This is a genomic window from Pseudonocardia sp. Ae150A_Ps1, from assembly GCF_001932315.1.
In the GTDB taxonomy this organism is placed as follows: Bacteria; Actinomycetota; Actinomycetes; order Mycobacteriales; family Pseudonocardiaceae; genus Pseudonocardia.
In genome coordinates this window covers 3,748,970-3,975,656 of sequence record NZ_MCIJ01000001.1, presented here as the reverse complement: position 1 = coordinate 3,975,656, position 226,687 = coordinate 3,748,970, and the positions used below count along the sequence as shown (strand labels likewise).

Sequence of the window (226,687 nt, the reverse complement as noted above, 5' to 3'; positions counted from 1 at the left end):
CGTGCGAGGAGCGCGGACCCGTGCGAACTGCGCCGGCGCGACACCGGCACCTCTGTTGATCTACGGTCCCTCCGCATGGAACCGGACACTTCACCCCCGTGGCCGGACTCCGCGTTCCCCGCGGACCCGTACCCGGGCACCCGGCCCGACGCCTCGTACGTCCACGACCAGGGGTGTTCGTTCCCGCTCACGGCGGACCCGGGGTGCCCGTCGGGGTGGCGGGTCGAGGACCGGTGCCTCGACGAGTGGCTGGCCGGCCGGGGCGCGCCGCCGTGCGCGGGGCGGGTACCGGTCCTCGCCTACGGCTCGAACGCGAACCCGTCGAAGATCTCCTGGACGCGCGCCGAGCGCGGGCTGGCCGGGCCGGTCGTCGTCCTGCGGGTGCGGACGGAGGGCCTGGCCGCGGTCTGGTCGGCCGGGTACCGGGTGGTCGACGACCAGTGCCCGGCCACGCTCGCCGCGGTCCCGGGTGTCGTCGAGGAACACGCCGTCTGGCTGGCGGCTCCGGAGCAGTTCACCGCGCTCGACGTCGTCGAGGGGCGGTCGGCCGACCCGCCGCGGTACCGGCTCGCCCGGGTCGCGACCGGCGGCGTCGTCCTCGTCGACGGTGACGGCACGCTGGACCGTCCGTACGCCTACGTCGCACCCGTCGCGCCCACCGGGGACGAGCGCACCGACCGGCGTCCGCTGCTGGTGGACGGGGCCCCGGTGCGGTGCTCGTCGCTCGGCCAGGACGCCGCCCGGACGCTGTCCGGCACCCCCGGCGACGACGGGCTGGACGCGGCGACCGTCGACGGCGTCCCGCACCCGGACGGCTGGCCGGCGCGGGTGTTCGTCTACGGGTCCCTGATGCCCGGGCAGCGCGCCTGGCCGCTGATCCGGGAGCACGCCGCGCCGGAGGTCCTGCCGCAGCCCGGGTTCCTGCCGTCGGGCTCGGTCTCCGACACCGGGCACGGGTACCCGGCGCTCACCCTGGACGGTGGCCCCGGTGTCCCGGGCTACGTCGTCGAGCTCGCCGACCCGGTCGCGGCGCTGCCGGCGCTCGACGCCTACGAGGGCCCGGAGTACCGGCGGGTCCGGGTCACGGCCGAGGGCGGCGCCGTGTGCTGGGCCTGGTCGTGGATCTCGTCCGCCGACGGGCTCACCGCGCTGCCGCTCGGCTGGGCCGCGCGGAGCTGACACGACGACGGGCCCGTCGAGTCGTGCGGGACGGGTCAGGAGCTGCCCTTCTCCGCCAGCTTCGCCTGCTGCTCGGCGAGACCGGGGACGTCCCGGCCCTTGATCGACACGCCCTTCGTCTCGATGACGAAGTACAGGGCGATCATGCCGATCAGGCAGGCGCCCATCATGTAGTACGCCGGGAACAGCACGTCGCCGGTCGCCTCGACCACGCTCTCGTTGACCAGCGGCGCGGTACCGCCGAACGCGGCCGTCGCGACGTTGTAGGAGATGGCCATCCCGGCGAACCGGACGTGCGTCGGGAACATCACCGGGAAGGTCGCCGAGATCGTCCCCAGCTGCAGCAGGTAGATCAGGCCGAGCACGGTGAACCCGACGATCGCCCAGGCCAGGCCCTGCGCCATCAGCATGTACATCGGGATGGCGAGGACGAAGATGCCGACCAGGGATATCCCCCAGCACGGTTTGCGCCCGATCCGGTCGGACAGGGCACCCGCGAACGGGATCAGCAACATCATGATCGCCTGCCCGACGACGGCCAGGGTGTCGGCGCTCGCCGAGTCCATCCCGATCGTGGTCTGCAGGTAAGTCGGCATGTACGTCAGCAGCGTGTAGTTGATGACGTTCAGCGCGATGACCAGGCCGAACAGCGCGAGGATCGGCTGCCAGTAGCGGACGATGAGGTCCTTCAGCGCCCCGGTCGCCGCCGACTCGGACTCGCCGGCCCCCTCGAGCTCCCGGAACACCGGGGTGTCCTCGAGCTTGGTCCGGATGTAGAGACCGATCATCGCCAGCGGGAGCGCGATCATGAACGGGATCCGCCAGCCGTAGTCGAGCATGGCCTGCTCGCCGATGGCGGTCTCGAGGCCGAACACGACCAGCACGGCCAGCGTGAAGCCGGCCAGCGTGCCGAACTCCAGGAAGCTGCCCCAGAAGCCGCGCTTCTTGTCCGGGGCGTACTCCGCCATGAAGGTGGCCGCGCCGCCGTACTCACCGCCGGTGGAGAAGCCCTGGACGATGCGCAGCAGGAACAGCAGCGCCGGGGCCGCCCAGCCGATCGTCTCGTACAACGGGATGACGCCGATCAGGAACGTCGCGATACCCATCAGGATGATCGTCATCGACAGGACGCGCTGCCTGCCGATCCGGTCGCCCAGCGGGCCCCACACGAAGCCGCCGAGCGGTCGCAGGATGAACGAGATCGCGAAGCCGAGCAGCGTTCCGAGATAGCCCAGTTCGCCCGGGAAGAACGCGTTCGTGAGCTCGACCGTCAGGTACGCGTAGATGCCGTAGTCGAACCATTCCGTCGCATTACCGATCGCCGACGCGGCGACCGCCCTGCGCAGGACCGATGGCTCGACCTCGTCCTCCGCCCCCTGCTGGCCTGGGTTGGCCGGGACCGATGTCATTTCGGTACACCCCCCATTCGCACAATGCTCCCGCAACCGGAGACGCATTTTCGTTACACGATCGACACAATCTCCGCGCTATTGCAGTCAACGGAGCGTACAGAGCGCAATGATCCGTTGCCACCCCACGCGAGCGTCGCTTCGCGGTGCGCGGCACGGGGTCCGTGTAGCGTCCTGCGGGTGCTGGCGATCGAGGGGCTCGCCAAGCGGTTCGGCACCGTGACGGCCCTGGACGGCGTGACGTTCGAGGTCCGGCCGGGTGAGCTGTTCGGCTTCGTCGGCGGCAACGGCGCCGGCAAGACGACGACGATGCGCATCGTCCTCGGCGTCCTGGAGCCCGACGCCGGAACCGTGTCGTGGCGGGGCTCACCGATGGACGCGGCCGTCCGCCGCCGGATCGGGTACATGCCCGAGGAGCGCGGGCTCTACCCGAAGATGCGGGTCGCCGAGCAGCTCGTCTACCTGGCCCGGCTGCACGGCATGTCCCGTGCGGCCGCCGTCGCGGCGGTCGAGCTGTGGACCGGGCGGGTCGGGCTGGCCGCACGGCGGGGCGAGGAGGTGCAGAAGCTGTCGCTCGGCAACCAGCAGCGGGTGCAGCTCTGCGCCGCGCTGGTGCACGCCCCGGACGCCCTCGTGCTCGACGAGCCGTTCTCCGGACTCGATCCCGCCGCCGTCGACACGATGAGCGAGGTCCTGCGCGAGCAGGCCGCCGCCGGGATCCCGGTCATCTTCTCGTCACACCAGCTGGAACTGGTGGAACGGCTCTGCGACCGGGTCGGCATCATCTCCGAGGGCCGGATGGCCGCCGTCGGCTCGGTCGGGCAGCTGCGCGAGGGCACCGCCCCGCGCTACGACGTCACCGGGCCGCCCGCGGGCTGGGCCGACGCGCTGCCCGGGGTCCGGGTGCTGGGCACCGACGGCGACCGCACGCGCGTCGAGCTGGAACCCGGCGCCGACGACCAGAAGCTGCTCGCCGAGGCGCTCGCCGCCGGTCCGGTCCGCGCCTTCGGGCCGTACCGGCCGCCGCTGACCGAGCTGTACCGCGACGCCGTCGCCGACCGGCCGTCCACGCCCGGTTCCGGGACGGCGTCGTGACCGGCACCGCGGGGATCGTCGCGCTCGTCGCCCGGCGGGAGATCAGCACCCAGGTCCGGTCCCGGACGTTCCTGATCGGGCTGCTGCTGATGATCGTCGTCTTCGGCGGGTACGGCGCGGTCTTCGCGTTCGTCGGGTCGCAGTCGTCGACGTCCTCACTGGTGCTGGACCCGGCCTCGCGGGAGCTGCGCCCGGCCCTGCAGGCCACCGCGGACCGGACGGGCGCCGGACTGACCCTCACCGAGGCCGGCAACCGGCAGACCGCCGAGTCGATGGTCCGCTCCGGCGAGGCGGACGCGCTCCTCACCGGTGGTCCCGGCGTGTACCAGCTCGTCGGGCTCGACGACGTCCCGCCGGGGCTGCGCACGCTCGTCACCGACGTCGTCGAGCAGGAGACCGTGAACGGCGCCCTGCGCACGGCCGGGGTCGATCCTGAGCAGGTCACCGCCCTGTCCGGGGTCGGGGTCCGCACACTGGTGCCGCCCGACACCGAACGCGGCCAGCGCGTGGGGATCGCGTTCGCCGTGACGTTCCTGCTGTTCTTCTCCGTGACCGCCTACGGCGCCGCCGTCTCGCAGGGGGTCGTCGAGGAGAAGTCGAGCCGGGTGGTGGAGCTGCTGCTGTCGACGATCCGGCCGCGGCAGCTGCTGGCCGGCAAGATCCTCGGGCTCGGCCTGGTCGGGCTGCTCCAGCTGCTGATCCTCGGCACGATCGGGACGACGGTCGCGCTCGCCACCGGCGTGCTGGCGGTACCGGCGCTGCTGCTCGGGACGCTCGCGTCGGTCGTCGTCTGGTACCTGGTCGGGTTCTTCCTGTTCGCGACGCTCTACGCGGCCGCCGGCGCGCTGGTGTCCCGCCAGGAGGAGCTGCAGTCGGTCACCGCACCGCTCGCGGTCCCGCTGCTCGTGCCGTTCCTGCTGGCCGTCGCGATCCTGCCGACCGACCCGCGCAACCCGCTGACGACGGTGCTGTCGTTCGTGCCGTTCTTCTCCCAGACCCTGATGCCCGCCCGGGTCGCGCTCGGCGTCGCGGCGTGGCGGGAGGTGCTGGTCGCGCTGGCCCTGGCCCTCGCCGCACTGGCCGGGATGGTGCGGCTCGCCGCCCGCGTCTACCGCAACTCGATCCTGCGGACCGGTTCCCGGGTGAGCTGGCGGGAGGCGCTGTCGCGCTCGTGAGTGGTTGTCGCGGTCCGGACCGCGTGCCTGTTCTCAGGACATCCGACACAGTTGATGTCTCGGCACATCGAGGACACTGAGTAGCCCGCTGGCCGGGTTGGTCGATCCTGGTGATCGGCCAGCCTGGTCCAGGTGGGTGGAACAGGGTTCGAGATGGATCCCGACCGCGTCGCGGCGGTCGCCCGGGCCGCCGCCGGGCAAGAGATCAACATCGCTCGGGTGTGCCGAGAACTCGGCGTGTCCCGGTCGGTGTTCTATCGCAAGCTGTCCCGTTTCCGAGACCAGGGCAGCACCGGTCTGGCACCGCGTTCACGTGCTCCGCACACCCGTCCCAGCGCGGTGGCCGAACACGTGGCCGAGGCGGTGGTGCGGGCCCGCAAAGAACTCGCCGACCAGGGCTGGGACCACGGAGCCCAGACCATCCGCTGGCGGCTGCTCGACGCGGCCCGCCCCGGCAGCAGCCCCGGCAGCGGCCCTGGCAGTAGCGGCGGCAGCGGCCCGGCACTCGAGCAGGCCGAGGTCCCGTCGCGGGCCACGATCCACCGGCTGCTGGCCGACCGCGGCCAGATCACCCCGCAACCACGTAAACGACCCCGCCGCAGCACGCACCGGTTCGTCCACCCGGCCCCGAACGCGGTCTGGCAGATCGACGGCGCCCGGACCGTACTGGCCGATGGCCGGCGCGCCACGGTGGTGCAGGTCATCGACGACCACTCCCGGCTCGACATCGCCTGCCACGCCGCGAGCAGCGAGAACGGCGAGGCCGCCTGGGCCGCGCTCAGCGCCGGCTTCGCCCGCTACGGCCACCCGGCCTGCGTGCTCTCCGACAACGGCACCGCCTTCTCCGGCCGGCGCCGCCAGTGGCCCCTGGTCGACCTCGAACGCCGCCTGGCCGCGCTGGGCATCACCACCATCGTGTCCTCGATCGGACACCCACAGACCTGCGGGAAGAACGAACGCGCCCACCAGACCCTGCAACGCTGGCTCGCCGCCCGACCCACCCCGGCCACCCTGACCGAACTCCAGAACCTGCTCGAGACCTACCGGCAGGGCTACAACCACCGCCGCCACCAAAGCCTCGACGGCGACACCCCGCACCAGCGTTTCCACACCCGCGAACCCGCCCGACCGGCTGGACCCGCACCCCGCATCGCCGGACACCTCACCCGCACCGTCTCCGAGACCGGAGTCATCAGCTTCTCCGGAACCTCGATCGGTCTGGGCCGCCGCCACGCCGGCACCACCGCGGAGGTGTTCTGGCAAGGCGACCGCGTCACCATCCTCATCGACGACGCGGTCGCCGCCAGCCTTACCCTCGATCGCAGCGTCCGCTACCAGCGGACCACCAGCAAACCGTCCACGATGTGCTGAGACAGATCTGTCTTAGATGTGCTGAGACACGACACGCGGTCCTGACCGACTCGACCACTCACGAGCGCTTCGCCGCCTTCACTGCTTCGTAGCGGGCCAGTGCCTCCTCGCGCTCCGCCTTGTGCTCGACCATCCGCTCGGGATAGCCGTCCGGGAGGCCGTCCTTCAGCTTCCAGGGCTGGTGCACGGCCTTGCCCGGCACGTCGGCGAGCTCCGGGACCCACCGGCGCACGTAGTCGCCGTCGGGATCGAACCGCTCCCCCTGGGTGATCGGGTTGAAGATCCGGAAATACGGCGCCGCGTCGGTGCCCGACCCGGCCGTCCACTGCCAGCCGTGCTGGTTGGAGGCGAGGTCGCCGTCGACCAGGAGCTGCATGAAGTGCCGCGCGCCCCACCACCACGGCAGGTGCAGGTCCTTGACCAGGAACGACGCGACGACCATCCGCACCCGGTTGTGCATCCACGCCTCGGCACGGAGCTGGCGCATCCCGGCGTCGACGATCGGGAAGCCGGTGCGCCCGTCCTTCCAGCGTTCGAGGTCGTCGTAGGCCGCCTCGTCGGTGCGCAGCGGGAGGTGGTCGAAGCCGGTGTCGTAGTTGCGCCGCGCGGAGTCCGGACGCCGGTACAGCACGTCGGCGTAGAACTCCCGCCAGGCGATCTCGGTGCGGTAGGCCTTGACCGAGTCGCCCCGGCGCGACCCGAGGTCGGCGAGCAGCGTGCGCGGGTGCACGCAGCCGTACTTGAGGTACGGCGACATCCCCGACGTGCCCTTCTTCGCCGGCATGTCGCGCTGCGACTCGTACTCCGCGACGCCCTCGTCGAGGAAGTCCGCCCACCGCGCCGCCGCCGCGGTCTCCCCCGCGTCGGGCAGCGCGGAGTCGCAGGGCTCGTCGGCGGGGACCTGCACCGCGCGTGGCCCGCCGTCCTTGCCGGACGGGTCCATCCAGGTGCAGGTCGACGCGGACGTCTCGGCGGGGGCTCGCCAGCCGTGCTCGGCCCAGGCCCGGCTGAACGGGGTGAACACCTTGAACGGGTCGCCGTCGCCCTTGGTCACCCGGCCCGGCGCGACGGCGTAGGGGGACCCGGTGCGGACGAGCTCGGCGCCGGCGTCGGTGAGGGCCTTCTCGACCTGCTCGTCGCGCTCCCGGCCGTACGGGCCGTAGTCGGCGGCGACGTGCACGGTGTCCGCACCGACGGCCGTCGCCACCCGCGGGACGACGTCGGCCGGGTCGCCCTTCACCACCAGCAGCCGTCCGCCGAGCGCGGAGTCGAGCTCCCGCAGGCAGCCGTACAGGAAGTTCCGGCGGGCCGCGCCCGACGGGTCGAGGAGCGCCGGGTCCAGCACGAACAGCGCGAGTGCCCGGTCGGCGGCGTCCGCGGCGGCCAGGAAGGTCGGCTGGTCGGCGACCCGGAGATCGCGGCGGAACCACACGACGGCAGTGCTGGAGGCCATGGGGCACGACGCTAGCCGCGGGGCCCCGCGCCCGCCCGGCGAACGACGACGGCCCCGCCGGGTTCTCCGGCGGGGCCGTCGCAGGCGCGGTCAGGCGGGGTTCAGCGCTGCCCCACCGGCACGTAGAGCCGCTCCGCCGAGCCGGTGTACAGCTGGCGCGGGCGGCCGATCTTGTTCTGCGGGTCGTTCATCATCTCGCGCCAGTGCGCGATCCAGCCCGGGAGCCGGCCGAGCGCGAACAGCGCGGTGAACATCTTCACCGGGAAGCCCATCGCCCGGTAGATGACACCGGTGTAGAAGTCGACGTTCGGGTAGAGCTTGCGCTCGACGAAGTAGTCGTCGGCCAGCGCCTTCTCCTCGAGCGTCATCGCGATGTCGAGCAGCGGGTCGTTGACGCCGAGCTTCTTCAGGATCGTCTCGGCCTGCTCCTTGACGATCTTCGCGCGGGGGTCGTAGTTCTTGTAGACCCGGTGCCCGAAGCCCATCAGCTTCGCGCCCTGCTCCTTGTTCTTCACCCGGTTCACGAAGTCGTCGACGTTGCCGCCCTCGACGTCCTTGATGCGGGTCAGCATCTCCAGCACGGCCTGGTTGGCTCCGCCGTGCAGCGGGCCGAACAGCGCGTTCACGCCTGCGGAGATCGAGGCGAACAGGTTGGCCTGGCTGGACCCGACGAGGCGCACCGTCGACGTCGAGCAGTTCTGCTCGTGGTCGGCGTGCAGGATCAGCAGGGTGTCCAGGGCGCGCGCGACGTCGGGGTCGACCTCGTACGGCTCCGCCGGGAACCCGAAGGTCATCCGCAGGAAGTTCTCGACCAGGCCCAGCGAGTTGTCCGGGTAGAGGAACGGCTGGCCCACCGACTTCTTGTAGGCGTAGGCGGCGATCGTGAAGACCTTCGCCATGAGCCGGACGGTGGAGAGCTCGACGGCCTCCTCGTCGTGCGGGTCCAGGCTGTCCTGGTAGAAGGTCGACAGCGCGCTGACCGCGGACGACAGCACCGGCATCGGGTGCGCGTCACGCGGGAAGCCCTCGAAGAACCGCTTCAGGTCCTCGTGCAGCAGCGTGTGCCGGCTGATCCGGTTGGTGAAGCCGTCGAGCTGCTGCTGGGTGGGCAGCTCGCCGTAGATGAGCAGGTAGCTGACCTCGAGGAACGTGGAGTTCCCGGCCAGCTGGTCGATCGGATAACCGCGGTAGCGGAGAATGCCTGCGTCGCCGTCGATGTAGGTGATCGCGGACGAACAGGCGGCCGTGCTGGTGAAGCCGGGGTCGAAGGTGACCAGGCCGGTCTTGCCGAGCAACTTGCTGACGTCGACGGCCTGCGACCCCTCCGTCGGGGTGTGCACCGCCATCTCGAACTCGCCACCCGAATGCTTCAGGACGGCGGTGTCGGCTTTGGCGGCGGTCTCGTCGGACATGTGGAGGTTCCCTCTCACAGCGGGGATCAATCGGGTCTCGGGCACACGCTAGCCCGCCGTGCGGGATCCGCAGAACGCGGCGACGAGAGTCACCCCGGCGAGCTGTTCGTCACCGGTGCCCGGTATCGGAGGAACTCGGGGAACTTCGCGACACACACGAGTGTGCCCACGATCACGACCACGCCGCCCAGGGTCGCGGTGAGGCCGGGACCGATCACGGCGGCCGACGGACCGTGCCAGAGATCGGCCAGCCGCGGCCCACCGGCGACGACCACGATGAACACGCCCTGCATGCGGCCGCGCATCTCGTCGGTGGCCACCGTCTGGAGCATCGACGACCGGTACACCGAGCTGACCAGGTCGCCGGCACCCGCGACGGCGAGCGCCAGCACGGCGAGGAACAGCGAGCCGGTGAGTCCGAACACGACGATCCCGCCGCCCCACACGCAGACCGCGACGACGACGGCGACGCCCTGCCGCTGCACCCGCTGCAGCCAGCCGGACAGCACCCCGCCGGCCACCATCCCGAGCGGGATCGCCGCGAACAGCAGGCCCTGCTGGATGCCGCCCTCCGCGGTCCCGCCGAACGTCGTCGCCGCCATCTCCGGGAACACCACCCGTGGCATGCCGAAGCCCATCGCGATCACGTCCACCAGGAACGACACCAGCAGGATCCGGTGCATGCCGACGTAGCGGAACCCGTCGGCGACGGCCCGCAGGCCCACCTTCTGCCGGCCGCCCCCGGTGCTCTGCGCGGAGCTGGGCAGCGGCGGGAGCCGCCAGGTCGCCCACAGCGTGGCGAGCAGCGCGACCGCGTCGAGCAGGTACAGCGTGGACAGGCCGATGACGGGGATCAGCACCCCGGCGAGCAGCGGCCCGAGCACGGCGCCGACCTGCACGACGGTCATGTTCAGCGCGTTCGCCGCCGGCAGCTGCTCGGCCGGGATCAGCCGGGGGATGACGGCGCTGCGCGTGGGCTGGTTCATCGCGAGCATCGCCGACTGGACGGCGAACAGCACCAGCACCAGCCAGACGTTCCCCAGGTCGGTCGCCGACGCGACCCACAGCGCCAGCGAGGTCAGCGCGATCCCCGAGCCGGTGAACAGCAGCATCACGCGGCGGTCGACGGCGTCGGCGATCGCGCCGCCCCACAGCCCGAACACCACGAGCGGGACCAGGCCGAACAGGCCGGTCAGGCCGACGTAGGCCGACGATCCGGTCAGCTCGTAGATCTGGATCGGGACGGCGACGACGGACAGCTGCGCGCCGATGACGGTGACGATCCCGGCCGTCCAGAGCCGCCGGTAGGCGGGCGTGCGCAGCGGCGTCGTGTCGGCGAACGTCGACCGCAGCACCCCGGTGACCCGGGACCGGACGGTCCGGGTCCGCGCCGTCGTGGCGCCGGTCGGGGGCTCGGGTGCGACGGGGCGGGTCGGGGACTCCCGGTCCGGGCCCGGCACCGGCTGGGTCGGCCCGTCACCGGGATCGTTGCGCCTGCTCACGATGTCAGGTGTACACGGGCGGGCGACCCGCCCGCCTCGGGGTTCCCCCTACGGGGCGAGCCTGCGGACCGACCAGGCGTCGTCGCGGCCGACGTCGAACCGCAGCCGGTCGTGCATCCGGTCCTCGCGGCCCTGCCAGAACTCGACCTGCCAGGGCACGATCCGCCAGCCGCCCCAGTGCGGGGGTCGCGGGATCCGCTCGACGTCGTCGAACCGGGCGGTCACCCCGGCCAGCGCCTGGTCGAGGGCGTTGCGACCGGCGACGACCGTCGACTGGGCCGACGCCCACGCCCCCAGCTGGGACCCGCGCGGGCGGAGCGCCCAGTAGGCGTCGGACTGGCTGTCGGAGCACCGCTCCACCCGGCCGGCGAGCTGCACCTGTCGCTGCAGGTCGTACCAGGGGAAGGTCACCGAGGCGACACGTGTGCGGTTCAGGTCGTGGCTCTTCGACGACGTGTAGTTCGTGTAGAAGACGATGCCGCCCGCGTCGAGGCCCTTGCACAGCACCGTGCGCGACGACGGCACGCCCTCGGGGTCGGCCGTCGCGAGCACCATGGCGTTCGGCTCGGCGAGGGCGGCCTCGCGTGCCTCCTCCAGCCAGACGGTGAGCTGCTCGTGCCAGGTCGGGGCGAGGTCCGCGACGTCGAACGGCCGACCCGCGTAGTCGGTCCGCATCCGCTCCAGCGCCGGCGCGTCGGTCATGGTTCCCCTTCCGAGCAGGTGTTCCCCCCGGCCCCGACCGTAGGCGGGACGGGATCGCCCGTGCACCCGCCGAACGGCGGGCTCGTGCCCCGTCCGGCCCGTACCGCCCGTCGCCGTCCCCGGCCCTGCCCGGTTCGTGACCGATCACACCGGCCGGTCGCGTTGCCGGGAACCACGTACCGGGAGCAGGGTGACCGCGAATCCGAGCCGAAGGAGACCCGGTGACCGAGACCGCGACCAGCCCGACGCACGAGGTACCGCCGCCACCGCCCGGGTTCCGGTCCGGTCTGGAGGGCCACGTCGCGTTCCGGACCGAGATCGCCGAGCCGGACAAGGACGGCGGGGCCCTGCGCTACCGCGGCGTCGACCTCGAGGACCTCGCCGGGAAGGTGACCTTCGGCGACGTCTGGGCGCTGCTGGTCGACGGCCGGTTCGGCCAGGGCCTGCCGCCCGCGGAGCCGTTCCCGATCCCGGTGCACACCGGTGACGTCCGGGTCGACGTGCAGGCCGCGCTCGCGATGCTCGCCCCGTACTGGGGCTACCGCCCGCTACTCGACATCGACGAGGCCGAGGCCAGGGACAACCTGGCCCGCGCCTCGGTGATGGCGCTGTCCTACGTCGCCCAGTCCGCGCGCGGGATCGGCGTGGCCGCCGTCCCGCAGTCCCGGATCAACGAGTGCTCGACGATCACCGAGCGCTTCATGACCCGCTGGCGCGGCGAGCCGGACCCCCGGCACGTCGCCGCCGTCGACGCCTACTGGGTCTCGGCCGCCGAGCACGGCATGAACGCCTCGACCTTCACCGCCCGCGTCATCGCCTCCACCGGGGCCGACGCGGGCGCGTCGCTGTCCGGTGCGATCGGCGCCATGTCCGGCCCGCTGCACGGCGGTGCCCCCGCCCGGGTGCTGCCGATGATCGACGAGGTCGAGCGGACCGGCGACGCCGAGTCCCTGGTCACGGGCATGCTGGACCGCAAGGAGAAGCTCATGGGCTTCGGCCACCGGGTGTACCGGGCCGAGGACCCGCGCGCCCGGGTGCTGCGCCGGACCTGCCAGGAGCTGGGCGCACCCCGCTTCGAGGTGGCGGCGGAGCTGGAGCGGACCGCGCTGTCGGTGCTGCGCGAGCGCCGCCCGGACCGGCCGATCGAGACGAACGTCGAGTTCTGGGCCGCGGTCATCCTCGACTTCGCCGAGGTCCCGCCGCACATGATGCCCGCGATGTTCACCTCGGCCCGGACCGCGGGCTGGTCGGCGCACGTCCTGGAGCAGAAGCGGGAGGGCAAGCTGGTGCGTCCGTCTGCGCAGTACATCGGGCCCGGGCCGCGCAGCCCGGAGCAGGTCGACGGCTGGGACGCCGTCACCGGGAGCTGAGCCGCCGCCGGGCGGCGCGGGCCCTCAGGCCGCGCCGCCCGCCTCGTGCTGCAGGTCGAGGTCGTGGCGCTCGCGCCGGACCCGCTGGTCCTGGTGCAGCAGCGCGGTCGCCCCGATGCCGAACCCGTACGTCGCGGTGACGACCGCGACGATCGCCACGCCGCCGAGGACGAACGCGAGCGTCACCGCGCCGGCCACCCCGATCAGCACGGCGACGGTCCCCACCGGGATCGCCACGACGAACACGGCGAGCACGACGCTCAGCCCGACCAGGATCTGGACGCCGAAGCACCGCCACCACGAGCCGCGCACGAGCTCGACCGAGCGCCACAGCGCGTCCCGGGCCGGGCGACCCTCCACGACGGCGGCCGCCGGCGCGAGGGCCAGCAGCACCGACAGGTACAGCATCAGCAGGTACGAGACGGCGACCAGCACACCGCCGAGCACGGCCCCGATGCCGCCGGCACCCCACAGCGGGCCCGCGACCCCGGACGTCACGAGGGTCGGCAGGAGCCCGACCACCGTGACGACCACCTCGACCCCGTAGATCGCGCCCAGCCGGGGCCGGGCCGCCGCCCAGGCATGACCGAGGCCGATCCGGGAGCGGCCGAGCACCGCCGGGTGCAGGGTCGCCAGCACGGTCGCGATCGCCGGCGGGGCGACGGCGAGCGTCACCAGCGCCGCCGGGATCGCCGCCAGCGAGCCCTCGGCGAAGGCGGTACCCGGGTCGGTCGTCACCGGGCGGTCCAGGTCGAACCCGGTCGCCGCCGCCTGGGCCCCCAGGACCAGCAACGACAGCACGAGCGACGGCACCAGCACCGCGACGGGGTTCGCGCGGACGAACCGGATCCCGCCGCCGACGATCTCCCCCGCGTCCAGCGCGCGCAGCGGCACGATCCCCGGCCTCGGCGGTTCCGCGCCCCGTCCGCCCGGGTCGTTCTCGCTCATCGGTGTCCCCCTCGCCTCGACCGAGACCCCCGGCGTACCGGACGGACCGGCCGCGGGGCCAGCGGGACACCCGATCGTGATCACCGTGCGATCAGGCGGCGGGGGTGGGCTCCGGTGTCCGCTGCCGCCGGATCGCCACCGAGAGACCGGCCGCGACCAGGCACAGCACCGCGCCGCCGTACCAGGCGGCGTCGTAGCTGCCGAGCGCGTCACGGACCACGCCGGCGACCAGAGCGGCGAAGGCAGCACCGAGCTGGTGCGAGGCGAAGGTCCAGCCGAAGACGACGGCCGACCGCGCCCCGAAAACCTCCCGGGCCAGCGCCATCGTCGGTGGGACCGTGGCGACCCAGTCCAGCCCGTAGAACACGACGAACGCGAGCATGCTGGCGTTCAGGTCGGTGCCGAACAGCGGCGGCAGCAGGAACAGCGAGACACCGCGCAGCGCGTAGTAGGCCCCGAGCAGCAGGCGCGGGTCGACCCGGTCGGTCAGCCAGCCGGAGAGGATGGTGCCGACCAGGTCGAAGATCCCGACCAGGGCGAGCAGCGACGCGGCCGTCGTCGCGGGCATGCCGTGGTCGTGCGCGGCCGGCACGAAGTGCGACTGGACCAGCCCCGCGGTCGTCGCACCGCAGATGAAGAACCCACCGACGAGCAGCCAGAACGTGCGGTGACGGGCGGCGTCGCGCAGCGCGCGCAGCGCCAGTGCGGCGGCCCCCGACCGTTGCGGTGCGACGACGTCGGCCTCGGTCCCGCCGTACGGCAGCACCCCGACGTCGGCGGGCCGGTCGCGCAGGAACAGCAGAACGACGGGGACGACGGCGAGCGCCGCGGCCGCGGTGACCAGCGCCGCCGGGCGCCACCCCACGGACTCGACGACCGTCGCCACCAGCGGCAGGAACACCAGCTGCCCGGTCGCGGTCGCCGCGGTGAGGATCCCGGAGACCAGCCCGCGCCGGGCCACGAACCAGCGGTTCACGACGGTCGCGACGAGTGCCATCGCCATCGAGCCGGTGCCCAGTCCCACGACGACGCCCCACAGCAGCACCAGCTGCCAGACCGCCGTCATGAACACGGTCGAACCGGCCCCGACCGCGACGAGCAGCAGGGCGCAGCTCACCACCCGCCGCACCCCGAACCGCTCCATCAGGGCGGCGGCGAACGGCGCCGTCACCCCGAACAGGGCGAGGTTGACCGCGAGGGCGAACGAGATCGCGCCGATCCCCCAGCCGAACTCGGCGTTCAGCGGCTCGACGAGCACCCCCGGCGTCGAGCGGAAACCCGCCGCGCCGAGCAGCGCCAGGAACGTCGCTCCGGCCGCCCACCAGGCCGGGTGCACCCGGCGTTCCCGTCCCGCGGCGCGCGGGGGTGCCTCCGTCATGCCCCGAGCCTGCCCCGGCGCGATGATCGACGACAGTGGCCGATCGGAGGACATGTGCAAAAATTCGGCCATGTCCACCGCACCGCACCGGGTCGGCGTGCTCGCCGTCGAGGGCGTGATCGCGTTCGAGGTCGCGATCCCGGAACGGATCCTCGGCACGACGACCGCGTCCGACGGCACCCCGCTCTACGACGTCCGGGTCGCCTCCCTCGACGGCGGCCCGGTCCGCACGAGCTCCGGCTACCGCCTGCTGCCCGAGCACGACCGGGCGGTGCTCGACGACGCGCAGACCCTGGTGGTCCCGGCCGTCGCGCTCGGCGGGCCCGGACCGGCGGGCCGCCCACCGCGGGAACCCGACCCGGCGGTGCTGGAGCTGATCCGCTCCGCCGCGGCCCGAGGACGGGTGGTCGCGATCTGCACCGGCGCGTTCGTGCTGGCCGCGGCCGGGGTGCTCGACGGCCGCCGCGCGACGACGCACTGGGCGCACGCCGACCGGTTCCGGTACCGGTACCCGCAGGTCGAGCTGGAACCCGACGTGCTGTTCGTCGACGAGGGGAACGTGCTCACCTCCGCCGGGGTCGCGGCGGGCATCGACCTCTGCCTGCACCTGGTGCGCCGCGACCACGGCGCGCAGGTCGCGTCCGCCACCGCGCGGCGCAACGTCGTCGCGCCGTGGCGGGAGGGCGGGCAGGCCCAGTTCGTCGAACACCGACCGACCGAGGACGACGGCCCGGACACGGCGTCCGCGCGGGACTGGGCGTTGCGCCACCTCGACCGCCCGCTCGGCGTCGAGGAGCTGGCCGGGCGGTCGTCGATGAGCGTCCGCACCTTCACCCGGCGCTTCCGCGCGGAGACCGGGACGAGCCCGGGGCGCTGGCTCGCAGCCCGGCGCCTCGACCTCGTCCGACGCCTGCTGGAGACGACCGACCTGCCGGTCGAGCAGGTCGCCGCCCGCTCGGGCTTCGGCACCACCGCGGCGCTGCGGCACCGGCTGCACACCGAGATCGGGATGGCGCCGCTGGCCTATCGGCGCACGCACCGCGCCCCGCAGCACTGAGTCCGCGGCACCGGGATGTGGCAGGGGGCACCGTCGGGTCGGCAGGGCCGTACGGTGCTGCAACACTGGTCGGCGTGACCTCTCCAGCCGATCTGAAGATCCCCGCCGACCTCCTGCCGTCGGACGGCCGCTTCGGCTGCGGACCCTCCAAGGTGCGGACCGAACAGCTCTCGGCGCTCGCCGCGACCGGTGACTCGCTGCTCGGCACCTCGCACCGGCAGAAGCCGGTGAAGAACCTGGTGGGACGCGTGCGGGCCGGCCTGTCCGAGCTGTTCTCCTTGCCCGAGGGCTACGAGGTCGTCCTCGGCAACGGCGGCTCGACCGCGTTCTGGGACGCCGCCGCGTTCGGCCTCGTCCGCGAGCGCTCCCTGCACCTCACCTACGGCGAGTTCTCGCAGAAGTTCGCGGACACCACGAAGGGTGCCCCGTTCCTGGCCGACCCGGTGGTCGTCTCCGCCGAGCCGGGCAGCGCGCCCGCGCCGGTGAGCGACCCGTCGGTCGACGTGATCGCCTGGGCGCACAACGAGACCTCGACCGGCGTCGCGGTCCCGGTGAACCGTCCGGCCGACGCGACCGACGACCAGCTCGTCCTCATCGACGCGACCTCCGGCGCCGGCGGCCTGCCCGTCGACGTGTCGCAGTCCGACGTCTACTACTTCGCCCCGCAGAAGGGCTTCGCCTCCGACGGCGGGCTGTTCCTCGCGCTGATGAGCCCGCGCGCCCTCGGCCGGGTCGAGGAACTGGCGTCCTCGGACCGCTGGATCCCGCCGTTCCTGTCGCTGGCCACCGCCGTCGACAACTCGGCCAAGGACCAGACGTACAACACCCCGGCCGTCGCCACGCTGTTCCTGCTCGCCGACCAGATCGACTGGCTGAACGGCCTCGGCGGGCTCGACGGCGCCGTCGCACGCACCCGCGACTCGTCCGAGCGGCTGTACTCCTGGGCGGAGAAGAGCGACTTCGCGACGCCGTTCGTGACCGACCCCGCGCACCGCAGCCAGGTCGTCGGCACGATCGACTTCGACGACTCGGTCGACGCGGCCGCCGTCGCGACCGCGCTGCGGGCGAACGGCATCGTCGACACCGAGCCGTACCGGAAGCTGGGGCGCAACCAGCTGCGCGTCGGCATGTTCCCGGCGGTCGAGCCCGCGGACGTCTCCGCGCTCACCGCGGGCATCGACTGGGTCGTGGGGCAGCTCGCCTCCTGACCCCCCGCTCGACGACGGCCGGGCACCGCCTCCTGCGGTGCCCGGCCGTCGCACGTCCGGGGTCTTCCACGATTCGTTGCGTGATCGATAGCGACTCGTTGTAGTCACACGAGTCACACGTGCCCCACTGTCCTCATGAACCACGGTCCGTGGGAGTCTGCGCACGGTGAGTGACGCCACTCCCGGGTCCCACGGCCAGGTGGACTCGGCGACCAGGCAGAACTCGCCCGGCGCGCCTCACCCGGAGCCGAGCCGTGGGGATCTACCGTCACCCGGACGGGGACGAGCAGCGGGAGGACTGATCGATGCGGGCGTTGCGGGTCGTGGGGGTGACCGGGGACGGCTCGGTCGTCCTCGAGGACCCGGGGCGCCGCGAGCGCTACACGGTTCCGGCCGACGAGCAGCTCCGCGCCGCCGCACGTGGCGACGTGACCCGGCTCGGCCAGATCGCGATCGAGTTGGAGAGCCAGTTGCGCCCACGGGAGATCCAGGCCCGCATCCGGGGCGGCGCGTCGGTGGACGAGGTCGCCGCGGCGGCAGGCGTCCCGACCCAGAAGATCGAGCGCTTCGCCTATCCGGTGTTGCTCGAACGCTCCCGCACCGCCGAGCTCGCGCAGGGCGCGCACCCGCAGCGGGCCGACGGCCCCAACTCACGCACCCTCGGCGAGACCGTCGCGCACACCTTCGGCCTCCGCGGGCAGGACTACGCTTCCGCCGGCTGGGACTCCTGGAAGGGCGAGGACGGCAAGTGGGTCGTCGTGCTCACCTGGCAGACCGGGCGCTCGGACAACGCCGCGCGCTGGGCCTTCCAGCCCGGGGCGCACGGCGGCACCGTCGTCGCGCTCGACGAGCACGCCTCCGACCTGATCGAGGGCCTGCCGGCGCGTCCGCTGCGCCCGCTCGGCGCCGTCGTGGACATGGCCCGTGACGAGGACGACCAGTCCTCCGCACCCGCCGCAGCCAAGCCCGCCCGGGCCGTCGCGGGCGGCCAGGCCCCGGCACCGCCGGAGGCGTGGGCCGGGCGCGGGATCGCACCCGAGCAGCGCCGGTCCAGCCCGCCGCGACCCCAGATCGAGCCCTCCACCCGGACGTCCGCCCGCACCGACGAGACGCGCCCGCCCGCCGCCACGGCCCCGGTGATCCCGCGGACCGATCCCGACGACGACACCGCCGGCCCCGGGGACTCCGCCGGTCCCGGGGACCCCGCCGACCCCGCCGCCGACGCCACCGTCGCCGACGCTTCCGACGTTGCCGAGCCCGTCACCTCCGCCGAGGCGGCCGACGCCGGCGGTTCCGACGCTGCCGACGGTTCCGACGCCGCCGGGGCCGTGGCCGCACCGGGACCGGCCGGCGGACCGCAGGCCGCTGCTGCGCCGAGCACTCCCGCCGGCAACTCCACACCGGGCACCCCCGCCCCCGGCTCCGGCAACCGGTCCGCCGGGGCGCCGGCAGACCCGGACGGTGCAGCGACCCGGCCCACCTCGGCTCCGGCCACCTCGGCCCCGGCCGGCTCGGCTCCCGCCACCTCGGCTCCCGCCACTTCGGCTCCGCCCGGCTCGATCCCGGCCGACCCGGATGCCGCCGACTCGTCCCCGGCCGCCTCCGCCCGGTCGGCCTCGGACACCGGGGGGAACCAGGTCCATGGAATCGCTTCCCAGGGAAGCGATTCCAGCGACGCCACCCCCCCGGACTCCGCCGCGACCGGGACCGCGGCCCCGCGCTCCGGGACCACCGGCAGCGCGACCGCCACCGGTTCCGACAGCACCGGTTCCGACAGCACCGGTTCGGACGACACCGGTTCCGACGACACCGGTTCCGACGACACCGGGACCGCCGCAGCGGCGGCCGCCGAGCAGGCCCCGCGGAACGGGACGCCCGCGTCCGACGAGGAGAGCGGCACCACCGGTACGGACCAGGGGTCGCGGCAGCGCGGCGGCGCCGCGGGACGGCGGACGAAGAAGGGCAAGCCGGTCATGCCGTCCTGGGACGAGGTCCTGCTGGGCGTCCGCGGCCAGCGCTGAGGCGACCCAACGGGTTCAGCCGCCGCCCGTCACCGCGTGGAACGCCACGGCGGCCGCGGTGGCGACGTTCAGCGAGTCCACACCGGTCGCCATCGGGATCCGGACGCGCCGGTCCGCGGCGGTCAGTGCCTCGTCGGTCAGGCCCGGCCCCTCCGCGCCCAGCAGCCACGCCACCCGGCCGCCCGCGAGTCCCGCCGTCGCCAGCGGCTCGGCGCCCGCGTCCGGTGTCAGCGCGGCGACGGTGAACCCGGCCTCGCGCAGGACGTCCAGCGAGGCCGGCCACTCGCCGTCCAACCGGGTGAAGGGCACCCGCAGGACGTGCCCCATCGACACCCGGACGCTGCGGCGGTACAGCGGATCGGAGCATCCGGGGCCGAGGAGGATCCCGTCCACCCCGAGCGCGGCGGCGTTGCGGAACAGCGATCCGAGGTTCTCGTGGTCGCCCACGCCCTCGCAGACCGCGACGGTCCGCGCGCCGGCCAGCAGCTCCGCCGGGTCAGGCGCGGGCGCCCGGTCGGCGACCGCCAGCACCCCCCGGTTGAGGTGGAAACCGACCGCCTGCGCCATCGTGTCGGCGTCGGTGGAGAACGCCGGGACGTCCGTCCCGTGCAGGTCATCGGCGAGCTCGGCCAGCCGTCGCGGGACCCCCAGCAGCGACCGCACGGGGTACGGCGAGTCCAGCAGCCGCCGCACGACGACGACACCCTCCGCGATCACCAGGCCGCGTCCACCGGGGCGGTCCGGCCGCCGATCGGCGGTCGTCAGATCGCGGTAGTCGTCGATGCGGGGGTCGTCCGGGTCGTCGACGGGGGTGAGGAGGGCCACGGCGGCCGATCGTCCCACGTCACTGACCGTTCGCCGCATCTGGTCGCCCTTTCAGCCGGTGCCGCCCCGTCCGGGGATATGACACCGTGTACTGCCGCCTCCCTCGGTGCCGGGCCTGGTCCGGTCGGGTGAGGAGGCGCTCCCCGTTCGATGGAGGTCGGTTCGCGCATGGGTCAGGTGGTCGACCGGACGACGTTCACCCGGCGCGACCGCCAGCGGTACCGGATCAAGGTGCAACGGTGTCTCGACTCCCTCGAGGACCTGCTCCGCACCTACCCGTTCTCCGACACCGAACCGATGACCGGTGTGGAGATCGAGTTCAACCTCGTCGATCCGGCGCTGGCACCGTCGCTCAACGGTCACGACGTCCTGGAGACGATCAACTCCGGGGAGTGGCAGACCGAGCTGGGTCGCTGGAACCTCGAGCTGAACCTGCCGCCGCGACCGCTCCCGGGCGACCAGTGGCGCCAGCTCGAGCACGAGCTGCTCGACCTGCTGGCCGGGGCCGGGGCCAAGGCCGGTGACCTGCGCACCCAGCTCGCGATGATCGGCATCCTGCCCACCCTGGACCCGAGCCACATGACCGGCGAGGCGATCTCGCCGGACGACCGCTACCAGGCGCTCAACGACCAGATGCTCAACGCCCGCGGCGAGCCGATCCGGATCGACATCACCGGCTGCGATCCGGACGAGCGGGTCAACGCGGACTTCGAGACGATCATCCCGGAGGCGGCCTGCACCTCGATGCAGCTGCACCTCCAGGTCGCGCCCTCGGAGTTCGGCCGGTACTGGAACGCGGCGCAGTGCCTGGCGGGTGTGCAGCTCGGCCTCGGCGCGAACTCGCCGTACCTGCTCGGGTCGCAGCTGTGGTCCGAGACCCGGATCCCGTTGTTCGAACAGGCCTGCGACGTCCGGACGCCGGAGTTCCACAACCAGGGCGTCCGGCCGCGGGTGTGGTTCGGCGAGCGCTGGATCGACTCGGTGCTGGACCTGTTCTCCGAGAACGCCCGCTACTTCCCCGCGCTCATGCCGCTCACCACCGACATCGACCCGATGGCGCAGATGCGCGAGCAGGGCTTCCCCGAGCTGCCCGAGCTGACCCTGCACAACGGGACGATCTGGCGCTGGAACCGGCCGATCTACGACAGTACGGGGGCGACACCGCACGTCCGCCTGGAGAACCGGGTCCTGCCCGCCGGCCCGACGACGGTCGACATGGTGGCGAACGCCCTGTTCTTCTACGGGCTGCTGCGCACGCTCGTCGAGGCCGACCAGGAGCTGTGGCGTTCGGTGTCGTTCGAGGCCGCCCGGGAGAACTTCCAGACGGCGGCACGGCACGGCATGAACGCTCCCCTCTACTGGCCCGGTACCGGGTGGGTCCGGCCGGACGAGTTGACGCTGCGCAAGCTGCTCCCCCTGGCCCACGAGGGCCTGGCCCGCTGGGGAGTCAGCCAGGCCGTCTGCGACCGGTACCTGACCGTGCTGGAACGGCGCTGCGTGACCCGGCAGACGGGGTCGTCCTGGCAGATCGACACCGTCACCGCGCTGGAGGAACGCGGTGCCGACCGGATGACGGCACTGCACGGGATGTTGGAGCGCTACCTCGCCCACTCCGCGGCGAACCAGCCGGTGCACACCTGGGAGCTCCCCTCCTGAACCGTCCCCCGTAGGCGGCCGGCACGGCACTCCGTGCCCGGCCGCCTTCACCATCGCGAAGCGGTTCGGCCGAGCCCGTCCGGCGAGGACCCGGCGTTCCTACCGTCCCCTCCGCGTGACCCGCCCGGGCACGCGGTCCGGGGAGGGACATGTCCGCGCAGCAGCACCAGGTCCGGCCGGCCGGTGACTCCGGTCCGCGGCGATGACGGGGACGGTCGCGATGTCCCCGTTCCGCCTCTTCGGACGTCCGCAGGCCACCGTCGACGACGGTCCCGACCCCTGGCTGGACGACCCGGCCCCGTCCCCCGGCACCGGCGGGCCCGCGCCGTCCGACCGGGACCCGGCAGGTGGGCGGGCCCCTGGCGGGCCCGCGACCGCCGCCGCCCGTCCCGCGCTGTGGACACCACTGTGGACACCGCACCGGCCGCCGCTCCCCGAGCCCGCCGTCCCGGAGCCGGTCACCGATCCGTTCGGCTTCCCACCGGTCCCCGCCCGCACCGTCGCGGCACCGGCACCGGCACCGGCACCGCCCGTCGACCCGGCCGAGGCGGCCGCACTGGCCGGTGCGTTCGCCGCCGACCTGCTGTCCTGGGACGAGGACGACCCGGCTCGCCGGGCCCGTGCCGTCGGCGCGCACCTCGCGTCCCCCGAGGGCGCCGGGCTCCTGGGCTGGAACGGCACCGGCCGGCAGCGCGCCGACCTGGTGCTGCCCGGCAGGGTCCGCATCGACGGCGACCGGGCACGCGTCGACGTCCGGGTGCGGGTCGTGCCCTCCCGCAGGGTCGACACCCGCGCGCCGGGCGTGCCCGAGCCCGAGCCCGACGCCCCCTCGGCGAGCCCGCCGCGGCACCGGCGCCGGCGGCACGCGGCTGGCGCGGCCTGGCCGCCCGCTGGGTGCGGATCGAGGTGACCGTCGTCCGCGACGGTGACCGGCTCGTCGTCGACGCCGGTCCGGTCCCGGAGCCGGACGGATGCGGACCGGCGCGATGAGCGTGCGCGTGCCGTTGCTGCTGCTCGCCGTCGTCGCCGCCCTCCTCGCCGGGACGTCGACGGTCGCCGCCGCCGTCCCCCCGGCGCCCGGTCCGGACGCGGGCGCCGTGCCCGGGGCGGCCCGCCCGTACCTCGGCCTGGTCACCCAGCTGACCGCGCAGCGCTGCCCGGAGCTCCCGCCCGCCTGGGTCGTCGCCCAGGTGCAGGCCGAGTCGGGCTGGGACCCGGCCCTGCGCACCGGCGCCGCCGCGGGGCTGCTGCAGGTCTCGGAGCGGACGTGGGTGGCCGCCGGTGGTGCGCCATGGCCGGACCCGGCGCTGACCGACCCGGCCGGGCACTTGCGCACGGTCGTGCCGTGGCTGTGCTCGACCCTGCGGGCCGCCGCGGGCCTGCTGGCGACGACGCCGAAGGACGTCCCGGTGCTCGACGCGATGCTCGTCTGTCACGTGGCGGGGTGCCGGCGGGTGGCGGAGTCGGCGTCCGGGGTGCCGCAGCCCGGCGAGGCGGGCTGCTCGCCGGAGTGCTCCGCGGCGGTCCGGCGCTACGTCGACACGGTGCACGACCTCGCCGCCCGCTACTCCGGTGCCCCCGCCCCCGACGACCGGGCGGGCGTCCCGGCGCCGGACGCACCGCCGGACGACCCGGCGAAGGACCCCGCGGCGGCACCCGCGCCCGCGTGGACGGGCGGGACGACCGGCTGCGACCGGCCCGACCCGGTCCGCACCGGCGGCTGCCTGACCGGTGCCACCGCGCACGGGCTCGCGGCGGTCACCGCGGTGTTCGAGCCGGTGATCGACACCGTCGGCTGCTGGGACGAACACGCCCAGAACCCCCGCTCCGACCACCCGAAGGGACGCGCATGCGATCTGTTCACCGGCCCGGCCGGACGCGTCGCCGAGGGCGCCGACCTGGACGAGGGCTGGCGGATCACCCGGTGGTTCGCCGGCAACGCCGCCCCGCCGAAGGTCCGGTACCTGATCTGGCAGGGCCGCTACTGGGACCCGTCGGTGCGCGACGACGGCACCGGCTGGGGCCGCCGCTACACCGGCGGCGGGATCTACGACACGTCCGACCCGACCGGCGGGCACTACGACCACGTCCACGTCAGCTTCGCGGAGTGAGCCGATGACCGCCGACGAGCTGGAGGACCTGATCAGGAGGCTCGTCGCGAAGGGCGTGACGGTGCTGATGTTCACCCTCGGTCCGGCCGGGGAGGTGGTCGGCGTGACGCCGGGCGGTGACCCGGCGCCGCCGGTCGTGCAGGAGCAGGATGCCGGGCCGCGGGAACGGCCGCCGCTGGAGCTCGGGGACGGCGGCGACGTCTGCGTCGACGTGGATGCCGACACGGATACCGAGGTGGATGCCCACGCGGATACCGGCACGGACACCGACACGGACACAGTGGGACCGGGCTCCGGGCCCTCCTGCCCCGCCCCGGAGACCGGGTCCACGCCCGGCCCCGACGACCCGGCACCATCGGGTGATGGCACGACAGCAGGAGGAGACGGCGTGACCGCCGAGGGCACCACCGCCGCAGGGACCCAGGGCTGGGGACGGCCCGTCCGCACCGACGACTTCACCGGCGGCACGTCGGGCTGGAGCATCTACGACGGCCCCGGCCACGACGGGAACGGCCGTCGCACCCCCGACGCGGTGAGCGTGCAGGACGGGGTCCTCACCCTCACCGGCGGTCCCGACGGCAGCACCGCCGGGATGGCGTGGACCGAGGGCAGCCGGCGGTACGGCCGCTGGGAGGGACGGGTGAAGGCCCCGGCCTCGGACCCGTCGTACAACGCGTTGCTCCTGCTCTGGCCGACCGCGGAGAACTGGCCGGAGGGCGGTGAGCTGGACTTCATGGAGATGATGGACCCGGCCCGCCGGACGACGAACGCGTTCTTCCACTACGGCGCCGACAACTCGCAGGTCGAGGGCTCCGTGGAGATCGACGGCACGGAGTGGCACAACTGGGCGCTCGAGTGGACCCCGGAGCGGATCACCGCCTACGTCGACGGCGAGCCGTGGTTCGAGACCACCGACCCGCAGGTGCAGCCGCCGGGCCCGATGCACCTGTGCATCCAGCTCGACTGGTTCCCGAAGGGCGGCTCGGTCCGGGAGTCGACGATGCAGGTGGACTGGGTCCGCGAGTACGACCTGGACGGCGGGGCCGCCGGCTGAACCCGATCCGGTGACGCCTCTCAGCGCAGCCACAGCCACCCCCTTCTAGCGTGACGCCCGTCCCGGCGACCAGAGGAGGACGGACGTGCACCAGGAGGCTCCGGAGCGGGAGCATCGCGCTCCCGACGACCCGGAGGCACCGGGCCGCCGTCGCTGGCCGACGGCGCTCGGCGTCGTCGTGGCCGTCGCCGCTCTGGCCGGGATGATCGGGTTCGCGGCAGGCTCCGACCTGTTCGGCGGGTCGCGGACCGCACCACCGGCGCAGTCCCCGGCGCCGGCGGCACCGGCCCCCGGCGGGATGCACGACCAGCAACGCCCCGGGCAGGTCGGGGCGCTCGACCCGGCGAACCGGTCCGACGCGGAGGCCGCCGTCCGCAACGGCTGGCAGCTGACCGCGAACGACGAGTTCGACGGGACGTCCCTCGACCGCGACAAGTGGAGCCCCTACACCGGCGAGACCACCGGCGGGGTCGGCAGGCACCTGGCGGAGAACATCTCCGTGCGCGACGGCCAGCTCGTCCTGACCAGCCGCGGCCTCACCTCGGCCGGCCTGGCGTGGCGGGGCGGTCAGCAGTACGGCCGCTGGGAGATGCGGGCCAAGACCAACCCGGGAACCGGGTACGGCGACGTCGCGCTGCTGTGGCCGGACGCCGAGGACTGGCCCGAGGGCGGCGAGCTCAACTTCATGGAGATCCCGAAGGGCGACCGCTCCGAGACGCACACGATCGTCCACTACGGCGAGGACAACTCCCAGGTCGGCAAGACCGTCCGCGGGGACTTCACGCAGTGGCACAACTTCGCCGTCGAGTGGCTGCCGGACCGGGTCGTGTTCTACGTGGACGGCCAGGAGGTCTTCCGGACCACCGATCCCGAGCAGATCCCGCCGCGCCCGATGCACCTGGCGACGCAGCAGGACATCGGCCCGTACGGCGACGACTGGATCCCGGCGCTCGACGAGACCTCGCCGGAGACCCTGGACTTCCAGGTGGACTGGGTGCGGATCTACGCGCCCTGACGGACGGATCACCGGTCCCGCTCGGCGGCGGGCCCGGTGTGACTGGGGAAAGAAGGAGGCCCCGGCTCCTGTGGGAGCCGGGGCCTTCTCCTGTCCCGAACTGACGCGCCGCTCCCACCACGAAGCGACACCCAGAAGTTAGCTCAGCCTTGCCTTACTTCGCAAGCCCTGACCGTGACCTTTCTACCCCAGCAGCTCGCGCAGCGGGCCCACCCCGAAGTATCCGACGAACAGGATCGCCACGACCCACATCAGCGGGTGCACCTTCTTCGCCCGTCCGGTCGCGGCGGACAGGGCCACGTAGCTGATGAACCCGGCGCCGATGCCGTTCGCGATCGAGTACGTGAACGGCATGACGGTCACGGTGAGGAAGACCGGGATCGCGATCTGCAGGTCGTCGAGCTTGATCGAGGTGATCTGCCGGAACATCAGCGCACCCACGACCACCAGCGCCGGTGCCGCCGCCTCGACCGGCACGATCGCGTACAGCGGCGTGAAGAACATGGCGAGCAGGAACAGCACGCCGGTCAGCACGTTCGCCAGGCCGGTCCGGGCGCCCTCCGCGATCCCGGCCGCGGACTCCACGAACAGCGTGTTCGACGACGCCGACCCGGCCCCGCCGGCGACCGCGCCCGCCCCCTCGACGACCAGTGCCTTCCCGACGTTCGGGAGCTTGCCCTCGGCGTCGGTCAGCCCGGCCTGCCTGCCGAGTCCGGTCAGCGTGCCCATCGCGTCGAAGAAGTTCGCGAGCACCAGCGTGAAGATCAGCAGGACGACGGTGATGATGTCCAGCCGGGTGAAGGCGCCGAACGAGACCTGGCCGACCAGCGACAGGTCGGGCAGCCCGACGATCCGGTCCGGCAGCGCCGGCACGGCGAGCGACCAGCCGCCGGGGTTGTCCGGCCCGGACGCGCCGACCCCGGCGAACGCCTCGACGACGATCGCGATGATCGTGTTGAGCACGACGCCGATCAGGATCCCGGCCCGGACCCCCCGCGCCACCAGCACACCGACGATCACCAGGCCGACGACGAACACGAACGTCGGCCAGGACGCGATGGAGCCGTCGATCCCGAGTCCCACCGGCACGGTGGTGTTGGCGGCGTCCGGCAGCCGTCGCACGAACCCGGAGTCGACCAGCCCGATCAGCGCGATGAAGGCCCCGATGCCGACGGCGATCGCCGTCTTCAGCTCCGTGGGTACGGCGTTGAACACCGCCGTCCGGAAGCCGGTGACGGCGAGGATCACGATGATGATGCCGTCGATGACGACCAGGCCCATCGCCTCCGGCCAGGTCATCATCGGGGCGATGGTCACCGCGAGGAGGGTGTTGATCCCCAGCCCGGTGGCGATCGCGAACGGATAGTTCGCGATCACGCCGAACAGGATCGTCATGACCCCCGCGACCAGGGCCGTCACCGCGGCGACCTGGGCGACGGGCAGGATCCCGCCGAGGGCGTCGGTCTTGGCAGAGGGGTCGGTCGGGGTGATGCTGCCGAGGATCAGCGGGTTCAGGACGATGATGTAGGCCATCGCCATGAAGGTGACGAGACCCCCGCGCAGCTCCCGGGGGATCGTGGACCCGCGCTCGGACACACGGAACAGGCGCTCGATCACGGCGACACCCTAGACGCGGCGCAACGGTTCCGGCGCCCGGCCGTGCTACGTCTACGCTACGGACCCGTGACGGCACACGAGAACGGCGATCCTCCGCCCCCACCGCCGTTGCCACCGCGGTTCTACGAGTCGCCGCCGGTGCTGCTCGGCGGGATGCTGCTGTGGGCGGTCGCGACCGGCGTCGTCGTCCTGTCGTGGCTGGTGGGCGGCCCGTGGGACGCCGGCTCGTTCTGGACGTGCATCGCGGGGCTGGGGGTCGGCCTGTTCGGCGCCGCGATCTTCACCGCGCAGCGGGCGGCCGCGCGCCGCGGGGACCGTTCGGCCCAGCGGGGCATCGAACCCCGCTGAGCCGCTCCGCACCGGCCGCTCAGCCGGGGACGACGCCGGGGCGGCCGTCCTCCACCGCCCACACCGCCCGCGTCGACAGCGAGCCGCCCGGGCGCTCCACCCGGTCCATCACCCGGAACGAGCTGCGCCACTCGCCGGGGGTGAGGTCGACCCGCACGTAGCCGCGCTGGTCGTTGACGAACCGCAGGGTCGGCGTCGCCTCCTGGATCGCGCGCAGCTGCTCCCCGACGTCCTCGCCGTCGCCCTTGCTGGAGATCGAGGTGCCGACGAACTCCGACGCGACGACCGGTGAACCGGGCTCCTCGAACGAGCGCAGCAGGTCACCGGCGTAGTTCTGGTGCCGGTCCCCGGTGATGACCACGAGGTTCGGCACCCCGGCGTCGGCCGCCGCGCCGAGCACCCGGTTCCGGTCGGCGACGTAGCCGTCCCACGGGTCCGTGTTGACCTCGGTGACCGGGCCGGGCTCGCGGTCCGTGAGCCCCATCGGGGCCTGGTTGCCCAGCACCTGCCAGCGGGCCTTCGAGCGGGTGAACCCGTCGAGCAGCCACTCCCGCTGCGGGGCGCCGAGGATGGTGCGGCGCTCGTCGAACCGGTCGGCGCAGTCGGTGGTCCAGGTGTCGCCGCAGGACTGGTCGTCGCGGTACTGGCGGGTGTCGAGCATGGTGAAGTCGGCCAGCGTGCCGTAGGAGAGCCGCCGGTAGAGCCGCATGTCCGGGCCCTTCGGGAGCTGGGCGGCGCGCAGCGGCAGGTGCTCGTAGTAGGTGGCGAACGCGGCCGCCCGGCGGGCCCGGAAGACGGCGCGGTCCTGGTCCGGCTCGTCGTCGTCCTCGGAGACGTCCGCGGCCCAGTTGTTCTCGATCTCGTGGTCGTCGAAGACGGTGATCCACGGGAAGGCCGCGTGCGCGGCCTGCAGCGGCGCCTCGGACTTGTAGAGCGCCCACCGGGTCCGGTAGCTCGCCAGGTCGGTCGGCTCGGCGACGGCCGACGCGGGTGGCGTCTGCCCCCGCTTCGTCTCGTCGATCGTCGCCTCGTACAGGTAGTCGCCGAGGAACACGACGAGATCGAGGTCCTCGCGGACCATGTGCTCGTAGGCGGTGTAGTGGCCGTCGCCCCAGTTCTGGCAGGAGGCGAACGCGAACGCCAGCGACGACGGTGTGTCGCCCGGCCGCGGCGTCGTCCGGGTCCGGCCGACCGGCGAGACCGCGCCGCCGGGGCCCGCCACGCGGAACCGGTAGTGGTACACCCGGTCCGGCGCGAGCCCGCCGACCTCGGGGTGCACCGAGTGCCCGAGCTCGGGCGTGGCGAGGACCTGTCCGCGCCGCACGATCCGGGTCATCCGCTCGTCGTCGGCGACCTCCCACAGCACCGGTACCGGCCGGTCCGGCATGCCGCCCCGGCCGTCGGCGGCGAACGGCTCCGGCGCGAGCTTCGTCCACAGCACGACCGAGTCGGCGGCCGGGTCACCGGAGGCGACGCCGAGGGTGAAGGGGTCCGTGCCGCGGGTGGCCCGGGGAGCCGCGGCCGCGACGCCGGCGTCCCACGCACCGGTGCCGGCGAGCACCGCCGCTGCACCGGCACCCGCCCATCCGAGGAATCGCCTTCGCCCGATCGCAGTAACCATGACTGCGACGCTCGGTGATCGAGCTGGCGGTCACGTGTCCGACGGGTGACCGGTCCCTGATCGCCGCCGGAACGTTGCCCATGCCACGTACCCGACCGGGGCGCCCGGACACCACGGCGGGCCTAGGCTGGGTGACCATGAGTTCCCGTCCCACCGCCGTCGTCACCGGCGCCTCCTCCGGCATCGGTGCCGCCACCGCCCGCGGCCTCGCCGCCGCGGGCTTCCACGTCGTCCTCGGTGCCCGCCGGGTCGAGCGCTGCGAGGAGATCGCGAAGGAGATCGACGGCACGGCGCTGCCCCTCGACGTGACCGACGCCGGATCCGTCGCCGCCTTCGACGCCGCGGTTCCCGAGGCGAAGCTGCTGGTCAACAACGCCGGCGGGGCGAAGGGGCTGGATCCCGTCGCCGAGGCCGACGAGGACGACTGGCGCTGGATGTGGGAGACCAACGTCCTCTGGACGCTCCGGCTGACGAAGGCGTTCCTGCCGAAGTTGGAGGCCTCCGGCGACGGCCACGTCGTCACCGTCACCTCGATCGCGGCGCTCGACTTCTACGACAACGGCGCCGGCTACACCGGCGCCAAGCACGCCCAGGCGATGCTCCACCGCACGCTGCGCGGCGAGCTCCTCGGCAAGCCGATCCGGATCACCGAGATCTGCCCCGGCATGGTCGAGACCGAGTTCTCCGAGGTCCGGTTCGACGGCGACGCGGAGAAGGCGGCGAAGGTCTACCAGGGCCTGACCCCGCTGAGCGCCGACGACGTCGCCGAGACCATCACGTTCGCGGCCACCCGGCCGGCGCACGTCAACATCGACCAGATCGTGCTGAAGCCGCGCGACCAGGCGTCCGGCTCGCGGCGGTTCCGCCGGGAGTGACCGGGACCTAGAGGGTCTCCTCCGACCGGCGGCGCTGCTCGGCGTCGTCGGCCGGTTCGTCGCCGTGGACCGCGCCCGCGATCCGCTCCTCGGACTCGGTGAGGATCTCCTCGGCACCGGGTGCGGTGCCCTCCTCCTCCGGGAGCGGGTTCGCGCGGGTCGCAGCGCGGTCCGGTGGCACGTCGGGGTTCTCGGGAGCGGTCATGGGGGCGACTACCCGTTCCTAGAGGGCGGACAACCTCTGCCACCGGTCCCAGGACAGCGTCCAGTCCCACACGTCGCCGTCGCGCGGGGACAGCTGCACCGGCGTGCCGGTGACCTCGACCGGGTCACCGAACAGCACCGTGTCGTAGTACGCCTTCACGTCCGCCGCGGACAGGTTCACGCAGCCGTGCGTGATGTTGGAACTGCCCTGCGCCGACGCCGAGGCCGGGTTGGCGTGGATGAACTCGCCGTTGTTGCTCATCCGCACGGCCCACTTCTCGACGACGTCGTAGCCGTACTGGGCCGAGGTCATCCGCTTGTCGGTGAACTTCTCCGTGACGACGTGCACCCCGGAGCGGGTGTTGCGGTTCGGGTCGGCGGCCAGCCCGTAGCTGGCCGGGTAGTCGGCGACCTGCCTGCCGTCGCGGATCACGACCATGCGGAACGACCTCGCGTCGGCCTTCACGATCTGCGAGCGCCCGATGGTGAACGACGTCGACAGGTCGGCCGCGCCGTAGCTCCCGCCGCCGTAGGCCACGCCCTTGAGCGGCGCGTCGACCGACACCCTCGTCCCGGCGGGCCAGTACTCCTTCGGCCGCCAGTGCACGCGGGAGCCGCCGCCCTCGTCGGGCAGCCAGCCCCAGGCCCCCTCGACACCGGTCGACGTCGTGACCGGCAGCGCCCGCTCGACGGCGGCACGGTCGTCGACGTGCCGGTCGAACTGGATCTCGATCGGCGCGGCGACACCGACGGTGCGCCCGTCACCGATGTTGAGCGTGCCGCGCGCGGTGTGCGCGGGCTCCAGCGTCGCGACCGTGCCCTGCACCGGGGTAGCGGCCCCGTCCGGGGCCACCGCACGGCCGTGCCAGGTGTAGGTGGTCGCGAAGTCGAGCTTCCCGCTGCTCGTCCAGGTGGTGCGGTCCGGGGCGAGCCCACCCGGCACCTGCTCGCCGTCCGGCCCGGTCAGCGAGACGCCGTCGAGGGTCCCCCCGGCGGCACGCACCGAGACCGGGTCGGCCGGGTTCGCCGACGACGCCGACGACGCCGGCTGGTACGTGAGCTGCGGCCCGGTCGGCGCGGGCGCGGCGAGCGGAGCCGTTCCCCCCTGGGCCCCCGCGAGTGCCACCGCGCCCGCGACACCCGATGCGGCGATCAACGCCACCACCACGAACAACAGCCGGCGCACGGTCCCCCGCCCCAGATCGATTGCGTTCCGCAACCGACCGTACGCCTGCCGCGCCGCCCCACCGGGCGGCCTGCGTCACTCCCCGCGCCGCACCGTCCGCCGCACCACCTGCCTCGCCGAGATGCAGGCCGGCGTCGTCCGGAGATCGACGATTCGCGCTGAGCCGCATCTCGGCGGGAACGGTCCGGGCACGGACGGGCCCGGGGTCAGAGGGTGCAGCCCACCAGCACCGGCTCGGGGCGCAGGTCCACACCGAACCGGCCGGTGACGCCGTCGCGGACCTCACGGGCCAGTGCGAGCAGGTCGTCGGTGCTCCCGCCGCCGCGGTGGGTGAGGGCGAGCACGTGCCGGGTGGACAGCGACACCCGTCCGCCGGGGCCGGCGTGCCCGCGGGTGAAGCCGGCGTTCTGGATCAGCCCGGCGGCCGACAACTTCACCCGGCCCTCCCCCGCCGGCCAGGCGGCGAGGCCCTCGACCTGCGGCGCGTCGGCGACGGGCAGGATCGGGTTCGTGAAGAACGAGCCCGCGGACCAGGTGTCGTGGTCCTCGGCGTCGAGCACCATGCCCTTGCCGCGGCGCAGGGCCAGCACGGCGTCCCGGGCGGCGGACGGATCGACCCGGGTCTCCGGCTCGACGCCGAGGGTGCGGGCGAGCTCGGCGTAGCGGATCGGGGCGGACCGGCCGTCGCCGCGCAGGGCGAACCGCACCCGCAGGACGACGGCGTCGTCGTTCCCCTTGAGCACGCTCGTGCGGTAGGCGAGCCCCAGGTCCGACGCCGGCACCCGGGTCCGGACGGTGCGGGTCCGGCGGTCGTAGAGATCGACGTCGACGAGCAGGTCGGCGACCTCGACGCCGTAGGCACCGACGTTCTGCACCGGGGTCGCGCCGGTGCGCCCGGGAATGCCGGATAGGCACTCCAGCCCGCCGAGCCCCTCCGCGACGGTGGCCGCGACGACGTCGTCCCAGTCTTCGCCCGCCTCCACGGTCGCGACGACCGTGTCGCCGGCACGCTCGAAGGCCACGCCCCGGCCGGCGAGCAGGACGGCGGTGCCGTCGAACCCGGCGTCGGCGACGACCAGGTTGGAGCCCCCGCCGACGAGCAGCACCCGCTCACCGGCCGCGTCGGCGGCACCGACGGCCGCCACGACGTCGTCGGCCCCCTCGGCGCGGACGATCCGGGCGGCCGGGCCGCCGAGGCGCAGCGTGGTGTGCGCGCTCAGCCGCGGGTCGGTCGTGGTCGTTCCCGGGAAACTCACGGGTGAACGGTAACCTGCGCGCATGCCGCGCTCCCTCGACTACCGCGCCACCTCCGCGCACCCCGCAGAGAAGGTGTACGCGGCCATGGTGGACCGCGACCTGCTCGACGAGCAGCTCCGGCACCTGGGCGGCCCGGGCGCCGCCGTCACCGACTACGAGGCGACCGCCGACGGTGTCCGGTACACGCTGCGGCACGGGATCCCGTCCGAGCACCTGCCCACGGTCGTCACGTCGCTCGTCCCCGGCGGGGACCTGAAGATCGACCGCACCGAGCAGTGGAAGGCCGGCGGCGCCGGGGTCTACGACGGCACCGGCTCGGTCAAGGTCGTCGGTACGCCGGCGACGGCGCGGTCGGTCATGCGGATCGCCGACGTCGACGGCGGCAGCGAGATCCGGATCCGCGCCGAGGTGACGGTGAAGGTGCCGATCGTCGGGTCCCGGATCGAGGAGGCCGTCGCCGGCCAGATCGAGCAGCTGCTGGCCGCCGAGACGGAGTTCACGCTGGCGCGGGTCTCGTGAACCGCCGGTACGTCATCACCCTGTCCTGTCCGGACCGGACCGGGATCGTCGCGCGGATCTCCGCGTTCCTCGCCGACCTAGGCGCGTCGATCACCGAGGCCGCGTACCACGCCGACGTCGACGCCGGGGTGTTCTGCACCCGTCAGGTCGTGGACGCCGCCTCCGTCCCGTGCGACGTCGACGAGCTCCGCTCGCTGTTCGCTCCGGTGGCCGCCGAGCTCGGCGGCGAGCACCGGATCTCCGACACGGGCGTCCGCAAGCGCGCCGTGCTGCTGGTGACGAAGGACCAGCACTGCCTGCACGACCTGCTCGGACGCGTCTGGGCCGGTGAGCTGCCGGTCGAGATCACCCGGGTGATCGGCAACCACGAGGCGCTGGGCGAGATCGTCAGCGCGCACGGGGTGCCGTTCCACCACGTGCCGTTCCCGGAGCCCGGCGACCGGTTCCGCGAGCAGGGCAAGGTGACCGCCTTCGAGGAGGTCCGCAAGCTCGTCGACGCGGACTCCCCCGACGCGATCGTCCTGGCCCGGTTCATGCAGATCCTGCCCGCGCACCTGTGCGAGGCCTGGGCCGGACGGGCGATCAACATCCACCACAGCTTCCTGCCCTCGTTCGCGGGGGCGCGGCCGTACCACCAGGCGCACCGGCGCGGGGTGAAGCTGATCGGCGCGACCTGCCACTACGCCACCGCCGACCTCGACGCCGGCCCGATCATCGAGCAGGACGTCATCCGCGTCGACCACGGCGACACCGCCGCCGACATGGTCCGGCGGGGCCGCGACATCGAGCGCCTCGTCCTGGCCCGGGGCCTGCGCTGGCACCTGGAGGACCGGGTGCTGATCCAGGGCAACCGCACGATCGTCTTCCACTGAGCCCCCGCGTGCGTTCGCCCCGCCCGCTCGTCGAGATGCAGCTCAGCGTCGTCCGGTGATCGACGATCCGCGCTGACCCGCATCTCGGCGGGGGTGGTCCGGGGACGGACGGTCCGCGCCGGGGGTCGTGTTCCGGGAGCGCACGTTCGCGATCGGGATCGCGTGACCGCGAACGGGTCCGGTCCTCCGACGGTCCCGGGATCCTCGGGCCATGTCGGTCCCCGGATGGCCCGAGGTGTTCCGTGGGACGGCCGCGGTCGCCGCCGGGCTCGTCACCCCCGGACGGCTCCGGGGCCCGTCGTTCGAGCGGCTCCTGCCCGACACCTACGCCCCCGCCGCCGGGGAGTCCCCGGACCTGCGCCTGCGCTCGCTGGCCGCGTCCCTGTGGGCGGGGGACGGCGCCGTCCTCTGCGGGTACTCGGCGGCGGAGCTGCAGGGACGCTCGTGTGCTCCGCTCGGCGAACCCGCCGAGGTCGTGGTGCCCGCGACCTGCTCCGGTCCCCGCTCCCGCCGGGAGGTGCGCGTGCGGCGCGACGTGCTCCACCCGCGCGAGATCATCGAGATCGCCGGTGTCCACGTCACGACTCCCATGCGCACCGCGTTCGACCTCGCCCGCCGGTTGCCGCCGGTCGAGGGGATCGTCGCGATCGACGCGCTCGCCCGCGGCACGTTCGCCCCGGACCTGCTGCTGACGTACGCCGCCCGGTACGTCGGCCTGCGCGGGGTGCGAGCGGTGATCGACGCCCTGACCTGGGCCGACGCCCGCAGCGGTTCCCCACCGGAGACCCGGCTCCGGCTGATCCTGGTGCGGAGCGACCTGCCGCGTCCGGTGCCGCAGCACCCGGTCGTCGACGAGCGCAGGCGCGTCCTGTGGCTCGACCTCGCCTATCCGGAGCACCGGCTCGGCGTCGAGTACAACGGCGGCGACCACTTCGCGCCCCCGCAGGCCGCCCGTGCCGACGCCCAGCGGCACACCCGGCTCGCCGCCGCCGGATGGCGGGTGCTCCGCTACACCGCAGCCGAGATGCGTCGCGAACCGCAGCGGATCGTCACCGAGGTGCGACGAGCGCTCGGGAACTCCCGCCGAGATGCAGCTCAGCGTCGTCCGGTGATCGACGATCCGCGCTGATCCGCATCTCGGCGGGGGTGGGCCGAGCACGGACGGTCCGGCGCGGCGGCGCGGTGCGGCACAGCGCCGGGCGGCGCGGCGACGCGGCACGGCACAGCGCCGGGCGGCGCGGCACGCGGCCCGCGGCACGCGCGGCGGGGCTGGCACGCACGACCGGGCCCGGCACGCGCGACGGCGCCCGCCCCGCGGTGTGCGGAACGGGCGCCGGATCGAGCGGTGGTCAGGCCGCGTGCTGCTGCGCGTCCACCGGCTCCAGGGCGATCTCCAGGACCTCGGCGACGTCGGCCACCGGGTGCACCCGCAGCTCGTTCCGGACCGACTCCGGGACGTCGTCCAGGTCGGGCTCGTTGCGCTTCGGGATGATCACGTCGGTCAGCCCGGCCCGGTGTGCGGCGAGCAACTTCTGCTTCACCCCACCGATCGGCAGCACCTTGCCCTGCAGCGTCACCTCGCCGGTCATGCCCACGCTGGAACGCACCGGGCGTCCGGACGCGAGGGAGGCCAGCGCCGTCGTCATCGTGACGCCGGCGGACGGGCCGTCCTTCGGGACCGCGCCGGCCGGGACGTGGACGTGGAGCTTCCCCTGGGCCAGGTCACCGGCCAGTCCGCGCGAGCGCAGGTAGGACAGGGCGATCGAGACCGACTCGGTCATCACCTCGCCCAGCTGCCCGGTGATCTGCAGGCCCGGCTCGCCCTCCATCGAGGTGACCTCGATGAACAGCACGTCCCCACCGGCCCCGGTCACCGCCAGGCCGGTGGCGACCCCCGGCACGGACGTCCGCTCGGCCGACTCCGGCGTGAACCGCGGACGGCCGAGGTAGGTGACGAGCGCGTCGGCGTCGACGTGCACCGGGCGCACGGTCTCCGAGCCGTCCGAGGCGTCGAGCTGCACCGCGACCTTCCGCAGGACCTTCGCGAGGCCCCGCTCCAGCTGGCGCACCCCGGCCTCCCGGGTGTACTCGGCGGCGATCATCGACAGCGCGACGTCGGTGAACTCGACGTCGCCGTCGTCCAGCCCGGCCTTCTCGACCTGCCGCGGGAGCAGGTGGTCACGGGCGATCGCGACCTTCTCCGGCTCGGTGTAGCCGTCGAGCGTCACGATCTCCATCCGGTCCGCGAGCGGCCCGGGGATCCCGGACGGGTCGTTCGCCGTGGCCAGGAACAGCACGTTCGACAGGTCGAGATCGACCTCGAGGTAGTGGTCGCGGAACGTGTGGTTCTGCGCCGGGTCGAGGACCTCCAGCAGTGCCGCGGTCGGGTCGCCGCGGAAGTCCGAACCGACCTTGTCGATCTCGTCGAGCAGCACGACCGGGTTCATCGACCCGGCCTCGCGGATCGCGCGGACGATCCGGCCGGGCAGCGCGCCGACGTAGGTGCGCCGGTGGCCGCGGATCTCCGCCTCGTCCCGGACACCGCCGAGTGCCACCCGGACGAACTTCCGGCCCAGCGACCGCGCGACCGACTCGCCCAGCGACGTCTTGCCGACACCGGGCGGGCCGACCAGCGACAGCACCGCGCCGGAGCCGCGGCCGCCGATCGTGTCGGTCCCCCGCCGGTTGCGCCGGGCCCGGACGGCCAGGAACTCGATCAGCCGCTCCTTGACGTCGTCGAGGCCGGCGTGGTCGGTGTCCAGGATCCGGCGGGCCTCGACGAGGTCCGCCGAGTCCTCGGTGGTGTCGTTCCACGGGATGTCGAGCACGGTGTCGAGCCAGGTCCGGATCCACCCGGACTCCGGGCTCTGGTCCGAGGCCCGCTCCAGCTTCCCGACCTCGGCCAGTGCCGCCTTGCGGACGTGCTCGGGCAGGTCCGCCGCCTCGACCCGGGCTCGATAGTCGGCCTCGCCGTCGGGGTCGTCCTCGCCGAGCTCCTTGCGGATCGCGGCGAGCTGCTGGCGCAGCAGGAACTCACGCTGCTGCTGCTCCATGCCCTCGCGGACGTCGTTCGAGATCTTCTCCGAGACCTCCTGCTCGGCGACGTGCGCCTTCGTCCACTCCAGCAGCTTCTCCAGCCGGGCGGTCACGTCGGTCTCGGCGAGCAGCTCGGCCTTGTGCGCGACGTCCAACCAGGACGCCCAGCCGGCCAGGTCGGCGAGCTGCCCGGGATCGGAGGTCTGCTGCACCGAGTCGATGACCTGCCAGGCGCCCCGCTGCTGCAGGATGCCGACGACCAGCGCCTTGTACTCGGTGGCGAGCTCGTGGGTGCGTCCGGTCGGCCCGGCCGAGTCGACGGGCTCGGCCTCCACCCACAGGGCGGCACCGGGTCCGGAGACCCCGCTGCCGATGCGGGCGCGGCGCTCACCGCGCACCACCGCGGCCCGGTCGCCGTTCGGCAGCCGGCCGATCTGTTCCAGGACGGCGACCACACTGATCGCGCCGTACCGCCCGTCCAGGCGGGGGACGACGAGGACCCGTCTGCCGTCGTCGTCCCCGTCCCCGGCCGCCGTCGCGGCGTCGATGGCGGCACGGGTGTCGGGCGCGTCCAGGCGGACCGGGACCACCATCCCGGGCAGGACCACGGTGTCATCGAGGGGCAGGACCGGGAGCGTCAGCACGTCACTCATGTCCGCTCCAACAGCGGTGAGCCGGAACTGCTTCCGAAAGTTGAGCGGTGTCCGCTCAGGGCGAACACCGGGCTCAGCGCGCGAGGTCCTCCACGACCGTGGCGTTCGGCAGCGACGCCAGGAGATCGCCGGGGACGGCGAGCTTCCCGCCCCGGATCCCGCTGCCGACGACGACCGCGTCCGCCCCGGCGACGCCCGGCGCGATCCACAACGGCCAGTCGGCGGGGAGCCCGATCGGCGTGATCCCGCCGTAGGCCATCCCGGTCAGGGTGACGGCGTCGTCCATCGGCGCGAACGAGACCTTGCGGACGTCGAGCCGCTTCTTCACGACGCCGTTGACGTCCACCCTCGTGGTGGCGAGGGCGAGGCAGGCCGCGTACCGGACCTCGCCCGCGCGCCTGCCCGCGACGACGACGCAGTTCGCCGCGCGGTCGAGCGGCGACCCGTAGGCCGCGCAGAACGCGGCGGTGTCGGCGAGCTCGGGGTCGATCTCGGCGACACCGATCCGGTCGGCGTCGAGATCCTTCAGGGCGCGTGCGACCGGGTCCGCCAGGAGGTCGGGACGCCCGGTCGCGGGGACGGCGTCCAACGTCCCGAGGACCGGCCAGGTCACCAGCGGGGACCGCCGCCCTGGACCTCCATCACCGCCGGCTTCACGTCGACGATGTAGACGAGCACCGCCACCATCGCGGCCAGCCAGAACATGGCCCCGCCGTACATCGGGCCGCCGGTGATGATCAGCAGGAGCAACCCGACGCCGGTGATGCCGAGCCAGGCGTTCTTGGTGAGCTTCCCGGCGGCGTTGAAGGCGTCCGCGCGCTGGCGCAGGGCGTGCAGGAACGCGTAGCCACCCAGCGGGAGCGCGAGGATCTTGATCCCGAAGACGATCCACTGATCGAGCGAGTACAGCAGTTCCACGGGCTCAGCGTACGGGCAGAGCGACCTTCGGTCACGCGGACTCCCGGCGATACGGACGGAAGCCGTGAACCACCTCGGGGAGACGACGAACGCCCCCGACGGCTCCGGGCCGTCGGGGGCGTTCGCGAGAAGATCACCGGGCGGTCCGCCCGGCCGGGCTCACTTCTTGGCGGTCGTGCTGGTGGTGCGGCGGGTAGCCGGCTTGCGGGCCGGAGTGCTCTTCGCACCGGTGGAGGTCTTCGGGTCGGTCTTCGCCGCGGTCTTGCGGGCGGTGGAGCGCGTGGTGGACGCGACCTCGTCCCCGGCCTCGGTGATGGCCTCGGCGGCGTCCTTCGACACCTCGGTCACGGCCTCGGCGGCCTCGCCGGCCGCGGTCTGGGTACGGCGCGCGACCTTCTCGCCGACCGAGCGGGTCTGGGTGGTGACCGTGTCGAGCGCCTTGGCCGCGGCGTCGTGGGTCTCGTCCACGAAGCCGTCGACGCGGGCGTCGAACTTCTCGGTCAGGTCCTCGACCGTGTCGATCGCGTTCTTGACCTGCGGCTGCTTGCGCAGCTTGCCCCAGGCCTTCTCGCCACGCTGGGCGAAGCCGACGTAGACGCCCTCGACCTCGGAGCGGAACTCCTCGACCTGCTTGCGCAGGCTGTCGGAGGACAGCTTGCCGCGCAGCTCCTTGAGCTCCTCCGGGAACTCCTGGACGCGGGTCTGCACCTCCTCCGCGCGCTGGGTCGCGGTGGTGCGGACGTCGGTGACCGCCTTGGACACGGTCGTGTAGGCGTAGTCGCCGACGCCGATGACGGCCATCAGCGGCGTGCGGGCGACCTCGGCCTGCTCGGCGGTCTGCTCACGCAGCTTCTTCACGTCGGCACTGGTCGGGAGGTTCACGGCCATGGTGATCACTTCCTCGTCTCGATGGAGTGGGGGGTGTCGTCGGGGAGGCCGTTCTCCCTGCGGAACGACTCGTACACGTCGAGCAGCACGCGTTTCTGCCGCTCGCTGAGGGTCGGATCGGTGAGCACCGCGTCGGTCACCTTGCCGGCGGGGCGCTCCTCGAGGATCCCGGCGCGGACGTACAGCGCCTCGGCCGAGATCCGCAGCCCTTTCGCGATCTGCTGCAGGATCTCCGCGGACGGCTTGCGGAGTCCGCGCTCGACCTGGCTCAGGTAGGGGTTGCTCACCCCCGCCGAGCGGGCCAGCTGACGCATGGAGACCTGTGCGGCCTCCCGCTGGGACCGGATGTAGGACCCGATGTCCTCCACCGCGTGCCCGACGGCCTGCTGGGCCTGCCCGACGACCTGGCCGACGTGCTCGACGGCGGCCTGGCCTACTCGATCGGCGGGCTCGACGGTCTTCCGGTCACCGCTGCCGGGCTTCGGCTGGGTGGCCATCCGTCTCGCCTCCGGTTCGATCCGTTCCTCACTGACGGAACCGACCGTACGCCCGGGTGCTAACTCTTGCAAGCACCGTGCTAGCGCAGGTGACGTGGCCTGCGCCACGTTCGTGACAGGGGGATGGCGATGGCGTGACGCCGCAGTGAGACGGCCGCGTCAGCCGATGACCAGCTCCCCGACGGCGTGGATCACCAGGCCCGCCAGCGCCCCCACGACGGTGCCGTTGATCCGGATCCACTGCAGGTCCCGGCCGACCTGCAGCTCGATCTTGCGGGAGGTCTCCTCGGCGTCCCAGCGGGCCACCGTGTCGGTGATCAGCGTGGTGATCTGGTGCCGGTAGTGCCGCACGACGTAGCACGCGGCGTCGGCCATCCAGCCGTCCAGCTTGGCGGCGAGCTCGCGGTCCCGGCCGAGCCGACGGCCGAAGGCCATGAGCCCGTCACGCACGCGCAGCCGCAGCTCGTTGGACGGGTCGTCGGCGGCGTCGAGCACCATGCCCTTGACGACCGTCCAGGCCCGGCCGATGAAGTGCTGCACCTCCGGGTGCTCGACGACCTGGCGCTTGACCTGCTCGGCGCGGTCCATCGTCGTCGCGTCGTGCTGGAGGTCCTGGGCGAACTCGGCGAGGTAGCGGTCGACCGCGTGGCGCAGCGGGTGCTGCGGATCGGTCTTGACCGCCCAGGCGTAACCGCGGATCTCGGCGAAGAGCTTGTCGGCGACCATGTCGTCGACGAACCGCGGTGTCCACGACGGCGCCCGGTCGTGCACCACCCGCAGCACCATGTCCTGGTTGTCGGCGACCCAGTCGTAGGCGCGGTCGCAGACGAGGTCGACCAGTCGCCGGTGCGCGCCGTCGGCCAGGACCCCCTCCAGGGCCTTGCCCATGGGCGGGCCGACGGGGATCTCGAGCAGCTTCCGGACGGCGACGGTCTCGATGACGTTCTGCACGTCCTCGTCGCGCAGCACCATGACGAGGGCGCGCGCCGCGGTGACGAGCTCGGTGGTGACGCGGTCGGCGTTGGCCTGCTGCCCGATCCAGCGCCCGACCTGCTCGCTGACCCCGACCGACTCCAGCTTCTCGCGGACCACGGCCTCGGACAGGAAGTTCTCGCCGACGAAGTCGCCGAGGCTGTCGCCGATCGTGTCCTTCTTGCGCGGGATGATCGCGGTGTGCGGGATCGGCAGCCGCAAGGGGTGCCGGAACAGCGCGGTGACGGCGAACCAGTCGGCGAGCGCGCCCACCATGCCCGCCTCGGCGCTCGCCCGCAGGTAGGACGCCCAGGCCAGCCCCTGGACCACCTCCAGGTACTTGGCGAGGAAGAAGACGATCGTCGCCCCGACGAGGAACCCGGTCGCGACCATCTTCATGCGGCGCAGGTCGCGACGCTTCTGCTCGTCGCCGGGGCCGAAGCCACCGAGCGGGGTCGAGGGGATCGAACCGACGGTCCGGTCCCGCGGCGGGATCGGTGCCGGGCGCTCCGGCGCGCGGGAGGTCTGCACGACTCCATAGTGCCGCGCGACTCCGACAGCGGCCGCCGGGGTGGGCCGGGGAGGACTCCGGGTGATCCCGGACGACGATCCGGCCGGGCCCGGGAATCATCCCTCCGGGCCCGGCCGTCGCCGGCGGTGCGGCTGCTCGGCGGGGTCGCGAGGCGAGCCCGCCCGGCGAGGGAGAAGTGCCCCCTCGGGCGCCGCTACCGGTGCGCGCCGCCGGGCCGGTCCCGGCACCCGCCGCGAGGGACGGGCGACATCGGGACGACTCCGGGCCGGCGGTGCGCCGGACGCGCGGGCCGGGCCGATGTCCGGGCCGGGCCGCGCGGGTCGGGATCAGCGCTGCAGCACGCCGACCTCGTCCTGGCCGATCGCTGCGGTCGACGACGCCGCGGCGCGCTGCCGGACGGCGTCCGCGACCGCGTCGACGACGACCGAGGCCTCGGGCACGCGGTACCCGACACGGGCCGGCGCGACGCGCCACTGCACCCAGCCGTCGGGGCGCTCGGTCGGCGGTGCGACGACGCCGATGCCGTCGGTGTGCAGCACGACGTCGGTGTGCAGGCTGAGCTCTGCGGGCAGCGCGTGCCGCGGACTCATGGGGAACCACCATGTGCCCTCAGGGGTCGCGGCCACCGGGACGACCTCACCGGCCTCCCGGAGCGTCCGGCACACCACGCGGCCTATCGCCGCCGGGACCTCGACGACGTCGAGCACGTCGCCGGTGATCAGGAGTACGTCGGAGCCGAGGCCCGGAACGAGGGGCCAGCCGTGGTCGGCGTACTCGTGTGCCGCTGCGCGCAGCTCCGCGCCGTAGACGGCTCGGTAGCTGTCCCACCAGGATATCAGGGATCCACTTCCTTCCGTGTGACGGACACCGCCGTGGTGTCCTCTGTGAAGTGCAACACCAGGATGCAGGCTCCGGGCACGCCTCCGCGACCGGTTCGCGGCGAGGGCGCGGACCCGCGAGACGAGCGGGAACGACCGACCGCACGCCGTCGCGACCGCCGGTGAGCGGCAGGTGACCGGGCGGAGCGGGCCGACGACCGGTGGCAACCCCCGGGACTCCGGGCGCCACACCGGTCGTCGCACCGCTCGACATGCCTCGTCAGTGAACTGTCTTTACGATCGAGAGGATTATCGGGCGATCAGGAGGAGAGCGACATGACGACGATCGGGGGCACCGGCACGGCGACCCGCGCCGACACGGTGCGGACGTGGGCGGTGCTGGGAGCGGCGGTGCTGCAGACGGTGGCGGGCTCGCTGGGTGGCAGCGGGTTCCTCGGGGAGTCGCAGCGGGTCCTGTCGGACCGCTACCCGTCCCTGCTGACGCCGGCGACGATCGCCTTCTCCGTCTGGCCGGTGATCTACCTGGCCCTGCTGCTGTTCGCCGTCCACCAGTCCCTCCCGGGACAGCGGTCGCGGCCGGTGCACCGCGCCACCGGGTGGCTGTTCGTCGCGACGGCCGTGCTCAACGCGGGCTGGATCGTCGTCTTCTCCCAGGAGCTCCTCGGCCTGGCGCAGCTGATGATCGTCGCGCTGCTGGTCGTACTCGCCGTCGCACTGCGGCGGCTCACCGCGGTCCCCGCGGACGGAGTGGTCGACCGGCTGCTCGTGCACGGGCCGTGGGCGTTCTACGCGGGCTGGGTCTCGGCGGCCACCGTCGCGGGGCTCTCCGTGACGCTGACCTACTGGGGTGCCGCACTCGGCCCGGTCCCGGCGGCGGCGCTGCTCCTCGTGGCGGCGGCCGCGTTCGGGTACGCGACGCGGCTGACCACGGCGGCGGTGCCGTACGCGGCGACGGTGGTGTGGGCGCTGGTCTGGGTGGCGGCCGCGTCGGTCGCCGTCGTCACGGTCGTCGCGGTGCTCGGCGCGCTCGCGGTCGTGACGGTCGCGGTCCTGCGCACGCGCGAGGGCGTGCGCGCGGCGTTCGGCTGACCGTCCACCGGGGACGGCGGCCGGAGACCCCGGAGACGCGAACGGCGCCGGTGCTCCACGGAGGAGCGCCGGCGCCGTCGGCACACGCGGGGTCGTACCCCGCGGGAAGTCAGATCACGCGGACCGTGTCGGCCTGCGGGCCCTTCTTACCCTGGCTGGACTGGAAGTCGACCCGCTGGTTCTCCTCCAGGGTACGGAACCCGTTGGACTCGATCGCGGAGTAGTGGACGAAAACGTCCGGTCCCTCGTCGTCGGTGGCGATGAAGCCGAAGCCCTTCTCGGCGTTGAACCACTTGACGGTGCCCTGCGGCATAACTGTGTCCTTCTCAGATGGAGCGGTTCCGGGCCTCACTGCGAGGCACCGGAGGTCGCGCGGGCATCGTCGGATGACACATCCGCATCACCGGCGAAGCCCACCGTCACAACTTCCACACGGACGCTTCACGGCGATCGGGAGAAGAACGACTGCAACCAGCGCGGACGCTACCACTCTCCGCGTCGCGACGGACCCCACCCGACGTTTCCCGATCACACGACTCCCCCGCTCCCCTGACATCCCACCCGCACCACGGCCTTTCACGGACAGTGAGACGAGACCCCGAAAACGGGTACGGCCGGTCACCATGTCCCCCGACGAGTGAATGCGGGGCCCTTTCCATGCCGACGGGTGAGCACTCGGCGCTCGGAGCCCCCAGGACGGATGACGGACGGCGTCCGGCCCCACCGACGACCCCTCCAGCCCCCCGAACGGGGTCCCCCGTTCCAGGCTCGTCACCGCTCGCAACGGTTGCTCTGTGACCGACGGGACGGACGTGACGGGTGTGGCCACTATCGGGTCACTGGTGGAACACACCTGGTCACCGCAAGCTCTGCGCCGTCAGTCACCGTGCAGCAGCAGCGCCCACTGGAGAGAACGTGCGATCCCGAGTCACCACTTCCGTCGCCCTCACCCTCATGATCGGCACCCTGGGTGTCTGCGGTGCCGGCGCTGCCGAGCCCGTCCGCGTCCCCGCAGCACCGGCCTCGCTCTCGGCCCCCGCCCAGCCGGCCGCCCCGCAGAGCTCGAACGACGGCCCGCTGGACCGGCTGTTCGACACCCTCTTCGGGGGCTCGTCCGTCGACGACCCCGCGGACCCGGCCGACCTCGACACCGTCGACGCCGCAGCACCGGCGGTACCCGGTGCGGTCCCCGCCGTGCCGCAGGCGGGCGTCCCGGCCGACGTCCCCGTGCCGGGAGCACCCGCGGTGCCCGGCGCACCGGCGGTCCCGCAGGCCCCTGCCGCCCCGGCGGTCCCGCCGGCGCCGGCGGTGCCCGGTGCTCCGCAGGTCACGGCGCCGGAGCTGCCGCAGGCTCCCGCGGCACCGGGTGTGGCGCAGGCTCCGGGCGTCCCCGGCAGCCCCGCTGTTCCGGCCGCCCCCGCGGTCCCGGCTGCTCCCGCAGTCCCCGCGGCCCCGGCCGTCCCCGCGACCCCGGCCGTCCCGGGGGCCGCCGCACCGGCAGTGGTGGCGGCCCAGGAGTCCCCGGCCGACGTCGTCCAGCAGGTGGCCGACGAGCCGCCGGCCGCCCCGGCGGTGCCCGGCGCTCCGCAGGCGCCCGGCGCTCCGCAGGCGCCCGCCGTCCCCGGTGCTCCGGCCGCCCCCGCCGTCCCGGCCGACCCGCAGGTCCCCGCGGTGCCGGCCGCGCCGCAGGCCCCCGCCGTCCCGGGCGCTCCCGCGGTCCCGCAGGTCCCGGGCGCACCGGCCGCCCCGCAGGTCCCCGCCGCACCGGCAGTGCCGGCCGCGCCTGCCGTGCCGGCCGCACCTGCCGTCCCGCAGGCTCCGGCGGTCCCGGGCGCGCCGCAGGCCCCGGCCGTCCCGGGTGCCCCGGCGGCACCGGAGGTCCCCGCGGGCGCAGCCCAGGAGGGTCCGGCCACCCCGGGTACCGACACCGCCGCGGCGACGGAGCCGGCCGAGACCTCCCCGTCGAAGCCGAGCCTGTGGGAGCGGCTGTTCGGCAGCCCGCGCTGACCGCGACGGGCTCCACCGCGCCGACGGCGTCCCGCACCCGCGGGGCGCCGTCGCGCCGCGTCCGCCGTCCGTGTCCCGCCGCGCACCGGGGCGGCGTCACCCCAGGTCGGCCGCCCAGCCCTGGGTGAGGGAGCCGAACACGTCGTCGAGGAGATCGGCGAGCTCGGCGCCGTCGTCGGCCAGCCAGTGCTCGTAGGCGGCGAGGCAGACGCCCAGGCAGGCGTGCCCGAGGCTCTGCGGCACCAGGCCGGACGACGGCTCCCCCCGTCGCTCGGCGACGTGGTCGGCGACGACCTGCCGCCAGGCCGCGTAGCGGAGCGTGGAGTGCGCCTGCAGGGCAGGTGTCTCCAGGATCAGCCGCAGCCGCCTGCGGTGCCACGGCTGCTCGTCGAGGTCCACGTGGTTGAACTCGAGCACCGCCCGGCGGATGCCCTCCAGCACGGGCAGGTCCGGTGACTGCGCGGCGAGCACCGCCCGCATCCGGACGAGCTGCTCGTCGAAGGCTCCCCAGGCGACGTCGTTCTTGGACGCGTAGTACCGGAAGAACGTGCGACGGCCGATGCCGGCGGCGTGGGCGACGTCGTCGACGGTCGTGTGGTCGAAGCCCTGCTCGCTGAACATCTCCAGCGCGATGTGCTCGATCTCGTACCGGGACGTCACGGGACGCCGGCCTGCCCGGCGCAGGCCGGACGTGCCACCGGGATGGTCTGTGCCGTTCTCGGCCGTCGCCGACATCGCCGCGTTCCCCGAGTCCTCCGGGCCCCGCTCAGGTCGTTCGGACGCGCCCGGGAGGCCGTGCGGGCGCCGATCCCCCGATCATTCCACGTCGCCCGCCCGTGCGGGTCCGCCTCCGTCGGAGGAGGCCCCGCTCACCGGAAAGCTCTCCACATTGTCGGTGGGTCACGGCACACTCGCGCACAGACGGACCGGGATCGCCCCGGGTCACCGGAGACGGGGACGTCGCGAGGGGGAACGGCATGAGCGCACCCACCCGGGCCGGAGGCGGCCTCGACCAGGCCGACGACCGGCCGCTCGACCTGCAGATCGAGGACTACCCGCGCGAGCTCACCGGGTACTGCTACCGGATGCTCGGATCCGCGTTCGAGGCGGAGGACGCGGTCCAGGACACGATGGTCCGTGCGTGGAAGGGCCTGGCGAAGTTCGACGGCCGGTCCTCGCTGCGGTCCTGGCTCTACCGGATCGCCACGAACGTCTGCATCGACGCGCTGAACGGCCGCAAGCGCCGCGCCGTGCCGATGGACCTCGGCGCACCCGGCGCACCGGTCGCGGAGTCGCTGCGCGAGCCGCTGCCCGACGCCGACTGGCTCGAACCGATGCCCGACGCCCGGGTCTCGACCCCCGCGGGCGACCCGGCGGAGAAGGCCGTCGCCAAGGAGACCATCCGGCTGGCCTTCATCGCCGCCCTGCAGCACCTGCCGGCCCGCCAGCGCGCGGTGCTGATCCTGCGCGAGGTGCTGTGCTGGAAGGCCGCCGAGGTCGCCGAGCTGCTCGGCACGACGGTGGCCTCGGTGAACAGCGCCCTGCAGCGGGCCAGGGCCACCCTCTCCGAGCAGGGTGTCTCGGAGGCCGCCCCGGTACGAGCCCGGTCACGGACCCGGCGCAGACCGAGCTGCTGATGCGGTACATGGCCGCGTTCGAGGCGTTCGACATGGAGGTGCTGACCGCGCTGCTGCACGAGGACGTCGAGCAGAACATGCCCCCGCTGGAGCTGTGGTTCCGCGGCCGGGAGGACGTCATCGCGTGGATGGCGACCGGCCCGGGCCAGGGCTGCCGCGGCTCGCGGGTCGCCCCGGTCGAGATCAACGGCACGATCGGGTTCGCCCAGTGGAAGCCGTCCGGGCCGGACGGCGAGTTCGAGGCGTGGGGCATCCAGGCACTGCGCATCGAGGACGGCCGGGTCACCGGGCTCAGCATCTTCCTGAACAAGGACCTGTTCGCCTACTTCGGGCTGCCGGTGAAGCTGGCCGACAAGCCGGAGCTGTGGGAGCCCAAGGTGGTCTGACCGGTTCCCGCTCGCCGCGGGCGAACATCGTCAGCCCAGGGCGGAATCGCAGGTCACGGACGCGGGGGCGTCCTAGCGTCGGGGTCGGAACACCGAGAACGGAGGCCCCCGATGCCCGTCCTGCCGACCACGTCCGACCTCGCCGACCGGCTCCTCGGCGAGCGGATCGTGCTGCTGTCCCGCGAGCTCGACGACGACGTCGCCGCCGAGACCTGCGGCCGGCTGCTCCTGCTCGCCGCGGAGGACCCGCGCCGGGACGTGACCCTGCAGGTCCTCTCCCCCGGCGGCTCACCGGTCGCCGCTGCGGCGGTGCACGACACGATCCGTGCGCTCGGCGTCGACGTCGTCACCGTCGCGAACGGGTCGCTGGCCGGTCCGGCTCCGTTCCTCGTCGCGGCCGGCACCCCGGGGAAGCGGTTCGCGCTTCCGCACGCGTCGTTCCGCATCCCGGACCCGGAGGACACCGGGCAGGCGCCGGTCCGCGGGGCGCACCCCGGTGACGTCCGGGTCCGTGCGGACCATCTGGCCCGGCGGCGCGCCGAGATCGACGCGCTGACCGAGCGGTACTGCGGGGGTTCGCTGCCGGGCGACGCGCGGGAGCGGTGGCTCACCGCGGGTGACGCCGCAGCCGCGGGCCTCGTCGATCACGTCCGTGGAGCGGATAGCTAGTCTCTCCACGTGCGCGTCTCGGAGTTGTCCCGCTCATCGGGCGTCCCGGTGGCGACGATCAAGTACTACCTGCGCGAGGGGCTGCTGCACCGCGGCGAGCCGACCTCGCCGAACCAGGCCCGCTACGACGACACCCATCTGAGCCGGCTGCGCCTGGTCCGGGCCCTGGTGGAGGTCGGCGGCCTGCCGATCGCCGTCGTGAAGGACGTGCTGGTCGCCGTCGACGACCCGGACACCGGTCTGCACCAGATGCTCGGGCGCACCGTGTACGCCGTCACCGGAACCGGCCCCGACGACGACGGCGGCCCCTGGGCCGAGCACGCCGACTCCGACCTCCGGGCGGTCGCCGCGCACGCCGGCTGGACGCTGTCGGAGCAGGCCCCCGCACTGGCCGGGGCACGCAGCGTCCTGGCCCGGATGCACGAGCTCGGCCACGCCCCCGGCACACGGACCCTGCAGCTGTGGGCGGAGGCCGCGGACCTGGCGGCCGCGGGCGACCTGGAGGCCGTCGCCCACAGCGGGAGCCGCGAGGAGGTGGCGGAGACGGCGCTGGTCGGGACGGTCCTGGGCGACGCACTGCTCGCCGCACTGCGCCGGATCGCGCAGGAGAACCACTCCCGGCGTCAGTACCCGTCCGGCGCCTGACCGGGCAGCGCGACCCGCACGAGCACGGCGCGGTGGTCGCTGCCCGGCAGCTCGCGCACCGCGTACCGGTGGGTGCTGCTGCGGCGCGGCACCAGGACGTGGTCGATCCGGATGCCCGCCCACCGCGGCCACGACGACGGGAACGTCCCCGCCGCGCCGTGCCCGGTCCCCTCGGCGACGTCCCGGCAGCCGCCGAGTGCGACGCGCAGCCGCCGGTGGTCGAGCACCGCGTTGAGATCCCCGGCGACGATCGGTGCGGGCCGCGCCCGGGTCCAGCTCCCGATCAGCGCGAGCTCGTCGCGCCAGGACGCCAGCCGGCGCGGGTCGGTCGGCGCGGAGGTGTGCACCGCGTACAGCGTGCGGGGCCCGAGCAGCCCGCCGGTGACCTCGAGGTGCGGCAACCGCATGCCCTCCCCCGGGCGGACCTCGACGTCCCCGGCGCGCGGCGCGGCGAGGACGACCGTGCCCCGGCCCTCGGGCACCCCTGGCGGGACCGACGACCAGCCGCGGTAACCGTCCAGCAGCGGGAGCAGCGCGTCGCGGTAGCCGGCACCGGCCTCGGGAAGCACCGCGAGGTCGGGCCGTTCGGCGGCGATCAGGGCGGCGAGTGCGGTGCAGTCGGCGCGCCCGAGCAGCACGTTCGCGACGAGCACGGTGACGACGGGCCCACCGGCCGCGGACGACGGCGGGCGGCGCGACAGCCGTCGCACCGCGGGGGCCGTGCCCACCAGCCCTGCCGCGACGGCCGCCGTCGCGGGCACCCGTCGTCCGGCCAGGGCGAGCACACCGGCCACACCGAGCGCCGCGGTACCGAGGTGCGGCCGGACGGCCGTGGCGCCGACCCGGGCGGAGCCGCGGTCGATCCGCCACCGGGCGGGGAGCATCTGCATCGTCGTACGCAGGGTGGCGTCGACGGTCCGCTGGACACGCTGGAACACAGCCGATCAACGGCCGGCGACGCGTGCCGGTTCCGCGCGCTCAGGCCCGGCAGGTGAGCGGGCGGCCGCCGCTGTACTCGACCATCTCGGCCAGCGCGGTGATCACGTCGATCGGGGCGCCGCGGACGGTGCCGTCGAGCTCGGCGCACGCCCGGTGCAGGTTCCCGACGATCCGTTCGGCGTCCGGCCACGCCGCGAAGCACCCCAGGTCGGCCTCCAGTGCGGCGTCCAGCGGCGGGATGCCGGCGTCGAGCGCCTCCTCGGCCAGGTCCACGACGAACCGCAGGTAGTCGAGGGTGTCGTGGACGGGGCCGTCGCCGTGGAAGACGGGTCCGTGCCCGGGGACCGTCGTCTCGGCGCCGAGCGGGAGCAGCACGTGCTCGAGGACGTCGATCGCCCCGGTCACCGACCCCATCAGCAGGAACGGCGTGCCACCGTGGAAGACGAGGTCCCCGCAGTAGAGCAGGGAACGGTCCGGCACGTGGACGACGACGTCGTTCGTGGTGTGCGCGGGCGTCCCGACGTGCAGCACCTCGGCCCGCAGGTCCCCCAGGTGCAGCGTGATCCGGTCGGTGAAGGTCAGGAACGGTGGGTCGAGCGGCAGCGAACCCCAGTCGGGGTGGTCCCAGAACGGCAGGTCACGGGGCGGTCCGAAGGCGATCATCTCCTCGCGGGCGCGCTCGTGGGCGACGATCGTCGCGGACGGGAACACCGCGTTGCCCCAGGTGTGGTCGCCGTGGTGGTGGGTGTTGACCAGCGTCCGGACCGGGAGGTCGGTGACGCCGGCGACCGCCGCCGCGAAGGCCCGGGTGCGGCGCTCGGTGGAGCACGAGTCGACTACGACGGCACCCTGCGGCCCGACGAGGAGCCCGGCGTTGTTGATCCACCAGGTCCCGTCCGGCTGGACGTAGGCGAAGAGCCCGTCCGAGACCTCCTCGAGCCGGGGCGGGCCGGGGACGGTGATGTCGTGCGGCTGCGTGCTCATGCCGACGATCCTGGACCGCCCGGACCGATCGGGCACGCACCCGAGTGGCCCGCCGCCCGCTTCGCACGGGATCGCGTCGTTCGCACGGGGTCGGATCCCGTGCGAGCGATCCGATCCCGTGCGAACCCGGTCCGGGGCACCGCCGCGATGAGTTCACGGCGGGGCGCAGGTCAGTACCGGTGGGGACGATGCCGCGTCACCGGATCGGGAGGACCCACGATGACGACCACACCGAACACCACACCGACGACCACACCGCCCGGCCGCCCGCCCGTCGTCGACCGGGCGACCTGGCAGGCCGCACGGGACGAGCTGCTCGTCCGCGAGAAGGCGCACACCCGTGAGGGCGACGCCATCGCCGCGGCCCGCCGCCGGCTGCCGATGGTGGAGTTCGACGGGACGGTCGAGGTCGTCGGGGCCGACGGCCCGGTGCCGTTCCTCGACCTCTTCCAGGGCCGCGACGAGCTCGTGGTCTACAAGCACATGTGGTGGGACGGCGCGCCGTTCCAGGGGCAGTGCGAAGGGTGCACCACCACGGCCTGGCACCTGCAGGGCGCCGACTACCTGAACGCCCGCGGCGTCTCGTACGCGGTCCTGACCACGGGCCGGGCCGACGAGGTGGCCGCCTTCGTCGCGTTCATGGGCTACACCCAGCCCTGGTACTCGGTGCGGGGCCTGGACGAGCCGGTCGGCGGCGCCATGGGCTTCCTGACCAGCTACCTGCGCGACGGCGACCGCACGTTCCTCACCTACTCCACGACCGGCCGCGGCAACGAGCGGGTCAACGGCTCGCTCGGCCTGCTCGACATGACGCCCTACGGCCGCGGCGAGGCGTGGGAGGACACCCCGGACGGCTGGCCCGAGGGGCGCACGGCGTGCTGGTCCTGGCGGACGGATGCGGACGGCCACGACACCTGGGGCCCGACGAGCCGACCCGTTCCGCAGTGGAGCCGCCCGGGCGCGACACCGGTGGAGAGTCTCGGCCGTGGGGGTGAACACCACTGACGCGAGTTCGCGGGAGGAGAGGTGGCCAGGGGCGGGGTCGAACCGCCGACCTTCCGCTTTTCAGGCGGACGCTCGTACCAACTGAGCTACCTGGCCCCGGCCCTCGGAAGAACGCCGAGGGAGTGGAGCGACCCAGACGGGACTCGAACCCGCGACCTTCGCCGTGACAGGGCGACGCGCTAACCAACTGCGCCACTGGGCCTTGCGCTGCGGAAGTCATCGTATCCGATGGCTTCCGCCGTACCCCCAACGGGATTCGAACCCGCGCTGCCGCCTTGAAAGGGCGGAGTCCTAGGCCGCTAGACGATGGGGGCTCAGACCAGCTCGGGGCTCGTCCTTCCCTCAACGGCTGTCCGTTGGGAGCGGTGAAACCATACGACACCGTCGTGGAGACCCCTGCAGGCACCCCCCTCGTTCCGGTGTCGTGGCCGGTCAGGCGGGGTGCGCCCGCGGGGACACCCGATCAGCGCGCGACGGGCGGCGGCTGTTCCGGGTTCGAGGAGATCAACCCGAGCATGTCGAGCAGCTCACGGAGGTCGCCGGAGTCGGACGAGTTCTTCGCCACGACGAGGCGGGCCTTCTGCACCTGGTCCTCGGACACCTTGAACGCGTCGGCCGCGCTCCGGGGCGCCGGGATGGATCCGGTCTCCTCGTCGGTGCCGCGCCTTGCGCCGATCGTCATGGGGCCTCCCGGTAGGCCGTCTGGGGACCCGTTCCCGACGCTCCCCGACCGTGGGACGCGCCGCGGTGCCGGTTCCGCCGGTACCACCACGTGTTGTGGCCGTGACCACGACGTTACCCATCGTGCGTGCCCGCCGCATGCCCCTTCCCGGGTGACGGGACCACGCCCACACGGTCACCCGGTGCAGCACCCGTCAGCCGGATGCCGGGGTCCGGCACGGGCTCCCGGACAGCGCGCCGACCGGCACCGAGGCCGCCAGCGCCCGGTACCCGGCCGGTGACGGGTGCAGTCCGTCGCCGGAGTCGTACTCCGCGCGGAGGCGGCGCGGGTCGCCCGGGTCGGCGAGCGTGGTCGCGGCGTCGATCACCCCGTCGGCCCACCGGGGGCCCTCCGTGCGGATCCAGGCGTTGACCGCGTCGCGCACGGCGACGACGTCCGGGGCGTCCCGGCCGCCGCTGGTGGACGGCGGGATCGTGGTGAGGACCACCCGCAGGCCCGACTGCCGCGTGCGCTCGGCGAACTCCCGCAGACCCTCCTGCAGCCCGTCGGCGTCGGCGCCGGCGGCGAGGTCGTTGGTGCCGATCAGGAGCAGCACGTCGCGCACCCCCGGCACCGGGGCGACGTCGGCGTCGTACCGGGTCGACGGCGCGTCGCCGCCGGCCGGCGGGTCGTCCTGGAGCAGCTGGTTCCGGGACAGCCCGGCGTTGAGGACGGTCATCGGGCGCTCGGCGGCCAGCCGCGCGGCGAGCTGGTCGGGGAAGCGGTCGTCGCCGTCGGGGGTGCTGCCGACGCCGTCGACGAGCGAGTCGCCGATCACGAGCAGCGCCCCGTCCGGCCGGGTCCTGTGCACCTCCAGTCCGGAGAGCACCGGCCACGACCGCAGCGTCGTCCCGAAGCCCGCGGGACCGGTCGCACGGGTGTGGTCCCCCGGCCCGGACAGCCACGACGTGCTCATCGCGACCGGGTGCGAGCTGATCGTCGCCGGGACCGCGGTGAGATACAGCGCCACCGCGACCGGCTCGCCGCCCACCACCGGCACCGGCACCGGCAGCGGATCACTGAGCACCTCCGCACCGGCGGGGACCTGCACGTCCGGACGTCCGCCGACGAGCACCGGCACCGGGGGCTCCCCCGCCGCGCGGGCGAGCGTGACGGCCCCGATCGTCAGCGGGCCGTCACCGTGCCGGTTGGACAGCCGCAGCCGGACCGCCTCGCCGGAGGCCTGCGGGCGTACCACCATGCGGAGCGGGCGGCCCGCGAGCTGGTCGCCCGGGACCGCCTGCTGGGCGGCGTGCCAGGCGGCCGTCCACGCGGGGCCACAGCCGGTGGCCCCCGCCGACGCGGCCGGGAGTGCGCCCCCGCAGCCGGCGACCGCGACGGCGGCGAGCGTCGTCGCGAGGACCGCGGCGGCCGCCGGGCGGCGCCACCGCGCACCAAGTCGCCACCCTCCGTGCGTGGACCGCACGCGCACCGCCTCCACCGGGTCCGGCCCGGCCGTGGATCGGCCGGGTCCCGCACGCGCTGTGTCGATCCGTCACTCGATCACATTACGGATACGTCCGCTCACTCTGCGACGACCGGCGTGACGGGAACGACGAGCGGCCTGTCCCTACGGCTGGGCCCGCCCGCCCGCTGGGTGCGGAAGGCTGCGAACCGTCGGGGGCACCTCCTAGGGTCGTGCCCGATGCGGAGGCGGCCGGTGCGGGCCGCCCGGACCGAGGGAGGCGCCGGTGGCCGGTTACGAGGAGATCTTCCGATCCAGCGTCGAGGACCGTGAGGGCTTCTGGCTCCGCGCGGCGTCGGTGCTCGACTGGCACGTGGCCCCCACGACCGCGCTCGACGAGTCGGACCCGCCGTTCTACCGCTGGTTCCCCGACGGGGAGCTCAACGTCTGTCACAACGCCCTGGACCGGCACGTCGAGGCCGGAAACGGCGACCGGATCGCGCTGGTCCACGACTCGCCGGTCACCGGCACGAAGCGGTCCTACACCTACTCCGACCTGCGCGACGAGGTCGCCACGTTCGCCGGTGTGCTGCGCGACCAGGGCGTGGGGCGCGGTGACCGGGTCGTGATCTACATGCCGATGGTGCCCGAGGCCGCGGTCGCGATGCTGGCCTGCGCGCGGCTCGGTGCGATCCACTCGGTCGTCTTCGGCGGGTTCGCCGCGAAGGAGCTCGCGGTCCGGATCGACGACGCCGGGCCGAAGGTCGTCGTCTCGGCGTCCTGCGGCATCGAGGGCAGCCGTGTCATCGAGTACAAGCCGCTGCTCGACAAGGCCATCGAGCTCTCCGGGCGCAAGCCCGACGCGACGGTGATCCTGCAGCGCGAGCAGGCCGTGGCGGCGATGGGCCCGATCGACGTCGACTGGGCCGCGGCCGCGGCGACGGCCACCCCGGCGGACCCGGTACCGGTGCGCAGCACCGACCCGCTCTACGTCCTCTACACCTCCGGCACCACCGGCAAGCCGAAGGGCGTGGTGCGCGACTCCGGCGGCTACGCGACGGCCCTGGCCTGGTCGATGCCCAACATCTACGACGTCGGCGCCGGCGAGACGATCTTCACCGCGTCCGACGTCGGCTGGGTCGTCGGCCACTCCTACATCGTCTACGCGCCGCTGCTGGCCGGGGCCACGACCGTGCTCTACGAGGGCAAGCCGGTCGGCACCCCCGACGCCGGGCAGTTCTGGCGGGTCGTGCAGGAGAACAAGGTGAAGTCGGTGTTCACCGCACCGACCGCGTTCCGGGCGATCAAGAAGGAGGACCCCGAGGGTGCCTTCGTCGCGCAGTACGACGTCTCGTCGCTGCAGTACCTGTTCCTGGCCGGCGAGCGCCTCGACCCGGAGACCTACCGGTGGGCCGCCGACCTGCTCGGCATCCCGGTGATCGACCACTGGTGGCAGACCGAGACCGGCTGGCCGATCGCGGCGAACCCGGCCGGTATCGAGCTGCTCGACATCAAGCCCGGCTCCCCGACCCGCCCGATGCCGGGCTGGGACGTCCAGGTCCTCGACGAGACCGGCCGGCCGGCCGAGCCCGGTGTCGACGGCGCGATCGTCGCGAAGCTGCCCCTGCCGCCGGGCGCGTTCCCGACCCTGTGGAACGACGACGAGCGCTACGTGAACTCCTACATGGCCGCGTTCGAGGGCTACTACCTCACCGGCGACGGCGGCCACCTCGACTCCGACGGCTACGTGTTCGTCATGGGCCGCACCGACGACGTCATCAACGTCGCCGGGCACCGCCTGTCCACCGGCGGGATGGAGGAGGTCCTCGCCTCGCACCCCGACGTCGCCGAGTGCGCGGTGATCGGCGTCGCCGACACCATGAAGGGCCAGATCCCGCGCGGGTTCGTGGTGCTCAAGTCCGGCGTCGACAGCACCGCCGAGGGCTACGACGAGAAGCTGCGCGCCGAGCTCGTCCAGATGGTGCGCGACCAGATCGGGGCGGTCGCCTCGCTCAAGGACGTCGCCGTCGTCCCGGCCCTGCCCAAGACCCGCTCCGGGAAGATCCTGCGCAAGACCATGCGCGGGATCGCCGACGGCGCCGACGAGCCGGTGCCCTCCACCATCGACGACGCGTCGGTCCTCGACACCCTCCGCCCGGTGCTCCGCAAGGAGTGACGGGCGCCCGCGGGCCCCGGCCGGGTGCTCCGGCCGGGGCGATTGCGCGGTCCTATCGGGTGGTCCACGCGGACCAACCTTGACCCGTCCGGACCCGAGCGGTAACGGCGGACGTCCGGCGGTCGATCGTCCGGTCGACGGCCGCACCCGCTCCCCCGGGTACCCCCTCGCGCGGTCGTCGACCGACGTGGAGGTGCGTCATGGACGGGACCCGCATCCGGCTGGTGGCGATCGTCGGGCCGCTGGCCCTCGCCGTCCTGCTCGGCCTGGCGGCGCTGCTGGGACCGCCCGCGGAACGCGCGGCGACCTCGCGGGACGCCGGGACGGTGGTCCCGGCCACCGCGCGCGCCGGCGCGGTCACCGGCCCGGCGATGCTCGGCCTGCCGCACACCACCCCGCCCGCGGGCCCGGTGGAACAGGCACGGACGGCGGCCGCACCGTTGCCGCTCCCGCTCCCCGCGGACACCGCCGGGACGGGCTCGCCCTGACCGACCAAGGCCAGCATAACCGCAGGTCAGGGCGTCCTTAGTCGTGCGTCGGAGCCCCGTCGGGGGCACCATGGACGCCATGAAGGTCATCGTGGATTTCGACCGCTGCGAGAGCAACGCGGTGTGCATGGGTGCCGCCCCCGAGGTCTTCGAGGTGCGGGACGACGACTACCTCTACATCCTCGACGAGAACCCGCCGGAGGCCCTCCGGCCGAAGGTCGAGGAGGCGGTGCGGGGCTGCCCGAAGGCCGCGATCTCCATCGAGGACTGAGCGCACGGGCCGGCCGGTCGGGCCGGCTCCGCAGGTTGCCCTGCCCGGACGGGGCCGCGAGGATCCCCCGGGACGTGCACCGCCGGCGAAGGAGCCGACCGTGACCGCCGGAACCACCGACGTCTGGACCACCCCGCTGACCCCGCTGGCGTTCCTCGGCCGGTCGGCCGACGTCTTCCCCGACACGACGGCGATCGTCTACGGGGACCGGCGGCACACGTACGCGGAGTTCGCGGCGGAGGCGACCCGGGTGGCGAACGCGCTGGAGGCCTCCGGCGTGGAGCCCGGGGACCAGGTGGCGTACCTGCTGCCCAACGTCCCCGAGATGCTGGTCGCGCACTTCGCCGTGCCGCTCGCGGGCGCCGTGCTCGTCGCGATCAACACACGGCTCTCCACCGAGGAGGTCCGCTACATCCTCGACCACTCGGGCGCGAAGGTCCTCGTCGTCGACGCCGTCCTGTACGAGACCGTCCGTCCGGTCGCGGGTGAGCTGGAGACGGTCCGGGAGATCGTGACGGTCACCGACCCGGCCGCCCCCGGCGACGGCGTCGGGTCCGGCCTGTCCTACGCCGACCTGCTGGCCAGGGGCTCGGACACCCCGCGGCCGTGGGCGGTCGACGACGAGCACGGCACCATCTCGATCAACTACACGTCCGGGACGACCGGGAACCCGAAGGGCGTCGAGTACCACCACCGCGGTGCCTACCTGAACTCGTTCGGCGAGATCGTCCACTCCACGCACACCCCGGACAGCGTCTACCTGTGGACGCTGCCGATGTTCCACTGCAACGGCTGGTGCACCCCGTGGGCGGTGACGGCGATCGGCGGCACCCACGTCTGCCTGCGGGAGGTGCGCGGTGACGTCATCTGGGGGCTGATCTCCGAGCACGGCGTGACCCACCTCAACGGGGCACCCACCGTCGTCACGACGATCATGAACGCGCCCGAGGCGGTGACGCTGGACTACCCGCTGGTGATCACCACCGCCGGTGCGCCGCCGTCGCCGACGACGATCCTGCAGATGGAGCGGATGGGGTTCCGGATCGTCCACGTCTACGGCCTCACCGAGACCTACGGCCCGTACTCGGTGAACCAGTACCAGCGTGCCTGGGACGGGCTCGACGGCGAGGAACGCGCCCGGCTGCAGGCCCGGCAGGGCGTCGGGATGGTCTGCGCGGACCGGCTCCGGGTGGTCGACGAGCAGATGGCCGACGTCCCGGCCGACGGCGCCACGATGGGCGAGATCGTCATGCGCGGGAACAACGTCATGAAGGGTTACCACCTCGACGACGAGAAGACCGCCGAGGCGTTCGCGGGCGGCTGGTTCCACTCCGGAGACCTGGGCGTCGTGCACCCCGACGGCTACGTCGAGCTGCGCGACCGCGCGAAGGACGTCGTCATCTCCGGCGGGGAGAACATCTCCACCGTCGAGGTCGAGCAGGCGATCGTCTCGCACGAGGCGGTGCTCGAGGCGGCCGTCGTCGGCGTCCCGGACGAGCGGTGGGGCGAGGTCTGCAAGGCGTTCGCCGTGCTCAGGCCGGGCCGCGCCGCGGAGCCGCAGGAGCTGATCGACCACGTGAAGACGCGGATCGCCCGCTACAAGGCACCGAAGTACGTCGAGATCGTCGAGGAGCTGCCCAAGACCTCCACGGGCAAGGTCCAGAAGTTCGAACTGCGCGAGAAGGAGTGGGCCGACCAGGGCGGATCCCGCATCCGGGGATGAGTCACGTTCGCTCCCTGCGGAGCGGGCGAATCGGTTAGCGTTGCTCATCGTGAGCATCGCGACCGAATCGCACACCACGACCGGACCGTCCGCGTTCAGGGTGGCGGGCGGCGCGGTCGCGGTGACGACGGTGTCGGTGCTCCCGGTCTTCCTCACCGGCGCGCTCGCGGTGCAGCTGTCCGCCGATCTCGGGTTCGACCCGTCCGGGCTCGGTCTGGTCGTCGCGCTGTACTTCGGCGTGAGCGCGCTCTGCTCGCTACCGGTCGGGATGCTCGTCGAGCGGGTCGGGTCCCGCCTGACCAGCCGGATCGCCGTGCTCGGCACGGCCGTCATGCTGGCCGCGCTCGCGCTCGGCGCCCGGTCGTACGGCTCGCTGGTGGCGCTCCTGCTGTGCGGGGCGTGGTGCAACGTGATGGGCCAGCTGTCGTCGAACCTGACGCTGGCGCGCTCGGTACCGGCCCGCCGGATGGGGCTGTCGTTCGGGGTGAAGCAGGCCGCGATCCCGACCGCCACGCTGCTGGCCGGCATCGCGGTGCCGGCCATCGCGCTGACCGTCGGGTGGCGCTGGGCCTACGCGCTCGGCGCGGTGCTCGCCCTGGCGGCGCTGCTGCTCTGCCCCCGTGAGGACGCCGGCCCGGCCCCGAAGGCCGCGAAGGGCGACCGCGCGACGGGTGCGCTCGGCGTCATCGGAGCGGCCTCCGGCATGGCGGCGGGCACCGCGACCGCGCTGGGCATCTTCCTCGTCGCCTCCGCCGTCGAGCGCGGCGTGGACCCGGGCCTCTCCGGTCTCGTGCTGACCATGGGCAGCGTGATCGGGCTGAGCATCCGGCTGCTGCACGGCTGGCTCGCCGACAGGCGTGAGGAGGCCCGCCGGACGACCGGCCGCGGCGGCGGGCACGTCGCCGTGGTGGCCGCCAGCCTCGCCGCGGGCACGGTCGGGTTCGGCCTGCTCGCCGTGCCCGGCACGCCCGCCCTGGTGATCGGCACGGTCCTGGCGTTCGGGCTCGGGTGGGCCTGGCCGGGGCTGCTGCAGTTCGCGGTCGTCCGGCTGAACCCGTCGGCCCCGGCCGCGGCGACGGCGGTCGTCCAGGTCGGGGTGTACGCCGGTGGGTTCGCCGGGCCGATCGTGTTCGGCTGGCTGGCCGCGCACGCGTCGTTCACGGTGGCGTGGTCGGTGAACGCCGTGGTGATGCTGGCCTCGGCCGCCCTGATGCTCGTGGGGCGCCGGATGCTGGTCGCACACGCCGCGCGCGTCGCCGCGCAGGGCTGAGCCACGCCGAATCCGTTCGGAAACTGTCGGGGCCCTGAGGCAGTCTGACGCCCGTCGGCCCGCCGTCGCGGCGGGCCGGGATTGTCGAGGGGAATCTCCACGATGGCCGACGCGATCCGCGCCACCGGACTGGTCAAACACTACGGCGCCGTACGGGCGCTCGACGGGGTCGACCTGTCCGTTCCCGAGGGCACCGTCCTGGGGTTGCTCGGCCCGAACGGGGCCGGCAAGACCACCGTGGTCAGGGTGCTGACCACGCTGCTCCAGCCGGACGGGGGCGAGGCGACGGTCGCCGGCGCCGACGTCCGGGCCGATCCCGCCGGGGTGCGGCGCCGGATCGGGCTCTCCGGCCAGTACGCCGCGGTCGACGAGTACCTGACCGGCTTCGAGAACCTGGAGATGGTCGGGCGGCTCTACCACCTGGGCCGTCGCCGGGCCCGGGAGCGTGCGCGGGAGCTGCTCTCCGACTTCGGCCTCACCGACGCCGCGGACCGGCCCGCCCGCACCTACTCCGGCGGCATGCGGCGCCGGCTCGACCTGGCCGGGGCGCTCGTGGCCGACCCGCCGGTGCTGCTGCTCGACGAGCCGACCACCGGCCTGGACCCGCGCAGCCGCAACGACCTGTGGGACGTGATCCGCGGGCTGGTCGCCCGGGGCACGACGCTGCTGCTCACCACCCAGTACCTGGAGGAGGCCGACGCGCTGGCGGACGAGATCGTCGTGATCGATCACGGGAAGGTGATCGCCCGCGGCACCGCGGACCAGCTCAAGGCCCAGGTGGGTGGCGAACGCCTGGAGGTGACGACGAGTGTGGAGGCCGACCTGGAGCCCGCGGCCCGGCTGCTGGCCCCGCTCGGGGTCGGTGAGGCGGTGCTCGACCGGCACCGGCGGTCGCTGACGATGCCCGTCACCGGAGGCGTCGACGTGCTGCGCGACGCGCTCGACCGGCTGCGCGAGGCCGGGACGAAGGTCGACGACGCCGGACTGCGCCGCCCGACCCTCGACGACGTGTTCCTGACACTGACCGGCCGTCCGTCGGCCGAGGTCGACGAGGACACCGAGCGCGCGGAGGTGACGTCGTGAACGCGGCGGCCACGATGCTGGCGGACGCGTCGGTCGTCGCCAAGCGGAACCTCATCAAGATCAAGCGTGTGCCGGACCTGCTGGTCTTCACGACGCTCTCGCCGATCATGTTCGTGCTGCTGTTCGCCTACGTGTTCGGCGGCGCGATCGACCCGACCGGCGGGGGTGCCGGGTACCGGGAGTTCCTGATGGCCGGGATCTTCGCCCAGACCGTGATCTTCGGGGCGACCAACACCGGCGCGGGGCTCGCGGAGGACGTGAAGAAGGGGATCATCGAGCGGTTCCGTTCGCTGCCGATGACGCCGTCGGCGGTACTGACCGGCCGCACGCTGTCCGACGTCGTGAACAACGTGATCGTGCTGGTGGTGATGTCGCTGACCGGGCTGCTGGTCGGGTGGCGGATCCACACCTCGTTCCTCGAGGCGCTCGCCGGGTTCCTGGTGCTGCTGGTGTTCGCCTACGCGTTCTCCTGGGTGATGGCCTGGGTCGGCCTGCTGGTCCCCAGCCCGGAGGTCGTGAACAACGCGTCGTTCGTGGTGATCTTCCCGCTGACGTTCCTGGCGAACACCTTCGTCCCGCTGGACACGCTGCCCGGGCCGCTGCGGGTGTTCGCCGAGTGGAACCCGGTCTCCGCGGTCACCCAGGCGGCACGGGAGCTGTTCGGCAACACCGACGCGGTCGCCTCGACGATGACGGCCTCGCAGGCCTGGCCCCTGCAGAACCCGGTGCTCTACACGCGGATCTGGTCGGTCACCGTCGTCGCGGTGTTCGGGCCGCTGGCGGGCAGGCAGTACAAGCGGGCGGCGAGCCGCTGACGCACGGAGGCCCTCCCGCGCGTCCGCGGGAGGGCCTCGTCGTGCTCCGGGCCGAGCGTCGTGCGTGACCACCGAGCGCGGCCCGGCGCGCGTCGGGGTGCGGGTCAGCTACCGGAGCAGCTCACCACCGCGTAGGGGCCCGAGCTGGTCGAGGAGGTGATCTCCTGGCCGTTCCGCATGATGCGGCAGGTGATCTCACCGCTACCGCCGGAATCGGACTGGGCGACCAGCGAGAGCGGCTGGAAGGAGAGGACACCGCCGTCGAAGGTGACCTCCTTGGTCCAGGGCAGGTCGGTGGCGTTGACCTGCTCCATACCCATGTTCGAGTCCTTGACGTAGGTGATGTTCCCCGCCGACCCGGACCCGGTCACCTCGTAGGTGATGACGTCGCCCCCTGCGGGGGACGCCGCCGCGGCGGGCTGCTCGATGCTCGGAGCGGTCACGGCGGGAGCACTCGCGACGGGCTCGCTCGCGGCCGGGACCGAGGCCGCCGACGGCACTGCCCCGGAGGAGGCCGAGTCGACCGCCGACCCGAAGGCCGCGACCCAGAGGATGCACAGGAGCAGCCCGAGCGCCGAGAGCACCGTCCCCGAGATCGCGACGCCGCGGTTGGTGGCGATCCCCTTGCCCGCCCGCACGATCCCGAGCACACCGAAGATCAGGCCGAGGATCACCATCGGCCAGGCGACGACACCGACGATCGGGATCATCGCGGTCAGCACACCGATGATGCCCAGTACCAGCGCGGTGGTGCCGAACCCGTTGCGCGGCATCGCGACCGGCTGGAGGCCGGTGGCGCCGCGCTGGGCCGGGACGGCCGGAGCGGCCGCGGCACCGGTGGCCCGCTGCGCGGCGGTCGGCCACGGGGCCGCACCGGCGTCGGCGGGGACGGCGGGCAGACCGGCCGGGGGCGAGGCGGGGGAACGGGTGCCGAACGGGGCGCCGCCGAACGGGATGCCGGGGTGGCCGTCGTAGATCGGCTGCGGCCCGGCCGGGTACGGGCCTGGAGCGCCGTACCGGGGGTCGTGGCCGGTGTGCGGTCCCGCGGGGCCGTAGCCGGGCGCGGGGTGGCCCGGACCGGCCGGGCCGTACCCCTGCGGGGCCCCGTACTGCGGAGCCGGCCCCTGCGGAGCCGTGCCGTACCGGTACTGCGCCTGGCCGTACCCCTGCGGGGTGGCCCCGTACCGCGCATCCCCGTGGCGGGCCGGGTCGTACTGGGTCGCCGGGTGCGGGGTGGCGTGGGGGCGGGAGGCGGAGTCACGGTCGGCGTGGCGGCCGGACGGCTGCGGCGGGTCGGACGGGTCCGGGGCGCCGGAGGAGTTCTGCGAGGTGGTCACGTGACCCCTGTCGATCGGTCCCCCGCTGCCGTGTCACGTGACGCGGCGGTCTCATCAGTACTGAGGACCGGAACCCCCGTCCTTCACCCGATCGGGCTGCACGTCCCCGCCGTCCGGCAGTGCCGGGTCACCACCGGACGTCGTCACGGGAGTCGTCGGGGTCACCGCAGCCGGTCGAGCAGGGCGATCGCGTCGGTCGGGGCGTGCACCTTCATGTCGTTGTCGAAGTAGCAGACGACGTCGAGTCCCTGCGCGGTCCACTCCCGGATCCGCCGCGCCCAGGAGTCCAGGGCCTCCGCCGTGTAGCCCCCGGAGTAGAGCTCGCCCTGCCCGTGCAGCCGGACGTAGACCAGGTCCGAGGTCACCTCGTCGAACACCGGCCAGGTCCCGGCCGAGTCGGACTGCACCAGCGCGACGCCGTGCTCGCGCAGCAGGTCGAGGAAGGCCGGGTCCCGGAACGACTCGTGCCGCGGTTCGATCGCGTGCCGCAGCGGCCGGTCGGCGTCGGTCGCGGTGAGCGCGCGTCCCTCGACGCGTTCGTCGTGACCGGTCGCGAACCGCGCCGCCGCGGCCGTGCCGCGCGGCAGCAGCGCGAGGAAGCCGGCGACCCGGTCGGCGTCGAACCGCATCCGCGGCGGGAGCTGCCACAACACCGGGCCGAGCGCGGCGCCCAGTCCGAGCACCCCGGACGCCAGGAAGTTCGCGACCGGGACCGCGGCGTCGCGGAGCTGCTTCATGTGCGTGACGAACCGCGGACCCTTCACCGAGAACACGAAGCCGTCGGGGACCTCGGCGGCCCACGACCGGTAGCTCTCCGGGCTCTGCAGCGCGTAGAACGACCCGTTGATCTCGATCGAGGTGACCTGCCGGGAGAGGTACTCGAGCTCACGACGCTGCACCAGCCCGGGCGGGTAGAAGGTGCCGCGCCACGGCGGGTAACGCCAGCCGGACGTCCCGACGACGACCCGGCCGGTCACGCGGGGCCTCCCGTGCGCGGCGCTGCCGGTGGCGCTGTCCGGAGCACCGGTCGCGGCCCCGGTCGGCGGTGCCGCGCCGTCGCATCCGCTCGCATGCCCCGATCCTGGGGTCCCGGACCGGTTCCCGCCACCGTGTGCCATGCCCCGATGGGCCGCCGAGGTGCGACGATGCCGGGATGAGCCACGCCGTCGTCGTCACCGGGGCCGCGGGCGCGCTGGGCCGCGCCGTCGTCGCCGAGTTCCAGCGGGCCGGGCAGCCGGTCGTCGCTCTCGACCGGCCCGGCCCGGCGCTGGACGCGCTCGACGCCTCGCACCGGGTCCCCGTCGAGCTGACCGACCGCGGCGACGTCGGGCGGGCCTTCGCCGAGATCGACGGACGCGCTCTCACGGTCGGGACGCTGGTCGCCGTCGCCGGCGGCTACTCGCACGGAGGGCTCGCCGACCTCGACCCGGACACCCTGCACGGCCTGTTCGACACCAACCTCGGCACGCTGGTCTGGGCGGCCCAGGCCGCCGCCCCGCGGATCGCCGCAGCGGGCGGCGGCTCGATCGTCGCGGTGGGCGCCCGGACCGGGACCTCCGGTCCCGCACAGCTCGTGCACGGCGCGAGCAAGGCCGCGGTGCACCGCACCGTCGAGCTGCTCGCCGACGAGCTGCGGGGGCAGCGGATCCGGGTCAACGCGGTGCTCCCGTCAGTCGTGGACACCCCCGCCAACCGCGAGTGGATGGACGCCGACGCCGTGGACCGCGCCGTCGCCCCCGCCGCGATCGCCCGGGTGATCGCGTTCCTCGCCGGGCCGGACGCCGCCCCGGTCAGCGGCGCGCTCGTCCCGGTCTACGGCGACTCCTGACGGCGCCGCGCGACCGGCTGCCAGGATGGGTGCATGCGCACCCGACCGCTCCCCGCACCGTGACCGGGCTCGCCCCGGCGGTGCGCCGGGTCCTGGACTGGCCGGTCGACCACGTCGCCGCCGCCGTCGTCGGTGCCGACGGCGCGGTGCTCGCCGACGCCGGCGACACCGGCCGCGAGTTCGGCCTCGCCTCGGTGACCAAACTGCTGTCGGCGTACGCCGCACTGGTCGCGGTCGAGGAGGGCGCCGTCGACTGGGACGACGCCGCGGGCCCCGAGGGCGCCACCGTCCGGCACCTGATCGCGCACACGTCCGGCCTGGCCTTCGACACCGACGAGGTCAAGGCCGCCCCCGGCGAGCGCCGGATCTACTCCAACACCGGGTTCGCGGTACTGGGCGACGCGATCGCCGGGGCCACCGGGATCGGCTTCGCCGACTACCTCCACCAGGCCGTCTGCGAGCCGCTCGGGATGACGCGGACCCGCCTGGAGGGCGCGCCGGGCGCGGGCGCCGTCTCGACCGCCGCGGACCTGTCGCTGTTCGCGGCCGAGCTGCAGGCCCCGAAGCTCCTCGACCCGCGCACGGTCGCCGAGGCGACGACCGTCGCCTACCCGGGTCTCGGCGGCCTGCTGCCCGGCTACGGCCGGCAGCGCCCGAACGACTGGGGCCTGGGCTTCGAGATCCGCGACGGCAAGTCCCCGCACTGGACCGGCGAGCACTCGTCGCCGCGGACGTTCGGCCACTTCGGACAGTCCGGGACCTTCCTGTGGGTGGATCCCGACGTGCGCGCCGCCGCCGTCGTCCTGACCGACCGGGACTTCGGGCCGTGGGCGGCCGAGGCCTGGACCCCGTGGACGGACGGGGTGCTCGCGGAGCTCCCGGAGCCGCACCGGTAGTTGCGCACGTCACACCGTCGGCGCCACGATCGGGGGGGACGACGGTGCTGGTGGTGGACGACGACGAGCGCGTCCGCACCCTGGTCACCTGGCAGCTGGAGGCGGACGGGTTCGCCGTCGCCGCCGCGGCCGACGGTGCCGCCGCGCTGGACCGGATCGGCCGGGAGCGGCCCGATCTCGTCGTCCTGGATCTGTCCCTGCCCGGCGTCGGCGGCCTGGACGTGCTGCGCCGGGTCCGCGGCGACGAGTCCGTGACCGGGGGCGCGGCGATGCCGGTGATCGTGCTGTCCGGACGCAGCGGCGAGACCGACCGGATCGTCGGGCTCGACCTCGGCGCGGACGACTACCTGGTGAAACCGTTCTCCCCCAGCGAGCTCGTGGCCCGGGTCCGCTCGGTGCTCCGCCGATCGGCGCCCCCGCGACCCGACCCCGGCGACGGGCCCGTCCGCGGTCTGCGCGTCGACGACGCCTCCCGCGAGGTCACCGTCGACGGTGCCCCGGTCGAGCTGACGGCCCGCGAGTTCGACCTGCTCGCGTTCCTCGCCCGGCACCCGCGCCAGGTGTTCAGCCGGGTCCAGCTGCTGGAGCAGGTGTGGGAGGGCGCGCCGGACTGGCGGAGCGAGGCGACCGTGACCGAGCACGTCCACCGGCTGCGTCAGAAGCTCCCCGGGGGCACCCGGTTCCTGCGCACCGTCCGCGGTGTCGGCTACCGGCTGGAGCCCGGATGAGCGCGAGGACGCACGCCCGCCCCGGGCTGGACCACGACGACACGCTCGCGCTGCTCAGCCGTCAGACCGAGCTGCTCGAACGGATCGCCGAGGGCACCCCGCTGTCCGACGTGCTGGCCGGGATCACCGCCGTGCTGGAGGATCTCGTCCCCGGGGCCCGCTGCTCGGTCCTGCTGCTCGACCCGGTCGACCCTGCACCACGGGGCGGCGCCGTCGCTGCCGCACGCGTACTCGTCCCGGATCGACGGCCTGCCCATCGGCGCCGACGCCGGGTCCTGCGGTGCGGCCGCGTACCTGGACCGGCCGGTCGTCGCCGAGGACATCGGGACCGACCCGCGCTGGCGCGAGTACCGCGCGATCGCGACCCCGCACGGGCTGCGGTCGTGCTGGTCGTCGCCGATCCGGGGGCGCCAGGGTGTGCTCGGGACGTTCGCCGTCTACCACGACCACCGGCACCGCCCCTCGGCCCGTGAGGAGCGCCTGGTCGACCGGCTGACCCACCTCGCGTCGGTGGCGATCGAGCATGCGGGCCTCTTCGGCGCGCTCGCCGAGAGCGAGGAACGGTTCCGGCGGGCGTTCGCCGACAACGCGACGGGGATGGCGCTGGCGGACCCGCACGGCCGGATCACCGACGCCAACCGGGCCCTGACCGAGCTGCTGGGCCGCGACATCACCGGGGAACGGGTCGACGAGGTCCTGGTCCCCTGCGCGGGTGCCGCCGGTGAGGCCCGGGCCCGTCACGCCGGCGGTGCGGAGCTGGAGCTGGCGGTCACGTCCTCGCCGGTCCACGGGCCGGACGGCGGCGTCGTCCAGCTGTCGGTGGCCGTGCTGGACCTGACGCAGCGCCGCGCGGCACTGCGCGAGCGGCAGGCCCGTCACGAGGCCGAGGTCGCACGGGCCGCGGCCGAGTCGGCCAGCCGGGCCAAGTCACGGTTCGTCGCGGCACTCGGGCACGAGCTGCGCACCCCGCTCCAGGCGATCAGCGGGTTCGCCGAGCTGCTCGGCACCCTCGACCTGCCCGCCGACCGGCGGGCCGGCGCGCTGGACCGGATCGCCGGCGCGACGTCGCACATCCTGTCCCTCGTCGACGAGGTGCTCGACGTCGCCCGCGTCGAGGCCGGTGCGCTGCCGGTCCATCCCGAGCGGGTCGACGCGGCCGCCCTCACCGACGAGGTGCTCGACCTCCTCGGGCCGGTGGCGGGCGAGCGGGGCGTGACGCTGCACCACGTACCGGGCGGCGCGGCGGACGTCCTGGCCGACCCGCGCCGGCTGCGCCAGGTGCTGATCAACCTGGTCGGCAACGGCATCCGCTACAACCGGCCCGACGGCTGGGTGACCGTCGGGATCGACGGCGGCGGTGCCGGCGTCCGGCTGGTCGTCCGCGACTCCGGGCGCGGCATCCCCGAGCACGTCACCGGCCGGATCTTCGTCGCGTTCGACCGGCTGGACCTCGCCGAGCACGGCCCCGCCGACCAGGGCATCGGGCTGGGCCTGCCGCTGGCCAGGGGACTGGTCGAGGCGATGGGCGGCACGCTGACGATCAGCTCGGTGGTCGACGCCGGCACGACGGCCGTCGTCGCACTGCCCCGCGTTGAGCCGCCGTTGAGGTGAGGTTGTCCGGGCGGTGACCGCCGTCGCGCAGCATCGTCCGGGTGCTCCGACCCGGCCCGGGCGGGACGGCAGCTCCCCGGCCGTCCCGCCTCGTGACGACGCCCCGTCCGCCCCTCGGACGGGGCGGCGGGAAATTCTCCGGCCCCCGGGAATGATCCGCCCGGCCCGCCCGTTGGAACGACTGTCCGAGCCGGGCGACACGAGTCCCCGGGCCGCAATGGATAACCGCCGCCGTGGAATACCGTCCGGCTGGAGCCGCGGTGTGCCACTCGCCGCGAGGCGACCGGCGCCCGGTTCGGACACCCTTTCCGACTGCTCCCGAAATCCGATTGCCGGTGCGTGCGAGCTCGATCACCATGGTCGGCGTCCGCGACACAGCGAACCACCAGGCACACTGAACGGACGATGTCCACCGATCCCGCCCCGTCCTCGAGCGACCGACCCGACCTCGGGGCCGGCACGACCTCCCGTCCGCGGCGATCCCGCCGCGGGCCCCGGCGTCCGGCCGGTGAACGGCAGCACGACATCGATCAGCAGACCACCACACCAGGCCAGGCCGCAGCGCAGGCCGCCCCCGGGACGGAGGGCGCCGCGCGCGGCCGCCCGGCCCGCGGGCAGCAGCGCCGACCGCGCCGCCGCGGGCCACGGGGCCGGAGCGCTGCCGTCACGGCGCCCGGCCCCGACCAGCCCGGCCGTCGCGGCCCCGACCGCGACAGCCCGGACCCGGCCGGGAACGGCGGCCGGAACGAGCCGCCGCTCCCCCCGCTCGACGACGCCGAACTCGCGGCGCTGCGCGAGCGCATCACGGAGCTGGGTCCGGCCGAGGCCGAGCGCCTCGGGAGCCGTCTGGACCGCGCGCGCGACGGCCGTGCCCAGCAGCGCGTCGCGGACGCCGTGCAGAAGGCCGGCAACCGGATCGCCCGCCGCCGTGCGGCGCTGCCGCGCGTCTCCTACCCCGCGACGCTGCCGGTCTCCGCGCGCCGCGAGGAGATCGCCGATGCGATCCGGGACAACCAGGTCGTCATCGTCGCCGGGGAGACCGGCTCCGGGAAGACCACCCAGCTGCCGAAGATCTGCCTGGAGCTCGGCCGCGGTGTGCACGGGATGATCGGCCACACCCAGCCGCGACGGCTCGCGGCGCGCACGGTCGCGGCGCGGATCGCCGAGGAGCTGGGCGTCGAGCTCGGCGGGGCGGTCGGCTGGAAGGTCCGCTTCACCGACCAGGTCGGCGACTCGACCCTGGTGAAGCTGATGACCGACGGGATCCTGCTGGCCGAGCTGGCCGGCGACAAGGACCTCCACCAGTACGACACGCTGATCATCGACGAGGCCCACGAACGCAGCCTCAACATCGACTTCATCCTCGGGTACCTGACCCGCCTGCTCCCCCGCCGTCCCGACCTCAAGGTGATCATCACCTCGGCGACGATCGACCCGGAGCGGTTCGCCCGGCACTTCGGCGAGGACGACGATCCGGCGCCGATCGTCGAGGTCTCGGGGCGCACGTTCCCGGTCGAGGTGCGGTACCGGCCGGTCGTCGATCCCGACGACCCGGACGCCGACCCGGATCGTGAGCTGGACGACGCTATCGGCGACGCCGTCGTCGAGCTGCAGCGCGAGGGCCCCGGCGACGTGCTGGTCTTCCTGCCCGGCGAGCGGGAGATCCGCGAGGCGGCCGACGCCCTGGAACGCCGGAACCTGCGGAACACGGAGATCCTGCCCCTCTACGCCCGGCTCTCGACGGCCGAGCAGCAGCGGGTCTGGCAGAGCCACACCGGCAACCGGGTGGTGCTGGCGACCAACGTGGCGGAGACGTCGCTGACGGTGCCGGGTGTCCGGTACGTCGTCGACACCGGCACCGCACGCATCTCGCGCTACTCGCGCCGGCTGAAGGTGCAGCGCCTGCCGATCGAGAAGATCTCCCAGGCGTCGGCGAACCAGCGGTCCGGCCGCTGCGGCCGGACCAGCGACGGCATCGCGATCCGGCTCTACGCCGAGGACGACTTCGACGCCCGACCCGAGTTCACCGACCCGGAGATCCTTCGGACCAACCTGGCGTCGGTCGTGCTGCAGATGATCGCGCTGGACCTGGGCGAGATCTCGGAGTTCCCGTTCGTCGAGCCGCCGGACCGGCGCGCCGTCGCCGACGGGCTCGACCTGCTCCACGAGCTCGGCGCGCTCCGCCCGGACCGCCGCTCGCTGACGGCCGTCGGGCAGTCCCTGTCCCGGCTCCCCGTGGACCCGCGGCTGGGCCGGATGCTCGTCGAGGCGCACCGCAACGGCTGCCTGCGCGAGGTGCTGGTGATCGCCGCGGCGCTGTCGGTGCAGGATCCCCGGGAGCGCCCCACCGAGCAGCGCCAGGCGGCGGACGAGAAGCACCGGCGCTTCGGCGTCGACGGCTCGGACTTCCTCGCCTTCCTGCGGCTCTGGGACCACCTCGACGAGCGCCGCGACGCCCTGTCCGGGAACCGGTTCCGCCGTGAGCTGCGCGAGGACTTCCTGCACTATCTGCGGGTCCGTGAGTGGTGGGACCTGCACGGCCAGCTGCGGCAGGCCGCACGGTCCGCCGGGATGGACCTGAACGAGCGGGACCCCGAGTGGGCGGCGCACGCCGACCGCATCCACCGGTCCGTCCTCGCGGGGCTGCTGTCCCAGGTCGGCATGCAGGACCCGCTCGCGGAGAAGAAGGGCAAGGGCGACCCGAAGAAGGAGCGGAAGGGCCCGAAGGACTACCTCGGCGCCCGCGGCGCGAAGTTCGCGATCTGGCCCGGGTCGGGGTTGGCGAAGAAGCCGCCGCGCTGGGTGATGGCCGCCGAACTCGTCGATACGACGAGATTGTGGGCACGCACGGTCGCCCCCGTCCAACCGGACTGGATCGAGCCGCTCGCCGAACATCTCGTCCAACGGACCTATTCGGAACCCCGCTGGTCACGGAACCGCGGATCGGCCGTCGCGACCGAGCGGGTGACCCTGCACGGGTTGCCGCTGGTCGCCGACCGGACCGTCGCCTACGGCCGGATCGACCCCGAGGTGAGCCGCGACCTGTTCCTGCGGCACGCGCTCGTCGAGGGCGACTGGGAGACCCGGCACCCGTTCTTCCACGCGAACCGCGAGCTGCTCGACGACGCCGAGGAGCTCGAGCACCGTGCCCGCCGCCGCGACCTCGTCGTCGACGAGGACACCCTGTTCGCGTTCTACGACGCGCGGGTCCCGGCCGAGGTCGTCTCCGGCAAGCACTTCGACCGATGGTGGAAGGCGGCGTCACGGGAGTCCCCCGGTCTGCTCGACTACACCGAGGAACTGCTGGCCACCGAGGCCGCGAGCCAGGTGGACCGCGGCCACTACCCCGACCACCTCGACGCCGGCGGGCTCACGCTCCCGCTGTCGTACGCGTTCGAACCCGGCCACCACACCGACGGCGTCACCGTCGACGTCCCGGTCGCGGCGCTGCACCAGGTGGACCCGACGCCCTTCACCTGGCAGGTCCCCGGTCTCCGCGAGGAGCTGGTCACGGCGCTGATCAGGACGCTGCCGCGGAACCTGCGCCGCAATTTCTCCCCCGCGCCCGACCACGCGCGGGCGGCGCTGCGACGCCTGGCGGGCGAGACCGACCGCCCGCTGCTCGACGGGCTGGAGCGCGAGCTCGGCCGGATGCGCAACGTCGAGATCCGGCGCGAGGACTGGGAGCTGGAGCGGCTGCCCGAGCACCTGACGGTCACCTTCCGGGTGCTCGACGAGGCCGGTGCCGAGATCGCCCGCGACACCGACCTCGAACGCCTGCGCCGCGAGCTGGCGCCGAAGGTGCGCGAGGAGCTGGCCGCCGCGGGCAGTGGCATCGAGGAGACCGGGCTGAGGTCGTGGACGATCGGCGAGCTCCCCCGTGAGCTGCCGATCCGGCGCGGGGCCCACGTCGTGACCGGGTATCCCGGACTACGCGACCGCGGGCGGTCGGCCGACGTGCACGTCTTCGCCACGGCCCCCGAGCGCGATCCCGCCCACCACCGCGGGGCACGACGGCTGCTCCTGCTCGGCACGCCGAACCCCGGCAAGCAGGTGCAGCGCGGGCTCGACAACCGGGCCCGGCTGGCGCTGTCGCGCAACCCGCACGGCTCGCTGGACGCGCTGCTCGACGACTGCACGACCGCCGCCGCCGACCATCTCGTCGGCCGGGGCGGCGGCGACCCGTTCGACGAGGCACAGTTCACCCGGCTCGCCGAGCTGCTGCGGATGCGGCTGCCCGCGACCACCCTGCAGGTCCTCGACGCCGTACGCGGCGTCCTCGAGGCCTGGCACACCACCGGCGCGAAGCTCGCCGACCTGCGCGGACCCGCGACCCGCGACGGCGCCGCCGACGTCCGCGCGATCACGGACCGGCTGGTGGCCCCGGGGTTCGTGACCGCGGCCGGCGCGACCCGGCTCGGTGACGTGAAGCGGTACCTGCAGGCCTGCGAGGTGCGGCTGGACAAGCTGCACGCCGACCCCGGACGCGACGCCCGCTGGACCGCGGAGATGGCGCCGGTCGAGGCCGAGTACCGCGGGCTGCTCACCGGGCTGCCCGAGCACACCGAGCCGTCACCGGCGCTGCGCGAGATCGGCTGGATGATCGAGGAGCTGCGGGTCTCGCTCTACGCGCACCCGATGCGGACCCGGCACCCGGTGTCGGTGCAGCGGGTCGAGCGGGCGATCGACGAGCTGCCCCCGCCGTCCTAAACGCGGCGCACGGAGAATGTCGGGGGGCGCGGGCACACTGCCCGCATGAGCACCGACGCCCCCATCGCCAGGTTCTCCCTCGCCGCGATCGACTGCCCGGACCCGCTGGAGCTCGCACGGTTCTACGGACGGATCACCGGCTGGCCGGTGGCCGGGCAGACACACGACGACTGGGTCGAGCTCGATCCCGGTGGCGCCGGCGCGACGCTGGCGTTCCAGAAGATCTCCGACGGGGCCTACCGTCCGCCGCGGTGGCCCGGTCAGGACGATCCGCAGCGCGTGCACCTCGACTTCGACGTCCCGGATCTCGACGCCGGTGAGGCGGCCGTGCTAGCGATCGGAGCCCGCAAGCACGACGTGCAGCCCGCGCCGGAGAGCTTCCGGGTGTTCCTCGACCCGGTCGGGCACCCGTTCTGCCTGGTGAGGGCCTGACACCTCGCCGGAGGTGGGTGGAGATGTGACGATCGGGCTCCACCGACGGCGAGGGAGCCGCCCCGATGACCGCATCGACCACCCCGTACACCGAGCTCGGCGAGGCGCTGGGCACCGACTTCTTCTCGGTGCGCGACCAGTTCACCGACGAGCAGTGGCAGCGGTTCACCGACGTGCGCCGGTTCGTCGACACCGAGGTGCTCGACGAGATCAACGGCTACTGGGAGCGGGCGGAGCTGCCCTGGCACCTGTTCCGCAGGCTCCCCGAGCTCGGCATCGTGGGCGAGGACATCACCGGTCACGGCGCGGCGGCGATGAGCCCGCTCGCGCTGGGCCTCGTCCACATGGAGCTGCACCGCGGCGACGGCTCGCTGGGCACGTTCCTCGGTGTCCACGCGGGACTCGCGATGAAGGCCGTCGACATGTGCGGCTCGGAGGAGCAGAAGCAGCGCTGGCTGCCGTCGATGTCCACGCTGGAGCGGACCGGCGCGTTCGCGCTGACCGAGCCGGACCACGGCTCGGACTCGGTCGCGCTGGAGACCACCGCGACCCGCGACGGCGACCACTGGATCCTGAACGGGACCAAGCGCTGGATCGGCAACGGCACCGTCGCCGATCTGGTGATCGTCTGGGCGCGGGACACCGGCTCCGGTGACGTGCTCGGGTTCGTCGTCGAGACACCGACGGAGGGCTACACGGCGACCGTGATCCCGGGGAAGGTGTCGCTGCGCGCCCTGTGGCAGGCCGACATCACGCTGGACGGTGTCCGCGTCCCGGACGACGCCCGGCTCGCGCACGCGCGCACCTTCGCCGACTGCGCGGCCGTGCTGGCGACGACCCGGTCCACCTGCGCCTGGATGGCGCTGGGGCACGCCACGGCCGGCTACGACGCCGCGCTCCGCTACGCGACCGAACGCCACCAGTTCGGCAAGCCCCTGGCGAGCTTCCAGATCGTGCAGCAGCGGCTCGTCCGGATGCTCGCCGACCTCACCGGCATGCAGCTCTACTGCATGCAGACCGCCCGCCTGGCCGAGGCCGGGAAGCTGTCGCCGACGGTCGCCGGGCTGGCGAAGATGCACAACACCCGTACCGCCCGGTCGATCCTCTCCGAGGCCCGCGACCTGCTCGGCGGCAACGGGATCCTGCTCGAGCACCACGTCGTGCGGCACTGGGCCGACATCGAGGCCATCCACACCTTCGAGGGCACCGAGACGATGCAGACCCTGATCGTGGGCCGGGACGTGACGGGGATCAGCGCCTTCACCTGAGCTGCGCCGCGGCGCCGCGCGGCGCCGTCAGCACGGACGGGCGCCCGCCGTAGCACTCACGACGCCACGGCGACCGGGGGTGTCGTCCACCGCGCCCGGTCGATCCGGTCCGGCGCCCGGCATCCGGCGCCTGGAGTCCGGGGGCCGGGGGCCGGGGGCCGGGGGCCGGCCTACCGGGAGCGGGTTCTCTGAGTTCGCTTCCCCAGGCAGCGATTCTGCAGAACACACATGCCCCGGCGCGCCGGACCCGCCCCCTCTTCCGACATCACCCACAACGGAATCGCTGCCTGAGGAAGCGGTTCCACAGAACCCGGTCGCCCGTCGCGTCGGCTCGAGCGCGGCAGATCGAGCCCACCGCCCACGCACTCCGACCACCGCACGCCGCCGACGCATGCGTGCTGCCCGGGCCCGCAGCCCGCGAGCTGGCCGCTCAGACCGCGAGGTCCCGCGGACCCGGTCGGTCCCGGCCGAACCGGCGCGCGAGATCGGCCTCGATCCGGCGGTCGGAGCGGGACTCCAGCCACCGCCGTCCGCGCCGGGTCCGGGCCACCACACCGACCTCGACCAGGTTGCGCACCGCCTGGGCCGGGACCGCCCACGGTGCCGTGACCGGGAGGTCCAGGTCCCGCATGCCCTCCGCGCGCAGGAAGACCCGCAGGAGGCTGAGGAGCCGGCGTCGTTCCCAGGAGCCGCGGAGCCGCTCCAGCGGGCCGCCGGTCCGCTCCGAGCGGAGGCCGTCGACCAGGGCGACGGCGAGCGCCGCACCGTTGGGGGTGACGTCGCCCTGGGCGAGCAGCACGTGGTGGTTGAACACGTTCTGGGCGCGCTCGTCGTCGAACAGCCAGTCCTCGTCGACGCCCATCAGCCACCCGACGTAGCGCCAGAGGTGCATGATCGCGCGGCTCTCGGTACCGGAGACGTGGCGGCCGAGCAGCCGGCAACCGAGGATCGCGGTGCTGTTGAAGAGGCCGAGGGTCGCCGCCGAGTCCGACTGGTTGATCGGCAGGCCGTGGGTGGCGACGTCGTAGCGGTCGCCGCGTTCGAAGCGGTCGGCAACGAGCGCGTGCATCGCGCGCACGTGCAGGGTCGCCCGCCAGCCGTCGCCGCCGGGCCGCATGCCGCCGGGTGCGCTCACCGCGAAGGCCCACGCCTGCGTCTCCGCCAGCCGCCGCATCGCACCGTCGCCGGTCAGCCCGCCGGTCCGCACCAGCAGCTCGGTCGGCCCGCCGTAGCGGTAGCCGCCGATCAGCGACAGGCCCAGCAGCACGTCGTCGCGGCTGCGGCCGAGCCGCCGGTACGCCCGCGCGCCCCGTTCGAGCAGGTCCCGGTCCAGCCACCCCGGTTCCGGGGTGACGGCCGCGAAGAACTCGCGCAGCGCAGCCGGTCCGGCGGCGGGGGCCGCGCCGTCGGCGAGCGCACGGTGGAACGCCCGCATCGTCACCCGCTCCGGGTCCTCCCGGCCGCGCCCCATCGCCCGGGCCAGGGCGGCGCCCGTCTCGTCGCGGGTCAGCATCCGCCGGCCGATCTCGTCGACGAGTGCGAGGTCGGGCTCGCGTACTCCGGCGACGAGGGCGAGCGGCTGGGCGATCCGCGCCGCTCGGGCCGGTGAACTGCGGAAACGGTGCGGCCCGATCGGTGCGGGCGCGCTCGCCTCGGGGATCTCTGCCACCATGGGCCGATGCTGACACGAGTCGGAGCTCGCGTTCAACGCGCGTTCGGGAGCCGGGTGTGAGCGGTCGCGCAGGGCGCCGGAGGGAGCCGCGGCAGGAGCGGTCCCGGCGGATGGTGGAGCGGATCGTGGAGGCGGGCCGCGAGGTCCTGGTCGCGCGCGGCTACGACGGCGCCTCCACGAACCGGATCGCCGAGGCCGCGGGGATCTCGCCCGGCTCGCTCTACCAGTACTTCCCCGACAAGGACGCGGTGCTCGCCGAGGTGCTCGACCGGTACCTCGACGGGATGGAGGCTCGCGTCTCGCGCGCGTTCCTGGACGGGCTCAGCGGCAGCACCCCCGGGCCGGGCGGTGCGGCGGACCCGGGCCGCGGCACCGGGCCGGTCGTCCGCGCCACCCTCGACGCCCTGCTCGACGCGTTCTCCGAGCAGCCCGACCTGTTGCGGGTGATCGTCGAGCAGCTCCCGCGCGCACCCGGGTCGTCGGGCAGGCCCGGGCGGCGGGCCGCGTTCGCCGGCCGGATCGACGATCTCGTCGCGACGGTGCTGCTCACCCGCGGCGAGACGGACCCGGACATCGCCCGCGTGTCGGCGTGGACGGTGGTCCGGACGGTCGAGCACCTGACGACCGGGTTCGTCCTGGAGCGTCCCGCGTTCGGTCGCGACCTGCTCGTCGAGGAGCTGACGGCGCTGGTCGCCGGTTATCTCGACGCGCGGTGGAGCGGCGGGCGGGTCGCGTCGGACGGACCGTCCTGACCGGGTTCGGTCGGCAGGCCCGCGGCCGCCCAGGCCCGGAACCCGCCGTCGACGTCGGTCGCCCGGTGGAGACCGAGGTCCTGCAGCGAGGCGGCGGCCAGGCTGGAGCTGTAGCCCTCCGAGCAGAACAGGATCCACGGGACGTCGTGCCCGGTCGCCTCCGGGATCCGGGCGTCCGAGGTGGGGTCGAGCCGCCACTCCAGGTGATTGCGCTCGATCACGAGCGCCCCCGGGACGGCGCCTTCCTCGACCCGCTGCCAGCCCGGCCGGGTGTCGACGAGGTACGCGCCCTCCTCGGCGAGCGCCGCGGCCCGGGCCGGGTCCGACCGGTCGAGCCGGGCCCGCGCCGCGGCCAGGAGATCTCCGACGGTCCGGGTCATCCGACGCCCTGTCCCGGCTGGACGAGCTCGGTGCGGCTGCGGCGCAGGCGCTGGTGCCCCGCGGTGGCAGGGACGTCCTCGACCTCGTAGTAGGACATCGCCGACAGCGGCGGCGAGTAGGCGTGCACGCTCACGGCGGCCTCGTCGGCGGTGTTGGCGACGTCGTGCACGTGCCCCAGCGGGAACGCGGCGCCGCGGCCGTGCCGCAGCGTCCGGGTCCGGAGGCCGGCCGGACCGCCCCAGCGGCGCTCGGTCAGCGTGCCGGACACGACGGTCAGCGCGCCGATCGAGCCGGCATGGTCGTGCAGCTCCGCGATCTGCTCGGTGGCCCAGCTGATCAGCCAGACGTCGACCAGGCCGTCGCTGCGCAGCAACCGGTACCAGCGCCGGTCGGGATCGACGACGACCTCGTGCCGGCCGGCGCGCACCTCGGCCGCGATCTCGAGGGTGAGCTCCTGCAGGTCCTGCAGGTCGTAGGGGGTCGGCGCCGCGACGGGCCGGGCGTGGACGGTCGCCGTCCGCGAGGCGGACGGGCGGGCAGGGCGGGACGCACGGACGGGTGCGGACACGGTGGTACTCCAGAGACGTCGGTCGAGCGGGATCGGGTCCTCAGCTCGGGCGACAGCCCTGATCGAAGTGGTCGGCGCGACGGGTACCCCACAGGGGACCGAGGGTCGCTGCCTGACTCATGACGACGATGTCACCACACGGTGACAGCCGGTTCAACCGCGTGTCCGGCCGCCGGGAACGGCACCCGCCGTGTCCGGACAACATCGCCCTGACCTGCGTGTCCGCCGTCACAACGGTCCGGGCTCAGATGTCGTCCGACATGCCGATCACCGTGTCCAGCCCCGACAGGACCAGCGATCGTCGTGCCTGGCTCCCCGCCGGGGCGACGAGCGTCATCGCGATCCCGTCGGCGCGCATCCGCCGTGCCGCCTCGGAGAGCAGGGCGATCCCGGCGCTGCTGACGAAGGTGCCCGTCGCGAGGTTCAGCGTGACCGGGACCCGGCGGGCGAGGTGCTCCATCAGCGGGGCACGCACGGCGGCGACGCCGTCGAGGTCCAGGTCGCCGACGACGGTGAGCCGGACCCCGTACGCGTCCGGCGCGGCCCGCAACCGCGTCGTGGGCGGCCGGACGCCGTCCCCGTCGCCCTGCGGTGACGGTCCGGCCTGGCCGGTGTGGTCCCGGCCCGGCTCGGGCTCGCCCGCGACGAACTCCACCGGTGGCTCGGAGCCGGGCGTGCCGATCTCGACGGGGTTCGCGGGCAGCCGGAACCGCACGACGGTGCCGTCGTCGCCCGGATCGATCCGCACGTCCTCGCCGAGCTCCCGGATGAGCGCGATGCCGCGACCGCGGTACCCGGGATCGGCGGGCGGGGGGCGCCACCTCCCGCCGTCGGACACACGGACCGCGATCGCGCCGTCCGTGGTGAGCGCGAGCTCCAGGCCGACACCGGCCCCGGCCTCGTCGCCCGCCTCCCCGTACGCGTGCTCGATCGAGTTCGTGACGGCCTCGCCGACGGTCAGCTGCAGGTCGCTGGCCGCGTCCGGGCCCATCCCGCAGACGGTCGCCCAGCGGCCCACGGCGCGGCGCAGCGGGGCCAGCTGCTTCGGGTCCGCCCGCACGGTGACCCGCAGCGGGGACGGCATCAGCCGGGCGACGACGACGACCGTGTCGTCCGGGACCGACAGGCCCTCGGACATCCGGTTGAGCAGGGTGTCGGCCATGTCGCGCGGTTGCGCACCGGCGAGCTCGCCGAACGCCCCGGAGAGCCGGGCCAGGCCGTCGTCGATGACCTCGTCGCGCCGCTCGAACAGGCCGTCGGAGCAGAGAAGGATGGTCTCGCCCGGCTCCATCCGCGCGGTCGCCTCGGCGAACGGGGGCCGGCCCGAGATGCCCAGCGGCACGCCACGTCCCTCGGAGAGGGTGCGGACCCCGTCCTGCCCGGCGACCAGCGGCGGTGGGTGCCCGGCGCTGGCGTAGCGCAGCTCGCCGGTGCCGGTGTCGATGGTCGCGATCGCGACGGTGCTCGCCGTCGCGCCGCGGACCCGCAGCGCGTACAGGTCGAGCTGCTCCAGCGCGCGGGCCGGCGGCTGGCCGTTGACCAGGTTCGAGGCGACCGCGCTGCGGAGCTGGCCCATCACGGCCGCGGCGACCGGGCCGCGCCCGACGACGTCGCCCACCACCAGTGCGACGACGTCGCCCTCGAGCTCCAGCACGTCGAACCAGTCGCCGCCGGCCTCGGTCCCCTGGGTGCCCGGCCGGTAGCGGGTCGCCAGCGACAGACGCTCGATGTCGGGGAGGCGCTGCGGCAGCAGGCTGCGCTGCAGCGTCACCGCGACCTCGTGCTCGGCCTGGTGCAGCTGGGCCCGCATGATCGCCTGCGCGCACTGGTTGGCCAGGGTGCGCACGAAGCTCTGCTGCTCGGGGCTGAACGACGGTTCGCTCGGGAACCGCAGCCCGATCACGCCGATCGGCCGGCCCGCGACCATCAGCGGCACCGCGGTGTTCACGGGGTAGCGACGGGTCTCGGAGAGGTCCTGGGCGTTCCAGACCGGCTCCCCGCCGACCACCGCGCGGCTCAGCGGGTGGGTGCGGCCGGGCGTGTGCATCGGTGGCCCGTCCGCGGGCCAGCCGGCCTCGCTGAGCAGCGTCAGCGTGCCGTGCTCGTCGGTGAGGAGCACCGCGACCGCCTCGGCCCCGATCGAGCTGCGCCCGTGCTCGACGACGACGTCGGCCACGGCCTCCAGGTCGGTCGCCTGCGCCAGGCCGGTGGCGACGGCGCCGAGCCGCTCCGCGAGCCGGCGGGCCTCGGTCTCGGCGTCCAGCATGGACGCCCGGTCGAGCGCCTGCGCGGCCAGCTCCGCGACGGCGATCGCGGCCTCGCGGTCCGCGTCGGACAGCCGTCGTTCGGTCAGCATCGACACCGCGAGCACGCCGAGTGCCCGGCCGCCGGCGACCAGCGGCAGGATGCCCAGCGTCTGCGCGTGCTCGGGTGCGACGCCGATCTGCGCCGGGAAGCGCTCCGCCCACTCCTTCGCCGACCCGAACCAGATCGGCCGACGCTCGGTGAGCACCTCGGCGAACGCCATGGGGGCGTCGACGGCGATCCGGCCGGCCCGCTGCCACAGGTCCTGGTCCCAGCCGTGCCCGGTGAGCGCGTGCAGCCACGGCCCGCGGACCTCCCACACCCCGGCGAAGTCGGCGTCGAGCAGGTCGACGATGTGGTCGGCGGCGATCGCCGCGACCTCGCCCGCGGTGGCGGCCGCGGACATCTTCGCGGTCGCCCGGTGCAGCAGCACGAGCCGCTGCGCCGTGGACCGCTCCTGCTCCAGCAGGCGGGCGTTGTCCACGGCGAGCCCGGCCCGGCGGCCGATCTCGGAGAGCAGGTCGAGATCGTCGGCCGTGTAGGGCTCGGCGGACTCGGCGCGGACGACGGTGAGCACCGCGCTGGTGCGGCCTCGGGCGGGCAGCGGCACGACCGTCACGGACCGGGCCCGCAGCCGTCCCCAGGCCCGGCGCTGTGTCGCTGGGAGGTGGCGGAGCGCCTCGTCAAGCCGGCCCTGGTCGATGATCTCCGGCCGGCCGGTGCCCTCGGCGTCGACGGGGAGCAGCGGGCCGAGCCGCCACAGCGACGGCTCGAGCGCAGTCCGGCCCGCCGCGACCGCGAGGGTGCCGGCCGCCCCGTCCGGGCCGGCGTCGTGCACGAGCGCGATGTCGGCCAGGCGGTCGTCGACGACGGCGCGCACCAGCTGGTCGGTCCGGCCGGTCCGGGTGATCTCCCGTTCCAGTGACTCGGCGACCTCGGAGTAGATCCGGTGCCGCCGCTGCTCGCGGTGCTGGACGTCGATGTCGAGGCAGCCGCCGACGTAGCCCGCGGACCGCTCGCCGTCCTGCACGGGGGCACCGCGGTCGAGCACCCAGCGGTGGCGGCCGGTCCGGTCCAGCAGGCGGTACTCGACCTCGAACGGGGCGTGCGCGCGGTTCGCGGCCGAGGTCACCGAGCGGTAGCGCTCGCGGTCGTCGGGATGGATCCGGCGCCGCCAGTCCAGCCCGAGCTCGTGCGACGGGTCGTCGACACCGGTGAAGTCCACCCAGCCCCGGTTGACGAACAGCCGGTGCCCGCCGGGGTCGTCGACCCAGATCAGCGCCGGTGTGGAGTCCGCCATGGCGCGGAACTGCAGTTCCGCGGCCCGCCGGACCCGGCCCAGCTGCAGGTGGTTGGTGACCCGGGCGAGCAGCTCACGGGCGGAGAACGGGCGGACCAGGTAGTCGTCGGCACCGGCCGCGAACCCCTCGACCGCGGCCTCCTCGCTCGTCTGCGAGGAGAGCAGCACCACCGGCACCCCGACCGTCCGCGGGTCGGAGCGCAGGGCCCGCAGCAGCTCGATGCCACCGCTCGCCGGGAGTGCCGCGTCGGCCACGACGAGATCGGGCGGATCGGTGCGGGCGGCGTCGAGTGCGGCCGCGCCGTCGGCGACCGCCTGCACCCGCCACTGCTCGGAGAGCAGGTCGCGCAGGTAGCCGCGCATCTCGCGGTCGTCGTCGACGACCAGGACGCGGTCGGACCAGGTGAGGTCGAGCCCGTCGACGACGGAGCCGTCGACAGCGCGGCCACGCGTCCGGTCCGCGTCCGCGGTCGGCCCGACGTCGACCTCGTCGGGCGGGTCGGGGAGCCAGCGCAACGCCTCGGCCACATAGGGCGCGGCGAGCTGCGGCGCGGAGCGTGCCCCGGTACGGGACCGGACCAGCCGGTCCTGCGGCAGGTGGGCGAAGCCGAGCGGGAGCCGCACGGTGAACGTGCTGCCCCCGTCGGGGCCTGCGACGACGGCGATGCTGCCGCGGTGCAGCCGGACCAGCTGCCGGATCAGCGGCAGCCCGAGCCCGCTGCCCTCGAGGGTCCGCCCGCGACGCGACCCCGCCCGGTGGAAGCGGTCGAAGACGGTGTCGATCTCGTCGTCCGGGATCCCGACACCGGTGTCCGACACCCGCAGGACGACCTGCTCGCCGTCCTGGGTGAGCTCGACCGAGACCCCGCCGTCCATCGTGTACTTGACGGCGTTGCTGAGCAGGTTGAGGACGATCTTCTCCCAGGCGTCGCGGTCCACCCAGACGGGGCGGCCGCCGCGGGGCGTGGACGACGTCAGCGACAGTCCCGCCTGTTCCAGGACGGGCGCGAACGCGGCGACGATCTCCGCGGTGGTGGTGCCGAGCTCGGTCGGGGCGAACAGGCCCTCGTGCCGGCCGGACTGCAGTGCCGAGACGTCGAGCAGGCTGTCGACGAGCTTGAGCATCCGCTCGGCGTTGCGCCGGGCGAGCGCCACCTCGGAGCGGACGGCCGCGTCCTCGTGCTCACGCAGCCGCTCCAGCGGGCCGAGCACCAGCGTCAGCGGGTCACGGAACTCGTCCCCGAGCCCGGCGTAGTACTCGACGCGGGCCTGCTCGGCGGTCGTGATGTCGGCGCGCCGGTCACGCTCCCGGTCACGGGCCAGCGCGGTCGCGAGCACCGTGCCGATGTTGCCGATGACCAACCGCAGGAACGAGCGGTGCGCGGCGTCCAGCGGCAGCAACGGCGGAACCCCGATCACGACGGCGATCCCGGTCGCGCCGTCCGGCGTGTGCAGCACGGCGCGGGCCAGGTCGGTGACCGGCGGCTCGGCGCCGTGCACCGCCGACGGCTCGACCGTCACGAACTCGACGTCCGAACCGACGTCGGCGCTGCGGTCCGCGGGCAGCCAGCCCGGCGGCGGGTCGTCGACGTTCACCGCGGCCAGCCGGCGGGCCTCGGCACCGAGGGTCGCGATGAGCGCGCAGCCGTGGTGCTCCTGGGCGTCGGCGAGCACCTCGGTCAGCCGCTCGACGGCCACGTCCAGCGTCGGGGCGTCACGCGCGGCCTCGCCGAGCGCGGCGAGCACCGTCAGCCGGGCGGCACCGACGACGCTGCCGGTGACCTCGGTGAGCAGCGTGATCAGGCCGAGCACCTGCCCGCCGGCCCCGCGGACCGGGGTCGTCGAGAAGTCCCACCAGGTCGCCTCCGGGCGGCCCCAGCGCCCGAGCACGATCTTGTCCGCGGACCGGGCGATGCCGTCCCGGCCACCGCCGAGCAGCTCCGGGAGCTCGCCGGCGAGGTGCTCGGAGAACTCCGGCCAGCCCTCGCGCAGCGGACGGCCGAACGCGAACGGGTGCCGCAGGCCGGCGTGCCGGACGAAGGCGTCGTTGTAGAGCAGGACCGACTCGGCGCCCCACCAGGCCACCAGCGGCTGCCGGCTCTCCAGCATGAACCGGACGGTGTCCTCGAGCTCGCGGTCCCAGCCGGAGCGGGACCCGAGCGGGGTCGTGGCCCAGTCGGTCGTCTCGAGCAGGTGACGCACGCCGACGGCGCCGTCCGTCACCTGCTCGTCGGTCGTCTCCACCTGTGCGCCATCCCGTCCCGCGTCGTCGGCCCCCACGATCCCATCAGCAGCCGGTGTCCGGCAGGTCGAGCCGGGAGGGCCGCGGTCAGCCGGTGCGGTGCCGGGCCGCGTCGCGGTGCTCGGCCAGCCACCGCCGCAGGTCGGTGAGCGGGCCCTCGCGGCCCGGCTCGTGGTAGATCTCGTGCCAGAGACCGTCGTACCAGCGCACCGTGGTGTCGGCGGAGCCGCTGGCCTCGTCCAGCTTGCGGGTACCGGCCGGGTCGGTGAGCCGGTCGGCGGTCCCGTGCTGGACCAGCAGCGGCAGCCGCAGCTCGGCGGCCCGCGGGGGCAGGTCGTCCATCTGCGCGTAGACGGCGGCGCCCAGCGCGAGCGTCGGCTTGCCGTGGTGGACGAGCGGATCGGCCTCGTAGGCGTCGACGACGGCCGGGTCCGAGCTGATCGCCGAGGTGTCGATCCCGACCGGGCGCACCGTCGGGAGTACCCGCGCGACCAGCGACAGCACCGGGACGAGCGGCGCGGGAACGGTGTCGGACGCCAGCGCCGGCGCGGACAGCGCCAGCCCGTCGAGCCGATCCTGGTGACGCAGCGCGTAGGCGAGGGCGATCTGCCCGCCGAGGCTGTGCCCGAGCAGGTAGACCGGGACGCCGGGGTGCCGGGCGACGATCTCCCGGCGGAAGGTCTCGAAGTCCTGCAGGAGGTCGTCGTAGCGCCGGACGTGCACGCGGGTCCCACCGGAGCGGCCGTGGCCGCGGTGGTCGAGCCCGTAGACGGCCCAGCCGTCGGGCCGCAGTGTGTCGACGACGGTGCCGTAGCGACCGGAGTGCTCGCCGATGCCGTGGCTGAGCAGCAGGACACCGGCCACGTCGCCCGGCGGCAGCCAGCCCTGCCAGAACAGCTCGACACCACCGACGCCGGGCAACCGCCCCTGCACGTCCGGTGCGGTCGTCACGACCCGGTCACGTCCTGCGCGACGTCGGCCCCCGCCTCGACCTCGACGTCCACTCCGGACGCGGAGCCCACGGCCAGGCGGTAGCGGCCGGCGTCGAGGTCGGCGAGCCGGAACGCTCCGTCGCTGCCCGTGCGGGCCTCGGCGACCGGCTCACCGTCCTGGGTGAGGACGACGTCGACTCCGGCCGCGGGTGCGCCGTCCGTGGTGCGGGCCGTGCCGTGGACGACGGCGGCCCGCCGAAGGCGGAGCGTGGCCCCGGCCGCGGTGTCACCGACCGCACAGGCGGCGACGCCGGGGCGGTACCCGTCCACCGCGGCGACGACGACGAACGAGCCGGCCCCGGGGACCGCGATCCGGGCGACCCCGTCGTCACCGGTGACGGCCGTGCCGACCGGACCGCCCGCGCGGTCGCGCACGGCGACGGTGGCGCCGGCCAGTGCGGCGTCGTCGTGACCGAGGACGCGGACCTCCACGTCCTGCGGGGCGGTGCCCGGGACGACGGCGGCCGGCTCCGGCCCCGACCGCTGGACGGTGAGGGCGACCTCCTCGGCCCGCACGGTGGGGGGTTCCGGCGCGGAGGTCCGGGCGGGCGGCTCGCCACCTGCGGCGGTCGTCGGCGCGGCGGTCGTCGGTTCGGCGGTCGTCGGTTCGGCGGTCGTCGGTTCGGCGGTCGTCGGTTCGGCGGTCGTCGGCTCGGCGGTCGTCGGCTCGGCGGTCGTCGGCTCGGCGGGGTTCACGGGGACGGAGGCCTCCGGTTCGGGGTCCTGCGCGGCGTCGGTCCTGACAGTGTCCGGGGCGGGCGGCGGCGCCGGCCGGACCGAGCGCATCAGCCGCGGAGCCGGTCGTGGCGGTGGTTCGGCGTGCTCACCGGACTCCTGGGCGCCGGAACCGCCGGGGACGAGCCCGATCGGCGCCGACCGCCCGGACGTGCGGTCCTGGCCGGGACCCCCCTGCTGCTCGGGGACGCGCCCGGTCCAGCCGTACTGGCCGGTGATCCGGTCCCGGGCCTCGCGGAACTCCCGCTCGGTGTCGGGCGAGGCGGTGGACCGGGCGACGGAGCGGTCGGCCGGGACGGTGGTCACCCGCCGGACCAGGTCCGGATCGACCGGGGAACGGGAGTCGGACCGGGTCGCGGCCGCACCGGCGACGACCGCACCGGTCGCCGCCGCGCCGGTGGCCTCGGCGCCGCGGCCGAAGTCGATCTGCTCGGCGGGGGTCGCCGGAGCCGGGTCGTGGGTCGCGGCGATCTCGTCGACCTCGGGCTCGGCGTCGGCGACCTCCGGGCCGGGGGCCTCGGCCGTGTCGGCACCGGAGGCGCCGTCGACGGACCCGGTGGCGGACCCGGTGGCGTCCGCATCGGTGACGTCCGTGTCCCCGACACCCGTCACGTCCGCGCCCGCGGCGTCCGCGGCGGTCGTACCGGCGTCGGTCGCGTCCGTGGATCCCGCCTCGGCGGCCGGCGGACCGGTGTCCGGCGTGTCCGCGTCGGTGCCGGTCGGGGAACTGCCGGCATCACCGGTCCCACGGCCGCCCTTCGCGAGGAAGGGGATCGACGCGGCCGCGGCGCCCGCGCCGAGGGCGGTGACCGCGCGGAGCCCGGTGGTGGCGTCGTCCGCACCGGATCCGGCGGTCTCGTTCCCCCCGGCGGGCGTGCTGATGTCCGGCGCGGAGCTGTCGGGCCCGTGATTGGCGGCGCCGGCGTCCGGCGCGGCGGCCGGCCGGGGCCGCGCCGTCGGCGACGGGCGCGGGAACCGGCGGACCGGCGCCGGCTCGACGGGCTCGACGGGCTTCCCGTCCTTGAACCCGCGGGCCCAGGGCGGGCCGACCGGACCGGCGCTGACGTCCGGCGTCACCCGCGGTTCGGCGGGGCGGACCTCGGGGATGCGGTCGGTCCGGTCCTCGCCCTCGGGGACACGCGTGATGTCGGGTGCCGACGAGTGGGTCGGGCCGATCGGGGTCGTCGCGGCCGGGTCGTCCGGGTCGTCCGGGTCGTCCGGGTCGTCGCCCGCGTCCTCGTCCAGGTCCTCGTGCGCATCACGGTCGAGGTCCTCGTCCCGCGTCCGGAGCGGACGGTCGGCTGCCGCCCCGCCGGGCGAGGCGGGCACGGCGTGCACCGCGGGCACGGCGGCGGTGTCGTCGGACGCGGTTCCGGCCCGGGTGTCGTCGGCGTCCGGACCGGCTGTCTCCGGGTACGTCTGCGCCACATCGGAACCGGTGTCCACGGTGTCCGGCGCGTCCGGGTGCGATGCGGCGTACGGGTTCTCGGTGCGGTGCGGTGCGTCCTCGTCCCCGGAGGGGAGATCGTCCGTCCCGGCGCCGCGGCCGTCGTCCAGCCCGCGGGCACGACGGTCGACGAGATCGGCGACCGTGCGCGGAGGAGAGCCGTCGCCCGATGTCGGGTGCTCGTCCCGGTTCCGCCCCCACCGCAGGAAAGCTGCGATCCCGACGGCCACCAGCACCACCACCAACAGCCCCAGCAGGGCCCACGTCGACATCTGGAGATCCTCACTGCCGGAACGGACGAACCGGGCCCGGCGACGCCGGCCGGGGTGCCCCGGAGAGGTCCGGCGCTCCGCGCGGATCCACGGGCCCGCAGGACCCGTGGTCCGGTCGACGCATCCGGCGACGCACCGTAGCACCGATGACACTCCGGCCGTCGTGCGTGAACGCCGTCCGCGTGTCGACCGGGCGGGTGCCGGAGGACCACCCTGCGCCCGGGCGTCACGCCGCACCGGCCGGGCCGCCGCGGGGCGGATCGGCCAGGATCGGGACCATGACCCGCGACCCGGTGACATCCGAGCTCGCCGAGATCGCCGACGCGCACGGCGTCGCGACCTCGTACCTGGACGGCACCCGCACCGAGCAGCGGATCGACGCCTCGGTGGTGCGCACCGTGCTCGACCTGCTGGAGGTCGACGTCTCCGGCCCCGGCGCGGAGCGGGTCGCACTCGCCGGCGCAAGGGAGAGCGCGTCGGCGGGTGCGCTCCCCCCGACGATCGGGCTCCGCTCGGACCGGTCCCGCCCGCTGCCCGGCCGCGGGCGGCTGACCGCCGCCGACGGCGACGCCGCCGGCCGCGGTTCCGATGTGGACGGCGAGCTGCCGTCCGGTCTGGCCCCCGGCCGCTACCTGCTGGAGACCGACGGCGGCCGGGCGGCCGTCGTCGTCGCCCCGCCCGCGCTGCCCGACCCGCCGCGGACGTGGGGATGGATGCTGCAGCTCTACGCCCTGCACTCGCAGGGGTCCTGGGGCATCGGCGACCTCGGCGACCTGACCACGCTGATCCGCGGCGGGCACGGCGCCGGTGCCGTGCTGCTGAACCCGCTCCACGCGATCACCCCGGTGCCGCCGGTGCAGCCCTCGCCGTACACGCCGTCGTCCCGCCGCTACACCACCCCGCTGGCGCTGCGGATCACCGACCTGCCCGCCTACCGCGACGCCGACGCGGCCACCCGCGCCGAGGTCGACGCGCTGCGTCCGGAGACCGCAGGGGACCGCATCCCGCACGACCGGGTCTGGGCGGCGAAACGCTCGGCGCTCGAGGCGTTGTGGCGCGCCGCCGGTCACCCCGACGGCGCCCCGGACGACGACCTGGCGTCGTTCGCCACCTACTGCGCGCTCGCCGAGCGGTACGGCGGTCGCTGGTCGCTCTGGCCGGAGGGGCTGCGCCGGCCCGACGGCGCCGGTGTCGCGGCCGCGCAGCGGGAGCTGGCGCCGCGGATCGCGTTCCACGCCTGGGTGCAGCGACAGGCGGAGGCGCAGCTCGCGGGGGTGCGCACGGCGGCCCGGGAGGCGGGGATGCCGGTCGGCGTCATCCACGACCTCGCCGTGGGCTGCGACCCCGAGGGCGCCGACGCGTGGATGCTGCAGGACGTCCTCGCGCTGGACGCCACCGTCGGCGCCCCGCCGGACGCGTTCAACCAGCGCGGGCAGACCTGGGGCCTGCCGCCGTGGCGCCCGGACCGGCTGGCGGACACCGGGTACGCCGCGTTCGGGGACATGACACGGGCGCTGCTCACGCACGCCGACGGGCTGCGGATCGACCACGTCATGGGCCTGTGGCGGCTGTGGTGGGTGCCGTCGGGGGAGAGTGCCGATCGCGGCACCTACGTGCACTACGACGCCGACGCGATGCTCGCCGTCCTCCTGCTGGAGGCCCACCGGGCGGACGCGCTCGTGGTCGGCGAGGACCTCGGGACGGTGATCCCGCGGATCCGCGAGGACATGGCCGAGCGCAACCTGCTGGGATCGACGGTGCTGTGGTTCTCCCGCGACCCGGACCCGGTGACCGGCGGCGACGACGGCCCGCTCCGCCCGCCGCGGCGCTGGCCGGAACGGTCGGTGGCGACGATCTCCACGCACGACCTGCCCACCGCGCCCGGTTTCCTGCGCGGCGAGCACGTCCGCGCCCGCGCCGAGCTCGGCCTGCTCGACGACCCGGCGTCCGAGGAGGCGAAGGCCGGCGCCGAGCGCGACGAGCTGCTGGCGCTGCTCGCGGCGGAGGGCCTGCTCGACTCGCCGGACGAGACCGACGAGGACACCATCGTCGTCGCGCTGCACGGGCTGCTCGCCTCGGCACCGTCGCGGCTGGTGCTGGCGTCGCTCTACGACGTGCTCGGCGAGACCCGCCAGCCGAACCTGCCGGGCACCGTCGACGAGTACCCGAACTGGCGGATCCCGCTGCCGGTGTCGCTGGAGGAGGCCCTGGGCGACGACCGTGTGCGCCGGGTCGCCGAGGTCCTGGACCGGCGGGCCGGACCCGATCGGTGACCTGGCATTATCCGGGCCGATGACCGCACACGGTGACACCGACCGCACCGCGGCCGACGGCTCGGACGAGGGCGCCGTCGACCCGTCCGTCGTCGACCTGGTGCGCGCGGACGGCACGGCCGGCGCGCTGTGGCAGGCGTGGACGACCGGCGAGCGGCTCGCCGCCCTGCCCGAGCTGCTGCGACCGCGCACCCTCACCGAGGGCTTCGCGGCGCAGCGCCGGCTCTCCGAACGGGCCGGGGCGTCGTACGGCTGGAAGCTCGCGGCGACGGCCGCCGCCGGGCAGGCCCACATCGGCGTCGACGCCCCGCTGCCCGGGATGCTGTTCGAGCGGTTCCGGCACGCCCCCGGCGACGTCGTCCCGTCCGGCGACCTGCACATGGCCGTCGCCGAGGCGGAGTTCACGTTCGTGCTGCGGTCCGCCGTGGACGCCGGCGCCTCGCGCGACGAGCTGCGCGCCGCGGTCGGCGCGGTGCACTGCGCGGTGGAGCTGCCCGAGTCGCGGTTCGACGACTTCGTCGCGGCGGGTGCGCCGTCGCTGCTCGCCGACGCGGCGTGCGCGGGCCGGTTCGTGCTCGGCCCGGAGATCCCCGGCGGTGCCGCGCTGGACCTCGCCGCGACCCCGACCACCCTGCAGGTCGACGACGAGACCGCCACCGGTAGCGGCGCGTCCGTCCTGGGCGACCCGTGGACGGCACTGGCCTGGCTGGCGGACACCCTGCCCGAGCACGGGGTGCGACTGGAGGCCGGCGCGCTGGTGACGACCGGGACGACGACGGTGCCGGTCGCGGTCCACCCGGGCGCGACGGTGCGGGCGTCGTTCGGCGACGGCGGTGCGCTCGGCATCGTCGAGTTCACCCTCGCAGCCGCCTGAGCCGGAGCCGCCGCGGTCAGCGGATGATGCTCAGTGCCCCCGGCGCGCACCGCACCCGGATCTCGGTGCCGGCGGCGACGTCGTCGATCTCGCCGTCGATCTGCACCGGCATCGGGCCGCACGTGGAGAACCGGAACTCGGTCGTCGCGGGCTGGCGGCCGAGGCCGGACAGGGCGGCCCGCACCGCGGTCAGCAGCTGACGCCACTTCGGACGGTGTTCGAGCAGCACGACCTCGAACCGGCCGTCGTCGGGGCGGCTGTCCTCGCTCAGCTCGGCGACCTTGGCCATCTCGCCGATGTTCGCGAACACCAGGTTGTCGATCCGGCGCCGGTCACCCGTGGAGAACTCGATCTCGAACGGGGTGAAGGCCCAGAACGACCGCACGGTGCTGATCACCTCGCGGATCGTCCCCTTGCCGCCCTTCTCGATCTGCAGCGCGACGACCGGGGTGAGCCCGAACCCGATGTAGGAGTGCGCGTAGCGGGGAGGCTGGTCACCGGACCGCATCTCCAGGACGTCCATCCGCTCGGTCTCGTCGGCGACGATCGCCTCGGCGAGCGGGCGGCGCGCGGTGACGCGGCGGTGGTCGTTGGCGTTGCCGGCGGCGAGCACCGCGGCGGCCGCGCCGGTGCCGGGCACCTCCAGGATGCCGTTGACGACCTCGTTGTAGCCGCCGTCGCCACTGGCCGAGACGATCAGCGGCCGGCCGGGACCGGAGGCGACCTCACGGGCGATGTCGCGGGCGTGCCCGGCGTACTCGGTGGGACGCAGCTCGACCAGCAGCCCGGGGCGGGCGGCCGCGAGGTCGTCGCGCAGCTCGCGGGCGAGCACGTCGGCGTCGCCGGTGCTCCCCGGGTTGAAGACGACGAGGACGGAGTCGATGGGCTCGGCCACGTGCGCAGCGTAAACGGGCACACATCGGACGGGTGCGGCACGGTGGCTGTCATGGATCTGGGACTGGGCGGCAGGCGGGCGATCGTGACCGGTGGCAGCCGCGGGATCGGCCTCGCGACGGCGCGTGCGCTCGCCGCGGAGGGGGCCCGGGTGGCGTTGCTGGCCCGCGACCCGGACGCGCTGGAGGCCGCCGCCACGAGCCTCCGCGACGCCGGCGCGCCGGAGGTGCTCACCGTCGCGGCGGACACCACCGACGACGACGCCGTCCGCGCCGCCGTGCGGACGGTCGCGGAGCGGTTCGGTGGGGTCGACGTCCTGGTGAACGCCGCGGCCCGCCCGGCGAGTGCGGGGGCGCCGACGGGCCTCGGTGCCACGACCGACGACGCGGTCCGCGTGGAGCTGGAGACGAAGCTCCTCGGCTACCTGCGCTGCGCGCGTGCCGTGGCGCCGCTGATGACGGCGCAGGGCTGGGGCCGGATCGTGAACGTCAGCGGGCTCAACGCCCGCCGGTCCACCTCGCTGGTCGGCTCGGTGCGCAACGTGACGGTCGTGCATCCCGGCGTCACCGAGACCGAGCGGACGGCGCAGGCGCTCGCCGACCGCGGGGCCGCGACCGGCCTCGACGAGACCGCCGCCCGCGCCGAGCTGGACGCGACGACGACGATCGGCCGCATCACGACCGCGGCCGAGGTCGCCGACGTCATCACGTTCCTGTGCTCCCCCCGCTCGGTCGCGATCAACGGTGACGCCGTCGCCGCGGGCGGGGGTACGCCGGGGGTCACGCACTACTGAGCTCCCCGCTGCCCGGTCCCGGGCGTGCCGGGTGGCCTCGTGACGCGGCCGGGAGCCCGGCGGCGATGGCACGATGGCCGGATGGACGCGACCCGCGTGGACCGCTGGCTCTGGTCGGTACGGCTGGCCAAGACGCGTGCCGAGGCCGCGACGGCGTGCCGCGGCGGGCACGTGCGGATCAACGACCGGCCCGCGAAGCCGGCGGCCCCGGTGCGGGTCGGTGACAAGGTCCGCGCACGGGTCCACGACCGTAACCGGATCGTCGAGGTCACCCGCGTCATCGAGAAGCGGGTGGGCGCACCGATCGCACAGGAGTGCTACGTCGACCACACCCCGCCCGAGCCGTCCCGCACCGAGGTGCCGGTGTTCGCCCGCCGGGAGCGCGGCGCCGGCCGCCCGACGAAGCGGGACCGGCGGATGCTCGACCAGCTGGGGCTGTCCCGCCGGGACACCTGACGTCGCCCGCCTGTGAGGATGGGGGCATGTACGACGTCCTCATGCGCAGGGTCCTGCGGTACCTCCCGTCCGAGCCGGCGCACCGCATGGGGTTCGGTGTCGTACGGGCGCTCGGTGGGACCCCGGCCGTCGGTGAGCGGGTCGCGAGCCGGCTGACGGCGTCCGACCCGGTGCTGCGCACGCGTGTGCTCGGGCTCGACTTCGCGGGCCCGCTCGGCCTAGCCGCCGGTTTCGACAAGGACGCGGAGGGCGTCCTCGCGCTGGGCCGCCTCGGCTTCGGCGCGGTCGAGATCGGGACGGTCACCGGCCGCCCGCAGCCCGGGAACCCGAAGCCGCGACTGTTCCGGCTCGTGGAGGACCAGGCACTGATCAACCGGATGGGCTTCAACAACGCCGGCGCCGCCGCCGTCGCACCCCGACTCGCAGCGCTCCGTACCCGTTCCGCACCGGGGATGCCGGTCCTAGGGGTCAACATCGGCAAGAGCAAGGTCGTCCCGGCCGACGAGGCCGTCGACGACTACCGCGCGAGCGCCGCCGCACTCGGTGCCCACGCCGACTACGTCGTGGTCAACGTCAGCTCCCCCAACACCCCGGGGTTGCGGGACCTGCAGCAGGTCGGCGTCCTCGAACCGCTGCTGACGGCGGTCCGCGACGAGCTCGACCGGGTCGCACCGGGCCGCCGGATCCCGCTGCTGGTCAAGATCACGGTCGACCTCGCGGACGACGACGTCGACGCCGTCGCCGATCTCGCCGTCCGACTGCGGCTCGACGGCGTCGTCGCCACCAACACGACGATCTCGCGCGAGGGGCTGCACACCGCTCCCTCCGAGATCGACGCGGCGGGTGCCGGCGGACTGTCCGGCCGTCCCCTGCGCGACCGTGCCCGCGCCGTGGTGCGACGCCTGCGCTCCCGCCTGGCCGACGACCAGACCGTCATCTCGGTCGGGGGCATCGAGGACGCCGTGGAGGCGTACCTCAGGATCCGTTCGGGCGCCGCGCTGGTCCAGTCCTACACCGGCTTCGTCTACGGCGGCCTGCTGTGGCCCTCGCGGCTGCACAGGGAGCTCGCCGAGCTGCTGCGCGCGGACGGGTTCACCGAGGTCGGGCAGGCGGTGGGGGCCGACCTCTGAGGGCACCGACCGCGTCGGCCTCCAGGAGCCACCGGAACACACATCGATCGACGACGGTGTCTCCCCCGCCGGCCGCGTGACCGGATGCAGCACGGATCCCGCCGGCCGCGTTCCGCGGAACGCAGCTGCCGCTCACGGGCAGAAACAGCGAGTCCGACGGCCGCTGCCCGGCCGAGGTGGTCCGCCGCTCCGTCGCGTTCCGCGGAACGCACACGGCTCCAGCGGGAACAGGGACATGCCCACCGGTCCCGGGTCCCCCGGGGCGGCACCCGTTCTCCGCTCGGGTGCCGACGACGGTGCACTCTCCTCACACCCGCCCGGCCCGACCAGCCTCCGCCGGCGCCGCCGGCGTGAACGACCTGGGGGACGCCCGTGCGGGCGCGTTCCGCGGAACGCGCCCGACGGCCTCCGGGCCCCGCGGCGTCCCCGGGCGAGACGGTCCCGGGAGAGCTGTGGGAGCCGCTCGCCAGCGGGTCGGCCCAAGGTCGGCGCCCGGTCGGCGCCCGCCGGTCGGGCAGATCGCGCTCCGAGAACCCGTCCGCGTCCCGACCGCGTTCCGCGGAACGCGGACCTGGCAGCGTTCCGCGGTCCTGGCAGCGTTCCGCGTCCTGGCGGTCTTCCGCGTCCTGGCGGTGTTGCGCGGACCTGGCGGTGTTCAGCGGAACGCGCGACGACCGCAGACGACACACCCATCCGGCGTCGACGACACCCCAGGACCCGCGCCCCGGACCCACCGGACCGCCGGCCCGCCACCAGGAAAACCGGGCCCGTAACGCAGAAAATCCCCCGGACCGAAACGGTCCGAGGGATCCCCTGAAATATTGAATGTCGGCGGCGACCTACTCTCCCACACCCTGTCGAGTGCAGTACCATCGGCGCAGGAAGGCTTAGCTACCGGGTTCGGAATGGGACCGGGCGTTCCCCTACCGCCATAACCACCGACAACACTATCCAATTACACCCCACACCCCCTCACACCCCACACCACGGTGGGACACAAGAAGACCCAGGAAACAGAGACCACACAACCAACGGGGTTGTAGACTCAGGGTCACACAGTGGATGCGAACAACATGTTGTGGCAAGCCCTCGGCCTATTAGTACCGGTCAACTCCACCCCTCACAAGGCTTCCATCTCCGGCCTATCAACCCAGTCATCTACTGGGAGCCTTACCCACTCAAGGTGGTGGGAGACCTCATCTTGGAACAGGCTTCCCGCTTAGATGCCTTCAGCGGTTATCCCTCCCGAACATAGCCAACCAGCCGTGCCCCTGGCGGGACAACTGGCACACCAGAGGTTCGTCCGTCCCGGTCCTCTCGTACTAGGGACAGCCTTCCTCAAGTCTCCAACGCGCGCGGCGGATAGGGACCGAACTGTCTCACGACGTTCTAAACCCAGCTCGCGTACCGCTTTAATGGGCGAACAGCCCAACCCTTGGGACCTACTCCAGCCCCAGGATGCGACGAGCCGACATCGAGGTGCCAAACCATGCCGTCGATATGGACTCTTGGGCAAGATCAGCCTGTTATCCCCGGGGTACCTTTTATCCGTTGAGCGACACCCCTTCCACCAGGAGGTGCCGGATCACTAGTCCCGACTTTCGTCCCTGCTCGACCCGTCAGTCTCACAGTCAAGCTCCCTTGTGCACTTACACTCAACACCTGATTGCCAACCAGGCTGAGGGAACCTTTGGGCGCCTCCGTTACTCTTTAGGAGGCAACCGCCCCAGTTAAACTACCCACCAGGCACTGTCCCTGAACCAGATCATGGCCCGAGGTTCAGACACCCAATTCGACCAGAGTGGTATTTCAACAACGACTCCACCGCCACTAGCGTGACGACTTCACAGTCTCCCACCTATCCTACACAAGCCGAACCGAGCATCAATACCAAGCTATAGTAAAGGTCCCGGGGTCTTTCCGTCCTGCCGCGCGTAACGAGCATCTTTACTCGTAATGCAATTTCGCCGAGTCTGTGGTCGAGACAGCGCCCAAGTCGTTACGCCATTCGTGCAGGTCGGAACTTACCCGACAAGGAATTTCGCTACCTTAGGATGGTTATAGTTACCACCGCCGTTTACTGGCGCTTAAATTCTCCGCTTCGCCCCCAAAGGGGCTAACAGGTCCTCTTAACGTTCCAGCACCGGGCAGGCGTCAGTCCGTATACATCGTCTTGCGACTTCGCACGGACCTGTGTTTTTAGTAAACAGTCGCTTGGGCCTGGTCTCTGCGACCACCCACCCCTAGCCCGCGAAGGGGCTTCAAGGCAGATGGCCCTCCTTCTCCCGAAGTTACGGAGGTATTTTGCCGAATTCCTTAACCACAGTTCGCTCGATCGCCTCGGTATTCTCTACCTGACCACCTGTGTCGGTTTGGGGTACGGGCCGCAACAGCACTCGCTAGAGGCTTTTCTCGACAGCATGGGATCACCCTCTTCGCCTCAATCGGCTACGCATCACCTCTCACCCTTGATGAGCCCCGGATTTACCTAGGACTCGGGCTACAGGCTTACACCACGACAACCACCGCGTGGCGGAGCTACCCTCCTGCGTCACCCCATCACTTGCCTACTACCGGATCGGATCCCACGCTCCCCCACAAACAACACTCCCGAAGGAGCGAAGGTGGGTTCGGATGGTTAGCATCACCGGCCCCGGCATGGACGCACTATCACGAGCACGGGAATATCAACCCGTTGTCCATCGACTACGCCTGACGGCCTCGCCTTAGGTCCCGGCTCACCCTGGGCGGAACAACCTGGCCCAGGAACCCTTGGTCATCCGGCGGCAGAGATTCTCACTCTGCATTCGCTACTCATGCCTGCATTCTCACTCCCACACCCTCCACCCGTAAATCACTCCCGGGCTTCACCAGATGCAGGACGCTCCCCTACCCAACAACACAACAGTGTCATTGCCACGGCTTCGGCGGTGCGCTTGAGCCCCGCTACATTGTCGGCGCAGGACCACTTGACCAGTGAGCTATTACGCACTCTTTCAAGGGTGGCTGCTTCTAAGCCAACCTCCTGGTTGTCCGGGCGATCCCACATCCTTTCCCACTTAGCGCACGCTTAGGGGCCTTAGCCGGTGATCTGGGCTGTTTCCCTCTCGACCACGAAGCTTATCCCCCGCAGTCTCACTGCCGCGCTCTCACTCACCGGCATTCGGAGTTTGGCTGACTTCGGTAAGCTTGTCGGCCCCCTAGGCCATCCAGTGCTCTACCTCCGATGAGAAACACACGACGCTGCACCTAAATGCATTTCGGGGAGAACCAGCTATCACGAAGTTTGATTGGCCTTTCACCCCTACCCACAGCTCATCCCCCAGGTTTTCAACCCTGGTGGGTTCGGGCCTCCACGGCGTCTTACCGACGCTTCACCCTGGCCATGGGTAGATCACTCCGCTTCGGGTCTACACCCCGCGACTCCACCGCCCTATTCGGACTCGCTTTCGCTACGGCTACCCCACAACGGGTTAACCTCGCCACGAAGCATAACTCGCAGGCTCATTCTTCAAAAGGCACGCCATCACCCTGCAGCACAAGACTGCTCCAGGCTCTGACGGCTTGTAAGCACACGGTTTCAGGTACTATTTCACTCCCCTCCCGGGGTACTTTTCACCTTTCCCTCACGGTACTAGTCCGCTATCGGTCACCAGGTAGTATTTAGGCTTAACGGGTGGTCCCGCCAGATTCACAGCAAATTCCACGAGCTCGCTGCTACTCGAGAACAATGCCCACGACCAGACTCATGCTTTCGCGTACGGGGCTCTCACCCACTACGGCCGACCATCCCAGAGTCGTTCCGCTAACACAAACACTGGACCGCCCCATCCTCGGCAGAAGATGAACAGCACGTCTCACAACCCCGCATCCGCAACACCTGCCGGCTTGACACGGACACGGTTTAGCCTCTTCCGCTTTCGCTCGCCACTACTCACGGAATCACTGTTGTTTTCTCTTCCTGTGGGTACTGAGATGTTTCACTTCCCCACGTTCCCTCCACGCACCCTATGAATTCAGGTACGGGTAACACCCCATGACGGGTGCTGGGTTTCCCCATTCGGACACCCTCGGATCACAGTTCGGTTGACAACTCCCCGAGGACTATCGCGGCCTCCCACGTCCTTCATCGGCTCCTGATGCCCAGGCATCCACCATGTGCTCTTAACAACTTGACCACAACAAGATGCTCGCATCCACTATGCAACACTCAACCCACAACCACAGAAGACCCCAGGCAACCACCACCCCCAACCAGAAGGCGTTAGGACAACCCAGAACCCACGCGGCCAAAGACAACACCCACCAAACCGGTGTCCCCTCAGGACCCAACAGTGTGCCGAACCACAGCTTGACGTCCATTGCGTTCCACCCAGTCACACCCGACCCACACTCGGGGCCGACAGCGCGATCTCAGTTAAGGAACCAACACATTCCCACATTTCAGAAGAAACGAAAGAAACGAGCCGGTGCCCCACCACATGGTGAGACTCCTTAGAAAGGAGGTGATCCAGCCGCACCTTCCGGTACGGCTACCTTGTTACGACTTCGTCCCAATCGCCAGTCCCACCTTCGACGACTCCCTCCACAAGGGTTGGGCCGCCGGCTTCGGGTGTTACCAACTTTCGTGACGTGACGGGCGGTGTGTACAAGGCCCGGGAACGTATTCACCGCAGCGTTGCTGATCTGCGATTACTAGCGACTCCAACTTCACGGGGTCGAGTTGCAGACCCCGATCCGAACTGAGACTCACTTTAAGGGATTCGCTCCACCTCACGGTCTCGCAGCCCTCTGTATGAGCCATTGTAGCATGTGTGAAGCCCTGGACATAAGGGGCATGATGACTTGACGTCATCCCCACCTTCCTCCGAGTTGACCCCGGCAGTCTCCCATGAGTCCCCACCACTACGTGCTGGCAACATGGAATAAGGGTTGCGCTCGTTGCGGGACTTAACCCAACATCTCACGACACGAGCTGACGACAGCCATGCACCACCTGCACACAGGCCACAAGGGAAACGACATCTCTGCCGCGATCCTGTGCATGTCAAACCCAGGTAAGGTTCTTCGCGTTGCATCGAATTAATCCACATGCTCCGCCGCTTGTGCGGGCCCCCGTCAATTCCTTTGAGTTTTAGCCTTGCGGCCGTACTCCCCAGGCGGGGCGCTTAATGCGTTAGCTGCGGCGCAGAAACCGTGGAATGGTCCCCACACCTAGCGCCCAACGTTTACGGCGTGGACTACCAGGGTATCTAATCCTGTTCGCTCCCCACGCTTTCGCTCCTCAGCGTCAGTATCGGCCCAGAGACCCGCCTTCGCCACCGGTGTTCCTCCTGATATCTGCGCATTTCACCGCTACACCAGGAATTCCAGTCTCCCCTGCCGAACTCAAGTGATGCCCGTATCGACCGCACGCTCAGAGTTAAGCCCCAAGTTTTCACGGCCGACGCGACACACCGCCTACGAGCTCTTTACGCCCAATAATTCCGGACAACGCTCGCACCCTACGTGTTACCGCGGCTGCTGGCACGTAGTTGGCCGGTGCTTCTTCTCCAGGTACCGTCACAAAAGCTTCGTCCCTGGCGAAAGAGGTTTACAACCCGAAGGCCGTCATCCCCCACGCGGCGTCGCTGCGTCAGGCTTCCGCCCATTGCGCAATATTCCCCACTGCTGCCTCCCGTAGGAGTCTGGGCCGTGTCTCAGTCCCAGTGTGGCCGGTCGCCCTCTCAGGCCGGCTACCCGTCACCGCCTTGGTAGGCCATCACCCCACCAACAAGCTGATAGGCCGCGGGCCCATCCCCCACCGAAAAAACTTTCCACCACCCAACATGCGTTGAGAGGTCCTATCCGGTATTAGACCCAGTTTCCCGGGCTTATCCCAGAGTGGAGGGCAGGTCACCCACGTGTTACTCACCCGTTCGCCGCTCGTGTACCCCCGAAAGGGCCTTACCGCTCGACTTGCATGTGTTAAGCACGCCGCCAGCGTTCGTCCTGAGCCAGGATCAAACTCTCCAACAAAAACCCTGACTTACAAACAACTGGCCCACCAGCACGACGGGGTCGCACCGGCAGCCAAACAAACAATCTGGCACAAAAACGCCAAACCAAAAAATAGCTCGACACACTGTTGAGTTCTCAAAAGACACCCGCACCACCATCACCGATCTCCCGACCGGATCCAGAAGGCGGATCGCCTTGACCCCACCACCGTAAACCCACAACAAACTCGAAGGCCGACCGGGGTGTCGTAGTGGCCAGCGGGCCTGTTGACCGGGCCTCCAGGGCCCGTTCTGTCCGGCTCACTCGCTGGCAGGAAGAAAGTTACGGCACGGTGTCCGGCAAGGTCAAACCGGGGGGTCCTTCCGGCAAACATGGGCCGTCCTCGCAGGTCAGAGGCGGCAGCGGAGTTGACCTCCATGTTTACGATACCGTCTCTCTTGGGCTTTGACCCCTCGAGCGGTTTCTGTGACGCCGGGCACTCCTGCTTCGCAGCCCGGTGCGACCGTGGTGTTCTCGGTGGTCGGGCCACTGATGGATCCGCTGGTCGACACCGGCTGAGCTGCGGTTTCGGCCGTCCGGTCCGCGCAGCGAGCGTGTCGTTCCTGGGTGGCCGACCCGCCCGGTGAGCGGTCCACGACGGGTCCCGCCGATCGCGAGGGCCCCGGGAAACGGCACGGAGAGCCTGCGACCTGGACCAGCCCGTGGTCCGGGAAGGGCCCGGCGATCCGGTTGCGCGCGCTGGTGCCCGGGGCCGCACGAGCTGGCCCCGTCCGGCGTCCCACGTCCCGCGGTCCCGTGACTCGTGGGCGGGCGCAGACCCCGTCGGCAGCGCAGATCCCTTGGGCGGCACCGAGACCGCGGCGAGCCGGACGAGAGGGTGGACCCGGGGCCCGGTGGTTGCCGTCGCGGTGACGGGTGGCTCGGGGACCGGGCGGATCAGGGGTCAGGCGGATCGGGGACCGGCCGGATCGGTGACCCGGCTCCCGCACTCGCGGACACCCGGGACGGGTGATCCGTGAGAGCAGTGTGCTGACGCGCGGCTGTCATCCCGCACCACCTGCACGAACGTGCGCGCCCTCCGTCGACGTCGGGCGGGATCACCGCCGCGGTGGGGATCGGCCGGTGCACCCGTCGTCGCACCGCGTCGTCCCGTTCCGTGTCCTGTCACCGCATCGGGGGGGGTATCCGTCCCGCTTCTGACGCGTTGACCCGACGAGTGCTCCTCGTCGGGTCCTGCATCGCGTCGGGGGCGAATGCGCGTCGCGATCGGACGAGGAGCACTCCCTTCCCCCGGCTACGCAGGGATGTTCAGGCGGGTGGTCGTGCGGCGTCGACGACGTCGTGCGCCGCGGACGTCGTCGCGGGGAACAGGCCGCCGACCGAGGCGAGCACGTGGCTCTCCCCGCCGAGCGCCTCGACCACCGAGGTCACCGGGGTGAGCGCCGCCGGCCCCACCATCGCCGGGACGACCCAGGACACCAGCCACATCACGAGCAGGGCGGTGACCCCACCCGTCACGGCGCCGACCAGGCGGTCCAGGAACGTCAGCTTCGCCCTGGCGAGCACCCGGCTGACCAGCCCGCCGAGGAACCCGCCGACAACCGAGCCCAGGAGCAGCCCGGCGCCGATCCCCAGCAGTCCCCACAGCCATGCCGAGTCCGGGGTGTCGCCGTAGCCCGCCAGGTTGGAACCCCAGGCGGCGCCGATCCCGGCCCCCACCACGAGCCCGAGCAGCCCGCCGGCCCTGGCGACGCCGTCCACCCTGCGGAGCCCGCCCACCGCAGCGGCCAGCACCACGATCACGACCAGCACGTCCAGCCAGGTCATGGCTCCCCCTTCCCGGGACGTCGTCCCCAGAGTGCCCACCGAACCTGAGACGCGGCTGAGGCACGGCCCCGGACCGGCCCCGCGGCCGTCCCGGTGTGCGCCGACGGCCGGGCGGGTATCCCCTGGGTCGCCCCGCGCCACGGAACGGAGGGACGACATGACTTCACCCGGGTCCGACCCGCGCCTGCTCGACCTGCTGCACCGGATCAGCTCCGCGCTGGTGGGCACGGTGCTCTGGGTCTTCGGATCGCTCGGCTTCGCGGACACCCTGGGTGTCCTCACGACCGACGGTCCCCCGTTGCTCGGGATGAGCACCAACACTCTGCTCTCCACGATCTCGCTGGTCGTCGGCACCGTCCTGATCGCGGCGGCGATCCGTGGCGGTCGGCTCGCCTCGACCGTGGCGGTCACCGTCGGCGCCCTGTTCCTGCTGTCGGGCGTCGTGAACGTCGTACTGATCGGCACGTCCTTCAACCCGCTGGCGTTCCGGATGTCCAACGTCGTGTTCAGCCTCGTCGTCGGGCTGGTCCTGCTGTACCTCGGCGCCTACGGCCGGTTCAGCGGCCGGCTGCCCGACGACAACCCGTACGCCGCCGAGCAGCGTCACCACGTCGACGCGGAGGACGGTGCCGACCGGGACCAGCTGCTGCCCCGCGACAAGGCCGGGATCGAGGCCGCCCGTTCGCTCGCCGAGACCGAGCGGACCGTCGCCGCCGGGGGCGGCACGGAGCGGGAGCGCCGTCTCCTCACCGAGGTCGACGCCCTCCGCGATCCGGCCGATCGCCGAGCCGCCTGGCAGGAAAGGACCGGATCGGGGAGCTGAGTGGTGATCGTCCGCGTACGCGGTACCGTGGGCCATTCCGTCCCGGGAGGGACCCGGGGCGCCGACGACCGGCCGGACGGGAGCCAGGAATCGACGTGACCGAGACGGGACCGACCGTCGGCGAGCCGACCACCACGGTCGACGCGCGCTGGGCGGACGCCCCCTGCGCCGCCGTGACCGTCGGCGCCGACGGCATCGTGCTGGAGGCGAACGACGCCGCGTACGGCGTCCTTCCCCAGGTCCGCACGGGCGAGCCGCTCGACCGCGTGGTGCCGTGGCTCGCCACGGCCCATGCCGCGACGTCCGAGCAGACCGGTACGCCGTCCGCGTTCTCCGATGTCATCGAGGGGCGCGCCGTGGAGGCGCAGCCGGTCCGGCACGACGACGGCTCCGTCACCTGGTGGCTGATCGACGTCACCGACGTCCGCTCCATCCGCGACGAGCTGCAGCTCGAGCAGGCCCGTGCCGCGTTCCTCTCCGAGGCCTCAGCCGCCCTGCTGGGATCGCTGAACCTCTCGCGGTGCATGGAGGTCACGGCCGAGCTCGCGGCCGGACGGCTGGCCGACGGGGCGCTGGTGATCACCCCGGCGACCCGCGGGCAGTTCCAGGTCGTGTCCGCGCCCTCGGGCGACACCGGCACGCCGCACAGCGCGCTGCTGCGGTTCGACCCCGACGAGGTGCCCGGGCTCGCCGAGGCGCTGCGGGGTTTCCCGCCGGTGCCGTCGCGCTGGATCGACCCGGCCACGGCGCCCGCCTGGGTGGCCCCGGGCGGTCTCGGCGAGGTCGGCTCGATCGTCGTCACACCGCTGCCCGGGCACGGGATCCCGGCCGGAGCGCTGGTGCTGCTGCGCCGGGCCGGTTCCGGGCCGTTCAGCGAGGGTGAGGAGGCGACCGCGCGCGAGTTCGCCGCGCGCGCCGGCCTCGCGATGTCGGCCGCCCGGATGTTCGCGCAGCAGGCGTCGATCACCGAGACGCTGATGCGGGAGCTGCTCCCACCGACGCTCCAGCACGTGTCCGGCGTCGACTTCGCCGGTGGCTACCGGCCCTCGCAGGACCACGAGCGGGTCGGCGGCGACTTCTACGACGTCCACGCCGCGGCCGAGGAGTCCGGCGAGACCCTCGCCGTGCTCGGCGACGTGTGCGGCAAGGGGCTCGAGGCCGCCGTGCTGACCGGCAAGATCCGCAGCGCGGTGCACGCCCTGCGCCCCATGTCGGGCGACCACCTCCGCCTGCTGCGCCTGCTCAACGACGCGCTGCTCAGCGACGACCACGCCCGCTTCGTGACCCTCGTCCTGGCGTCGGTGACCCGCCGCGGTTCGGACGTCGACGTGCGGCTGACGTGTGCGGGTCACCCGCCGCCGTTGATCATCCGGGCGGACGGCCGGGTCGAGGAGGCGGCCACGCTCGGCACCCTGGTCGGCGCGCTCCCGACGGTCGAGGCCACCACCTACGAGACCCGCCTCGCCCCCGGTGAGACGTGCCTGCTCTACACCGACGGGATCACCGAGGCGCAGGGCGGGCCGCTGGGCCGCGACCAGTTCGGCGAGGACCGGCTGCAGCGGGTCGCCGCCGAGTGCACGGGGCTGCCGGCCGAGGCCGTCGTGGAGCGGGTCCAGATGCTCGCGTCCGAGTGGGTCGGCCGCAACACCCACGACGACATGGCGCTCCTCGCCATCACCGCCCCGCGCGGCAGCCACCTGACCGCCGTCGGCGGGCACGGCCGGGGCCGGTACACCGCATGACCGGCAGGCCCGAGACCACCGGACAGGTCGCCCGGTACGCCGACCTCCTGTGGGACGCCGTGCTCCGCGGCGACGAGTACACCGCCGTCGACGTCGTGGTCGACGCGCTGCGTGACGGCGTCGACGCCGAGTCGGTACTGCTCGAGATCATCGGGGCCGTGCAGGGCCGGGTCGGCGAGGAATGGGCGGCGAACCGGATCTCGGTCGCCCAGGAGCACGCCGCGACCGCCATCAACGATCGCGTCATCGGCACCATCGTGCTCACGAGCGGGCGTGGCTCCGGCGAGCGCGGGCGGATCACCGTCGCGTGCGTCGACGGTGAGTGGCACGCGCTCCCCGCCCGCCTGCTGGCCGAGGTCCTCCGGCTGCGCGGGTTCACCGTCGACTATCTCGGGGCCCAGGTCCCGTCCCCGCACCTGATCACCCACCTGCACCGCACCGGTCCGGACGCGGTGGCCCTGTCGTCGTCGATCGCGACCCGGTTCCCCACCGCGCACGCGACGATCTCGGCCTGTCAGGCCGCCGGGGTACCGGTGATCGTCGGCGGGCCCGCGTTCGGGCGGGACGGACGGCACGCCCGGCAGCTCGGCGCGGACGCCTGGGCTCCTGACGCGCGGGCCGCCGCCGACACGCTGACGGCGGGCCTGCCGGCCCCGGCACACCCGCACGCGCAGCCGATGGACGACCTCCCCCATCTGTCCGACCAGGAGTTCACCCTGGTCAGCAGGAACACCCCGCAGCTCGTCGCGGCCGTCGTCGACCGGCTGCCCGAGCGGGTGCCGTCGATGTCCGGCTACGACGAGGCGCAGCGGATGCACACCGCCGAGGACGTCCGGCACATCGTCGACTTCCTCGGCGTCGCGCTCTACACCGGGGACTCGCGGGTGTTCACCGAGTTCCTCGACTGGACTGCCGCAGTGCTCTCCGCCCGCTCCGTCCCGGCAGGCGTGCTCGTCCCGGTGCTGGACCTGCTCGCCGACGAGCTGCGCGACTTCGTCCGGGCCGCGGAGCTGCTCCGCTCGGCGTCCGCCGGGCGGGCCGCGATCGACGCGGCCGGTGCCGCCGCCGAGGGACCCGGCGCCCCGCCGGGACCGGTTCCCGGCGATGCTCCCCTGCACCGGACCGGGGGGACCACGTGAACGCCCCGCGCGAGCTGTCGCTGACCTGGACGACCCCGCAGCCTGGGGTCGCGTCCGTGCACGTCGCCGGCGATCTCGACTACGACAGCGCCGACGCGCTGACGTCCGCTGTCGACGACCGGCTGCGCACCGCTGACCTGCGCGAGCTCCGGGTGGACTGCTCGGACCTGGCGTACTGCGACTCCTACGGTCTGTCCTCGCTGCTCATGGTCCGTCGCCGCACGGCGTCGGCCCGGGTGCCGATGCACCTCGACAACCGTGGCCCGGGGCTGGAGCGGCTGCTGCGGGTCACGAAGACGCTCGATCACCTCACCGGCGGGACGGCCGGTGTCCGCGAGGAGCAGTTCGACTCCTGATCCGGCCCGGCGAGCTCAGCCCCCGACGGTCACCGGCGGAAGGTTCGCCTCGATCGTGGCGCGGTCGGGCTCCAGCCACGGCGGCAGCCTCAACGTCCTTCCGAGCTCGAGCAGCGGCTCGTCGACGTCGAAATCGGGCCCGTCGGTGGCGATCTCGAAGAGCACCCCGCCCGGCTCCCGGAAGTAGATCGAGGTGAAGTACTGCCGGTCGAGGACGGCGGTGACGTCGAGGCCGCGCTCGACCAGCTCCGCCCGCCACCGCTCCTGGGCGGCGCGGTCGGCGACCCGGAACGCGACGTGGTGCACCGTGCCACCGGCGTGCAGTCCCTGACCGGACACCCCGCCGACGACGTCGACGGTCGTCGCGGCCGGGCCGGGCGCGGTGAACCGGGAGCGGGCGCCGTCGTCGCCGGCGTGGCTCAGGCCGAGTTCGGTCAGCATCCGCTGGGTCGGCTCGGCCTGCTCCTCGGAGAGCGTGACGGCGTGCAGGCCACGGACCGCGTGCTCGGCGGGCACGCTCCCGGAGCCGTCCCAGCCCGAGCGGTGGTCGCCGGGCGCCGCGACCAGCTCGACGACCAGACCGTCGGGGTCGCGCAGGGTCAGGGACTCCTCGCCGTCGCGGGTGACCGGGGCGTCGACGTCGACGCCCAGCCCCGCCAGCCGGGTCCGCCACCAGCCCAGCGACTCGGGTGGGATCCCGAACGCGGTCGAGGTGGTCAGTCCCGCGCCCTGCCGCCCCGGCCGGACGCCCGGCCACGGGAAGAAGGTGAGCAGCGTGGACGGGCGGCCGGCGCCGTCGCCGTAGTAGAGGTGGTGGACCTGCGGCGCGTCGAAGTTGACGGTGCGCTTGACCAGGCGCAGGCCGAGCACCGAGGTGTAGAAGTCGGCGTTCCGCTGCGGATCCCCGGCGATGGCGGTCACGTGGTGCAGGCCGTGCGGGATGTCGTCGGTCGTCATGTCCACCTCCGGGACGTTGCCGTCACAACTATCACGATCCGGGGCGGCCGTGCGGACATGAACCCGTCCGGGGCCGGGTACACCCCTGTCATGACGACGCCGCACGAGCCCCACACCGAGGGCCGGCCGGTCCCCACCGAGCAGAGCGACACGCCCGTGGACGAGAGCCCCGACGGGGACGGCGTCCACCTCGGTGAGCAGCCGGTCGAACGGGACGACGACCGTCCCGCGGCGTCCTGAACGACGACACACCCTTCCGAGAGGAGCACCTCATGGCCACCGTCCGTTACACGGTTCCCGGACTGGAGCGCGCCGAGGCCGAGCAGATCGTCGGCCTGCTCCAGAACCGCCTGCACGCTCTCAACGACCTCCAGCTCACGCTCAAGCACGTGCACTGGAACGTCATCGGCCCGAACTTCATCGCGGTGCACGAGATGCTCGACCCGCAGGTCGACTCCGTGCGCGGCTTCGCCGACGACGTCGCCGAGCGCATCGCCACCCTGGGCGGCTCGCCGGACGGCACCCCGGGTTCCCTGGTGCGGGAGCGCACCTGGGGTGACTACTCGATCGGCCGGGACGACGCGATCGCCCACCTCGGGGCGCTCGACCTCGTCTACAGCGGAGTGATCTCCGACCACCGCACGCAGATCGAGAAGCTCGAGACCCTCGACCAGGTCACCCAGGACATGCTGATCGCGCAGGCCGGTCAGCTCGAGCAGTACCAGTGGTTCGTCCGGGCGCACCTGGAGAACTCGGACGGCTCGCTGAACACCGCGGGCAAGGCGACGGAGTCCGGCGCGGCCGACGCCTCGCGCTGATCCGCCGGACACCCGTACCGGGCCCGGTCCCACCCAGGGGCCGGGCCCGCGGTGTGTCTACAGCTCCCCGTGCCGCCGCGCCCAGACGAGGCACCCCACCGGCACGACGACGAGCAGCACACCCAGGACGACGCCCGGGGCCACCGCCGCCGGCAGCGCCAGCACCACCAGTCCGAACACGACCGCGACCGCCATCACCGCGCCGACGACCCACCAGCGCAGCGGGGTCCCGGTGCGATGCACGGGCGGGTGTTCGTTGCCCTCGACGCCGGCGAGCCGGTGGGCGAGGCCGGGGTCGTCGCGCTGGGTCGACGCCGAGATCTGCTCCAGCACCCGTCTCTCGTCGTCGTCGAGCGGGCGCTCAGGCCGGTCGTCGCGCACCGACGGCCCCCTCGTCGTGGGCGGAAAGCGTGTCAGGAGCACGCTAGTCCCGCCCGGTGACCGTCGCCACCCGACGGCGTCGTGACCGAATCGTGTCACCGCCGTACGCCGGCGCCTCCTCGTCGCGGTTCTCCTGGTCAACCGGACACCACACCGGTTCCCCGGCTCGGCCCGCTCTGCGGAGCCTCCCGTCACGGGCTGCCACGGCTCCGCTCGGGCCTTACAGTCGTCGATCGACCCATCGGGGGGTTTCGTCCCGTACGACCTGTTTCACGGCTACCGGAAGGTCCGGAATTGATCACGCGATATCTCAAGGAGCACACGAGCCCACCGGTCTTCATCACCTCGGCCGTCCTGGCTCTCGCGTTCGTGCTCTGGGGGGGTCCTCTCCCCGTCGACGCTCGGGGCTGCGGCCGACACGGCCAACGGCTTCGTCACCGGCAACCTCGGCTGGCTCTACATCTTCTCGGCGAGCGGCTTTCTCGTCTTCGTCATCGTCCTGATGTGCTCGCGCTACGGACGAGTGCGGCTCGGGCCGTCGGACTCGACGCCGGAGTACAAGACGATCTCCTGGTTCGCGATGCTGTTCACCGCGGGCATGGGTATCGGGCTGGTGTTCTACGCGGTCGCGGAGCCGGTCACCCACTTCACCGCGCCGCCGACGGGCGAGGGCGCGACGCCCGAGGCCGCGCAGGACGCGATGCTCTACACCTTCTACCACTGGGGCCTGCACCCCTGGGCGATCTACATCGTCCTCGGGCTCGCGCTGGGCTACTTCTCCTTCCGCAAGGGGCTGCCGCTGCGTCCCGCCGCGGCGCTGTACCCGCTGATCGGGAACCGGATCAACTCCTGGCCCGGGTACCTGGTCGACGTGCTCGCGGTGTTCGGCACCCTGTTCGGCCTCGCGACCTCGCTGGGCATCGGGGGTCAGCAGGTGGGCGCCGGCCTGGAGACCCTGTTCGGCATCGAGAACACGACCACGCTCCAGGTGGTCCTCATCCTGCTGATCACCGCGGTCGCGGTGGTGTCGGTGATGCTCGGCATCGACAAGGGCATCCGGAACCTCTCGCTGGTCAACCTGTGGCTCGCACTGGCGCTGATGCTGTTCGTGTTCTTCTTCGGCCCGACCCGCGACCTGCTGAACTCGACCGCCTCGAACGTCGGGACGTACATCCAGCAGTTGCCCGGCCTCAGCTTCGAGACCTTCCCCGGTGACGCCGACGCGCAGAGCTGGCAGTCGAGCTGGACACTGTTCTACTGGGGCTGGTGGATCTCCTGGTCGCCGTTCGTCGGCATGTTCCTCGCCCGGATCTCCTACGGACGCACGATCCGGTCCTTCATCGGTGGTGCACTGTTCGCCCCGGTCGGCGCCTCGATGGTGTGGCTGAGCATCTTCGGTGACAGTGCACTGGACCTGCTCCAGGGGGATCCGGCGAACCCGCTCGCCGGCGCACCGGACTCACCCGAGACGTCGATGTTCACCCTGCTCCAGCAGCTGCCGGTGTCGGCGGTGCTGGCGACCATCGCCTCGGTGCTCTCCATCGTGGTCGTCGTGCTGTTCTTCGCCACGTCGTCGGACTCCGGCTCGCTCGTGGTCGACATCCTCACCAACGGCGGCGACCCGAACCCGGCGTGGCAGCAGCGGCTGTTCTGGGCCGTCCTGGAGGGCGTCATCGCCGCGGTCCTGCTGGGCGCGGGCGCCGCGGCCGGCGAGGACGCATTGTCCGCCCTCCAGACCGCATCCATCCTGGCCGGCCTGCCGCTGTGCATCGTGCTGATCCTCATGGCGGTCGGGCTCACCCGTGGTCTGCGGAGCGAACGGTTCGTGGTCGCGATACCGGTCGAACCGTCGCCGGCGGTCTCGCTGCGGACCAGCACGCAACGGACCGGTCCCGGAACCACGGGGACGGACGGCGGACCCGAGTTCGCGGACGGCCCGCTGCACACCGAGACGGCGGTCGCGACCGTCGCGACGTCACAGGCGCTCGAACCCGACGACGGCACCGCACCGGACGGCACGACGGACTCCGCGACGGAGACGCCCGGCGGGACCGGACCGCGCTGACCCCGACGGCGGGGCCGGCCTTCCCGGTCCCGCCGCGGTCGTCAGGCAGGTTCGTCCGCCCCGACCCAGAGCGCACGGGCCAGCGACGGCCCCCACTCCTCCTCGGCGTCGGCCGCGGTCCGGTCCGCCGCGTCGCCGCGGCGCAGCCGCACCACGAACGGGCCGTCGAACGGCTTGCGGGTGAGCAGGTCGACGCGGTCGCCGAGCCGGACGTCGTGGGCGTCGAGGTAGCGCAGCACCTCCGGGTCGGTGTCGTCGACCCGGACCAGCTCGCCGCCCTCGCCGAACTTCAGCTCGGGCAGCCGCCGCGCCCGGACCTCGGGCATCCGGCCGTCCCGGCCCGGGATCGGGTCCCCGTGCGGGTCGTACCGCGGGTGGCCGAGCCGGTCGTCGATCCGGTCCAGCAGCCGGTCGGACACCGCGTGCTCGAGAGCCTCGGCCTCCTCGTGCACCTCGTCCCAGGCCAGGTCCAGCTCGGTGACCAGGAACATCTCGATCAGCCGGTGCCGGCGCACGACGGCCAGCGCGGACTCCCGTCCGGACGGGGTGAGTGTGATCCCCGCGTACCGGGCGTGATCGACCAGACCCGCCTCGACGAGCTTGCGCACCATCCCCGACGCCGACGGCGACGACACCCCCAGCCGCTCGGCCAGCGCGGAGACACCCACCGACCCCTCCCAGCGCTCCGCCAGCAGGAAGATCGTCTTCAGGTAGTTCTCCACGGACTCCGAGTGGCGATCCGGGCTCATGCGGCCCACGGTATCCCGCGCGCGTCCCGGCCCCGACCGGCCGTCGGGCACGGCCGTCCGGGAACCCACCCGTCCGAGGTGCCGGGCCCGGACGCTCAGCCGGCCACGAGCCGGGTCAGCGGCCCGGTGTCGTACGGGGAGCCGAGAGCGGCGCCCAGGCAGAGCCCGTTCACCGCGGCGACCAGGAGCGCCCGGCGTCCGTCGTCGCCGGGGAGCAGTCGGGCGGCCGCTCGGGCGAGCGCCGTGTCCCAGCGGTGCAGCTCGCCCCGCAGGTCGTCGCGGCGGGCGGCGTGCAGGAGGAGCTCGTACTCGGCGACGGTCAGCAACCGGTCCTGGCGGGCACAGTCGTCGACCAGTGCGACCAGCTCACCGACCGAGCCGAGAGCCTCCAAGCGGGCCACCCAGCGGTCGTTCACGTCGGTGAGGGCCGCGATCAGCAGGCCGTCGACCGAGTCGAAGTAGTAGAGGACGGCGCTCGGCGGCACCCCGGCCTCCGTCGCGACCGCCCGCTGGGTCACGGCGGCGGTGCCGGACCGCCCGACGAGCCGCATCGTCGCGTCCAGGAGGGCGCGACGGCGCCGCTCCCCCTTGCGGAGCCGCCCGTCGGACGTCTCAGGCATGCGCGGACGACCCACCCATCTCGAGCGCGAGCACACCGCCGATGACCATCGCGATCCCACCGACCTGCACCCAGGTCAGGGACTCCCCCAGGAACGCCGCGCCGATCAGTGCGACGAGAGCGACGCCGACGGCCGCCCAGACGCCGTAGGCGATCCCCAGCGGCATCCCCCGGGTCAGGGCCTGGGACAGCGCCCAGAACGCGGTCCCGTAGCCGAGCACCGTGACCAGCGACGGCACCAGCCTGCTGAAGCCCTCCGAGAAGCGCAGCGAGACGGTGGCCGTCACCTCCGCGAGCACCGCCAGCGCCAGCCATCCCCACATGCCGTTCCTCCTCGGTCGTGTCCGGCGTCCACCACGCTACCGAGAATGTGGAGCAAACGCTCTGTTTTCTATGCCACCCGGTCGCCCGACATGCGTAACGGTTTTCATTGGATACGGTGGATCATCGTGACCACGCAGAGCAGTCGTCCGATCACCACATCCGGCTTCCCCGAACCCCGCCGTCACCACGACGGGGACGACGTCACACTGACCGTCGCGCGACTGGTCGCACTGTGCGACGAGCTGGAGCGGACGGACCTGCGCCCCGCCCCGGAGGTCGACGCGGCGTTCGGTGAGCTCGTCGGGCTGTGTTGTCATCCACCCACCGGCGACACCGCCCGCGTCCTCGAGCAGATCGCGCCGCACGCGGACCGCCTGCGCGAGCTGTCGTCCACCGGTGAGGGCCGGATGGAACAGCACTGGGCGGCGCGGATCGCCGCAGCCGCCGACCCGGTCGCCGAACTCGATCTCTTCCCCTACCTGGGCAACTACCACGATCTCGTCCGGCTGGAGCTCGCTTCCCTCGACGCGGTCGGGGTCCCCGCACCGCGCCGGGCCGTCGTGCTGGGCTCGGGCCCCCTGCCGCTCACCGGGCTGGTGCTGGCCGCCCGGCACGGCGCCGAGGTGGTGCACGTCGACCGTGACGCCGACGCGGCCCGTGCGGGTGACGCCGTCGCCACGGCGCTGGGGATCCCCGCTCGCACCCTGGTCGCCGACGTGACCGCGGCCGTCCCGGACCCCGGTCTGGACGCCGAGCTGGCGCAGGCCGACGTCGTGCTCGTCGGCGCGCTGGTCGGGGCGGACGCCCCGGAGAAGCGGGCGCTGACCACCCGGCTGGCGGAGGCCGCGCCCGGGGCGACGCTGCTGGTGCGCACCGCGGCCGGGCTGCGCACCCTGCTCTACCCGGAGGTGACGGCCGCGGACCTCCCGGACCTGGACGTCCTGCTGGAGGTCCATCCGTGGACCGACGTCGTCAACTCGGTCCTGGTGGCGCGCGGCGGGCGGTGAGACGCGGGGAGGGCCGTCCTGGACGGCGCACCGCCCCCGGTGGTCCGATGGCGGCGTGCCCGACACACCGCCCGCCGGAACCCCGGGCACCGGCGACACCGACGACGTCGGTGACCCGGGGTGCTGGCTGGACCGGCTGTGCCCGGACTGCGGGGCGATGCCCTCCCCCGGTGACGACGGCGCCCCGCCACGGACATGCTGGCGCTGCGGCGCCGCACTCGCACCCTGACGACCCCGTGTACTTGCGATCTCCTGACGATCGCCCGGCGGGCGCCACGGTCGCGCCGCGGTGGCGCGGCCCGCAGGGCACCCTGGGACCACCATGGCTGAACGCGGTGTGACACGGACCCGGGTCCTGCTGGTGGACGACGACGTCCGGATCGGGCGCGCGCTCGGGCTGGCGCTGGACGACGAGGGTTTCGACGTCGACGCCGTCCACACCGGCGAGGAGGCCCTCGAGCGCGCGGGCGACCCGGGCATCGACCTCGTCCTCCTCGACCTGATGCTGCCCGGCATCGACGGGTTCACCGTCTGCCGGCGACTCCGCGACGCCGGCGACCTGCCGATCATCATGGTGACCGCACGGTCGGACTCGGCGGACGTCATCACCGGGCTCGAGGCGGGTGCCGACGACTACGTGACGAAACCGCTGGTCGCCGGCGAGCTCGCGGCCCGGATCCGGGCGTTGCTGCGGCGGCGGCGCCCCGCACCCGCCGCGCCGCGCCGGCTGGTGCTCGGCGACGTCGAGCTGCGGCCCGACGAGGGCGTCGTGCTGCGGGCGGGCGCGCCGGTGCACCTCACCCGCACCGAGTTCCGGCTCCTCGCCGAGCTGGCCGCGGCCGCCGGGCGGATCGTCACCCGGGACGAGCTGCTGTCGCGGGTGTGGGGCTACGAGTACCACGGCGACACCCGGCTCCTCGACGTCCACGTGCGACGGCTGCGGCGCAAGGTCGAGACCGACCCGGACCGGCCGTCGGTCGTCCTGACGGTCCGGGGCGCCGGGTACAAGGTCGGGCAGGCCGAGGAACCGGTGCCCGGCCGGCCGGCGTGACCCGGCACGGCAGGATGCCGTCCGTGCTCGACCGCCTGCCGCTGCGCCACCTCCCGCTGCGCCACCGCGTCGGCGTCGCGTTCGCGCTGGTCTCGCTGGTCGTGACCGGGCTGTTCGCCACCGTCACCTGGAACCTCGCCTCCTACCACCTGGAGGAGCAGCGGATCGAGGGCGCGGTCCGGCAGGCCGACGTCAACCTGCGGCTCGTCGAGCAGGCCGTCACCACCCGGCCCGACGGGGACGGTCTGGGCGAGCTGCTCACCGGCCTCGCCGGGACGCCGGACACCACGGTGGCGCTGCGCCGCGACGGCCGCTGGACGACCAGCGGTCGTGCGGTCGACCCGGAGCTGCTCCCCCGCTCGCTGCTCGACGCGGCACGGCCGGGTGTCCCGGCCCGCGAGCAGCTCGTGGTCGGTGGGATGCCGGCACTCGTCGTCGCCCATCCGATGCCCGGCGGGGACCTCCTCGTGGAGGTCTTCCCGATCCAGCGGCCCGACGGCACCCTGCGGTTCCTGGGGCTGGTCCTGTTCGCCGGGGTCGCCGTCAGCACGGTGCTCGGGCTCGCGCTCGGCCACTGGGCCGGACGGCGGGCGCTGCTGCCGCTCACCGAGCTCACCCGGGCCGCCGGACGGGTCGCCGGCGGCGACCTGGCCGCCCGCCTCCCGGACAGCACCGACGCCGAGCTCGCGCCGCTGGTCGCCACGTTCAACCGGACCGCCGACGACCTGGAGCACCGGGTGCAGCGCGACGCCCGGTTCGCCGCCGACGTCAGCCACGAACTGCGGTCGCCGCTGACCACGCTGGTGAACGCGGTGGCGGTGCTGCGCAGGCGGCGCGCGGAGCTGCCGCCGACGGCGCAGCAGGCCGTGGACCTGCTCGACGGCGACGTCCAGCGGTTCCGCCGGATGGTGGTGGACCTGCTGGAGATCTCCCGCAGCGACGACCTGGAGCGGGAGCCGTGGGAGCTCGGTGAGCTCGTCCGTGGCCTGGTGGCGGCCCGGGGCTGCGGCACGCCGCCGGAGATCGACGCCCCCGCAGCGGTGACCGTCCATGCCGACCGGCGGCGACTCGACCAGGTGCTCGGCAACCTGCTCGACAACGCCGACGCGCACGGCGGCGGCGCGCTGCGGGTGGGCGTCTCGGCGCGCGACGGCCGCGCCCGCATCGAGGTCGACGACGACGGTCCCGGCGTCCCGGCCGGGCGCCGGACCGAGGTCTTCGAGCGGTTCTCCCGCGGGACCCTCGCCGGGAGCCGTGGCGACGGCGGCGGCACCGGGCTGGGTCTGTCGCTGGTCGCCGTGCACGTCCGGCGGCACGACGACAGCGTGTGGATCGAGGACCGGCCCGGCGGTGGTGCCCGGGTGGTCGTGGAGCTGCCCGGTGGGGGCCGCGCGCCGGATCAGCGGGGCCCGGGGCCCGGCTGACGGCCGCGGCGCGGCCGGGACGCGCAGGTGATGCAGGTCGTCGTCGCGGGCAGCGCCTCGAGGCGTTCCGTCCCGATCGGCCGTCCGCAGAGCACGCAGACGCCGTAGCTGCCGTCCGCAACCCGCTCCGCGGCCCTGCCGAGATCGGCGTGCTCCCGCTCGGCCACGTCGAGCAGCCCCTGCAGCTGCGCCCGCTGGACGGCGATCGTGACGCCCTCGGGATCGTGCTCGTCGTCGTGGCTGGTGAAGGCCTGCTCCTCGGCCAGCGCCTCGATCTCCCGCCGCAGCGACGCGATCCGGCCGGCCACACGGGCGCGCTCGGCGGCGAGGTCCATGCCCGAAGGATGACCGACGCGGGCCATCCGGGGGAACTCGCGCGCACCCGGCGGCCGCGGGTGCGAGGGTGCACCCGTGGATCACCTCGCGCGTCCGGTCTCCGGTGTCGGTGTCGTCCTCCGGCGCGACGACGGCCGGGTCGCCATCGGCCACCGCGTCACCGCCGGCGAGACGCCGAGCTGGTCGTTCCCCGGCGGGCACCTCGAGGGCGCCGAGGCCCCGGTGCGGACCGCGCTGCGCGAGCTCGCCGAGGAGACCGGGGTGGTGGCCACGACCGGCACGCTGTTCGCGGTGTGCGTGCGGACCGCCGGCAGCGGCGTCACGTTCGCGGTGCACGTGCCCGCCCCGGCCGGGGCCGAGCTCGCCGTCACCGAGCCGCACGCCGTCGACGCCTGGACCTGGGCCGACCCGGACGACCTGCCGGAACCGCTGTTCGCGCACACCGCCGCGGTGCGGCACGCGTGGCGGTCACCGGGCGTCCCGCTGGCGGGGTGGGACCTGCACGCGGTGGCGGGCGGGGTCGCCCTCGATCGATGAGTCCGGCCGGCGGGCGCGGTCACCAGGACATGCTCATCGTCGCCGGACACCTGCTCGTCGACGCCGCGGACCGCGACCGCTACGTCGCCGACTGCGCGACGGTCGTCGCGCTCGCCCGCGGTGCCGCCGGATGCCTCGACTTCACGATCACCGCCGATCCGCTCGACCCGCAGCGGGTGAACGTCTACGAGCGCTGGGCGGGCGAGGACGAGCTGCTGGCCTTCCGCGGCTCCGGCACGGACGACGGCACCGCCGCGCGGATCCTCACCGCCGACGTGCACCGGTACTCGATCTCGGCCGTCGGGGAGCCCTGACCCTCAGAGCGCGCCGGTGACGTCGTAGCGGTCCGGCCGGAACCCGTCGGCGACGACACCCCAGGCCAGGGACCCCGCCACGAACACCCCGCCGTAGGCCGCGAGGATCCGCCCAAAGTTCGCGTCCGGCTGCAGGGCCGCGACGAACCCGTAGATCCCCAGCGCGACCACGCCCGCCCCGATCCAGATCCAGCCACGATGCTCGCGGACCCCCTGCCAGACCAGCCACGCGCCGCCGATCTCGAACAGGGCGGCGAGCAGGAACAGCAGCACGGACTTGAGGATCAGCACGGGAGGACTCCGGTCGGGGCCGTGAACAGGTCGTCGAGCAGGTGGCGGGCGTCGGGAGGAGCGGACGCGTCGAGCCGGGCGCCGTCGTGGGTGACGGTGAGGGTGAAGGTGAAGAACGGGCAGCACCGCACCTCGTCGGCGATCAGCGCGGCGATCCCGGCGGTGCGGTCGTGGTCGATCTCCGTCCGGACGCTCCCGTCGCCGAGACGCCGGGGCGCCGTCCCGGTCAGGACCGTCCGCCAGCGGTCGAGCCGGGCGGCGTGCTCGTCGGGGTCCAGCGCGCAGACGATCGGGGGCGGTGGCGGGGGGTGGCCGGTGAGGAAGGCGCAGCCGGGGTCGCAGGGCGCGTCGCGGTCGGGCAGGGCACGCAGCCGGTCCCGGGCCGCGACGAGCCGCCCGCGGAACGCGCGGAGGTCCCGGACGCGGTCGTCGGCCGCGTCGATCTGGCCCGTGACCAGCGGGAGGAGCCGGCTGTGGACGTCGCGGCACATGCCGTCCCGCCAGACTCCGAGCAGGTCGCGGATCCGGTCGAGCGGGAGCCCGAGATCCTTGGCGGTGACGATGAACCGGACCCGCTCGACGTCGCGCTCGTCGTAGCTCCGGTAGCCGCCGGGGGTCCGCCGGGCGGAGAGCAGTCCCCGGGACTCGTAGTAGCGCAGCGTCGTCGCCGGGACGCCGACCCGTTCGGCGAGCTGCGAGATGCGGTAGCGGACCACGGCGCGACGGTAGACCTTCGAGCCGGGTCGAAGGTCAAGCGTGCGTGGGGCGGCACGCGTGGCCGTTCTGCACGCCGGAACCGGCCCCTGATGGTGCAGCCGACCGCGGGCGGTGAGCCGTCGCCCCTCTCCACACACGGAGAACCGGGTGGGCGACGCGGCGGAATTGTTCGAAGTTCTCGCGGGGGGCGACCGGCCAGGCACCAGGATCGGACGCCCGCAACCGTAGTGACCGGACACGCTCCATTCACTCCGCTCACTCTGTTCTTCGAGTCGAAGTTGCATCGGGTCGCAGTTTCGGTAATCATGTCCATCGGTGTCGCCGACGTTGTGCCCCCTCCGACGTCCGGCGTCGGCGACACCGACCCAGCGGATGCATTCCACAGACTGTGCATTGTCACCGCATGGCCCGACCCACCGGCGACAGTGACGATCGCGCCTGGTCACAGCGCCTCCTGAACGGACAGTCGAAGATTCTCGTCCTGCGCCCTTCACCGAGGCGTCCTGCCGACCGGACATCTTGTCCACACCGAGGAATCACCACCTCAGAACACCGACCGAGCAGTCGTCCGAGACGGGCGTTCGACCTATCGGCATCGGCGGCGACCACGCCACACTGGCGCCGAGGACCCCGACGGCGAGAAATTCGAGAATGGGAACGATGCACACCCAGAAGTGTCACTGCAGAGTATTCATGGTCCGGCGCGTGCTCTTCGCCGCTGTTCTGGGAATCATGATGGTCGGCCTGCTGGTCGTGGCAGGGGACTCCCTGGCCGCACACGTCATGGTATGGCTGCTACTGACCGCCGGCGCGGTACCGCTTTCCGTGGGAGCGGTCGTCGCCGTCCGCGACGATAGGGGTCATCGTCGTCCGGTGCTGCCCGGCAGCCGGCGGTGACCGGCCGGGTGGAGAGCTCCGAGATCATCGCGTTCGCGCTCGACGGGCGGCAGTACGAGGGCGAGTTGACACCGACGGAGGCACGCGCCCTGCGCGCCGCGCTCCATCCGTTCATCGCGGCCGGCCGTCGCGTGCCCCCACCGATCCGGCGCCCGCGCCGGAGACGGAGACCACGGGGCCGGAACCAGGTCATCCGCGACTGGGCGCGCGCCAACGGCTACTTCGTGGCGGACCGGGGCCGCATTCCCGACGCCATCGCGGACGCCTACCGGGAGCACGAGCGGGGAGAGCCATGATTGCACCGCACTCCGCGACGCCCTGAGCACGAGCCCGTGGCGGGCACGCGTCCGCCGCGACGGCACGTCCCGTCGACCGGACACGCCACGCCGCGCCGCCCGCCGTCATCGCCTCGCCGGGGACGACCGGCAACGTTAAGAACGCCTGAGGAATGGGCAACGGTGCGGAACTCTTCGCGTACACGGCGTTAATCTCGGAGTACGTCTGCTGACAGTCTCCGAGGACAAAGGTTTGATGACGAAGAACGATACCCCGGGGGCGGCTCTGGACGCCCTCGCCCGCTGTAGTTCCCAGCCCAACAAGGTGTTGCTCACCCGAGTGGGCCTGACACTCCCCGACGATCTGGACCTGGCCGAGTGGGAACGGGCCGGGATGCAGATCCAGCACATCATCGATTCGTCGACATGGTGCCTCGGCGACTGGCTGATCTTCGGCCGGGAGCATTTCCCGGGCCGCTACCGCCACGCGATCGATGCCGTCGGGCTGAAGTACCAGACGCTGCGCAACTACGCATGGGTGGCGCAGCGCTATACCGTGGAGCGACGTCATGCGGCGCTCACCTTCCAGCACCACGCCGAGGTGGCCTCGCTCCGCGATCCCGAGCAGGACCACTGGCTGCGCGAGGCGGCGAGGAACGGCTGGTCCACGAAGCAACTTCGTGCCGCGCTCCGCAACGCGATCGAGAACGATCCGTCCGGCCGGAATCCGTCCGGTGTCGTGCTCCCACGATTCCGGATCGACGAAGGCCGGCTGACGCAGTGGCGCTCGGCGGCCGAGCAGGCCGACATGTCGTTCGACGCCTGGGTCATCGCTGCGCTCGACGTGGCGGCCGACCAGCCGCGGGCGGACCAGCCGGTGTCGGACCCGCTGTCGCTGCCCGGCTGACCGGAGTCCTACGACATGTTCTTGAGCGCTCGATACGCGCGCTCCGCGCCCCGGTGCAGGGGAACGGGCAGCGTCATGATCGCGATCATGGGGTCGATCGCACGGGCGACGGGTGCTGCTCGTGCTGCTCGTACCAGATCGGCCCGCCGGTTCATGGTCGTCAAGGTCAGCGCGTACGCCAGCTCCTCAGGAAAGTCCTCCCGCACGAGCAGCAGATTCCGCACCGCCACCGTGTCGATGGGGCCGGTGGTTCCGGTATAGATCCCGCGCGGGACCACGGTGGCCGAGTACAGCGGGAAGTGCTGCCGGAAGATCGGCACCAGACGCTCCAGATCGAGCAGCCTGACCGGGTACCGGCGGGATGCCTCGACGATGGGGAAGGTCGGGACCGCTCCCGCCCACAGGAACGCGTCGATCTCCCGGCGCTCCAGCGAGACGATCGATCGCTGGAGTCCCTCCTCGCGCGCCGGCTCCTCCGCGGGATCGATGCCGGCGAACTCCAGGATGCGCGGTGCGAGCGCCCGTATACCGGATGACGTGTCCTCGACGGAGATGCGGCGGCCGCCCAGGTCCGCGATCTCCCGCAGGGTCGACTCCGCCGGCACGACGGCGTGGACGACGTCGTCGTGAAGACGCGCCAGCGCCCGCAACGCGAATCCGGGCGATCGCTCCAGCTCGGCCATGGCGCTGTCCACCGTCGCGATCGCGACGTCGGCGGTGCCACTGCGCAGGTGGTTCATCGTGCTCGCCGAACCCGGTCCACGGACCACGTCGACCTCGACGCCACTGCCGATCCTCCATTCGCGGGCCAGTGCATCGCCGAGCCGATACTGCGGTGCTTCTCCCGCGATCGTGGCGAAACGGATCCTTCCGGTCGCCTCTGCCGCATGACAGGAACTCACCAGTCCAGACGCGAGCAGGAAAAGGACGCTGCGCCGCGTCAGGGGCCGGCCACTCGCCATGGTCATCCTCGGGTGGAATGTGTTGTGCGCAGAAGAGTCAGCACGGCTTCCACGCCGTTTCCCTCGCGCGGGGACCGAAGGGTCAGTCGCCCATTGTTCCGATGGGCGAGGCTGGCGGCAATGGGAAGGCCGAGGCCGGTTCCGGAGAGCGGATCCTGGCCGGGTCCGCGCCAGAATCGTTGGACCGCCTTGCCGTGGTCGTCGGCCGGGAGCCCGGGCCCGTGGTCGCGGACGCGCACCTCGAGGGTGTCGGGGTCGGCGGCGACGACCGACAGCTCGATGTCCGTCGTCGCGGGTGCGAATCGCAGCGCGTTGTCGATGACGACGTCCAGCACGGTCTCGACGTCGTCGGGGCTGGCCAGGGCATGGCCGTCGACCGTGTCGTGGACGACCAGGCGGACGGACTCCAGCTCGGCGAGCGGGCTCCACGCCTCGGTCCGGCTGTCGATCACCGCGCGGAGCCGGCAGTGCCGGGTCCGCGCCGGCCTGTTCTCCGCCTTCGCCAGCGCGAGCATGCCGTCGACGAGATCGGAGAGGCGGTGCACCTCACGCAGCGCCGAACCGAGCTCCTCCTGGAGCCCCCGATCCACCTTCACGGTCACCACCAGGAGCCGGATCCGCAGCGCGGTGAGCGGGTTCCGCAACTGGTGGCTCGCATCCGTGGCGAAGGCGCTCTGACGTTCGAGCATGCACGCCAGCCGCTTCTGCAAGTGCTCGAATGACCTCTCCAGCCCCACGAGTTCCGGCGGCCCCTCCGGCGAACCGAGCGGGACCGCCGTACGCCCGATCTCGATGTTCCTCGACGCGTCGGCCATACGCGCTTCGAGCCGCCTGACGGGTTGCAGGATCCAGGTCCCGAGCCTGACGGCCGTCAGCAACGCGAGGCCGGCCAGGACGACGGCCCCCAGACCGAACAGGGCCCACCTGGTGGCGACGAGCACGCGCGTCGGGCGGGTGGGCGAGATCGTGACGACCGCGCCGAGGATGCGTCCCTCGGCGATGACGGGAACCGCGACGATGAGCGGGCGTGACGTCCACGGCCACGTGATGTCCCTCGACTGCGCGGGCCGTCCGGCCAGCGCGGCAGACGTGATCGACTCGTTCCTCAGGAGTTCCGACCGATCCGCGTCGCTCAGCCGTTCGGGCGCCATCAGGATTCCCTGCGACGTGTCGACGAGGAGCACGGTGATCCCGTACAGGTGGTGGTACTGGACCGCGTGAGCCCGGAGATCCGTGTACGCCGTCTCCACGAGAGGGCGCTCCGCGAGTGCGGCGAACCAGCTCGTGTCCGACAGCCGGTCGTTCCGCAGCTGCTGCTCCGCCCAGAAGTTCGACAGGAGCGCGAGCGGCCCTCCCAGCGAGACGATGGCGATCACGACAGCGGCCATGAGCGCTGTCACCATGCGTACCCGCATGCCGGCTACTCCGGTCCCCGCGATCGATCGACCGTCACCGCCAGGCGGTACCCGACCCCGCGGATCGTCTCGATCACGTCGGACCGTCCCAGCTTGCGACGCAACGTCGCGATGTTGGTGTCCAGAGTCCTGTCGGCACCGGACCACCAGCGACCCCAGATCTGGGCGATGAGGCGGCGACGAGTGCACACCGACCCGTCCGCCTCGGCGATCGCGACGACCAGCTGCAGCTCCTTGGTACCCAGGAGGACCTCGTCACCGCCGACGAACACCCGGTACGACGCCAGGTCGATCTCGACGTCGCCGGCGACGACCAGCGACGACCGGGACCGCAGGGCCGGCCGGGGACGGAGCGTCGCGCGCAGCCGCGCGAGCAGCTCGTCGACGTGGAACGGCTTCACGATGTAGTCGACGGCCCCGGAGTCCAGACCCAGGATCCGGTCCTCCACGTCACCCCTGGCCGTCGTGATGACGACCGGGACCAGCCGGCACTGACGCAACTGCCGGCAGAGTTCGATCCCGTCCACATCGGGCAGCCCCAGGTCGAGCACCACCACGTCACAGAATGCGACGAATGCGAATGCATCGGAACCCCGTGACACACGGTCGTAGAGGATCGCGTGCGCGTCGAAAGCAGCGCCCACGGCGGAAGCAACTCCGTCGTCGTCCTCCACCAGCAGCACGCGCATGTTCGAGAGTGTTACACCTGTCTGCGGCCAGGATGTCGACGACACTCCTCAGGGCAGAAATCGGCCGGGCCGCCCCATGCGTCACTTCGGATATCCGGTTCGCTCACCGGACAATTGATGAGGACGCGACCGACCGTTACCCCGCCCCTCACACACAGGGAGCGGGGCGACCCCGGCTGCCGCCCGGCACGCCGGGTGCCGGGCGTCCGATCCGTCGCCGGTACGGCTCCGGTGGTCGGTGTGGGCCACGCCGGCCATGGCCAGGACCGCCGCCGCCACCATCACGACGGGGAGGAGGTAGGCCAGCGCCGGAGCGACACCGTGGACGAGCGCACCGACCGCGGCCCCGGCCACGACGGTGAGGATGCGCAGCCCGGCGTTGCCGTCCCAGCGAGGCCGGTCGACGTCCACCATCGAGGACACCCAGTTCGTCACCACCCCGGTCATGTAGTTGGTGGGGGTCCCGATCGGACCGACGTGGCGGAACGCCGCGGCCTGCAGGCCCATCGCGAGCGCGCCCCCGGACACGAGCACGGCGACGTGGAGGGGCTGGTGTCCGAGGGACGACAGCGTCCACCATCCGAGTCCGACCAGGACCAGGACCAGGGCCAGGGCCAGGGCCAGGGCCAGGGCCAGGGCCAGGAACTCTCCCGCCAGGGCGACGCACACCGCGTGACGCCACGGCAGCCTGCGCAGAGCGAGGCCCACGACGACGGTCCCCAGGCCGAGCCCGATGACGTAACCGCCGAGCGCACACATCGGCGACGACACGGCCGCCCAGTTCCCGTGCCCCAGGACGAGGCCGAGATGGACGAAGTTCCCCGTCATAGCACCGGCGAACACGCCGTCGAAGGCGAAGAACGTGACGGCGTCCAGTGATCCTGCCGTCGCTGCCAGCAGGATCGTGACGACACCGAGAAGTCGAGGGGCGCGTTCCGGGAGGTCGAAACCGTTCATGCCGATATCCTGATCATCGCCGTGCAACGATTTCAAACAGCGCGCCCACACTGTGGGATTCCATTAAAGAAACCCTATGGGGCGGCTATTTCTCAGTTATTTTCGCCCGGAACGGGCACCTTTCTCAGTGCACCCGGCCGAGGATCACCGCCAGCTGGTCGGGCATCGAGACCGTCGGGTGGTGGGAGGACGGCAGCCGTTCGACGTGGTCGGCCGCGGCCGCCATCTCCTCCTGCTGCTCCGGCGGCAACGCCTCGTCCTGCTCGGTGACGACGTACGTGGTCGGGTGCGTGCGCTCCGGCGCGGAGCTGACCGACACGGCACTGGAGATCGACTGCGGCATCATCCGGCGCAGGCCCGCCTCGGCCTGGACCTTCTCGACGTCGGCGCACAGCACCTGGCGGAGGAGCTCGAGGTCGTCCGTCGCACGGAGGGTCCCGTCCTCGTACGGGGCGACCCAGCCCGGCGGCGGGCCCCCACGGGTGAGCAGGTCCATCATCGACTGGTCGCGTGCGGGCCACGCGGCGCAGACGTAGACGGAGTGGACGACGCGCGGATGGTCGGCCAGCTCGGTGACGACCATCCCGCCGTAGGAGTGCCCGACGAGGACGACATCGTCGCCGGTGCGCTCGACCAGCTCGGTCACGACCTCCACGTCGTCGGCCAGGTCACCGAGGGCGGCCGGATCGGGCCCGGCGCTGGGGAGCTGCTCGACCACCTCGACGCGGTGCCCCGACTTCTCCAGCCGCGGTGCGACGTCGTCCCAGAACCATCCACCGACGAATCCGCCGTGCACCAGGACGAAGGTGGTCATCGCGGAAGCCTCCGTGCTCCGTACGCCGGACCGCTGGGCGGAGCAGTGTGTCCCACCGGCGCCGGGACCTCATCGGCTCGATTGACGAGGCGCCGGACGGCTGGCATGTGCGCCGAGTCACCCCCCCCCCGGGACAGCACCGCCGCGGGCGGTGACGAGTGAGCAGTCCGCCGCATCGGGCCGGAGCGCGCCCGCTCGTGCGGACGGCGAGGGGCGAGTCATGGCGGAGAGCGGTCCGGCCGTACGTCGGCTCCGGCTGGAGACCCGCGACGTCGAGACGGGCCACGACCTCCTTCGACAGCTCCAGCTCGGGCGGCGCCACCGAACAGGTGGGCACCGGGGACCTGCTCCTGATGGCGCCGCAACGTCCGATCAGCTACGTCCTGGACAACATGGACGTCCTCCCGGTCCGGCTCAACCGGGCCGCGACCTGCGCCGTCGCCGAGGACCTCACCGGCGTCGAGGCCGCCCGCGTCCGTTTCGTCATGTCCCGCCCCATCGGCCCGGCCCAGGTCCGCTACTGGAAGAGCGCCGTCGGCCACGTCACCCGGAACGTCCTGGCCCACGACGAGATCGCCCGGCAGCCGCTGATCCGTGCCGACGCGTTCCGGCTCCTGGCGAGCGCGCTGATCACGACCTTCCCGAACAACGCGCTCGGCGCGCTCGGCGAGCGGGCAGCGCCGGGAACGTTCACCGCGACACCGGCCGTCCTGCGCAGGGCCGTGGAGTTCATCGACGCCAACGCCCACCGCGACATCGGACTCGCCGAGGTCGCGCGGGCGGCGCGCAGCGGTCCGCGCGGGCTCCAGCACCTCTTCCGCCGCCACCGCGACCAGACGCCGCTGGAGTACCTGCGCCGGGTCCGTCTGGAAGGGGCGCACGGCGACCTGGTCCTCGCCGTCCCCGGCGACGGCGACACGGTCTCCGCGATCGCGGCCCGCTGGAGCTTCGCCCACGCCGGGCGGTTCGCCGTCGAGTACCGGCGGGTCTACGGGCGCTCACCCGGTCAGACGCTGCGCTCCTGACCCCCTCGCGGGACACCGGTGGGCCTGCACTGCGATCGGGGCGGGCACGGGCAAGGCCGCCACACAGGGGTCGGAATGGCAGTGGCGGGGCGGACCGCTGCCTGCGACGGTGCCGGGGTGAGTGCCCCGCACCGCCTGCTGGCGTCGACACCCGAGCCCCCGTACGTCGCCGTCATCTTCTCGTCCGTCCGGACGGAGGGGGACAACGGCTACGAGGCCATGGCCCGGTCCATGCTGGCCCTCGCGTCGGAGCAGCCGGGCTTCCTCGGAGCCGAGGACGCCCGCGAGGACGTCGGCATCACGGTCTCCTACTGGCGCGACGAGGCGGCTGCCCGGGCGTGGAAGCAGGTCGCCGCCCATCTCGTCGCACAGCGGCGTGGCCGCGACGTCTGGTACTCCGACTACCGCGTGCGGGTCGCGCAGGTCGTCCGCGAGTACGGGCCGGAGTAGCCGCGGACGCTCATCCCCGCGTCGAGGTCCTGTCACAATTCCGTCGTGACATCGACGCGCGGGCCCCGGGCCGGATCGGTGTCCGTCCTGCTCCCGGTCGTGTGCGCGCTGCTCGCCGCAGGGTGCAGCGCCGCCCCGGCCCGGTCCTCCGACGGACCGTGTCCGCCGGTCGATTCGGATGTCGGGACGGTGGACGGCTGGCTGGGGTACGTCGCCGCCCATCCCGAGGACGTCGCGCTGGTCGCCGACGACGGCCGCGGCACGAGCCTGGCGCACCGGTCCGAGGCGGTGCACCCCATGGCCTCGGCGAGCGAGGCGCTGAACATGGTGGCCTACGCCCGTGCCGTCGCCCGGGGTGTCGTATCCCCGGACGAGCCCGTCCGCGTCGGGGACTGGGAACGCTGGGCAGTCCGGGGGAGCGGGGAGGACGCCCACGCGAAGGCTCTCGACCACATGGGAATCCCCAGGCAGGGGTTCCGGGCACGCGATCCGGACCAGACCGTCACCCTCGATCAGGTTGTCGAGCAGATGATGATCTGGAGCGACAACGCCGCCCCCGACTTCCTGCGGGACCGGCTCGGTGACCGGGCCCTGACCGACGCCGCGGAGGCGGTCGGCTGGCGCGACGGCGAGCTCCCGAGCACGACCGGCCTCACCGTGTTGTTCTTCGCCCCGGAGCTGATGCCCTCCTCGACCGACCGGGCCGCGCGACGCGCCGTCGAATGGCAGCTCGCCCGTCGCTACGCCTCCGAACCCGCGTTCCGCGCCGATGTGGACTCCCGGCCGGTACCCGCCGGCGTCGACGAACCCGCGTTCGTCGACGGAGGACCGGGTGGGACCGCCGGGCAGCTCGCTGCGCTCTGGAGCGCCGTCGGCCACGGGACGTTCGAGGGCGCCGACATCGCCCGGCGGCTGACCGAGCAGGACCCGGACCCCGGTCCCGGCCTGATCGGCGTCGGGGTGAAGGGCGGGAGCACGCCGGGCGTTCTCGCTCGCGGGACCGAGGTCCGTCGCGACGACGGCACGGTAGGGGTCGCCGTGCTCCTGGTGCGGCGGATGAGCCCCGAGAACACCGCCGCGGTCGCCCGGTCCAGCCAGGCGTTCAGCGACGTCGCGCAGGCCATGGCCCAGGATCCGGCGCTGCTCGAGCAGCTGCGCTGCCGGCTGCCTCAGCCCTAGAAGGCCGTCCCGGGATCTGCCGCTCAGCGGCTCCTCGTCCGTCAGGCCTCCGCTTCGCGGACATCCGTGCCCTGCTCGGCGAACGCCTTGAAGTCGAGCATGTGCTGCCGGGACTGCTTGCGGAAGACACCGCCCATGAACGGCCCCGCCAGTCGCATCAGCACGCTGCTGAACCGGTACTCGTTCTCGCTCTCCCAGAGCGTGGTGCCCGGACCGGCCTCGGTCAGGCGTTCACGCGCGGCGTTCCACATACCGTCGGCGACGATCTCGCGGTCGAAGTGGACGACGCTGCCGCTGGGGATCGCGTCCATGTCCGTCGGTTCCCGGCGCGTGATGGTCTCGGTGCACTCCATCGTCTGCTGTCCCATCTGCATGACGACGCGCGACTCGGTCCCGACCTGCCCGTGCATCCCGTTCAGCGGCTCGTGCAGCACCACCCCGCGCAGCCACTTCGGTATGTGGGCCGGGTCGGCGAGCAGCTGGGCGACCTTCTCCCGCGGCAGGGCGATCTCGATCGAGACGGTGTACTTCATCGCGGAGTGCTCCAGGGTTCTCGTAGCGAGCGGGCCACACCAGGGATCATTTATATTAGCTCACGGTTATGTTCTGTCGAGCTGCGCGCACCTCGGCGGCTCAGTCCGACCGAGTCGAGCGCAGGTGGTGGAGGGGCGGGCGACCTCCCGGCCGACCGGCTACTGTCGACCCGTACCGCACGGGCAGCGGATCTCCGACACCATGTCGACCAGGGAGACCCATGTCTGCAATCACCGTGCGACCGTTCCGGCGAAGCGACCGCGACCAGCTCACGGACCTGATCCACAGCCACGCCCACGCCGCGATACCCGGGACGCCCGTCACCGTCAACGCCGTACTGAGCCAGCTCGAGCACGAGCCGGACGAGTTCATCGTGGACACCTGGGTCCGTGAACGTGCCACCGTGGTCGGCGAGCAGCGTGGCCGGATCACTGCCGCGGCCCACGTGGTCCGCTACGGCGGCACCACCGACGTCGCCGCGGACCTTCGCGATTCCGGTGAGCTGCGCTGGCTGCTCCAATGGCCCGACGCGTCCTACTGGCCCGACGCCCACCTGGCCGGCCGCGCCGTGGCCGATGCAGCAGTAGCTGTCCTCCGTTCCTGGAACGTCCGCTCGGTGCTCGCCGACTTCGCACTCCCGGCTCCCGGGCTGACCGGCGTGCCCGAACAGTGGCCCCACGTCGTCCGGCTGCTCGACGAGCTCGGGTTCGAGAGCCGTCGAAGCGAACAGGTGCTCCTCGCCGACGTCGCAACACTTCCCGACAGCACTCGGGACGACCTCACGATCCGGCGGACCCTCGGCGAGCGCGGTACCCGATTCACCGCTCTCACCGCAGAGCAGGAGCTGGGATACGTCGAGATCGACACGACGATCGCCGGCCCGGGCCGGGTGGCAGCACCCGTCGGCTGGGCCGATGTCGGGAACCTCCGTGTCGCCGAGGACAGCCGCTGGCAGGGCGTCGGGACCACGCTCGTCGCGGCTGCTGCGCACTGGCTCCGGCTCGCTCGTGTCGATCGACTGCTTGCGTACGCGGAGCCTGACGAGTCCGAACTCGTCGCGTTCCTCCGGCGGTGCGGATTCCAGGTCGTGACGACCTGCCACCGGGGATGGGTACAAACCGGTGATGTTCGCCGAAGGACTCGTGATCAGTAGCTGCCCGGTCGGCGCGGGGCCGGACAGCGGCTGTCCCGATCCATCGGTGCGGTCAGCTCGCGGACGTGGACTGCGAGGGAGCGCCGGGGGCGCCGGGGGCGCCGGGGGCGCCGGGGGCGCCGGGGGCGCCGGGGGCGCCGCGGCGCACGATGACCTGCAGCGCGGCGACGTGGTCGTCGAAGGTCCGCCGACCACTGTCGGTCATGCGCACACGCACCCGCTTCCCGCGCCCCACACCGTCGCGCTCCAACGCCACCAGCCCGGCCTCCTCCAGGATGCCCAGCTGCTTGGACAAGGCCGAGTCCGACAGCGCCAGGCCGTCGCGAAGCAGCCCGAACTCGATCCGGTCGGTGGCCGAGAGCAGCGACAGCAGCGACAGCCGGGTCGGGGCGTGCACCAACTCGCTGAACCCGGGTGGCTGGACGGGTGGCACCGCGCTCAGCCCCGACGGTCGCGTCGGCGCGACCACAAGAACCCGCCGAGCACCATCAGCAGCATCGCCCCGGTCCCGGACACGGTCTGGTCGAACGGGACGTCGAAGAAGCGCATCGGTATGCCGATCCCCATCAGGAGCCCGTAGAACACCACGAAGCAGACGGCGACGATGGACAGCTGCTCGCCGAGCGTGCTCCGGTGTGCGGTCACGCGCGCACGCCGGTGGGCAACCCACCCCGCCACAGCGAGCACCACGAGCACCGACAGCGGCACCCCCCATCGCAGGAACCAACCAGCCGGCGCCGGATCCAGGGCGCGCAGGTCGGTCACCAGCATCTGACCGAACAGAACCACGGCCGCAAGCACGAAGAACCAGCGTGGCGTCCCCGACCACAGCGCGATCCGGGTCCCCTGCCCCCGCCGCCGACTCACCTCGGTCAAGGCCGCACGGGCCTCGTCACCATCCATTGTCCCCGCCCCCGGATCGATCACTTTCCGACCCGGCAAGTTTCTCAGATGGTGTCCTACTCGGCAACCTTCTTGGTCCGAGGCGCGAGCCGGCCCGCCTTGCTGGGTCCAGTGCGCTCGGCGGGCCCGGTCGCTCGGAGAGCATCCGAGCACGGCGACCCACTGCAACAGCATCAACCGGCGGGTAGGCGCCTCGGGGCAGCTGAACCCCGTCCACGGACGAGCGGACGGAAGATCTCGTCGACGATCGACCAGGACCTCGTCCGGCACGGCCGGAACACCGCGCAGGGCGTACCCGCCACGCAACACCGCCAGGGAGAGCGCCGCCACCCGCGGATGCACGGCCTCCGGCGGAGCTTCGCCGCGTGCCACCGCCTGGTCCACGATCGCGACCCAGGCTGCGTCCGGCGCGGCCCCTCCGGCCCGCTCGCGCAGCAGCTCCAGCAGGGCCGGCTCGTCGGCAGCCGCGGCCAGGAGATCACGCAGGATCTCCCCACGGGGCGAGGGCCAGGTCGATGACCGTGGTCGAGCAGCGCTACCGCGCCGTGCCGGCCGTCGAGCAAGGCGAACCGCACTATCAGGTCGCAGCCCAGTTCGGCGTCTCGCGCCAGACCACCACACCTGGATCACCGGCGGCTGCGTGGACGAGTTGGCCGCGTGCCCACACCGCGAACGCTCGGAGCGAGTCGCGAAGCGCGCAGCCGTTCGTGCTCCGCCATCAGGTCCCGGTCGACTCCCGGTCGGGGGACACGACGTCGGCTGTGGCCTGCACCGCCGTCTAGACCACCGGACAAGCAGCCCGACCCCACGGTGGCGAACCAGGCGCTATGCCTCCATTGGGGCGCATCCTGAAGTGACCGAAGTTCGAACTCGCGATTGTTCGAACTCGACGGGAGCATAGGTTTTCACTCGATCCAGTGAATGTCGACTATTTATCGAAGCAACGTCTAGCGTTGGTTCGATACGCTGTCATCTGGCCTGAGAACATGCCGGTCAGAGGCACCTCGAAGAGGGTGCTACGCATACAGACAATCAGCGGTTCACCGGAATTACGAGACGCTGCACACTCTCCCCGACTCCCGCCTGGAAATCGCTGCCGGATAGCGTCGCTGTCAGCGCACCGGTGATCTCCGGATGTGCATCACACCCCAGGAGAGGATGAATCATGCGCAAGTCCGTGCGTACTCTGCTCGTGTCCGCGATGGCTGTGCCGATGTCCCTCGGTGTCGCCGGGATGGCCTTCGCCGACGAGGGCGACTTCACGCAGGAGCAGGGCCAGACCACCGAGGGTGCCGTGTCCGGCGAGCAGGGCGCCAGCACCGACCAGGACAACGGGAGCTTCGCCCCCGTCACCCAGCTCAACCCGGCGCTCAACGTCTCCGACGTTCTGGGCATCAGCGACTTCGCCAACGAGGACTCCGAGGGCGGCGAGGGGCAGTCGATCGTCCAGGACAACTCGATCGACTCGACCAACGAGCAGGGCAACAGCTCCTCCACCGACCAGGCCCAGAAGAGCCTTCTGAGCCAGATCAGCGACTTCGAGGGCTGATCTACACGTCGCGTTTCTCGCGACGCCGACGGGCCGGTCCACACTCCCGGGTGGACCGGCCCGTTGCCATTTCAGGGCACGGTCAGCGCGGCTGTCGTTCATAGACTTGGCACTGACAGCCACTACAGGCCCGCGGTCTCTCTTCCGACGCGTGATCAGAAAGACCTCGCAGTTGCTCCGGGGCGCCGTCGAGCAGCTCCAGCACCGCGGCGGGCCGCTGCCTGCTCCTTCGGGAACAAGAGCCGATACCGCTCGAACGCGCATATCTGCATTACGTCCCCACAGAGCGGAACCCCGGACGACGGCTCGGGAAGGTGCGAGTGGTTCAGCGAGTATCCGGCGTCCAGGTCGTGATGGTCTTGTCGTCGTGGCGCTTGGCTGGCGGCAGCTGGCAACCGTTGGGGTCTTGCTCGACTTCCCGGCGGTGTAGCTGCTGCAGGAGTACGTGTAGCTCGGTGACGCTCGACGGTGAACATCAGTCGCTCGACCTCATCGGTGAGCTGGACGCCGGTGGCGTCCTCCTCGCTGGCGATCACGAGGTCGTCGCGGTTGAGCAGCCGCCGGCCGGGAAGAGCGATGTCGAGCGGGCCGCCACCGAAGAACGCGCGACGTGCCGGCGGGGCGCTGCTGCGGATCTGGGTGATGCGGGCCTTGGTCAGGCCGATAGCTGCCACCGAGCTGGTCCCGTGCCTCCCAAGACCGTGGCCACCCTCATGGACGCGGCGGGTCTGAGCTCGCGACAGGCGGCCGATCAGCTCGGCCACTCGAAGGTCTCGATGACGCAGGACAACTACTTCGGCCGGAAGCTCGCCCAGACGGGCGCTGCGGGTGTGTTGAAGCTTTTCAGCAATCCCGGGGGTAAACCGGGGGTGGATCTTGACGAGGATGCGGCATCAGGTGCTTGACCTGGGAGAATGTGGGCCCCCGGGGGATCGAACCCCGAACCCGCGGATTAAAAGTCCGCTGCTCTGCCGATTGAGCTAGAGGCCCCTGACCGACCCCGGCTGCACCGGGCCCGGCCCGCCACCGGATCCCCCCGGACGGTCACGACGAGCCAGGTCCCACCCTACAGCGGACCCCCACCGATCTCGTCACTGCGACACCAGGGCCGTCAGTCGGAGCGACCCTCGATCGTCTCGGTGAGCTCCCGTTTCCAGGCCTCGCGCTCGTCCGGGAAGTTCCGACCCATGTCGGAGATGCAGTCCGCGCACCGTCCGACGATCGTCAGCAGCGCGCCGTTCGAACACCGGACGCACGGGACCGGCTGCGCGAGGGCGTCCGGCGACGCCTCGGCCACATCGGCTGTCACCCGGCCACGGTAGCGGACACCCGAAGCGGTGGATCGCCACCACCACGGCGTGCCGGTACCCGACCGAAACATCCCTTTCACCCACACTGCCGGGTATGAACGTCCGTACCTCCGCCAGGGTCGCGCTGCTCGGCGCGACCGCGCTCCTCGTCGTCGCCTGTGGCGGGGGTGGGCAGACCGGCCAGGGCGACGCCGCCACCGTCGAGCAGAACGTCCAGGTGTCCGCGACCACCGCCGAGGGCGGCGACGGCCCGGCCTACACCTACGACACCGCGCTCGTCCCGGCCGGCGCGACCCTCGAGGTCAGCAGCGGCAACGACGGCGGCTCCACCACGACGACGCTGCGGGTGAGCGGGCTCGTCCCGAACCGTGCCTACGGCTCGCACGCGCACACGATGCCGTGCGGACCCGACGCCGGCGACGCCGCAGGGCCGCACTACCAGCTCTCCCAGGACCCGGTGACCCCGAGCGTCGACCCAGCCTACGCGAACCCGCAGAACGAGATCTGGCTGGACTTCACGACCGACGCCGAGGGCAACGCCGAGGCGACCAGCACCGTCCCGTGGACGTTCCCGGACGACCGGCGGGCGGCGTCCGTCGTCGTCCACGAGGAGCCCACCGCGACGCACGCCGGGCACGCCGGTACCGCGGGTGGCCGTCCGGCCTGTGTGACCGTCGAGTTCTGAGCCGTCCGGGCGGGGGCACCCGCGCGACCGGTGCCTGGGACAATGGTCCCGTGACGATCGTGCAGGACCGCCCCCGCGACGGGCGGACGGACACCCCCGCCCACCGCGAGCGGGTGCTGCCGCCGCTGCGCATCGGCCCGTTCGAGGTCGAGACGCCCGTGGTGCTGGCACCCATGGCGGGTATCACCAACCCCGGTTTCCGGCGTCTGTGCCGCGAGCAGGGCGCGGGCTACTACGTCTGCGAGATGATCACCGCCCGCGGGCTGGTGGAGAAGAACCCGCTGACGTTCCGCATGATCGCGTTCGACGCCGACGAGCACCCCCGCTCGATGCAGCTCTACGGCGTCGATCCCGACTCGATGCGGCGGGCCGCGCAGATGATCGTCGAGCGCGATCTCGCCGACCACATCGACATGAACTTCGGCTGCCCGGTCCCCAAGGTCACCCGCCGGGGCGGCGGGGCGGCGCTGCCGTTCAAGCGGAAGCTGTTCGAGCGGATCGTGAGCGCCGCCGTCGAGGGCGCCGGGGACCGGCCGGTGACCGTCAAGATGCGGATCGGCATCGACGACGACCACCACACCTACCTGGACGCGGCCCGGATCGCCGTCGACTCGGGTGCCGTCGCCGTCGCGCTGCACGCCCGCACCGCGTCCCAGCGCTACTCCGGCCAGGCGGACTGGGACGCGATCTCCCGGCTCCGCGAGCACGTGCCCGCCCACGTCCCGGTGCTGGGCAACGGCGACATCTTCTCCGCGCAGGACGCGCTGGACATGGTCGCCCGGACCGGGTGCGACGGCGTCGTCGTCGGCCGGGGCTGCCTGGGCAGGCCGTGGCTGTTCGGCGACCTCGAGGCGGCGTTCGCGGGCCGCGAGCTGCCCGCCCCGCCGGACCTGGGTCAGGTGGCGGCGACGCTGCGCCGGCACGCCGTCCTGCTGTGCGAGCACATGGGTGACCACAAGGGGATCCGGGACGTGCGCAAGCACATCGCCTGGTACCTGAAGGGCTTCCCGGTCGGGCCCGAGCTGCGGCGCAGCCTCGGGATGGTCGAGTCCATCGACCACCTCGACGAGCTGCTCACCGGGCTGGACCCGTACGAGCCGTTCCCGGCCGAGGCGGACGGCCCGCGCGGGCGGCAGGGTTCGCCGGGCCGCGTCGTCCTCCCCGAGCACTGGCTCGACGACCCGGACGACGTGTCCGTCCCCTTCGGAGCGGACGTCGAGCACTCCGGCGGCTGATCCCGCCACCACGGGGCGATCATGGTTCCCCGAGCCGGGGGAACCGGGCACGCCGAACGGGTGCCACGCCGGCTCACGCCTCAAGCGGGACCGGTGTCGTACCGATGACCCTCGTGACGACAGGTGAGACGGGAGGTGGAGGGTGACCGACACGGCCTGGTCGGTGCGCAATCTCGTGCGTTCGGCACGTCGCACCGCGCCGCCCGCCGACGGCGTCGCGCTCGACGACACCGCCCTCGACGGCGTCGCACCGTCCGATCCCGCCGCGCGCGCCGCGCTGCACACCGCCGCCGCCGAGCGGCTGGCCGGTCACGACCGCTACGAGCAGGCGTACCTGCACCTGCGCGAGGCCGTCCGGCTGCTGAACGGCCCCACCGGCGCCACGGTGGAGGACGAGCTGGACCGGCTGCGCCGCGAGCACGCCGAGGCGCGCGAGCAGAGCCGACGGGACAGCCTGACGGCGTCGTACAACCGTCGCTACCTCGACGAACGTCTCGTCGACCTGCTCGGCGACGGGACCGGCCGGGTCTGCCTGGCACTCGCCGACATCGACCACTTCAAGCAGGTCAACGACACCCACGGGCATCCGTTCGGGGACCGCGTCCGGCAGCGGATGGTGCACGAGCTGGGCCGGGAGCTGCCGCGCGGCGCCTTCTGCGCGCGCTACGGAGGCGAGGAGTTCGCACTCGTCCTGCCCGACGTCTCCGCCGACGAGGGGATCGCCGCCTGCGAGGCGGCCCGGGAGCGGGTGGCCGCCCACGACTGGTCCGCGCTCCACCCGGAGCTCCGGATGACGATCAGCATCGGCGTCGCGCACGCCGTCCCCGGCACCTCCGGGACCGAGGCGCTGGTCGACGAGGCCGACCTGCTGCTGTACACGGCCAAGCAGGCCGGCCGGAACGCGGTCGCCCACCGGTCCGGCGACGGCAGGGTGACGCTCGCCGGAGCCGCGTCCGGACGTAGGTCGATCCCCCAACCGGACGCCGGTCGGAGCCGCCCCGGACCCGCGACACCGCCCCCTCCCGAATAGAATCGGCGCCGGACGCCCGGCCGGCGTCCGTGGCCCGCGCCCCCCCCGAACGGCGCACGGCCACCGCGCGTCCCGGAGCGGACACGCGACGAGGAGGCCCGGTGCAGGACGACGACGACGCGCGCCGGTCCCGGCGTACCCGTCGCCGGGCCGAGGGCGAGGACGCACGCCGCGCCGCGCAGGAGCGCGGGCCCGCCGACCACCCCGCGCCCGTGGAACCCGACCGTCCCGCGCCCGTGGACCCCGACCGGCCCGGCACCGGTGCCCGCCCACCGGCGGGGCGGTCCGGCTCCGGCCCGACGCCTCGGCCCGGCGGCGCCCCTGGCCCCGGCACGGCCTCCCCGAGCGGGGTCATGCGCGTGCGCGGCGGACGGGTGCCCCGCAGCCCCGGCGGCCCGACACCGGCCGACCCGTCGTCCGGGCCCGACACCGTCCCGCCCGGTCCCCCACGAACCGGCCCCCCACCCTCCGGGCCGGCACCGTCCGGTCCAGCACCGTCCGGTTCCCATCCGTCCGGTTCCCATCCGTCGGGCCCGACGCCGCGCGGTCCGGTGCCCCCGGGCCGCGGACCCGCCGGCCACTCCGGCGCCGTCCCCTCGGGGCCCGTCCCGCCGGGTCCGGTCCCGCCCGACGCGCGTCCCGCGTCCGAGGCACCGCAGCGCTGCCCCGTCACGGGCCAGGGCGGCCCGGGCGGCCCCGGGACGTCGCAGCCGAACCGCGTCCCGCCGTCCGGACCGGGTGTGCCGCAGCCCGACCGGCCCGACCGACGGCCGCACGCGTCCGGCCCGGGGAGTACGCCTCCGCGGCCGGACCGGGCGCCCGCGAACGGCCCGGACCCCACCCGGTCCCGCCCGCAACCGGCGCACGGCACCCCGCCGCCCGCACCGGGCGCCACGGCGGAACCGGCCCGCGCCACCGGCCGGGGCCGCGGCGCCACGGACTCCCGCCGCACCGAGGCGTTCGACGCCCTGGTCCCGCGCCGGCTCCGCCGCCGCTACGCCGACGACGACGCTGCGGCCGACGCTGCGGCCGACGGCCGGAAGGGCCACGACGACGGGGCCGACGCCGACCACGAGGCCCGCGCCACTGCCGTCGACGACCGCGACACCACCGAGGACGAGCCCGGCACCGCGACCCCGGCGCCCGCAGGACCGGCCCGTCGGCGCGGCCCGCTGCGGATCGCCGCGGCGGCGGCCGCCGTCGTCGTCCTGGCGGCGACGGCGTTCGGGTTCGCCGGCCGCGGCGAGGTCTACGACGGCGTCCGCTCCGTCGCCGCACTCGCCCCGGACTCCGACGCGGTCCTCGACGCCGAGCTGCAGGCCGGCGACCGGAACGTGCTGGTGCTGGGCGTGCAGGCGGACCGGGCCGGAGCGCCCGAGGCCGCCCGCACGGACACCGCCGTCCTCGTCCACCGGCCGGCCGGTGGCGCCCCGGCCGTGACCCTGTCGGTCCCCGCGACGCTCGAGGTCCCCCGGCCCCCGTGCCGGCGCTGGGACGCCGCGACCGGCTCCTATGGCGAGACCGTGCCCGCCGAGTCCCGCACGGCGTTCGCCACCGCCTACGACATCGGCGGCCCGGCCTGCACGGTCGGCGTCGTCCAGCAGCTCACCGGGATCCCGGTGAGCGGGTTCGTCGCGTTCGACCTCGCCGGCGCCCCCGACCTGGTCGGTGCGGTCGGCGGCATCGAGGTGTGCACCGAACGGCCGGTCGTCGACCCGGTGCTCGGCCCGGTCGTCGAGGGCGCCGGTCGGGTCCCGCTGGACGGCGAGGCAGCCGTCCGCTTCGCCACGGCCTCCGGTGCGGGCGACAGCTCCCCCGCCAACCGGGTCCAGCGCCAGCAGCGCGTGCTCGCCGCGGCTCTGGGAGACGCGCTGTCGACGTCGTCGCTGCTCACCCCCGGTGCGCCGGGGCGCTCCGCCGAGGGCGTGGTCGGCGCGCTCACCGCGGACGGCGTCGACGCCGGCGAGATCCTCTCCCTCGCGCAGGGGCTCGGTCGCGCCGGTACCGCGGGCGACGGCAGCACCCCGGTCTTCCTGCCCCTGCCGGTCTCCGAGGCCCCCAACACCCGCAGCCACCTGGAGCTGCAGCGCAGCGACGCCCGTGAGCTCTTCGCCGCGCTGCGCGAGCACGAGCCGCTGCCCGAGTCGGCGACCGCGCCGGCGGCCCGGGCCGCCGACGCGCCCGCGGCCGGCACCACCGTCGACCTGGTGGACGCGACCGGGCGCCCGGGCGCCGTGGACCAGGTCGCCGAGGACCTGCGGGCCCGCGGCTACGAGATCGGGGCGGTCACCACCGGCCCGGCCACCGACCGCGCCGAGGTCCGCTACTCCCCCGACAACACCGACGCGGCCGGTGCGCTCGTCGGGACGCTGCCCGGTACCCGGCCCGCCCCGGACCCGACGGGCAGCGGGGTGCTGCGGCTCGTGGTCGGCGCCGGTGACCGGGAACCCGCCCAGGCCGTCCCCGCCACCGACGCCGACTGTTCGTGAGCCGACGTCCCACCTGCCCGAACGGGCGAACGTCGCCCACCGTTCACGGTGGGTTCACTCACTGAGGCTGCCCTACGGAAGAGGTCGCTCTAGGCTCGTGGCATGCGCGACGAGTACCAGGTGCAGCTGGACGAGCTGGCCTCCGGCCTTGCGGGGATGTGCGACGACGTCGCTCGCGCGATGGAGAACGCCACCCGCGCGCTGCTGGAGTCGGATCTCCAGCTGGCCGAGCAGATCATCTCCGAGGACGTCCGGATCGACGACGTCCGCGCCGACGCCGAGCACCGCGCCTTCGGGCTGCTCGCGCTGCAGGCCCCGGTCGCGACGGACCTGCGGGTCGTCGTCGCCGCCATCCACGGCGCCGGTGACCTCGAGCGGATGGGCGACCTGGCCCTGCACGTCGCCCAGGCCGCACGGCGCAGGCACCCCCAGTCGGTCGTCCCGGACGAGATCAAGCCCTACTTCGCCGAGATGGGCCGGGTGGGCGTCCAGCTCGCGGAGAAGGCCGGCCAGGTGATCCGCAGCCGTGACCTCGAGGCCGCCACCGAGCTCGAGGCCGACGACGACGCGATGGACGACCTGCACGAGCACATGTTCACCGTGCTGATGGACCGCAACTGGACGCACGGGGTGTCCGCAGCCGTCGACGTCGCCCTGCTGGCCCGGTTCTACGAGCGCTACGCCGACCACGCCGTCGCCGTCGCACGCCGGATCGTCTACGTCGTGACCGGCCAGATGCCGGGTCCGCTCGCCGTCTGACCGTCCGCCGGTCACCCACCGCACACCCGGTCGACCGGCCCGTCGCCGACCGGTCGCCGGATCGGGTTTGGTCCGTGGGCCGTGGGGGCACCCCGCGTCCATGGAGCATGCGGGCTGCGTCGTCACAGAGGTGGTGGGCACCTCCGACGAGAGCGTCGAGGAGGCGATCCGGAACGGCATGGTCCGGGTCGGGCAGTCGCTCGAGTGGTTCGAGGTCACCGGCGTCCGGTCGACCGTGCTCGGATCCGCCGAGCGCTTCCAGGTGGACCTGAGGCTCGGCGTACGCCGGGCCGCATGACCCACCACACCTTCGCGACCGCCGCGGCCGTTCACCAACCGTTCACCGGCACCGGGCCGAGCCGGTCCGTGGACCCGAACTAAGGTCGTCACATGCGCAGGGAGACGCTCGACGACAATCTCGAGCAGCTCCAGCTGATGCTCGACGAGATGAGCCCGCTGGTCGCCGCCGCCTTCCACCGCGCCTCCGACGCACTGCTCCACGACCGTATGCGCCTCGCCGAGCAGGTCGTCGCCCGTGACTCCATCACCGACGGGCACCGGGCCGCGATCGAGCTGCTCGCCGTGGAGACCATGGCGCTGCACCAGCCGACGGCCACACCGCTGCGGGCCGTCGTCACCGCGCTGCGCTGCTCCCAGCAGCTGGAGCGCATGGGGGACCTCGCCCGGCACGTCGCCGAGGTGGTCGCCCGCTCCGGCGACCGGCCGGCCCTGCCCGAGCAGGCCCGCCCGCTGTTCACCGACTACGGCGCCCGCGTCGCGGCGATGGGTGACAAGGCCGTCGAGGTGCTCCGCACCCGCAACGTCGTCCTGGCCTGCGAGCTGGAGTCCGACGACGACGCCGTCGACGCCGCGCACCGTTCCGTCTTCGAGATGATGTTCGGCTCCGACTGGGACGCCGGGGTGCCCGCCGCCGTCGACGTCGCCCTGCTGGCCCGCTTCCACGAGCGCTACGCCGACCACTGCGTCCACCTTGCCGAGCACGTCGTCTACGCCGTCACCGGCACCACCCCGGACCAGGTCTCGCTCTGACCCCGGCGGCCGCTCGGGTCAGAACGGTGCCGGGATCCAGCGCAGCGGGACGACGGGGGTGGCCGTGTCCGGCGGTGCGTCCCGTTCGGGCAGGTGGACCTTCTTCCGGGGGACGTGCTCGTACGGCACCCGGTCGAGCAGGTGCGTGATGACGTTCAGCCGGGCCCGGCGCTTGTCGTCGGAGTGCGCCACGTACCAGGGCGCCCAGGCGGTGTCGGTCGCGGCGAACATGGCGTCGCGGGCGCGCGAGTAGTCCGCCCACCGCGTGTAGGACTCCAGGTCGATCCCGGACAGCTTCCAGACCTTGCGGGGATCGTCGATCCGGCTCTCCAGCCGCCGCGTCTGCTCGTCCGCGCTCACCTCGAGCCAGTACTTGACCAGGACGATCCCCGAGTCGATCATCGCGCGTTCGACCTCGGGCGTCATCGCGAGGAAGCGGGTGGACTGTTCCTCGGTGCAGAAGCCCAGGACCCGCTCGACGCCGGCGCGGTTGTACCAGCTCCGGTCGAAGATCACGACCTCACCGGCGGCCGGGAAGTGGGAGACGTAGCGCTGCAGGTACATCTCGGACTTCTCGCGCTCCGTCGGCGCCGGGAGCGCCACGACGCGGAACACCCGCGGGCTGACCCGCTCGGTGATGGCCTTGATGGTGCCGCCCTTGCCCGCCGTGTCGCGGCCCTCGAACACGATGCAGATCTTGGCCCCCGTCGCCTTGACCCACTCCTGGAGCGCGACCAGCTCCCCGTGCAGCCGGCGCAGCTCCCGCAGGTACTCCTTGCGCTTCATCCTCGGCCGCTCGGCGACCCCCGTGGCCGGGGCCGCACGGACGTGGCCGTCGTGGACCACTGTGTGCTCGTGGTGCTTGTGGTGTTTGTGGTGCTTGGACATCGCGGCTCCCCACGGCGTGGACTACCCGGACCTGGACGGGACCCGATCGGCCTGCCGCCGTCCGACGGCCTTGCCGCCCTCCCAGAGCAGGAGCAGGCCCACGGCGGGCACGATCGCCCAGAGGAACTGCACGGCGCTGATGTCGACGGTGCCCAGCAGCCGGTGGAAGACGTCCGACTGCCCGACGAGGACGGCGAGGGCGATCTCGACGACCGCGGCCCGGTTCATCTGCTTGCTGTCGAAGGTGTCGAGCGTGAACACGGTCGCGGTCGCGCTCCGGCACTCGAAGGCCGCGACGACGAGGCACAGGGTGAAGGCCGTGAAGGCGATCGTCTGCCCGACGGCGGGATCCGCGAACGTCCGCTGGGCCAGTGCGATCAGGATCAGCAGCGCGGCGCTGACGGCGAGCCCGGCGAGGCCGACGGTGACCATCAGCCCGGGCGTCATCACGGACTCGTCGCGGGGGCGCGGGCGGAGCCACATGAGGCCGGGTGTCTCGCGGTCGAACCCGAGGGCGAACCCGAAGGCCGCGTTGACGACGAAGTGGATCCACAGCACCTGGGCGGGTGTGAACGGTTCGCCCGCGGCGATGTCGAACAGGGTCGCCCCGAGGAAGGTGAGGACGAAGACGACCAGCAGCAACAGGACGAAGCGGATGTACTTGGTCAGGTTGTCGTAGATCTTCCGGCCCTGCTCGACGGCGAAGACGATCGTCGAGAAGTTGTCGTCGGAGAGGATCATCCGGCCGGCGTTCCGGGCGACGTCGGTGCCGGACCCCATGGCGATCCCGATGTCGGCGGCCTTGATGGCCGGGGCGTCGTTCACGCCGTCACCGGTCATCGCGACGACGTCGCCCTTCTTCTTCAGCGTGTCCACCAGGAGCACCTTGTGCTCCGGGGCGACCCGGCCGATCACGCCGATCTCGTCGATCCGGGCCAGCCGCACGTCCTCGGGGAGGGCGGCGAAGTCCGCGCCGAGCACAGCGGTGCCCCGGATGCCGAGCTGCTCGGCGATGGCGGCACCGGTGGTCACGTCGTCGCCCGTCACCATGCGGACCCGGATGTTCGCCGCCTGGGCCTCGGCCACGGCCTGCTGGGACTCCGCGCGGGGCGGGTCCACCATCCCGACGAGGCTCGTCAGCTCGAGGTCCGTGACGAGGGCGAGCAGGTCGCCGTCGGCGTCGAACGCACCGGGATCGACATCGCGCACCGCGGCGGCCATCACCCGCATCCCGGCCTGCTCCATGCGCACCATGTGCCCGGTCGCCCGCTCCGCGAGCCCGGCGTCCCACCGTGCCGGGCCGTCCGCCGAGAGCGCCGACGACGCCCGGTCCATCACCGCGGGCGCCGCGCCCTTCACGAAGCAGCGCACCACCGGCCGCCCCGCCGCGTCGGCCGCGGTGTGGAAGGTGGCCATCAGCTTGTAGCCGGGGTCGAAGGGCAGCGTGGCCAGGCGCGGCAGCCGCGCGCGGGTCGCCTCCACGTCCAGTCCCGCCTTGTGCGCCAGCACCAGCAGCGCCCCCTCGGTCGGGTCCCCGACGACCCGGCCGTCGACGAGCTGCGCATCGCTCGCGAGCACGTACGGCAGGATCGCGGGCTCGATCGACGCCGCGCGACCGGCCGCGTGGTGGACCGCCCCCGCGAGCTCGTAGCCGCTGCCCGAGACGGTCCAGCGGTCACCGACGTCGACGACCTCGACCGCCGTCATCTCGTTCCTCGTTAACGTGCCGGTCTTGTCGGAGTTGATCGCGGAGGTGAAGGCGAGCGTCTCGACCGACGGCAGCTCCTTCACGATCGCGTTGCGCGCGGCGAGATCGACGCCGCCGACGGAGAGGATCCACTGCGTGACCGTCGGCAGCGCCTCCGGGACGGCCGCGATCGCCAGCGCGACCGCACTGACGAACAGCACGTCCCAGGCCTCGCCCCGGCCGCGGCCGAGCACGAACATCACCAGCATCGTCAGCCCCGCCGCGGCGGCGATCCACAGCGTCAGCCGGTCGAGCTCCCGGGTGAGCGGTGACTTCTCCCGCTCCGTCCCGGCGAGCATCGAGGAGATCCGCCCGAGCTCCGTCCGTGCTCCGGTGCCGGTGACGATCACCGTCCCGCTCCCGTGCGTGACCGGGGTGTTCGTGAAGGCCATGTTCGTCCGGTCGCCCGGCCCCGGGGCACCGCCGGCGTCGAGGGTGGCGACGTCCTTCGACGCCGGCGTGCTCTCGCCGGTCAATGCCGACTCGTCGATCTGCAGCGCGCTCGCGACGACGATGCGGCCGTCGGCCGGGACCTGGTCGCCCGCGGAGATCAGCACGACGTCGCCGGCGACCACCTGCTCGGCCGGGATCTCGGTCGAGGTGCCGTCGCGACGGACCCGCGCGGTCGCCTTCATCATCGATTTGAGCGCGTTCATCGCGCTCTCGGCCTTGCCCTTCTGCCGCAACCCGATCACGGCGTTGAGCACCGTCAGGGCGAGGAGCAGCACCGCGGTGCCCCACTCCTGCACGAACAGCGAGACGACGGCCGCGGCGAGCAGGATGAGCTGCATGTAGCTGCGGTACTCGTCGAGGAACCGGACCCAGCCGGGTTTCGGCTTCTCCTCGGGCAGCGCGTTCGGCCCGTGGATCCGCAGCCGGTCCTCGGCCACGGCCGTCGAGAGCCCCTGGCCGGGATCGACGCCGAGGGCCTCCGCGACCGCGGCCGGTGTCCGCGCGAACCAGTCGTCACCCGTGGCGGCCTCCCGGCCGGCCGGAACGTCGGTCCTCATGGCCGGGCCTCCGATCCGCTCGCGCCGCGCCGCGGAGTCCCGCGGCGTCACGCCGGCCGGGCGGGCCCGGACCGGCAGGACGTCGTCCGGACCGATGGAAGACCGCCGGTCCGGCCGCGGCCACACCCGCTACGGGTGAACGGAGGGGCGTCCCTCGGTTGCGGGGCCGCGGGGCCGACGGCCCCCACCGAACGGGCGCACCGCGGGTACGACGCACGACGGCCCCGGTACCCGTCGCGCGGGTGCCGGGGCCGTCGTGTGCCGGGGGCGGCTCAGCCGAAGCGGCCGGACACGTAGTCCTCGGTCGCCTTCTGCGTGGGCTGCGAGAAGATCGTCTTGGTCTCGTCGAGCTCCACCAGCTTGCCGGGCTTGCCGGTGCCCTCGATGTTGAAGAAGCCGGTGAAGTCGCTGACCCGCGCCGCCTGCTGCATGTTGTGGGTCACGATGACGATCGTGTAGTCGTTCTTCAGCTCGTTGATCAGGTCCTCGATCGCGAGCGTGGAGATCGGGTCCAGCGCGGAGCAGGGCTCGTCCATCAGCAGCACGTCGGGACGCACCGCGATCGCGCGGGCGATGCACAGCCGCTGCTGCTGTCCACCGGAGAGGCCCGAGCCCGGCTTGTCCAGCCGGTCCTTGACCTCGTTCCACAGGTTGGCGCCACGGAGGGAGCGCTCGACGGTGTCGTCGAACTCGCCCTTCGACGCCTTCCTGTTGTTCAGCTTCATGCCCGCGATCACGTTGTCGTAGATCGACATCGTGGGGAACGGGTTCGGCCGCTGGAACACCATCCCGATCTGGCGCCGGACGCCGACCGGGTCGACGTTGGTCCCGTAGAGGTCCTGGCCGTCGAGCTCGAGCTTCCCCTCGACGCGGGCGCCGGGGATGTTCTCGTGCATCCGGTTGATCGACCTCAGGAAGGTCGACTTGCCGCAGCCGGACGGGCCGATCAGCGCCGTGACCGTCTTCGGCTTGATCACCATGTTGACGCCCTCGACGGCGAGGAACGACCCGTAGTAGATGTTCAGGTCCTTGGCTTCGACACTCTTGCCCATGTCCGGGATTCCTTATCGGGTCTTCGGGGCGAAAATGCGGGAGATGAGGCGGGCCACGATGTTCAGGATCATCACGATCAGCATCAGCACCAGGGCCGCGGTCCAGGCACGGTCGATGAACGCCTCGCGCGGGATGCCGGGCGTCGCGTACGCGTAGTACGAGAAGACCGGCAGGGTCGACATCGGGCCGGAGAACGGGTTGAGGTTCACACCCAGTGCCGCCCCGACGGTGACCAGCAGCGGAGCCGTCTCACCGATGACCCGGGCGATCGCCAGGGTGACGCCGGTGGCGATGCCGCCCGCGGTGGTCGGGATGACGACCTTGAGGATCGTCCGCCACTTCGGCACGCCCAGCGCGAAGGACGCCTCCCGCAGCTCGTTCGGGACGATCTTGAGCATCTCCTCGGTCGACCGCACCACGATCGGGATCATCAGCACCGTGAGCGCCACCGCCCCGACGAAGCCGAACCGGACGCCCGGACCGAAGAGGAGGGCGAACAGCGCGTACGCGAACAGACCGGCGACGATCGACGGGATGCCCGTCATGACGTCGACGAAGAACGTGATCGCACGCGCGAGCTTCGAGTTGTTGCCGTACTCGACCAGGTAGATGGCCGTGAGCACGCCGACCGGGATCGACATCAGCGCGGCCAGCCCGGTGATGATCAGGGTGCCCTGGACGGCGTGCAGCGCACCGCCGCCCACCCCGACGATGCCGCGCATCGACTGGGTGAAGAACGCCGTGTCGAAGCGGGCCCAGCCCTCGGTCACGACCGTCCACAGGACGGAGACCAGGGGCAGCATCGCCAGAGCGAAGGCCGTCGACACGACGACGGTGACCAGGCGGTCCATCGCACGGCGGCCGCCCTCGACGCTCCGCGAGACGACGTAGGTGACGAGCGCGAAGCTCACGGCGGTGAGGAAGGCCCACAGGCCGACGCCCGAGCCGAGCAGCGCGGTGACGCCGGCCATGACGACGGCGGCGGCCGCGAGCAGCCCCCACGGGGCCCACTTCGGCAGTGTGCTCGTGCGGCGCAGCACCGTCGGTGTGGCCGCGGGTGCCTCCAGGCCGGTTCCGGTCACGGTGACCTCTGCGTCGGTGCGGTTGCGTTCGGTTCCGGTGGACATCTCAGTTCGCTCCGGAGAAGTCGCGGCGGCGCTCGACGATGTAGCGGGCGAGCATGTTGACCAGCAGGGTGATCACGAAGAGCACCAGGCCGGAGGCGATCAGCACGTTCACGTCGATGCCGGAGGCCTCGGGGAACTGCAGGGCGATGTTCGCCGCGATCGTGGACGGGTTCTCGCTGCTGATGAGGTTGAAGGTGACGGCGCCGGAGACCGAGAGGATCGTCGCGACCGCCATCGTCTCGCCCAGCGCGCGGCCGAGACCCAGCATCGCACCGGAGATCACGCCCGAGCGGCCGAACGGCAGCACCGCCAGCCGGATCATCTCCCAGCGGGTCGCGCCCAGTGCGAGCGCCGCCTCCTCGTGGAGCTTCGGCGCCTGCAGGAACACCTCCCGGGCGACGGCCGTGATGATCGGCAGGATCATCACGGCGAGCACCACGCTGACGACCAGCATGGTCCGGCCGGTCACCGACGGCGGGCCCGCGAACAGCGGGATCCAGCCGAGGTAGTCGTTGAGCCACACGCTCAGGGCGACCGACGCGGGGGCGAGGGTGAACGCACCCCAGAAGCCGTAGACGATCGACGGCACCGCGGCGAGCAGGTCGACGACGTAGCTCAGGGTCTGGGCGAGCCGCCGCGGCGCGTAGTGGCTGATGAACAGGGCCACCGCCACGGCCAGCGGGGTCGCGATGACCAACGCGATGACCGCACCGAGGACAGTGCCGAACACCAGCGGTGCGATGTAGCCGAACAGCCCGCCGTGGACCTCCTCGGCCGGCGCGACGAACGCGGGCGCGGCCTCGGTGATCAGGAACGCGGCGACGCCGGCGAGGACGACGAGGATCAGGATCCCGGCGCCCTTCGCGGAGCCGGCGAAGATGCGGTCCCCGAGCTGGCTGACCGGCGTGGTTGCCCGGGTCCCGGGCTTCGATTCCGTGGTGGTCACAGTGATCCCTGAAGGTGCGGACGTGCGCTGGGCAGGGGGTGGCGCCGGGAACCCCGGTCGGCGTTCATGATGAACACCGACCGGGGTCCCTGGCTAGATGACATCCGACTCAGGCTCAGCCCGCGGCCGTGATCTGGTCGATCACCGGGGTGATCTGGCCCCGGAGGGCGTCCGAGATCGGGGCGGAACCCGCGTTCTGCGCCGCGGTCTGCTGGCCCTCGGGGCTGACCACGTAGTTCAGGAACGACTTGGTGACGTCGGCCTGCGCCTGGTCCGGGTACTGCGGGCAGGCCAGCAGGTACGAGACCAGCACGACCGGGTAGGCGCCGCCGGTGGCGGTGCGGTTGAGCTCGTAGGCGAACGAGGTGTCGCCCTGGCCCTCGACCCGCTGCGACTCCTCGAGGATCTTCGCGGCGGCCTCGGCGGTCGGCGCGACGTTCTGCTCGCCCAGCTTCACGTTGGCCTTGCCCAGCTCACCGGCCTGCGAGGCGTCGGCGTAGCCGATCGTCCCGTTGCCGGCCCCGACCGCACCCACGACGCCCGAGGTGCCCTGGGCGGCCTCGCCGCCCTGGACCGGCCAGTTGCCGTCGCCCTCGTCGGTCCACACGTCCGCCGCGGCCTTGTTCAGGAAGTCGGTGAAGTTCTCGGTGGTGCCCGACTCGTCGGAGCGGTGCACCGGGGTGACCGGCGTGGCCGGCAGCTGCGCGCCCGGGTTGTCGGCCGCGATCTTCGGGTCGTTCCAGGTCGTGATCTCGCCCTTGAAGATGCCGGCGATGGTCGCCGGGGCGAGGTTCAGCTCCGGGACGCCGTCGAGCTTGTAGACGACCGCGATCGGCGAGACGTAGTTCGGGATCTCGATGACCGAGCCGCCGCAGCGCTGGCGCGCCTGGTTCAGCTGGTCGTCCTTCAGGTAGGCGTCGGAACCCGCGAACTGGACGCCGCCCTCGACGAACTGGGTGCGGCCGCCGCCCGAGCCGACCGGCTGGTAGTTGACCGTGGCACCGGGGTTGGCCTCGGCGAACCCGGCGTTCCACGCCTGCATGGCCGCCTGCTGCGAGCTGGCGCCCGCGCCGGAGATGCTGCCGGTCACGCCGGAGCCCTCGGCGGCACCGCCGCCACCGCCCTCGTTCGCGGCGCCACAGCCGGCGACGAACAGCGCACAGGTCGTCGCGACACCGACGGCCGCCAGGCGCGCCCGGGGCGCACGCCGCTTGGTCTTCACTGCAGGTTCCTCCGTGATCGGCTCGTGCCGTTCGGGACGGCGGCCGGAGTGACCGCCGGGCGGAACGCTAGAAGCCGACGTTGGACGGGGGGCCCACGGAAGATGAACGTGGAATGAACAGGCCCACCGGGTGGGTGGATCCACATCACACGTTCGATGGATCGTGATCGCAGCGCAGCCGGTTCGTGACCACCTGTCAGCGGGCGTAGTTGACGTTCGCCGCGTGCACGACGAATCCGAGCCGCTGGTAGACGCGCACGGCCGGGCCGTTGTCCGCCTCCACGTAGAGCAGGACCGTGTCCAGCCCGCGATCGTGCAGGTGGTGCAGCCCCGCCAGGGTCAGGACCCGGCCCAGCCCGCGCCCGTGCGCCGCCGGATCGACACCGAGGACGTAGACCTCGCCCATCGCGGGCTCGTCGCCGGTGGCGGGGTGGACCTTCGTCCAGTGGTAGCCCAGCAGGGTGCCGTCGGGGGCCGTGGCCAGCAGGAACCCGTCGGCGTCGAACCAGTCCTCGGCCTGGCGGGCGGCGAGCTCGGCGCCCGTCCACCCGCCCTGCTCGGGGTGCCAGTCGAAGGCGGCGTTGTTGACCCGGAGGAACTCGTCGTCGTCGCAGCCGGGGACGAACGACCGCAGCGTGACCCCGTCCGGGAGGCTCACCTCGGGCAACGGCTCGCCGGCGGTGCGGCGCATCTGCCACAGCACCCGGTCGCGCCGGTAGCCGTGCCGCTCGGCGAGGCCCTTCGCGGCGTCGAGATCGCCGTGCGCCCAGACGTGCGGATCCGCGGTGAGCCCCTCCAGGGCCGTGACCAGAGCGGACCCGACGCCACGGCGACGCTCCGCCGGGTGCACGGCGAGCTCGGCGTACTCCCCGTCGAGCTGGGCGTACCCCGCGACGGCGCGGTCCGCGCCGGGCACCACGACGTGGTGCACCCCGGCGCGTTCCTCCCCCGCCCGGAGGGTGAGGAGGAACTGCTCGGAGAACGAGTCGGCGCCGTCGTGCGCGGCGGCCGTCGCCAGCAGGTCGTGCACCGCCGTGGCGGTGTCGGCGTCGAGTCGGGTCAGCACCTGCGGGTCCACCCGCCGGACCCTAGAACACGACCCGCGGACCGGGCGGGTCCGCGGGTCGTGTCCGTGCACTGTGTCGTCAGCGTGGGGAGAGCGCGCCCGGGGTGGTCCGTCCCGGTCCGGTGGGACGGCCGGCGCCCGGCAGGCGACGGTCGGACGGCTCGGAGTCGGCCTCGGAGTCGGCATCGCTGTCCGGCGGGGCGGTCAGCCCGCCCCGTGACGGCCGGACGAACTTGTAGCCGACGTTGCGCACCGTGCCGATCATCTGCTCGTGCTCGCCGCCGAGCTTGGCGCGCAGCCGCCGCACGTGGACGTCGACGGTGCGGGTGCCACCGAAGAAGTCGTAGCCCCAGACCTCCTGCAGCAGCTGGGCCCGGGTGAACACCCGGCCCGCGTGCTGCGCGAGGTACTTGAGCAGCTCGAACTCCTTGTAGGTGAGCTCCAGCAACCGGCCCTTGAGCCGGGCCGAGTACGTCGCCTCGTCGATCACCAGCTCACCGAGCACCAGCGCCCCGCCCCCCGACGCCGACTCGGCGCCGGGCCGGGCACGGAGCAACCGGAGCCGCGCGTCCACCTCCGCCGGGCCGGTGTCCGGCAACAGGATCTCGTCCACCACCCACTCACCGGAGACGGCCACCAGGCCGCCCTCGTTGAGCACGGCGATGACCGGGACGCCGGTACCCGTACTGCCGAGCAGCCGGCACAGGCTCCGGGCCGCCACCAGGTCGCTGCGCGCGTCGACGAGGACCGCGTCGTGCGGGCCCGCGTCGAGCAGTGCGGCCACCTCGGGCGCCGCGGTCCGCACGTTGTGCGGCAGCAGGGACAGGGCAGGCAGCACGGCGGCCGCATCCGGAGCCGTGGTCAGCAGGAGCAGTTCCATGGACTCCTCCTCTCGCGATACGCGGACGATACCGCCCCGTCATCCGGTGGTCAGCACGATCGCGATCCGGCTCACGCTCCCGATCTGGATCGGTCACGCGAACGATCGGGCCGGAACCCGTCCGTCGGAGCAGGTCCGGGGCCGCCGGACCGGGGTCCCGGCGGGCTCACTACCGTCAGGGAGTTACGTCCGCAGCACCGGGATCTCCGGGAGGACCATCCGTGCAGTCGCCCACCCTCCCGGCGCCCGGCCGGGGCGCCGACCGCGGCACCGGCCCGGGGCCGGACCGGGGCACCGACCGGCGCACCACCGTGCACCGCGTGGTCGCCGCCGCCCTGGCCGTCGTCGCCGTGCTCGTGCTGGCCGATCTCGGCACCGCCGCCGCGGCCGAGTCCGGGATCTCCCGCCAGATGCGCGACCGGCTGGGCCTCCCCGAGGACCCGGCGGTGCAGGTGCAGGGGATCTCGTTCCTCGTGCAGGCCGTGACCGGCCGCTACGACCGGATCGACGTCTCCATGCAGCGGGTGCCGATCGGCCCGCTGCAGACCCCCGAGGTGGAGGTGCAGATGCACGGCGTGCGGGCGCCCCTGTCCGACCTGATCGGCTCGGGGCCGTCCCGGTTTCGTGCGGCGGCCGCCGAGGGGATCGTCCGGATCGGCCCGATGGACGTGCGCCGGCTGGTCGTCGCCGCCGGGGGTCCCGCCGCCGGTGTGGAGCGCCTGACCGCCGAGGAGGTCGAGGCGAACGACATCGACACGGTGATCCGCGAGGGTGCGGACCCCACCCTGCGCGGGCTCGACCCGCGGAACGCGGCTCGGTTCGTGGCCGAGATGCCGGTCGACGGCGAGGACGCGAAGGTCGCGGTGCTGAGCGCGCTCGTCGTCTCGGACGGAAAGCTGCGGATCGTGCCCCGCGACGTCCGCGAGTACGAGACGCACGAACCCGTCCCGGCCGCGGTGCGCGACTCCCTCATGTCGGCGATGGCCGTCGAGGCCGACCCGGGCCGGCTGCCGCTCGGTGTCACGCCGACGTCGGTCTCGGTGCCGGAGTTCAACGTCCTGGAGATCTCCGGGGCCGTCCGGGACCTGGGCGTCGGCTCCGACCGGACGTCGGACTGAGGCACCGGTGAGCGGTACCGGTCTCGTCGTGCTGCTCGTCGTCCTCGTGGTGACGACGGCGGCCGGTCTCGTCCTGCGCGCCCGCTCCGGTGCCGTCCGCCGGTCCGCCCCGGCCGGTCCCACCGGTCCCGGCTGGGAGCTCGCGGGCGTCGACCCGGCGGGACGGCGGGCGCTGCTGCTGCAGCTGTCGTCGCCGGTGTGCACGCCCTGCCGGCAGACCGCCGTGCTGCTCGCCGGGCTCGCCGCCGACGACCCCGGGCTGGCACACGTGGAGATCGACGTGGCCGACCGGGTCGACGTCGCGCGCGCACTGGGCGTCATGCGCACCCCGACCACCGTCGTCTTCGACGGGCGCGGCGCCGAGCTGCTGCGCGTCGCGGGGGTGCCGCGGACCGGCGAGCTCGTCGCCGCGCTCCCGGCGCCGGACGGTCCGGGTCCTGCCGCCCCCGCCCTGTGACCGAACGGCCGCACCGGACGGGTGCACGGATCCCGCCGGTTCGGCTACCCTCGCCACCGTGAACTGGCCGCTGACCCGACGCCGCACGGTCGATCTGTGCCGTCTCGCCGGCTGCCTCTGTCTCGACTCCTGATCCGCGTGCCCTGAAGGCCGACACGTCGCACCGACGACCGGCCGTCGCCCCGGTCCACAGGAGTCACCCCCATGTCCGTCACGGACCCCGGATCCGTGCGCACCGAGCCCCGGCTCGACCCGCGCGGTGTCCGGTTCTCCGCCGCGGTCACCACCGTCGTACTGGCGCTGGTGCTGCTGTCCGGCAGCGGCCTGCTCGTCACCGCGCAGGCCGTCGTCTTCGCCGTCGGCGCGTTCGCCGGCATGCGGTTCGCCCCCTACGGGGTACTGTACCGCTCCCTGCTCGCCCGGCGGCTCGGGCCGACGTCCGAGTGGGAGGACGCCGCCCCGGTCCGCTTCTCGCAGACCGTCGGCCTGGTGTTCACCGCCGTCGCCGCGGCGGGCTACCTGACCGGGCTGACCGCGCTCGGTGTCGTCGCCACGGCGGCGGCCCTCGCGGCGGCCCTCCTCAACGCGGCCTTCGGCTACTGCCTGGGCTGCGAGATGTACGGGCTCCTCGCCCGCCTGCGCCCCGGCCCGGCCGGGGCGCGTTCCTGACCCGTCACCCAGCACACGATTTCGGGAGAGATTCGAACATGAGCCGCGAGGACGTCCTCGTCACCGCCGACTGGGCGGAAGCGAACCTGGAGACCGACGGGGTGGTGTTCCTCGAGGTCGACGAGGACACCACCGCCTACGACGGCGGGCACATCCCCGGTGCGGTCAAGGTCAACTGGACCGACGAGCTGCAGGACCCGGTCCGCCGCGACATCGTCACCAAGGAGCAGTTCGAGCAGCTGCTCTCGGCCAAGGGCGTCGGGCAGGACGACAAGGTCGTGCTCTACGGCGGCAACAACAACTGGTTCGCCGCCTACGCCTACTGGGAGTTCAAGCTCTACGGCCACACGAACGTCGTGCTGCTCGACGGCGGGCGCAAGAAGTGGGAGCTCGACGGCCGGACCCTGACCACCGACGTCAAGGACCGCCCGGCGACCTCCTACACCGCCCAGGACGCCGACACCTCGATCCGCGCCTTCCGCGACGAGGTCGTCGACGCGATCGACACCAAGAACCTGGTCGACGTCCGGTCGCCCGACGAGTTCTCCGGCAAGATCCTGGCCCCGGCCCACCTGCCGCAGGAGCAGTCGCAGCGTCCGGGTCACATCCCGTCGGCGATCAACATCCCGTGGTCGAAGGCGGCCAACGAGGACGGCACCTTCAAGTCGAACGAGGAGCTGGCCTCCCTCTACAAGGAGGCCGGGTTCGACGAGGGCCGCCCGACCATCGCCTACTGCCGCATCGGCGAGCGCTCGAGCCACACCTGGGTGGTGCTGCGCGAGCTGCTGGGGCACACCGACGTCAAGAACTACGACGGCAGCTGGACCGAGTACGGCTCGCTCATCGGCGTGCCGATCGAGCTGGGAGCGAAGTAAGCATGTGTGGAGCCCCTGACCAGTCCCTGACCCTGCCCGCGGGCACGGACCTCGAGAAGGAGACCGTGCTGGCCGGGCGCGTCGTCGCCGGCGGCGAGCCGGTCGGCGGGGCGTTCGTCCGCCTGCTGGACGGCACCGGCGAGTTCACCGCGGAGGTCGTGTCCTCGGCCTCGGGTGACTTCCGGTTCTTCGCCGCCCCCGGCAGCTGGACCGTCCGGGCGCTCTCGCGCTCCGGCAACGGCCAGTCCGCGCTCGTCGCCGACGGGCCGGGCCTGCACCAGGCGGAGATCGCCGTCGCCTGAGTTCCGGCACCCGAACGCCGCCCCGGACCGTGTCCGGGGCGGCGTTCGTCGTTCCGGGGACGGCCGCTAGTAGGCTGGCGCGCCGTGCACTGGTTCTCCACCGGGTTGTTGATCGCCCTGTCCGCGGGAACCGCCGCCTGGGCCGGGTGGCTGCTCCGGCGCCTGTTCGTCGTCGAGCCCGCCGCGGCCGGGGACGGCGAGCGTCCCGCCCCCGACCATCACAGCGAGGAGCCGATCCCGTGACCGATCCCGAATCCGGCACCGACGAGCAGCTGCAGACCACGATCACCGGCCCGGAGAACGCCGCGCCGGACTCGCCGCGGCGCAACCGGCCGCAGTGGGAGGACCTGCCCGTCACCGACGACACCGCGAACCTGCGTCAGGGCCCGGACCTGCACGAGTGGTGCCTGGGTGTGCTGCCGCTGGTCGGCGTCTGGCGCGGCGACGGCGAACTGGTCGACCCGGCGTCCGGCGAGCCGAGGCCGTTCGGCCAGCAGCTCACCTTCGCCCACGACGGGCGCCCCTTCCTGACCTTCGAGTCGCGGACCTGGCTGCTGGGTCAGGACGGCGAGACCGGCGACCTGCTCGAGCGGGAGACCGGCTTCTGGCGCCCGCAGGAGGACGGCTCGCTGGAGGTCGTGCTCGCCGACAGCAGCGGGCTGGTCGCGATCCTCTACGGCCCCAAGGGCGACATGCGTTCCTGGGAGATCGAGTCCGACGCCGTCGCCCGCACGGCCTCGGCCCGGCCCACGGTCGCCTCGAAGCGCCTCTACGGCCTCGTCAACCAGGGCGACCTCGCCTACGTCGACGAGCGCGCGGTCGACGGCGGGCAGCTGACGCCGTACATGTCGGCGGTGCTGCGCCGCGTCGTCGGCTGAGCGGCCCGGTGGCCGACGCCGCGGTCCGTCCCTGCGGGAGCAGGGCGCTGCTGTTCGAGGTGCCCACCGCGGCCGAGGTGGCCGCGATCGTCGCCGCCGTCCGGGCGGCCGGCCTGTCCGAGGTGACAGAGCTGGTCCCGGCGGCGCGCACGGTGCTGGTCGAGGTCGCCCCCGGGGCATCGACCGAGCGGGTGCGCGAGGTCGTCCGCGACGCGGACCCGGCCACCACGCCTCCCCGCACCGGCACGGTGCACACGATCCCGGTCGTCTACGACGGCGCCGACCTCCGGCTGGTCGCCGAGACCGCCGGGATCGACGTCGACGAGGTCGTCGCCCTGCACAGCGGCGCCGAGTACACGGTGGACTTCTGCGGGTTCGCGCCCGGTTTCGGGTACCTCTCCGGGCTGCCGGAACCGCTGCGCCAGCCACGGCTGGAGAGTTCGCGGACCGCGGTCCCGGCCGGGTCGGTCGGGATCGCCGACGTCTACAGCTGCGTCTACCCGCGCCGTTCCCCCGGCGGCTGGCGGCTGATCGGGCGCACCGACACCGTCCTGTTCGACCCGTCGGCCGAGCGGCCCGCACTGTTCACCCCGGGCGGTCGAGTGCGGTTCGAGGCCCGGTGAGCGCGCTGGAGGTGCTGCGGGCCGGCCCGCAGGCGCTCGTCACCGACCGCGGGCGGCCGGGCCACGCCCACCTCGGGGTCCCGCCGTCGGGCGCGCTCGACGGCCCGGCCTACGAGCTCGGGAACCGCCTGGTCGGCAACCCCGGCGGCGAGGCCGGGCTCGAGCTCCTCGGCGGCGGCCTGCGGGTGCGTGCGCGGGGCGCGCGCGTCGTCGCGGTGACCGGGGCTCCGGCCCCGGTGCGGGTCGCCGGGCGGGCCGCCGCCTCGCACACCGCCGTCTACCTGCCGGACGGTGCGGAACTCGAGATCGGCAGGCCGGTCGGGGGCCTGCGGGTGTACCTCGCCGTCGCCGGCGGGGTGGACGTCGAGCCGGCCCTCGGCAGCCGCAGCACCGACCTGCTGTCCGGGCTCGGGCCCGCCCCGGTCGCCGACGGCGACGAGCTGCCCCTGGGCCCGGGGTCCGGCACGGTGCCGGAGACCGGCCCGGTCCCCGTCTCGCTGCCGGTCGCCCCGGTCCGCCTGCGGGTGCGGTTCGGGCCCCGCGCCGACTGGTTCACCGACGCCCACCGCGCACTCCTCGATCCGACGTGGACGGTCACACCGGACGGCAACCGGATCGGGATCCGGCTCGACGGACCGTCGCCGGAACGGCTCCCTGACGCGCGGGACCGGGAGCTGCCCAGCGAGGGCATGGTGACGGGCTCGGTGCAGGTCCCGCCGGACGGCCCGCCGGTGGTGTTCCTCGCCGACCACCCGACGACCGGCGGCTACCCGGTGATCGCGGTCGTGGAACCGGCGGACCTGCCGCTGCTGGCCCAGGCGCCGCCGGGCACCCCGGTCCGGTTCACCGCGACGGCCTGATCAGCCGCGACCGGCGTCCTCACCGTCCAGGATGGTCCGGACGTCGGCGGTGGCCAGACCCGACAACCGTCCGATCTGGACGGGATCGAGACCGCACTCGTGCAGGTGCCGGACGGCTCCGGCCAGCTCCTCGCGGCGCCGGCGCAGGACGTCGCCGAGCTGCTCGATCCGGTCGCGGGAGTCGTCGAGGGTCCGGGTCGCGTCGAGCGCACGGGCGGGGTCGGCGAGCAGCACGCCGAGCAGCCGGTCGCGGGCGTCCACGCCCGCCGCGGGAACGGCCTGGGTCGACGGCACCACCGACAGCGGCAGCTCCTGCTGGTCACCGGTCTCCGGCTCCACGTCGTCGATCTCGGCGCGGAGGATCCGGGCGCGCTGCACGGCGCGGGCGGCGAGGGCCTGCTGGACGGCCCGGGACATCGGCTCCGGGGCGCCCGCTGCTGCGGCGGCCGGGACACCGTCCGGGGCCTCGTCGGCGGCGGCCCGGTCCGCGGTGGCGGCCGCGGAGCCCCGGTCTGCGCAGGGCAGGTCCTCGACGGCCGGGACGGTCCGCTCGGCCGACCACGGGGGCAGCGGGCCGGTGGAGACGTCGTCGGCGACGGTGGGGTCCTCGGTGCGGGGCCTGTCCCGGGCGGTCGGGGCTGCGGTGTCGTCGGCCGCGGCCGCGGCGTCTGTGTCGGTGCCGGCGTCGACGGCGTCTGCGGCGTCTGCGGCGTCTGCGGCGTCTGCGGCGTCGACGATCCGGAGACGGGCGGCCGGACGGGTGGTGGCCGCGGCGGCGCCCGGGGTGTCGCCGGGGTCCTGTGCCGGGTCATCGGGGTCCGGGGCCGCCGCATCGGAGCCCGTAGCCGCCGTACGGGGGTCCGGGGCCGCCGTACCGGGATCCGGGGTCGTCGTCCCGGAGTCCGTTGCCGCTCCGCCGGGATCCGGGGCTGCTGCGGCGAGCCCGGCACCGACCGCACCTGCCGCGACGGCGCCGGTCACCGCCGCCACTCCCCGGCCGGGCGTCGATTCCACCGTGGACGATCCGGCGACGCCGTCGGCCGTGCCTTCGGCGGCCGGACCGGTCGCCTCCTCGTCCCGTACGGCGGGGGCGGCCGATCCGCCGCGCGGGGCCGGGCTCGGTCGCGGCCGGCGCCGGGTGGCCGCCGGGGCTCCGGTGCGGGCGAGGGTCGCCCCGTCCGGACGTTCGTCGGACGGGACGGTGATCGGGCCCGCCCCGTCGGGCGCCGCATGACGCCCCGCTGCACTCGCCGCACCCACCGTCCCGGTCGCGGAGGCGGCCGGGGCCATGCGGATCGGCAGGCCCGGGATCGGTCCGGTGTCGGCACCGCGCTCGGCGACGGCGTCCGCCACCGTCCGGGGCCGCGCGGGACGTGGCGGGTCGGCCGGGCCGCCCGCGGACTCTCCGGTCCAGTCCTCGGCACACGGCGGCGGGGCGCCGACCGTCTCCGGTGGGGCGACGGGCAGCGGTTCGGGCGCGGGCGTCCGGCGGGCGGGCCAGACGCCCCAGAGAACCAGGATCACGAGCACGCCCGCGCCCAGCACCGCCGCGAGAGCGAGGGGCGGGACCGTGAACGAGCCGAGCTGCATGGGCCCGGACCTTAGGCCGGTCGGGGCCCGTACGCGTGGACCCTCAGCCGCTGCGCGTCCCCGACGACGGCTGCGCCGCGCCGGACCGGCCGTTGCCGGAAGCGTTGCCGCCGTTGCCTCCCGAGCCGTTCGGACGCCCGTTCCCGGAGCGGCCGCCGGCGCCGTCGGCGGCGTCGGAACCACCGCTACGCCCGTTCTGACCGTTGCCGCCCTGGCCGGATCCGGTGCGGGAGCCGTCCTGGGTGCCGGTGGCCGGGGCGCGCCCGGCCGTGGGGTTGGCGGTCGTCGGCGGGTCGGCCTCGGGCTGCGACGGCGACGACGAACCCGCCGCGTCGCCCGTCGACGGCGTCGAGGAACCATCCGATGGGGTGTCACCGGAACGACGGACCGCGCCGACCGCGACGGTCCGCTCCGCGGCCCCGTCGGACTTGTCCTGGTGCGGCACCGCGGTCGTCGCGGGCTCGGACCGCCGCGGCTCCGACGCCGGGCGGAACAGGTCCGCGGGCTCCGGCTCGTCGGTGGCCCGTACGGCCGTGGTCCGCTCCGCGTCCGTGGCGCCCTGGTTCCCCTGGGCGGGCTGGGGGCCGGGACGCGGTGCCGGGGACGGCGACGGCCGCGGGCCGGGACGCGGCCCCGGGCGGCTCTGCTGGCCCTGCTGGCCCTGCTGGCCCGTGGCGCCCTGACCCGGCTGGGCCGGACCGCCCTTGCCCTGACCCGGCTGCTGCCCGTGCCCGGGCTGCCCCGGGCCGGACGTGTTCGGCTGCAGTGCCGCGTCCTGCTTGCCCTGCTCGGCCTTCTCCGGCTTCGGCTGGGCGGACGGCTTCGACTCGGCCGCCTGACCGGGAGTCGCGTCCGGCCCCGGCTTCCCGGGGGCGCCTGCCGCGGCGGACGCCGGGCCCTTCTGGTTCGAGCCGGACTGTGCGCCCGAGCCGGACTGCTTGTTCGGGCCACCCTGAGCGGCCTGCTTCGGTCCGCCCTGGGCTGCCTGCTTGTTCGGACCGCCCTGCTGGCCGGCGCCACCCGACTGACCGGCGCCGCTCTGCTGACCGCCGCTCTGCTGACCGGCGCCCTGCTGACCGGCAGCGCTCGGCTGACCGGAGCCGCTCGGCTGACCGGGCCGGGCCTGCTGACCGGACGGACCCGGGCGGGCCTGACCGGCGGGCCTGCCCGGCGCCGGAGCTTCCGGGCGGGCCTGCTGACCGGAGTCGGCACGGGCCGGCTGGGGGCCGGGCTGCGGGCGGGGGCCCGGTCGCGGCGAGGCTCCCTGCTCACCGGCCTGGTTCGCCGCGGCCGGACGGGCACCGTTCACCCCGGCCGACGGCTGGGGACGGGCACCGGGCTGGGGACGGGCCTGCTGGCCGCTGTCACTGCGCCGGGCGCCGTCGCCGTCGTCGGTGCGGGGCCGGTCGTCGCCCCCGGGACGCGAGGGCTGCGGCGCACCGTTGCGGGACGCCTCGTCCGCCGTCTCCGGGGCGGCGGACGCCGCACCGCGGATCTCGTGGCGGGCCTTGTCACCGGCGCCGCTCGCGGCGCCCTCGGCACGGAGCTCGTCGCGCCGGCGGGTCAGCTCACCGACCTCGGCGCGGAGCTTGTCGCCGTGCTCGCGGGCCCGGTCGGCGTCGGCGCGGGCCCGGTCGACCTGCTTGCGGGCCTCGGCGGTGACGCGCTCGGCGTCCGCCTTGGCCTTGTTCCGGATCTCCTCGGCCTCCTCCTCGGCCGTCTGCAGGATCGCCTGCATCCGGTCGGAGAAGTTGTCGACGGCGCCGTGCCGCTCGGCGTCCTGCGGGCCGGCGACCGGCGCGGGGCGTGGCCCCGGACGCGGCGGTGCGCCCTGCGCTCCGGCGGCCGCGAAACCGCCGGGCGGCGACATCGGCATCGGCGGCGGCATCGGCCGGCTCCGCAGTGCGTCGATGTCGGCACGCATCCGGCCCATGACCCGCTGCATCTGGACGACGTGCTCGTCCACCTGCCTACGGTCGTAGCCGCGGAGTACGACGTCGAACCGCGGGGAACCGCCCGGGCGGTCCGCCCCGTCTGTCGTCATCGTCTCTCCTCACAGGTCGTCCGGCATTGCGCGGGATACCCACGAGCGGGCGAACCCGGTCGACCCCCGGTCGACAGGGTAGCTGCGCCTGCGCCGTCGCGGCGAACTCCGCAGCGCCACGCCGCCGTACGGCGGCGTGGCGACCCCCGCGCCGGGGGATCCCGTGCCATGATGCGCGGCTACCGTCGTCGCCGTGCGACCCCCGCCCGCCGGAGCGAATACCATCGGCGTCGTGGACACCTCGCTCAAGGGCACGTTGCACAAGCGCGGACTGCGGATGACCCCCCAGCGCCAGCTGGTGCTCGACGCCGTGCACGACCTGGGGCACGCGACCCCCGAGCAGGTGTGCAGCCGTGTGCAGGAGACGGCACCCGCGGTCAACATCACGACCGTCTACCGGACGCTGGACCTGCTCGAGGAGCTCGGTGTCGTCCGGCACGCCCATCTCGGGCACGGTGCGCCGACCTACTCCGAGCACCAGCACCGGCACGTGCACCTCGTGTGCCACCACTGCGGCCGGGTCGACGAGGCACCGACCGAGCTGCTGTCCGATGTGGCCGAACGCACGCTGGCGGACCTCGGATTCCACCTCGACGCCACGCACGTGGCGCTGTCGGGGACCTGCGTCGACTGCGCGGACCACACGAACCACACCGACGACACGAGCCCCACGGGGGCCGTGGAGGGAGACCGGTGACCACACCCGGACCCGAGCAGGACACCGACACGACCGGCGGGCCGGCGGACCCCGACGCCGCCGTCCCGGCCCACCACGGCGACCCGCCCGCCGAGCAGCGTGCGATGGCGCGCGCGGCCGCCGTCGTCGACCGGAGCCACCGCGAGGTCATCGCGGTGAGCGGCGAGGAACGGCTGTCCTGGCTCCACCTGCTGCTCACCCAGCACGTCAGCGAGCTGCCGCCGGACACCGGCACCGAGGCACTGGTGCTGGACGTGCAGGGCCGGGTGCTGCACCACATGGCCGTCGCGTCCACGGGCGACACCGTCTACCTCGACACCGAGCCCGGCGAGGGCGCGCCGCTGCTCGACTACCTGACGAAGATGGTCTTCTGGTCCAAGGTCGAGCCGCGTGACGTGACCGGCGAGCTCGCCGTCCTCGGCGTCGTCGGGCCGGACGTCCCGGACGTCCTGGAGAAGGCAGGCCTGCCGCTGCCTCCCGCCCCGCACCGCGTCGCCGCGCTGCCCGGCGGCGGTTTCGTCCGGCGTACCCCGTGGCCGGGCAGGGACGCCGTCGACGTCGTCGTGCCCCGCGACGCGACCGGCACCTGGTGGTCCGCGCTGACCGCGGCGGGTGCCCGTGCCGCCGGGACGATCGCCTTCGAGGCGCTGCGGGTGGAGTCGCGCGCGCCGCGGCTGCACCGGGACACCGACGATCGCACCATCCCGCACGAGGTGGGCTGGATCGGGCCCGCGGTGCACCTGACCAAGGGCTGCTACCGGGGCCAGGAGACCGTCGCCCGGGTCGCGAACCTCGGCAGGCCGCCGCGCAGGCAGGTGCTGCTGCTCCTCGACGCCGGTGACGAGGAGCTGCCCCGGACCGGCGATCCGGTCCGCCGCGACGACCGCACGGTCGGCCGGGTGGGCACCGTCGTGCAGCACCACGAGCTGGGCCCGGTGGCGCTCGCGCTCGTGAAGCGTTCGGTTCCCGCCGACGCCGAGCTGACCGCCGGCGTCGACGACCGGGTCTCCCCCGCCACGATCGACCCGGACAGCTACGAGCAGGACCCGGACAATCCGCCCCCGGGCCGCGCCGCCCGCGAGCGGACCGCGGGTGCCGCACGTCGCACGGACGGCTGACACCCGGCCGGCGGTCCCCCGCCCGGTGCGGCAGCCGGGTGAACGACGGCCCACGGGCGACCACACGTGGACACCTGTGGCTGTGACGACGGCGGTGCCGCGTCGCACGTACCGGGGTGAGCAGGGTACGGTTAGAGGCACGACATTGATGAGACGAGAGGGGCCGCCGGGTCGTGTCAGCTGACCGGGCCGCCCCTTCCCTGTTGTAAGGGGGACCAGCCATGGGGCGCGGACGAGCCAAGGCCAAGCAGACGAAGGTGGCCCGCGAGCTCAAGTACGACTCCCCTGCTATGGATCTCGACGCGCTGCAGCGCGAGATCGGTAGCGGGACGGCGGTTACTACCGACAACGGCGACGACGGATACGGCGAGTACGCCGACCTCGCCGCCAAGTACAACGACGAGGACGACGACCCTCGCCGCTGAATTCCGTACCGGCGCCCGGGCCGGGGATCCCGATCCCCGCCACCCGGGCGCCGCGTCGCGCGCAGCACCGACTGCGCCCGCTCGCCGCTGCGTCCGGTACGCCGGTCGTACCGGACGGTTTCCCCCGGCCGGTCGGATAGGGCAAGATCATGAGCGCGCTCCCCCGCGGAGCGACGTTCCTGGTTCCGTTCTGTCCGAGGTGGTCACGAGATGCGCGGCAACCTCTTCGCGGTCGCCGTCAACCTCGTCGTGCTCACCGTGCGCTCGGAGAGCCTGCACGTCCTGCTCATCGAGCGGGGCGAGCAGCCGTTCGCCGGGCAGTGGGCGCTGCCCGGCGGTTTCGTGCGCCCCGACGAGGATCTGGTCCACACGGCGAGCCGTCGGCTCGGCGAGGAGACCGGAGCCGACACCGGCGACGCCGTCGTCGGTCATCTGGAGCAGCTGGCCAGCTACGCGGCCCCGGACCGGGACCCGCGTGGCCGGGTGCTGGCCGTGGGCTACGTCGCATTCGTGCCCGACATGCCGGACCCGACCCCGGGTGGCGGCGCCGTCGCCTCGGCCTGGGTCCCGGTCGACCGGGTACCCGCGCTGGCGTTCGACCACGACCGGATCACGGCCGACGGCGTCGAACGGGCGAAGGCGAAGCTGGAGTACACGACGCTGGCCGCGTCGTTCTGCCCGCCGCAGTTCACCGTGACCGACCTGCGCCGGGTGTACGAGGCCGTCTGGGACACGTCGCTGGACCCGCGGAACTTCCAGCGCAAGGTCACCTCGACCGAGGGCTTCCTGCTCCCGACGTCGACGCTCGTGACCGGCGGACGCGGACGACCGCCGCGGTTGTTCCGCCGGGGTCCGGCGACCGCCCTGCACCCGCCGATGCTGCGTGAGCCACACAGGGCGGCCGAAGCATCGCCTGTCGCGACCGGCGCTGGCCCGATCAGGTGAGGGCGGTCCGGCGGGCTCCGTCTGCGGCCCGGGCACGACGGGGCCGGGCCCCACGACCGATGAGGCCATCAGGGAAACCCGCTTCCCCAGGCAGCGATTCCAGAACACCGGGGCCCTCGATGAGCGCGACCTGCCCGGCGCCGAGCCGGTGACCGGTCCCCGGTAGCGCGGCCCTGGAGGACGCGGGCAGGAGAGCGCGACCCTCGGCGCGAGCCCGGGTGACGCCCCTCGGACCGCGCGGGGGCTCAGAAGCGGGGGTGCTCCCCGCGGAGCTGGACCCGGGCACCGAGCTCCCCGGAGCCGGCGCCCTCGACGTCGCCGGTCCGGCTGACCTCGCCGAGGACCCAGGCCGGGACGTGCCGGGCGGTGAGCACGGCGAGGGCACGGTCGACGTCCTCGGGGGGCAGCACCGCGACCATGCCGACGCCCATGTTGAACGTCTTCTCCATCTCGTCGCGGTCCACCCGGCCGCGGCTCTGGATCAGCTTGAACACCGGGGCCGGGGTCCAGGAGCCGCGGTCGACGGTCGCGGCGAGCCCGTCGGGCAGGACCCGCTCGAGGTTCCGGGCCAGCCCGCCACCGGTGACGTGCGAGAACGTGCGCACGCCGGTCTCGGCGGTGATCGCCAGGCAGTCCTTGGCGTAGATGCGGGTCGGGACCAGCAGCTCCTCGCCGAGCGAGTGGTCGAACTCCTCGAGCTCGCCCTCCAGCGGCAGCCGCGCGATGTCGAGCAGCACGTGGCGGGCCAGCGAGTACCCGTTCGAGTGCAGCCCCGAGGAGGCCATCGCGACCAGCACGTCACCGGGGCGCACGCGCTCGGGGCGGAGCATCTTCTCGGCGTCGACGATGCCGACGCCGGTGGCGGACAGGTCGTACCCGCCCTCCTCCATGAGGCCCGGGTGCTCGGCGGTCTCGCCGCCCAGCAGCGCACAGCCCGCCTGCTGGCAGCCCTCGGCGATGCCCCGCACCAGCGTGGCGACCTGCTCGGGGACCAGCTTCCCGACGGCGATGTAGTCCTGCAGGAACAGCGGCTCCGCACCGCAGACGACGAGATCGTCGACGACCATCGCGACCAGGTCCTGGCCGATGGTGTCGTGCTTGTCCATCGCCTGGGCGATCGCGACCTTGGTGCCGACGCCGTCGGTCGAGGCCGCCAGCACCGGCTCCTGGTACTTGCCGAACTTCGCCGCGAACAGCCCGGCGAAGCCGCCGATGCCGCCCATCACCTCGGGCCGGGTGGCCTTCTCCGCGAACGGGCGGAACTGCTCGACGGCCCGTTCCCCCGCGTCGATGTCCACCCCCGCCGATGCGTAGCTGGCGGCGCCGGGCTCGGTCGAGGGCATGGGTCGGTTCTCCAGGTGCGGTGCGGTAACTCGTGGACGGTGCTGCGCGGTCAGGGCCGGGTCAGCGCCTCACCCGCACCGTATCCGACGGCCAGCGGGCCGGGATCCCCCGAGGCCGATCCGGAGGCCGTCGTGGCCGGGATGTCCTCCAGGAGGTGCTTGCCGAGCTGTGCCTCCTCCGGCAGCGCGATCGGGTAGTCGCCGTCGAAGCAGGCGCAGCACAGCCGGGAGCGCGGCTGCTCGGACGCGGCGACCATCTCCTCGACCGAGACGTAGCCGAGGCTGTCGGACCCGATCGAGCGCCGGACGCCCTCGGTGTCGGCACCGTTCGCGATCAGTTCGGCGCGGCTGGCGAAGTCGATGCCGTAGAAGCAGGGCCACCGCACCGGCGGCGAGGCGATCCGCACGTGGACCTCGACCGCACCCGCCTCGCGCAGCATCCGGACGAGCGCTCGCTGGGTGTTGCCGCGGACGATCGAGTCGTCGACGACGACCAGCCGCTTCCCGCGGATGACGCTGCGGAGCGGGTTCAGCTTCAGCCGGATGCCGAGCTGGCGGATCGTCTGGCTGGGCTGGATGAAGGTGCGGCCGACGTAGGCGTTCTTCACCAGGCCCTGGCCGTAGGGGATGCCGGAGCCCTGGGCGTAGCCGATCGCGGCCGGGGTGCCGGACTCCGGGACCGGGATGACCAGGTCCGCGTCGACCGGGTGCTCCTCCGCCAACCGGCGGCCGATCTCCACCCGGGTGTCGTAGACCGAGCGGCCGGAGATGTGGGTGTCGGGGCGGGCCAGGTAGACGTACTCGAACACGCAGCCCTTGGGCTCCGGCGCGGCGAAGCGCTGGCTCCGGATGCCGTCGGCGTCGATCGCGATGAGCTCGCCGGGCTCGACCTCGCGGACGAACGAGGCACCGACGATGTCCAGCGCCGCGGTCTCCGAGGCGACGACCCAGCCGCGCTCGAGGCGCCCCAGCACGAGCGGGCGCACACCGTGCGTGTCCCGGGCCGCGTACAGCGTGTTCTCGTCGGCGAAGGCCATCGAGAACGCGCCGCGCAGCCGCGGGAACAGCCGCATCGCCGCCTCGTAGACACCGAGATCGGCGGCGCCGGCCGCGAGGAGCTCGGTCACGAGGTCGGAGTCGGTGGTCGCGCGCAACCCGGACCGGTTGCGGTTCTCCAGCCGGGCGACGTCGTCGCGCAGCTCGGCGGTGTTGACCAGGTTGCCGTTGTGCCCGAGCGCCAGGCCGGAGCCGGTCGCGGTCGTCCGGAACGTCGGCTGGGCGTTCTCCCAGGTCGTCGCGCCGGTGGTCGAGTAGCGGCAGTGCCCCACGGCGAGGTGCCCGCGGAGCGAGGACAGGGTCTGCTCGTCGAACACCTGGCTGACCAGGCCGAGATCCTTGAACACGACCATCCGCTGGCCGTCGGACACGGCGATGCCCGCGGCCTCCTGGCCGCGGTGCTGCAGCGCGTAGAGGCCGTAGTAGGACATCTTCGCGACGTCCTCACCCGGCGCCCAGACGCCGAACACCCCGCACTCCTCGCGGGGACCGGTCTCGTCGGGCTCGGGTTCGGCGGCGGACGGTGTGGTGGGGGCAGGGCTGACGTGCTCGTTCCGGGCGGAACTCAACGCGGCGCTCCTCGGCTGGCGTACCGGACCAAGCGTTGATCGTACGCGCGCAACACGGCGTTCACCCAGGTCCGGGGACGGGCGTCACGTCGGTTGCGCTGTGCACCCGCCCGACCACGGGATCGGGCCCCGGGTCACCGGAGCGGCAGCAGGTCCGCGATCTCGCCGGCTCGCGATCCCGAGGCGCTGACCGCCCCGGACGCGACGGCATCGTCCCAGCTCAGCCGCCCGACGGCGAGCGCGATCCAGGTGCGCGGATCGGTCTCGACGACGTTCGGCGGGGTGCCCCGGGTGTGCCGGGGTCCCTCGATGCACTGCACCGCACCGAACGGCGGCACCCGCATCTCGACACTGTGGCCGGGTGCGCGGTGCGCCAGCTCCTCCAGGGATGCCTTCACCGCCGCCTTGCGGACGGCGCGCTCGGGTTCGGGGCCGCCGTCCAGCCAGCCGTCGAGGACGTCGCCCATCGGGGCCTCAGACCGAGACCGCGCCGAACCGCGCCGGGAGCGTCCCCTCCCAGGCGGTGCGGAGCTCGTCCAGCTCGAGGTCACCTGCCCCGTCGCCGAACCGCAGCGCGGAGCCGCCGGTGTCACCGATCCGGGCCGCGGGCACGCCGGCCCCGGCGGCGCGGGCGAGGAACGCATCGGCGTCGGCGACGGTCACGAGCACCCGCCCGGCGGACTCGGAGAACAGCGCGGTGAAGGTGTCGTCGTGCACGGCGGTCAGGTCGATCCGGGCGCCCCTGCCGGTCGCCAGTGCCGCCTCGACCAGGGCCTGCGCGAGCCCACCGTCGGACAGGTCGTGGCTGCCGGTGACGGCGCCGTCCGCGGCGGCCGACGCGAGCAGCCCGGCCAGGCGCCGCTCGTGCTCCAGGTCGACGGCCGGGGGCTTCCCGCCGAGGTGGCCGTGCACCTCGTGCGCCCACTCCGAGCCGCCGAACTCGGCGGCGGTGCTCCCGAGCAGGATCACGGCGTCGCCGTCACCCCCCGCGAACCCGGCCGGGATCGCGGTGGTGACGTCGTCGATCACGCCGAGGACGCCGACGACCGGGGTCGGCAGGATCGCCGTCGACCCGGTCTGGTTGTAGAAGCTGACGTTGCCGCCGGTCACCGGGGTGCCGAGCACCGCGCAGCCGTCCGCGAGACCGCGCACGGCCTGCTGGAACTGCCACATCACGTGCGGGTCCTCGGGCGAGCCGAAGTTCAGGCAGTCGGTGACGGCCAGCGGCACCGCGCCGGAGGTGGCGACGTTGCGGTACGCCTCGGCCAGCGCGAGCTGCGCCCCGGTGTAGGGGTCGAGCGCGACGAACCGGGCGTTGCAGTCGGTCGCGACCGAGACGCCGCGGCCGGTGGACTCGTCGACCTGCACGACCCCGGCGTCGGCGCCGTGCGCGGCGACGGTGTTGCCGCGGACGTAGCGGTCGTACTGGTCGGTCACCCAGGACCGGGAGGCGAGGTTCGGCGCGGCGGCCATCCGCAGCACCTCGGCCCGCAGCTCGGACGGGGTCTCCGGGCGGGGCAGCTTCTCCGGGCCGTCGGCGACCAGCGCGTCCTGCTTCGCGTCGTCGCGGGCGACCGGGCGCTCGTAGACCGGGCCCTCGTGGGCGACGGTGCGCGGCGGGACGTCGACGACGGTCTCCCCACCGGAGGTGATCACGAGGCGGTCGCCGTCGGTGACCTCGCCGATCACGGTCGCGATGGTGTCCCACTTGCGGCAGACGGCGAGGAACGCGTCGACGTTCTCCGGGGTCACGACCGCGCACATCCGCTCCTGCGACTCCGAGGAGAGGATCTCGGCGGCGGTCATGCCGGTGGCGCGCAGCGGGACCTGGTCGAGGTCGACCTGCATGCCACCGTCGCCGGCGGAGGCGAGCTCGGAGGTGGCACAGGACAGCCCGGCGCCGCCGAGGTCCTGGATGCCGACGACCAGCCCGGCCGCGAACAGCTCCAGGCAGCACTCGATGAGGACCTTCTCGGTGAAGGGGTCGCCGACCTGGACGCTCGGGAGCTTCTTGCGCCCGGCCCCTCCGGTCGACTCGTCGAAGGTCTCCGACGCCAGCACCGACACACCGCCGATGCCGTCGAGCCCGGTCGTCGCACCGAACAGGATGATCTTGTTGCCGGTCCCGGAGGCGAACGCGAGGTGCAGGTCCTCGCTCTTCAGTGCTCCGACACACAGGGCGTTGACCAGCGGGTTCCCCGCGTAGGACGAATCGAACACGACCTCGCCCGCGACGTTCGGCAGGCCCAGGCAGTTCCCGTAGCCGCCGACGCCGGCGACGATCCCGGGCAGCACCCGGCCGGTGTCGTCGGCGTCGAGCGGGCCGAAGCGCAGCGGGTCGCCGACGGCGATCGGACGCGCGCCCATCGCCATGATGTCGCGGACGATGCCGCCGACACCGGTCGCCGCGCCCTGGTAGGGCTCCACGTAGGACGGGTGGTTGTGCGACTCGACCTTGAAGGTGACGGCCCAGCCGTCGCCGATCGACACGACACCGGCGTTCTCGCCGATCCCGGCGAGCATGGCCTTCTTCATCTCGTCGGTCGTGGTCTCGCCGAAGTAGCGCAGGTGCACCTTCGACGACTTGTACGAGCAGTGCTCGCTCCACATGACCGAGTACATGGCCAGCTCGGCGTCGGTGGGCCGGCGACCGAGGATGTCCCGGATGCGGGCGTACTCGTCGTCCTTGAGGCCCAGCTCCCGGTGGGGCTGCGGCTGGTCCGGCATCGCCTCGGCGTGCTTGACGGAGTCGACGGTCACCTCGGGCTGCGTCACGGCGCCAGGGTAGACGCCCCGGCGCCGTGATCCGCGGGGCCTGGGACGGGACTCACCGGGCCGCAGGCCGCATGCGGCCCTCCGTCAGGCGGTGACCTGCGCGAGCACGGAGGTGAACAGACCCAGACCGTCGGACGACGGGCCGGTCAGGTCACTCGTCGCGTGCTCCGGGTGCGGCATCAGGCCGACGACGTTCCCGGCCGCGTTGGTGATGCCGGCGATGTCGCGGGACGAACCGTTCGGGGCGCCGTCGCGGTAGCGGAACACCACCCGGCCCTCGCCCTCCAGCTCGTCGAGGGTCGCGGCGTCGGCGACGTAGCGGCCCTCCTGCGACTTCAGCGGGATCGTCAGCGCGTCACCCGCGGTGTAGTCGCTGGTCCAGGCCGTCCGGTCATTCTCCACGGTCAGCACGAGGTCGCGGCACAGGAAGTGCATGCCGGCGTTCGCGACCAGTGCCCCGGGGAGCAGGTGCGCCTCGCACAGGATCTGGAAGCCGTTGCAGATGCCGAGCACCGGCAGGCCCCGCCCGGCGGCGTCGACGACCTCGCGCATGATCGGCGCCAGCGACGCGATCGCACCGGCCCGGAGGTAGTCGCCGTAGGAGAACCCGCCCGGCACGACGACGGCGTCCACACCCTGCAGGTCGTGGTCGCCGTGCCACAGCGGGACGGCCTCGGCGCCGGCGCGGCGGACGGCACGGGCGGCGTCGACGTCGTCGAGGGTCCCCGGGAAGGTGATGACACCGACCCTGCTCACAGCCGGGTCACCGTCCAGTCCTCGATCACCGGGTTCGCCAGCAGCGAGCCGGCGAGACGGTGCAGGGTCTCGTCGTCGATCGCGTCGTCGACCTCGAGCTCGAAGTGCTTCCCCTGCCGCACGCCGCTCACGCCGGACACCCCGATCCGGCCGAGCGCCCGGGTCACGGCCTGACCCTGCACGTCGAGGATCTCGGGCTTGGGCATCACGTCCACCACCACTCTGGCCACGCGCTCACCCTACGGCGAACAGGGGTGACGGCTCGACGTGCCTGCCCTCACCATCGGGCGGCATGCGCATCCTGGTGCTCGGCGGATCGGTCTTCCTCTCCCGCGCGGTCGCGGGGGCGGCGCTCTCCGCCGGGCACGACGTGACCTGTGTGTCGCGTGGCGTCTCCGGTGCGCCGCCGCCCGGTGCGACGGTGCTGCGGGCCGACCGCTCGACGCCCGGGGCGCTGACCGCGGCGCTGGCCGGCACCTCGTTCGACGCGGTCGTCGACGTCGCGACGATGTCCGCACCGTGGGTCCGGGAGGCGCTCGACGCCGTCGGTGACCGGGCGGGGCACTGGACGTTCGTCTCGTCGCTCAACGCCTACGCCGACCAGTCGCTGCGCGGCGGGACCGTCGGCCAGGCCACGCTGCCGCCCCTGCACACCGGACCCGATCCCGCGGTGCAGCTGTCCGACCCGGACGTCTACGGCTCGGCCAAGGTCGGCAGCGAGCACGCGGTGCGCAGCCGGCTGGGTGACCGGGCCCTGATCGTGCGCGGCGGGCTGATGTGCGGGCCCGGCGACGTCCTGGACCGGTTCGGGTACTGGGCGAACCGGTTCGCCCGCGGCGGGCGGGTGGTGGTGCCGGACGCGCCGGGACACCCGATGCAGATCGTCGACGTCCGTGATCTCGCCGCGTGGATCGTCCGCTGCGCCGCGGACGGGACCGCCGGGACGTACGACGGCACCGGACCGCGCTCGACCCTCGCCCGGGTGCTGGAGGAGGTCGCCGGCGCCGTCGGGGCGGCGGACCTCGACCTGGTCCCGGTGCCGGTCGAGACCCTGCAGTCCGAGGACGTCGCGATCTGGGCCGGCCCCCGCTCGCTGCCGCTGTGGCTGCCGGAGACGCACTGGGGCCTGGCCGACCGCGACGTCACCGACACCCTCGACGCGGGGCTGACGGTGCGACCGGTCTCCGGGACGGCCGTCGCCGCGCTGGAGCGGGAGCACGAGCTGGGCCCGGACCGGGCGCGGCTCGCCGGCCTGACCGCGGACGAGGAGGAGAGGGTGCTGCGGGCGCACACGACCGGCTGAGACGTGCCGCCGGACCGGCGTGAGCGACGCGCGGGGCTCACCCGCCCGGACGAACCCCGCCGGACCGGGGATGCTGGACGCATGCACCTGACGCACTACGGCCACGCCTGCGTCCTGGTCGACACCGGAACCGCCCGGCTGCTCTTCGACCCGGGCGCGTTCTCCTCCGGCTTCGAGTCCCTCGACGGCCTCGACGCGATCCTCGTGACCCACCAGCACTTCGACCACGTCGTGCCCGAGACGTTGCAGGCCCTGCTGCGGGCGAACCCGGACGCCGCCCTGGTCACCGACGGCCAGACCGCCGGTCAGCTGGACGGCGTCGACGCCCGCACCGTCGCCCCGGGTGACCGGCTCACCGTCGGTGGGGCGGAGATCTCCGTCGTCGGGTCCGGCGACCACGCGGTGCTCCACCCGGACATCCCGGTGATCGCGAACAACGGCTACCTCGTCACCGCCGACGGCGACACCCTGCTGCACCCCGGTGACGCCTACGTCCCGCCCGGGATCGACGACCTGCAGACCCTGCTGCTGCCGACCGGCGCGCCCTGGCTGAAGATCTCGGAGGCCGTCGACTACCTGCGGTCGGTGGCGCCGCGGACGGCCGTCCCGATCCACGAGCAGACGCTGGCGAACCCGGCGCTGCACCACGGGTTCTTCGAGAACCTCGGGCCGGAGGGGACGACCCTCCTGGTCCCGGACCGCGAGCAGACGGTCGGCGTCTGATGGCGATGACCTGGGAGCGGGTCGTGGTGGACGCCCGTGACCCGGTACGCCTCGGGCGCTGGTGGGCGGAGGCCCTGGACTGGGTGGTGGTGAACCACTCCCCGCAGGAGTTCGAGATCCGGCCGGCCGTCGGCGGCGCCCCCGGCATGACCTTCGTGTCGGTGCCGGAGGGGAAGCGGACGAAGAACCGGATGCACGTCGACCTGCGCCCGGACGGCGTGCGCGACTCGGAGGTCGCGCGCCTGCAGATGCTGGGCGCGACCCGGGTGAACGTCGGGCAGCACAACGCGGGGGCGAAGCCGGGCGACGGGCCCTGGACGGTCCTCGCGGATCCCGAGGGCAACTAGTTCTGCGTGCTCGGCACACCCCGCTCGGCCTGAGGCGACGGGCTGTCCACAGGCGGCACCGGTTGTCCACAGGGGAACACACACTGTGGACAACCGGGCCCTGTCGCCAGGTGGTCGGGTGTCAGGCGGCGGGGAGCGCCGCCGTGCAGAGGCCGCGGTGCACCGACGGCGTCGCGCCGGCCGCCCGGGCCGCGTCGATCGCCGCCAGGGCCGTCGCGGCCCGGTTCTCCTTGCGCAGGTCCTTGGCACGCAACGCGATCCGCACGATTCCGCCGCGCCGCGCGGTGCGGACCGCCTGCTGCTCCAGCGCCCGGCCGCGGCGCCGGTCACCGGCCGTGCGCTCCCGGAGCCACGGTTCGGAGCTGCGGAAGGTGAGCACCTTGGCCCGCAGGATCTCGCCCCCGGGCACCCGCAGCGATGTCTCGTCCGTGCACAGGGCGAACCCGAGATCCGCGAGCGCCTCGAGGGTGCCGGTGGACGCGGCCCAGCGCGGCGGGGCGAACCCGTCGGTCGACAGGCCGGTCGCGGCGAGGATCCGGCGGGCGCCGGTGATCCGCAGCGCGGCCTCGTGCCGCGGCAGCGCGCCGAACTCGGTGCGCCGGCCGATCCGCGGTACGGCGCCGTTCTGCCAGGCGCCGACCGGGTCGGCGGTGTGGTCGTAGCCGTGGAGCAGCAGGTCGTCGCCGGCGCGGACCCGGCCGGCGATCCAGCGCACCAGGTCGTCGCCGCGGCGCAGCGCACCGTCGGGACCCTTCGGCTGCACCAGATGGGTCAGCGGCACCCCGAGGCGGTCCAGCTCGGCGGCGAAGGCGGCGGCGCGGGCCCGGTCGGCGTCGTCGCCGTCGGTCAGGCCGGACAGCGACACCAGCAGCGTGCTCATGACCCCATGGGACCGGACCGATGTGAACCGCACGTGAGGAGCGGCGGTCGCCGGGACGACGAGCAGCGCAGCGCTTCGCGCCGCCGGATCAGCGGGCGGTGAAGCCGCCGTCGACCTTGAGCTCGGCCCCGTTCACCATCGCGGCCTCGGCGGAGGCCAGGTAGACGACGGCGGCCGCGATCTCGGACGGCTCGGCGAACCGCCGGGCCGATATCTCCGCCTTGTGCGCCTCCCCCGCCGGGTTGTCCCAGGCCTTCCGGCCCAGGTCGGTGAGGACGACGGTCGGCGAGACGGCGTTGACCGTCACCCCGTGCGGCCCCCACTCGACGGCGAGGGTGCGGGTGAGCCCGTTGATCCCGGCCTTCGACGCGCAGTACGCCGCGTGCTTCTCCAGGCCGCTGCTCGCAGCCTGCGAGGCCAGGTTGACGATGCGGCCGTACCCGCGCCCGACCATGACCCGCCCGGCGGCCTGCGCCATCAGCCAGGAACCGGTGAGGTTGACGTCGAGCGTCTTCCGCCAGGCGTCGATCCCCAGCTCCAGCGCCGGTTCCAGCAGCGCGATGCCGGCCGAGTTGACCAGCACGTCGACCGTGCCGTGCCGGTCGACGACCTCGGCCACGCAGGCGTCGACGGCGGCCGGGTCGGCGACGTCGACCCGGTGGGTCGAGGCGCACGCGTCGCCGGTGATCCCGCCGAGATCGGCCCCGGCGACGACGGCGCCCTGGGCGGCCAGCGCCCGGGCGACGTCGGCACCGATGCCGGACGCCGCCCCGGTGACGAGCGCGACGCGGCCGGTGAGGTCGAACATCAGCAGTCCGTCCCGACCGCGCCCGCCTCGGCGAGCCGATCGCCGTCACGGCGGTCGTAGTCGTTCAGCGCGGCGACCTTCTCGGCCGACGCCGACTGCGGGTCGAAGCGGTGCTCCAGCCACTCGGCCGCCAGCTTGCGGGCCAGCTCGATCCCGACGACGCGCTGGCCGAAGCACAGCACCTGGGCGTCGTTGGACTTCACCGAACGCTCCACCGAGAAGGTGTCGTGCGCGGTGACCGCCCGGATGCCCGGGACCTTGTTCGCCGAGATCGCGACCCCGAGGCCGGTGCCGCAGACCAGCAGCGCCCGGTCCGCCTCGCCGTCGGCGACCTTGCGGGCCGCGGCGACGCCGATGTGCGGGTACGCGGTGTGGCCGTCCTGCGCGACGCCGACGTCGATCACCTCGGCGACCCGGTCGTCGGCCTGCAGGTCGGCCTTGAGGGTCTCCTTGTAGTCGAAACCGGCGTCGTCGGCGCCGACCACGATGCGCAGCTTCTCGCTCACTTCTGCTCCTCCTCGGATGTCAGGACGTTCCCGACCGCGGTGACGACCAGCGCCATCGACGTCGCCCCCGCGTCGGGCGTTCCCACGCTCTTCTCGGCCAGCGGGCGGGCCCGGCCGATCCTCGGCCGCAGCCCGGCCGTCTCCTGCGCCTTCGTGGTGGCTAGCGCGGCGGCGGAGGTCCAGGCGGCGGCGAGGCCCTCGCCGTCACCGACCCGGCGTTCGAGCTCGTCGACGAAGGGCAGCAGGGCGTCGAGCAGCGTCTTGTCACCGGGCTCGGCGCCGCCGAGCTGCTGGATCGTCGACGCGAACTCGCGCGCCCCGGCGGCGACGGTGGCCGCGGGGTAGCTGTCGGCGGTGTCGCCGAGGTGCCGGCCGAGGGACTCCAGCGCGGCACCCCACAACACCCCGGACGTACCGCCGGCGCGCTCGGCCCAGGCCTGCCCGGCCTGCTGCAGCAGCCAGCCGCCACCGACCTCGTCGCCCGACTCGGCGATCCGGGCCGTGGCGGCGGTGATGCCCTTGACCATGCCGCGCCCGTGGTCGCCGTCGCCGGCGACGGCGTCGATCCGGCCGAGCTCGTGCTCGTTCTCCCGGATCGTCGCCTCGACGGCGGCGAGACCGGCGCGGACGGTGCCGCCCAGCCGTCGTCCGGCCTCACCGGCCTCCGGCGCGGTGACGACGGCCTCGGCCTCGGCCTCGGCGAGCTCGTCGGCGGTGGGCGCGCGCAGCGCGGCCAGCGGGGCGCCGGCCTTGCGGTAGGCCGGGGTGTAGCTGTCGGCCCGCCAGAGCGGGTCGAGCTCGTCGTCGAGCCACATGAGCGTCAGCGAGCAGCCGCCCATGTCGAGGCTGGTCACGAGCTCGCCGACCTCCGGGTCGACGATCTCGAGCCCGGCGTCGCGCAGCCGCGGCGCGACGTGGTGCCAGAGCAGGAACAGCTCCTCGTACTTGGTGGTGCCGAGGCCGTTGAGGATCGTGCCGACCCGATGCGGGGCACCCGCGGGGGCGTTCTTGAGGACCTCGTCGACCAGCAGCTCGGCGAGCTCGCGGGCCGGCAGCATCGGCACGTCGCGGATGCCGGGCTCGCCGTGGATGCCCAGGCCGAGGCCCAGGTGCCCCTCCGGGACGGAGAACAGCGGCTCGTCCTCGCCGGGCATGGTGCAGCCCGAGAACGCGACGCCGAGGGTGCGGGTCGCGGCGTTCGCGGCGTTGCCGAGCCGCTCGACCTCGTCGATGCCGAGACCCTGCGCGGCGGCGGCGCCCATCGCCTTGAAGACGGTGAAGTCGCCGGCGATGCCGCGCCGCTCGTCCTCGGTGTCGGAGGACGCGACGTCGTCGGTGACGACGACGATCCGGGTGTCGATGCCCTCGGCCCGCAGGCGCTCGGCCGCGATCCCGAAGTTGATGTTGTCGCCGGCGTAGTTGCCGAAGCTGAAGATCACGCCCCGGCCCTGGTTCGCGGCCTTCCCGACCGAGTAGGCCTGGGCCGCCGACGGCGACGTGAAGATGTTGCCGACCACCGCGCCGGTGGCCAGGCCGGGTCCGACCGTCCCGCAGAACGCCGGGTAGTGCCCGGACCCGCCGCCGATCACGACGGCGACCTGCGGCTGCTCACCGCGGTGCGAGACCACCCCGCCGTGCACCCCTCGGACACGGTCGGCGTAGAGGTCGAGGAAGCCGGCGAGCTGGTCGTCGGCGAACTCGGCCGGGTCGTCGAAGATCCTGGTCATGTCCCCTCCTCGGGACGGGTCCGGGCGGGCCGCGGCGCGGCCGCCCGTGCCTGATGGCTAGTGGGCGGCGGCGGGTGCGCGGAGGTGCTTCGCCTCCTCCGGGACGTTGAGGAACGACACCATCACGAACGCGGCGACGTAGAGGGCCACGAAGCCCCAGACGACTCCGACGTTGCCCGTGCCGAACCAGAGCATCACGTAGACGACGGCGGACCCGAGGAACGCGGCACCGCCGGCCGCGGTGGTGTACATGGCCATCGCGGCTCCCTTGTGGTCGGGTGCCAGCGCGGGCATGATCGCGCCCATCGGGACGAACCCGGCCAGCAGGCAGCCGAACACGTAGCCCGCGGCGACGGAGACCCAGAATCCCCAGGTGGAACCCGCCGGCACGGCGTGCGGCACGTACCACCACAGGAGCAGCCCGACCGCGGAGCCGAAGACACCGAACCACTGGACGGTGCGGCGCCAGCCCCACTTGTCGCCGATCCAGCCGAAGAGCGCGTTGACCAGGATGTTCGTCGCGTAGACGAACACGGTCATCGTCAGCCAGCGGCTCTGGCCCCAGCCGAGGTCGGTCGCGATCACCGTCGGCAGGATGATGAACATCCCGTACTGCGGGGCGGTGTTGATCAGCCGGACCAGGAAGCCCATGAAGATCTTCGGCTGGCGGTACGAGAGACGGATGCCCGCGGTCATGACCTGTGCGGTCGTCTCGTCGGCCGGAGCGAGCCGCTTGTCGACGTGCTCCTCCTTCACCCCGAACCGGGCGATCAGGAAGCCGGCCACGACCAGCACGGTCGACCCGACCATCGCGGCGGTCTCACCACCGGTCGAACCGCCGAACGCGGGGATCATGCCGAGCGCGAAGAGCGAGCCCAGGGTGGGCAGGCCACCGGTGAACATCACGTAGAACCAGCCGACGGCGACACCGTTGCGCTCGTACGGCGTGACCACGTTGATCCACACCAGGAACGCAAAGGCGAACAGCGGGTAGCCGAAGCCGCGGAAGAAGTAGGTCAACGCGACCAGCGGCAGGTTGCCGAGCTGCAGACTCAGCAGGAAGAGCACCTCGAAGACGACCCAGACGACGACGCCGAGCGCCATCACCCGGCGCGGTCCCCAGAGGTCCGCGAGTGCGCCGGACAGGTAGCTGGCGATCAGGACCGTGAGGCCGTAGGCGGACACGATGGCGGCCGCGGTCGTCTCGGGGGTGCCCAGCACGGTATGGATGTGCGGGGCGATGAAGTTGGACTCGGTCCCGTTGCCGGTCATGAAGACCAGCACGCCCAGGAACCCCCAGCGCAGCGAGTGCGGGATGCCGATGCGGTCGAGGAAGGTCTCGTTCCGCGGGTCGTTGATGGCGGCGCTGCTCATCGGTGCTCCCTCAGCCGTTCGGCAGGATCGAGACCTTCACCGACGCACCGGAGGTGTCGCCGACGAGGTCGAGGGCCTTCTGGAAGTCCGCGAGGGGCACCTGGTGGGTGCAGATGTCGGAGATCGGGAGCTTGCCGTCCTCCAGCATCTTGATCGCGGCGGGCCAGCAGTGCGGGCCGAGGTGGGCACCGCGGACGTCGAGCTCCTTGTCGTCGGAGATGATCGACCAGTCGACGGTGACCTCGGAGCCGAAGACCGAGTACTCGACGTAGGTGCCCAGCTTGCGCAGCAGGTTGAGGCCCTGCGCGACGGCCGGGACGGCGCCGGACCCTTCCAGGTAGACGTCGGCGCCGTAGCCCTCGGTCAGGTCCTTGACCCGGGCGACGGCGTCCTCGCGGGCGATGTTGATCGTCAGGTCGGCGCCGGTGCGGCGGCCCAGCTCGAGCTTGTCGTCGTCGAGGTCGAGGGCGATCAGCAGGCGGGGGTTCTTGGCGCGGGCGCCGGCGATCAGGCCGAGACCGATCGGGCCGCAGCCGGCGACGACCACGACGTCGTCGAACGAGATCGTGGCCCGCTCGACCGCGTGCAGCGCGCAGGACAGCGGCTCGGCGAACGCGGCGTGCGCCGGGGCGAGGTCCGGGGAGACCTTGTGCACGCGGGCCCGGGTCGGGACCGCCATGTACTGGGCCATCGCCCCGTTGAAGTTGCGGAAGCCGAACATGTCGTGCGGGCCGCACATCCAGTACTGGCCGCGCCGGCAGTAGCGGCACTCCTCGCACGGGACGATCTGCTCGCAGGCGACGCGGTCGCCGAGCTCGACGCCGTGCAGCGCGAAACCCTCGGCGTCGCCGTCGACGATCCGGCCGACGAACTCGTGGCCCGGCGTGACACCGGTCTGCGCCCACGCGGGACGGTTGTCGTCGCCCCAGAACTTCGCGGCGCCGTGGTAGCACTTCAGGTCGCTGGCGCACACCCCGACGGCCTCGACCTGCATGAGCAGCTCGCCGGCGCCCGGCTTGGGGACGTCCACCTCCTCCAGCCGGTAGTCCTCCGGGCCGTGTACGACCACGGCCTGCATCCGGGTGGGGATCGCTGTCTCGACAGCCACGGCGGAACCTCCATTGGTGCCATGCGTACCTGGGCATGAACGCTTGTCCTGAGCATGCGTTCTGTTGTGAACATTCGTCAACACATCGGTTCCAACGTGAACAAACGTGCAGTACGGTGGTGCGAGAGGATCCGTCCTCAGACGGAAGGAGACGGCGATGGCGCCGCGCGGCTTCACCCGCCGTGACCTGGGGCTGATGCACCGGGCAGCACGGCTGTACTACCTCGACGACCTGAACCAGGCCGCGATCGCGGAACGTCTGACGGTGTCCCGGCCGACCGTGTCCCGGCTGCTCGCCGAGGCACGCAAGGTCGGGATCGTGCGGATCACCGTGCACGACCCGGACACCCTGGGGACCGGGGGCGACGAGGCGCTGCGGCTCGCCGGGGCACTCGGGATCGAGAAGGTGTGGCTGGCCCCGTTCGCCGCCACCGATCTCGGACCGTCGCTCGCCGAGCCGGTCGGCGAGGCGCTGCGCGAGGCCGGCCTGGGTGCCGGGGACCTCCTGCTCGTCTCGTCGGGCAGGACACTGTGGGAGCTCAGCCACGAGTCGCTGCCGTCGGTGCCGGGCTGCGAGATCGTCCCGACCGTGGGCGGGGTGTCCGAGCCGGAGGCCTGGCACCAGACCAACGAGATCACCCGAGCCGTCGCCGAGCGGATGCAGGGCCGCCCGAACTTCCTGTTCACCCAGGCGATGCCGTCACCGGCGATGCGCCGCACCCTCGTCGAGGACCCGGAGTTCCAGCGGGTCACCGGGTTCTGGACCCGAGCCGACGCCGCACTCGTCGGCATCGGTGCCCCACCGGCGGGCCGCGACTCGATCTCCACCTCGGTCCCGCTGGACGACGAGGGCCTCCGCGCCGGGGTCGGCGACGTCTGCCTGAACTTCTACCGTGCGGACGGCGACCCGATCGACTTCCCGGGCAGCGAGCGGATGGTGCGGATCTCGCCGGACGAGCTGCGGAAGGTCCCGCGGACGATCGCCGTCGCCGTCGGGGCGGAGAAGGTGCCGAGCATCGTCGGGGCGGCCCGGGCCGGGCTGTTCAACCGCCTGGTCACCGACCAGCCGACCGCCCGGGCACTGCTGGAGACCGCAGGCGACACAGCAGCGGGATGACGGAGCCCACCCGTCCCACCCCTGCGCGCCCGCGTCAGCCCCCGGCGGTGACGGCGTTGCGGGCCGCGAGTTCGGCGAACGCCTCCCGCAGTTCCGGGGGTCCGACGACCTCGACGGCGGTGTCGAAGCGGTTGAGGGAGGCGGCCAGGGCGATCCAGGACCACGACCCGGCCGTGTAGCGGCAGCGGCCCGGACCCGCGTCCTCGGCGGTGCCGTCGCCCGCGAACGGCAGCACCGCCGACAGCGGCAGGTCCAGGACGACGGTGCCGGTGCACGGCCAGGCGTCGCCCGACGCGGAGCCGATGAACCGTGACGAGACGAACGCCCTGGCGTCGCCGCCCGGGATCGGGCGCGGGGCGAAGCGGGGCCCGGCCGGGATCCGCGGGATGATGCGGTCGGCGCGGAAGACCCGCCAGTCCGCGCGCTCGAGGTCCCAGGCCACGAGGTACCAGCGGCCGCCGGAGGTCACGAGGTCGTGCGGCTCGACCCGCCGCGGGGGCCGCTCCCCGGCGTCCGCGTGCCGGCCCGGGTAGTCGAAGCGCAGGACCTCGAGGGCGCGCACGGCCCCGGAGAGGGTGATCAGCACGTCGGGCGGGACCGTGGTCGGCGGCGCGGCACCCGGGCGGGGGACCGTCGCGAACCGCAGGGCGTCGAGGCGATGGCGCAGCCGGGCGGGCATGACCTGACGGACGGTGGTCAGGGCGCGCAGCGCCGCCTCCTCGATGCCGGCCCCGGTGAGGGTGGCGGCCTGCAGGGCGACGGTCAGCGCGACCACCTGGTCGTCGTCGAAGAGCAGTGGGGGCAGCTCGGTGCCCGCGTCCAGCCGGTAGCCGCCGTCCGGCCCCATGGTGGCCTGGATGCGATAGCCCATGTCGCGCAGCCGTTCGACGTCGCGACGCACCGTGCGGTGGCTGATGCCCAGCCGTTCTGCCAGCAGGGTGCCGGGCCAGTCGCGACGGGCCTGCAGGAGCGAGAGCAGGTCGAGCAGCCGGGCGGTGGGCGTCGTCATACCGTCGAGACTATGCGCAGTATAGGACCAGATCTGTCCTACACTCCTGCGACAGTGGTTCCTGCCAGGGAAGATCCGATCCAAGGAGCCACGACATGAGCCTCACGACCACCCCACACCTGAACTTCCACGGCGACGCCCGGGCGGCGCTGGCGTTCTACCGGTCGGTGTTCGGCGGTGAGCTGACCGTCCACACCTACGCCGACTTCGGCATGCCTCAGGACCGGCCCGGCGCGGACGGCGTCGTCTTCGGTCAGGTGCGCACCGCCGAGGGCTTCCACGTGATGGCCTACGACGTCCCGGGCCGGACCGGCGGCTCGGCCGACGCGGCCGGGACGACCCGGCGGGAGAACGGCACCACGATCACCACGTCGCCGTTCTTCGTCTCGGTGCAGGGACACACCCTCGACGAGGTGCAGGCCTACTGGGACCGACTGTCGGTCGGCGCGTCGATCGTCGAGCCGCTCGCGGCGTCGGCGTGGAGCCCCGGCTTCGGCATGCTCACCGACGGGTTCGGCGTCACCTGGTCGCTCGGGGTCGCCGCCGGCTGACCCGCCGACCGGCGCTCAGCCGACCGGCGAGCTCCAGGGTGTGCCGGTGATCCTCCGGTACACCTCGGCGTAGCGGTCGTGAACGACCTTCACGACCTCGTCGGGGACCTCGGGACCGGGGGCCGTGCGGTCCCAGTCGAGGTCCGACGACCAGTCGCGCACGTACTGCTTGTCGAAGGAGAACTGCACGCGTCCGGGCTCGTACCGGTCGGCGGGCCAGAACCGGGACGAGTCCGGGGTCAGCACCTCGTCGCCGAGGACGATCCCGCCGTCGTCGTCCCGGCCGAACTCCAGCTTGGTGTCGGCGACGAGGATCCCGCCGTCGGCGGCCGACTCCGCGCCGCGCCGGTAGACCTCCAGGGTCAGGTCCCGGAGCCGGGTCGCGGTGTCGGCGCCGAGCAGGGCCACGACGTCGTCGAAGGTCATGAACTCGTCGTGCTCGCCGACCGGCGCCTTCGTGGTCGGGGTGAAGATCGGCTCGGGCAGCTTCGAGCCCTCGACCAGGCCCTCGGGCAGCGTCACGCCGGACACGGCGCCGGTGCGCTGGTACTCCTTGAGCCCGAGCCCGGTGAGGTAGCCGCGGGCGATGCACTCGACCGGCAGCATCTCCAGCGGGCGGCAGCGGACGGCGCGACCGGCGAACTCGTCCGGGATGTCGTGGGTGCCCAGGACGTGGTTCGGCACGAGGTCCGACGTGCGCTCGAACCAGTACAGCGACAGCGCGGTGAGGATGGCGCCCTTGTCGGGGACCGGCGTCGGCAGGACCACGTCGTAGATCGACAGCCGGTCCGAGGCGACGAGCAGGAGCTCGGCGGGGTCGACCGACTCGTCGAGGTAGAGCTCCCGGACCTTGCCCGAGTGGATCAGCTTCACAGGATCCCTCCAGGGGTGTACGCGGCGGCCTCGGGGTGCTTGGCGGTGAGCTCGGCGATCTGCTCGTTGATCGCCGCGACCTGCGCGGACGCGGCACCGGTGAACCGCAGCGGGTCGTCGAGCAGGCCGTCGAGGGTGCCCGCGGGGAGCCCGAGGCGCTCGTCACCGGCGAGCCGCTCCAGCAGGTCGTTGTCGGCCTGGCCCTGCTCGCGCATGGCGAGCGCGACGGCCACGGCGTGCTCCTTGATCACCTCGTGCGCGGTCTCCCGGCCGACCCCGGCGCGGACGGCGGCCATCAGCACCGCCGTCGTCGCGAGGAAGGGGAGGTAGCGGTCGAGCTCGCGGGCGATGACCGCGGGGTAGGCGCCGAACTCGTCGAGCACGGTCAGCGCGGTCTCGTAGAGGCCGTCGAGGGCGAAGAACGCGTCCGGCAGCGCGACCCGGCGCACCACCGAGCAGGAGACGTCGCCCTCGTTCCACTGCGAACCGGCGAGGTCGGCGGTCATCACCGACAGGCCCCGCAGGATCGTCATCAGGCCGTTGATGCGTTCCGCGGAACGCGCGTTCATCTTGTGCGGCATGGCGCTCGACCCGACCTGACCGGGAGCGAAACCCTCGGTGGCGAGCTCGGCGCCCGCCATCAGCCGGATCGTCGTGGCCAGCGACGACGGCGCCGCCGCCAGCTGCACCAGCGCACTGACGACGTCGTGGTCGAGCGAGCGCGGGTAGACCTGGCCGACGCTGGTGAAACCCTGCGCGAACCCGAGGTGCGCCGCGACCCGCTCCTCCAGGTCGTCGAGCTTCGCCTCGTCGCCGTCGAACAGGTCGAGCATGTCCTGGGAGGTGCCCATCGGGCCCTTGATGCCGCGCAGCGGGTAGCGCGAGCGGAGGTCCTCCAGCCGGGCCTGCGCGACGAGCAGCTCGTCGGCGGCCGTCGCGAACCGCTTGCCCAGGGTGGTGGTCTGCGCGGCGACGTTGTGGCTGCGGCCGGCCATGACCAGCTCGGCGTACTCGCCGGCGCGGCGGCCGAGCCGGGAGAGCAGCGCGACCGTGCGGTCGGCGACGAGCTCCAGCGAGAGCCGGATCTGCAGCTGCTCGACGTTCTCGGTGAGGTCCCGGCTGGTCATGCCCTTGTGCACGTGCTCGTGACCGGCGAGGGCGTTGAACTCCTCGATCCGGGCCTTCACGTCGTGCCGGGTGACCCGCTCGCGGTCGGCGATGCTCGCGAGGTCGACCTGGTCGACGACGGCCTCGTAGTCCGCGACCACCTGCTCCGGCACGTCGATACCGAGCTCACGCTGGGCGCGCAGGACCGCGATCCAGAGCCGTCGCTCCAGCTGGATCTTGTACTCCGGGGACCAGAGGCGGACCAGCTCGGGGCTCGCGTACCGCGCGGCCAGCACGTTGGGAATCACGTGGCGCGATGGTAATCGCTGGTCGGGCGCGTGCGACGGGCAGGGAGCGGACTCACACCGCCGCGATCGCCTCCCGCAGCGCCTCCCGGGCGATCCCGCGCGGGTCGGGCTCGGCCTCGATCAGCGCGGTGACCACGATCCCGTCGACCAGGGCCGTCACCCGTCGCACCTCCCCCGGGCGCGGGCGACGGCCGGCGACACGGGTGAGCGCCTCCTCCAGCAACGCGTCGAACTCGACGCGCTGCTCCCGCAGCAGGCCCGCCAGGAACGGCCGACGGCCGGAGCCGATCAGCCGCTCGAACCGGCGGAGCACCGCGTCGAGCCCCTCGGTCCGCGACCGGGGTCCCAGCAGCAGGTCGAGGACGATCTCGTTGGGATCGTCGCGGGAGTCGAGGCAGCCGCGGGCATCGGCCAGCTCCTCGCGGCCGAGCCGGTCCAGCGCGGCGCCGACGAGATCCTCCAGCGACGAGAAGTAGTACGTCGTCGCGGCCAGCGGAACCCCGGCCCGCTCGGCGACCGCGCGATGCCGGATCGCGTCGAACCCGCCCTCGGCGAGAAGCTCCGATGCCGCGGAGACGAGCTGCGCTCGGCGCCGCTCACCCTTCTCGGTCTGTTTACCCGGGGCTGCCACTCGCACATCGTGCACGGTGACCCTCGTACTTTCGAGTGAGTTCCCCGATTCACATGCAGGTCACACCGCACGTCGTGACCTTTTCGTGACCCTGCCGTGTTGCTCCTGATGCTCATGGCCGACACTGGAGGACGTGCGTCCGTCACCTCGCAGTCGCCGAGTGTCGCGCAACACCCTGCGCGGATCCGCCTCCGGGGTCGACCCGGCCGAGCCGATCGACCTCCGCTCGGACACCGTCACCGCGCCGACGCCCGAGATGCGCCAGGCGATGGCCGACGCCGAGGTCGCCGACGACGTCCTCGACCGCGACCCCACGATGCGCGAGCTGGAGGAGCGGGTCGCGGGCCTGCTCGGCGCCGCGGACGCGCTGTGGACCCCGACCGGGTCGATGGCGAACCTGATCGCGCTGATGAGCCGGCTCGGGCGTGGGGAGTCGTTCCTCGCCCCGCAGGGAGCCCACGTCCTCGACTTCGAGCTCGGGACGGCGGCCTGGCTGGCCGGCGGGATGCCCCGGCCGCTCCCGCACGACGGTGGCCCCGGCAAGGTCACCGGGACGGCCGTCCGGCGGGCGGCCACCGGGGACGACCACTACGCCGGCCTCCGGACGTCGCTGCTCTGCCTGGAGAACACCCACAACTCCGCGGGCGGCACCGTCACCGCGCCGGAGGAACACGCCGCCGTCGCCGCCGCGGCGCGCGCCGCCCGCCTCGCCGTACACCTCGACGGTGCCCGGCTGTGGAACGCCGCCGTCGCACTCGGGGTGCCGCCGGGCGCGCTCACCGTCGGCGCCGACACCGTGTCGGTCTGCCTCAGCAAGGGCCTCGGTGCACCGATGGGCTCGGTCGTCGCCGGGTCGGCCGAGTTCGTCGAGCAGGCCCGCAGGCTGCGCAAGATGCTGGGCGGCGGCGTCCGGCAGGGCGGTGTCGTCGCGGCCGCCGGGCTGGTCGCGCTGGAGGGCGTCGACCGGCTCGCCGAGGACCACGCGCTGGCGACCACGCTGGCCGCCGGGCTGCGCGAGCGCGGCTGGCGGGTCCGGGAGCCGCAGACCAACATCGTCCTCGTCGACGTGGCCGACCTGCGCGGCACGATCGCCGCGTTCGGTGAGGCCGGCGTCCGGGCCGGGGCGATCGCCGGGAAGCTCCGGCTGATGACCCACCGCGACGTCACCGAGGCCCACGTGACGGCCGCGCTCGACCGGATCGGCGAGGTCGGCCCGGCCAGCACGGGCTCCCCGGACGGCGGCCGGTCCGCCGCGTTCACCCGGCCCCGCGAGGTCCCGGAGCAGGCGCCGCGCACCGCCCTCGGGTGATCCCGCGGCCACCGGTCGCGAGCCCGCCCGTCGGCGCCGTCACAGTGTCGCGCGCGGGCAAGTCGGTGTCGCGTGAGGTCAAGTCGGCCTGCACGATCGGGTCCACACTGGTCGACGGCCGGACGCCGGAGCGGGTGTCCGTCTAGGCTTCCGCCGCCCTCGGGACGCGCCTCCGGGCTCCGATCTCCACCCTCCCGTCGGTGGCTCCCGACCCGTTGACCGGCGCCGGTGACCTGCACGGACCCAGCGGTGGGCCCGGCCGGCCGCGGTGCCACCGACCGCAGGACCGTCATGACCAGCCCCACCGCCCCCGTCCCCGACTCCCCCGCACCCGAGCCCGAGTTCCTGGTCGCCGACGACGTCGCCGTCGACGGCGCGCACGGCCCGCTGCTCGGCGGGACCTCCCTCCGTGCGACGCCCGGCGGGGTCCTGCTCGTCGCCGGCACCCCCGGGTCCGGGCACACCGCGCTGGCCCTGTGCCTGGCCGGCCGGATGCGGCCGACCCGCGGACGGATCACCCTCGGCGGCGACGACGATCCCGCCCGGCTGCGGCGCGCGGTCGCCGTCGTCGACACCCCGGGGGTGAGCGAGCCCGAGCCGGTGCTGCCGCTGCGCACCGTCGTCGGCGAGGAGCTGGCGATGGCCGGTCGCGGGACCCGGCCCCGGTCGGTGGTCGCGTGGCTTGCCGCCCGCGGTGCGGAGCAGTGGGCCCGGACCCGGTTCGAGGACGTCCCGGCCCCGGTGCGGATCGCGCTGACCACCGAGCTCGCCGCGTCCCGGCCCGGCACCGCGGCGCTCGTCCTGACCGCGCCCGACCGGCACGGCGGCACTCCCGTCACCTGGTGGCAGGTCGCGGCCGAGCACGCACGTGCGGGACTCGCGGTCATCGTGACCTGCACCGATGCGTCCGCCGCTCTGCTGGGCGTGCCCGCCGTGCGACTGGGCGGCGGGCAGGCCGGGCCACACCACGAACCGCCGGGGCGGCACACGCGACCTGCCGCCCCGGCCACCCTCCTCGACGCCACGGAGCAGAGCCGATGAGCGCGATCCGGATGGCCGTCAGCGAGCTCCGGCGGATCACCGCGGGCCGGCTCCCCGTGCTCGCCGTCCTCGCGCTGCTGCTGATCCCGATGCTGTACGCGGGGTTCTACCTCTACGCCAACGGCGACCCCTACTCCCGGCTCGACAAGGTCCCCGCCGCGCTCGTCGTCGAGGACACCGGCGGCACCGACGCCGACGGCAACCCGCAGAACGTCGGCGAGGAGGTCGCGAGGAACCTGGAGGAGTCCGGTTCGTTCGACTTCCACCGGGTCTCCGCCGCCGACGCCGACCGCGGCGTCCGCGACAACGACTACACCTTCGCCCTGACGGTTCCGGCCGACTTCACCGCGGCGCTGCGGTCCTCCTCGGACTTCACGCCCCGCCAGGCCATGCTGGTGCTGACCACCAACGACGCCAACAACTACCTGGCCCGCACCATCGCCGACACGCTCACGACCCGGGTCCGGGACTCGGTGGCCCAGCAGGTCGGCACCGAGGCCGCGGACACCTTCCTCACCGGCTTCTCGACGATCTACACGAAGACCCAGGAGGCCGCCGACGGGGCCGGGCGGCTCGCCGACGGCGCGACCCGGGCCCACGACGGCGCCGCGCAGCTCGCGAGCGGGTCCGACGACCTGGCGTCGGGCCAGCGCCGGCTGCTCGGCGGGGCGCAGCAGCTCGCGGGCGGTGCCGGCGAGCTCTCGTCCGGGGCCGGGACCCTCGCCACCGGCGCCGGGACCGCGGCCGCCGGTGCCGACCGGCTCGGCTCCGGCGCCGGTGAGCTGGCGACCGGGCTCGGCACGTTGCGGGACGCGACCGCGCAGCTGCCCCGGCAGTCCCGGGAGCTCGCGGACGGCGCCCGCCAGGTCGCGGACGGCAACGCGCAGGTCGCCGCGGCCGGTGACCGGGTCGCGCAGGAGAGCGGACGGCTGGCCGCCCAGCTCGACGCCGCCGACGGCACCATCGCGGCCGGCCTGCGCGAGCGCGGCTTCACCGACGAGCAGGTCCGGCAGGCCCTGGCCGTGCTCGCCGACGCGAAGCAACCGCTCGAACAGGGCAACGAGCGCGTCCAGGAGGTCTCCGGGCAGCTCGACCGGCTCGGGTCGGGAGCGGGCCGGGTCGCCGACGGCGCCGAACGGCTCGCCGCCTCCGCACCGCAGCTGAGCTCCGGGATCGCGAGCGCCGCCGACGGCGCCGCCGAGCTGCGGGACGGCGCGTCCGAGCTGTCCGGCGGCGTCCGGGAACTCTCCGACGGCGCCGGCAGGCTCTCGGCCGGGGCGACCGAGCTGCGGACCGGGGCGGACACCCTCGTCGACGGCGAGCGCACCGCCGTCGACGGCAGCGACAGGCTCTCCGACGGCGCCCACCGGCTCGACACGGGCACCGCCGAGCTGGCCGGCGGCGCCGGGCAGCTGCGCGACGGCCTGAACTCCGGGCTCGGGCAGATCCCGAACCCCGCGCCGGACGTCCGCGACGCCACCGCGCAGAACATCGGCGACCCGGTCGCCACCCGCGACGTCGCCCACTCCCAGGCCGACACCTACGGCGCCGGGCTCGCCCCGTTCTTCATGGCCCTGGCCACCTGGATCGGCGGCTACGTGCTGTTCCTGCTGCTGCAGCCGCTGTCCCGGCGGGCGATCGCGGCCGGTCAGAGCCCGCTGCGGGTGGCGCTGGGCGGCTGGCTCCCGGCCGGGCTGCTCGGGATGCTGCAGGTGGCGGGGATGTACGTGATCGTCGTCTTCGGACTCGGCATCGCACCGGTGCACCCGCTCGCCACGTTCGGCTTCCTGTGCCTGGTCTCGCTGACGTTCACGGCGATCGTGCACGCCCTCAACGCCTGGCTGGGCAGCGTCGGGCAGTTCATCGGCCTGGTTCTGATGGTGCTGCAACTGGTCTCGGCCGGCGGCACGTTCCCCTGGCAGACCATCCCGGCCCCGCTGTACCCGGTGCACCACGTGATGCCGATGGGCTACGCCGTCGACGCGCTGCGGCACCTCATGTACGGCGGCGAGCTGGCCGGGGTGGTCGGGACCGCGGTGCCGGTGCTGCTCGGCTGGCTGCTGCTCGCCGTCGCCGTCGCGGCGCTGGCGGCACGCCGGCAGCGGGTCTGGACGCCGGCGGCCGTGAAACCGGAGCTCGTGCTGTGACCCGCGCTCAGACCCAGGCGCGCAGCCGTTCCAGGGCCCCGGTGATGCCCTCGGACGTGCCCGCGCAGGAGAACCGCACGTAGTTCCCGCCGTCGACGGGATCGAAGTCCTGCCCGGGCGCGACGGCGATCCCGGTCTCGTCGAGCAGCCGGTAGGTGAGCGCCATCGAGTCCTCGCCGGGCCGCAGCAGGTGCGCGACGTCGGCGTAGACGTAGAACCCGCCGTCGGCGGGGGCGAGCCGGTCGATCCCGATCGCGGGCAGCCCGGCGAGGAGCAGGTCGCGGTTGTGGCCGTAGCGGACGACGTGGGCGTCGGCCTCGGCGTAGCTCGCCGCGTCGAACGCGGCCAGCGCCGCGTGCTGCGGCAGCGCAGGCGGGCAGACCGTGAAGTTCCCGGCGAGCCCCTCGACGGTGCGGCGCAGCCGCGGCGGACACACCAGCCAGCCGAGCCGCCAGCCCGTCATCGAGAAGTACTTCGAGAACGAGTTCACCAGCACCGCCTCGCGCGAGGTCTCCCACGCCGACGTCGTCGCCGGGCTCCCGGGGAACGTGATGCCGTGGTAGATCTCGTCGCTGATCAGCTGGATCCCGCGCTCCTCGCAGTACCGCGCGAGGGCGGCGAGCTCGCCGGGCTCGAGGATCGTGCCGGTGGGGTTCGCCGGGCTCGCGAGGACCAGCCCCTTCACCGGCTCGTCGAGCTCCTCCAGCATCTGCACGGTCGGCTGGAACCGGGTCTCCGGCCCGCACGGCAGCTCGACGACCTCGCAGCCGAGCGCGGACAGGATGTTGCGGTAGCAGGGGTAACCGGGCCGGGCCATCGCGACGCGGTCCCCGGCGTCGAAGGCGGCCAGGAAGGCCAGCAGGAACCCGCCGGAGGAGCCGGTCGTCAGCACGACGTCACCCGGGTCGACGTCGAGTCCGCGGGTGCGGTGGTAGTGCCCGGCGACGGCCTCGCGCAGCTCGGCGATGCCGGGGGCGACGGTGTAGCCGAGGACCTCGGAGTTCAGTGCCTCGACCGCGGCGGTCCGCACCGGCTCGGGGGCCGGGGTGGACGGCTGCCCGGCGGAGAGGTTGATCAGGTCGCCGTGGGTGCGGGCCCGCTCCGCGGCGGCCGCCCAGACGTCCATGACGTGGAACGGGGCGACGGCGGCGCGGGCCACGACGGTCAGCTGGGCGGCGGTCGGTCCGGTCACGGGACCGAGCGTAGGTGGCGCGGGTCCGCGCGCCCAGCCGGGAGCCCAGGGCCGGACGCGCGGGGATCCGGCGCGCGCCGGGCCCGACACCTCGCCGCCGAGTCGAGGGTTCCGGGCCCGGTCGTCACGTACCGGTGTGCGGATCGCGATCCGCACGGCGCGGGCTCAGTGCCCGCGCGACGTCACTCGGCCTCGAAGCCCAGCGCGTCGACGACGGCGCCCACCTGGGCGTCGGTGTCGGCGACGGTGTCGTCGATGTACTCGGCGACCGGGGTCAGCTCGGCGGCCTGGGCCGAACCGGTGAACGCCAGGGTGGCGAGCGGCGCGACGACAGCGGCACCCACGAGGGTCAGGGCGCGACGACGACGGGCCGGCTGGGGAGCGTTGGCCATGATGGATCCTCCTGTGTCTCAGGGGCACCGGCTGTGCCCCTGTGAGACATGACGATTGCGCGCCGGACGGGCACGATCAAACCCAAGTGTCCGGTTTTACCTCGTCTTCAAGATCTCTCTACACGGTTGCGGACAACAGGACCGGCGCCGCCGAAGATCACCAGGTCACTCCGCGTACTGGGCCGTTAGGACCAACATCACTGGGCCATACGGAGGTAATCCTGGAGAAACATTCAGCCCTTCGCGGTCGGGATCCGGACCTCTCCGCGCTCGGCCCGGAGGCCGATGTCGGTCCGGTGGTGCGACGCCGCGAGGCGCACCGGCTCCAGCCGCGCGTACGCGTCGGCGCGCGCCGCGGCCAGGTCCGCGCCCGTGCCGACGACGGACAGCACCCGCCCGCCGGACGAGACGACCGCGCCGTCGTCGCGGCGCCGGGTGCCCGCGTGCAGCACGCCCTCGCCGTCGCCACCGGTGATCACGTCACCGAGGCGCGGGGTGGCCGGGTAGCCCTCGGCCGCGACGACGACGGTCACCGCCGAGCCATCGGACCACTCGAGCGGTGGCTGGTCGGCGAGCGTGCCGGTGGCCGTCGCGTGCAGCAGCCCGGCCAGCGGGGTGCGCAGCAGCGCCAGCACGGCCTGGGTCTCCGGGTCACCGAACCGGCAGTTGAACTCGATCACGGCGGGGCCCTGCGAGGTGAGGGCGAGCCCGGCGTAGAGCAGCCCCGAGAAGGGCGCCCCGCGGTTCTCGAGCTCCGCGGCGACCGGCCGGACGACGCGCTCCACCAGCTCGGCGGCCAGGTCGTCGCCCGCCCACGGCAGCGGGCAGTAGGCGCCCATGCCGCCCGTGTTCGGGCCGGTGTCGTCGTCGCCGACCCGCTTGAAGTCCTGCGCCGGAAGCAGCGGGACCACGGTGGTGCCGTCGACGAGGCAGAACAGCGACGCCTCCGGCCCGTCGAGGAACGACTCGAGCAGGGCCGGGTGGCCGGCGTCGAGCAGGCCGAGCGCGTGGGCGCGGGCGATCTCGACGTCCTCGGACACGACGACGCCCTTGCCGGCGGCCAGGCCGTCGTCCTTCACGACGTAGGGCGGGGTGAACACGCCCAGCGCGGTGTCGAGGTGGGCCGGGTTGTCGACCACGACCGAGGACGCCGTCGGGACGCCCGCGGAGCTCATCACCGACTTCGCGAAGGCCTTGGACCCCTCGATCCGGGCCGCTTCCCTCCCGGGCCCGAAGCAGGGGATGCCGGCCGCCCGCACCGCGTCGGCGGCGCCGTTGACCAACGGCACCTCCGGCCCGATGACGACCAGGTCGGCCTGCCAGGTCCGCGCGACCGACACGACGGCGTCGTTGTCGGACACGTCCAGACCCAGCTGCTCCGAGACGGCAGCTGTCCCCGCGTTGCCGGGGGCGCAGGCCAGGGCCGTCACCCCCGGATCCTGCGCCAAGGACACCGCGATGGCGTGCTCACGCGCGCCGTTACCCACGACCAGGACTCGCACGGTGGTCGAGCGTATCCGCGCACGTCCGGGGCGGGGCAACCGGCACCGGCCCCGGCGCGGGAGGCGCCACCCGTCCGTGTCAGGGTGCGCGTCGTGCCCGACACCGATGCGACGGTTCCGGACCGCACCCCCACCACCGCGGGCGCCCGCCCGGTGGTCATCGCACACCGCGGGACCTCGGGGAACCGGCCCGAGCACACGCTGGCCGCCTACGAGCTCGCCGCGCGGGTCGGCGCCGACTACCTGGAGACCGACGTCGTCCCCACCCGGGACGGGCACCTGGTCTGCCGGCACGAGCCCGGGATCGGCGGGACCACCGACGTCGCGGCCCGGCCCGAGTTCGCCGGGCGACGCACCCGGCGGACGATCGACGGCGAGGTCCACGAGGGCTGGTTCACCCACGACTTCACCCTCGCCGAGCTGCGGACGCTCCGCGCCGTCGAGCGGCTCCCGGGCGAGCGGCCCGGCAACCGGGTCTACGACGCCCGGTTCGCCGTCCCCACCCTCGCCGAGCTGCTGGACCTGCGGGAGCGGCTGTCCCGGGAGCTCGGGCGCGAGATCGGCGTCTACCCGGAGATCAAGCACTCCACCCACCACGCCGGCATCGGGCTGCCTGCCGAGCCGCTGCTCGTCGACGCGCTCGACGGCGCCGGGCTGAACCGGCCGGACGCCCCGGTGTACGTGCAGTCGTTCGAGGTGACGAACCTGCGGTGGCTGCGCGGCAGGCTGCGGGTGCCGCTGGTCCAGCTCACCGACGTCACCGGCGGGCCGGCGGACCTGCCGGACCGGAGCTGGACGTCGATCACCTCGCCCGACGGGCTGCGCGAGGTCGCGACCTACGCCGACGCCGTCGGGCCGGCGAAGGCCCAGGTCGTCCCGGCCGGGCCGGACGGGGCGCTCGGGCCGCCGGCGTCGCTGGTCGCCGACGCGCACGCGGCCGGGCTGCTGGTGCACCCGTACACGTTCCGGAACGAGAACGCCTTCCTGCCGCCCGCGCTGCGCTCCGGCGGGCCGGCCTCGGCCTGGGGTGACGTGTTCGCCGAGTACGACGCCTTCCTCGACGCCGGCGTCGACGGCCTGTTCTCCGACCACCCGGACACCGCGATCGCCGCGCTGTCGTTCAGGCGGGGCGGTCGCGGGTCGAGCGCTCCAGATGGGCCCCGATCAGCGCACTGACGTGGGTCGGCCGCTCCTCCTGCGGGAAGTGCCCGGTGGCCGGCAGTGCGTGGTGGACGAACCCCGCCCCGGCGCGGCGGGCGGTCCGGCGCATCGTCGTGTCCAGGACGCACGGGTCGTCGGCCCCGTGCACCTGCAGCACCGGGACACCGACCGGGCCGGCGACGTCGCGGGCGAACCGGTGGCCGTCCGGGCGGAACTGGGAGCGCAGCGACCAGCGGTAGTACTCCAGGCTGCAGTGCGCGACGGTCGAGATCCGGATCGCCTCACGGTTGCGCGCGACGGTCTCCGCGAAGTCCTCGGTGGACGTCCAGTCGAGACCCGCCCAGTCACGCATGATCCGCTCCACCCGGTCCGGGCCGCGCAGCGAGCGCTCCGGCAGCCGCGGGAGCTGGAACCCCGCCATGTACCGGCTCGCCCGGCCCTGGCCGAGCGGATCGCGCAGGAGCGCGTCCCGCATCGTCGTCGGGTGCGGGGCGCCCAGCACGGTCAGCGACGCCACCAGCCGCGGGTGCAGCGCGGCGACCGTCCAGGCGATGGCGGCGCCCCAGTCGTGGCCGACCACGTGGGCCCGCCGCTCCCCCAGCGCCCGGACCAGCCCGGCACAGTCACCGGCAAGGGTCCACAGGTCGTAGCCGCGTGGGGTCTTGTCGGTGTCGCCGTAGCCCCGCAGGTCGGGCGCGACGGCGCGGTACCCGGCGTCGCCGAGCGCGAGCAGCTGGTGGCGCCAGGTCCACCAGAACTCGGGGAACCCGTGCAGCAGGACGACCAGCGGGCCGTCCGGCGGGCCGTGCTCGGCGAGGTGGATCCGGATGCCGTTGGCCGAGACCGCCCGGTGCGTCCACGGCCCGGGGATCCGGACGACGGACGGGTCCGGGGCACCGGCCACGGTCGCGGCTCAGCCCGCGGCGGAGTGCCGTCCGGACGGACCGTCGGACAGCTCACGCACGTTGTCGCCCTTGCCCCGCTGGGTGAGCACCTGCGCGGAGTCCTTCAGCGAGTCGATCGTGCGCTCCGGCTTGCGGATCTTCCGGACCCGCAGGTAGCCGAGGAACCCGAACAGCCCGGCGGTGAGCAGCATGACCAGGAAGGTGATCCCGAACCCGGCCGCGCGGTTCAGCCACAGCGACAGGAACTCGGCGAGGGTGAAGAACAGGTAGAACAGGCTGAACAGCCCGATCGCCGCGGCGATCACGAAGAAGACGCTGCCCTGGACGCCCTTCTTGACCTCCGCCGACACCTCGGCCTTGGCGAGCTCCACCTCGGACCGCACCAGGGTGGACAGGTGGGTCGTCACGTCCTTGGCGAGCGCGCCGAGCGACGCGTCACGCGGACCCGGCTCGGGAGTGAGCGGGATCGAGGGCAGGACGGGCGGAACCTCCGCGTCGCCGGACTGGCTGTTGCTGGCCACCGTCATCCCTCCTGCGCCCTCGCCGACCGGGGCTGTAGTCCCCCGGACGGCCGTCGTTCGGTGAGTCGCCATCGTGCCACGGGAACCCCGGGCGCGCTCGGCTGCGCCACGCCGTCCCCGACCGGAGGATCAGCCCTCACTCGTCCGGACGCCCGCGGAGCTTCTTGATCTGTCCCCGTCGTGTCTTCGCGTCCAGCCTGCGGCGCCTCGATCCCGCCGTCGGACGGGTGGGGCGGCGCGTGCGCGGGCCCGCGGCCGTCGCCTCGCCGAGGACGCCGGCGAGCCGCTGCCGCGCCGCCTCCCGGTTCCGGAGCTGGCTGCGGTGCTCGGCGGCGGTGATCGTCAGAACGCCGTCGACCAGCCGGCCGCCCAGCCGTCGCAGTGCGCGGTCCCGCAGGTCCTCCGGGACGCTCGGCGAGCCCGCGACGTCGAACGACAGCTCCACCCGCGAGTCGGTCGTGTTCACGCCCTGCCCGCCCGGACCGGACGCACGGGAGAACCGCCAGCGCAGCTCCCACTCGGGTACGACGAACCCGCGCCGCACCTGCACCCCGCCGTCGTCCACGCCCCCAGTGTGCCGGGAACGCGACGGCCCCCGGACGCGCGTCGCGTCCGGGGGCCGTCGTGGCGTCACGTCGCCGGGGTCACTCCTCCTTGGAGTCCTTCATCCCGGTGGAGATCAGGTCCATGACCGAGGAGTCGGCCAGCGTCGAGACGTCGCCGACCTCCCGGTTCTCCGCCACGTCGCGCAGCAGCCGGCGCATGATCTTGCCGGACCGGGTCTTCGGGAGCTCCTCGACGACCATGATCTGGCGCGGCTTCGCGATCGGGCCGATCTCCTTGGAGACGTGGTCGCGCAGCGCCTTGATCGCGTCGTCGCCGCCGTCCTTCGCGGCGCTGCCGCGCAGGATGACGAACGCGACGATGCCCTGGCCGGTGGTCTCGTCGGACGCGCCGACGACGGCCGCCTCGGCCACCGTCGGGTGGCTGACCAGCGCCGACTCCACCTCGGTGGTGGAGATGCGGTGGCCGGAGACGTTCATGACGTCGTCGACGCGGCCGAGCAGCCAGATGGCGCCGTCCTCGTCGTACTTGGCGCCGTCGCCCGCGAAGTAGTAGCCCTGCTCGGCGAACCGCGACCAGTAGGTGTCCTTGTAGCGCTCGGTGTCGCCCCAGATGCCGCGCAGCATCGCCGGCCACGGCTTGTCGAGCACCAGGTAGCCGCCCTCGCCGTTGCCGACCGGGGTACCGGAGTCGTCGACGACGGTGGCCGAGATGCCCGGCAGCGACCGCATGGCCGAGCCCGGCTTGGTCGAGGTGACGCCCGGCAGCGGGGCGATCATCTGGGCACCGGTCTCGGTCTGCCACCAGGTGTCGACGATCGGGCAGCGCTCGCCGCCGATCTTCTCCCGGAACCACATCCAGGCCTCCGGGTTGATCGGCTCACCGACCGTGCCGAGGACCTTCAGCGACGACAGGTCGTACTTCGCGGGGATGTCGTCGCCCCACTTCATGAACGTGCGGATCAGGGTGGGGGCGGTGTAGTAGATCGAGACGCCGTACTTCTGGACGATCTCCCAGTGCCGGCCCTCGTGCGGGGTGTTCGGCGTGCCCTCGTAGACGACCTGGGTGGCGCCGTTGGCGAGCGGGCCGTAGACGATGTAGCTGTGCCCGGTGACCCAGCCGATGTCGGCGGTGCACCAGTAGACGCTCTCGCCCGGCTTGTGGTCGAACACCACGTTGTGGGTGTACGCGGCCTGCGCCAGGTAGCCGCCGGACGTGTGCAGGATGCCCTTCGGCTTCCCGGTGGTGCCCGAGGTGTAGAGGATGAACAGCGGGTGCTCGGAGTCGAAGGACCCCGGGGTGTGCTGGTCGGAGGCCGCGTCGACGACGTCGTGCCACCAGACGTCGCGGCCCTCGGTCCACGGGACCTCGGTCTCGGTCCGCCTGACGACGAGGACCTTCTCGATCGAGGTGCCCTCGACGGCCTGGTCGGTGTTCTCCTTCATCGGGGCGGGCTTGCCCCGGCGGTACTGGCCGTCCGAGGTGATGAGGACCTTCGCCTCGGCGTCCTCGATGCGGGCCTTCAGCGCGCCCGGCGAGAACCCGCCGAAGACGACGCTGTGCAGCGCACCCAGCCGGGCGCAGGCCAGCATGGAGACGACGGCCTCGGGGATCATCGGCAGCTGGATCGCGACCCGGTCACCCTTGCCGACGCCCAGCTCCGCGAGCGCGTTCGCGGCCTTCGAGACCTCGGCCTTGAGGTCGGCGTAGGTGATGGTGCGGCTGTCGCCCGGCTCGCCCTCCCAGTGGATCGCGACCCGGTCGCCGTTGCCCTCGTCGACGTGCCGGTCGGCGCAGTTGTAGGCGACGTTCAGCTCGCCGCCGACGAACCACTTCGCGAACGGCGGCTGCCAGTCGAGGACGGTGTCCCACTTCTTCGTCCAGTGCAGACGGTCGGCCTGCTCGGCCCAGAAGCCCTCGCGGTCGGCATCGGCACGGTCGTACCACTCGGCGGTGGCGTTGGCCTGGGCGGCGAAGTCCTCCGGCGGCGGGAACGTCCGGCTCTCGGTGGACAGTGCGCTCAGGGCGCTGCTCTTCTCGGACTCGGCCATGTCCTCGTGTCCTCCTCGACGCGGCGTGAAACGGGCCTGGGATCGGCCAGAGGCGCACTCGGTGTGCGCGCACGTGTGCGGACCGACACTAGTGAAACCGCCCTGCCTCCGCACCGTCTGTCGGGACAGGTGAGGGATCACGGACCCGGCCGGCCCCACCATCGGTGCAGGTCGGCCCGGGTCGCCCGGCGGGGTGGCCCCGGGACGCATCAGCGAGGGCGCGGACCGGCGGCCGACGAGCGGTCGATCTGCGGGTGACGAACGGTTCACCCGTCCGGTTCCGCCCCTGGCCGGGGGGCGGGGCGACGGGTCGCTACCCGACGGTAGGCCACCGGTTGGGACGATGACGGCATGGCCCGCACCTCCACCGACGATCCGCTCGCCCCGCTCGCGGCGCTGCCCGGCGTGCCCGAGGCGGTCGCCCGGGCCCGGGACGCGACGACCGAGGTGCACAACCAGCCGGTGAACCGGCGCGGCTGGCCGACGACGGCGGCCGAGGCGGCACTGCGTGCGGCCCGGTCGTCGGCGGCGCTGGACGGCGCGCCGCTGAGCCCGGCGACGGCCGACCACGTGTCCGACCCGGTGCTGGCCGGCGCGGTCCGCATCGCCGACGAGCGCGCCCGGCTCCTCGAGGTGTGGGGGCGGGCGCCGCTGCAGGCACTGGCCCGGCTGCACGTGCTCGCGGCCACCGACCTGGTGCCGGCGGCCGAGCACGAGGCGGTGCTGGGCCGCCCCCGACCGGGTGCGTCGGCGCGGCTCTCCGCGCTCGCCGACCTGATCGGCGGCGGGACGACCGCGCCGGCCCCGGTGCTGGTGGCGGTGGTCCACGGGGAGCTGCTGACCCTCCGCCCGTTCGGCACGGCCGACGGTGTCGTCGCGCGCGCGGCGGCCCGGTTGACGGCGATGTCGTCGGGGCTCGACCCGCGCGGGCTCTCGGTGCCGGAGGTCGGCTTCCTCCGCAGGCCGTCCGAGTACCGGGCTGCGGCCGAGGCGTTCGCCACCGGCACGGCCGACGGGCTCGCCCGCTGGATCGCCCACACCTGCGACGAGTGGGAGGCCGGGGGCCGCGAGGGCCTGTCGATCGCGGCGGCGCAGTCCGGCTGAGTCGGGCCGGACCGCCGGACCGCAGCCACCGCGAACGAGAGCCGGGCGGCGCCCCTGTCGTGGAGCACCGCCCGGCCCGACGCGAGGTCCGGCTCCCTGGCGTGCACTACGTGTCGTGGTTGGTGGCCTCGGCGCCCGGCGTCCCGGAACGCAGGCCCACGACGACATGCCTCCCGCGGCGTGCTCGGCGTGGGAGTGCTCGGGTCTCGCGTACGGAGCCCGGCCCGGGGAGACGGGCTCTTCTCCTCCGAACCGCCCCTGGCCTGACCGGGGTCCGTGACGTCGTTCCTAGTCCCGCGGGTGTGAGGCGGGCAACCCTCGCGAAGGGGTGCACCGGTTCAGCAGCGGTGGGTGATCGGGAGCGGCGGCCGTCCGTGCCGGTCCGACGCCCGGACGGCGGTCGCGCCGGCTCCTCTCCGATGATCCGGGTCCGCGCGGTCAGCGGGTCCGGCGCCACGCGACGACCCCGGCGGCGACCGCCGCGACCACCCCGCCGGCGGCGAGTACGACCGGCGTGGCCGCCGTCCTCGTGCGGGCGTCGACACCGATGCGGTCGGACACGGCGTCACGCAGCCGGAACAACCGGTCCCGCCGTGACGCAGCCCGGACGAACGCGAGCACCGGCCAGCCGCGCTCCCGGGCGATCGCGCGCAGCTCCCGGTCCGGGTTCACGACGTACGGGTGCCCGACCACCTCGAGCAGCGGCAGGTCGGTGACGGAGTCGGTGTAGGCCGCGCACCGGGCGAGGTCGAGGCCGGACTCCGCGGCGATCTCCCGGGCCGCGCGGGCCTTGCCCTCGCCGTAGCAGTAGAACTCGAGCTCACCGGCGTACCGGCCGTCCTCGACCCGCATGGTGCTGGCACGGAACCGCTCGATCCCGATCAGCCCGGCGATCGGCTCGACGACCTCCAGACCGGACGCCGACAGCAGCACGATCTCCGCGCCCTGCTCGCGGTAGCGCTCGATCATCCGGACGGCCTCCGGGTACACGAGCGGGCCGACGACCTCCTGGAGGGTCGCGGCGACGATCTCACGGACCCGGCTGACCTCCCAGCCGGTGCTGACGAGGGTCATCCGGCGGCGCAGGGTGTCCATCGTGGCGGCGTCCGCGCCGGAGAGCACCAGCAGGAGCTGCGCCCATGCGCCGCGGGCCACGGTGGCCCGGTCGACGAGCCCGTGCCGCGCGAACGTCCGGGCGAACGCCAGGGCGCTCGAACCCGCGATGAGGGTGTTGTCGAGATCGAGGAAGACGGCCTGGGGCGGCTCGGCGGCCGGGGCACCGCTCGCCTGCTCCGCGGGCGGACCGGCCGGTGTGGGGAAGGCGGACACCGGTCCAGCGTGCCGGATCGGGCAGCCCGCCCCGCGGCCGGTCGGCCGACGTCCGAGCAGGCCCGCGGCCGACTGCGGGGAGTGACCGGCCGTACGCGACCGGTCGCCCGGACGCGCTCACCGGTCGCCCGGCCGGTTCACCCGACCGGGACGTCCCACTGCGCGCGGGCCGGGACCGGTCGGCGCAGTCCACGGCCGAGGTATGGGCGTGACAGCGGGATTGCGGCTACAGTTGGGTGAGCTCGGACATGGTCCGAGCGGGTTCAGCTCGACCCCCCGGGGCTGAACCGACCGACGGCCCCCGCCAATCCCCCCTGGCGGGGGTCGTCCTCTGTGTGGCGGTCCGCTGCGCGACGCCGGTCGACCCGGACGGGTCCCGCCCCGATCCTGCCGCACCCCACCGACGGTCGCGCCGTCCCGGCCGGCGCCCGTCCACAGGGACGCCGGTCGTCCACGAGTTGTCCACAGGTACACGACTCGTCGGTCCCGTCGGGCCCGCCGGCCGCAGGCTCGACACCGGGCCCGCATCGGCGGGTCCAGGTGGAGGTGGGACCCGATGGACCGGCACTGCCTGATCGTGGCCGACGATCCCGACGTACTGGATGCGCTGCTGCGGCTCGCCGCGGCCGCCGACCTGGACGCGTTGCGCGCCGTCGACGCGGCCGACGCACGGCGGGCCTGGGCCCGCGCGCCGGTCGTGCTGCTGGACCGGGCCGGGGCCGCCCGCTGCCGCGACGCGGGCTTCCCGCGGCGCGACACCGTGGTCATCGCGGTGACCGGTGAACCGGCCGCCGAGGACTGGCGGACCGCGGTCGCGCTCGGCGCGGACCGGGTCGTGCAGCTGCCGCACGGCGAGGCCGGTCTGACCGGTCTGCTGGCCGACGCCCGGGAGCGCGCGGCCGCCGGAGGGCGGCCGGGGCGGGTGCTCGCGGTCGTCGGCGGCAGCGGCGGCGCGGGCGCGTCGGTGCTGGCCACGGCGGTGGCGGTCACGGCCGCCCGGACGGGGGCGGCGGCGCTGCTCGTCGACTGCGATCCGCTGGGCGGCGGGCTCGACCTGCTGGTCGGTCTCGAACAGGAAGCCGGTCTGCGCTGGCCGGAGCTCGCCGTCGGCGACGGCCGGGTACGGGCGGCGGCACTGCACGCGGCGCTCCCCCGGACGGTGTCCGGACGGTCGGATCTCTCGGTGCTGTCCTGTGCCCGGTCCCCGCACGGGCCCGGACCGGCGGCCGTCGGCGCGGTACTGGACGCCGGTCGCCGGGGTGGCGGCACCGTCGTCTGCGATCTGCCCCGCTACCCGACCGACGCCGCGCTCGCGGCCCTCGGCGCGGCCGACCTGACCGTGCTCGTCGTACCGGCGGCGCTGCGGGCCGGCGCCGCCGCGGCCCGGGTCGCCGACGTGCTCGCCGAGCACGCCCGGGTGGTGGAGGTCGTCGTCCGCGGCCCGTCGCCGGGTGGCATCACCCCGGACGAGGTGGCCACCTCGCTCGGGCTCCCGCTCCTGCACGCCATGCGTGCGGAGCGCGACCTCCCCGGCGCGCTCGAGCGCGGCCGCACACCCGGCGCCGGGCGCGGCGCGCTCGCCACCGCCGCCCGCGCCGTCCTCGAACGGCTCTCCGCAGTCGGCCACGAGAAGGCGGCGGCGTCGTGAACCCGCTGGTCGACCGGGTCCGAGCCCGGCTAGCGGACTCCGGCGGAGGCACCGGGCCCGCCGCCGTCGCCGCGGCCGTGCGTGCCGAGTCCGGCGGGGTCGCGTCCGATCTGGACGTGCTCGCCGCGCTGCGCACCCTGCGCGAGGAGTTCACCGGTGCCGGTCCGCTCGACGCGCTGCTGCGCGACCAGGCCACCACCGACGTGCTGGTGACCGCGCCGGACGCGGTGTGGGTCGATCGCGGCGACGGGCTCCGGCGCAGCACCGTCACGTTCCCCGACGAGGACGCCGTCCGCCGCCTCGCGCAGCGCCTGGCGCTCGCGGCCGGCCGCCGCCTCGACGACGCGAGCCCGTGCGTCGACGGCCGCCTCGCCGACGCCGGGGTGCGGCTGCACGCCGTCCTACCGCCGGTCGCCGCGGCCGGCACCGCGATCTCGTTGCGCGTGCTGCGGCCCGCGAGCCACGATCTCGCCGCGCTGCGACGGACCGGGACGCTCGACGGGGCCGGTGAGGCCCTGCTGCGCGCGATCGTCGCGGCCCGGCTCGCGGTGCTGGTCGCGGGCGGGACGGGCAGCGGCAAGACCACCGTGCTCAACGCGCTGCTGGGTGCCGTCGCCCCGGGCGAGCGCCTGATCACCGTGGAGGACGCCGAGGAGCTGCGCCCGCGGCACCCGCACGTCGTCCGCCTGGTGGCCCGGCCGCCGAACATCGAGGGATCCGGTGGCGTCGCGCTGCGCGAACTGGTCCGGCAGGCGTTGCGGATGCGGCCGGACCGGCTGGTCGTCGGCGAGGTCCGCGGCGCGGAGGTCGGGGACCTCCTGGCCGCGATGAACACCGGTCACGACGGCGGCGCCTGCACGGTGCACGCCAACTCCGTACGCGAGATCCCCGCCCGGATGCGCGCCCTCGCCGGGCTCGGCGGGATGTCCCCGGCCGCGCTCGACGGGCAGCTCGCCGCCGCCGTCCAGGTGGTGCTGCAGATGCGCCGCAGGCCGGGCACGGGCCGGGTGCTCGACGAGATCGGGGTGCTCCGCCGGCACGACGACGGCGTCCCGCAGGTCGACGCCGCCTGGTCCCGGGGAGCCGGCCCGGGCCCGGCGATGCCCGACCTGCACGCGCTGCTGCGCGAGCGCGGGATCGGTGTCCCGTGCTGACGTCGGTGCCGGCCGCCGCGTTCCCGTCCGCGCCGTCGGGCGCACGGGCCGGGCTCGCTCTCCTGTTGCTCGCCGGGGCGGTGCTCGGGCTACCGGGCTCGACGGGGCGCCGGCGGCTGCGCCGCCTGTCCGGTGCGGAACGGGCCCGGCCGCGACGACTGCCGGTCGCCGCCCTGCCCTACCTGGTCGCCGCGGGTGCGGGGTTCCTGCTGCTCGGCCCCGCGGGGGCGGTGTGCGCCTGCGGGGCCGCCTGGTTCGTCCGCCGCCGGATCGCCGCGCGGCGGGATGCGGCACGGCACGCCGGAGCCGCGGCGGAGCTGGCCGACGCGCTCGCCCGCATCACCGACGAGCTGCGCACCGGCGCCCATCCCGCGGCGGCGCTGGCCGGGCAGGCGCACGACGGTCCGCTGGCCCGCGCACTGCTCGAACCCGCCGTCGCGGCGGCCCGGATCGGGGAGCCGGTACCCGCGGCACTGCGGCGCGCCGCCGGCGGGCCGGCCGGCCGCGACGTGGAGCGGATCGCCGCGGCCTGGGAGCTGGCCGACCGCCACGGAGCGCCGCTCGCCGACCTGCTGGGCGGGCTGCTCGACGACATCCGGTGGCGGATCGCGCACGGCGCCCGGGTCCGGGCACAGCTCGCCGGGCCACGCGCCACCGCGAGCGTCCTCACCGCTCTCCCTCTGGCCGGGATCGGGCTCGGTCAGCTCATGGGCATCGCACCGCTGACGGTGCTCCGTTCCGGACTGCACGGCCCGGTCCTGCTGGCCGTCGGCGTGCTGCTGACCGCCGCCGGGACGGCCTGGTCGGACCGGATCCTGCGCGCGGCGGTGCCGTCGTGAGCGCCACGGCGCTGGGACTGATCGCCGCGGCGGTGCTCGTCTCGTCCGGCAGCCCCGCACGTGACCGTCTCCGTGCACTGCGCGGGCCCGGTCCCGACCGGCCCGCGGAACGTCCGCGCACCGCAGTGCTCGCGGTACTCGTCCCCGCCGGTGCCGCGCTGGGGTGGGTGGTGGCGGGTCCGGCCGGGGCGGTCGTCGGCACCGTCGCCGGGGGCGGGGCGCTGCTGGTCGTCCGCCGCGCGTCCGCCGCCCCGGGCGCCCGGGCCGACGAGGCCGATCTCGCCGCCGCCTGGGACCTCCTCGCCACCTGCCTCGGGGCCGGGCTGACCGTGCCGGACGCGGTCGGGGCGGCCGCCCGCAGGCTCCCCGGGTCGGCGGGGGCGGCGCTCCGCCGGGTGGCGGGACTCCTCGCACTCGGGGCCGACGCCGACGACGCCTGGTCCGCCGCGGCCGCCACTCCGGCGCTGGCCGGGTTCGCCCGGCCCGCCGGCCGGTCGGCGAGCACCGGTGCCGCACTCGGCCGGGCCGCGGCCGCAGAGGCCGGACGGCTGCGGGCCGGCCTCGCCGACCGGGCGGAGGAACGCGCCCAGCGCGCCGCCGTCCGGATCACCGCCCCGCTGGGGCTCTGCTTCCTGCCCGCCTTCCTGGTCCTCGGCATCGTGCCGGTCGTGATCGGGCTGGCCGGGGAGGCGTTCGCCCGGTGGTGACACCGGACGACGACCGGGCCCGCACGTCCGCGGGCCCCCGACGAAGGAGCACTCCGATGACCCGTTCCCTCCTGCGCACCCGCCTGGCCGCACTCGCCGTCGACGACGACGGGATGTCCACGGTGGAGTACGCGGTCGGCACCGTGGCCGCTGCCGCGTTCGCCGCCCTGCTGTACGCCATCGTCAGCGGTGGCGACGTGCTCGCCGCGCTCACCGGGATCGTGCAACGTGCGCTGTCGACGACGCTCTGACGCCCACGCCGGGCGCCGGACGGCCGCCGACCGTCCCGCCCTGTGTACCGGTGACGACGGCGCGGTCACCGTCGAGGCGGCGATGGCACTCGGCACCCTCGTGGCGGTGACGGCGGCCGCCGTCGCCGCCGTCGCCGCCGTGGCCGCCGGGGTGCGGTGCACCGACGCCGCCCGCGAGCTCGTCCGGCAGGCCGCACGCGGCGACGCCGACCGCGGGCGGGCCGCTGCGGCGGCCCTCGCACCGGGTGACGCGCAGACGGAGCTGCGGATCGAGGGCGACACGGTGATCGCGACGGTCCGGACCCGGCCGGTCGGGTTGCTGCCGCTCTCGGTGACGGGCTCCGCCGCGGCCGTCGCGGAGCCGGGGCTCACCGGTACCGGGAGTGCCGCATCGAGCGGTCCGCGTACGCCGCCGTCGGTGTCGGGGCCAGAGCCGGGGCCAGAGCCGGGGCCGGGGGACGAGACCGCCGGGGCACCCGCGGTCCCGGACCCGGCGGAAGGGGCGGCACCCCGATGACCGCCGACAGCAGCGGCCCTCGGACCCGATCCCGGTCCGGCGCCGCCCCACGCAGCGCCGGCTCACGCAGCGCCGCCCCATCCAGCACCGATCCGCTCGGCACCGATCCACACGACGCCGATCCACACAGCGCCCATCCACTCAGCACCGCAGACCGGATCCGCCACGACGACACGGGCGTCGCCTCGGTCTGGGCCGCCATCGCCGCCGCGGTGCTGCTGCTCGTCGGGGCCGTCGGGGTCGACGTCGCCGCCGCGGTCCGGGCCCGGCACGTCGCGGCCGCCGCAGCGGACCTGTCGGCACTGGCCGCCGCCGGGCGGTCGGTGGAGGGGACCGAGATCGCGTGCCGGGTGGCCGCCGATCTCGCCGCCCGCAACGGCGCCGAGGTGGCCGCGTGCCACCTCGACGGTTGGGACGCGCTGGTGGAAGCCCGGGTCCGGTGGTCGGGGCTGCTCCCGATCGGCGGTCCGGCGACCGCGCGGGCCCGGGCCGGACCGGCACCGCTCGACGACGGCACGGGTGCCGTGACACCGGCACGACGACGAGGAGAAAGTGATCATGCTCTCGGTGAGCGGTCCGCAGCACTGGGTGAACGGACGGATAACAGCGCAGCACGCCCGCATCACGTCCGGTGAGGACGAACGCCGGGTTCCGGCGCCGTTTCGTCGTCGCGACCGGACCGATCGCCGACGCCGGAGCGCCCGGGACTGGCACCCCGCGCCGCCCTGCTGCCTACTGGAGTCAGCCGCGGAGACGGGCAGGGCCCGGTCCGTCTCCGGCACAGAGACCACGCTCCCCAGGCAGCGATGGCGTCGGAGCGCATCACGCGCCCCCCTCCGACGCCGTCGCCCGTGGTTGCCGCCGGCCTGCCCACGCCCCCGACGGGCGGGCCGGCGGTGCCTCGCCGGATCCGGCGCACGCACACCCTTCGGCGTCGTCGCGACCTGCCCGCCCGCCCGGCCCCGTCGGGCAGCCGGTTCAGGCCGGCCCGCCGGCCTCCCCGAGCGCCTCCAGGACCAGGTCGAGCACCTGCACCGCACCGGTCTTGTCGAGCGGGTTGTTGCCGTTGCCGCACTTGGGCGACTGCACGCACGACGGGCAGCCGGTGCGGCACTCGCAGTCGCGTACCGCCGAGCGGGTCGCCGTGAGCCAGCGTGCCAGGACGGCGTGGCCGCGCTCGGCGAGGCCCGCGCCGCCCGGGTGCCCGTCGTGCACGAACACCGTCGGCAGCCCGGTGTCGGGGTGCAGCGCCGTGGACAGCCCGCCGATGTCCCACCGGTCGCAGATCGCGAACAGCGGGAGCAGCCCGATCGCGGCGTGCTCGGCGGCGTGCAGCGCACCGGGGAGGCGCGCCTCGTCGATCCCGGCGTCGGCCAGGGCGTCCGGTTCGATCGTGTACCAGACGGAGCGGGTGTCGAGGCTCTGCGCGGGGAGGTCGAGCGGGGTCTGGTCGAGCACCGTGCCGTCCGGGGTGCGCCGGCGGTAGCCGACCACCTGGCTGGTGACCGTGGTCGCGCCGAAGCAGACGTCCACCGGGCCGTACCGGCGGGACTCGAGCACCTCGAGCACCGTCACGTCGGACACCGACTGTGCCTCGGTCCGCCAGTCCGGCTCCTCCGGGTGCACGAGCGCGACCCCGCCGTCGAGGTCGAGCTCGTCGACCACGTAGCTCTCGCCGCGGTGCAGGTGGACCGCGCCCGGGTGCACGGTGCCCGGTGCGGACCCGCCGTCGACGGTGCCGAGCATGCGTCCGGTGGCCGCCTCGGCGATCGCGACCTGCCCGAGGCCCGACCCGCGGATGTCGACCTGGGCCGCCGGGGCGTCCCCGGTGTCCGGCCAGAACCAGCCGTGCGGGCGCCGGCGGAGCACGCCCTCCTCGACCAGCGCGTCGAGAACCTCGACCGCGGGCGCACCACCGAAGATCCCGTCGACGTCGTCGGTGGTCAGCGGGAGCTCGGCGGCCGCGCACGCGAGCTGCGGGGCGAGGACGTACGGGTTCACCGGGTTGAGCACGCAGCTCTCCACCGGGGCGCCGATCAGGGTCTGCGGATGGTGCACGAGATAGGTGTCGAGCGGGTCGTCCCGGGCCACCAGGACGACGAGCGCCTCGTCGGCCGCGCGGCCCGCCCGGCCCGCCTGCTGCCAGAACGACGCCCGGGTGCCCGGGAACCCGGCGACGACGACCGCGTCGAGCCCGGAGGTGTCGACGCCGAGCTCCAGCGCGTTCGTCGTCGCGACGCCGAGCAGCTCACCCGTCATCAGCGCTGCCTCCAGGGCCCGGCGTTCCTCGGGCAGGTAGCCGCCCCGGTAGGCCGCGACCCGGTCACCCAGCTCCGGTGCGACGTCGGCGACCTGGCGACGGGCCCCGAGCGCGGCGAGCTCCGCGGCGCGCCGGGAGCGGACGAAGGCCAGCGTCCGCGCGTCCTCCAGCACCAGGTCGGCGAGCATCCGCGCAGCCTCGCCCCCGGCGGACCGGCGGACCGGTGCCCCGTTGTCGCCGGTGATCTCGGCGAGCAGCGGCGGCTCCCAGAACGCGACGGTCCGGCCCGCGTGCGGCGACCCGTCCTCGGTGACGGCGACGACGTCGCGTCCTGTCAGGCGGGACGCGAACTCCGCGGGCCGGGCCACCGTCGCCGAGGCGAGGACGACGGTCGGGTGGGCGCCGTACCGGGCCGCGACGCGCAACAGCCGCCGCAGCAGCAACGCCACGTGCGAGCCGAACACCCCGCGGTAGGTGTGGCACTCGTCGACCACGACGAACTCCAGGCGGCGCAGGAACGTCGACCAGCGGCCGTGCCGCGGCAGCAGCGACCGGTGCACCATGTCCGGGTTCGAGAACATCCAGCGGCAGTGCCGCCGGATCCAGTCGCGCTCCTCCATCGGGGTGTCCCCGTCGAACGAGGCCGGCCGGACCCCGTCCGGGGCGATGTCGTCGAGCGCCCGCAGCTGGTCCGCGGCGAGCGCCTTGGTCGGAGCCAGGTACAGCGCGGTGGCCCGCGGGTCCTCGACGAGACGGGTCAGCACCGGCAGCTGGTAGACCAGCGACTTGCCCGAGGCCGTGCCCGTCGCGACGACGACGTCCGACCCCGCCCGCACGAGCTCCGCCCCCTCGGCCTGATGGGCCCACGGCCGGTCGACGCCGCGCCCGGCCCACCCGGAGCGGAGCACGTCCGGCGTCCAGTCCGGCCAGCCGGTGCTGCGGCCCGGGCGCGGTGGGATCCGGACGACGTGCCGCAACGGGTCGCCGGGATCGGGCTCCGCAGGGGCGCCGGGCTCCCCGGTCGCCTCCGGACCGGCACCGACCTCCGGACCGGGCTCCGGACCCGGCTCCCCCCCGCCCGGCCCGAGCCAGGTCGTGTCGGCCCGGCCCGGATCCACGCCGGAGCCCGCGAGGACGCGGCGGAGCAGCTCGACTCCGCGCTCCGACCCGTCCAGGTACTCCTCGGGGGACCCCACGACCGGCCAGGTTGGCACAGACGTTCGAATCGCGTGCCGGCGCGTCCCGGACGCGCGCCACCACAGGTTCCCCCGGGCGGGCCTTGACCCGGAGTCCGTTGTACCTCAACCGATCTGCGGGTTCCCGGATTGCACCGTGAACTCTGTGGCGTTGATCACTTTGCCGGGATCGTTATTCGTTGTGATCCCTGTCGCACTGAGTGGTCGGACACACTTCTACACTGCACGCGCCCGGACGGCGGAGCACCGCGGCCCGGGCCCAGTCGACGCCAGTGATGCCGTCGTCGGCAGGGGCGCCGTCGTGGCGTCCCCGCTCGTCGAGGCGGACCTGGTGGAACTTCGCTGATCCAGGAGGACGGATGTCCGGTTCCACCCTCGCCCAGGGCCTCGAGCTCGGTGCGGGAGACCTCACCGTCGTCGGTGTGGTCGCGGTGGTCGCCCTCGTCGCCTTGGCCGTCGGCGGTCTGCTGCTCAGGGAGGTGCTCGCCAACGGCGAGGGCACCCCGAAGATGCAGGAGATCGGCCGCGCGGTCCAGGAAGGCGCCACGGCGTACCTCAACCGCCAGTTCCGCACCCTCGCGGTGTTCGCCGCGGTCGTGTTCGTACTGCTCTTCGCGCTCCCCGCAGAGGACCTCGGTGAACGCATCGGCAGGTCCATCTTCTTCGTCGTCGGTGCGGTCTTCTCCGCGATCATCGGCTATCTCGGCATGTGGCTCGCCACCCGCGCGAACATCCGGGTCGCCGCGGCTGCCCGCGAGCCGGGCGGCCGGGAGAAGGCGACCCGGATCGCGTTCCGGACCGGCGGCGTCGTCGGGATGTTCACGGTCGGCCTCGGCCTGTTCGGTGCCGCGATCGTCGTGCTCGTCTACGCCGGCCAGGCTCCACGCGTCCTGGAGGGCTTCGGCTTCGGCGCGGCCCTGCTCGCGATGTTCATGCGTGTCGGCGGTGGCATCTTCACCAAGGCCGCCGACGTCGGCGCCGACCTCGTCGGCAAGGTCGAGCAGGGCATCCCGGAGGACGACCCGCGCAACGCGGCGACGATCGCGGACAACGTCGGCGACAACGTCGGCGACTGCGCCGGGATGGCCGCCGACCTCTTCGAGTCCTACGCCGTGACGCTGGTCGCCGCCCTGATCCTGGGCACCGCGGCGTTCGGCCTGCAGGGCCTGCTGTTCCCGCTGATCGTCCCGGCCATCGGTGTGATCACCGCGATCCTGGGCGTCTATCTGACGAAGGCCCGCGAGGGCGAGAACACGCTGCGCGCCATCAACCGCAGCTTCTTCCTGTCCGCGCTGTTCGCGGGCGTCCTGTCGATCATCGCCGCGTACGTCTACCTGCCGTCGAGCTTCGGCGCGCTGACGAACCCGACCGACGGCAGTGTCGCCGCACTGACCGGCGACCCGCGCCTGATCGCGTCGGCCGCGGTGATCATCGGCATCGTGCTCGCGGCCGTCATCCTCAAGCTGACCGGCTACTACACCGGCACCGAGGACCGCCCGGTCAAGGACGTCGGCGAGTCCTCCCTCACCGGCGCGGCGACGGTGATCCTCTCCGGCATCTCGATCGGTTTCGAGTCCGCGGTCTACACCGCCCTCGTCATCGGAGCCGCGGTGTACGGGGCGTTCCTGCTGTCCGGCTCGATCGTCGTCTCGCTCTTCGCGGTCGCGCTGGCCGGTACCGGCCTGCTGACCACCGTCGGCGTCATCGTCGCGATGGACACCTTCGGCCCGGTCTCGGACAACGCGCAGGGCATCGCCGAGATGTCCGGCGACGTCGAGGGTGACGGCGTCGACATCCTCACCGAGCTCGACGCCGTCGGGAACACGACCAAGGCGATCACCAAGGGCATCGCGATCGCGACGGCGGTACTCGCCGCGACCGCGTTGTTCGGCTCGTACCGCGACGCCATCAACCAGGCGCTCGACGGTGCCGGGGTCGCGCTGGCCGACGCCGGAACCGCCTTCGCCTACGAGGTGTTCAGCCCGAACACCCTGGTCGGCGTGATCATCGGTGCCGCGGTGGTGTTCATGTTCTCCGGCCTGGCGGTCAACGCCGTGACCCGTGCCGCCGGCGCGGTCGTGTTCGAGGTGCGCCGCCAGTTCAAGTCCAAGCCCGGGATCATGGACGGCACCGAGCGGCCCGAGTACGGCCGCGTCGTCGACATCTGCACCCGCGACTCGCTGCGCGAGCTGGCCACCCCCGGCCTGCTCGCGATCTTCGCCCCGATCGCGGTCGGGTTCGGCCTCGGCGTCGGCCCGCTGGCCGGCTACCTGGCCGGTGCGATCGCGGCCGGCACCCTGATGGCGATCTTCCTCGCCAACTCGGGTGGGGCATGGGACAACGCGAAGAAGCTGGTCGAGGACGGCAACCACGGTGGCAAGGGGTCCGACGCCCACGAGGCGACGATCATCGGCGACACCGTCGGTGACCCGTTCAAGGACACCGCCGGTCCGGCGATCAACCCGCTGATCAAGGTCATGAACCTGGTCTCGGTGCTGATCGCCCCGGCGATCGTGGTGCTCTCGACGCCGGATGCCAACCCGGTGATCCGGATCCTGATCGCCCTGGTCGCGGTCGCGATCATCGCGGCGGCGATCGTGGTGTCGAAGCGCCGCACGTCGGCCATCACCGACGCTCCGGCCGAGAGCTCGGTGGGCTAGACCGGAGCATCCCGCCACGCGGTATCCGCGGACCACGACGGCCGCTCGTCCCGACCGGGGTGAGCGGCCGTCGTGCGCCGTCACCCGATTCGGCTACCCTGCCCCGGCCGGACCGCGGAGATCATCCGGTTGGAGGAGCCATGCGGACGATCGGCGCGGCGCTGGCCGCCGCCCTCCTCGCGGGGTGCGGCTCCCCCGGGCCCACGGTCCCGGAGTGGACCGACGGGATGTGCACGGCGGTCCGCTCGTTCGTCCAGACGGCCGTCGCGGCGCCGGGTTCCGGCCCGGCACCCGCCGAGCGGCTGCAGGCCGTCGGCGACTACCTGGGCCGCACGACCTCCGCGGTGGACCGCACCCTGGGTGACCTGGACCGGCTCGGCCCGCCACCCGTCGACGGCGGCGACACCCTCGCCGCGGAGCTCGCCGGCGGCCTCGGTGAGATCCGCTCCGCGTTCTCCTCGGCCCGCTCCCGGGTCGGGGCGCTGGACCCGGCCGACCCGGCCGCCGTCGAGCGGGACCTGCCGGGCGCCCTGGAGCCGGTCGCCCGCCTCGGCAGCACGACCGGTCCGCTCGCCGTCGTCACCGGGGACCCGGAGCTCGGCCCCGCGTTCCGGGCGTCCGCGGCGTGCGGCGATCTGACCCGTCTGGCCGAGCAGCCTCGATCACAGTCCGCCCCGGACGGCCCTGCCGGTGTTGCCCCGAACGGTGCAGCGGGGGAGGGTGGCGGCGGCTGACCTGCGGCGGCGTCCTACCGTCGTCACCCGACCGTTACCTCCGGGCCCGCTCCCACGGCCCCCCGACCCTGGAGCCCGACGATGGCCACCCCCCGACCGGCGCGTGCCGCACGGGTCCTGCTCCCCGCCCTGCTCGCCACCCTCCTCGCCGGTGGCTGCGCCCAGACCGTCGCCGGCACGGCCGCGCCGGACCCGGCTCCGCGCCCCACCGAGGGTGTCGGCGCCGACCCGGTCGCCTGGGGCGACACCGTGTGCGGCGCGCTGCTGTCCTACTACCAGCCGCTCAGCGCCCGGCCCGACTACGGCGGCGCCGACCTGCCCGGCATCAAGACCCGGCTGTCCGAGTACCTCGGCAACGTCAAGGGCGGCATCGACAACGGCAAGAAGCAGCTCGCCGATGCCGGCGCCTCCCCGGTCAGCGGCGGCGACCAGTTCAAGACCTCGATCAGCGACCTGCTGAACCGGACCGGGACGACCGTCGACCAGGCCCGCACCGACGTCGACCAGGCCGACCCGAACGACGTGCCCGGCTTCCAGGCGCGGCTGAAGTCCGCCGAGGACAAGCTGCGCACCATCGGTGCCGCCGAGGGCCTGGACAAGCTCGGAGCCACCCCGCGCCTGGACAAGGCGGTCGCGACGGCCCCGAAGTGCGGCGAGCTGAACAAGCTGACCACCCCGGGCTGAGCACACGCGTCACCCTCCGGCGTGGCGCTGGTGACAGCGATCGAACATGCGTTCTATGATCGGCGCGTGCCGCAGATGTCGCTGTTCTCCGCGGAGGCCCGGCCGGCCGGGCTGACCGACCTGGCCGGGCTGCTCTGCGGGCCCGGGCGGATCGAGCGGTTCGGCGCCGGTGACACCGCCCGGTTCGACGTACCGCTCCCGTTCGAGGGCCGGGAGAGCGCGCTGGCCGCACTGGCCGCCGCCCGCGGCGTCACCCTGGCGCCGGGCGCGTCCGGCATGCGCAGCGCGTTCCGGCGGGATCTCGTCCCGCTCGCCCGCACCTGGTGCACCCCCGACGGTCGCAAACAGGTCCCACCGGACTTCCAGCTCGACGGGGCCGCGCTGCGGCTCTGGGCGCTCGCCGCGGGCGTCGGTGACCTGCGCGGCGGACACCTTCTGCTGCTCGACCCGCACGCGCCGTGGACGCACGGGCCGCTCATCGCCGCGGCGACCCGGGCCGGTCTCCCCCCGGCGCGGCTCGCGACCGGGGAACACGGGGCCCCCGGTCCGGCGTTGCGACTGCACGGCACCCGTCGCATGGCTCGCCTGGTCGAACTGGTGGGTCCGGCGCCGAGCACGCTCGGTGCGTCCGAGTGGCCCCGACACCACGGCCGACCGGCCGCCTGACCTGCCGAACTCCGGCTCCGGCTACGCTGGCGACTCGCCCGGCCACGGTGGCGCAACCCACGGCACCGGGTGGCGACGGTGTGAGATCGTGCGATCGTCGACCGGATACGGACGCATAGAGCGACCACTCCGGCACGCTCTGCGGGTGCACCGACAGCACGGTGGAGCACGGCTACGGCGCAGCCGTCGCAACAGGCGCGACGCCGCCGAGGAGATGAGGTAGGACCACGTGGCAGCAGCGACAACGGGAACGGGTTCGGCACGCACGTCGGGGGGCAGCACTCGCAAGCCCACCTCGACGGCGAGCGCGTCCGACCGTCCGGTCCGCCGCCTGGTGATCGTCGAGTCGCCGAGCAAGGCCAAGAAGATCCAGCCCTACCTGGGCAACGACTACGTCGTGGAGTCCTCCGTCGGCCACATCCGCGACCTCCCACGGGGGGCCGCCGACGTCCCGGCGAAGTACAAGGGCGAGTCCTGGGCGCGGCTCGGCGTCGACGTCGACAACCAGTTCAGCCCGCTCTACATCGTGACGCCGGAGAAGAAGAGCACCGTCTCCGAGCTGCGCGAGGCCCTCAAGACGGTCGACGAGCTCCTGCTCGCGACGGACCCCGACCGCGAGGGCGAGGCCATCGCCTGGCACCTCCTGGAGACCCTCAAGCCGAAGGTCCCGGTCCGGCGGATGGTCTTCCACGAGATCACCGAGTCGGCGATCCGGGCGGCAGCGGAGAACACCCGAGAGCTCGACCAGGACCTGGTCGACGCCCAGGAGACCCGCCGCATCCTGGACCGGCTCTACGGCTACGAGGTCTCCCCCGTGCTGTGGAAGAAGGTCATGCCGAAGCTCTCGGCGGGCCGCGTGCAGTCGGTGGTCACCCGGCTCGTCGTGCAGCGCGAGCGGGACCGGATCGCGTTCCGCTCCGCCGAGTACTGGGACATCTCCGCGACCCTCGACGCCGGCGCCGAGGCGACCCCGCGGACGTTCGGCGCCCGGCTGGTCCAGGTCGACGAGCGCCGTGTCGCGACCGGCCGCGACTTCGACTCGCTGGGGCAGCTGAAGAAGGCGGCCCAGAACAACAGCGCCGACGTCGTCGTCCTGAACGAGGCCGCGGCCCGCCGGCTCGCCGAGGGGCTCGAGGGCCGGAACCTGACCGTCGACTCGGTCGAGTCCAAGCCGTACACCCGCAAGCCGTACGCGCCGTTCACCACGTCGACGCTGCAGCAGGAGGCGGGCCGCAAGCTGCGGTTCTCGTCGGAGCGAACGATGCGCAGCGCGCAGCGGCTCTACGAGAACGGCTACATCACCTACATGCGTACGGACTCGACCACGCTGTCCGACGCCGCGATCCAGGCCGCCCGCGCCCAGGCCCGGGAGCTCTACGGCGACGCCTACGTCGCCGACAAGCCGCGCCAGTACACCCGCAAGGTGAAGAACGCGCAGGAGGCCCACGAGGCGATCCGCCCGGCCGGCGAGTCGTTCCGGACCCCGGGGGCGATCGCCCGCGAGGTCGACGGCGACGACTTCCGGCTCTACGAGCTCGTCTGGCAGCGCACGATCGCGTCCCAGATGAACGACGCCCGCGGCACCACCGTGAGCGTCCGGATCGGTGGGACGGCCGGCACCGGCGAGAAGGTCGTGTTCGCGTCGTCCGGACGGACGATCACCTTCCCGGGCTTCCTCAAGGCCTACGTCGAGACCGTCGACGACGGCTCCAAGGAGCAGGCCGACGACGCCGAGTCCCGCCTGCCCGAGCTCACCGAGGGCCAGGCGCTCACCGCCGACGAGCTCACCCCCGACGGGCACTCGACCAGCCCGCCGTCGCGCTACACCGAGCCGGCGCTGGTCAAGGTCATGGAGGAGCTGGGGATCGGCAGGCCGTCGACGTACGCGTCGACGATCAAGACCATCCTCGACCGCGGCTACGTCTGGAAGAAGGGCTCCGCGCTCGTCCCGTCCTGGGTGGCGTTCGCCGTCGTCGGGCTCATGGAGCAGCACTTCGGCCAGCTCGTCGACTACGACTTCACCGCCGAGATGGAGGACGACCTCGACTCCATCGCCTCCGGGAACGACTCCCGGGTGCACTGGCTGTCCGGCTTCTACTTCGGGTCCGAGGACGCCGCGCCGGACGACACCGGGTCGGAGATCGCGAAGGCGGGTGGGCTGAAGAAGCTCGTCGGCTCGAACCTCGAGGAGATCGACGCCCGCGCGGTCAACTCGATCGTCATGTTCGCCGACGCCGCGGGCCGCGACGTCGTCGTGCGGGTCGGCCGGTACGGGCCGTACCTCGAGCGGATCGTCGACGGCGAGTCCCAGCGCGCCAACCTCACCGACGGCCTGCCGCCGGACGAGCTGACCGAGGAGATCGCCGAGAAGCTGTTCTCGGTGCCGCAGGAGGGCCGCAAGCTGGGCACCGACCCGGTGACCGGCCACGAGGTCGTCGCGAAGGAGGGCCGGTTCGGGCCCTACGTGACCGAGCTCCTGCCCGAGCCGGAGGTGCCCGAGGGCGCCAAGAAGAAGCCGGCGAAGCCGAAGCCGCGGACCGGGTCGCTGTTCAAGACGATGTCGGTCGACACCATCACCCTGGACGAGGCGCTGAAGCTGCTGTCGCTGCCGCGCGTCGTCGGCAACGACCCGGAGTCCGGTGACGAGATCACCGCGCAGAACGGCCGCTACGGGCCGTACCTGAAGAAGGGCACCGACTCGCGGTCGCTGGCCGACGAGGAGCAGCTGTTCACGGTGACCCTCGAGGAGGCGCTGGAGCTCTACAAGCAGCGCGGCCGCGGGCGGGGCGCCGCCCAGCCGCCGCTGCGCGAGCTCGGCGAGGACCCGTCGACCAGCAAGAAGATGGTGATCAAGGACGGCCGGTTCGGGCCGTACGTCACCGACGGCGAGACCAACGCCAGCCTGCGCAAGGGCGACGAGGTCGAGGCGCTCACCGACGAGCGCGCCTCCGAGCTGCTCGCCGAACGCCGCGCGAAGGCCCCGGCGAAGAAGAAGCCGGCCCCGCGCAGGACGGCGGCGGCGTCGAAGAGCGGCGGGTCGACGGCCCGCAGCACGGCCAAGAAGACCGGGACGACGGCCGCGAAGAAGCCGGCGACGCGCACGCGCAAGTCGCCGACGACCTGACCGTCGCACACGAGAGGGCCCCGTCCGGCACGTCGCCGGGCGGGGCCCTCTGTGTTGGTGCGAGCCGAGGCTGCGCACCCTCAGGCGCGCGCTCAGCCCCCGGAGAGGGCCTTCTTGACGGCGGCGGCGACCCGGCCGCCCTCGGCGCGACCGGCCGCGGCGGCGTTGGCCTTCTTCATGACCTGGCCCATCTGCTTCATCCCCGGCGCCGCACCGGTCTCCGCCTCCACCTCGGCGACGGCGGCGCGGGCCAGCCCGGCCACCTCGTCGTCGTCGAGCTGGGTGGGCAGGTAGCGGGCCAGGACGTCACCCTCGGCGCGCTCGCGGGCGGCCTGCTCGGCGCGGCCGCCGTCGGCGAACGCCTGTGCCGACTCGGCCCGGCGCTTGGTCTCCTTGGTGAGGACGGTGCGGACCTCGTCGTCGGTCAGCTCCCGGGCCGACTCCCCCGCCACCTCGGCGGTCCCGATCGCGGTCAGCGCCGAACGCAGGGTCGTCCGGACCAGCTCGTCCCGGGCCTTCATGGCGGCCGTCAGGTCGGTCCGCAGCTGCTCCTTGAGGGTGCTCACGGCTGGCCACGATAGTCCTGAGCCGTAGGCTGGAGCGCGTGAGTACCGTCCGCACCCTCGCCAGCCTGGCCGCCGGAACCGTCGCGACCGGAGCCGCCGGGCTCGGGTACGCGGCGGGCGTCGAGCGGCGGCACTGGACGCTGCGGCAGGTCGAACTTCCGGTGCTCGACCCGGGGGCGCGGCCCCTGCGGATCCTGCACCTGTCGGACTTCCACCTCACCCCCGGCCAGCGCAGCAAGATCCGCTGGATCGCGTCGCTGGCCGCGCTCGAGCCCGATCTCGTGATCGACACCGGGGACAACCTCGCGCACCCGGACGCCGTGCCGAACGTCCTCACCGCGCTCGGGCCGCTGTTCCACCGGCCGGGCGCGTTCGTCTTCGGCAGCAACGACTACTACGGCCCCACCGCGAAGAACCCGGCCCGTTACCTGCACCGCGGCGACACCCGCCGGGTGCACGGCGCGCCGCTGCCCTGGCAGGACCTGCGCGCCGCGTTCCGCGAGCACGGCTGGGTCGACGCGACGCACGCCCGGCACCTGCTGGAGGTGGACGGCCGCACCGTCCGGATCGCCGGCGTCGACGACCCGCACCTCAACCGGGACCGCTACCCGCGGATCGCCGGCCACGACGCCGACGCCGACCTCCGGCTCGGCCTCACCCACTCGCCCGAACCGCGGGTGCTGGACGGGTTCGCCGCCGACGGCTACGACCTGGTCCTCGCCGGCCACACGCACGGCGGGCAGCTGCGCCTGCCCGGTTACGGGGCGATCGTCACCAACTGCGGGATCGACCGGTCCCGGGCCCGCGGAGCGAGCCGCTGGGGCAGCCACACCCGGCTGCACGTGTCCGCCGGGCTGGGCACCTCGCCGTACGCGCCGGTCCGGTTCGCCTGCCCGCCCGAGGCCTCGCTGCTGACCCTCGTACCGCCTCCGACCAGCGCCGATGCGGGGAGGGCCACCCCCGCGCAGGCCGTGCCGGGCGTCGGGTAGAGTTCTCAACGGCTCACAGGAGACCCCAGGTCGACGCCCGGGCCACTCGGGGTGTGGCGCAGCTTGGTAGCGCGCTTCGTTCGGGACGAAGAGGTCGCAGGTTCAAATCCTGTCACCCCGACCACACAAAGGCCCTGGTCAGAGACTCGATCGAGAGTCGCGGACCAGGGCCTTCGTCGTGCGTCCGGGCAGCCGCGGTGCGCCCGCGCCCCCTCAGACCTGGGCGTACCCACCGTCGACGGCGAGCTCCGAACCGTTGACGTAGCTGGACGCGTCCGAGGCGAGGAAGACGGCGGCCGCGGCGATCTCCTCGGGCTCGGCCAGCCTGCCGAGCGGAACCGAGGCCCCGGCGGCGTCGAGCTCGTCGGGCGGGAGCAGGTCGATCAGACCCTGCGTGCGGGTACCCCCGGGAGAGAGCACGTTGATCCGGTACCGGCGTTCACCGGCGCCGTGGGCGAACCCGCGAACCAGGTTGCGGATCGCAGCCTTGGTCGCCCCGTACACGGGCAGGTAGGACTCGGGCCGTGAGACCGCCGTCGATCCGGTCAGGACGATCGACGCCCCGGGCGAGAGCAGCGGCAGCGCCTTCTGCACGGTGAACAGCGAGCCCTTCACGTTGGTGGTGAACATCGCGTCGAGGTCGTCGAGCCGACCCACGTCGCAGCGGATCCCGGTCACCCCGGGACCGAGCTCGGCCACGACCTCGTCGAGCTGCTCCTGCCGGCGGCCGACGACGAACACCCGCGCCCCCTCGGCACGGAAGGCCCGCGCGATCGCCAGCCCGATACCCGCGTTCGCACCGGTCACGACCGCGACCTTGTTCTCCAGAACCGGCATGGTGACTCCTGACCAAGTTGTTGACTGATCCGTCCATAACACTGGATATGGACCATTCGGTCAATAACAAGGTCGGTGTCGTGGCTCACGACAACCCGGGGAAGCTCAGGGCGTGGGCAGCAGCCCGTGGAGCAGGGTCTCGGCCATGGCCGACAGGACGGCCGGGTCCTGGCCGACCCGGCCGAGGACGAGCAGGCCGAGCTGGCCGGCGAGCACTGCGTGGGCGGTCTCGTCCGGGTCGACCCGGGCTGCGACATCGCCCTCGCACTGCGCCCGCCATACCGCCTCGGCCAGCAGCGTGGTGGTCGCCGCGTAGCTGCGCCGGGCCTCGGTGGCCACCTCCGGGGTGCTGACGGACAGCTCCATCGCCGTGTTGGCGAGCAGGCAACCGCGCCGGGCCTCCGTCCCGCCGGGGTCCCGCAGCGGACCGGTCACGAAGCCGCGGATCACGTCGAGAGCGCGGTCGGCCTGGTCGAGCCAGGCTCGCAGCATCCGGTCGTTGGCCTCGTCGTACTCGCGCAGCACCCGCAGGAACAGGCTCTGCTTGTCCCCGAAGGCCCCGTACAGACTTCCCTTGCCGAGCCCGCTGGCCGCCAGGAGATCGTCGAGCGAGGTACCCGCGTACCCGTTGTCCCAGAACGCGGCCTGCACGGACGACAGGACGCGCACCTCGTCGAACTGGCGTGGACGTGGCATGGGCCGAGGCTAGTCATAGTGGACCGAACGGTCCAGCACCGCACCGGAGAGCCCGCCGGATACGCGACGTTGCCGATGCGGGAACCACTCCACCGGCGCAAACCTCGTACGGCGACACGACCGGCCCGCCGGGCAGCGGCGACGGCCGGCGATGCGGCTCCGCCGGAGGTCAGCCATGCGCACGAGCCTGTTCACCTACTTCCACGACAGCCCCGGGCCGTCGCCGGTCGACGACTACGTCCGCGACCTCCGTGCGGCCCGCGACGAGGGGTTCGGCCACGCGTGGACCGTCCAGCTCCCCTGGGATCCGGACGCCCTGGTCACCCTGGGGATCGCGCTGCGGGAGATCGACGGGATGACGCTCGGCACCGGGGTGCAGCCGATCCAGCTGCGGCAGCCGATGGCACTCGCCCAGTCGGCGCTCACGCTGAACCTCGTCGGCGGCGGCCGCTTCCGCCTCGGCATCGGGCTGACCCACGCCCTGATCTGCGACGGCATGTGGGGCGTGCCGTGGGACCGGCCCCTCCGGCGCATCACCGAGTACCTCGACTGCCTCCTGCCCCTGCTGGCCGGTGACCGGGCGGACGTGACCGGGGAGCTGTACACGACCCGCGGCACGGTCGCCCTCGCCGGCGCCACCGCCCCGCCGGTGTACCTGGCCGCGCTGGGACCGCAGATGCTCCGCGTCGCCGGCCGGCGTACGGCGGGCACGATCACCTTCCTGACCGGTCCACGGACGCTGGCCGGCCACGTGGTGCCCACGGTGCGGGCCGCTGCGGCCGAGGTGGGCCGCGAGGCCGAGGTCGTCGCGGCGCTGCCGGTCTGCGTCACCGACGACGCCGCCAAGGCCCGGGAGCTGGCCGCCGAGACCTACGCCCTGTACGGCGACCTGCCGCCCTACCGGGCGATGCTCGACCGGGAGGGCGTCGAGGGCCCGGCGGACGTGGCGATCGTCGGTGACGAGGACGAGGTCGGCGCCCGCCTGGGCGAGCTCGGCGACGCCGGGGTCGCCGAGCTCGCCGCGCACGTCTTCGGCCCGGGTGACGAGGAACGTGCCCGCACCCGCGCGCTGCTGCTGAGCAGGGCCGCATAGCGGGTCAGACCGTGCTCGACGACCGTCCGCCCAGGTGGCGGGCCAGGAAGCGTTCGAGCGTCCCGTACAGCTCGATGTTGCTGTCCGGGTTCACGAACCAGTGGCCCTCGGTCTCGTTCAACAGGTACTCGACCTCGGCCCCGCGGGAGCGGAGCGCGTCGGCGATGCGGTCGGAATGACGCCGGGCCACGCGGACGTCGTTGGCGCCGTGGATCAGCAGCACCGGTGCGGTGATGTCGTCGACCCGGCTGACGGGCGAGCGGGAGAGCATGTCGGCCTCCTGGCGGGGGTCGTCCGCGTCGCCGATGTAGCGACCGTAGGAGTTCCGGACGCTGCGGCGGGCCGCGGGGATCACGGAACGGACCAGGTCCGCCAGGTCGGACATGCCGGTGTAGCTCGCCGCGGCGGCGAACCGGTCCGGGGTGAAGGCGGCCCCGACCAGCGCCGCGTAGCCGCCGTAGGAGCAGCCGTAGATCGCGACCCGGGCGGGGTCGCTGTAGCCCTGCGCGACAGCCCAGTCGACGGCGTCGATCAGGTCGTCGTGCATGCGCCCGGCGAACTCGCCGATCGCGGCCCGGGTGAAGGCCCCGCCGTACCCGGTGGAGCCGCGGAAGTTCACCTGGAGCACGGCGTAGCCGCGGTTGGCCAGCAGCTGTACCTCCGGGTCGTAGCACCAGCTGTCGCGGTACCACGGGCCGCCGTGCACCAGCAGCACAGTCGGCAGCCCGCGGGGTTCCACCCCGACCGGCAGGGTCAGGTGGCACGGCAGGCGCAGCCCGTCGCGGGCGGTGACGGTGACCGGGGCGACCGGGGCCAGGTCGGCCGGGTCGAGGTGCGGGTACGGCCGGAACAGGCGGCGCGCCTGCCCCGTCGCGTGGTCGTAGAACCAGGTGACGCCCGGGTCGCGGTCGTGGGTGAAGTCGACGACCCACCGCTGAGCGCCGGCGTCGCACGACACGTGGCCCAGGTCGCCGTCGGACAGCTCCGCCAGCCGCGGCAGCACCTCCGCGAAGTGCGGCTCGAGGGCGTGGACGTCCTGGCGCTCGCCGAGGTAGCGGGCCCCGAGCAGCTCACCGGTACCCGGGTGCAGGATCAGCGAGGACGGGAACCGCGGGTCGGCCTCCGGACGGGGCGTGTCCAGGTCGAACACGGGGTGGGAGTCCACTCCGGTCTCCTCGCCCGTCGCCAGGTCGAGCCGGGCCAGGCGGGTGCGGTCCGAGCCGCGCGCCGAGCCGATCCACAATCCGCTCCCGTCCGGGATGGGTGCGATCGGGGAGACGCCGAGGAGGAGATCGGTGAAGCGGGCGATCGGGGTGGGGTCGCCGTCCGCCCACTCCGACAGGACGTGGTCACCGTTCTCCTCCATCGTGAAGACAAGGAGCCGGTCGACGGTGCGGAGCCAGATGAGGACGTCGCCGGGATTCTCCGCGACCAGGGTCAGCTCGCCGGTCGCGAGATCGAGCTCGTAGAGATCGGCCAGCTCGGGACGACGCCTGTTCAGCTGCACGAACGCCGTGCCCGGCCGGTCCGGCGGCAGCTGTGTGCCGAGCAGGCGCACCCCCTCGAAGGGCGTCAGGTCGGCCGTGGGCTCGTCGGGGCGCTCCGGGTCCGCGCGGTGCAGGTGCCAGTTCTCGTCGCCGTCGGTGTCCTGCTGGAAGAGCAGGTACCGGCCGTCGGCGGACCAGAAGAAGGTGTCGACGTTGCGCCGGGTGTCGGAGGTGATGCGCCGGGCGCCGTGGTCGTCGCCGGGGGGTGGACCAGTCGGAGTCCACGTCGCGGACGAACACGTTGAGGCGCTCCCGCCACGGGGCGAGGTAGGCGACCTTCGTCCCGTCCGGGGACAGCAGGGCGCGGCTGCGGGTGGGCGGGCCGAAGAACTCCTCGACGGTGATCGGCTTCGGAAGGGGCATGACGTGGCCTCCGGGTGCGACGGGTGCGGGTCGTCCCCGACTCCACGCCCCGACGTCGCGTCGGGCTCAAGCCCGCCCGGGGATGATCCGGGTCACACCGTCGTCGCCGGTCAGCCCTCATCGACCTCGGCCAGCCGCTCCTGGACCCGGCGCAGGACGCGGTGCTGCACGGGCCGGAGCGTCTGCTCGTTCAGCTCCTCCATCAGCGCGGTCACGCGCGTGCCGAGCGGGGGCAGGCCCGCCAGCCGCGCCGTCACCGGCCCCAGGTACGCCACCAGGTCGTCGACCAGCGCGGTGATCTCGTCGTCCCCGGTGTCCGGTCCGAGCGCGTAGAAGCGCGCCGTCAGCGGTGCGGGCGCAGCCAGGCCGTCGCCGAACAGGGCGGTGAACCCGGCCGGTCCGTCCGTGCCGAGCAGGTGACCGGCCAGGACGAGCTGCTCGTGCTCGAAGCGGGCCATGTCCGCCGGCGTGCCCTCCCCGGGCGCCGACCGCCATGCCGACAGCTCCGGGGGCAGGTCGGGTGGGGCACCGCTGCTGCGCAGCGCAGCGATGTCGGCCCGGCGGGCGGTGAGCCGCTCGATGTCGGCGGCGGCCCGGCGATCGAGCTCGTCGAGCAGCTCCTCCGCGGCCGCCGGGTCGTCGAGCACACCGGGCAGCGCGGACAGGGAGATCCCGAGCGCCGCCATCCGCGTGATGCGCAGGAGCCGGACGAGGTGCCCGACGTCGTAGTGCCGGTAGCCGCCGGCCGAGCGCGGAGGCTCGGGCAGCAGGCCGATCTGGTGGTAGTGGCGCAACGTGCGGACGGTGACACCGGCCAGGTCGGCGAGCTCGCTGCTGAGCACCGCGACCTCCTTCCGACTCCGGACAGCAGAGGACGACAGTAGAACGACGGCCCCGGCGGCGACGACACCGCAGCGCTACGCGCTGCGCCCGTCCAGCCGGAGCGGCTCACCGCCGTTGTAGCGGTCGGCGACGGCGTCCGGGCCCTTGGTGATCAGCTGTGCGAGGTTCGCCGCGTGGCCGTGCCCGAGCCCGTAGTCGGACTTCAGCCAGGCGATGATCTCCCCGGCCTTCGCGGTGGCGAGCCCCCGCTCCTGCGCGAGGTCGAGGAACGCGCGCGGGGTGATGCCGGTCTGCGCCTCGGCGTTGTCGAGGTAGGTCTGGAATCCGCTCATACCGATACAGACCGGACGCGCCCCGGGATTTCATCGGCGTCCGGCCAGTGAGATCACCGACGGCGGAGCGGCTGCCGGCACCAGTAGGTGGCCGAACGCAGCACCCACTCGACCGGCCCGAACCGGAACCGGCGCAGCCACCACCGGCTCGCGACGAGCAGCAGGGCGAAGATCGCCAGGGCGATCGCGAGCGTCCCGAGTGTCGGCACCCGGTCCACGAGCCCGGCCGCCGGGAAGATCAGCAGGCACAGCCAGCCCTGCGCGAGGTAGTTCGTCAGCGCCGTCCGCCCGGCCGGGACGATGACGCCGAGCGTCCGCCGTCCGATGCCCGTCCGGTGCAGCAGGAGCAGTCCCGCGACGTACGCGGCGACGAACGCCGGTGCCGTCAGCAGGGACAGGCCCCGTGCCACCGCGGCGGCCGGGTCGAGCCCGCCCTCGACGGGCGCGAGCACGGACGGCACCGCACCGGGCACCCCGACCACGAGCCCCGTCACCAGGACCGTCCACAGTGCAGCATCGGTCGGTTCGCGCCGGTGCAGCAGGCCACGCCTGCCCGCCGCGAGTCCGAACAGGACCAGGGCGAGGTAGTCCGGCAGCGAGAGCAGGGTCGTCGGCAGTTCGGCGAGCCGGTCGGCGAGGAGGTTGCCGGGCGGCGCCGGCACGGGCTCGGCGGGGACGTCGGCCCCGGAGGTGAGCAACGCCGTCGCGCCGTAGAACGCCGCGACCGCGAGCAGCAGGATCACCCCGGCCCGGACCGCGTTGCCCGTGCTGATCCGGCGCATCGCGACCGTGATCGCCCCGGCCACGGCGTAGACGGCGAGCACGTCGTGCGTCAGCCCCAGCAGGAGCAGCACGGCCATCCGGCGCCCGAGCCGGCGCACCGTCGTGCGTCCGGTGCCGGACCGTTCGAACTGCGTCGCGATGCCGTACCCGAACAGGAACGCGAACAGCATGTGGAACTTGTCGACGAGGAACAGGCGACGGACGTCCCGCACCAGTTCGTCGATCGGTGCCGTGCCGGGCACCGTCTCGGCGACGGACCAGATGTTCACGAGCAGGATGCCCAGCAAGGCGACACCGCGCAGGACGTCCAGCACGACGACGCGGTGCGCGCCGGTGACGAGGGGATCGGGCGGGACGCGGTCGGTGCCAGTACCCACGAGCCTCCAGGTGCCCGTCGCGGTCGATGATCGACACCGTCTCGTGCGACGCCCTGGTGGAAACACGGGGATCCGGATCTCACCCGTCCGTGTGGGCAGCCGGGCGACGGTCCATGATCGTGCATGGTCCTCGGTCCACGGAGAGGAGGCACCGATGCCGCTCACCGCGGCCCAGTCCGCCCTCCTCGCGGCCTGGCTCCCCGGCGCCGAGCTCGTGCACGACCACAGCTGGGGCCTCGCCGGGACGACGGTCCTGCAGCTGCGCCACGCCGGGCGCGAGCACATCGTGAAGGCCGGTGACGACGCCGACACCCACATCGTCCGCGAGCTGCGCGCCCACCGCAGGTGGCTGGGCCCGCTGCGCGGCCACGTCCCGGCTCTCCTGCACGCCGACGACGACGCCCGGCTGCTCGTCACCCGGTACCTGCCCGGCAGGCTCGTCGAGGGCGACCCGTCCGAACACGACCCCGGTACCTACCGCCAGGCCGGACGGCTCCTGGCGCTGCTGCACGACCAGCCGTCCGTCGTCGACCCCGGGTACGAGGCGCGGATGCGGGACCGCTCGCTCGCACACCTCTCCCGCCAGCACCGGATCGCGCCGTCGACCGCGGACCGGCTGCGGTCCGAGATCGCGTCCTGGCCGGACGGCCCGGCGACCCTCGTCCCGACCCACGGCGACTGGCAGCCACGGAACTGGCTGGTGCACGACGGCGTCGTCGCCGTGATCGACCTCGGGCGGGCGGACCTGCGCCCCGCGGCCACCGACCTGGTCCGGCTGGCCGCGCAGCAGTTCCGCGGGCACCCGGAGCGGGAACGCGCCTTCCTCGACGGCTACGGCGCCGACCCGCGGGAACCGGCCGCCTGGCGGCGGGAGCAGGTGCGCGAGGCGGTCGCCACGGCCGTCTGGGCGTACGGGATCGGGGACGAGCCGTTCGAGCGCCAGGGCCACCGCATGGTGGCCGAGGCGCTCGACGGCACCGGCTGAACCGGCAGGTCCGTGACCGTCAGACGGGCCTGGTCCCCTCGGTGGCCTGCAGCTGCCCGGCCGGGAGCCGGTCGGCGCCCCAGCTCCGCTCGATGTAGCCGATGATCCCGGCGATGTCGGCGTCGGGCACCTTCTCCGGCTCCCCGCGCTCCAGCGGGTCGACGTGGAAGATGTAGAGCCGCGAGGCGAACTGGTCGAACGGCAGCGACGCCTCGCCGAACCGCTCCCCGTTGCCCGCCGTCGAGACCACGACGCCGTCGCCCCAGTCCTGCCCGCTGTCGTTGTTCGGGTTGTAGAAGTACACCCGCATCACGTCCTGCGGATCGGGCGCGACCCGCAGGATGGTGATCGCGTGCCAGCCGACGTAGCGGGCGGCGCTGTCGGTGACGGCGACGCCTGCCGGCTGCGGGTGGATCAGCGGCTGCGCCCCGTTGTAGGCCGGGTGGTAGCCGGCGTGGAACTGGCGGAGGAAGTCGTCGAGGTCGACCAGGTTGCCCGTCGCGACGTCGACGTCGATGTGGAAGCCGCGGTGCGCCCACCAGCCGTGGAACTCCGGGTTGACCCACCGGTGCGGGTCACCGGGCCGGTCCGCGCACCGGCGTCCCATCTCGGCGTAGATCCGGTCCAGGTGCGGCACGACGACCAGCGACACCGGGTCGAGGTCGACCGGCAGCGCCTGGGCCACCCCGGCCCCGCTCTCCTGCGAGGAGATCCGCTGGCCCTCGAAGTGCATGATGATCTCGTCGTCGCGGGCCGCCCAGACGACCATCTGCAGCAGGTAGTCGGGATCGTTGTAGGCCCACATCGACAGCGCACGGGCCGACTGGCAGGTCGGGTTGTCACCCTGCCCGATGCCCAGCGGCTGGCCGAGCATCGACAGCACGCCGGCCAGCAGCCGCACCTCGGGCGCCGGGTCGCCGCCGAACGCCGCGACCAGCCGCTCGCGGGCGGCAGGCGACAGTTCGAGCGCGATCTGCCGCCACAGCGACGGCACCACCGGCGGCTCGTAGAGGATGCCGCGGTCGAGCAGCAGGGCGAGCCCGTAGATGCACTGGGCGGTCTGCGGGGTCACCGCCTCCTCGATCAGCCGGTGCACCAGGTCCCGGTAACGGAGCAGGCAGTTCTTGCCGGTGTCGGACACCCCGAGCGCCTCGGCGATGAGGTAGTCGCTCTCGTGGCGGAGGAACTGCAGCAGCTCCGCGTGGTACGGCGAGACCAGGCCGGTGTCGTGCATGGCCCGGGCGAACCCGGACGCCTCGTACTGCAGCCCACCGGTGTCCATCGCCTCCAGCCGGGACCGGAAGACGTCGACACCCGGATCGTCCCGGCACGCCTCGGTGGTCCCGAACAACGCCGTGATCAGCCGGTCCAGGCCCTGCCCGGAGGACAGGTCGACGTCGGGGTCACCGCGCCAGATCGACAGCCGTGTGATCAGCGACGCGACCTGGTCCACCTGGATCGGCCGCTGCCGCAGGACCCGCCAGATCTCCTCGACGAGCTTGTCCAGGACGACGTCGTAGCCGACGACGTCGGCCACGTGCCGGAACAGGTCGCGGATGAGCTGCGCCGTCCGGCCCTGCCGGGTCCGCTCCGCCTCGGTGGGCGGGGTGAACAGCAGTTCCAGGTTCATCGCCAGCACCTGGGACAGGAACTCGCGGGCGTCCTCCGGGGTCAGCGACGAGTGCTCGTAGTCGCCGCTGGCGACCGCGAGCGTCCGGAGCTCGCTGGTCGCCTCCATCACGACGGTGTCCGCGTCCCCGCTGTGCAGCCCCGGTCCGACGAACGACGGGACGAGGATCTCCGGTGTGGCCCAGTCCGTCCCGAGGAACACACCGGCCTCCTCGAGCTCCCGGGCCCGGGCCTGGACAGCGGCGGCCCCGCCTGGCTGCAGCAGGACCCGCCGCAGCTGCTCGAGGACCCGCCGGAGCTTCGTCGTCTTGCCGAAGTCGGCGGTCTGGGCCAGGGCCCGGGTGGCGTCGTCGAGCGAGACCAGGCGCTTGTCCAGCACCGGGGTCTCGTCCGCGACGTCGGGGGTCGGTTTCACACGGCTTCCCTCGTCCGGTGTTCTGCGTCCGGTGTTCTGCGTCCGGTGTTCCCGCTGACGCGGGCCTCAGACGTAGAAGTCGAGTTCTTCCTGCTTCTTCAACAGATCACGCATGCGGTAGGGGTCGTCCCCGAAGAAGTACAGCAGGCCCCAGTGGGTGCCGAACGCGGTCCGCTTGGTGACCGTCTCCTCCAGCGGCGCCGAGAGGTCGTGCGACTCGTAGTAGTCGTCGTCCTCGGTCTCCTCGGGGATCTGGAGGTCGCTGACGACGCGCCGACGGGGGTAGACGCCGAAGCACCCGGCCACGCCCTCGGCACCCTCGACCTCCTTCGGAAAGAAGGCGTCGATCTCCTCCTCGGTGGTCGTCGGGTCGAAGGCCAGCACGAGCGCCTGGTACGCGTTGAACCCGTAGGCGCGCTCCAGCAGCTCGAAGACC

The 226,687-nt window shown here is 73.5% G+C and carries 210 protein-coding genes, 5 tRNA genes, 3 rRNA genes and 1 pseudogene (1 of these 219 only partly in view); 113 read left to right on the top strand and 106 right to left on the bottom strand.

Translation table 11 applies throughout. The features are described 5' to 3' along the window. Positions 1-75: 75 nt before the first annotated feature. Positions 76-1,179, top strand: a complete 1,104-nt coding sequence (locus Ae150APs1_RS18585) for a gamma-glutamylcyclotransferase family protein (protein WP_075299260.1) — start codon at positions 76-78, stop codon at positions 1,177-1,179. Between the two features lie 35 nt (positions 1,180-1,214). On the opposite strand, the gene Ae150APs1_RS18580 is transcribed toward Ae150APs1_RS18585, so the two are convergent. Continuing rightward, positions 1,215-2,588, bottom strand: coding sequence for an MFS transporter (locus Ae150APs1_RS18580; RefSeq protein ID WP_075299258.1), 1,374 nt, complete (start codon positions 2,586-2,588; stop codon positions 1,215-1,217). A gap of 180 nt (positions 2,589-2,768) precedes the next feature. On the opposite strand from Ae150APs1_RS18580, the gene Ae150APs1_RS18575 reads away from it, so the two are divergent. The 3 genes from Ae150APs1_RS18575 (at position 2,769) to Ae150APs1_RS18565 (ending at position 6,229) form a co-directional block, all read left to right on the top strand. After that, positions 2,769-3,683: an ATP-binding cassette domain-containing protein gene (locus Ae150APs1_RS18575; RefSeq protein WP_010242506.1), complete on the top strand. Its 915-nt coding sequence runs from the start codon at positions 2,769-2,771 to the stop codon at positions 3,681-3,683. Next, positions 3,680-4,858 (top strand): ABC transporter permease, encoded by a 1,179-nt coding sequence (locus Ae150APs1_RS18570; protein ID WP_075299256.1) that lies wholly within the window; start codon positions 3,680-3,682, stop codon positions 4,856-4,858. Before Ae150APs1_RS18575 ends, Ae150APs1_RS18570 begins: the two co-directional genes overlap by 4 nt. 132 nt (positions 4,859-4,990) lie before the next feature. Continuing rightward, positions 4,991-6,229, top strand: a complete 1,239-nt coding sequence (locus Ae150APs1_RS18565) for a DDE-type integrase/transposase/recombinase (protein ID WP_249266236.1) — start codon at positions 4,991-4,993, stop codon at positions 6,227-6,229. A gap of 58 nt (positions 6,230-6,287) precedes the next feature. Here the strand turns inward: Ae150APs1_RS18565 and Ae150APs1_RS18560 are convergent, their stop codons facing one another. The 4 genes from Ae150APs1_RS18560 to pdxH all read right to left on the bottom strand — a co-directional run bounded on the left by Ae150APs1_RS18560 (position 6,288) and on the right by pdxH (position 11,298). Beyond that, positions 6,288-7,682 (bottom strand): deoxyribodipyrimidine photo-lyase, encoded by a 1,395-nt coding sequence (locus tag Ae150APs1_RS18560; RefSeq protein WP_075299254.1) that lies wholly within the window; start codon positions 7,680-7,682, stop codon positions 6,288-6,290. Between the two features lie 101 nt (positions 7,683-7,783). Then, a complete protein-coding gene (locus Ae150APs1_RS18555; RefSeq protein WP_075299252.1) occupies positions 7,784-9,094 on the bottom strand; it encodes a citrate synthase in 1,311 nt (436 codons plus the stop codon). Between the two features lie 89 nt (positions 9,095-9,183). Beyond that, complete coding sequence (locus Ae150APs1_RS18550) at positions 9,184-10,449, bottom strand: MFS transporter (RefSeq protein ID WP_249266571.1); 1,266 nt, start codon at positions 10,447-10,449, stop codon at positions 9,184-9,186. Between the two features lie 195 nt (positions 10,450-10,644). Further along, positions 10,645-11,298 carry a pyridoxamine 5'-phosphate oxidase gene (pdxH, locus tag Ae150APs1_RS18545; protein WP_075299250.1) on the bottom strand — a complete coding sequence of 218 codons (654 nt, stop codon included), beginning with the start codon at positions 11,296-11,298 and terminating at the stop codon, positions 10,645-10,647. Between the two features lie 221 nt (positions 11,299-11,519). Here pdxH and Ae150APs1_RS18540 point away from each other — a divergent pair, with 221 nt between their 5' ends. Next, positions 11,520-12,668: a citrate synthase 2 gene (locus Ae150APs1_RS18540; protein ID WP_075299248.1), complete on the top strand. Its 1,149-nt coding sequence runs from the start codon at positions 11,520-11,522 to the stop codon at positions 12,666-12,668. Positions 12,669-12,692: 24 nt separating this feature from the next. Here the strand turns inward: Ae150APs1_RS18540 and Ae150APs1_RS18535 are convergent, their stop codons facing one another. Next, positions 12,693-13,616: a hypothetical protein gene (locus tag Ae150APs1_RS18535; RefSeq protein WP_075299246.1), complete on the bottom strand. Its 924-nt coding sequence runs from the start codon at positions 13,614-13,616 to the stop codon at positions 12,693-12,695. A 91-nt stretch (positions 13,617-13,707) separates the two neighbouring features. After that, on the bottom strand, positions 13,708-14,994 hold the full coding sequence (locus tag Ae150APs1_RS18530) for an MFS transporter (RefSeq protein WP_075299244.1): 1,287 nt from the start codon (positions 14,992-14,994) through the stop codon (positions 13,708-13,710). 70 nt (positions 14,995-15,064) lie between these two features. Between Ae150APs1_RS18530 and Ae150APs1_RS18525 the strand changes: the two genes are divergently transcribed. From Ae150APs1_RS18525 to sepH, 3 genes are all read left to right on the top strand, one after another. After that, complete coding sequence (locus Ae150APs1_RS18525) at positions 15,065-16,051, top strand: helix-turn-helix domain-containing protein (protein WP_083680224.1); 987 nt, start codon at positions 15,065-15,067, stop codon at positions 16,049-16,051. Positions 16,052-16,125: 74 nt separating this feature from the next. After that, positions 16,126-17,259, top strand: coding sequence for a phosphoserine transaminase (serC, locus tag Ae150APs1_RS18520; RefSeq protein ID WP_075299242.1), 1,134 nt, complete (start codon positions 16,126-16,128; stop codon positions 17,257-17,259). A 305-nt stretch (positions 17,260-17,564) separates the two neighbouring features. Beyond that, positions 17,565-19,280: a septation protein SepH gene (gene sepH / locus Ae150APs1_RS32905; protein ID WP_212567229.1), complete on the top strand. Its 1,716-nt coding sequence runs from the start codon at positions 17,565-17,567 to the stop codon at positions 19,278-19,280. 15 nt (positions 19,281-19,295) lie between these two features. On the opposite strand, the gene Ae150APs1_RS18510 is transcribed toward sepH, so the two are convergent. Continuing rightward, positions 19,296-20,105, bottom strand: coding sequence for an RNA methyltransferase (locus tag Ae150APs1_RS18510; RefSeq protein WP_010234071.1), 810 nt, complete (start codon positions 20,103-20,105; stop codon positions 19,296-19,298). Between the two features lie 168 nt (positions 20,106-20,273). Between Ae150APs1_RS18510 and Ae150APs1_RS18505 the strand changes: the two genes are divergently transcribed. From Ae150APs1_RS18505 to Ae150APs1_RS18485, 5 genes are all read left to right on the top strand, one after another. Then, complete coding sequence (locus Ae150APs1_RS18505) at positions 20,274-21,761, top strand: glutamate--cysteine ligase (RefSeq protein WP_029239708.1); 1,488 nt, start codon at positions 20,274-20,276, stop codon at positions 21,759-21,761. 202 nt (positions 21,762-21,963) lie between these two features. Beyond that, positions 21,964-22,671: a hypothetical protein gene (locus Ae150APs1_RS31345; RefSeq protein ID WP_075299240.1), complete on the top strand. Its 708-nt coding sequence runs from the start codon at positions 21,964-21,966 to the stop codon at positions 22,669-22,671. A gap of 76 nt (positions 22,672-22,747) precedes the next feature. Continuing rightward, positions 22,748-23,872, top strand: a complete 1,125-nt coding sequence (locus Ae150APs1_RS18495) for a lytic transglycosylase domain-containing protein (RefSeq protein ID WP_139316972.1) — start codon at positions 22,748-22,750, stop codon at positions 23,870-23,872. A gap of 4 nt (positions 23,873-23,876) precedes the next feature. Further along, entirely contained in the window at positions 23,877-24,926 is a 1,050-nt protein-coding gene (locus Ae150APs1_RS30550; protein ID WP_083680222.1) for a glycoside hydrolase family 16 protein, read from the top strand. Between the two features lie 85 nt (positions 24,927-25,011). Continuing rightward, positions 25,012-25,941, top strand: coding sequence for a glycoside hydrolase family 16 protein (locus Ae150APs1_RS18485; protein ID WP_075299236.1), 930 nt, complete (start codon positions 25,012-25,014; stop codon positions 25,939-25,941). 183 nt (positions 25,942-26,124) lie between these two features. Here Ae150APs1_RS18485 and Ae150APs1_RS18480 read toward each other — a convergent pair whose 3' ends face one another. Then, on the bottom strand, positions 26,125-27,558 hold the full coding sequence (locus Ae150APs1_RS18480; protein ID WP_075299234.1) for an NCS2 family permease: 1,434 nt from the start codon (positions 27,556-27,558) through the stop codon (positions 26,125-26,127). Positions 27,559-27,624: 66 nt separating this feature from the next. Here Ae150APs1_RS18480 and Ae150APs1_RS18475 point away from each other — a divergent pair, with 66 nt between their 5' ends. After that, a complete protein-coding gene (locus tag Ae150APs1_RS18475; RefSeq protein WP_010228389.1) occupies positions 27,625-27,906 on the top strand; it encodes a DUF2530 domain-containing protein in 282 nt (93 codons plus the stop codon). A gap of 19 nt (positions 27,907-27,925) precedes the next feature. On the opposite strand, the gene Ae150APs1_RS18470 is transcribed toward Ae150APs1_RS18475, so the two are convergent. Then, on the bottom strand, positions 27,926-29,527 hold the full coding sequence (locus Ae150APs1_RS18470) for an alkaline phosphatase D family protein (protein WP_060633604.1): 1,602 nt from the start codon (positions 29,525-29,527) through the stop codon (positions 27,926-27,928). Positions 29,528-29,664: 137 nt separating this feature from the next. Here Ae150APs1_RS18470 and Ae150APs1_RS18465 point away from each other — a divergent pair, with 137 nt between their 5' ends. Beyond that, positions 29,665-30,402, top strand: coding sequence for an SDR family NAD(P)-dependent oxidoreductase (locus Ae150APs1_RS18465; protein ID WP_075299232.1), 738 nt, complete (start codon positions 29,665-29,667; stop codon positions 30,400-30,402). A 7-nt stretch (positions 30,403-30,409) separates the two neighbouring features. On the opposite strand, the gene Ae150APs1_RS18460 is transcribed toward Ae150APs1_RS18465, so the two are convergent. The 3 genes from Ae150APs1_RS18460 to Ae150APs1_RS18450 all read right to left on the bottom strand — a co-directional run bounded on the left by Ae150APs1_RS18460 (position 30,410) and on the right by Ae150APs1_RS18450 (position 33,048). Beyond that, positions 30,410-30,607, bottom strand: a complete 198-nt coding sequence (locus Ae150APs1_RS18460; protein WP_010228396.1) for a hypothetical protein — start codon at positions 30,605-30,607, stop codon at positions 30,410-30,412. 18 nt (positions 30,608-30,625) lie between these two features. Continuing rightward, positions 30,626-31,792, bottom strand: coding sequence for an Ig-like domain-containing protein (locus tag Ae150APs1_RS18455; RefSeq protein WP_083680221.1), 1,167 nt, complete (start codon positions 31,790-31,792; stop codon positions 30,626-30,628). Between the two features lie 206 nt (positions 31,793-31,998). Further along, entirely contained in the window at positions 31,999-33,048 is a 1,050-nt protein-coding gene (locus tag Ae150APs1_RS18450; RefSeq protein WP_075299228.1) for a UDP-N-acetylmuramate dehydrogenase, read from the bottom strand. Between the two features lie 22 nt (positions 33,049-33,070). Here Ae150APs1_RS18450 and Ae150APs1_RS18445 point away from each other — a divergent pair, with 22 nt between their 5' ends. The 3 genes from Ae150APs1_RS18445 to Ae150APs1_RS18435 all read left to right on the top strand — a co-directional run bounded on the left by Ae150APs1_RS18445 (position 33,071) and on the right by Ae150APs1_RS18435 (position 35,569). Further along, positions 33,071-33,568 carry a DUF2505 domain-containing protein gene (locus Ae150APs1_RS18445; protein ID WP_010228403.1) on the top strand — a complete coding sequence of 166 codons (498 nt, stop codon included), beginning with the start codon at positions 33,071-33,073 and terminating at the stop codon, positions 33,566-33,568. After that, positions 33,565-34,440, top strand: a complete 876-nt coding sequence (gene purU / locus Ae150APs1_RS18440; protein ID WP_060574113.1) for a formyltetrahydrofolate deformylase — start codon at positions 33,565-33,567, stop codon at positions 34,438-34,440. Before Ae150APs1_RS18445 ends, purU begins: the two co-directional genes overlap by 4 nt. Positions 34,441-34,651: 211 nt before the next feature. After that, positions 34,652-35,569: a DUF559 domain-containing protein gene (locus Ae150APs1_RS18435; RefSeq protein ID WP_075299226.1), complete on the top strand. Its 918-nt coding sequence runs from the start codon at positions 34,652-34,654 to the stop codon at positions 35,567-35,569. 220 nt (positions 35,570-35,789) lie between these two features. Here Ae150APs1_RS18435 and lon read toward each other — a convergent pair whose 3' ends face one another. The 7 genes from lon to Ae150APs1_RS18400 all read right to left on the bottom strand — a co-directional run bounded on the left by lon (position 35,790) and on the right by Ae150APs1_RS18400 (position 42,526). Continuing rightward, positions 35,790-38,129, bottom strand: a complete 2,340-nt coding sequence (gene lon / locus Ae150APs1_RS18430) for an endopeptidase La (RefSeq protein WP_212567228.1) — start codon at positions 38,127-38,129, stop codon at positions 35,790-35,792. Between the two features lie 73 nt (positions 38,130-38,202). Next, positions 38,203-38,745 carry a YbaK/EbsC family protein gene (locus Ae150APs1_RS18425; RefSeq protein ID WP_060576337.1) on the bottom strand — a complete coding sequence of 181 codons (543 nt, stop codon included), beginning with the start codon at positions 38,743-38,745 and terminating at the stop codon, positions 38,203-38,205. Then, positions 38,739-39,047, bottom strand: coding sequence for a DUF2516 family protein (locus tag Ae150APs1_RS18420; RefSeq protein ID WP_010224859.1), 309 nt, complete (start codon positions 39,045-39,047; stop codon positions 38,739-38,741). The genes Ae150APs1_RS18425 and Ae150APs1_RS18420 overlap by 7 nt, the downstream gene beginning before the upstream one ends. A gap of 159 nt (positions 39,048-39,206) precedes the next feature. Then, on the bottom strand, positions 39,207-39,935 hold the full coding sequence (locus Ae150APs1_RS18415) for a hypothetical protein (protein WP_033198738.1): 729 nt from the start codon (positions 39,933-39,935) through the stop codon (positions 39,207-39,209). Between the two features lie 5 nt (positions 39,936-39,940). After that, positions 39,941-40,432, bottom strand: coding sequence for a helix-turn-helix transcriptional regulator (locus tag Ae150APs1_RS18410; protein WP_075299222.1), 492 nt, complete (start codon positions 40,430-40,432; stop codon positions 39,941-39,943). A gap of 159 nt (positions 40,433-40,591) precedes the next feature. Next, positions 40,592-41,803 carry a DUF445 domain-containing protein gene (locus tag Ae150APs1_RS18405; protein WP_082399559.1) on the bottom strand — a complete coding sequence of 404 codons (1,212 nt, stop codon included), beginning with the start codon at positions 41,801-41,803 and terminating at the stop codon, positions 40,592-40,594. 459 nt (positions 41,804-42,262) lie between these two features. After that, the gene (locus tag Ae150APs1_RS18400) at positions 42,263-42,526 is read right to left on the bottom strand and encodes a hypothetical protein (RefSeq protein ID WP_139316970.1); all 264 of its coding nucleotides are present in this window, start codon (positions 42,524-42,526) and stop codon (positions 42,263-42,265) included. Between the two features lie 564 nt (positions 42,527-43,090). Here Ae150APs1_RS18400 and Ae150APs1_RS18395 point away from each other — a divergent pair. Beyond that, positions 43,091-43,864: a tryptophan-rich sensory protein gene (locus Ae150APs1_RS18395; protein WP_075299217.1), complete on the top strand. Its 774-nt coding sequence runs from the start codon at positions 43,091-43,093 to the stop codon at positions 43,862-43,864. Positions 43,865-43,973: 109 nt separating this feature from the next. Here the strand turns inward: Ae150APs1_RS18395 and Ae150APs1_RS18390 are convergent, their stop codons facing one another. Next, on the bottom strand, positions 43,974-44,177 hold the full coding sequence (locus Ae150APs1_RS18390; RefSeq protein ID WP_060574118.1) for a cold-shock protein: 204 nt from the start codon (positions 44,175-44,177) through the stop codon (positions 43,974-43,976). 641 nt (positions 44,178-44,818) lie between these two features. Here Ae150APs1_RS18390 and Ae150APs1_RS33730 point away from each other — a divergent pair. After that, on the top strand, positions 44,819-45,871 hold the full coding sequence (locus Ae150APs1_RS33730; protein WP_083680220.1) for a hypothetical protein: 1,053 nt from the start codon (positions 44,819-44,821) through the stop codon (positions 45,869-45,871). Positions 45,872-45,967: 96 nt separating this feature from the next. Here Ae150APs1_RS33730 and mftR read toward each other — a convergent pair whose 3' ends face one another. Next, positions 45,968-46,606, bottom strand: a complete 639-nt coding sequence (gene mftR, locus Ae150APs1_RS18380; RefSeq protein WP_075299213.1) for a mycofactocin system transcriptional regulator — start codon at positions 46,604-46,606, stop codon at positions 45,968-45,970. Positions 46,607-46,848: 242 nt separating this feature from the next. Between mftR and Ae150APs1_RS33725 the strand changes: the two genes are divergently transcribed. From Ae150APs1_RS33725 to Ae150APs1_RS18365, 4 genes are all read left to right on the top strand, one after another. Then, positions 46,849-47,508, top strand: a complete 660-nt coding sequence (locus Ae150APs1_RS33725; protein WP_249266391.1) for an RNA polymerase subunit sigma-70 — start codon at positions 46,849-46,851, stop codon at positions 47,506-47,508. Further along, a complete protein-coding gene (locus Ae150APs1_RS33720; protein WP_249266390.1) occupies positions 47,508-47,894 on the top strand; it encodes a nuclear transport factor 2 family protein in 387 nt (128 codons plus the stop codon). The genes Ae150APs1_RS33725 and Ae150APs1_RS33720 overlap by 1 nt, the downstream gene beginning before the upstream one ends. A gap of 111 nt (positions 47,895-48,005) precedes the next feature. Next, a complete protein-coding gene (locus Ae150APs1_RS18370; protein WP_010229852.1) occupies positions 48,006-48,563 on the top strand; it encodes an ATP-dependent Clp protease proteolytic subunit in 558 nt (185 codons plus the stop codon). A 9-nt stretch (positions 48,564-48,572) separates the two neighbouring features. After that, positions 48,573-49,208, top strand: a complete 636-nt coding sequence (locus Ae150APs1_RS18365; RefSeq protein ID WP_029239523.1) for a MerR family transcriptional regulator — start codon at positions 48,573-48,575, stop codon at positions 49,206-49,208. Here Ae150APs1_RS18365 and Ae150APs1_RS18360 read toward each other — a convergent pair. Together Ae150APs1_RS18360 and Ae150APs1_RS18355 are read right to left on the bottom strand one after the other, a co-directional pair. After that, the gene (locus Ae150APs1_RS18360; protein WP_075299211.1) at positions 49,187-50,146 is read right to left on the bottom strand and encodes an endonuclease/exonuclease/phosphatase family protein; all 960 of its coding nucleotides are present in this window, start codon (positions 50,144-50,146) and stop codon (positions 49,187-49,189) included. The genes Ae150APs1_RS18365 and Ae150APs1_RS18360 overlap by 22 nt on opposite strands. A gap of 40 nt (positions 50,147-50,186) precedes the next feature. After that, complete coding sequence (locus Ae150APs1_RS18355) at positions 50,187-51,131, bottom strand: MBL fold metallo-hydrolase (RefSeq protein ID WP_075299209.1); 945 nt, start codon at positions 51,129-51,131, stop codon at positions 50,187-50,189. 219 nt (positions 51,132-51,350) lie between these two features. On the opposite strand from Ae150APs1_RS18355, the gene Ae150APs1_RS18350 reads away from it, so the two are divergent. Next, positions 51,351-52,136 carry a DUF899 family protein gene (locus tag Ae150APs1_RS18350; protein ID WP_075299207.1) on the top strand — a complete coding sequence of 262 codons (786 nt, stop codon included), beginning with the start codon at positions 51,351-51,353 and terminating at the stop codon, positions 52,134-52,136. Positions 52,137-52,158: 22 nt separating this feature from the next. Here Ae150APs1_RS18350 and Ae150APs1_RS18345 read toward each other — a convergent pair. The 5 genes from Ae150APs1_RS18345 to Ae150APs1_RS18325 form a co-directional block, all read right to left on the bottom strand. Beyond that, positions 52,159-52,232, bottom strand: a tRNA-Phe gene (locus Ae150APs1_RS18345). Positions 52,233-52,264: 32 nt separating this feature from the next. Continuing rightward, a tRNA-Asp gene (locus Ae150APs1_RS18340) sits at positions 52,265-52,338 on the bottom strand. 39 nt (positions 52,339-52,377) lie between these two features. Beyond that, positions 52,378-52,450, bottom strand: a tRNA-Glu gene (locus tag Ae150APs1_RS18335). Between the two features lie 149 nt (positions 52,451-52,599). Next, positions 52,600-52,818 (bottom strand): hypothetical protein, encoded by a 219-nt coding sequence (locus tag Ae150APs1_RS18330; protein WP_075299205.1) that lies wholly within the window; start codon positions 52,816-52,818, stop codon positions 52,600-52,602. A 193-nt stretch (positions 52,819-53,011) separates the two neighbouring features. Then, positions 53,012-54,283, bottom strand: coding sequence for a GDSL-type esterase/lipase family protein (locus tag Ae150APs1_RS18325; protein WP_139316969.1), 1,272 nt, complete (start codon positions 54,281-54,283; stop codon positions 53,012-53,014). Positions 54,284-54,548: 265 nt separating this feature from the next. On the opposite strand from Ae150APs1_RS18325, the gene Ae150APs1_RS18320 reads away from it, so the two are divergent. From Ae150APs1_RS18320 to Ae150APs1_RS18290, 7 genes are all read left to right on the top strand, one after another. Beyond that, on the top strand, positions 54,549-56,438 hold the full coding sequence (locus tag Ae150APs1_RS18320; RefSeq protein WP_075299201.1) for a propionyl-CoA synthetase: 1,890 nt from the start codon (positions 54,549-54,551) through the stop codon (positions 56,436-56,438). Positions 56,439-56,638: 200 nt separating this feature from the next. After that, complete coding sequence (locus Ae150APs1_RS18315) at positions 56,639-56,926, top strand: hypothetical protein (RefSeq protein ID WP_075299199.1); 288 nt, start codon at positions 56,639-56,641, stop codon at positions 56,924-56,926. A gap of 79 nt (positions 56,927-57,005) precedes the next feature. Continuing rightward, a complete protein-coding gene (locus Ae150APs1_RS18310) occupies positions 57,006-57,197 on the top strand; it encodes a ferredoxin (RefSeq protein WP_010236740.1) in 192 nt (63 codons plus the stop codon). Between the two features lie 100 nt (positions 57,198-57,297). Beyond that, on the top strand, positions 57,298-58,920 hold the full coding sequence (locus Ae150APs1_RS18305; protein WP_075299197.1) for an acyl--CoA ligase family protein: 1,623 nt from the start codon (positions 57,298-57,300) through the stop codon (positions 58,918-58,920). Positions 58,921-58,969: 49 nt separating this feature from the next. Then, complete coding sequence (locus tag Ae150APs1_RS18300) at positions 58,970-60,190, top strand: MFS transporter (RefSeq protein WP_249266388.1); 1,221 nt, start codon at positions 58,970-58,972, stop codon at positions 60,188-60,190. A gap of 102 nt (positions 60,191-60,292) precedes the next feature. Beyond that, positions 60,293-61,273 (top strand): daunorubicin resistance protein DrrA family ABC transporter ATP-binding protein, encoded by a 981-nt coding sequence (locus Ae150APs1_RS18295; protein ID WP_010236748.1) that lies wholly within the window; start codon positions 60,293-60,295, stop codon positions 61,271-61,273. Between the two features lie 14 nt (positions 61,274-61,287). Then, the gene (locus Ae150APs1_RS18290) at positions 61,288-62,088 is read left to right on the top strand and encodes an ABC transporter permease (protein WP_075302272.1); all 801 of its coding nucleotides are present in this window, start codon (positions 61,288-61,290) and stop codon (positions 62,086-62,088) included. 104 nt (positions 62,089-62,192) lie between these two features. Here Ae150APs1_RS18290 and Ae150APs1_RS18285 read toward each other — a convergent pair whose 3' ends face one another. Together Ae150APs1_RS18285 and Ae150APs1_RS18280 are read right to left on the bottom strand one after the other, a co-directional pair. Further along, the gene (locus tag Ae150APs1_RS18285; RefSeq protein WP_075299194.1) at positions 62,193-63,425 is read right to left on the bottom strand and encodes an MmpS family transport accessory protein; all 1,233 of its coding nucleotides are present in this window, start codon (positions 63,423-63,425) and stop codon (positions 62,193-62,195) included. A 161-nt stretch (positions 63,426-63,586) separates the two neighbouring features. Next, positions 63,587-64,402, bottom strand: coding sequence for a DUF72 domain-containing protein (locus tag Ae150APs1_RS18280; RefSeq protein WP_075299193.1), 816 nt, complete (start codon positions 64,400-64,402; stop codon positions 63,587-63,589). Between the two features lie 176 nt (positions 64,403-64,578). On the opposite strand from Ae150APs1_RS18280, the gene Ae150APs1_RS18275 reads away from it, so the two are divergent. From Ae150APs1_RS18275 to Ae150APs1_RS32135, 3 genes are read left to right on the top strand one after another with little or no spacing between them, the layout of a single operon-like run. After that, positions 64,579-65,253: an SDR family NAD(P)-dependent oxidoreductase gene (locus Ae150APs1_RS18275; RefSeq protein WP_075299192.1), complete on the top strand. Its 675-nt coding sequence runs from the start codon at positions 64,579-64,581 to the stop codon at positions 65,251-65,253. Positions 65,254-65,282: 29 nt separating this feature from the next. Continuing rightward, positions 65,283-66,149, top strand: coding sequence for a serine hydrolase domain-containing protein (locus tag Ae150APs1_RS32140; RefSeq protein WP_083680219.1), 867 nt, complete (start codon positions 65,283-65,285; stop codon positions 66,147-66,149). Between the two features lie 53 nt (positions 66,150-66,202). Then, positions 66,203-66,877: a response regulator transcription factor gene (locus tag Ae150APs1_RS32135; RefSeq protein ID WP_254850128.1), complete on the top strand. Its 675-nt coding sequence runs from the start codon at positions 66,203-66,205 to the stop codon at positions 66,875-66,877. Here the strand turns inward: Ae150APs1_RS32135 and Ae150APs1_RS33715 are convergent. After that, positions 66,856-67,200 carry a hypothetical protein gene (locus Ae150APs1_RS33715; RefSeq protein ID WP_249266386.1) on the bottom strand — a complete coding sequence of 115 codons (345 nt, stop codon included), beginning with the start codon at positions 67,198-67,200 and terminating at the stop codon, positions 66,856-66,858. The two genes, Ae150APs1_RS32135 and Ae150APs1_RS33715, sit on opposite strands and share 22 nt — an antisense overlap. Between Ae150APs1_RS33715 and Ae150APs1_RS18260 the strand changes: the two genes are divergently transcribed. From Ae150APs1_RS18260 to Ae150APs1_RS18245, 4 genes are all read left to right on the top strand, one after another. Beyond that, entirely contained in the window at positions 67,094-68,488 is a 1,395-nt protein-coding gene (locus tag Ae150APs1_RS18260; protein ID WP_349289909.1) for an ATP-binding protein, read from the top strand. The two genes, Ae150APs1_RS33715 and Ae150APs1_RS18260, sit on opposite strands and share 107 nt — an antisense overlap. Before the next feature lie 405 nt (positions 68,489-68,893). Continuing rightward, positions 68,894-73,198 (top strand): ATP-dependent RNA helicase HrpA, encoded by a 4,305-nt coding sequence (gene hrpA, locus Ae150APs1_RS18255; protein ID WP_083680218.1) that lies wholly within the window; start codon positions 68,894-68,896, stop codon positions 73,196-73,198. A gap of 45 nt (positions 73,199-73,243) precedes the next feature. Further along, positions 73,244-73,630, top strand: a complete 387-nt coding sequence (locus tag Ae150APs1_RS18250) for a VOC family protein (protein WP_060574133.1) — start codon at positions 73,244-73,246, stop codon at positions 73,628-73,630. Between the two features lie 65 nt (positions 73,631-73,695). After that, positions 73,696-74,898 carry an acyl-CoA dehydrogenase family protein gene (locus Ae150APs1_RS18245; RefSeq protein ID WP_075299189.1) on the top strand — a complete coding sequence of 401 codons (1,203 nt, stop codon included), beginning with the start codon at positions 73,696-73,698 and terminating at the stop codon, positions 74,896-74,898. Between the two features lie 430 nt (positions 74,899-75,328). Here Ae150APs1_RS18245 and Ae150APs1_RS18240 read toward each other — a convergent pair whose 3' ends face one another. Beyond that, positions 75,329-76,570 (bottom strand): oxygenase MpaB family protein, encoded by a 1,242-nt coding sequence (locus Ae150APs1_RS18240; protein ID WP_075299188.1) that lies wholly within the window; start codon positions 76,568-76,570, stop codon positions 75,329-75,331. Between the two features lie 56 nt (positions 76,571-76,626). On the opposite strand from Ae150APs1_RS18240, the gene Ae150APs1_RS18235 reads away from it, so the two are divergent. Beyond that, on the top strand, positions 76,627-77,322 hold the full coding sequence (locus Ae150APs1_RS18235) for a TetR/AcrR family transcriptional regulator (protein ID WP_212567227.1): 696 nt from the start codon (positions 76,627-76,629) through the stop codon (positions 77,320-77,322). Here the strand turns inward: Ae150APs1_RS18235 and Ae150APs1_RS18230 are convergent. From Ae150APs1_RS18230 to Ae150APs1_RS18210, 5 genes are all read right to left on the bottom strand, one after another. Beyond that, complete coding sequence (locus Ae150APs1_RS18230; protein WP_075299186.1) at positions 77,268-77,702, bottom strand: rhodanese-like domain-containing protein; 435 nt, start codon at positions 77,700-77,702, stop codon at positions 77,268-77,270. The genes Ae150APs1_RS18235 and Ae150APs1_RS18230 overlap by 55 nt on opposite strands. Further along, complete coding sequence (locus Ae150APs1_RS18225) at positions 77,699-78,271, bottom strand: cysteine dioxygenase family protein (protein ID WP_075299184.1); 573 nt, start codon at positions 78,269-78,271, stop codon at positions 77,699-77,701. The genes Ae150APs1_RS18230 and Ae150APs1_RS18225 overlap by 4 nt, the downstream gene beginning before the upstream one ends. Positions 78,272-78,515: 244 nt before the next feature. Further along, entirely contained in the window at positions 78,516-84,119 is a 5,604-nt protein-coding gene (locus Ae150APs1_RS18220) for a SpoIIE family protein phosphatase (RefSeq protein ID WP_075299181.1), read from the bottom strand. An 85-nt stretch (positions 84,120-84,204) separates the two neighbouring features. After that, positions 84,205-85,068, bottom strand: coding sequence for an alpha/beta hydrolase (locus tag Ae150APs1_RS18215; RefSeq protein WP_060574140.1), 864 nt, complete (start codon positions 85,066-85,068; stop codon positions 84,205-84,207). Then, positions 85,065-87,563, bottom strand: coding sequence for a carboxypeptidase-like regulatory domain-containing protein (locus tag Ae150APs1_RS18210; RefSeq protein WP_075299179.1), 2,499 nt, complete (start codon positions 87,561-87,563; stop codon positions 85,065-85,067). Before Ae150APs1_RS18210 ends, Ae150APs1_RS18215 begins: the two co-directional genes overlap by 4 nt. Positions 87,564-87,841: 278 nt before the next feature. Here Ae150APs1_RS18210 and malQ point away from each other — a divergent pair, with 278 nt between their 5' ends. Together malQ and Ae150APs1_RS18200 are read left to right on the top strand one after the other, a co-directional pair. Beyond that, on the top strand, positions 87,842-89,836 hold the full coding sequence (gene malQ, locus Ae150APs1_RS18205; protein WP_075299177.1) for a 4-alpha-glucanotransferase: 1,995 nt from the start codon (positions 87,842-87,844) through the stop codon (positions 89,834-89,836). 19 nt (positions 89,837-89,855) lie between these two features. Then, entirely contained in the window at positions 89,856-90,710 is an 855-nt protein-coding gene (locus Ae150APs1_RS18200; RefSeq protein WP_139316968.1) for a fumarylacetoacetate hydrolase family protein, read from the top strand. A gap of 16 nt (positions 90,711-90,726) precedes the next feature. Here Ae150APs1_RS18200 and Ae150APs1_RS18195 read toward each other — a convergent pair whose 3' ends face one another. Further along, entirely contained in the window at positions 90,727-91,605 is an 879-nt protein-coding gene (locus tag Ae150APs1_RS18195; RefSeq protein WP_075299175.1) for a diacylglycerol kinase family protein, read from the bottom strand. Between the two features lie 51 nt (positions 91,606-91,656). On the opposite strand from Ae150APs1_RS18195, the gene Ae150APs1_RS18190 reads away from it, so the two are divergent. From Ae150APs1_RS18190 to Ae150APs1_RS18180, 3 genes are all read left to right on the top strand, one after another. Continuing rightward, positions 91,657-92,397 (top strand): SDR family NAD(P)-dependent oxidoreductase, encoded by a 741-nt coding sequence (locus Ae150APs1_RS18190; RefSeq protein WP_075299173.1) that lies wholly within the window; start codon positions 91,657-91,659, stop codon positions 92,395-92,397. Positions 92,398-92,478: 81 nt separating this feature from the next. Continuing rightward, complete coding sequence (locus Ae150APs1_RS18185) at positions 92,479-92,853, top strand: RNA-binding S4 domain-containing protein (RefSeq protein ID WP_010231739.1); 375 nt, start codon at positions 92,479-92,481, stop codon at positions 92,851-92,853. Positions 92,854-92,879: 26 nt separating this feature from the next. Then, positions 92,880-93,983, top strand: a complete 1,104-nt coding sequence (locus Ae150APs1_RS18180; protein WP_075299171.1) for a quinone-dependent dihydroorotate dehydrogenase — start codon at positions 92,880-92,882, stop codon at positions 93,981-93,983. 826 nt (positions 93,984-94,809) lie between these two features. Here Ae150APs1_RS18180 and rrf read toward each other — a convergent pair. The 4 genes from rrf to Ae150APs1_RS18160 all read right to left on the bottom strand — a co-directional run bounded on the left by rrf (position 94,810) and on the right by Ae150APs1_RS18160 (position 101,810). Continuing rightward, positions 94,810-94,926, bottom strand: a 5S ribosomal RNA gene (gene rrf / locus Ae150APs1_RS18175). 134 nt (positions 94,927-95,060) lie between these two features. Beyond that, positions 95,061-98,161, bottom strand: a 23S ribosomal RNA gene (locus Ae150APs1_RS18170). A gap of 320 nt (positions 98,162-98,481) precedes the next feature. Continuing rightward, positions 98,482-100,001 (bottom strand): 16S ribosomal RNA (locus Ae150APs1_RS18165). Together the 16S, 23S and 5S rRNA genes form the textbook arrangement of a ribosomal RNA operon. Before the next feature lie 1,290 nt (positions 100,002-101,291). Further along, the gene (locus Ae150APs1_RS18160; protein ID WP_010241821.1) at positions 101,292-101,810 is read right to left on the bottom strand and encodes a CvpA family protein; all 519 of its coding nucleotides are present in this window, start codon (positions 101,808-101,810) and stop codon (positions 101,292-101,294) included. 157 nt (positions 101,811-101,967) lie between these two features. Here Ae150APs1_RS18160 and Ae150APs1_RS31330 point away from each other — a divergent pair, with 157 nt between their 5' ends. The 4 genes from Ae150APs1_RS31330 (at position 101,968) to Ae150APs1_RS18140 (ending at position 105,870) form a co-directional block, all read left to right on the top strand. After that, entirely contained in the window at positions 101,968-102,633 is a 666-nt protein-coding gene (locus tag Ae150APs1_RS31330) for a DUF4383 domain-containing protein (protein WP_075299169.1), read from the top strand. A gap of 95 nt (positions 102,634-102,728) precedes the next feature. Further along, a complete protein-coding gene (locus tag Ae150APs1_RS18150; RefSeq protein ID WP_075299167.1) occupies positions 102,729-104,375 on the top strand; it encodes a GAF domain-containing SpoIIE family protein phosphatase in 1,647 nt (548 codons plus the stop codon). After that, on the top strand, positions 104,372-105,514 hold the full coding sequence (locus Ae150APs1_RS18145) for a cobalamin-dependent protein (RefSeq protein WP_075299165.1): 1,143 nt from the start codon (positions 104,372-104,374) through the stop codon (positions 105,512-105,514). The genes Ae150APs1_RS18150 and Ae150APs1_RS18145 overlap by 4 nt, the downstream gene beginning before the upstream one ends. After that, complete coding sequence (locus Ae150APs1_RS18140; protein WP_212567226.1) at positions 105,511-105,870, top strand: STAS domain-containing protein; 360 nt, start codon at positions 105,511-105,513, stop codon at positions 105,868-105,870. Before Ae150APs1_RS18145 ends, Ae150APs1_RS18140 begins: the two co-directional genes overlap by 4 nt. Before the next feature lie 15 nt (positions 105,871-105,885). Here Ae150APs1_RS18140 and Ae150APs1_RS18135 read toward each other — a convergent pair whose 3' ends face one another. Beyond that, a complete protein-coding gene (locus Ae150APs1_RS18135; protein ID WP_075302262.1) occupies positions 105,886-106,827 on the bottom strand; it encodes a ring-cleaving dioxygenase in 942 nt (313 codons plus the stop codon). A gap of 90 nt (positions 106,828-106,917) precedes the next feature. On the opposite strand from Ae150APs1_RS18135, the gene Ae150APs1_RS32130 reads away from it, so the two are divergent. Next, positions 106,918-107,067 (top strand): hypothetical protein, encoded by a 150-nt coding sequence (locus Ae150APs1_RS32130; protein WP_157179035.1) that lies wholly within the window; start codon positions 106,918-106,920, stop codon positions 107,065-107,067. A gap of 32 nt (positions 107,068-107,099) precedes the next feature. Beyond that, positions 107,100-107,645: a DNA starvation/stationary phase protection protein gene (locus tag Ae150APs1_RS18125; RefSeq protein ID WP_075299161.1), complete on the top strand. Its 546-nt coding sequence runs from the start codon at positions 107,100-107,102 to the stop codon at positions 107,643-107,645. Between the two features lie 57 nt (positions 107,646-107,702). Here the strand turns inward: Ae150APs1_RS18125 and Ae150APs1_RS31325 are convergent, their stop codons facing one another. Continuing rightward, positions 107,703-108,026: a DUF3040 domain-containing protein gene (locus Ae150APs1_RS31325; protein ID WP_010241808.1), complete on the bottom strand. Its 324-nt coding sequence runs from the start codon at positions 108,024-108,026 to the stop codon at positions 107,703-107,705. Positions 108,027-108,333: 307 nt separating this feature from the next. Here Ae150APs1_RS31325 and Ae150APs1_RS18115 point away from each other — a divergent pair, with 307 nt between their 5' ends. Then, positions 108,334-110,091 carry a BCCT family transporter gene (locus tag Ae150APs1_RS18115; protein WP_249266569.1) on the top strand — a complete coding sequence of 586 codons (1,758 nt, stop codon included), beginning with the start codon at positions 108,334-108,336 and terminating at the stop codon, positions 110,089-110,091. 41 nt (positions 110,092-110,132) lie between these two features. On the opposite strand, the gene Ae150APs1_RS18110 is transcribed toward Ae150APs1_RS18115, so the two are convergent. The 3 genes from Ae150APs1_RS18110 to Ae150APs1_RS18100 form a co-directional block, all read right to left on the bottom strand. After that, on the bottom strand, positions 110,133-110,840 hold the full coding sequence (locus tag Ae150APs1_RS18110; RefSeq protein ID WP_075299159.1) for a metal-dependent transcriptional regulator: 708 nt from the start codon (positions 110,838-110,840) through the stop codon (positions 110,133-110,135). 95 nt (positions 110,841-110,935) lie between these two features. Beyond that, positions 110,936-111,460 (bottom strand): TetR/AcrR family transcriptional regulator, encoded by a 525-nt coding sequence (locus tag Ae150APs1_RS18105; RefSeq protein WP_075299157.1) that lies wholly within the window; start codon positions 111,458-111,460, stop codon positions 110,936-110,938. Then, positions 111,453-111,782: a multidrug efflux SMR transporter gene (locus tag Ae150APs1_RS18100; RefSeq protein WP_075299155.1), complete on the bottom strand. Its 330-nt coding sequence runs from the start codon at positions 111,780-111,782 to the stop codon at positions 111,453-111,455. Before Ae150APs1_RS18100 ends, Ae150APs1_RS18105 begins: the two co-directional genes overlap by 8 nt. 126 nt (positions 111,783-111,908) lie before the next feature. Between Ae150APs1_RS18100 and Ae150APs1_RS18095 the strand changes: the two genes are divergently transcribed. The 4 genes from Ae150APs1_RS18095 (at position 111,909) to Ae150APs1_RS18085 (ending at position 115,265) form a co-directional block, all read left to right on the top strand. After that, positions 111,909-112,790: a nicotianamine synthase family protein gene (locus Ae150APs1_RS18095; RefSeq protein WP_249266385.1), complete on the top strand. Its 882-nt coding sequence runs from the start codon at positions 111,909-111,911 to the stop codon at positions 112,788-112,790. A gap of 55 nt (positions 112,791-112,845) precedes the next feature. Further along, the gene (locus Ae150APs1_RS32125; protein ID WP_170918103.1) at positions 112,846-113,019 is read left to right on the top strand and encodes a hypothetical protein; all 174 of its coding nucleotides are present in this window, start codon (positions 112,846-112,848) and stop codon (positions 113,017-113,019) included. Positions 113,020-113,127: 108 nt separating this feature from the next. Continuing rightward, positions 113,128-113,841, top strand: a complete 714-nt coding sequence (locus Ae150APs1_RS18090) for a response regulator transcription factor (protein WP_283160251.1) — start codon at positions 113,128-113,130, stop codon at positions 113,839-113,841. 14 nt (positions 113,842-113,855) lie between these two features. Continuing rightward, positions 113,856-115,265, top strand: a complete 1,410-nt coding sequence (locus Ae150APs1_RS18085; protein WP_075302258.1) for a HAMP domain-containing sensor histidine kinase — start codon at positions 113,856-113,858, stop codon at positions 115,263-115,265. On the opposite strand, the gene Ae150APs1_RS18080 is transcribed toward Ae150APs1_RS18085, so the two are convergent. Next, the gene (locus Ae150APs1_RS18080; protein WP_010241797.1) at positions 115,241-115,600 is read right to left on the bottom strand and encodes a TraR/DksA C4-type zinc finger protein; all 360 of its coding nucleotides are present in this window, start codon (positions 115,598-115,600) and stop codon (positions 115,241-115,243) included. The genes Ae150APs1_RS18085 and Ae150APs1_RS18080 overlap by 25 nt on opposite strands. 76 nt (positions 115,601-115,676) lie before the next feature. Between Ae150APs1_RS18080 and Ae150APs1_RS18075 the strand changes: the two genes are divergently transcribed. Together Ae150APs1_RS18075 and Ae150APs1_RS18070 are read left to right on the top strand one after the other, a co-directional pair. Then, positions 115,677-116,138, top strand: a complete 462-nt coding sequence (locus Ae150APs1_RS18075) for an NUDIX domain-containing protein (protein ID WP_075299151.1) — start codon at positions 115,677-115,679, stop codon at positions 116,136-116,138. Next, positions 116,135-116,452 carry an antibiotic biosynthesis monooxygenase family protein gene (locus tag Ae150APs1_RS18070; protein ID WP_249266384.1) on the top strand — a complete coding sequence of 106 codons (318 nt, stop codon included), beginning with the start codon at positions 116,135-116,137 and terminating at the stop codon, positions 116,450-116,452. The genes Ae150APs1_RS18075 and Ae150APs1_RS18070 overlap by 4 nt, the downstream gene beginning before the upstream one ends. A 3-nt stretch (positions 116,453-116,455) precedes the next feature. Here the strand turns inward: Ae150APs1_RS18070 and Ae150APs1_RS18065 are convergent, their stop codons facing one another. Next, the gene (locus tag Ae150APs1_RS18065; RefSeq protein WP_075299150.1) at positions 116,456-116,743 is read right to left on the bottom strand and encodes a YnfA family protein; all 288 of its coding nucleotides are present in this window, start codon (positions 116,741-116,743) and stop codon (positions 116,456-116,458) included. Continuing rightward, positions 116,737-117,459, bottom strand: a complete 723-nt coding sequence (locus Ae150APs1_RS18060) for a MerR family transcriptional regulator (RefSeq protein ID WP_075299149.1) — start codon at positions 117,457-117,459, stop codon at positions 116,737-116,739. The genes Ae150APs1_RS18065 and Ae150APs1_RS18060 overlap by 7 nt, the downstream gene beginning before the upstream one ends. 706 nt (positions 117,460-118,165) lie before the next feature. Here Ae150APs1_RS18060 and Ae150APs1_RS18055 point away from each other — a divergent pair. The 3 genes from Ae150APs1_RS18055 (at position 118,166) to Ae150APs1_RS18045 (ending at position 119,539) form a co-directional block, all read left to right on the top strand. Next, positions 118,166-118,357, top strand: coding sequence for a hypothetical protein (locus Ae150APs1_RS18055; protein ID WP_139316967.1), 192 nt, complete (start codon positions 118,166-118,168; stop codon positions 118,355-118,357). Between the two features lie 8 nt (positions 118,358-118,365). Then, positions 118,366-118,653, top strand: a complete 288-nt coding sequence (locus Ae150APs1_RS18050) for a histone-like nucleoid-structuring protein Lsr2 (protein ID WP_212567225.1) — start codon at positions 118,366-118,368, stop codon at positions 118,651-118,653. 235 nt (positions 118,654-118,888) lie between these two features. Then, positions 118,889-119,539, top strand: a complete 651-nt coding sequence (locus Ae150APs1_RS18045; RefSeq protein WP_249266383.1) for an LmbU family transcriptional regulator — start codon at positions 118,889-118,891, stop codon at positions 119,537-119,539. Positions 119,540-119,547: 8 nt separating this feature from the next. Here the strand turns inward: Ae150APs1_RS18045 and Ae150APs1_RS18040 are convergent, their stop codons facing one another. The 5 genes from Ae150APs1_RS18040 to Ae150APs1_RS18020 form a co-directional block, all read right to left on the bottom strand. Further along, a complete protein-coding gene (locus Ae150APs1_RS18040; protein ID WP_075299145.1) occupies positions 119,548-120,501 on the bottom strand; it encodes a TAXI family TRAP transporter solute-binding subunit in 954 nt (317 codons plus the stop codon). Between the two features lie 2 nt (positions 120,502-120,503). Continuing rightward, a complete protein-coding gene (locus Ae150APs1_RS18035) occupies positions 120,504-121,889 on the bottom strand; it encodes a HAMP domain-containing sensor histidine kinase (RefSeq protein ID WP_170918102.1) in 1,386 nt (461 codons plus the stop codon). Positions 121,890-121,921: 32 nt separating this feature from the next. Further along, complete coding sequence (locus Ae150APs1_RS18030) at positions 121,922-122,605, bottom strand: response regulator transcription factor (protein WP_075299143.1); 684 nt, start codon at positions 122,603-122,605, stop codon at positions 121,922-121,924. Between the two features lie 81 nt (positions 122,606-122,686). Next, the gene (locus Ae150APs1_RS18025; protein ID WP_075299141.1) at positions 122,687-123,562 is read right to left on the bottom strand and encodes a YoaK family protein; all 876 of its coding nucleotides are present in this window, start codon (positions 123,560-123,562) and stop codon (positions 122,687-122,689) included. A 124-nt stretch (positions 123,563-123,686) separates the two neighbouring features. Then, on the bottom strand, positions 123,687-124,376 hold the full coding sequence (locus Ae150APs1_RS18020) for an alpha/beta hydrolase (protein WP_075299139.1): 690 nt from the start codon (positions 124,374-124,376) through the stop codon (positions 123,687-123,689). Between the two features lie 329 nt (positions 124,377-124,705). Here Ae150APs1_RS18020 and Ae150APs1_RS18015 point away from each other — a divergent pair, with 329 nt between their 5' ends. The 3 genes from Ae150APs1_RS18015 to Ae150APs1_RS18005 all read left to right on the top strand — a co-directional run bounded on the left by Ae150APs1_RS18015 (position 124,706) and on the right by Ae150APs1_RS18005 (position 127,030). Further along, positions 124,706-125,401: a helix-turn-helix transcriptional regulator gene (locus Ae150APs1_RS18015; RefSeq protein ID WP_075299138.1), complete on the top strand. Its 696-nt coding sequence runs from the start codon at positions 124,706-124,708 to the stop codon at positions 125,399-125,401. A gap of 117 nt (positions 125,402-125,518) precedes the next feature. After that, complete coding sequence (locus tag Ae150APs1_RS18010; protein ID WP_249266381.1) at positions 125,519-125,851, top strand: antibiotic biosynthesis monooxygenase; 333 nt, start codon at positions 125,519-125,521, stop codon at positions 125,849-125,851. Between the two features lie 45 nt (positions 125,852-125,896). Beyond that, complete coding sequence (locus Ae150APs1_RS18005; RefSeq protein WP_139316966.1) at positions 125,897-127,030, top strand: serine hydrolase; 1,134 nt, start codon at positions 125,897-125,899, stop codon at positions 127,028-127,030. A 41-nt stretch (positions 127,031-127,071) separates the two neighbouring features. Here Ae150APs1_RS18005 and Ae150APs1_RS18000 read toward each other — a convergent pair whose 3' ends face one another. After that, positions 127,072-127,563, bottom strand: coding sequence for an SRPBCC family protein (locus Ae150APs1_RS18000; RefSeq protein ID WP_075299135.1), 492 nt, complete (start codon positions 127,561-127,563; stop codon positions 127,072-127,074). Positions 127,564-127,784: 221 nt separating this feature from the next. Between Ae150APs1_RS18000 and Ae150APs1_RS17995 the strand changes: the two genes are divergently transcribed. Then, positions 127,785-128,717: a GNAT family N-acetyltransferase gene (locus Ae150APs1_RS17995; RefSeq protein ID WP_075299134.1), complete on the top strand. Its 933-nt coding sequence runs from the start codon at positions 127,785-127,787 to the stop codon at positions 128,715-128,717. A 52-nt stretch (positions 128,718-128,769) separates the two neighbouring features. On the opposite strand, the gene Ae150APs1_RS33710 is transcribed toward Ae150APs1_RS17995, so the two are convergent. From Ae150APs1_RS33710 to Ae150APs1_RS30530, 3 genes and pseudogenes are all read right to left on the bottom strand, one after another. Continuing rightward, positions 128,770-129,150 carry a transcriptional regulator gene (locus tag Ae150APs1_RS33710; RefSeq protein ID WP_075302256.1) on the bottom strand — a complete coding sequence of 127 codons (381 nt, stop codon included), beginning with the start codon at positions 129,148-129,150 and terminating at the stop codon, positions 128,770-128,772. Between the two features lie 5 nt (positions 129,151-129,155). Further along, positions 129,156-129,644, bottom strand: a complete 489-nt coding sequence (locus tag Ae150APs1_RS33705; RefSeq protein ID WP_249266611.1) for a hypothetical protein — start codon at positions 129,642-129,644, stop codon at positions 129,156-129,158. A 300-nt stretch (positions 129,645-129,944) separates the two neighbouring features. Further along, positions 129,945-130,241: pseudogene (locus Ae150APs1_RS30530) on the bottom strand (TetR/AcrR family transcriptional regulator C-terminal ligand-binding domain-containing protein); the annotation flags it as partial. Between the two features lie 544 nt (positions 130,242-130,785). Here Ae150APs1_RS30530 and Ae150APs1_RS17980 point away from each other — a divergent pair. Both Ae150APs1_RS17980 and Ae150APs1_RS34660 read left to right on the top strand, forming a co-directional pair. After that, positions 130,786-131,169: a hypothetical protein gene (locus Ae150APs1_RS17980; protein ID WP_060574165.1), complete on the top strand. Its 384-nt coding sequence runs from the start codon at positions 130,786-130,788 to the stop codon at positions 131,167-131,169. 455 nt (positions 131,170-131,624) lie between these two features. After that, positions 131,625-132,074 (top strand): hypothetical protein, encoded by a 450-nt coding sequence (locus tag Ae150APs1_RS34660; protein WP_075299132.1) that lies wholly within the window; start codon positions 131,625-131,627, stop codon positions 132,072-132,074. Positions 132,075-132,086: 12 nt separating this feature from the next. On the opposite strand, the gene Ae150APs1_RS17970 is transcribed toward Ae150APs1_RS34660, so the two are convergent. Then, positions 132,087-132,159: transfer RNA gene (locus tag Ae150APs1_RS17970), tRNA-Lys, on the bottom strand. 121 nt (positions 132,160-132,280) lie between these two features. Further along, positions 132,281-132,478 (bottom strand): hypothetical protein, encoded by a 198-nt coding sequence (locus tag Ae150APs1_RS17965; RefSeq protein ID WP_139316965.1) that lies wholly within the window; start codon positions 132,476-132,478, stop codon positions 132,281-132,283. A gap of 95 nt (positions 132,479-132,573) precedes the next feature. On the opposite strand from Ae150APs1_RS17965, the gene Ae150APs1_RS17960 reads away from it, so the two are divergent. The 7 genes from Ae150APs1_RS17960 (at position 132,574) to phoU (Ae150APs1_RS17930) (ending at position 139,727) form a co-directional block, all read left to right on the top strand. Beyond that, positions 132,574-133,164: a superoxide dismutase family protein gene (locus Ae150APs1_RS17960; protein ID WP_075299131.1), complete on the top strand. Its 591-nt coding sequence runs from the start codon at positions 132,574-132,576 to the stop codon at positions 133,162-133,164. A 116-nt stretch (positions 133,165-133,280) separates the two neighbouring features. Continuing rightward, positions 133,281-134,399, top strand: coding sequence for a tRNA dihydrouridine synthase DusB (gene dusB, locus Ae150APs1_RS17955; RefSeq protein WP_139317136.1), 1,119 nt, complete (start codon positions 133,281-133,283; stop codon positions 134,397-134,399). Positions 134,400-134,541: 142 nt separating this feature from the next. Further along, positions 134,542-135,429 (top strand): GGDEF domain-containing protein, encoded by an 888-nt coding sequence (locus Ae150APs1_RS17950; RefSeq protein WP_075299129.1) that lies wholly within the window; start codon positions 134,542-134,544, stop codon positions 135,427-135,429. Positions 135,430-136,169: 740 nt separating this feature from the next. Next, positions 136,170-137,918, top strand: coding sequence for an LCP family protein (locus Ae150APs1_RS17945; protein WP_139316964.1), 1,749 nt, complete (start codon positions 136,170-136,172; stop codon positions 137,916-137,918). A gap of 102 nt (positions 137,919-138,020) precedes the next feature. Then, entirely contained in the window at positions 138,021-138,677 is a 657-nt protein-coding gene (gene phoU, locus Ae150APs1_RS17940; protein WP_010228002.1) for a phosphate signaling complex protein PhoU, read from the top strand. A gap of 133 nt (positions 138,678-138,810) precedes the next feature. After that, positions 138,811-138,975, top strand: coding sequence for a dodecin domain-containing protein (locus Ae150APs1_RS17935; RefSeq protein WP_249265924.1), 165 nt, complete (start codon positions 138,811-138,813; stop codon positions 138,973-138,975). 92 nt (positions 138,976-139,067) lie between these two features. Continuing rightward, positions 139,068-139,727 carry a phosphate signaling complex protein PhoU gene (gene phoU / locus Ae150APs1_RS17930; protein ID WP_075299125.1) on the top strand — a complete coding sequence of 220 codons (660 nt, stop codon included), beginning with the start codon at positions 139,068-139,070 and terminating at the stop codon, positions 139,725-139,727. A gap of 18 nt (positions 139,728-139,745) precedes the next feature. On the opposite strand, the gene ppk2 is transcribed toward phoU (Ae150APs1_RS17930), so the two are convergent. From ppk2 to Ae150APs1_RS17890, 8 genes are all read right to left on the bottom strand, one after another. After that, positions 139,746-140,615: a polyphosphate kinase 2 gene (gene ppk2, locus Ae150APs1_RS17925; protein ID WP_083680205.1), complete on the bottom strand. Its 870-nt coding sequence runs from the start codon at positions 140,613-140,615 to the stop codon at positions 139,746-139,748. A gap of 21 nt (positions 140,616-140,636) precedes the next feature. Then, on the bottom strand, positions 140,637-143,372 hold the full coding sequence (locus Ae150APs1_RS17920; protein WP_075302252.1) for an HAD-IC family P-type ATPase: 2,736 nt from the start codon (positions 143,370-143,372) through the stop codon (positions 140,637-140,639). Positions 143,373-143,644: 272 nt separating this feature from the next. Beyond that, positions 143,645-144,424 (bottom strand): phosphate ABC transporter ATP-binding protein PstB, encoded by a 780-nt coding sequence (pstB, locus tag Ae150APs1_RS17915; protein WP_060574174.1) that lies wholly within the window; start codon positions 144,422-144,424, stop codon positions 143,645-143,647. 12 nt (positions 144,425-144,436) lie between these two features. Next, a complete protein-coding gene (pstA, locus tag Ae150APs1_RS17910) occupies positions 144,437-145,552 on the bottom strand; it encodes a phosphate ABC transporter permease PstA (RefSeq protein WP_139316963.1) in 1,116 nt (371 codons plus the stop codon). 1 nt (position 145,553) lies between these two features. Beyond that, positions 145,554-146,498 (bottom strand): phosphate ABC transporter permease subunit PstC, encoded by a 945-nt coding sequence (pstC, locus tag Ae150APs1_RS17905; protein WP_010227987.1) that lies wholly within the window; start codon positions 146,496-146,498, stop codon positions 145,554-145,556. A gap of 115 nt (positions 146,499-146,613) precedes the next feature. Next, a complete protein-coding gene (gene pstS / locus Ae150APs1_RS17900) occupies positions 146,614-147,720 on the bottom strand; it encodes a phosphate ABC transporter substrate-binding protein PstS (RefSeq protein WP_075299121.1) in 1,107 nt (368 codons plus the stop codon). A 196-nt stretch (positions 147,721-147,916) separates the two neighbouring features. Beyond that, on the bottom strand, positions 147,917-148,798 hold the full coding sequence (gene mshD, locus Ae150APs1_RS17895; RefSeq protein WP_075299119.1) for a mycothiol synthase: 882 nt from the start codon (positions 148,796-148,798) through the stop codon (positions 147,917-147,919). Between the two features lie 67 nt (positions 148,799-148,865). Beyond that, a complete protein-coding gene (locus tag Ae150APs1_RS17890) occupies positions 148,866-149,666 on the bottom strand; it encodes a response regulator transcription factor (RefSeq protein WP_075299117.1) in 801 nt (266 codons plus the stop codon). Positions 149,667-149,887: 221 nt separating this feature from the next. Here Ae150APs1_RS17890 and Ae150APs1_RS17885 point away from each other — a divergent pair, with 221 nt between their 5' ends. The 9 genes from Ae150APs1_RS17885 (at position 149,888) to Ae150APs1_RS17850 (ending at position 155,448) form a co-directional block, all read left to right on the top strand. Further along, positions 149,888-150,784, top strand: a complete 897-nt coding sequence (locus tag Ae150APs1_RS17885; RefSeq protein WP_075299115.1) for a DUF2993 domain-containing protein — start codon at positions 149,888-149,890, stop codon at positions 150,782-150,784. Between the two features lie 7 nt (positions 150,785-150,791). Continuing rightward, positions 150,792-151,241 carry a thioredoxin family protein gene (locus tag Ae150APs1_RS17880; protein WP_075299113.1) on the top strand — a complete coding sequence of 150 codons (450 nt, stop codon included), beginning with the start codon at positions 150,792-150,794 and terminating at the stop codon, positions 151,239-151,241. A gap of 204 nt (positions 151,242-151,445) precedes the next feature. Beyond that, complete coding sequence (locus Ae150APs1_RS17875) at positions 151,446-151,910, top strand: DUF4395 domain-containing protein (RefSeq protein WP_075299111.1); 465 nt, start codon at positions 151,446-151,448, stop codon at positions 151,908-151,910. Between the two features lie 38 nt (positions 151,911-151,948). Next, positions 151,949-152,785, top strand: a complete 837-nt coding sequence (locus Ae150APs1_RS17870) for a sulfurtransferase (RefSeq protein WP_010227973.1) — start codon at positions 151,949-151,951, stop codon at positions 152,783-152,785. Positions 152,786-152,787: 2 nt separating this feature from the next. Then, the gene (locus Ae150APs1_RS17865; protein ID WP_010227972.1) at positions 152,788-153,087 is read left to right on the top strand and encodes a DUF1416 domain-containing protein; all 300 of its coding nucleotides are present in this window, start codon (positions 152,788-152,790) and stop codon (positions 153,085-153,087) included. Positions 153,088-153,171: 84 nt separating this feature from the next. Further along, complete coding sequence (locus Ae150APs1_RS32120) at positions 153,172-153,330, top strand: hypothetical protein (protein WP_170918101.1); 159 nt, start codon at positions 153,172-153,174, stop codon at positions 153,328-153,330. After that, complete coding sequence (locus tag Ae150APs1_RS17860) at positions 153,327-153,965, top strand: FABP family protein (protein WP_083680203.1); 639 nt, start codon at positions 153,327-153,329, stop codon at positions 153,963-153,965. The genes Ae150APs1_RS32120 and Ae150APs1_RS17860 overlap by 4 nt, the downstream gene beginning before the upstream one ends. An 8-nt stretch (positions 153,966-153,973) precedes the next feature. Beyond that, positions 153,974-154,588 carry an allophanate hydrolase subunit 1 gene (locus Ae150APs1_RS17855; protein ID WP_075299109.1) on the top strand — a complete coding sequence of 205 codons (615 nt, stop codon included), beginning with the start codon at positions 153,974-153,976 and terminating at the stop codon, positions 154,586-154,588. Continuing rightward, positions 154,585-155,448, top strand: a complete 864-nt coding sequence (locus Ae150APs1_RS17850) for a biotin-dependent carboxyltransferase family protein (protein ID WP_075299107.1) — start codon at positions 154,585-154,587, stop codon at positions 155,446-155,448. Before Ae150APs1_RS17855 ends, Ae150APs1_RS17850 begins: the two co-directional genes overlap by 4 nt. Here Ae150APs1_RS17850 and Ae150APs1_RS31315 read toward each other — a convergent pair whose 3' ends face one another. Continuing rightward, positions 155,449-157,038, bottom strand: a complete 1,590-nt coding sequence (locus Ae150APs1_RS31315) for a hypothetical protein (RefSeq protein ID WP_075299105.1) — start codon at positions 157,036-157,038, stop codon at positions 155,449-155,451. Between the two features lie 43 nt (positions 157,039-157,081). Continuing rightward, positions 157,082-159,082 (bottom strand): V-type ATP synthase subunit E, encoded by a 2,001-nt coding sequence (locus tag Ae150APs1_RS17840; RefSeq protein ID WP_075299103.1) that lies wholly within the window; start codon positions 159,080-159,082, stop codon positions 157,082-157,084. 232 nt (positions 159,083-159,314) lie between these two features. Between Ae150APs1_RS17840 and Ae150APs1_RS17835 the strand changes: the two genes are divergently transcribed. The 4 genes from Ae150APs1_RS17835 to Ae150APs1_RS17820 all read left to right on the top strand — a co-directional run bounded on the left by Ae150APs1_RS17835 (position 159,315) and on the right by Ae150APs1_RS17820 (position 162,267). Then, positions 159,315-159,779 (top strand): Fur family transcriptional regulator, encoded by a 465-nt coding sequence (locus Ae150APs1_RS17835; RefSeq protein ID WP_010240233.1) that lies wholly within the window; start codon positions 159,315-159,317, stop codon positions 159,777-159,779. Continuing rightward, entirely contained in the window at positions 159,776-160,897 is a 1,122-nt protein-coding gene (locus tag Ae150APs1_RS17830) for a glycine cleavage T C-terminal barrel domain-containing protein (RefSeq protein ID WP_075299101.1), read from the top strand. Before Ae150APs1_RS17835 ends, Ae150APs1_RS17830 begins: the two co-directional genes overlap by 4 nt. Before the next feature lie 221 nt (positions 160,898-161,118). After that, on the top strand, positions 161,119-161,322 hold the full coding sequence (locus tag Ae150APs1_RS17825) for a DUF3073 domain-containing protein (protein WP_010240231.1): 204 nt from the start codon (positions 161,119-161,121) through the stop codon (positions 161,320-161,322). A gap of 210 nt (positions 161,323-161,532) precedes the next feature. Further along, entirely contained in the window at positions 161,533-162,267 is a 735-nt protein-coding gene (locus Ae150APs1_RS17820) for an NUDIX domain-containing protein (protein WP_060574188.1), read from the top strand. A 245-nt stretch (positions 162,268-162,512) separates the two neighbouring features. Here Ae150APs1_RS17820 and purM read toward each other — a convergent pair whose 3' ends face one another. The 6 genes from purM to purS all read right to left on the bottom strand — a co-directional run bounded on the left by purM (position 162,513) and on the right by purS (position 168,996). Next, entirely contained in the window at positions 162,513-163,610 is a 1,098-nt protein-coding gene (gene purM / locus Ae150APs1_RS17815; protein WP_075299099.1) for a phosphoribosylformylglycinamidine cyclo-ligase, read from the bottom strand. Between the two features lie 50 nt (positions 163,611-163,660). Beyond that, positions 163,661-165,235, bottom strand: coding sequence for an amidophosphoribosyltransferase (purF, locus tag Ae150APs1_RS17810; protein WP_010240227.1), 1,575 nt, complete (start codon positions 165,233-165,235; stop codon positions 163,661-163,663). Positions 165,236-165,369: 134 nt separating this feature from the next. After that, positions 165,370-165,702, bottom strand: coding sequence for a sterol carrier family protein (locus Ae150APs1_RS17805; RefSeq protein WP_075299097.1), 333 nt, complete (start codon positions 165,700-165,702; stop codon positions 165,370-165,372). A 7-nt stretch (positions 165,703-165,709) separates the two neighbouring features. Next, entirely contained in the window at positions 165,710-167,962 is a 2,253-nt protein-coding gene (gene purL, locus Ae150APs1_RS17800) for a phosphoribosylformylglycinamidine synthase subunit PurL (protein ID WP_170918184.1), read from the bottom strand. Between the two features lie 132 nt (positions 167,963-168,094). Next, on the bottom strand, positions 168,095-168,766 hold the full coding sequence (gene purQ, locus Ae150APs1_RS17795; protein ID WP_075299093.1) for a phosphoribosylformylglycinamidine synthase subunit PurQ: 672 nt from the start codon (positions 168,764-168,766) through the stop codon (positions 168,095-168,097). After that, entirely contained in the window at positions 168,763-168,996 is a 234-nt protein-coding gene (gene purS, locus Ae150APs1_RS17790; RefSeq protein ID WP_029239885.1) for a phosphoribosylformylglycinamidine synthase subunit PurS, read from the bottom strand. Before purS ends, purQ begins: the two co-directional genes overlap by 4 nt. Before the next feature lie 62 nt (positions 168,997-169,058). Between purS and Ae150APs1_RS17785 the strand changes: the two genes are divergently transcribed. From Ae150APs1_RS17785 to Ae150APs1_RS17775, 3 genes are all read left to right on the top strand, one after another. After that, positions 169,059-170,069: an NAD-dependent epimerase/dehydratase family protein gene (locus Ae150APs1_RS17785; protein ID WP_075299091.1), complete on the top strand. Its 1,011-nt coding sequence runs from the start codon at positions 169,059-169,061 to the stop codon at positions 170,067-170,069. An 81-nt stretch (positions 170,070-170,150) separates the two neighbouring features. Further along, positions 170,151-170,792, top strand: coding sequence for an MBL fold metallo-hydrolase (locus Ae150APs1_RS17780; protein ID WP_010240218.1), 642 nt, complete (start codon positions 170,151-170,153; stop codon positions 170,790-170,792). Continuing rightward, entirely contained in the window at positions 170,792-171,139 is a 348-nt protein-coding gene (locus tag Ae150APs1_RS17775; RefSeq protein ID WP_075299089.1) for a VOC family protein, read from the top strand. The genes Ae150APs1_RS17780 and Ae150APs1_RS17775 overlap by 1 nt, the downstream gene beginning before the upstream one ends. Positions 171,140-171,260: 121 nt before the next feature. Here Ae150APs1_RS17775 and Ae150APs1_RS17770 read toward each other — a convergent pair whose 3' ends face one another. The 6 genes from Ae150APs1_RS17770 to Ae150APs1_RS17745 all read right to left on the bottom strand — a co-directional run bounded on the left by Ae150APs1_RS17770 (position 171,261) and on the right by Ae150APs1_RS17745 (position 177,542). Then, complete coding sequence (locus Ae150APs1_RS17770; RefSeq protein ID WP_083680199.1) at positions 171,261-172,019, bottom strand: DUF2334 domain-containing protein; 759 nt, start codon at positions 172,017-172,019, stop codon at positions 171,261-171,263. Positions 172,020-172,107: 88 nt separating this feature from the next. Beyond that, positions 172,108-172,827 (bottom strand): GolD/DthD family dehydrogenase, encoded by a 720-nt coding sequence (locus Ae150APs1_RS17765; RefSeq protein WP_075299087.1) that lies wholly within the window; start codon positions 172,825-172,827, stop codon positions 172,108-172,110. Beyond that, positions 172,827-173,333 (bottom strand): ribose-5-phosphate isomerase, encoded by a 507-nt coding sequence (locus Ae150APs1_RS17760; protein ID WP_010240207.1) that lies wholly within the window; start codon positions 173,331-173,333, stop codon positions 172,827-172,829. The genes Ae150APs1_RS17765 and Ae150APs1_RS17760 overlap by 1 nt, the downstream gene beginning before the upstream one ends. Continuing rightward, positions 173,330-175,060, bottom strand: coding sequence for a dihydroxyacetone kinase family protein (locus tag Ae150APs1_RS17755; RefSeq protein WP_075299085.1), 1,731 nt, complete (start codon positions 175,058-175,060; stop codon positions 173,330-173,332). Before Ae150APs1_RS17755 ends, Ae150APs1_RS17760 begins: the two co-directional genes overlap by 4 nt. Before the next feature lie 57 nt (positions 175,061-175,117). After that, positions 175,118-176,434: an RbtT/DalT/CsbX family MFS transporter gene (locus tag Ae150APs1_RS17750; RefSeq protein WP_075299083.1), complete on the bottom strand. Its 1,317-nt coding sequence runs from the start codon at positions 176,432-176,434 to the stop codon at positions 175,118-175,120. Positions 176,435-176,444: 10 nt separating this feature from the next. Beyond that, entirely contained in the window at positions 176,445-177,542 is a 1,098-nt protein-coding gene (locus tag Ae150APs1_RS17745; RefSeq protein WP_283160249.1) for an alcohol dehydrogenase catalytic domain-containing protein, read from the bottom strand. A gap of 157 nt (positions 177,543-177,699) precedes the next feature. On the opposite strand from Ae150APs1_RS17745, the gene Ae150APs1_RS17740 reads away from it, so the two are divergent. Further along, complete coding sequence (locus tag Ae150APs1_RS17740; RefSeq protein ID WP_075299081.1) at positions 177,700-178,659, top strand: sugar-binding domain-containing protein; 960 nt, start codon at positions 177,700-177,702, stop codon at positions 178,657-178,659. A 34-nt stretch (positions 178,660-178,693) separates the two neighbouring features. Here the strand turns inward: Ae150APs1_RS17740 and Ae150APs1_RS17735 are convergent, their stop codons facing one another. Then, entirely contained in the window at positions 178,694-179,668 is a 975-nt protein-coding gene (locus Ae150APs1_RS17735; RefSeq protein ID WP_075299079.1) for a WYL domain-containing protein, read from the bottom strand. Positions 179,669-179,763: 95 nt separating this feature from the next. On the opposite strand from Ae150APs1_RS17735, the gene Ae150APs1_RS17730 reads away from it, so the two are divergent. Continuing rightward, positions 179,764-180,219 carry a VOC family protein gene (locus Ae150APs1_RS17730; protein ID WP_075299077.1) on the top strand — a complete coding sequence of 152 codons (456 nt, stop codon included), beginning with the start codon at positions 179,764-179,766 and terminating at the stop codon, positions 180,217-180,219. 15 nt (positions 180,220-180,234) lie between these two features. Here Ae150APs1_RS17730 and Ae150APs1_RS17725 read toward each other — a convergent pair whose 3' ends face one another. From Ae150APs1_RS17725 to Ae150APs1_RS17715, 3 genes are read right to left on the bottom strand one after another with little or no spacing between them, the layout of a single operon-like run. Further along, positions 180,235-181,092, bottom strand: coding sequence for a phosphoribosylaminoimidazolesuccinocarboxamide synthase (locus Ae150APs1_RS17725; protein WP_075299075.1), 858 nt, complete (start codon positions 181,090-181,092; stop codon positions 180,235-180,237). After that, positions 181,089-182,507: an adenylosuccinate lyase gene (purB, locus tag Ae150APs1_RS17720; protein WP_075299073.1), complete on the bottom strand. Its 1,419-nt coding sequence runs from the start codon at positions 182,505-182,507 to the stop codon at positions 181,089-181,091. Before purB ends, Ae150APs1_RS17725 begins: the two co-directional genes overlap by 4 nt. Positions 182,508-182,559: 52 nt before the next feature. Then, the gene (locus tag Ae150APs1_RS17715) at positions 182,560-183,138 is read right to left on the bottom strand and encodes a TetR family transcriptional regulator (protein ID WP_010240185.1); all 579 of its coding nucleotides are present in this window, start codon (positions 183,136-183,138) and stop codon (positions 182,560-182,562) included. 160 nt (positions 183,139-183,298) lie between these two features. On the opposite strand from Ae150APs1_RS17715, the gene Ae150APs1_RS17710 reads away from it, so the two are divergent. The 3 genes from Ae150APs1_RS17710 to Ae150APs1_RS17700 all read left to right on the top strand — a co-directional run bounded on the left by Ae150APs1_RS17710 (position 183,299) and on the right by Ae150APs1_RS17700 (position 187,635). Continuing rightward, positions 183,299-184,447 carry a threonine aldolase family protein gene (locus Ae150APs1_RS17710; protein ID WP_075299071.1) on the top strand — a complete coding sequence of 383 codons (1,149 nt, stop codon included), beginning with the start codon at positions 183,299-183,301 and terminating at the stop codon, positions 184,445-184,447. A 291-nt stretch (positions 184,448-184,738) separates the two neighbouring features. Continuing rightward, positions 184,739-185,488, top strand: coding sequence for a hypothetical protein (locus Ae150APs1_RS17705; protein ID WP_075302242.1), 750 nt, complete (start codon positions 184,739-184,741; stop codon positions 185,486-185,488). After that, positions 185,485-187,635, top strand: a complete 2,151-nt coding sequence (locus Ae150APs1_RS17700; RefSeq protein WP_075299069.1) for a YhgE/Pip domain-containing protein — start codon at positions 185,485-185,487, stop codon at positions 187,633-187,635. The genes Ae150APs1_RS17705 and Ae150APs1_RS17700 overlap by 4 nt, the downstream gene beginning before the upstream one ends. Before the next feature lie 7 nt (positions 187,636-187,642). On the opposite strand, the gene Ae150APs1_RS17695 is transcribed toward Ae150APs1_RS17700, so the two are convergent. The 3 genes from Ae150APs1_RS17695 to purD form a co-directional block, all read right to left on the bottom strand. Then, complete coding sequence (locus tag Ae150APs1_RS17695; protein ID WP_212567224.1) at positions 187,643-188,827, bottom strand: pyridoxal phosphate-dependent aminotransferase; 1,185 nt, start codon at positions 188,825-188,827, stop codon at positions 187,643-187,645. 182 nt (positions 188,828-189,009) lie between these two features. Continuing rightward, positions 189,010-189,219: a hypothetical protein gene (locus tag Ae150APs1_RS17690; RefSeq protein WP_029239161.1), complete on the bottom strand. Its 210-nt coding sequence runs from the start codon at positions 189,217-189,219 to the stop codon at positions 189,010-189,012. 233 nt (positions 189,220-189,452) lie between these two features. Further along, complete coding sequence (purD, locus tag Ae150APs1_RS17685; RefSeq protein WP_075299067.1) at positions 189,453-190,721, bottom strand: phosphoribosylamine--glycine ligase; 1,269 nt, start codon at positions 190,719-190,721, stop codon at positions 189,453-189,455. A gap of 93 nt (positions 190,722-190,814) precedes the next feature. Here purD and Ae150APs1_RS17680 point away from each other — a divergent pair, with 93 nt between their 5' ends. Next, positions 190,815-191,897, top strand: coding sequence for a glycerophosphodiester phosphodiesterase (locus tag Ae150APs1_RS17680; RefSeq protein ID WP_249266380.1), 1,083 nt, complete (start codon positions 190,815-190,817; stop codon positions 191,895-191,897). On the opposite strand, the gene Ae150APs1_RS17675 is transcribed toward Ae150APs1_RS17680, so the two are convergent. The 4 genes from Ae150APs1_RS17675 to acs all read right to left on the bottom strand — a co-directional run bounded on the left by Ae150APs1_RS17675 (position 191,842) and on the right by acs (position 195,923). Then, the gene (locus Ae150APs1_RS17675; RefSeq protein ID WP_010224451.1) at positions 191,842-192,786 is read right to left on the bottom strand and encodes an alpha/beta hydrolase; all 945 of its coding nucleotides are present in this window, start codon (positions 192,784-192,786) and stop codon (positions 191,842-191,844) included. The genes Ae150APs1_RS17680 and Ae150APs1_RS17675 overlap by 56 nt on opposite strands. 9 nt (positions 192,787-192,795) lie before the next feature. Further along, positions 192,796-193,314, bottom strand: coding sequence for a phage holin family protein (locus tag Ae150APs1_RS17670; protein WP_010224452.1), 519 nt, complete (start codon positions 193,312-193,314; stop codon positions 192,796-192,798). 130 nt (positions 193,315-193,444) lie between these two features. Further along, entirely contained in the window at positions 193,445-193,873 is a 429-nt protein-coding gene (gene arfB, locus Ae150APs1_RS17665) for an alternative ribosome rescue aminoacyl-tRNA hydrolase ArfB (protein WP_075299063.1), read from the bottom strand. Between the two features lie 79 nt (positions 193,874-193,952). Beyond that, on the bottom strand, positions 193,953-195,923 hold the full coding sequence (gene acs / locus Ae150APs1_RS17660) for an acetate--CoA ligase (RefSeq protein ID WP_075299061.1): 1,971 nt from the start codon (positions 195,921-195,923) through the stop codon (positions 193,953-193,955). 351 nt (positions 195,924-196,274) lie between these two features. Between acs and Ae150APs1_RS17655 the strand changes: the two genes are divergently transcribed. Continuing rightward, entirely contained in the window at positions 196,275-197,027 is a 753-nt protein-coding gene (locus tag Ae150APs1_RS17655) for an oxidoreductase (protein ID WP_075299059.1), read from the top strand. Positions 197,028-197,465: 438 nt separating this feature from the next. On the opposite strand, the gene Ae150APs1_RS17650 is transcribed toward Ae150APs1_RS17655, so the two are convergent. Next, positions 197,466-198,356, bottom strand: coding sequence for an HAD family hydrolase (locus tag Ae150APs1_RS17650; protein ID WP_010242355.1), 891 nt, complete (start codon positions 198,354-198,356; stop codon positions 197,466-197,468). A 556-nt stretch (positions 198,357-198,912) separates the two neighbouring features. Here Ae150APs1_RS17650 and ssd point away from each other — a divergent pair. The 7 genes from ssd (at position 198,913) to Ae150APs1_RS17615 (ending at position 204,107) form a co-directional block, all read left to right on the top strand. Beyond that, complete coding sequence (gene ssd, locus Ae150APs1_RS17645) at positions 198,913-200,004, top strand: septum site-determining protein Ssd (protein ID WP_075299057.1); 1,092 nt, start codon at positions 198,913-198,915, stop codon at positions 200,002-200,004. Continuing rightward, a complete protein-coding gene (locus tag Ae150APs1_RS17640; protein WP_075299055.1) occupies positions 200,001-201,158 on the top strand; it encodes a TadA family conjugal transfer-associated ATPase in 1,158 nt (385 codons plus the stop codon). The genes ssd and Ae150APs1_RS17640 overlap by 4 nt, the downstream gene beginning before the upstream one ends. Then, positions 201,152-201,997: a type II secretion system F family protein gene (locus Ae150APs1_RS17635; protein WP_083680197.1), complete on the top strand. Its 846-nt coding sequence runs from the start codon at positions 201,152-201,154 to the stop codon at positions 201,995-201,997. The genes Ae150APs1_RS17640 and Ae150APs1_RS17635 overlap by 7 nt, the downstream gene beginning before the upstream one ends. Then, entirely contained in the window at positions 201,994-202,704 is a 711-nt protein-coding gene (locus Ae150APs1_RS17630) for a type II secretion system F family protein (RefSeq protein WP_075299053.1), read from the top strand. Before Ae150APs1_RS17635 ends, Ae150APs1_RS17630 begins: the two co-directional genes overlap by 4 nt. Before the next feature lie 56 nt (positions 202,705-202,760). Continuing rightward, positions 202,761-202,955 carry a DUF4244 domain-containing protein gene (locus tag Ae150APs1_RS17625; protein WP_010240906.1) on the top strand — a complete coding sequence of 65 codons (195 nt, stop codon included), beginning with the start codon at positions 202,761-202,763 and terminating at the stop codon, positions 202,953-202,955. 82 nt (positions 202,956-203,037) lie between these two features. After that, positions 203,038-203,472, top strand: coding sequence for a TadE family type IV pilus minor pilin (locus Ae150APs1_RS32890; protein ID WP_075299051.1), 435 nt, complete (start codon positions 203,038-203,040; stop codon positions 203,470-203,472). Continuing rightward, positions 203,469-204,107: an Rv3654c family TadE-like protein gene (locus Ae150APs1_RS17615; protein ID WP_075299049.1), complete on the top strand. Its 639-nt coding sequence runs from the start codon at positions 203,469-203,471 to the stop codon at positions 204,105-204,107. The genes Ae150APs1_RS32890 and Ae150APs1_RS17615 overlap by 4 nt, the downstream gene beginning before the upstream one ends. Before the next feature lie 343 nt (positions 204,108-204,450). On the opposite strand, the gene Ae150APs1_RS17610 is transcribed toward Ae150APs1_RS17615, so the two are convergent. Further along, positions 204,451-206,928, bottom strand: a complete 2,478-nt coding sequence (locus Ae150APs1_RS17610; RefSeq protein ID WP_075299047.1) for a DEAD/DEAH box helicase — start codon at positions 206,926-206,928, stop codon at positions 204,451-204,453. Between the two features lie 359 nt (positions 206,929-207,287). Here Ae150APs1_RS17610 and Ae150APs1_RS17605 point away from each other — a divergent pair, with 359 nt between their 5' ends. The 5 genes from Ae150APs1_RS17605 (at position 207,288) to topA (ending at position 214,796) form a co-directional block, all read left to right on the top strand. After that, a complete protein-coding gene (locus Ae150APs1_RS17605) occupies positions 207,288-209,588 on the top strand; it encodes a sodium-translocating pyrophosphatase (RefSeq protein WP_010240910.1) in 2,301 nt (766 codons plus the stop codon). A 140-nt stretch (positions 209,589-209,728) separates the two neighbouring features. Beyond that, entirely contained in the window at positions 209,729-210,322 is a 594-nt protein-coding gene (locus tag Ae150APs1_RS17600; protein WP_075299045.1) for a hypothetical protein, read from the top strand. A gap of 81 nt (positions 210,323-210,403) precedes the next feature. Beyond that, positions 210,404-211,006, top strand: coding sequence for a hypothetical protein (locus Ae150APs1_RS17595; protein WP_010240915.1), 603 nt, complete (start codon positions 210,404-210,406; stop codon positions 211,004-211,006). Positions 211,007-211,081: 75 nt separating this feature from the next. Next, positions 211,082-211,672 (top strand): hypothetical protein, encoded by a 591-nt coding sequence (locus tag Ae150APs1_RS17590; RefSeq protein ID WP_249266567.1) that lies wholly within the window; start codon positions 211,082-211,084, stop codon positions 211,670-211,672. 331 nt (positions 211,673-212,003) lie between these two features. Further along, entirely contained in the window at positions 212,004-214,796 is a 2,793-nt protein-coding gene (gene topA, locus Ae150APs1_RS17585; RefSeq protein ID WP_305775516.1) for a type I DNA topoisomerase, read from the top strand. A gap of 92 nt (positions 214,797-214,888) precedes the next feature. Here topA and Ae150APs1_RS17580 read toward each other — a convergent pair whose 3' ends face one another. Beyond that, entirely contained in the window at positions 214,889-215,362 is a 474-nt protein-coding gene (locus Ae150APs1_RS17580) for a GatB/YqeY domain-containing protein (protein ID WP_075299039.1), read from the bottom strand. Positions 215,363-215,400: 38 nt separating this feature from the next. Between Ae150APs1_RS17580 and Ae150APs1_RS17575 the strand changes: the two genes are divergently transcribed. Both Ae150APs1_RS17575 and Ae150APs1_RS17570 read left to right on the top strand, forming a co-directional pair. Continuing rightward, positions 215,401-216,351: a metallophosphoesterase gene (locus tag Ae150APs1_RS17575; RefSeq protein WP_075299038.1), complete on the top strand. Its 951-nt coding sequence runs from the start codon at positions 215,401-215,403 to the stop codon at positions 216,349-216,351. A 47-nt stretch (positions 216,352-216,398) separates the two neighbouring features. Further along, positions 216,399-216,475 (top strand) — tRNA-Pro (locus Ae150APs1_RS17570). An 89-nt stretch (positions 216,476-216,564) separates the two neighbouring features. On the opposite strand, the gene Ae150APs1_RS17565 is transcribed toward Ae150APs1_RS17570, so the two are convergent. Both Ae150APs1_RS17565 and Ae150APs1_RS17560 read right to left on the bottom strand, forming a co-directional pair. Then, on the bottom strand, positions 216,565-217,188 hold the full coding sequence (locus tag Ae150APs1_RS17565; protein WP_075299036.1) for an SDR family oxidoreductase: 624 nt from the start codon (positions 217,186-217,188) through the stop codon (positions 216,565-216,567). Between the two features lie 105 nt (positions 217,189-217,293). Beyond that, on the bottom strand, positions 217,294-217,884 hold the full coding sequence (locus Ae150APs1_RS17560; protein ID WP_075299034.1) for a TetR/AcrR family transcriptional regulator: 591 nt from the start codon (positions 217,882-217,884) through the stop codon (positions 217,294-217,296). A gap of 175 nt (positions 217,885-218,059) precedes the next feature. Between Ae150APs1_RS17560 and Ae150APs1_RS17555 the strand changes: the two genes are divergently transcribed. Beyond that, entirely contained in the window at positions 218,060-218,977 is a 918-nt protein-coding gene (locus Ae150APs1_RS17555; protein WP_075299032.1) for a TIGR03564 family F420-dependent LLM class oxidoreductase, read from the top strand. A 4-nt stretch (positions 218,978-218,981) separates the two neighbouring features. Here the strand turns inward: Ae150APs1_RS17555 and Ae150APs1_RS17550 are convergent, their stop codons facing one another. From Ae150APs1_RS17550 to Ae150APs1_RS17535, 4 genes are all read right to left on the bottom strand, one after another. Beyond that, positions 218,982-220,535, bottom strand: coding sequence for a S9 family peptidase (locus tag Ae150APs1_RS17550; protein ID WP_249266378.1), 1,554 nt, complete (start codon positions 220,533-220,535; stop codon positions 218,982-218,984). Positions 220,536-220,997: 462 nt separating this feature from the next. Beyond that, a complete protein-coding gene (locus Ae150APs1_RS17545) occupies positions 220,998-221,729 on the bottom strand; it encodes a MerR family transcriptional regulator (RefSeq protein WP_075299030.1) in 732 nt (243 codons plus the stop codon). A gap of 75 nt (positions 221,730-221,804) precedes the next feature. Next, on the bottom strand, positions 221,805-222,062 hold the full coding sequence (locus Ae150APs1_RS17540; protein ID WP_010240934.1) for a DUF4287 domain-containing protein: 258 nt from the start codon (positions 222,060-222,062) through the stop codon (positions 221,805-221,807). 53 nt (positions 222,063-222,115) lie between these two features. Continuing rightward, on the bottom strand, positions 222,116-223,222 hold the full coding sequence (locus Ae150APs1_RS17535; protein WP_075299028.1) for a DUF418 domain-containing protein: 1,107 nt from the start codon (positions 223,220-223,222) through the stop codon (positions 222,116-222,118). A 154-nt stretch (positions 223,223-223,376) separates the two neighbouring features. On the opposite strand from Ae150APs1_RS17535, the gene Ae150APs1_RS17530 reads away from it, so the two are divergent. Further along, positions 223,377-224,207, top strand: a complete 831-nt coding sequence (locus Ae150APs1_RS17530) for a phosphotransferase (protein WP_075299026.1) — start codon at positions 223,377-223,379, stop codon at positions 224,205-224,207. Positions 224,208-224,226: 19 nt separating this feature from the next. On the opposite strand, the gene Ae150APs1_RS17525 is transcribed toward Ae150APs1_RS17530, so the two are convergent. Together Ae150APs1_RS17525 and Ae150APs1_RS17520 are read right to left on the bottom strand one after the other, a co-directional pair. Beyond that, on the bottom strand, positions 224,227-226,251 hold the full coding sequence (locus Ae150APs1_RS17525) for a hypothetical protein (RefSeq protein ID WP_075299024.1): 2,025 nt from the start codon (positions 226,249-226,251) through the stop codon (positions 224,227-224,229). 66 nt (positions 226,252-226,317) lie between these two features. Then, positions 226,318-226,687, bottom strand: the final stretch of a protein-coding gene (locus Ae150APs1_RS17520) for a carboxylate--amine ligase (RefSeq protein WP_075299022.1). It continues 872 nt past the right edge of the window; 370 of the gene's 1,242 nt are visible here — the last part of the coding sequence; its start codon lies off the right edge, out of view; its stop codon occupies positions 226,318-226,320.

Coding starts and splice junctions, on each gene's coding strand:
- Ae150APs1_RS18585 (WP_075299260.1), top strand. CDS start 76: ATGGAACCGGACACTTCACCCCCGTGGCCGGACTCCGCGTTCCCCGCG.
- Ae150APs1_RS18580 (WP_075299258.1), bottom strand. CDS start 2,588: ATGACATCGGTCCCGGCCAACCCAGGCCAGCAGGGGGCGGAGGACGAG.
- Ae150APs1_RS18560 (WP_075299254.1), bottom strand. CDS start 7,682: ATGGCCTCCAGCACTGCCGTCGTGTGGTTCCGCCGCGATCTCCGGGTC.
- Ae150APs1_RS18555 (WP_075299252.1), bottom strand. CDS start 9,094: ATGTCCGACGAGACCGCCGCCAAAGCCGACACCGCCGTCCTGAAGCAT.
- pdxH (WP_075299250.1), bottom strand. CDS start 11,298: ATGACCGACGCGCCGGCGCTGGAGCGGATGCGGACCGACTACGCGGGT.
- Ae150APs1_RS18535 (WP_075299246.1), bottom strand. CDS start 13,616: ATGAGCGAGAACGACCCGGGCGGACGGGGCGCGGAACCGCCGAGGCCG.
- Ae150APs1_RS18530 (WP_075299244.1), bottom strand. CDS start 14,994: ATGACGGAGGCACCCCCGCGCGCCGCGGGACGGGAACGCCGGGTGCAC.
- Ae150APs1_RS18525 (WP_083680224.1), top strand. CDS start 15,065: ATGTCCACCGCACCGCACCGGGTCGGCGTGCTCGCCGTCGAGGGCGTG.
- sepH (WP_212567229.1), top strand. CDS start 17,565: ATGCGGGCGTTGCGGGTCGTGGGGGTGACCGGGGACGGCTCGGTCGTC.
- Ae150APs1_RS18505 (WP_029239708.1), top strand. CDS start 20,274: ATGGGTCAGGTGGTCGACCGGACGACGTTCACCCGGCGCGACCGCCAG.
- Ae150APs1_RS31345 (WP_075299240.1), top strand. CDS start 21,964: ATGACGGGGACGGTCGCGATGTCCCCGTTCCGCCTCTTCGGACGTCCG.
- Ae150APs1_RS18495 (WP_139316972.1), top strand. CDS start 22,748: ATGAGCGTGCGCGTGCCGTTGCTGCTGCTCGCCGTCGTCGCCGCCCTC.
- Ae150APs1_RS30550 (WP_083680222.1), top strand. CDS start 23,877: ATGACCGCCGACGAGCTGGAGGACCTGATCAGGAGGCTCGTCGCGAAG.
- Ae150APs1_RS18470 (WP_060633604.1), bottom strand. CDS start 29,527: ATGGTTACTGCGATCGGGCGAAGGCGATTCCTCGGATGGGCGGGTGCC.
- Ae150APs1_RS18465 (WP_075299232.1), top strand. CDS start 29,665: ATGAGTTCCCGTCCCACCGCCGTCGTCACCGGCGCCTCCTCCGGCATC.
- Ae150APs1_RS18460 (WP_010228396.1), bottom strand. CDS start 30,607: ATGACCGCTCCCGAGAACCCCGACGTGCCACCGGACCGCGCTGCGACC.
- Ae150APs1_RS18445 (WP_010228403.1), top strand. CDS start 33,071: ATGCCGCGCTCCCTCGACTACCGCGCCACCTCCGCGCACCCCGCAGAG.
- Ae150APs1_RS18435 (WP_075299226.1), top strand. CDS start 34,652: ATGTCGGTCCCCGGATGGCCCGAGGTGTTCCGTGGGACGGCCGCGGTC.
- lon (WP_212567228.1), bottom strand. CDS start 38,129: ATGAGTGACGTGCTGACGCTCCCGGTCCTGCCCCTCGATGACACCGTG.
- Ae150APs1_RS18415 (WP_033198738.1), bottom strand. CDS start 39,935: ATGGCCGTGAACCTCCCGACCAGTGCCGACGTGAAGAAGCTGCGTGAG.
- Ae150APs1_RS18410 (WP_075299222.1), bottom strand. CDS start 40,432: ATGGCCACCCAGCCGAAGCCCGGCAGCGGTGACCGGAAGACCGTCGAG.
- Ae150APs1_RS18405 (WP_082399559.1), bottom strand. CDS start 41,803: ATGAAGATGGTCGCGACCGGGTTCCTCGTCGGGGCGACGATCGTCTTC.
- Ae150APs1_RS18400 (WP_139316970.1), bottom strand. CDS start 42,526: ATGAGTCCGCGGCACGCGCTGCCCGCAGAGCTCAGCCTGCACACCGAC.
- Ae150APs1_RS18395 (WP_075299217.1), top strand. CDS start 43,091: ATGACGACGATCGGGGGCACCGGCACGGCGACCCGCGCCGACACGGTG.
- Ae150APs1_RS18390 (WP_060574118.1), bottom strand. CDS start 44,177: ATGCCGCAGGGCACCGTCAAGTGGTTCAACGCCGAGAAGGGCTTCGGC.
- Ae150APs1_RS33730 (WP_083680220.1), top strand. CDS start 44,819: ATGATCGGCACCCTGGGTGTCTGCGGTGCCGGCGCTGCCGAGCCCGTC.
- mftR (WP_075299213.1), bottom strand. CDS start 46,606: ATGTCGGCGACGGCCGAGAACGGCACAGACCATCCCGGTGGCACGTCC.
- Ae150APs1_RS33725 (WP_249266391.1), top strand. CDS start 46,849: ATGAGCGCACCCACCCGGGCCGGAGGCGGCCTCGACCAGGCCGACGAC.
- Ae150APs1_RS33720 (WP_249266390.1), top strand. CDS start 47,508: ATGCGGTACATGGCCGCGTTCGAGGCGTTCGACATGGAGGTGCTGACC.
- Ae150APs1_RS18370 (WP_010229852.1), top strand. CDS start 48,006: ATGCCCGTCCTGCCGACCACGTCCGACCTCGCCGACCGGCTCCTCGGC.
- Ae150APs1_RS18355 (WP_075299209.1), bottom strand. CDS start 51,131: ATGAGCACGCAGCCGCACGACATCACCGTCCCCGGCCCGCCCCGGCTC.
- Ae150APs1_RS18350 (WP_075299207.1), top strand. CDS start 51,351: ATGACGACCACACCGAACACCACACCGACGACCACACCGCCCGGCCGC.
- Ae150APs1_RS18330 (WP_075299205.1), bottom strand. CDS start 52,818: ATGACGATCGGCGCAAGGCGCGGCACCGACGAGGAGACCGGATCCATC.
- Ae150APs1_RS18315 (WP_075299199.1), top strand. CDS start 56,639: ATGGACGGGACCCGCATCCGGCTGGTGGCGATCGTCGGGCCGCTGGCC.
- Ae150APs1_RS18310 (WP_010236740.1), top strand. CDS start 57,006: ATGAAGGTCATCGTGGATTTCGACCGCTGCGAGAGCAACGCGGTGTGC.
- Ae150APs1_RS18295 (WP_010236748.1), top strand. CDS start 60,293: ATGGCCGACGCGATCCGCGCCACCGGACTGGTCAAACACTACGGCGCC.
- Ae150APs1_RS18290 (WP_075302272.1), top strand. CDS start 61,288: ATGCTGGCGGACGCGTCGGTCGTCGCCAAGCGGAACCTCATCAAGATC.
- Ae150APs1_RS18275 (WP_075299192.1), top strand. CDS start 64,579: ATGAGCCACGCCGTCGTCGTCACCGGGGCCGCGGGCGCGCTGGGCCGC.
- Ae150APs1_RS33715 (WP_249266386.1), bottom strand. CDS start 67,200: ATGTCCTCGGCGACGACCGGCCGGTCCAGGTACGCGGCCGCACCGCAG.
- hrpA (WP_083680218.1), top strand. CDS start 68,894: ATGTCCACCGATCCCGCCCCGTCCTCGAGCGACCGACCCGACCTCGGG.
- Ae150APs1_RS18250 (WP_060574133.1), top strand. CDS start 73,244: ATGAGCACCGACGCCCCCATCGCCAGGTTCTCCCTCGCCGCGATCGAC.
- Ae150APs1_RS18245 (WP_075299189.1), top strand. CDS start 73,696: ATGACCGCATCGACCACCCCGTACACCGAGCTCGGCGAGGCGCTGGGC.
- Ae150APs1_RS18240 (WP_075299188.1), bottom strand. CDS start 76,570: ATGGTGGCAGAGATCCCCGAGGCGAGCGCGCCCGCACCGATCGGGCCG.
- Ae150APs1_RS18230 (WP_075299186.1), bottom strand. CDS start 77,702: ATGACCCGGACCGTCGGAGATCTCCTGGCCGCGGCGCGGGCCCGGCTC.
- Ae150APs1_RS18210 (WP_075299179.1), bottom strand. CDS start 87,563: ATGTCGACGTGGGCCCTGCTGGGGCTGTTGGTGGTGGTGCTGGTGGCC.
- malQ (WP_075299177.1), top strand. CDS start 87,842: ATGACCCGCGACCCGGTGACATCCGAGCTCGCCGAGATCGCCGACGCG.
- Ae150APs1_RS18200 (WP_139316968.1), top strand. CDS start 89,856: ATGACCGCACACGGTGACACCGACCGCACCGCGGCCGACGGCTCGGAC.
- Ae150APs1_RS18190 (WP_075299173.1), top strand. CDS start 91,657: ATGGATCTGGGACTGGGCGGCAGGCGGGCGATCGTGACCGGTGGCAGC.
- Ae150APs1_RS18185 (WP_010231739.1), top strand. CDS start 92,479: ATGGACGCGACCCGCGTGGACCGCTGGCTCTGGTCGGTACGGCTGGCC.
- Ae150APs1_RS18180 (WP_075299171.1), top strand. CDS start 92,880: ATGTACGACGTCCTCATGCGCAGGGTCCTGCGGTACCTCCCGTCCGAG.
- Ae150APs1_RS18160 (WP_010241821.1), bottom strand. CDS start 101,810: ATGACCTGGCTGGACGTGCTGGTCGTGATCGTGGTGCTGGCCGCTGCG.
- Ae150APs1_RS31330 (WP_075299169.1), top strand. CDS start 101,968: ATGACTTCACCCGGGTCCGACCCGCGCCTGCTCGACCTGCTGCACCGG.
- Ae150APs1_RS18145 (WP_075299165.1), top strand. CDS start 104,372: ATGACCGGCAGGCCCGAGACCACCGGACAGGTCGCCCGGTACGCCGAC.
- Ae150APs1_RS18135 (WP_075302262.1), bottom strand. CDS start 106,827: ATGACGACCGACGACATCCCGCACGGCCTGCACCACGTGACCGCCATC.
- Ae150APs1_RS32130 (WP_157179035.1), top strand. CDS start 106,918: ATGACGACGCCGCACGAGCCCCACACCGAGGGCCGGCCGGTCCCCACC.
- Ae150APs1_RS18125 (WP_075299161.1), top strand. CDS start 107,100: ATGGCCACCGTCCGTTACACGGTTCCCGGACTGGAGCGCGCCGAGGCC.
- Ae150APs1_RS18110 (WP_075299159.1), bottom strand. CDS start 110,840: ATGAGCCCGGATCGCCACTCGGAGTCCGTGGAGAACTACCTGAAGACG.
- Ae150APs1_RS18105 (WP_075299157.1), bottom strand. CDS start 111,460: ATGCCTGAGACGTCCGACGGGCGGCTCCGCAAGGGGGAGCGGCGCCGT.
- Ae150APs1_RS18100 (WP_075299155.1), bottom strand. CDS start 111,782: ATGTGGGGATGGCTGGCGCTGGCGGTGCTCGCGGAGGTGACGGCCACC.
- Ae150APs1_RS18085 (WP_075302258.1), top strand. CDS start 113,856: ATGCCGTCCGTGCTCGACCGCCTGCCGCTGCGCCACCTCCCGCTGCGC.
- Ae150APs1_RS18080 (WP_010241797.1), bottom strand. CDS start 115,600: ATGGACCTCGCCGCCGAGCGCGCCCGTGTGGCCGGCCGGATCGCGTCG.
- Ae150APs1_RS18070 (WP_249266384.1), top strand. CDS start 116,135: ATGAGTCCGGCCGGCGGGCGCGGTCACCAGGACATGCTCATCGTCGCC.
- Ae150APs1_RS18045 (WP_249266383.1), top strand. CDS start 118,889: ATGACGAAGAACGATACCCCGGGGGCGGCTCTGGACGCCCTCGCCCGC.
- Ae150APs1_RS18040 (WP_075299145.1), bottom strand. CDS start 120,501: ATGGCGAGTGGCCGGCCCCTGACGCGGCGCAGCGTCCTTTTCCTGCTC.
- Ae150APs1_RS18035 (WP_170918102.1), bottom strand. CDS start 121,889: ATGGCCGCTGTCGTGATCGCCATCGTCTCGCTGGGAGGGCCGCTCGCG.
- Ae150APs1_RS18030 (WP_075299143.1), bottom strand. CDS start 122,605: ATGCGCGTGCTGCTGGTGGAGGACGACGACGGAGTTGCTTCCGCCGTG.
- Ae150APs1_RS18025 (WP_075299141.1), bottom strand. CDS start 123,562: ATGAACGGTTTCGACCTCCCGGAACGCGCCCCTCGACTTCTCGGTGTC.
- Ae150APs1_RS18020 (WP_075299139.1), bottom strand. CDS start 124,376: ATGACCACCTTCGTCCTGGTGCACGGCGGATTCGTCGGTGGATGGTTC.
- Ae150APs1_RS18000 (WP_075299135.1), bottom strand. CDS start 127,563: ATGAAGTACACCGTCTCGATCGAGATCGCCCTGCCGCGGGAGAAGGTC.
- Ae150APs1_RS17995 (WP_075299134.1), top strand. CDS start 127,785: ATGTCTGCAATCACCGTGCGACCGTTCCGGCGAAGCGACCGCGACCAG.
- Ae150APs1_RS17980 (WP_060574165.1), top strand. CDS start 130,786: ATGCGCAAGTCCGTGCGTACTCTGCTCGTGTCCGCGATGGCTGTGCCG.
- Ae150APs1_RS17960 (WP_075299131.1), top strand. CDS start 132,574: ATGAACGTCCGTACCTCCGCCAGGGTCGCGCTGCTCGGCGCGACCGCG.
- phoU (WP_010228002.1), top strand. CDS start 138,021: ATGCGCGACGAGTACCAGGTGCAGCTGGACGAGCTGGCCTCCGGCCTT.
- phoU (WP_075299125.1), top strand. CDS start 139,068: ATGCGCAGGGAGACGCTCGACGACAATCTCGAGCAGCTCCAGCTGATG.
- ppk2 (WP_083680205.1), bottom strand. CDS start 140,615: ATGTCCAAGCACCACAAACACCACAAGCACCACGAGCACACAGTGGTC.
- Ae150APs1_RS17920 (WP_075302252.1), bottom strand. CDS start 143,372: ATGAGGACCGACGTTCCGGCCGGCCGGGAGGCCGCCACGGGTGACGAC.
- pstB (WP_060574174.1), bottom strand. CDS start 144,424: ATGGGCAAGAGTGTCGAAGCCAAGGACCTGAACATCTACTACGGGTCG.
- pstA (WP_139316963.1), bottom strand. CDS start 145,552: ATGTCCACCGGAACCGAACGCAACCGCACCGACGCAGAGGTCACCGTG.
- Ae150APs1_RS17890 (WP_075299117.1), bottom strand. CDS start 149,666: ATGGAACTGCTCCTGCTGACCACGGCTCCGGATGCGGCCGCCGTGCTG.
- Ae150APs1_RS17875 (WP_075299111.1), top strand. CDS start 151,446: ATGTCCGTCACGGACCCCGGATCCGTGCGCACCGAGCCCCGGCTCGAC.
- Ae150APs1_RS17870 (WP_010227973.1), top strand. CDS start 151,949: ATGAGCCGCGAGGACGTCCTCGTCACCGCCGACTGGGCGGAAGCGAAC.
- Ae150APs1_RS17865 (WP_010227972.1), top strand. CDS start 152,788: ATGTGTGGAGCCCCTGACCAGTCCCTGACCCTGCCCGCGGGCACGGAC.
- Ae150APs1_RS31315 (WP_075299105.1), bottom strand. CDS start 157,038: ATGCAGCTCGGCTCGTTCACGGTCCCGCCCCTCGCTCTCGCGGCGGTG.
- Ae150APs1_RS17840 (WP_075299103.1), bottom strand. CDS start 159,082: ATGACGACAGACGGGGCGGACCGCCCGGGCGGTTCCCCGCGGTTCGAC.
- Ae150APs1_RS17825 (WP_010240231.1), top strand. CDS start 161,119: ATGGGGCGCGGACGAGCCAAGGCCAAGCAGACGAAGGTGGCCCGCGAG.
- Ae150APs1_RS17820 (WP_060574188.1), top strand. CDS start 161,533: ATGCGCGGCAACCTCTTCGCGGTCGCCGTCAACCTCGTCGTGCTCACC.
- purM (WP_075299099.1), bottom strand. CDS start 163,610: ATGCCCTCGACCGAGCCCGGCGCCGCCAGCTACGCATCGGCGGGGGTG.
- Ae150APs1_RS17805 (WP_075299097.1), bottom strand. CDS start 165,702: ATGGGCGACGTCCTCGACGGCTGGCTGGACGGCGGCCCCGAACCCGAG.
- purL (WP_170918184.1), bottom strand. CDS start 167,962: ATGCCGGACCAGCCGCAGCCCCACCGGGAGCTGGGCCTCAAGGACGAC.
- Ae150APs1_RS17785 (WP_075299091.1), top strand. CDS start 169,059: ATGCGCATCCTGGTGCTCGGCGGATCGGTCTTCCTCTCCCGCGCGGTC.
- Ae150APs1_RS17780 (WP_010240218.1), top strand. CDS start 170,151: ATGCACCTGACGCACTACGGCCACGCCTGCGTCCTGGTCGACACCGGA.
- Ae150APs1_RS17775 (WP_075299089.1), top strand. CDS start 170,792: ATGGCGATGACCTGGGAGCGGGTCGTGGTGGACGCCCGTGACCCGGTA.
- Ae150APs1_RS17770 (WP_083680199.1), bottom strand. CDS start 172,019: ATGAGCACGCTGCTGGTGTCGCTGTCCGGCCTGACCGACGGCGACGAC.
- Ae150APs1_RS17765 (WP_075299087.1), bottom strand. CDS start 172,827: ATGTTCGACCTCACCGGCCGCGTCGCGCTCGTCACCGGGGCGGCGTCC.
- Ae150APs1_RS17755 (WP_075299085.1), bottom strand. CDS start 175,060: ATGACCAGGATCTTCGACGACCCGGCCGAGTTCGCCGACGACCAGCTC.
- Ae150APs1_RS17750 (WP_075299083.1), bottom strand. CDS start 176,434: ATGAGCAGCGCCGCCATCAACGACCCGCGGAACGAGACCTTCCTCGAC.
- Ae150APs1_RS17740 (WP_075299081.1), top strand. CDS start 177,700: ATGGCGCCGCGCGGCTTCACCCGCCGTGACCTGGGGCTGATGCACCGG.
- Ae150APs1_RS17735 (WP_075299079.1), bottom strand. CDS start 179,668: ATGACGACGCCCACCGCCCGGCTGCTCGACCTGCTCTCGCTCCTGCAG.
- Ae150APs1_RS17730 (WP_075299077.1), top strand. CDS start 179,764: ATGAGCCTCACGACCACCCCACACCTGAACTTCCACGGCGACGCCCGG.
- Ae150APs1_RS17705 (WP_075302242.1), top strand. CDS start 184,739: ATGACCAGCCCCACCGCCCCCGTCCCCGACTCCCCCGCACCCGAGCCC.
- Ae150APs1_RS17700 (WP_075299069.1), top strand. CDS start 185,485: ATGAGCGCGATCCGGATGGCCGTCAGCGAGCTCCGGCGGATCACCGCG.
- Ae150APs1_RS17690 (WP_029239161.1), bottom strand. CDS start 189,219: ATGGCCAACGCTCCCCAGCCGGCCCGTCGTCGTCGCGCCCTGACCCTC.
- Ae150APs1_RS17670 (WP_010224452.1), bottom strand. CDS start 193,314: ATGACGGTGGCCAGCAACAGCCAGTCCGGCGACGCGGAGGTTCCGCCC.
- acs (WP_075299061.1), bottom strand. CDS start 195,923: ATGGCCGAGTCCGAGAAGAGCAGCGCCCTGAGCGCACTGTCCACCGAG.
- Ae150APs1_RS17655 (WP_075299059.1), top strand. CDS start 196,275: ATGGCCCGCACCTCCACCGACGATCCGCTCGCCCCGCTCGCGGCGCTG.
- ssd (WP_075299057.1), top strand. CDS start 198,913: ATGGACCGGCACTGCCTGATCGTGGCCGACGATCCCGACGTACTGGAT.
- Ae150APs1_RS17625 (WP_010240906.1), top strand. CDS start 202,761: ATGACCCGTTCCCTCCTGCGCACCCGCCTGGCCGCACTCGCCGTCGAC.
- Ae150APs1_RS32890 (WP_075299051.1), top strand. CDS start 203,038: ATGGCACTCGGCACCCTCGTGGCGGTGACGGCGGCCGCCGTCGCCGCC.
- Ae150APs1_RS17615 (WP_075299049.1), top strand. CDS start 203,469: ATGACCGCCGACAGCAGCGGCCCTCGGACCCGATCCCGGTCCGGCGCC.
- Ae150APs1_RS17605 (WP_010240910.1), top strand. CDS start 207,288: ATGTCCGGTTCCACCCTCGCCCAGGGCCTCGAGCTCGGTGCGGGAGAC.
- Ae150APs1_RS17600 (WP_075299045.1), top strand. CDS start 209,729: ATGCGGACGATCGGCGCGGCGCTGGCCGCCGCCCTCCTCGCGGGGTGC.
- Ae150APs1_RS17595 (WP_010240915.1), top strand. CDS start 210,404: ATGGCCACCCCCCGACCGGCGCGTGCCGCACGGGTCCTGCTCCCCGCC.
- Ae150APs1_RS17590 (WP_249266567.1), top strand. CDS start 211,082: ATGTCGCTGTTCTCCGCGGAGGCCCGGCCGGCCGGGCTGACCGACCTG.
- Ae150APs1_RS17565 (WP_075299036.1), bottom strand. CDS start 217,188: ATGCCGGTTCTGGAGAACAAGGTCGCGGTCGTGACCGGTGCGAACGCG.
- Ae150APs1_RS17560 (WP_075299034.1), bottom strand. CDS start 217,884: ATGCCACGTCCACGCCAGTTCGACGAGGTGCGCGTCCTGTCGTCCGTG.
- Ae150APs1_RS17555 (WP_075299032.1), top strand. CDS start 218,060: ATGCGCACGAGCCTGTTCACCTACTTCCACGACAGCCCCGGGCCGTCG.
- Ae150APs1_RS17540 (WP_010240934.1), bottom strand. CDS start 222,062: ATGAGCGGATTCCAGACCTACCTCGACAACGCCGAGGCGCAGACCGGC.
- Ae150APs1_RS17530 (WP_075299026.1), top strand. CDS start 223,377: ATGCCGCTCACCGCGGCCCAGTCCGCCCTCCTCGCGGCCTGGCTCCCC.